The sequence below is a fragment of the Massilia violaceinigra genome (assembly GCF_002752675.1).
Lineage (GTDB): Bacteria > Pseudomonadota > Gammaproteobacteria > Burkholderiales > Burkholderiaceae_D > Telluria_A > Telluria_A violaceinigra.
The window spans coordinates 5,457,885-5,688,570 of record NZ_CP024608.1; the positions used below are offsets into that span (position 1 = coordinate 5,457,885).

Consider the following 230,686-nt stretch of genomic DNA (forward strand, 5'->3'; position numbering starts at 1 on the left):
GCGCCAGCATGTGTCCGGCGGGGGGCGCAGCGGGCGTGAGCAACCCGCTGGCGATTCCGAGCGGCTTATCGCAATGGCGACGATCCGTCCCCAGGCGTGCCGAGCGCCCCGGCGGGCTCCACCTTCGTGACGCCGGCCACCGGCGCAACCGGCTTGGCCTTGGGCGGTTGAATGTCGGGCCTGCCATTTTGTGCCGCAAACGGACCGGTGTTGACGTTGTACGCCGCGATGGCGGCGGCAATCGCCGGGTCGCGCGCGGCCAGCTGCGCCTGGTTTGGCGCCGGGAGAGGCGCTTGCTGCGGTGTGATGTTCGGGTCCTCGTTCAGGTCCTGGGCTACTGTCTGCGCAGTCGTGACCGTACTCACGGCAGCGGCCGGTCGCGGAAACTGATCCGGCGCGACGGGAACCGGGGCGGCTCCGGCTTGCGCCAGCTGGTCCGCGCGCCGCTGTTCCATGCTTCTTTCCACGTTGAGCTGGTCGACTCTGAGGGCGTCGCGCTTGGCAATGTCGTCGGCCAATGCGGCACGTACTGCGTCGCTGGCACCGGCAATTTTCTCGTCGAGCTCGCGTGCCGCCTCGCGTTCCGCCTGCAACTGTTGCGCCAGAACGCGTGCCTGTTCCGCCACGCTGATGGCATTGCTTGCCGTGGTGTCGGGTCCGGAGATCGTGGCCGTCGCCGGCGTGGTAGCGCTCGAGGCCGACTGGGTCCGGTCTTCCGTACTCAACGTTGCTGCAACTGGTGGCGCTGCCGGTGCAGGTGGCATTGCGAGTGCGGTTGGCGCTGCCGCCACTATTGGCGTAGCGAGCGCTTCGACCAGGGTGGCGTTGGCGGCGATGGCTTGTGCGTCTGGATCTGCCGGCAGCGAGGCCACGCGTGCGCCAACGGCCAGTGCCTCTGTTTCCGGCGAAGCGATCAGGTCCATCTGCACCGGAAAATCGCGACCCTCGCCCAGGTCGGTTTGCGTAAGGAACGGCGGAACTCCGGTTGCGCGTTCGTCCAGCAGCGCGCTTTCCTCGCGCAGAGTCTCTGCCACCAGGTTCTGGACGAACAGATTGTCCGCATTGCTGGCTGCCTGGCTTGGCGTGGCGTTGAAGTCCCGGGGCGCGGCACCGATCACGCTATCGTCGGAAAGGAAAGAGACGCCGGCCGCCTGTGCCTGGACTTGCGTGCTGACCACGCCGAAGAAGGCGTTAGCGGCGCGCTCCAGCAATGCCGAGGTGGCGACAGGGTCTCGGCCAAATGCGTCCTGCAGCGCCGTTTCGTCCATCCTCAGGGTGCCAGGGGTGGTGCTGGTCGCTGGCGTAAAGCTCAGGCCGATGGCTGCCAGGCTTGCGTCGGCATCCTGCGGGGTGCCGCCAAACTGCTGGAAAAATTGCGATTGCAGCGATTGATCGCCCAGGGTGTCCATCGCCGCGCCGGTATTGTCGACCACGCTGGTCTGCAATTCGTTGAAAATGCTGGCCACGGCTGCCGCTGCGACCGTCACGTCGGCAAGCTGCTTGGATGCATCCGTGTCGGCAGCAACAGCGTTTTGCAAGTCCAGCATCTTTTTCTGGAACAAGGAGGCCAGCGACAGGAAGCGCCCCGAAGTCGACAGGTCCACCGTGGTGGGGGCAACCGCCGCCAACGGCAGGCTCTGGACCTGTTCGATGGCCACGGTGTGTGTTGGCGCGAGGGGAGCAATCAGGCCTGCGCTGCGTGCCGAAAGCGGCGTAATCTGGGGGGTATCCATAATGAACCTTCCGCCTTCGGCGTATCTGATTGGTCGATTATGGCCCTTATTTGGCTCCGGCACTGTTAGGACTGTTAATAAATCCCACCCGACTGGTTAGCCTTCCGCCAGACTCTGTGCGCACGCCTCGAACTGCTGTGTAATGAGTTCGTCCAATTCCTTCCCGGGGAAAATATCCTCATCGCCCGAAAAATTGGCGACCTCGAGAAGCGTTTGGGCGCGCCGTTCTTCGCCCGACAATGCCGGATCCTCCGGCGGTACGATATTGCCCAGCGTTTCGAGCTTCCATACATTGTGGCCGCCTTGATCCTGGTCGAAATGCAGGCATCCGAACAGGCCGTTGCGGTCGACATACCAGTAATCGTAAACGTCGTCGCTGACGATGCGCTCGCCGAACACCACGTAGTTCTCATTGACGATCTTCGCCAGTTCGGGATCGATTACCTCAAGCTCCGTGCGCCCGCCCCAGGAGTCATGAATATAATTAAGAAGCCCCATCGCCGGCGCCGCATCGCCGCCCGCACGCAGTCGTTCCAGCAGCCAGCTCGCCGAGCGCACCTTGATCGTCTGCCAGGACAATCCGTATGACGCGTGCCCGAATGCGCCGCACCGCTGGTAAAGCGCCTTCAATGCGGCGGGAATGCCGAATCCTAGAATACCCTCCAACGCGGCGATGTCTTGCGCCGAGTCGGGCTCGGCGAACTCCAGCGCAAACCAGTCGTCCTCTTCATCGTCCTCCTCATCCTCATCCTCATCAACGCGGACCAGGAGGGCGTTCAATTCTTCGATCTGGTCTCGGGTAAGCATGGTTCAGTATCCAGGTGATTAAACACCTATTATATTCGCCAACATTGCTTGTGGAGAATATCAGGCCAGAAGCTATCCCTCGCCTTTATTTCGCATCGCGCCGGTGCGCCCATTGATACAGCAGCGGCAGCACCAGCAAGGTCAGCAGGGTGGACGACAACACCCCGCCGATGACCACGGTCGCCAGCGGACGCTGCACTTCAGCACCCGTACCGGTCGCCAGCGCCATCGGCACGAAGCCCAGCGAGGCCACCAGCGCCGTCATCAAGACCGGCCGCAAGCGCGTCATCGCACCGCTTTCCACCGCTTGCGCCAGCGGCATGCCTTCCGCGCGCAAACCGCGGATGAAGGAAATCATCACCAGCCCGTTGAGCACCGCCACGCCGGACAAGGCGATGAACCCGACCGCCGCCGAAATCGACAGCGGAATGCCGCGCATCCACAGCGCCACGATGCCGCCCGTCAGCGCGAACGGCACGCCGGTAAACACCAGCAGTCCATCGCGCACATTCCCGAACATGACGAACAGCAGCATGAATACCAACGCCAGCGTGGCCGGCACCACCAATTGCAGCCGGCTGGTGGCCGATTGCAGCTGTTCGAACGTCCCGCCCCAGGTAATCCAGTACCCCGGCGGAATCTTGACCTGCTGGCCAATCGCCGCCCCGGCATCGGCCACGAACGAACCGATATCGCGCCCGCGCACATTGGCCGTGACGACCACCAGCCGCTTGCCGTTTTCGCGGCTGACCTGGTTCGGCCCGGGGCTCATGTCCAGCTGCGCCACGTCGCCCAGCGGCACGTAAGCGGCCGCCTGGTTGCCTTCGCGCACAGCCACACGGATCGGCAGGCGCCGGATGGCTTCCAGATCGGCGCGCAACGCTTCCGGCAGCCGCACCACGATGTCGACCCGGCGGTCGCCCTCGAACAGCGAACCGGCGCTGGCCCCGCCAATGGCGGTGGCGATGGTCTGCTGCACGTCGCCAACGTTGACGCCAACGCGCGCGGTGCGCGCCCGGTCGATGCGGATCGTGAGCATCGGCAAGCCTGTGGTCTGCTCGACCTTGACGTCGGCCGCGCCCGGGATGGTTTCCAGCACGGCGGCAATCTGGTCGGCGCTACGGCCCATGACCTCGCTGTCGTCCCCGAATACCTTGATCGCCACATCGCTGCGCACGCCCGACAGCAACTCGTTAAAGCGCATCTGGATCGGCTGGGTGAACTCGTAGTTATTGCCCGGCACCTTGCCGACCGCCTGTTCCAGCGCGGCGAGAAACTGTTCCCTGCTGCGCGCCGGCTTGGGCCACTCGGCCACGGGTTTGAGCATGATGAAGGTATCGGCCACGCTCGGCGGCATCGGATCGCTGGCAATTTCCGCCGTGCCCATCTTGGAAAACACCGTATCGACCTCGGGAAACTGCTTGATGGTGCGTTCGAGCGCGAGCTGCATCTGGACCGCCTGCGACAAACTCGTGCCCGGAATGCGCAGCGCGTGCATGGTGATGTCCCCTTCATTGAGGCTGGGCACGAATTCGCTGCCCAGGCGCGTGGCCAGCAGCGCCGACAGGGCGATCGCCACGCCGGCGATCACGATCACCGGTCCCTTGTTGGCATTCGACAAGCGCAGCAACGGCAGGTACGCACGGCGGGCCCAGCCCATGATCCGGCTGTCGTGCTCGCTGACCTTGTTGCCGATCATCAGCGCCACGGCGGCCGGGATGAACGTGACCGACAGCACCATCGCCGCCACTAGCGCGGCCACGACCGTGAACGCCATCGGATGGAACATCTTGCCCTCGACCCCGGTGAGGGCGAAGATCGGCAGGTACACCACCATGATGATGAGCTGGCCGAATAGCAGCGGACGGCGCGCTTCGCCGGCGGCGGCGAACACTTCGCGCAAGCGTTCCTCGCGCGTGAGCGGGCGTCCGGCGGCGGCCTGGGCGTGCGCCAGGCGCCGCACGCAGTTTTCCACGATGACCACGGCGCCGTCGATGATGATGCCGAAGTCGAGCGCACCCAAGCTCATCAGGTTGGCGCTGACGCCGTTGGCGACCATGCCGCTGAAGGTGGCCAGCATGGCCAGGGGAATCACCAGCGCCGTGATCAGCGCCGCGCGGATATTGCCGAGGAATACGAACAGCACGATGACGACCAGCGCCGCGCCTTCGAGCAGGTTCTGGCGCACGGTGCCGATAGCCTTGTCGACCAGGTCGGTGCGGTCGTAGACGGTGCGGGCCAGGACGCCCGGCGGCAGGGTGCGGTTGATCTCGCCCAGTTTCTTGTCGACCGCGGCCGACACCGCCCGGCTGTTTTCGCCGATCAGCATGAACACGGTGCCGAGCACGACTTCCTGGCCGTTTTCGGAGGCGGCCCCGGTGCGCAATTCCTTGCCCACGCCGACCTCGGCCACGTCGCGGATGTGCAGCGGCACGCCCTGGCTGGAGCGCAGGATGATGCCGCCGATATCCTCGGCCGAGCCAACCTGGCCCGGCACGCGCACCAGGTATTGCTCGCCGCCGCGCTCGATATAGCCTGCGCCGACATTGCTGTTATTGCGTTCGAGCGCCTCGACGATATCGGCCAGCGACAGCCCGTGGGCCACCATCTGGCCCGGGTTCGGCGCGACGTGCAATTCCCTGGCGTAACCGCCGATGGTATTGATCTCCGTCACGCCGGGGACGTTGCGCAGTTGCGGCTTGACGATCCAGTCCTGGATCTGGCGCAAGTCGGTGGAATCGTAGGGTGTGCCGTCGGTTTTGAGCGCGCCGGGCTTGGCTTCCACGGTCCACATATAAATTTCGCCCAGGCCGGTCGACATCGGTCCCATGGCGGGCGAAGCGCCGTCGGGCAGGCTGGCGCGCACTTGCTGCAAGCGTTCGTTGACGAGCTGGCGCGCGAAATAGATGTCGGTGCCATCCTTGAAGATCACCGTCACCTGCGACAGGCCGTAGCGCGAGAGCGAACGGGTCTGTTCCAGATGCGGCAAACCAGCCATCGCCGTTTCGATAGGAAACGTAATGCGCTGTTCGGCTTCCAGCGGCGAATAGCCGGGCAGGGCAGTATTGACCTGGACCTGGACGTTGGTGATATCGGGCACGGCGTCGATCGGCAACTGGCGGTAGCTGTAGACGCCGAACACGGCCACGAAAGCGGCCAGCATCAGCACCAGCCAGCGCCGTTCGATGGAAAAGCGAATGAGGGTATCGAACATGGCGGCTCCTTAATGGTCGTGGCTGGCGCCGGCTTTGCCGAGGTCGGCCTTGATCAGGAAGCTGTTCTTTGCCGCATATTTTTCACCGGGCAGCAGGCCGCTGACGACCTCGACCGACTCGCCATCGCTGCGCCCGAGCACCAGCGGGCGTGCTTCGAAATGGTCGCCGTAGCGGCCGAACACGGAAGGCAATTCATTCACATTCTGGACCGCTTCGACCAGCACCGCGACCGGCACGGTGACCTCGGCGGCGACCACATCCACGGTGACCGGCAGGCCGGGCCGCCACACGCCCTTGGGATTGGACAAGACCACGCGGGCTTTGGCGGCGCGCGTCTGCTCGCCGACCAGGGCGCTGACGTAGGAAATGGTGCCGCTGGCCACCGTGTCGGCGGCGCCCGCGCGCACGGTCGCGCTCTGGCCCTGGCGGATGGTTTCGAGGTCGCGCGCGCTCACGGAGAGCTCGGCCCAGACGGTCGACATGTCGGCCACCACGAACAGGCTGGCTTCCTCCTTCACCGATTCTCCGGCGGCCACGGTTTTCTGGGTGATCACGCCATCGATCGGCGCGCGCACTTCATAGCGCGCCAGTTGTTTCAGGCTGCCGGCGCCGACGCCGAGCGCGTCGAGCTTCTGGCGCGCGCTTTGTGTGGCGATCTCGGCTTCCTGCAGGGTGGCGCGGGCTTGCTGATAATCCTGTTCCGCCGTGATTTTCTGTTGCCACAGCGTGCGTTCGCGCTCGAACACGCTGCGCGCCAGCGCCAGGCGCTGCTGTGCCGCCAGCAAGGCGCTGCGTTCGCCCGCCAGTGCCTGGCTTGACAGCACAGCCAGCACCTGGCCCTTGCGCACGGTCTGGCCCGCGTTCGCGCTGACCGACTCGACCATGCCGGCCAGGCGCGGGGCCACGTGCACCGTGCGGTCGGCGTTGAGCTGAATTTCGCCGTTGAGCTTCAGCACGCTCTTGATGCGCGCCGGGCCGGCGGTGTGCACATCGATGCCGTTCTGCGCCGTTTGCGTTTCCGACATCGTCACCCGCGCCTCGACCTGATCGTAGGCGAAACGGTAGGACTTACCGCCGGACTGGGCCGCAACGGCGACCTTGAAGGAATGCGGCTCGCCGACGATGGCGTCGCCGCGCAAGTAATCTTCCTCGCGCGCGAAGCGGATGGTTTGCGGCGAGCGTCCCAGGCGTTCCAGGGTCAGCTGGGCCTTGGTGGCCGAGGGGTCGAGCGGTTTGCCATCCTGGTAGGTATAAAGCCGGAACTGCGGACCGGTGCTGTGGTCCAAGATAGTAACCTCCAGGCCGTAGCCCTGGCTGACGAACAGCTTGCCGCCGTGGGGGCCGCGCGCGGGGACGGCGTCTTCCTGGTGCGGCTTGCCGCCGTGGTCGACCTGGGCGCTGTCCGCGTGTCCGCCATGTTCGTCATGGTCGTCGTGCTGCGCCTGGCCGGGCTTGCGCGCCACGATCAGGACGGCCAGTACGGCGCCGATGAGCAGGGCGACGATCATCACGATGGTCTGATTTTTGTCGAAAGGATATTTCATGCATTACTCCACTGTCTGGGTGGCGCCGGGGGCGCCGAGGATGCTGTCGATGTCGGCGGCGGCGCGGTGGGCGTCCGCCAGGGCGCGCAGGTACTGGGTGCGGGCTTGCAGCAAGGTGCGCTGAGCGTCGATGACATCAATGAAATTGAACTTGCCGTACTCGAAACCGGTACGGGCAGCCTCGTAGGCGCTTTGCGCACCGGGCAGGATGTCGTCGTTCAGCAGTTGGGCCTGTTCACGGGCGACGGTCAGCGCTTCGTGGGCCTGCGCCAGTTCGTTGGTCAGACGCGCGCGGGCGCCATCTAGTTCGGCGCGGGCTTTTTCGCTGCGTTGCAGGGCTTCGTGCAGCTTGCCCTGGTTGCGGTCGAACAGCGGCAGGGGAATGGCCAGGCCAAAAACAGCCTGGTTGCGGCCCGCTTGCTGGTCGCGCTTGGCGCCGATGCTGAGGGTAACGTCAGGCACCCGGCCGGCACGTTCGAGCTGCGACAGGGCCTGGCGGCGCGCCAGTTCGGTCTGCGCAAGCCGCAACGCCGGCGCGGCCTTGAGTTGCTCCATGAGATGGGGCAGGGAAGGTTGCGCCGGCAGCCGGTCGAGGTGGCCCTCCGCACGGCCGATATCGCGCCCGGTCCCGCCCCAGAGCGCGGCAAGGCGGTTTTTTGCCCCCGCCAGTTCGCCTGCTGCCTGGGCCAGGTCGACCTTGACGCTGGAAGCGGCAATGCGGGCGCGCGTTTCATCGACCGGCGAGTTCTTGCCGGCCAGGACGCGCTTGGCCGCGACAGCGAGCGCGCCGTTGGCGAGGGTGAGCGATTCGCCGGCGATGTGCTGCCGCTGCTGTGCGGCGAGCAGGTCGTGGAAGGCGGCGCGGGTGGAGGCAAGCACGGCGTTGCGCTTGACGGCCAGGTCGGCGCCGGCTGCGTCCTGCCCGAGCTGGGCGGCGTTGACGCGCGCCGTGCGCTTGCCACCGAGTTCGATCGGCACGTTCAGCTGGACCGTCGTGGTCCGGGTCGATTCGCGCGCATCTTCGATCAGGGTGGCCAGTTCGGGGTTGGGGGCGACACCGGCCTGCATGACGGCGCCGGACTGGGCGTCGATTTCCAGGACGCCCGCGCGCAGGTCGGTGTTCGCTTGCAGAACGCGGGACAGCGCGGCCGCCAGCGACAAAGGAGCGGGGACGGACAAAGGAGCGGCCATGTTCGCGGCGCCGGCGGACGCCCGCCTGGCGTTCGCTGGTGCCGGTTGAATGCCGACGTCGTTCGGCAGATCCGGCGATGGTTGCTCCGTCGTACCCGCACCGGGACGGCGCTCGGCGGCGTCAAGCGCCGGGTTCCGCAATCCGGAGCTCAATGACGAACCTGGGTTCTGTTGGGTAACTGCTGACGCCCCGTTCAATGCGGGGGTGGTCATGTGCTGGGCCTGCGTATGGCAGGGCAAGGCCGCGGCAATAGCCAGCGGCAAGACGAGTTTGTACATCGAATTCTCCTGGTTAATAAGACAAGGGAATCCGGCCAGGCGCGCTAGCGGTGTGCGTGTGGTTTACGGCAGTGATGAACCGCGCTAAGCGGATATCAGGAAAGCGACAGCGGCAGCCGGATCAGGCGGCGCGTTGCCATTTGGGACGTTCGGGGCGGGCCGGCCGCAGCGTCGCCAGGCAAGCCGCGTCGGCTGCATCGGCGTACGAGGTAGGCGGCGGCACGTTGCCATCGCCTGAGGTGCCAGTGATGCCAACACTGGTGAAATGGCAGTCGCCGCAGTCAATGTCGAAACCGAAGGGAGAGTCGTCCGGGTCGGCGTGGTTGTCCGGCGCATGCTGATGATGGCCCGGATGCGCGACGGTCGCGGCAGGTTCGTGCCCGCAATAGGCGCTCGCCGCCGCCCAGCTCACCTGGAGCGGGAAGACAAACAGCAAGAGAATAATCAACAGGCGACGCATGGCGGGATTGTAACAGCAGCAGGCCAACTGCGCTGAAGCCCGAGCGATGTCCATGCATAAAGAATGAATCGTATGCAACGACCATAAGTTGTCAGCAAATAGAAGAAATTCTCCACATTTAGGCCCAAACTACGTATTTACACGCATTGCCGCAATGTTGTAGTCCTGCTATCATCGTCGGTTGTTCGTTTCCTGGTTGCCCTGCAGCCGGCGCGGTTCCGATTACTTTAAGACCCCTGGGATTTATGTTCTCTGCTGTAAAAACTACTGTCACCCTGACACTGCTTCTCTCCGCATTCGCGGCCCACGCCATCGATATCAGCGGTGCCGGCTCGTCCGCCGCGCAGCCGCTGTACGTCAAACTCGCCGACGTCTACGGCAAGTCGCAGAACGTCAAGCTCACTTATCAACCGAGCGGTTCGAGCGAAGGTCTCAAGCAAGCCAAGGCCAAAACCGTTGAATTTGGCGCCACCGACATCGCACCATCCCAGGCCGATCTCAAGGCAGGCAAGTTGATCTGCTTCCCGAGTGCCGTCTCGGGTGTGGTACCGGTAGTTAATCTTCCCGGCCTCAAGCGCGGCGAAGTGCAACTGACCGGCGAACTGCTGGCCGACATTTTCTCGCGCAAGATCACCAAATGGAACGATCCCAAGCTGACCGCCGCCAATCCTGGCGTGGCATTGCCGGACCTGGCCATCGCCGTGATCGCGCGCCAGGACGGTTCGGGCAGTACTTACAACTTCAGCGACTATCTGAGCAAGGTCAGCCCGGCGTGGAAGCAGGCTTACGGCCGCAACTTCACGGTCGCCTGGGCGAATGGCGTCACTCAGGTGAGCGGCAGCAACGGTGCGGTCAACGCGCTCAAGCAGACCCCGGGGGCGATTGCCTACGTGGATTATCAATACGTGATGCAGGACAAGCTGACCTACACGCGCCTGAAAAACCGCGACGGCAAGGTTGTTGCGCCGGGCGCGGATGGGTTTACGGCCGCGCTGCTGAACAGCCCATGGGTTGCCCAGGCCAAGTATGAAGAAATGCTGACCGACCGCGTCGGTCCGGCCACCTGGCCGATCACGTCGGGCACCTTCATCGTTGCGCCGCAAGCGACCAACAATCCTGAAAAGACGATTGCCGCCCTGAAGTTCTTCGCCTGGGGTTTCGCGAATGGTGACGCGATTGTCGGCAATGCCAACTTCGTGCGCCTGCCGGACACCATGCAAGGCCGTATCATCGGCGACCTGACCACCATCACCGATGCCAGCGGAACACCGCTCAAGTGGTCGCTGGCCGAGGCGCTGAACCTGCGTTAAGCTGGCGCCGCTCAGCAAACAGCAGCCCGCCCGCGCGATGCGCCGGCGGTTTTTTTCGTGCTCGCCGGCCGCAGCGCCCAGGACCAGAAATCAGTCCCGGCTGGCAAAGGCCCGTCGCAGGCAGAATGCGCTGGCGGCCGCAATCAGCAACAGGGTAATGAGCGAGCCTTCCACGCCGAATGCGCCGCCGGTCAGCATGGTGTTGCCGACAAGCTCGCCGCGCAGCAGGCCGCCGGTGGCTGCATGGCCCGACACGGTCGACGAGAATACCTGGCTGACGCAGTAGTTCCACGCGATGTGGGTTCCGATGCAGACCCACAGGCGGCGCGTCTTCATGTAGAGCGCGGCCTGCAGCACGCCATACGAAGCGATCACGGCGACCGCCAGCACCGAGGCTCCTTCATTGGGCAGGTGGGCCAGGCTGAACACCAGCGCCGAGATCACGATGGCGGGTTTGGCGCCCAGCGAACGTTCGGTCACGCCGAATACCACGCCGCGAAACATCATCTCCTCGGCCATGCCAACGAGCACCAGCTCGGCCAGCGGTAGCAGCATCATGATGCCTGGAGCGTTGATGCCGCCGAACCGGTAGGCGCCCAGCGCCGCCAGCACGGCGAAGGTGAGCGCCACCAGTGCGGCGCCGAGCAGCAGGCCGCTACCGAGTTCGCGCGCCATGCCGGGCATCGCCAGCTCGGTCGGCTGGCGTTTTTCGATACGGCGGACATAGAAACGGTAGCCGAACCACACCAGCACGGCGGCCAATATCTGCGGCCAGACCATGCGGTACGGCTTGTCCACCAGTGTGGAGGCGATGATCATTGTCAGCGGGACCGCGGCAAAGGTCAGGACCATGCCGAGCACAATCCGGACCACGGCGTTAGCCATCAGTCGCGAAGCCAGGGAAGGTTTGTTCGTTGGTGCGCTCAGAGTATGTTCCATCATCGCTTTCGTCAGGTGGTTGATTGTAGCTTTTTGCTTGCCTCACGGATTCGCTCACCGAAGGGGCGCTGCTCAAGGACGGCGATGGCTTGCGCCAGGCACGCCGACAAGGGAAATGCAAGTTCCGCATCGAGGCCGTCGGCCGCGCGCTTGGTCGCCTGCCAGCACGCTTGCAGGCGGGGCAGCAGCAGCTCGCCCTGCGGGCTCAGGCGCACCACGCGCTGCCTGCCATCCTCGCCGCCGGCAACCACGAGCAGCAAGCCTTCCTTCTTCATCAATGCCACCGTTTGCGTCGCCGCCGGCTGCGTGATGCCCGCCAGTTCGGCCAGCTGGCCGATGGTGGCGCTCTGCTGCTGGGCCAGTACCCGAATCACCGGCGTGTAGCGCGGCCGGTAATCCAGGCCCGCGTCCATATAGGCTTGCAGGACGGCGCCATCGAGCAGTTCGATCAGGTGCCGCAATTGAGTTCCGAGTCCTTGTTTCATGCAGGTATCTTAGCATTAATTATATAAGCGCTTATATAATTATTTGGCGTGGTGTCGTGTTGAAGAAACTACATCGTGGATTCAGGCCGCCTGTCCCGCTGTATAGGCGGCTATCACCTGGAGCGAGTTGGCTTTTACACAATCGTCGGGCGAGCGTTCCGGACCGGGGCGAAGATCCGTGAACGCGGGATGAACGGGTTTACACCGACCGGCGCGCTGATACAATGACGCCGAGTAAATGCCGATGACAATCTAAAAACGCTGGTGCTGCCGCGAGGTGAACTCATGCATGTAAAGACGCACAAGGCTGGAGAGGGCGAAAACCGGACTGTGAATGCCGCGCTTCAAAAGCGGGATGATTCCCGATTCGCGGTACCCCACTCGCAGCGGGAAAGTTCGAACGCGGCCGCTCAGCTCAAGTTGCTGGAGCTCGCGAACAATAATCCCCGCGTGAATCAGCTGAAGGCTTTCCAGGCGCTTGCCGACGATAGATCGCGGGTTGCCGCGCAGCGCGAAAGGCAGGGGCGGGTGGCGCCTTGCGCCGCAGAGGGTGTCGCGCAGTGCGCAGTGGTTAGCGTCGGAAACGGTGTGCAGGCGAGGTGGCGGTCCACCTTGATTTCAGAACGCAGTTTTGCCACCCGAGCCGAAGCCGAAGCTGCCGAGAGCGATCTGTACGCGAGGACGGCGGCGATGACGCCTTTGCCGCTGGCTTTCGGGTCCGGGGCCCCGTACGGTTTCCACGGTTTTCCGGAACTGGGAAGCCTACCGCGCGCGGATGTGCCGCGCGTGACGGAGCAGGTGCAGAGCCTGGCTCCAATGCTGCATACCGTATCTCCGCAAAACAGGCGATTCAATACGTCAGAGCCGCCGCGCCCGCCGACGATGTATTTCCAGGAACACGGGTTGAACCTGGAGGGCCAGCCGGCCATGTCGTCGGGACGCGTAAGGCAGGAGCACGACGATGGACCGGTGGTGTATGTCGACCGGCATCCGCGCAATCATTTGTTTTCGCACGACGAGCGGATGCTGGGCATAGAAAATGAGTACGATCTCGAAGACGACGACATCGATACGGTTGGGCTCGGCCAGGCGGAAGAGGGAATGCATCACATCGAAGTTCACCACAACGATCCGAGGCACCGGAGCTGGGAATTGGCTCATTCATCGGGAGGAACACTTTCCACTGCGCCGATGAATCCTCACGACGTCGACCGCGCCATTCTCAGATCGGCGCTTCGAGGACGGGTGGACGATAGACGACGGACGGGTAGATGATAGACGATGGACGGAAGGACAGCCGGACGGTACGCGATCACGCGGCGGGGTAAGTGCGTCGCTCATCAAGGTCATGCATGTCCGACGTAGCGGGCAGGAACAGGGATAGGGGCCGTCCGCCCGCAGCTAGCGCTGCACGCCGCAGACCGCCCGCACATGAGTGCGCAGCCAGCGGTGGGCGGGATCGGCGTCGAGCCGGGGATGCCAGAGCATCGAGACGGTGAATTCGGGCACGGGGAAGGGCAGGGCGAAGCTGTGCATGCCGCTGCGCAGCCGGCCGGTGTGCCGTTCCGGGACAGTGGCGACCAGGTCGCTTCCCCATGCCAGCGCCAGCGCCTGGGAAAAGCCGGCAGCCGTGGTGACGACCGTGCGTTCCAGGGCCAGCGGCAGCAAGGCGTCATCGACCGGGCTATTTTCCATGCCCTCGCGCGCTATGCCGATGTGTTCGCCCGCCGCATAGCGCGACGGTGTGATATCGCCTTCGGTCAAGGCATGGCCGGCACGCACCACGCCGACGAAACGGTCACGGAACAGGGCCTGGGTGCGCACTTCCGGGCCGGTGGACTTGCCGATGACGCCCGTTTCGAGGTCGATGCTGCCGTCGCGCAAACCCGCGCTGTCCTTGTCCGGCTTGGGCAAAAAACGCAGGCGCACGCCGGGCGCATCGGCGCGCAGTCGCGTGATGAGTTCCGCGCCGAAATTTTCGACAAAGCCTTCGCGCGTGCGGATCGTGAAGGTGCGTGCGAGCTGTGGCAGATCGAGCTTGTCGACGGGGCGCAGCACGGCGACGCTGTCATGCACCAGCTGGCTGACCTGTTCGCGCAGTGCGATGGCGCGCGGCGTGGGCACCAGGCCGCGCCCGGCGCGCACCAGCAGCGGGTCACCCGTGGCGTCGCGCAAACGGGCCAGTGCGCGGCTCATGGCCGAGGGACTGAGGCGCAAACGGCGCGCCGCACGGGCGACGCTGCCTTCGGCAAGCAAGACGTCAAGGGTAATGAGCAGGTTCAGGTCGGGCAGAGACATGCGTTTACGATAACGCAATTCGCTTCTGGTGTGGCGTCGGCCGCACGAATATGGCGCGACCGGGTGCGTAGCGCGCCATGTGAGTACGGCGACCGGACGCAGTTTCTGCCGCTGCGGCGCCCCGGCGTTCGCCGCCCCGCTGTCAGGGTTGGCGCTGTGCCTGCCGGAATTCGCCGCGGGCGAGGCTGGCGGGGGTGTTGCCCGCGCCATCGGCCGCTTTCATGTCCGCACCGCGCTCGACCAGCGCTTGCAGGATCTCGCTGCGCTGGAACAAGGCCGCGTACATTGCCGCCGTCTGCCCGGCATGATTGCGCTGGTTCGGCTGGCACGCGGTATCGGCCAGGCGGCGCGCAATGCGCAGCTCGCCTTTGAAAATCGCTCCCATCAGCGCCGTGTTGCCACGCTTGTCGCCCGCGCACGGGTCGGCGCCGGCGCCAATGAGCAGGTCCACCGCTGCGCCGTGGCCATGGTAGGCGGCCAGGATCAGCCCCGTGTAGCCTTTCTCGTCGCGCGTGTTCAGGTCGTAGGCCGCGCTGGTGAATTCCTTGAGCATCGCGACATCGCCACGCCGGGCCGCGTCGAAGTAATAGCCTTTGAGCTGTTCGGCCAGGCGCGCCGGGTCGGGTGGGGCCGCGTGCACGAGCTGCGCCATGGCGAGCGCGGCAATTGTGATCAGGTATTTCATGGCAGTCTCCCAAGCGACCGCCCGCAGGCGGCCGCTTTCTCATCAGTCGGCCAGGGCCGCGGCGCGCGAGGCAACCTGCGCGACCTTGTCGCCCAGCGCGGCGGCGAGCGCCGTTCCGTAGGCGGCATCGGCCTTGTAGAAGTGCGACAGCATCGTGTAGCGCACTTCCTCATCCTTGACCTGGCCAAGATCGCCGGCCAGGTTGGCGACCAGGTTTTTCTGCTGCTGCGCAGGCAAGGAGCGGTAGAACTCGCCCGCCTGGCGGAAGTTCAGCGTCTTGGTGATGCGCTGCTGCACCGTGCTGCCCGAGAGGGGAAGCTGGCTCGGCTTGAAGTCGGCATTGACCGCCAGCGGGGACTGGCGGCTCGGTTCGTAGTTGATATTGCCGGTGCGCTTGCCGGCATTCATCGCACCATCCTGATGGTGATTGACTGCCGCCACGCGCGGCTGGTTGATCGGCAATTGCAGGGCATTGGGGCCGAGGCGGTACATCTGGGTGTCGGCGTAGGAAAACACGCGGCCTTGCAGCAGCTTGTCTTCGGACGGCTCGATGCCGGGCACCAGGTTCGATGGCGCAAAGGCGCTTTGCTCGGTTTCCTGGAAGATGTTGGCCGGGTTGCGGTTCAGGGTCATCGTGCCGAGCTTGGTTTCCGGCACGCCAGTCCAGATTTTGGTGGCGTCGAGCGCATCGAAGTCGAACCTGCCCAGTTCGGACGGCTTGAGCACCTGCACGTACAGTTCCCAGCGCGGAAATTCCTTGCGCTTGATGGCGTTGATCAGGTCGTTGCTGGCGTGGTTGAAATCCTTGCCCTGCACGGCCGATGCTTCGGGGCCGGTCAGGCTCTGGATGCCCTGCAGCGATTTCCAGTGGAATTTGACGTAGTTGACTGTGCCGGCGGCATTAACAAATTTATAAGCATGCACGCTGTTGCCGTCCATGAAGCGGTAGCCTTTCGGCGTGCCGAGGTCGGAGTACACCTGGGTCAGCATGTGGGTCGATTCCGGCTGGTGCGAGAAGAAATCGAAGAAACGGTTCGGGTCTTGCACATTGGTCTCGGGCGCAGGCTTGAGCGAATGAACCATGTCCGGGAACTTGACGGCGTCGCGGATGAAGAAAATCGGCAGATTATTGCCGACCAGATCCCAGTTGCCTTCGCTGGTGTAGAACTTGGTGGCAAAACCGCGCGGGTCGCGCAGGGTTTCGGGCGAGTGGCTGCCGTGGATCACCGTCGAGAAGCGCACGAATACCGGTGTTTCCGTTCCTTTTGCAAATACCTTGGCCCGGGTCAACCCCGACACATCGCCGCTGGCGACGAAGACGCCGTGGGCACCGGTACCGCGCGCATGCACGACACGGTCAGGAATCTTCTCGCGGTCGAAACGCTGCAGTTTTTGCAGCAGGTGAACGTCTTGCAGCAGGGTCGGGCCGTTCTGGCCGGCCGTTTGCGAGTTCTGGTTGTCGCCAACCGGGGCGCCGTTGTCGCGGGTGAGCTGCGGCGCCGCCGAGGTGAAGGGGGAGAACAGTGCGGCAATGGCGAATGCCACTGCCGAGCGTGCCGCGCGACGTTCTCCGGAAGTCCGCAGCTGGGTTGTGTTAATCATTTTGATTCCTTTTTTTGTAAATGTGTCTAAACAATAAGGAAATCTTCGCGATGTGTATACGCAATTATAAATATGGGGTCGATAGTTTTTGTCTATTTATGGTGTGGCAGAGTGGCGTCAGGCGCAACGATATAGTGCAAGCCGTGCGTCTTCCGCCATGTTGTCCAGGCGGCTAGACTGGGTGTGGGTGCCGACGCTCGGCATGATCAGACAAGGACAGATATGGACAGGGAGTTTTGGCATCGCAAGTGGGCAATCAACGAAATCGGTTTTCATGCGCGGGCGGCCAATCCGCTCATGGTGGCGCATATCGGCCGACTGGAACTGCCCCCGGGCAGCCGGGTGTTCGTGCCTTTGTGCGGCAAGTCGCTCGATCTGCACTGGCTGCTGTCCGAGGGCTTTCGCGTGGCGGGCGCCGAACTAAGCCAGATCGCCGTCGACCAGCTGTTTGCCGATCTGGGCCTGACGCCAGAGGTGCATCAGGCAGGAGAACTGCTTCACTACCGCGCGCGGAACATCGATATTTTTGTCGGCGATATTTTTTGCCTGGATGGCGAGACGCTCGGCCCCGTGGACGCGGTGTACGACCGCGCGGCTTTCGTCGCGCTGCCGCAAGCGATGCGCGCCCGGTACGCCACCCATCTGACGCAACTGGCACGGCGGGCGCCGCAACTGCTCATTTGCTACCAGTACGACCAGTCCCTGATGGACGGGCCGCCGTTTTCCATCGGCGATGACGAAGTCCGGCAGCGCTACGGCCACGCATATGCGTTGACCTTGCTGACCAAAGCCGACGTGGCCGGCGGCTTCAAGGGCCGTTTTCCGGCGATGGAAGCGGTATGGCTGCTTCAGTGAGCCCGCAGCCGGCCGCACGGCGGCGCTGGACGCTGGCCGTCCTGTCGTTGTCGATGCTGCTGTCGTCACTCGGCACCAGCATTGCCAACGTGGGCTTGCCGACGCTCGCGCAGGCGTTCGGGGCCACGTTCGCGCAGGTGCAGTGGGTCGTGCTGGCCTACCTGCTGGCGATTACCACCGTCATTGTCGGCGCCGGACGGCTCGGCGACCTGGCGGGCCGGCGCCGGCTGCTGCTGGCCGGTATCGGCCTGTTCACGGTGGCGTCGGCCCTGTGCGGCATGGCGACCGCGCTACCCTGGCTGATCGCCGCACGCGCGCTGCAGGGACTGGGCGCGGCGCTGATGATGGCGCTGACAATGAGCTTCGCCACCGAAGCCGCGCCAAAAGACGGCACCGGAAGCGTGATGGGGCTGCTGGGAACCATGTCCGCCATCGGCACCGCCCTCGGGCCCTCGCTCGGCGGCTTGCTGATCGCGGCGGTTGGCTGGCGCGCGCTGTTCTTCATCAATGTGCCGCTGGGGATACTCACCTTGCTGCTGGCGTATCGCGCGCTGCCCGGGGACGTACGGCGGCCGGCGGTGTTCGATCATGCGGGCACGCTCCTGCTGGCGGTGACGCTCGGTGCGTACGTGCTGGCCATGACGGCGGGCGGCGGCAGGTTCGGGGCAGTCAATCTGGGCTTGCTGCTCGCCGCAGCGGTGGGAGCGGGCCTGTTCATGCTGGCCGAATCGAGGGCCGCGTCGCCGCTGATTCCCCTGGCGCTGCTGCGCGACCGGCTCCTCGGTGCGCGCCTTGGCACCACGACGCTGGTGTCGACGGTGATGATGGCGACGCTGATCGTGGGGCCGTTCTATCTGGCACGCGCACTCGCCCTGGCGCCGGCCGCCGTCGGCATGGTGTTGGCGGCGGGGCCGCTGGTATCGGCGCTGTGCGGCATGCCGGCGGGGCGGATCGTGGACCGCGCCGGCACTCGGGGCATCACCATCGCCGGGTTGACGCTGATGCTGGCCGGGACGCTGCCATTGGCGGCGCTGCCGGCATCGACGGGCGTGCCAGGCTACCTTGGGCCGCTGGTCGTCATCACGATCGGGTATGCGCTGTTCCAGGCGGCGAACAACACGGCGCTGATGGCCGATGCAGGCGCCGATCAGCGCGGCGTGGTATCGGGCATGCTCAATCTGGCGCGTAATCTGGGGCTGGTCACCGGTGCGTCGCTCATGGGCGCAGTGTTTGCGTTCGGCTCGGCGGCCGCCACGGCCCCGCCCGACGCGGTGGCGGCCGGCATGCGCAGGACGTTTGCGCTCGCCGCCGTGCTGCTGGCGGCGGCGCTGGCCATCGCCTGGCGCGGGCAGGGCGCAAAAACAGCAAACTTGAAATTTCTGCTATGTTGTCGGACCACTTTGCCACGCCTTAAAGGATACTGCCATGAACGACCTGTCGACATTCCCGATCACGAAAAAATGGCCGGCCCGGCACCCCGAGCGCATTCAGCTCTATTCGCTGCCGACGCCGAACGGCGTGAAGGTCTCCATCATGCTGGAAGAAACCGCACTGGCCTACGAGCCGCACCTGGTGCGCTTCGATCACAACGACCAGCTGTCGCCGGAATTCATGTCGCTCAACCCGAACAACAAGATCCCCGCCATCATCGATCCGAATGGCCCGGACGGCAAACCGCTGGCACTGTTCGAGTCGGGCGCGATCCTGATTTACCTGGCCGAGAAGAGCGGCCAGTTCCTGCCGCCCGACGCCGCGGGGCGCTACGAGACGATCCAGTGGGTGATGTTCCAGATGGGCGGTATCGGACCGATGTTCGGCCAGCTCGGCTTCTTCCACAAATTCGCGGGCAAGGATTACGATGATAAGCGGCCGCGCGACCGCTATGTGGCCGAATCGAAGCGTCTGCTCGGCGTGCTCAATGAACGGCTGGAGAAGCGCACGTGGATCATGGGAGATACGTACACCATTGCCGATATCGCGATCTTCCCGTGGGTGCGTAACCTGATCGGGTTTTACGAGGCCGGGAATCTGGTCGGCATCGCCGATTTCCCGCATGTGACGCGGGCGCTGGAGGGCTTCGTGGCGCGTCCGGCGGTGGCGAAAGGGCTGGAGATTCCCAACCGGGATGGCGCGGCCTGAGTGCCGGATCCGATGCGCAGCCGGCATGCGCAGCGACACCGCGCCGGTCGCCTTGCGTGTGTTCCTGCCGCGTTGCACCCCAGGGACATCCGCACTATTGGTTGGACTTCGACTTCGGCTCCGGCTCCGGCTAGTATCAAAGTATTAATGTCGTCGGTGGGATGAAACGAGATGTAACCTCTGTTGCAATCGCCGCTGCGTGAAAACCAACCCCGCGGATCGGATGCGGTCCGGACCTGACAGGCGCACCACGCGGGAGGTGGATTTTGCAGACAATCGTCCGGCGGCAGCGGCGCAACGCTCGCTGCGAGAGACGATCGGCCACAGTCAGCGCGTGCTGCAGCAAAAAGCGCGGATGGACGCTATCCGCGATAGCGCATCGACCGTGGCGCAGCGCCATCCCGTGCAGCGCGTCATCATCGGCCATGCAACGATCGCCGGTTTGGCTGTGGATATGGACACATCCGACTACGACGCGTCCATATTGCAGATCGACACGATGTGGAGCGGCGGCAAAATTTCGGGATTGAGGTTCCTGAGCGTGCGTCTACGCAACGCCGCGCATGAAGCGCATTCGGACAACAATGATGGCCTTGCCGACTATATCGATGGTCTCCTGGAGAGGCAGGCCAGCGATGACCCGGATGCGGGCTTATCGGGTTGGTGGGCCACGAGGTCCTTCGATCAACGGCACGTTGCGGCCGACCAGACGGGAGTAACGAAGCAGCCTGGACGGGGAGAGATTGCGCCGGAGCACCCGACAGATCTACAGCGAAATGCCCTGAACGTGCGGTCCTGGCAAGTCGGCGACGTGATCGATATGGTGAGCTGGATCGGACGATCTTCGTGCGCGTCACGGAGACCAATCCTGGGGAACTGCCAGCCAATCACGTAACCAAGAATCCATGGTCGGGAGCGGACAATCCTTGAATGGGGGTGCCAATCGCCGTTCAATGCGCTCTGGTGCCACGTTCAGGTATTCTCGTCCAGGACGGCGCCGTTGCCGGCCGATTCAGTCGCCGTCGCGCCGGCGCTTTGGAATCCGGACCAGTCATCATCCTCCTTCTCCTCCTTCTCCTTCTCCTTACTTTCTTCCGCATTGTTGGCCGCTGCCGCTGCAGGAGGCGCAGCGATTTTCGCGTCGATTTCTAGTATGCTGATTCGAATATTTGTTAACTCATCCCACTCATCCGACGTGGCATTGATTTCCAATATATCAAGGATGCCCTCCAACTCGTTTCTTGCCCGCTGTCTTTCATCTTCCGTCTTGTGCGGATCGAGTATCGCCGCCTTCAAACCGTTAATGTTTTCCGGTGACGTCGATGCGCCAGGATTTCGATATACCTCATCGTATTTGTCGACGGCCGCATTAAAAGTCGCACTCGGAGCGTTCTTGAATTCCGGTATCTGCTGGGGCACGATCTCCTGGTACCCTCCCGCACCGCTGATGGTTCGAAAGCTCCAGGCGACAGTTCCATAGACTTCCTCACCTGCCTGTTCCAGGCCCTTTGCAACGACCTCGGCCCTGAAATCATACGGGGCTGTCGATGCCGGCTGATCTTTGAGCGTTGCAGGAGTAATGTCGTTGTTGTGTTTGCGGCCATGCTGGTTCCCGCTGTTCGGAATGTCCACATAAGGAGCCGTTATTTCTTTTCCGTCGGCATCGCGGGACAGTCCAAAGCTGGCATCGGCATACGCATCGGGAACACTCGGGCTTCCCGCCACGGATCTTGGTTTCAGTACTTCAGCAGTATGATCAACAAACCAGCCTTTTTCGACGCCATCTGCGCTCGCCGTTTTTGCCTTGTCACGCCTTTTCTCCTTAGCGTCATTGGCATCACTAAAGGAAATATCCTGATCATCTGCCGAACTCGCTGCGCGCACAATCTGGATCAGCCGAATGGGATCCGCATCGGGAGCGGTCTCATTGGGTGCGTAGGATACAAGCGCATCGACGGTAGGGGCCTTCCTGTCCCGATCCGGAACAGTGCGTGATTGGCCGGGGGTCAAATTCACGCTCATGACGCCTTTGGCAAATTGTTCGCCGGAATGCCAGGCTTGGCGTTGAATTGGCAGTGCGGACCCCAACGACCCGCTTGACAGGCCGGACGTGTCTGGCAGATCAGCTTTCTGCGGTGGAACCCGTTGCGCAGGACTTTGCGTCGGGAGGCTATCCATTCTCGCCACTTGCGCGCGCTGCGCAGCCAGGCGCGGACTCTGTTGCATGCGGTCCGCCATCATCCGCTGAGCGGAAACCCGCGGACTGTCATGCGCGATCAGGGCGAGACGATTTTGCTGAGAGGATACTTGTCGATTGTCGACGAAAGAATGTGTCAGGGCACCAGGAACCAATCTGTCGCCATTGCCGGCCTCCAACATCGAGCTGGCAGCCGTCTCGTTTCCTGGTGCGGGTCTCTGAGCCTTCATTTTTCGTTACCTGGTACATGCATTGTCGAGCCAGCTATTCCGTCCAAGTATAGCCCAGAGCGGTATCCTCCCGGGAGATCGACTCGCCGGTGAAGAACCAGCAGGCCAGTTCGCTCAGGCGCTGGTACGCGGCATCGAGGTAGGGCTGGCCTAACTCGTCGCGACATCCCACGGACGATGAAAGTACCTTGACCATGCTGTCGTGCAGCCAGAATCCTTCGGCGATCCAGCGCTCCAGCTGGTCGCCGTGATCGGCGCTTTCCAGATAGCGCTGCATGGCGGCGACGAGGCGCGCGAACGCGGGCTTGTTCCAGCGGGCGAAGCAGCGCAGTTCGACCAGGAAGCCGTCTTCGGACTGGAATTGCTCTCTGAGCGCTTCAACCGGGTTGGGGGAAGTCGTCATGATGAACGTTTCAGCAGGGTCCACGCGAAAGGCGTGTCGGATACGGTAGGCATCACGCTGCGCACGGTCACCAGCGGCACGGCGCCGTCGAGACGTTCCGCACACAGCGCGAGCAGGTGGTCGGGCGTGGGCTGGAATTGCCAGAAGCGCCAGCGCGCGGCATCGTCGCCCAGTTCGGCGTCGACGGCGAGGCTGACGCTGCGCTCGTCCGCAAAATGGAAGCCGAAGCGGTCGAGCGGAATCGACAATCCCATGCCGCGCGCCTTGATGTAGGCTTCCTTGAAGGTCCAGTATTCAAAGAAGCGGGCCTGGTGCCGTTCTTCGGGGACGGTAGCCAGTTCCGCCACTTCGGCCGGGGCGAAATAGTGCTCGGCGATGTCCCCGGAAACCTGGCGCGTGACGAGGTTTTCGACGTCGACGCCCAGCACGCGGTCGCGCGCGACTGCCAGCGCAATCAGGCCGCGCGTGTGCGAGACGTTGAAGTTGAGCGAACGGGCCTCGACATGATCGTTGCCGATGGCGGGGCGGCCGTATTCGTTGGGGATGAAGGTCCAGTCGGCCGGGGCCAGCGGGGCGTAGCGCGAGAGGGTGGTGCGGACCAGCGCGCGCGTGGCCAGGTAGCGCAGGCGGTCGTCCGGACGGTAGAAGCGGATTTGCTGCTGGCGCTCGGCGTCGTTGAGCAGCTCGAGCAGGGCCGCCTGCAGTTCGGGGGCGGTGATGGTCTGGTAGAACACCAGCCAGATGTCGATGTGCTCGCTGGTGAGCGGGTGGTGTGGAGTCATTCTGGCGTCAGGTGCGCATGAGGGCGGCCAGTTCGGCGGCACTCAGAGCACCGTGGAAGAGGCGGAAGTCGTCGATTTTACCGTTCAACCAGGGATCGGCCGGAAATTGCGAGCGGCCGAGCCAGTTCTGGTTGGTCGGTCCGAGACGAAACGGCGCCAGCGCCAGGGCGCTGTTGCGGCCCACTTCGACGCCGTTGACGTACAAGACGCCGGTGCTGCCCGACAAGGTGACCGCCACGTGCACCCACTGTCCCACGGGCAGCGCCGCGTTGCCGGAAATGCCTTGTTCGCCGGCAGGGAAATTGGTCGTGATGCCAAAGCGGACCACGCCCTTGTTGTTGCGCGGGGTGAGCATCATGTAGTGTCCCGGTCCGCTGCCGAAGTCGAACACGCGCGACCACGGCGTGGACGCATTCAGGTACACCCAGGTCGCCACGGTGAAGTCGGCCAGGTCCGCAACGAGGTTGTGGGGCAGGCTCACATGGCCGGCCACCCCGTCGAACGCGACTGCGTTGCTGGTGCGGCCTGTCGTCCATGTGGCGCCCCTGGACAGGGCGCCGGCGTGGCCGTTGCCGCTGGCGTCCGCCACTACCGTGCCTGCCGCTTCGTCCATTTTCAGGCGCGTGTGCGGGGTCAGTCCCGTGACGACGCGCGCCGCGGCGGAGGGCGCGCTTTCCTTGCCGGCGATATGCGCCGTCACCACGTAGTAAAAGGCGCTGGCGGGCATGGCCGCATCGGTGTAACTGAGCAGGTCGCTGATGCCGCTGGCCAGCACCTTGTACGGACCGCCCAAGGCCGTGGCGCGCTTGACGGTGTAGCTGCTGGCATGGGCGCAGCCCCACCAGCTGAGAACAACCTTTCCCGCAGTCAGACGCGCCGTCAGGCCGCTCGGGACCTTGCCGGTCATGGGGTCGCGGGTAAACGTGAGGGTGCCGAAACCAAGCTGGTCGCCGTTGCCGCCATCGCCTTCGGGGCGCGTTTGTACTGCCTGCAGACCGGTGTACGGGGCGGCCAGGCCGCGCCGGTTGGCGTAGTGCTGGTGCACCATTTCCCATACGGGACGGCGGATTCCCTGCGACTCGGGCGACAAAACTGGCTGGTAGGCGTTGATGTTCCGGTAGGGCGTGTAGGGCACCGGATGGAAGGCACCGGCCCCATCGCGCAGGTTGGATTTGGCGACGTATTCGGCACCGGCCCCATCGCGCAGGTTGGATTTGGCGACGTATTCGGCACCGGCCAGGAAGCGGTTGTTGTCATAGCCGTACATGTCGTCGCCCTGGTTCCACGCCATTTCGCAGAACACGCCGGCCAGGCCGATGCCGAGCGTGGCATGGCACTGGTCGCGGCCACTTTCCTGCCACTGGCCGAGGTGTCCGGGGTGGACGTGGTAAACAGCCTGGGAGCTGGCGCCATTGCCGGGCCCCGTCATGTAGTAGCTCAACGCCTCGTTGTACAGGTCTTCACGGTCGCACAGCACGCCGATGGCGAGGATGGAGGCCAGCGTGCACTGGTCCCAGGCGGCCCAGTAGTTGGTGATCTCGGCGCCGTTGTGCTGGATCAGGAACTGGTGGTTAAGCGGGTAGAACACCGTGAGCATCATGTGCTGGAAGCGGGCGACATCGGCCGCCGCCCAGCCGGCATAGGTGCGCATGATTTCGGCGGCGTTGGCGAACTGGTAGCCGTAGATGCCGGCCGCGAGGAAGCGGTCGGCGTTGCCGCTGATGGTGGTGAGCGTGGACGACCAGGCGTTGAGGAAGGCGATGGCGCGTTCGGCACAGGCGACGTCGCCGGAGATTTTCCAGCGCAGCGCGAGCTGGTAGGCACGGGCGATGTCGATGTACATCTGCGCGAAGTTTTGTCCCTCGCCGCCGCGGATGACGGTTTTCAGAGGACGCGGCGCGGCGTTGAGCTGGGAGCGGCCGTTGGCGATCAGTGCTTTCCAGGCGCTGGCCCATGGTTCGGCGTGGGCGCCGACTTTGGCGCGCATGCGCTCGAAGTCGGCGGCGGTGTGCAGCAGGCCGGGGTGGACGAAGCGGCGCGGCGCGGCAGGGCGGATCGCATCGGAACGCTTCGATTCGGTGACGCTGATCGTGCTGCCGGCGTCGTCCACGCCGCCGCCGCAGGCGCTCAGGCTTAGCGATCCGAGTGCCGCAAGACTGACGCCCCCGGCGCAGAACTGGCGCCGTTTGGGCACAAAGGTCGGTTTGCTATCGGACATGGGACTCCTTCGGATCAATGCCACCGGCCACCGGCCGCCGTACGGACGATGATTGTACCGCGTCGGTGGACGCGCGATGGGCTGCCTGCAATTTTGCTAAATGATTAAAGAGCCGTTCGCGCGCCGCCATGCCTGACGCGTTATGTTTCCCGTTTTCCCGCTTCTTCCTTACGTTGCCTGGCCAGATCCCGTTCCTGGCGCAGCTCGGTTTCGAGCACGGTCAGTTGCCGCATCAGCGCGTGCTTTTCCTGCGCCCCGGTGTGCGCTTCGCTTTCCGCGCTGGCAAGGCGCGACGCGGCGATTTCCGACTCGCGCGCCCGCACCGCCAGGGCAATTTTGCAGTCGCTGAGTTCGCCCTGCATGGCATCGTGCCCGGCCTGCAGCTTGTCGAGCTGGGCGGACAGAGCTGCCACCTGGAACGCGGCGCGTTCGGAACCGGTGCGTTCGCGCGCCGCCTCGCTGCGCGCGGCCTCGGCAACCTGGTGCAGGCGGGCGTTTTCGGCCCCGGCCTGGGATAGCTGGCCGGCTAGCTGCGCGGCCTGGCCTTTGTGGTGCAGCAATTGCTGGCGCAAGGTCACCAATTCCCGGTCGACCAGGGCGGCGCGCTGTTCAAAGCCCTGGCGTTCCTCGGCGCGCTGGGCAGCGGTGGCTTCGTGGTAATGGTCGAACTGGGCGCGCGCCTGGGTCAGCTGGGCGTTGAGCGAGGCAACCTCCGCGGCACGGTCGGCGAGGCGCTGCTGCAGACCGGCCTGTTCGCTGCGGGCACCGGCCAAGTCGACCGTCAGCAGGTGGTTGGCCTGGCGGGCCTGCGCGATGGTGGTGTTTGCACTGTCGAGGTCAGTTTCAAGCGCCTTCACGCGCTGTTCCAGCGCGGCCTGTTCCGTGCGCGACTGTTGCAGCAGGTCGGCGAGCTGCTCAAGCCCGGCCGCGTGGGCGAGCTTTTCCACGTCCAGATTCTGCTGGAAATCCGTTTTGATCGACTCATACACCCCCTTGACCGCCTGCAGCAAGCTTGGCGGCACGCCGGGCGCGGCGGGCGAGGGCGCCTGCTGGTGTTCTTCCTTCCACCGCTTGAGCATGGGCGCGATCGTGCTTTTGCTGCCCGTACCGCCAAGGGCTTCGCGGACGGTGTCGACGGTGGGGTTCTTGTTATCGGCAGCGAGACCGGCAGCGGCGGCTGCGACATGGGAATAGAGGATGCCGGCACGTGCCATTTGGGGACTCCTGAATAAGATAACGTATTACGTATTACGTAATATTACCCTATATTACGTTATGACGTATATCGATTTCTCGTTTACCTTGATCACGATAAGTGTTGTTATCGTGAGTTATCCGCCGTCCTGCCGTGATATGCTGCGTAATACCCGTTACAAATCGCGTTTTCCCGCGTCTCGCCATGTCTGATGATGTCATTCCCGTCTCTGCAGCGCCCGCAAGTGCTATAGCACCGCTGCGTAACGCCGTTACGCCCCTCGATGCGGAACTGAGTGCGCAGCACCGCGCCTTCCTCGCCGCCGCCACCTCGGAAAACACGCGCCGCACTTACCGCTCGGCCATCAAGCATTACCTTTCGTGGGGCGGCGTGCTGCCTGCCGACGAGCCAACGATGATCCGCTACCTGCTGGCGTTCGCGGCCTCGCTCAATCCGCGCACGCTCGCGCTGCGCCTGACCGCGCTGTCGCAGTGGCACGTGCACCAGGGCTTTGCCGACCCCGCGTCCACGCCCACCGTCCGCAAAACCCTGGCCGGCATCACGCGCACCAATGGCAAGCCAAAGAAGAAGGCCAAGGCCCTCCCGGTGGAAGACCTGGAGCGCATCGTCGCGCAACTCGCCAACCTGGCCACGCTGAAAGCCGCGCGCGACAACGCCCTGCTGCAGATCGGATTTTTCGGAGGATTACGCCGCAGCGAGCTCGTGGCCATCGACGTGAGCCACATCGGCCTGCAAGCGGAAGGGATGACCATCACCCTGCCGCGCTCGAAGACCGACCAGATGGGGGAGGGCATCGTCAAGGCGATTCCCTACGGTGACGGCGCCTGCTGCCCGGCGACGGCGCTGCGCAACTGGCTCGATGCGGCCGGCATCGCCAGCGGCCCGCTGTTTCGCCCGATCAGCAAATGGGGCGAGGTGTCCGCGGCCGCACTTCACGAAGGCAGCGTCAACACCATCCTCGAACAATGTGCGCGGCTTGCCGGACTGGACTACGTTCCCGACCTCTCCAGCCATAGCCTGCGGCGCGGCATGGCCACCAGCGCGCACCGCGCCGGCGCCAACTTTCGCGACATCAAACGCCAGGGCGGCTGGCGCCACGACGGCACCGTGCAAGGCTATATAGAAGAAGCCGGCCGTTTCGAGGACAACGCCGCCGGTACCTTGCTCAGGTCAAGTCAGCGGCAGGACCCGCCACAAGCGCGTCGTGCCGGCAAACACGACCGCGAGAAATGATGGTCGGGAGTGGATTCCCGTGCTGACGGGAATGACGGAGCTATGCCTCAGGGCAACCATGGCCTGATTCAACGGTACTCGTGCACAAGCCCGGATCTTCTTCGAGCTGGTAGTTCAGATAGGATTGTGCCGCCCGCCTGCCGGGCGTACCATGAAACGGCATGTTGTTTCGGTACGCAAGCCCACCCCGCGGGAGGTACTTGACCATGGTTCGCCGCTCCTTGAAGCACTGGCTACTCGCCATCGTGCTCGTCCTGCTCCTGGTAATCGTCGTGCCGCCGCTGGCACTGTCGCTGTTCCGCCACCAGCAGGCATCGGACGCCGACCCTGGACGGGGCGCCGCCACCGTCGCCCATGACGTGTTCGGCGACAGTTTCACCAAGGTGACTTACCTCGAACAAAACTGGCAGCCGCAGGACAGCCTGTGGTTCTACACCACGACGCAGGGCTCGAACCTGCTGCCTTACGACTTCTTCATGGCGCTCGAACAGCCGGGCTCAACGCCCCTGGCTGCAGCGCCCCCGTTCCGGGCCAATGAGCACATGAACCGCTTGCGCTACCTGCCGCAACGGGCAACGGCATCCAATCCGGACGCGCTGCCGGTCGGCTTCGTCAAGGACGGCTATCTCAACAAGAACTACCTGGGCGTGACCTGCGCCGCCTGCCACACAGCGCAGATCAACTACCGCGGACTGGGCATGCGCATCGACGGCGGACCGGGCGGCGCCGATATGGTCGGCTTCCTCACCTCCCTCACCACGGCGATGCAGACGGTGCGCGACGATGCGGCGGTCCGGGAGCGCTTCGTCAAGGCGGTGCTGGCGCGCGGCGAGTATGCCAGCGCCGACGACATCGTCAAGGACGTCGGGGTCTACACCCAGCGCCTGGTCAGCTACAACACCATCAACCACAGCGCCACCGACTATGGTTACGCGCGCCTGGACGCATTTGGCCGCATCTACAACCGTACCCTGCAACACTTGCTCAACCGAAGCCAGCTTGAAGCCGTGCTGCGCAACATTTTCACGCCGGAGCAGGTTGCCGAGGCCCTGGCCGGGATCGGGAACACCCTCAGCTCGGCCCAGCGCGACCAGGTCATCGCACGGGTCGCCAGGACGCCCCGCGACATCGCCTGGCTCAAGCGCGAACTGTTCATCAAGGCCGACGCGCCCGTCAGCTATCCCTTCTTGTGGGACGTGCCCCAGCACGACGTGGTCCAGTGGAATGGGATCGGCAACAATGCCGGCCTGGGACCGCTGGGCCGCAACGCCGGCGAAGTGATCGGCGTGTTCGGCACGCTCGACTGGCACGAAGCGGATACCTATTCGCTGTCTTCGCTGCTGGCCGGCCAGGGTTTCAAACAGAGCACGATCCGCTTCGACTCCTCCGTCAACGTGGAGAACTTGCGCCTGATTGAGAGCCGTCTGGCTTCGCTGCAGTCCCCCCAATGGCCACGCAGCGTGTTCGGCGCCGCCTCGATCGACGCAGCGCGGGTGCTGCGCGGCGAGCGCCTGTTTAATAACCACTGCGCCAGCTGCCACGCCAGCATCGATCGCAGCTCGCCCGAGCGGCGCATCGTCGCCTACATGTCGAAGGTCGAGGAAGTGGGCACCGATCCCACCATGGCTGACAACAGCGTCAAGTACCTGGGCTACTCCGGCATTTTGCGCAACCAATACGTCGGCGCGGGCGTGGGCAGCATCCTGCTCGACAAAAAGGCGCCGATCGCCGCTTTGCTCACCAAAGCCACCACCAGCGTGCTGGAAACGCGCGATCCCGACAAGTCGTTCGTGCAGCGCTGGGCCGAATGGCTGCGCAACATGGCCAAAGCCTTCTTCGGCAACGAGATCAAGGCGTCAAACAAGCAGGGCAACTACACGATCGACACCACCGTCGCCCCCTACGCGTCCTTGCGTGCCTACAAGGGGCGGGCGCTGAACGGCATCTGGGCCACGGCGCCCTATCTGCACAACGGCTCGGTGCCGACATTGTACGACCTGCTGCTGCCGGCGCAGTGTCCGGCCGAGGACAAGCAGGCCGAATGCCGGCCCGTCAAATTTCAGGTCGGCTCACGCGAATTCGATCCCGTCAAGGTGGGAATGCGAAGCCAAGGCTACGACGGCTTCACGTTCGACACCCGGCTGCCAGGCAACAGCAACGCCGGCCACGAATACGGCATGGTCGCCGTCACGAAAGGCGATAAAACCGTGCCGCCGCTGACCAGGGAAGATCGACTCGACCTGCTCGACTACCTGAAAGCGCAGTAAGGCCGGCGCAGCCCCGCGCTTTTTTAAGGCCGCCTCCTGTCCCGCGTGCGGAGCACCTATAATGACGACTCGTGCAGTCATTAAAACAGGAGAATTTAGAATGGCAATTAGTCTGACCAAGGGTGGCAACGTCAACCTGAGCAAGGAAGCGCCCGGCCTGACGAAAATGGTAATCGGTCTGGGCTGGGATGCCCGGTCCACCAGCGGCGTCGAGTTCGACCTCGACGGATCGGTGTTCTTGTTGAAGGCCGACGGTAAAGTCCGCACCGACACCGACATGATTTTTTATAACAACCTCAAGTCCGTCGATGGCAGCGTGACGCACTCCGGCGACAACCGCACCGGTGCGGGCGATGGCGACGACGAAAGCATCACCGTCGAACTGAGCCGTGTACCTGCCGACATCGAAAAGATTTCGGTGTGCGTCACCATCCACGACGCCGCCGTGCGCAAGCAGAACTTCGGCATGGTATCGAATGCATTCATTCGCTGTATCAATGCCGCCGACAACGCGGAAATCGCGCGTTTCGATTTGTCCGAAGACGGCTCGACCGAAGCGGCCATGATTTTCGGCGAAGTCTACCGCCATGCCGGCGACTGGAAATTTCGCGCGGTCGGCCAGGGCTTCACCGGCGGCCTGGGTCCTCTGGCATCCTCGTTCGGCGTCAACGTTTAAGCGGATGAGCAGTCACCCCCGCACTGGCGGGGGACGGCACTGTCGCTACGCCGATATGCCTCAGCGGCGTAGCGGTGCTGCCTGACCGTCTCATGAGTTGGTCCATACGAACCCAACAGGACCGGCAAACCCGACAGCGCTTCGAGCTGCGCCACGAACGACCCGGCGTCGGCCACGCGCTCGTCCGCATAGCGCGGGGTGGCGCGCGCAAGCAAGTGTCCCAGCCGCTCCTGATGCGCCAGATCGCGTCGGGCGCCGGGCAGGATCGCACTGATCCGACCCGAATGCGGATCGCGCACGCATAAAGCATCGTCCACCGCATCGGCGTCATAGGCGGTGCACCAGCGCAGGGCGCGTTCGCGCCCGAATACATCGAGGTGACTGACCAGCAGGCCGTCGAGCGGTCCCGCCACCTGCAACGCGTAGCGCAGCAGCAGTGCATCAGGATGGCCGCGCCGGAAGCGCCCTTGCCAGCCATCGGACGCATTGTGCGGCTCGGGCAAGTGGTCGAGCCGCGCATCGTGCGTCGGCAGCGGCCCGTTGCCGTGGCGCGTCATGTACGAACGCAGGATGCCCAGGTGTTCGATGCGCGCGTGCTGGCCGGCGTCCGTGGCCACCGCCTGCACCGACGCCGGATGAATGCTGCTCCACGTCGTATGCGGGTGAAAACCGCGCCATTCGTCGAGCAGCACGCCCTGCGCACCCTCGAACAGCACGCAGCCGGGCAGGTGCAGCCGCTCCGCCACCCGCGCATGCGCGGCCGGTGGCACTTGGCGCACCAGCTCCGCCACGCGCTCGAGCCAGCGCGTGGCCATATTTGCGTCATCCAGTACCGCCAGTTCGGCGTCGTATGCATTCTGGTTGGCCGGCTCGGCGCAACGCTGCCCGAATGCGGCGCGTAGCGTGCGGCGCATCAGTTCCAGCTTCGCCAGCGCCACTGCCGGCTGCATCAGGTCCGCGTAATGCACAATCTGCTCCGGATGATCGATGCCATGGCCGGCCGTCTCGCCCACGCCGACCCCGCAGCTGCCGTGCGCCGCCTTCCCGCGCCGCAGTTCGCGCATGCGTCCCGCCGCCTGGTGAAACGGCGTGGTGACACGGCAGCGGCCATCGATCAGGATGCGCGCAAGGGCGTCATCCACCCCGGCACGGCGCAGGTACGCGTCTTCCACCAGCAGCGCGGTCGGATGCACGATGACCGGGTAGGCCAGCAAGGTGACCACGCCCGGCACGAAGCTGCCCGCGCCGAACTGCGCGAAGGTGTGATGCCGGCCGTCGGGCAGCACCACATTGTGGCCGGCCTGGGCGCCGCCGTTGAAACGCACCACCGTATGCGCGCCCCAGTGCCGGCACAGATAATCGGTGAACAGGCCCTTGCCGCAATCGCCAAAGCCAAGCCCCAGCAGGGACACCAGACGGGTCGAAGACATGGCCATCCTTATGCGAACATGCGCTTCCACCACGCCGACGGAGCTGCCGGCGTGCCCGCCGCGGGGACGTGCATCCGCGTGGCGGCATTCGGGTCGAGCAGGTCGGCGTACGGACGCAGGGCACGCACGATGGCCGACACGCGCTGCGGCGCGATGGCGTTGGCCTCCAGCGTGGCCACCAGCGCATCCATGTCGGGAATCGCGCGCTCGGTCAGGCCGACGATGGCGGCGGCCACCGCGCAGGCGTCGCCCGGCTCCTCCATGCAGATGACATGGTCGCCCAGCAGGTCGCGCCAGCGCTTTTCGCAGCGGCCACGCCGGCCCAGGTCGGGAATCAGGAAAAACACGTGATACGTTTCGGCCGCCGCGGCGATGGCTTCGGCGATCGGCACATCCGCGTCGAGCGTGTCGCCCACCAGGCTGCCGATCTGGTGGCGCGACACCGCCGGATACGGCAGCTCGTCGCCGGTGATGAACAGGTAGCCTTTCTTGCGCCGCTTGACCCAGCAATCCATGTCGGTATGCTGCGCCACCATGTAAAAGGCCAGTTCGTAGCTCTCTTCGCCGCTGCCACCGCCGCCGCCCTCCAGGTAGCTCCAGGTGAGCCACTGGTCCATCAGCTCCGCGGTCGACTCGAACTGGCCCACCTGCAGCGGCGCATGATCGGACGTGGCGTCGCCGATGGCCATAAACAGCAGTTGCGGATCGGCGACGCCGACCGCGTTGAGCAAAGCCATGAAGGTGGGCAGTTCCTTGGTGGCCAGGCTTTGCGGGATGTCGCCCATCGACCCGGTGACGTCGAGCGCGAACACGATTCCCAGCGAATTCGGATGGTCGCCGCTGTCGCGCGATTCGCGGATTTTCAGGCCGTGGGGATTCATCAGCGGGTGGCATCCGCGCTGGGTGAACACCTCGTTGCGGGATGCCGACGCGCGGTCGGCGACCAGTGCTGCGTGCGCAGCGTGGGAGTAATTACCTTGACCCATGATGGTTCCTTTGTTTGTCTAGGCTGATGGGGTGGGACTGAAGTCGATGAATCTGGCCGGACCGAAAGCGTCTTTCGCTGCGCTGCCGACCGCCTGGCGCATGCCTTCCGCGCCCAGCGCCGCGCACCATGCGGCATCGAGGCTGGCACGTTCCAGCAGGCGTGCCAGCGGTGGCGGCGTGGCGCGCGAGATGGCGGGCTCGCCGGGTGCATCCGCCAGCATGGCGCGCATCGCCCAGGCCAGCTGCATCAGGTCGCGCCCCTGGGCGGCTCCGCCATCGTGCCGGCTGCGGCGCGCGCCGGACCAGCCGATAATCAGCACGCCGTGGTCGGCCGGATGCACCAGCAGGTGTTCGGGCACCAGGCGGCCGTGGCTCCAGCCGCCGGCGTGGACGTAGGCCAGCACTTCAAGCACGCGGCGCCACATCCACACGGCGTGGCGCGCGTCGATCGCGCGTCCATACGCAAGCCGCACGTCGGCCAGGCTGCCCCAGAATCCCGTGGGGTGGCGCAGCACCAGTACCTCGCGCTGCTGGCCGTCCGCGCTGGCGCTGCTGCCCACGGCGACTGCCTGCGGCAGGCGCTGGGTGAAATAGGCGGCGCCGGGCACGCCGTCGTCCTGCAACTGGTCGAGAATCGCCTTTTCGCGCGCCAGCTGGCCGGAGGGCGCACCGGCGTGGGCGATTTTCAGCACCACGCGCCGTGGCATGGCGCCGCTACGCTCGGCCAGCGCCAGTGTGGCGCTGCCGCCGGCACCCAGGTGGGCGATGGTCTTGTAGCGCTGGCCCCCGCAGGCGATGTCGGCGTCGCTGTCGCCGGCCCGCGAGCGCAGGTACGCCTCACGAAAATCGGCGGCGCGGACCAGGTCTTCGCTGCGCGTCACGTCCGCCCCGCAATACGTGCAGGTGACGATGCGCCACAGCGCCTGCCGGGGCAGCGGGCTGCCGCACTGCGGACAGAGTAGGGTGAGCGGAGTCATGTCGACGTCAAGCCAGGATGCGTTTTTTCTCGGCGTCGAATTCGGCGTCGGTCAGAATGTTCTGCTCGCGCAGCGCCGCCAGGTCGCGCAGCAGTGCCATGCGCTGGGCCGGCGCGTCGGGCGCGATCGCTCCCGCCATCCGGCCGACGCTCGCGCCTAGCGTGCCGCCCAGGGCGAAGCCCATGCCGGCGCCGAGCACCGTGCCGGCGCTGCCTTCGTTGCGGGCGGCCGCATGCAGCACGTCGAAACGGCGTTCTTCCTGGTAGTCGAAGCCGATGATGTTCATTTCGGCGCGCCGCGCCAGGGCCGCCTTGAGCTTCTGGACGGCGCTGTCGGTCTCGGGCACGTTGATCGATTCGATGCTGAACTGGGTCAGCGCCACGCCGTACTGGGCGGTCTCGCCGGCCAGCGCCTCGCCGATCGTGGCGGACAAGGAATCGAGCCGGGTCGAAATCTCCAGCACCGATACGCCGCTGGCGCTGATCGCACCGGCAATCGCGGTTTTGATACGCGTGGTGTTCATGGCGCGGAAATAGTCGGCCAGGGTGGCCGCATCCATGCTGCGCGCGGTGCCGACCAGTTTCATCAAAAACAGCTTGGGATCGGCCACCTCGATGGCGTACTGGCCGAAGGCGCGCACCGGCACCATGATGCCGAATTTCGGGTCCTGCAGCTGGATCGGGTCCGGCGTGCCCCAGCGTACGTCGAGCGTGGTGGCCAGGTTCACGAACCAGACTTCGGCAGAAAACGGCGACTGGCCGCCGAACGGCAGGCCCACCAGCTTGCGCAGCAAGGGCATGTTGCCGGTGGAAAGCGTGTGGCGGCCGGCGCCGAACGGGCCTTCGTACACGCCGTCGCGCACCACGAAGGCGACCTGCGACGCGTTGACGATCAGCTGCGTCATCGTCGAAAGCTCCTGCGAGGGGTATTTCCATGCCAGCTGGCTCGCTCTGCCGTCCCACTTCACCCTGTCGATAATGGCCATGATCGTGTTCTCCTTGGTTGATTGGTCAGAGGCCGCGCTTGAGCAGCCCGAGGCGGTCGCGAAATTGCGGCCGCAGCCGGTACAACTGCGCCGGGCGGCTGGGGCTCGACGCATCCATGTGTCCTTCGGCCGCTTCCAGCACGTCCAGCTCGGCCATCTTGCGGCGAAAGCTCACCTTGTTCAGCGGTTCGCCCATCAGCGCTTCATACACGCGCTGCAACTGCGGCAGCGTGAACAGCTCGCCGACCAGAAAGCATGGCAGCGACGAATACTGGCTCTTGCTGCGCAGCCGCTCGACCGCCGCCGCCACGATCGTGGCGTGATCGAAGGGCAGGGTGGGCAGGCGGTCGACGCCGACCAGCTTCACGCCCGGATGGCCCGCCGCGGCGATGACCGCGTGCGGCACCAGCGCGTAATAGGCGAGCGACACCGACCAGCCGCGCGGATCGCGCGCCGCGCCGGAGAAGGCGGCCAACTGTTCGAGATAGGGCACGTCGATGCCGGTTTTGGTCTTGAGCACGCGCAGGGCGGCGTCGAATCCGTGGCGGTCTTTATCGGTGTGGATGTAGCCGCCGGGCAGGGCGGCCACACCTTTGTACGGCTCGCGTTCGCGCTTGAGCAGGGCGACCGCCAAGCCGTCGTCGGCAAGGGTGAGCAGGACGGTGTCGACGGTGCAGATGACGTCATTCACGCTGGGCTCCTGAGGAAGGTTGGATTGAGTTGACATGTTTGCATTGTACTTAGTTTCAAAATGAAACCGCAAGCTATTTTTCATTCGACTCGACGAACCAGCGAAATTTCAAGATTAGTTTCAAAGTGCGACTTAATCGAGCGAATCTTCCTGGCGCACTGGCGCGACGCTATTCTGAATGGCAATTAGCTGCAAGGTGGGCGGCAAGTATCGCAGCATGCCGTTGTTGGATAGCTTCCCGGTTTCGCGCCAAGCTTGCGCCGCCCGGGAACAGGCTGGTAAGCTGATGCGGGAGGTCGGCGTTTTCAAGATGGCCGAAGCCGTCCGACCAGACATGGCCGCAGGGGGAGGTCGGCTAGCCATGGCGAGAAAAAGCCGGTGCGGGCCTTGCTGCCAACCTGGTCGGCGCCAGCGCCAACACGAAGGAATCCTTACCATATCCCCGAGTGAAGTGAGACCATGTCATTTGTGTGCGACACCCCCTTCTGTTTCAGCCTGGTCGCTGTGCTGATACTTCCCGTACCTGCCGCCGCCAGCGGCGTGATCCGTATGGCGTCGGACGAATGGTGTCCGTTTGTCTGTGCGACGGACGGAAAACTCACCGGAGGCTATCTCGTGGATGCCACGTTGCAGGCGATGGGCGCCGCCGGCTATCTGGTCGAGCCGGTCCTGATGCCGCTGAACCGGGCCATGCGCGAAACGCGCACCGGCGATATCGAAGGCGTCTACGCTCCACCGGTCGACGACAGGTTGCGCCTGAGCGCACCAATAGCCTACTCCAGGGCCTGCTTCTATACTCGCGCGAACGAGAAATGGGCCTATCGCGACTAGCGCTCGCTCGCAGGCATTACCGTCGGCGTCATCGCCGACTACGGTTATGACGACGGGGCCATGGACGCCTATATCGTGGCCCGGCGCGCAGACCGCCATGCGCTCGACTTTTCCCATGGCGCCAAGGCCGGTACGACCAATCTGCAAAAAATGCTCGCCGGACGCTTTTTGGTCATGCTCGAGCACGAAGCCGTCGTGGGCCTTCAAGCACGCAAGCTGGGTGTGACCGCGCAGCTTAGACAAGCTGGATGCTTGAAGCAAGCACTGCCCTTGACGATTGGCTTCGCGCGCGAAGACAGCCGCAGCGCGACCTGGCTGCGCGTCCTGGCCAACGGCATCAAGCATCTCGAAGCCTCAGGGGCACTGAGAAAACTGCGCGAACGGTACGCGATTCCAGCCCACAGTGCCGTGTCTCAGAGTCAGACATCCGACAATGAGGGGAGAACACGGGATTCTGGAAAAATAGTTCGTTAAGGAATTCCGTTTCAGATTCGGCCTCTATCGGCCCCTCACGCGGATGCCTTGCTTCAGCAAGCGGCTAACCGGAGCGAGGCCTTGAAACAGCGCATTGCGCCGACCGATGCTCTCCATGTCCACCCTAGCTTCGATACAGTATCCCTGGCGACACGCGTTACAATGCAGCCGCCCGCAATCCATCGCTTTCTTTCACATTAACCGGACAAACAGCCAGCCGTATGCACTCCGACATTTCCAGCAACACAGGTGACTATTCTCTTCTCGCGCGCCAAGTGAGCAGCATTCTTGACGGCGAGCGCGACCTGACCGCCAACGCGTCGCAATTCGCCGCCCTGGTGTACTCCACTATCCCGGACCTGAACTGGGCCGGTTTCTACCTGCTCCGTCCGGGCAAAAAGGAGGGCGCCCAAGAACTGCTGGTCGGCCCATTCCAGGGCAAGGTCGCGTGCGCGCGCATTCCCCTGGGCCGTGGCGTGTGCGGCACCTCCGCACAGGAGCGCCGCACCATCGTGGTCGCCGACGTGCACGCGTTCGAGGGCCACATCGCCTGCGACAGCGCCTCGAACGCCGAAATCGTCATCCCTCTGCTCAAGGACGGCCAGCTGTACGGCGTGTTCGACATCGACAGCCCGCTGCTGAACCGCTTCAGCGAAGAAGACCGCGTCGGCCTCGAAGCGATGGTCCAGGCCTTCCTCGACGCGACCGACATGCACTGATCAAAAACGCGGCAGCTTGTCCAGCGTGATCACGTTCGGATGGCTGTACACCTTGCGCTTGTGCGCATTGGTGTTGTAATACTCGCCGGTCCAGAAGTTATTCGGACTGGTGACGCCGGCCGGGCCGTCGCCGTCGTTCCACACCATGAACCACAGCCACCAGGCCTTGTCCGCGGCGATCTTGTCCGGATCGGGGATGAAGCTGTTTTCGCTCAGGGCGACCGGTTTGCGTTCCACCGGCGTGTTCAACGCCTGCTGGTAGGTCGCCAGCTGCGAGCCGTAGGTCTTGTTGTCGCTGCCGTCGTAAATATCGTGGCTGACGATGTCGACCACGTCGTCGCCCGGATACCACGCCGGATCCTGCCCGTTCCACACCCAGATCAGGTTATGCAGGCCATGCCGGTGCACCAGGCGGTCGAACATGTGGCGCCACAGAAGGATGTTCGCGTACGCCTGCGGCACGCCGTCGGTACGGGTGCGGCCCCACCAGAACCAGCCATCGCCCTTGTAGCCCGACGCTTCATGCAAGGGCCGCCACAGCACGGTCACCCCCGCATCGGACAGCTTTTTGAGCTCCACCGCCACCATATCGATGCCGTCGTTGATCTGCTGGTACGCCGGGCTGCTTTTGTCGAGCGCCCCATGGGCCATGGGAATCATGAAATTGGTGTTTTTGCTGGCGTCGCTCTCGCGCGCATAGAAGTTGGCGTTGTTGACCTGGGCCGTTTTCAGCAACGCCGGGTCGCGCCAGTGCCACGCGAAGGTGACCAGGCCACCTTTGCCGGCAAAGGCGATCGCTTCTTCGGTCTGGCGCCGGCCTTCAACCCAATTGGCCGTCAGCCCATAATTCATGAAATCGTAGCCCATCAGCGCAGGGGACTTGCCGGTATCGGCGCGTACCCGTTCGGCCATGTCGATCGAGTCTTTCCAGGTCAGGTCGGCCTGGCCGGCGATGACCTGCTTGCCCCACACGCTGCGCAGATAGCTGAACACCGCACGCGTTTTGGCGTTCGCGTTGTTGTCGACCGGCGCGCTACGGGTGGCCGCCGGCGGCATGCTGGTGCAAAAGCTGCGCGCGATGCAGTAATTACCGCGTTCGACGCCCCAGCCATCGTTATCGTTGACGCATAGCGGCCAGGTTTGCTGATTGACGGTGCAGGTGTCGTTGTCGGCCGCGTGCGATTGAGCGGGCAGCGTCAGGGCCGCCATCAGGGCGGTCAAGCGGGCAAGCAGGCGGATGCCCGCCGTGCGTTGGTAGGTCATGCGTCTCTCCAGCGGTGAGGGAGCACCAAAGGTAGCCTTGTGCGCGCTGCTTTTCAACGATGCACTGTATTGACAGGCTTCTTTAGTCAGCAGCGCGCAACTGGGGCCGTGTTTAGTGCGCTACCTCCTCGGCGCACTGGTGGCACAGCCCTCGTTCACCGAGCGCCACACTCACGTAGTCGCGGCAGCGGCCGCACCGGTGCGGGCGAACGGCGCTCTTGCCGGCACGGACTGGCAGCGCGTCGCCGGCGGGACCGTCTTCCCACGCGTCGAGCGCGTTCGCCTCGCCTCCCTGCACTACGAAACAACCGGGGAACAGTGCGCGAAGCTGTTCTTCGCTTTGCGGGTCATGGTCGCCCTGGAACGCCAGGCACACGGGCATGCCCTTGTCGACCAGGCCGCGCGCGCGTTCGACCAGCGGCTGCAGCGAGCGGCGCCAGGCCAGCATCGCGTCGGTGCGGCGCAGCGCCGGGTCCATGCAGGGCTGCTCCTCCTTTTCCGGAAGTTCGTGCAGGAACAGCGACGCGCGAGGGTGGCCGGGCCACGCCAGGTACGCTTCCTCGCAGGCGAACGGCATCACCGTCGCCAGCATCTGCGCGCACAGCAAGAACGATTCGCGCAGCGCCCATTGCACGCTCACCAGCGCCGCGCTGCCGCTTTTCGCGCAGTACAAGGTGCGCTTGGACAGCTCGAACCACTCCGCACTGGCCCACTGGCGGAACTGCGCAAGGCAGGTGAGCGCCTGGTAGAAGCGGCCACCCTCCATGCATGCGTGCCACTGGTGCCGCGCCTCCTGCAATTTGCGCAGCGCCAGGCGGTCGAGCTCACGCAGGCTGTCCGGACGAGGAGCAGCGGGATCGTCCTGCATGTTCGCCAGATGAAAGCGCAGGAAGCTGCGCCAGTCCTTGGCGTCCTGCGTGGCCTGTTTGAGCGAGGTGCCGGACCATTTCATCTCGTCGCCCACGTCCTGGCTGCAGACCCACAGACGGAACACATCGGCGCCGCACTTGGCGAACAGCGCCTTGTGATCCGGCGTGCCGCCGTCGGACTTGGAAAACTTCATGCCTTTTTCATCGACGACGAACCGGTGCGTCATCACCTTTTTGAAAGGCGGCAGGTCGCTTTTGAAGGCGTGCAGCAGGAACGAAGACAGGAACCAGCCGCGCGTCTGGTCCTGGCCTTCGACCGCCAGGTCGGCCTGGCCGCAGCCATCTTCGGCCGCGCTGTGCCAGGCGGCGCCGGCGTCGAACCAGACATCGACGCTCTGGGTACTCTTTGTGTAGCCGGGCGGGGTGTCGAAGGTTTGCCAGGCTTCGACACCGCCACTGCGCACGCGCTGCACCAGCTCTCGCCACATGGCGGCGGTGTCGGGATGCAGTTCGCCGCTCGCCTCATGGCGGAAGAACGGCAGCGGTAAACCCCACAGGCGGTCGCGCGACAAGGTCCAGAAGCGGCGCGTCGACATCATGAGGGCCAGCGGCGCGCGTGCCTTTTCGTCCGGTACGAACACGGTGTGCCCGAGTGCGGCCATGGCGCGCTGCGCCAGTGCCTCCGGGCAGCCGCCGAAGGGTTTGTGCAAATCGAGCGCCCACTGCTGGCTGGCGCGGTAGAACACCGGCTTCTTGTGGCGCCAGCACATCGTGGTTTCAACGCTCCTGCGCTCGACGTGCACCAGCCGGCCGGATTGCGCCAGCAAGTCGCATGACACCTGCGACGCCACTTCCAGCGTGGCGCCACGCAGCGCGTCCGGCATGGCGACGGTGCCGACGTCCATCAGGCGGCCATCCTTGCCGACATGGCAGTCGAGGCGCACGCCATCGGTTTCGTGGAGCACGAAGTCGTCCGGCCCGAACGCCGGCGCCAGGTGCACGAAGCCGGAGCCTTCGCTTTCGCTGGCAAACGCCGCCGCCAGCAGGGGCGCCGCGAGGCCGGTGAGCGGACTGACGGCCGCCAGCCGCAGCGCGCCGAGCTGGGAGAAGTCGAGCGCACCATCGAATTCGTGGCCGGCGTGACTGAACATCGCCGGGTAATCGCGCAGCAAACGGTCACGCGCCTGCACCGCGAGCACGACGCGCAGGCCGCTATGGAGCGTGGCGACGCTTAGCGCTCCCGCCTGGGGGTGGCCGAAACCGGCATTGGCCCAGAGTGTCCACGGGGTGGTGGTCCAGGACAGCAGGCGCAGCGGGCCGGCCGGCCAGGCCGCCCCGTTCTGGCGCGCTCCTTGTCCCAGCGCCTGGCAGGAGGCGGGCGAGAACGGCACGCTGAAGAAGGTCTCCATGCGCTCGCGGGTGGTTTTTTCCAGTTCGCTGGCGGCGAGCGCGCTTTGGCACGCCGGGCACCAGTGCACGGGCGAATGCCGTTCCACCAGCAGGCCGGCCTGCCACATCTCGAGCAATAGCGACAGCGAGGCCGCCTCGCGCTCGGGGTCCATGGTCAGCCAGGGCTGGTCCAGGTCCGCCATCACCCCGGCGCGCGACATCGATAGCGCCTGCTGATCCTTCCAGCGCGTCGCTTCATCGCGGCACTGCTGCATGAAGAGGGGCGCGTCGTCCTTGGCGCGCGCGCCGTGACGCTTTTCGACCGCCAGTTCGAGCGGCAGTCCGTGGCAATCCCACCCGGCACGCCAGGTGACCCGCTGGCCGCACACGCTGGCATAGCGGGCGTGCACATCCTTGAGCGTTTTGTTGAGCAGATGGCCCAGATGGGCGTCGCCGTTGGCGTAAGGCGGACCGTCGAGCAGCCAGTAGCGCGGTTTAGCTCGGCGCGCGGCATCGAGCTGCTGGCGCTGGCCGGTGGCGCGCCAGTGGGCCAGCAGGCGCTCTTCCATGGCCGGGCTGGGGGTATTCCAGAAGGCCGGCTGGTTCAGCCGCACGGCATATTCTGGGGCGGCGGGCGTGCTGGTGGCGTGGTCGTGCGATGGGGAAAACGAGGTATGCATGAAGTGCTCCGATAAAGTCGGGAGCAAAGCTGGATGAGACTTGCGCGGAACGCTTCGCGAATTACCGCCAAGTGCTCGCTTGAAATTTATCCGACGACCGAAACACGAAAGCGAGCGACGTGTGTGGTCGCTCGGATAATTCGTGCAACACCCGCGTCCAGGCGCAGGCCGGCGGCGGCATCGAGTGCCGGGCGGGTGCGAAGGGGAGGGGCGTTGTGCGGGTTCATGGCTTCAATATATTGCACTTGCACATTTTGCGCAAGGGCGTGTTGAATCCAGTTACAGCCCGTCGCGCTCGTGCGTGGCGTAGATTTTGCCGCTGGCCTTGTCGTAGACTTGCACACGGTCGAGCCTGCCAAGCAGCCCGGTGCCATAGATCACGTCGAGGGAAGGCGCGATGTGTGTCGTTGACTCACGTTCCTCGTAGCTGAACAGGTAGGGCGCTTCCAGCGACGCCACGGCAATACACCCGAACGGGCTTTTCTTCGCGCGCGCCTCGGCGGCCGGCATGGAAACGGCGGTGGTGTAGTGAATGAATTCGTAGGCGTAGGGCATGACCGTGGCGGTATAGTTGCCGCGAACCACTGCCCCAGCCGGTTCGTACATCGCACCTGCCGGAACACCCAGCGCGAGCTCCGACAACTGCGTGTACGTCACCATGCTCCTCGCGCCATAAGCATTCTGCGTGGCGGATTTGCTGCTCTCGATTATATCGGACCTCAGGACCAGCTTGCGCAGCGTCAGCGCTTTGGCGTCGGGCTGCTTGAGCAAGGAGTCGCGGAAGGCAGTCGTCTTCTGTTTGACCATAAACGCCTGGCGCTCGGCGTCGTACTCCGCCTCGCATTTGGTCAGGAAGGCAATCGGTGCGACCGCGCTCATCGCCGCTGCCACGGCGGCGGCGTTCGCCTCGCGGTCCGCGCTGCTCGAAAATTCGTCGATCTTGCCCGGCACCGCATCGATCTTGCGTTTGACCCAGGCGAACACCTGTTTCGGATCGTTGCGGGCGTAGGCCGTGGGCGGCAATGCCGGATCCCAGTGCACCGGGGCGAAGGAGCGATCTCCCGCCTTCGCAGCAGGGCCGCTTTTTTTAGCCGGCGTTTGTGCCGGTGCATTGGCGGCGCCGAGCGCCATGCCAACAAACATCAGGAGTGCGGCGGACGTTTTCATGAACAGGTAATCCCTTGCGGTGGCAACTTTGTCGATTGAACAAGCATGCACCGCATTCTATTATTTCCAATAAGAAATTGATAGTCTCTCCGATCACTGCGTTGCCGATTTCCGCGTCGACTCCACGGACGCGCCGTCGTCGAAATCGAGGGTATCCGGATCGCTGTCATTAGCCTGGGGTTTGCCGAACATGGTCAGCCACGCGAAACCGATCACGCCGGCAATCAGGGAGGCCAGCAGAATCGCCATCTTCGACGCGTTCACCACCTCGGGCTGGCCGACGAACGCCAGATTGGTAATGAAGATCGACATCGTAAAGCCGATACCGCCCAGCAGCCCCGCGCCGAATACATGGCGCCAGCCGAGGTCGAGCGGGAGCCGGCACATGCCCATTGCCACCGCCGCGAAACAGAACAAGGTGATTCCCAGCGGCTTGCCGATCAGCAGGCCGGCGAGAATGCCGAGGCTATTGGCCGACATCAGCTCCTGGGTCCAGCCGGACGCAATGAGAATGCCGGTATTGGCCAGGGCGAAGATCGGCAAAATGATAAACGCAACTGGCTTGTGCAGGATATGTTCAAGCCGGTGCGATGGCGATGCCTGGTCGTCCTGCTTCGCGGAGAACGGAATGGCGAAGGCCAGCAGCACGCCCGCAATCGTCGCATGCACGCCCGACTTGAGCATCAGCACCCACATGACGGCGCCACCCACCAGGTACGGCGCCAGCGCCATGATGCGCAGAACGCGGTTCATGCAGACCAGCAGCCCGAACATGGCCACGGCCGCCAGCAGATACGGCACCGACAGCTGGGCGGTATAGAACACGGCAATCACGATGATCGCGCCCAGGTCGTCCATGACGGCCAGCGCGGTCAGGAAAATCTTGAGCGATGCCGGCACGCGGCTGCCCAGCAAGGCCAGCACACCCAGGGCGAAGGCGATATCGGTCGCCATCGGAATGCCGATGCCGGCCTGCGTGGGCGAGCCATTATTGAAACCGAAGTGGATCAGCGCCGGCACGCAAATGCCGCCCACCGCCGCCACGATGGGGAGCAGCGCGTTTTTAAAGTTGGACAGCTCGCCGTTATACAGCTCGCGCTCCAGTTCCAGACCGATCAACAGGAAGAAGATGGCCATCAGCGCATCGTTGATCCAGTGCTCGATGCTCAGGCCGGCCAGTTTGAGGTGCCAGAACTGCAGGTAGTCGCCGCCGACGGGGGAGTTGGCGAGTACGAGTGACACCACAGTGCAAACGATGAGGACAATGCATCCGGCTTTGCTCGACGCAAAGAACGCCTTGAAACTGTTCGACAGACTTCTTGCGACAATCGCCATGTGATTCCTTTCGCCAAAGATTGGCATGGTGGTTGGATCAGGAAAAGCGGGGATCTGGACGAGCGAGATGAAGCACGCGGCGTGCAAGGATGCACCGCTCAGGCGGAGAGAAAAGCTGGAAAGAGAGGGAAGATGGGGTCATGGGTCGTCAGAAAGCCGCGTGGCGGCCCGACCATCGCAAAACCTGCCACACGAACGTGTGGACACCCAAGCCACATTATAACCGATTCGCCCCTGTCGGGAACCGGCTGGCGTGGCTCGGCATCACATAAGCGGTGACAAAAAGGGCGCCGGGTAGGCATGCTATCCGGCGCCCGTTTCATTTACCACGTGTGCGACAACTTACAGCGACTTGAGGAATGCCAGCAGGGCCTCGCGGTCTTGCGCCGACAGATTTTCGAAGCGCTGGCGCGAGCGGTCCGCCTCGCCGCCGTGCCACAGGATCGCCTCGGTCAGGTTACGCGCGCGGCCGTCGTGCAGGTAGCCGGCTTTGCCGTTCTTGCCCATGACCATGTCGGTGTAACCGATGCCCCACAGCGGCGCGGTACGCCACATATTGCCCTTCGCCTGGCCTTCGGCAAACTTGTCGGCCAGTCCCGCACCCATGTCATGCAGCAGCATGTCGGTGTAAGGGCGGATGGTCTGGTTGCGCAGCTCGGCGAACAGATGGCCGGCGCCGGTCTTCATCTGCACGGTGTGGCAGGCGGCGCAGCGCATGCCCTGGAACAGCTTGCCGCCGGCGCTGACCTGCTGCGCGTCGACGCGGTGTTCGTCGAGCGGCGCCACGCCCTTCGGAAAGCCGCTGGCGACGCTGCGTTGCGCCGGCACGCCAACCAGTGCCAGGTACTGCGCGATCGACTTCAGGTCGGCGTCAGGAATGCCTTTTTGCGTTCCGCCTGATGCGCAACCGGCCGGATTGGCGCCGCAAGTGCGGTTCGGATAGAGCGGCGAGGTGACCGACATGTCGAGCAGCAGCGCGTCGGCGCTCTGGTGACGCAAGGTCGCCTTCGATGCCTTCCAGCCGAAGCGGCCGAGGCGCACCGCACCGGTTTCCGGATCGAACACGAAGTTGGCCGTGCCCTTGACCCCGTCGGCGTCCTGCGGCTGGGCCGCACGCGCCAGGATGTCCGCTTCCGGAATGGCTTCGAGCAAGCCGGTGCCGATCATCGGCTGGGCCGCGCGCAGCGAGAAGGCGTCCGGCACCGGCCCTTCAAAGCCGAGCGTGGGCTTGCGCAATTCGACCATGGTGCCGTCGGCCAGCTTGACCGAACGGGTCTCGAAGCCCGCCACGCGCACCCCGGTACCCCAGCTCTGGGCGCTGCCGGTGGGCGATACGGCGTTCATCTGGACCGCCGTGCCGTACAGCGGATGCGGCAGTTGCTGGCCCGTCGGGCTGGTTGAGGCAACGCGGACCGACATGCTGTCCAGACGCTGGTTGAGCGCGCTCGGCGCCGGACTGCGGCCGTTGTTGACGTGGCAGGCGATGCAGGCGGACTGGTTATAGCGCTGCCCTTGCAGACCCACCGCCGGCAGGTAGCGGTCGTTGCCTGGCTCGTTATGCTCGCCTGTCAGGAAATTCGTATGCACCAGACGCCGGCCTTCGACAAAGCGCTGCATGTTCTGCATGCCCACGTTGTTATGCGGCTGCTGGAACATGAACAGGCCGTTGTCGGTGTAGTTGTACGAGATCGATCCCTGGCCGCCGGACAAGGTTTCTTCCGGCAGCGGCACCGAGTTCAGGCGCGGCTGCACGCCATACCACGGCTTCAGGCCGGCGCCGACCACGTAGACCCACTCGTACGAGTAATAACGGATGCCGCCGGTGTCGCCCTTCGCGGCCATCGATTCCCTGGTCGAGAAAAACGACGGCGACACTTCGATGATGTCGCCGGCGACCAACGGACGTCCCGCGACGCTCTTGCCATTCGGCATGCCATTCGCATCGATGCCGCCATGACCCGGGTAGCCTTTGACCAGCAGGGTGCAGGCGCCGTTGATGCCGTTGACGCTGGTCAGCTTGCTATTGGCAGGGTAGGGGATCGGCGCGCACTGGGCCACGCTGCGGTCGACCAGTTCGCCGGGATTCATCCAGCCGTAGCCGGTCACGCCAGGGCGGTCGAAGGCGCGGAAAAAGGCCACGCCACCGGACAGGAAGTCGGTCTGCGTGTACTGGTTGACGATCAGCTGCGGCTTGGTCACGCCGGCCACGCGGCTGTTGTCGATGATCTCGACGCCCCAGGTGCGGTTCTTGAAGTATTGCGGCACGAAAGTGAGGTAATTACCCGGGCCTTTATCGACCGCCAGGCCGGTTGCCGGGTCGACCGTTTCGTTGGGACCCTGGCCGATCTCGTTCCACTCCTCGCCGCGCTCGCGGCCGTGGCGGGCCAGGCCGCGCGCGCCGAAGCGGGTGACCAGGGTGCCGTCGGGCAGCGTGAACTGCAGCGTTTCGAGCGGTTCGGCCGAGGCGGGCAGGGGAGTGAGGCCATTGCCGTTGGCGGGGAAGGGATGCGCCGAGGTGACGGACGCGGGCACGGTGTTGTCGCTGCCCGGGGTCTTGAACTCCACCTCGAACAGCGAGTAGCCGTACTGGGTGGCGCGCGCCACGCCCTGCAGGCGGATGAAACGGGCGTTGATGCCGAGGTTGAAGAATTCCTCGGTGCCGCCGCGGCCGTTGCTCACATTGCGCGCCTGGGTCCAGTTCTGGCCATCGTCCGACACGCGCAGTTCGTACTGCTTGCCGTAGGCGTTTTCCCAGAGCAGCTTCATGTAGCCGACCTGGGTCTTGGCGCCGAAGTCGAACTCGATCCAGGCGCCGTCCTCGGACCTGCTGGCCCAGCGCGTCGCCGCCTTGCCGTCGATCGTCATGGCGGCCGACATGCCCTGGTTCTCAACCGGCGAGGAACTGGCCGCGACCGGCTTGATGGCGACGCCCGGCTGGCCGGGTTCATTTGGCGCGGGAACGGGGACAGGTACCGGGTTCGTGCCCACCGGCGCGCCGGAAAATGCCTGGATCTGGAAGATGGAGTAGCCGTACTGGGTCGAGCGCTTGACGCCCTGCATGCGCAGATAGCGGCCTTTGCCGTTCAATCCGGTGATGTCCTCGGTGCCGCCCTGGCTGTTGTCCACGGTCCGGATGGTGGTCCAGCTGGTGTTATCGTCCGACACTTGCAGCAGGTATTGGCTGGCGTGAGCGTTTTCCCAGTCGATGCGCACGCGGCTGATGAATTCGGACTTGCCGAAGTCGAGCGTGAGCGATTCGGCGTCGGAAAAGCCGCTGGCCCAGCGCGTGTTCTCATTGTGGTCGATGGCGGCCGTGCCCGCCAGGTCAGGCCGCTCGGCCGAACTGGCGCTGGCGCCAAGCGGCGTGAGTGCGGCTTCCGCAGTCGGCGCGGCGCCGGCGACCATGCGCGACGTGCCGCCCATGCTGCCTTGGGCGGCCGCAGGGGACTCGCCGCCGCCGTTGCCGCCGCAGGCGGCCAGCAGCAGTGTCAGCGCGAGGGGAAGCCCCTGGGCCGACAGCTTGCGCAACTGTCCCGGCGTCGCTCCATTGCGCGGCGCGCCCGATGTTGAATACCTCATGTTTACCTCGTGGTTGTCGGACTTCATTAAAGTGATGCAGCCGGGTTGGACCGGCCGGCATGCTTCTCTTGATGGCCAGGCAGCGTCGGCAGCCCCGCCGTCGTGCGGTTTTGTGATTGCACCGCCTCCTGTTTGCATCTTTATAACATGCGAATATGGCAATCTGGAAACGTTACCAGCTACAGCGGCGGTTTTTTGCGGTGAAGTGTTGGAAGAGCGCTACGCCAGGGGAAATCGTGTTTACGCCAGGTGCGCCCGGGCCAGCGTTAAGTTGTTACAGATGCTATACTGTACGTTAATACAGTACTCGACACTTTCCGCATGCACAAATTCACGCCGATCAATCTGGAACCGGTGCCGCGCAACGGTCCGGTGCCCAGCGACACCAAGCGCCCGGACATCGGCATTTTCCATGTGGCCGACGACGCCATCACCAACGCCAGCACCGACAGCGAAATTGCCCGCGAATTCATCGCACACGGGGAACTGAGCGAAAAATCGATCGCCAACACGCAAAAGGAACTATTCCGGTTCCTCACATGGTGCCGCGAGGAAGCGGGCAGGTCATTTCACCAGCTCAGTGTGGCGGACCTGAACCTGTACAAGGAATTCCTGAAAAATCCACCGCCCGACTGGGTGGCAACGACCAAATGGCCGCGCAGCGATCCGCGCTACCGGCCGTTTACGGGGCCGCTGTCGGACGCCAGCCGGCGCCAGGCGATGATCGCGGTCAAGGGTTTACTGGCGTTCGCCGAACAGACCGGCTATATGCGGCGCAATCCGGCCCGCCTGGTCAAGAACGTCAAGGCGCCGGGCGCCAGCCGCATCACGCGCTACCTGACGCCGCATGCCATCGCCCTGGCGCTGGCCACCGTCAGCGCACGCGATGCGGCTACCTTGTCGGCGTTCAAGCAGCGCGAGCGGGACCGTTTCCTGCTGGTGGCGTTCACCCATACCGGCGCGCGCCTGAACGAAATCGTCAGCGCGAGCATGGGGGCGATTTATACCGAAGGGAACGGGCGCTGGTGGCTCGACGTCATGGGCAAGGGAAACAAGCCACGCCGCCTGCCGGTCCCGCCGGAAATGCTGGCGGCGTTTCGCGACTACCGCCATGCGTTCGGCTTGCTGCCGCAGACGCATCGGGGCGATAGCACGCCGCTGGTGTTATCGAGCCGCAGTATTGAACGCGCGCGCATCACCGACGAAGCCGCCGCGCAAGCCCTGAAAGCCGTGTTCGGCGCCGCCGCATCGGCCGCCGCGGCCCAGGGCGATACCGAAACGGCCTCGGTATTGCGGCAGGCATCGCCGCACTGGCTGCGCCACAGCATGCTGACCAACCATGCCAACAACGGCGTGCAGCTGAAAACCCTGCAGGATACGGCCGGGCACGCGAACATTGCGACCACGGCGGCGTATCTGCACAAGACCGACAACGAGCGCCACGACGAAATCATTGCCTCGGCGATCGGCAAGGGCGCCCTGTAATCGCTCTGCGGGCGCGAGCCGGGCGCGAGCCGGGCGCGAGCCGGGCCTGGCGGCCCGATCGCGACGCGGCATCAATCAGCGCCATGCTCGTTGCCCTTGCAGCCGGATGTGCTTCCGAACCCACCGCCCGGCCCGTCGGTGTCGCCATCGAGGATACGGCCATCAGCGCCAGGGTGAAAGCGGCGCTCGCTGGCGATCCGGACGTCAAGGCCCGCGACGTGCAGGTCGAGACTTTTCGTGGCGTTGTCCAGTTGAGCGAATTCGTCGACTCCGCTCAAAACGTACAGCGTGCCCTCGATGTGACGCGCCGTGTCATTGGCGTACGCGAGGTAAAGAACGCTTGATCGTGAAATAGCGCGCCCGCGCAAGCAGCCTGCGCAGTGCTTCAGGCCCCATGTCAAGCGCTTGCAGCTCGTCTGGGAACCCGGACGCGCGCATGCCATCCAACGTGCTCGGTATCGCCTTGACCGTCCTGGCGTATCCCCGGGGGAGGATTGCGTACCACTTTGGCGCCTGGGACAAAATTGCCCACGCGACGATTGGCTTTTCCGGTAAACGGCCGCGCAGGGCAGAGGCCTGACATGGTTGCGTCTGGCGCTTTCCGATCGAGGCAGGGCGCTGAAACGCCGGTCTGGCACCTTGCGCGCATCCGGCATTCGATATCTGCTAGCGGCGCAGAAGCGGGGCGGCGAACGCCAGCCAGGCTGATCAGGAAACAGACCGGGGCCGGACTGGCCTCTGTCCATCCCGCGCTTGGCATGGGCGAAGGTGGCGGATGCGGAAAATGGTTGGTAGCTTCAGTACGATGTGGAAGAGCTCGGAATTTCTGTCACCATTTCCACTGGCGTTTTCGAGACACTGCAGAAAAACTGGCGGGGTCGACAGTGAGGCAAACACCGTCATGCCATCCATTTAAATCGACATTACCCGTTATATTGTCGATTTAAAATATTACCTTCGATTTTGGGCGACGAGGCGGTGGCCACCTGCTGGCAAACTGGGTGCTGGGGCGGCCGCACATGGATCCGGATATGGCGAGCGATGTACTGAGGCGCACTTCGCTCGCCCTGGCCGGCGTGCCGGGCGGCGCGACTGGCTCGTTTACATGCTTTACGCGGCCCAAGGCGGAGTAAACGCCGGCTGGCCGGCGATCACAGCTTGTCCACCGACCGGAAGGACCGCGACGGCCTTGAACGGGGTCGCACCCGAGTTCGTAATCGTGAACATGGTGTGCGGTGGCACGACCAGGGCGCTGCCCGGTGTGACTTCGAACGATTGATCTCCGATTTTTGCCGTGGCGTGGCCTTCCAGGCCGACAAATATCTCTTCGCGCGTGAGTTGGTGAGGCGTGGCTGGCGTGCCGGAATCGAGCGTGACGATCCAGACGGCGGTTTCGGTCGCGCCGCGGCTGGGCGAAGCCAGGCCGGTGAACGAGGCGCCATGCAGCTTAAAGGTTGGCGCTTCGGTGCTCGCAATGAAAGACATGATGGCTCCTGTTATATAATTCACCTAAGATTATAAGCTTAGGTGAATTGAATGTCGACAAAAGCGATGACGGATTTCGGCATCCTGCTGAACGTGGCCTTCGGCACGTTCAAGATCCAGTTGCACAAGCGTCTGGCGGAAAAGGGATTTGACGATCTCGGATCGTCCTTCGGGTACGTATTTCGCCTGTTGGAAGCCCAGCCTCAGAGCCTCAAACAGGTGGCGTCGGCGCTGGGTATTACCGCACAAGGTGCTTTGAAGGTAATTAATGACATGGTTGCCAAGGGCTACGTCGAACGCCATGAGGAACCCGGCGACGGCCGTAGCAAGCGCCTCGCATTGACGCCGCGCGCCGTGGCGGCAATGGCCGAGGCGCATCGCTTCCATGTGCAGTTCGAGCGTACCCTTGCAGCAAAGTTTGGCGCGGACCAGGTCGGTGTGATGCGCTTGATTCTCGAGCATGTCCACGCTGATGCCAGCGCTGATGGAATGGCGACCGTGCGACCATTTTGACTCGGTAGTGATCGGACGGTCAGAGCGCACTTGCAGCCCGTTCGTGAGCGCAACTGGCAAACCCGGCAGCATCCTGGCCCGCCGGGGTTGGCGTGGCGTTGCAGCGGGCAGCCGGCAGCCGCCAGCGCAGCTTCCGTGCATCGATGCGGCCGAAACAAGCCCGGGCGTGATTGGGACTGAAACGTCATCTGGAACAGGCGCATTGGCCTGCTGAGCTATTCGGACAGAAGAGTCGACGACGGCGTTTCCCAACTCATTTATTTAACATAATATAGATTATGCGAATATTAGGCCGTAGTGTAGGTGTTGCGTCTGCCGTCCTTCATTCTCAGTCCGATTAGTCAATCCGCCCTTCAGGTCGACGTTTGTATCGGCGCCGTTGTACCCGCACAACCCCAACGCGCTACCGTTGCCATGCATCAAGCATATGGCTATAGTGAAGAGCAAGCCCGCCCTTCTCCGGCCCGCTCCTTCACCTCACGGAAGGAAATGCACATGTCACACCGACTCCCTATCAAGGCAGCCCAGTTGGCGGCACTGCTGAGCCTGGCCACATGTGCCGGCGCGCAGCAAGTGCAAGATAGCGGGCCGATCGTCACGATCTTCGGGGCCGGCCAGACGCGCCAGGTACAAAACATCACGCGCGACGACCTGGCCAATACCCTGCCGGGAACCAATGCCCTCAAGACACTGGGAAAACTCCCGGGCGTGCACTTCGAGTCAGCCGATCCCTTTGGCACATACGAATGGTCAAGCACATTCAGCATGCGTGGCTTCGCCCAAAACCAGATCGGCTATACGCTCGACGGCGTGCCGCTGGGGGACATGGCTTACGCCAATAGCAGCGGACTCCATATCAGCCGCGCCATCACGGCGGAGAACATCGCGCGCGTGACGGTGTCGCAAGGCGCCGGCGCCGTCGGCACCGCATCGATCAGCAATCTCGGCGGCACCGTGCAGTTCTTTTCCGCCGATCCGAACGAGGCCGTCGGCGTGAGCGGCGCGCAGACGATCGGCAGCAGCCATACCTATCGCAGCTTCGCGCGCCTCGACACGGGCGTGTTGGCGAGCGGCACCAAGGCCTATGCCAGCCTGATGCGCCAGCGCGCGCACAAATGGAAGGGCGACCATGGTCCGCAAAACCTGGACCAGTTCAACACCAAGTTGGTCCACCGTATCGGAGCGCACCGGCTCAGCGTCTTCTACAACTACTCGGATCGCCTCGAAACCGACTACCAGGACATGTCGCTCGAAATGACGCCGCGCCTGGGCTGGGATTGGGACAACTATGCGCCGGACTGGCAACGCGCCGTCAACGCGGCCAACGGCGTCTATAGCGGCGGCGTCACCACCCTGGACGATGCCTATTACCTGGGGCGCGGATTGCGCCGCGACACGCTGAGCGGGTCCACCCTCGACGCCCGGCTAAGCGGCGCCGTCGCGCTCAAGAGCACCGTTTACCATCACTCCCATCAGGGCCAGGGACATTGGTACACCCCCTACTCTCCCACGTCGGCGCGCGAACCGATCTCGATCCGCACCTCGGAATATGGCATCAGCCGCAACGGCGTCGCTGTCAATCTGCTGTGGGATGTGGGGGCGCATGCGGTCGACGCGGGCATCTGGATCGAGCGCAACAATCATGTGGTGACGCGCAACTTCTACGCGGCCGACGGCAGCGAGAACTCGGCCCGGTTCCTGCATCATCCCATCAGTACCGGCTTCATCCAGGATTTTTCGACCAAAACAAGGCAGTTCCACCTGCAGGACACAATCACGCTGTGCGACGGCGCGCTCACAGTCAATCTTGGCCTCAAATCACCCAAGGTGGCCATCGCTACCGTCTCGCCGCTCGGCACCCGTGCGGCCGGCTCGCTGACCTCGTCGAAGTCCGTGCTGCCACAGTTCGGCCTGCAATACGATATCGACAAGGACCAGGAAGTCTTCGCCTCGATGTCCAACAATATGCGCGCCTTCAATCCCGGCGCGGGCGGACCGTTTTCGCAGAACCAGACGGCGTTCGACCTGAGCGCGCCGGTTCTCAAGCCGGAAACCTCGAGCACGCTCGACCTTGGCTACCGCTTCAAACAGGGCGCCATCGCCGGCTCGCTCGCTGTCTACGCGATCCGCTTCAAGGACCGTCTTGCCACGGTAGCCAACTGCAGCGGCATCCTCGGCTGCCCGAGCAGCTTTCTCAATGTCGGCAAGGTCGACACCAACGGCGTCGAAACGGCCATGGTGTGGACGCTGGCGCGGTACTGGACGTGGTTCAACGCCTTCACCTACAGCGACTCGACCTACAAGTCCGACTATCTGGACGGCGCGACCCTGGTCGCTGCGAACGGCAAACAGGTGGTCGATACGCCGAAGACCATGTTCAATACCGAGCTCTCGTACGGCGATGGCCCCTGGTCCGCGCACGCGTTGGCCAAACACACCAGCAAACGCTACTACACCTTCCTGAACGACGCGCTGGTGCCTGCGTACTGGGTGCTGAACCTGTCGGCGGGCTATCGGATGCCATCATTCGGCACGTTCAAGGACGTGACACTGCTGATCAGCGCGACCAATGTACTCAATAAGCGCTACTACAGCACGGTCGGCACCAACGGTTTCCTTGCCGCCGACCCGGGCCGCAGTTTCCAGACCTTGCTGGTGGGCGCGCCGCGCCAACTGTTTGTGACGCTCAGCGCCAAGCTCTGATCGCGCGCCGGCACGCTATGTAGTCCATGCCGAATCCGGGCATGGACCAAGCGTGCGTGCGCCAGTTTCACTTCGGCGGGACGGAGTATTTTACGGTGTAGCTTCCGGAACCCGAGTACGATTTCACTTCTATGTAGTAATAGCCTGCGGTTCCCACATAGTTGATCGATTCGCTGGATGTGTTGCCCCGGCTGACCGCGACCCTGCTCCAGCCGGTGCTCAGCGATTTGTAGAGGGACAAATCGAAGTCGGCGCCGGCCGGTCCGGTCAACTGCACGTTGTAGGTGCCATTGCCCGCTTGAATGTAACCCGGGCTTGTGTTTGGCGCGTAGGCGATGCCGCCACTGCCCAGCGTTCCGGTTTGGGTAACGGCGGTATACTTGCCGAACACCGTCTTCACCAGTCCTTCATTGACTGCATGCCAAGGATAACCGAGGGTGCGCATACGTGAATTTTCGGTTGGGCGGTAGATACCGTTCGAGCAGTAACGCCCCCCTTGGAAAACCCCTACCGTGCCGTTCGCAACGCTACCGGCCGTGGTGGGTACCGGCGTGGCGGCGGCGATCTTGCTGCCCCATTTGACGTTACGCGTGCGGTTGATCGACACATTGCCTTCCGTTGGCTCGGAACTCAGGCCGCATGTGCCGCCTTCGTACTCGTCCGCCAGCGCAAATGCGGTATGGCCGATTTCGTGCAACGCCACTTCGACCGACGCGCTGTTCATCGACGCGGTGGCGATCGCCCCGCCCGAACCACCGTAGCGGGTCGAGTTGGAAATGACGACGATGACGTCGCGCTGGTCCGGAGCAAGAACCGAGCCGACAATGTTATACACCTTGGTCTCGTTGACGCACAGAAGGCGCTCGATGTTATAGCAGTAGAATTCGCCATCCATGGCGGTGTCGCGATAGATGCCTTTATCGATCTCGTCGACCCCGGATTGATTGCTCGCGATATCGACGCGGCGCACATTCATGTTGGCGCGATTGGCGGCGAACAAAGGATCGGCCATGAAGCCGTCGATCACTTTCTTCGCATCGGCTTGCCATTTGCTCATTTCGGCCGCGGTATAGCCATCGCCGATGAACACATAGTCCATGCGCGCGTTGGACGGGCCAGTGTTGACGACCGTGGTGACGCTCGCCGCTGGCGCCGCGGCGGCCATGCTCTGGGTGCGCATCATCTTGCTGGCGCCCACCTTTTTTTCCAGTGACGCGCGGTCGAATTTTGCCAGCGGTGCGGTAACGGCCTGGATGCCCACATTGGTCGACGCTGGCGCCAGTACGTCGACGCTGGCAATTTCCGCGTTAAACGGCAAGGACACCTCAAAAACGCCGTCAGCTTGCTTCACCTGGCGCGACATATCAATGGCGCCGGTTTTCGGATTGAATACTTCAATGTGCCTTTGTTGGGTGTTTTTGATCGCCACTTCATGCAGTACCGTACCTGCGGCATTGCGTGCGACGACGCGCCACTGTTGGCCTTGGGCGTGGCCGGGCAGGCTCGGGGTCAGCGCAAACTCACCCACTTCGGCGTGAATCGGCGCAAAATTGACGCCGGTTCGCCCTTCGCTGACGCTCACGCGCAGGGAGATATTTTGCGCCTGTGCCGAGACTGTCAGGCTTGCCAGGGCCACCAAGGTGAGCGATAAAGATGTGAGTAGTTTCATTGTCGTCCTCGTTCGAGTTTATTGTTTTCGAACAAGGAGTTTGTTTCCATTTTGGAAACGTCGCGCCTTCAATCCTGCTCATATTGCATAAAACTGCTGCTGTAACGCGAAGCGTGGCCAAGCAATATTATTTAAATGGTCATGTTGCGGTTCGGTGTTGTTGGCGGAAGATCGTGGGCGACATTCCGTACTGCGAGGAAAATGCACGAGAGAAATGGCTGGCATTGGTAAAGCCGCATTCCTGCGCGATATCCAGAACGCGCGCTTGCTCCGCAAGTAGCGCCGCGCAGGCCCGTTCGAGGCGCAGCTTCATCATGTATTGGTGTGGCGGCAGTCCAACCGCGCGCCGAAACTCGCGTGAAAAGTGAGCCTCGCTCATGCCGCACAGTGCGGCAAGTTCGGCATTCGATACCGGCTCGGCCGAACTTTGCGCAATGTGCCGAAGCACGCTGCGCAGCCTGCTGCCGCCGAGGCCGCTCCTCTCGGGCAAGCTGTTTGGCTGGGAATAGTGCTCAAGCAAATAACACACAAGGACAGTGATCAAGCCGTCGCACGCCTCTTGCGCAAGCTGTCCCGCCATCGCTGCGGTATTGAGCATTTTATGCACGAGGTCGAGCACGATCCGGTCCTGCACAAACACGTTGGCCACCAATTTATTGCTGGTGGCGTCATCGCGCAGGCCGCCGAGATGATCGACCAAATCGACCGGAATGAAGATATTGACGATGTCGCAAGCGCTCATCTGGGTCCACTGGCCACCTTCACCAGGCGGGGAAATCCGAAAACGGTTCGCAGCGATCATGCCACCCCAGACCGGCTTGTTGCCGGCCCAGATCCGTGCCTCCATAGGAGAAAGCATGAGGGAAAGCCGATAACTCCCAGGATGCGGACTCATGGAACGGACCACATGTTCGGCATGGCCGCTAGGCCAGCGTCCCAAAGCGGCTTTCGAACGTGGCAATGGACCAATGCAGAGGTCCAATGGAGAGGCCACCCCGCTCTGCAGGAACCAGCGCCGCAGATCCTCGGTGCTCTTGATCATCGGCGTGTCGCTTTCGGTGTGAGGGACCCATTTCAATAATTGTCATTTTACCATCTATTTAAAGCGCCTTTGTGCACAATTCTTTATGCAATATGCATAAATCGGCCGGACTGGCCTTGACGGCTCCTGGCTGATGCTGGCAAGGTCCAAGAACGGGTAGTAGTAAACACGTCGAGTATTTCCGAACCTCACCGTTAGCCGAAAGGATAAAAAACGATGAACCACGAAGGAAGACGGAAATTCTTGAGGTTTGCAGGGGCCTCGGCCGGCGCCACCTTGGCGGGCGCGGCTTTTCCCGGGCTGATACGCGACGCGTTGGCCATACCGGCCAACAAGGTCAAGGGAACGATTGCCGACGTGGAGCATGTGGTGATCTTCATGCAGGAAAATCGCGCCTTTGACCACTATTTCGGCAGCCTGGCGGGGGTGCGCGGATTTGACGATCCGCGTGCAATTACGCTACCGAGCGGCAAACCAGTGTGGTACCAGCCCGATGCGAGCGGCGGCTACGTGTTGCCATTCCACTTAGACACCCGGAACACCAGTGCGCTATCGCTCGGCACCGACCACCACTGGAAGGGCTCGCAAGTGGCCTGGCAAGGCTGGGATGCCTGGGTCAAACAAAAAACCGCCCAGTCGATGGGCTATTTCGACCGCGGCGACCTGCCCTTCTATTACGCGCTGGCCGACGCCTTCACCATCTGCGACGCCTACCATTGCTCGGTTTTTGGCGCCACCGATCCGAACCGCCTGTACTCGCTGACCGGCAGTAACCAGGGCTGGATGGACAGCATGGGCAGTCTCTACAACATCGATAAGGCCGGTTTTTACAACAACGACCCCGCGCTGGACAATGTCTCGGCCAGCGTAACCAGTGGCGCGCCCAACTGGCGCACCTATGCCGAGGTGCTGGAGTCGAACAATGTCAGCTGGAAGGTGTACCAGGAATGGGATAACTACGGCGACAACTACCTTGCCTATTTCCGCAATTTCCGTGTCAATGCCGACGGCAGCCGCTTGTCCCCGACGTCGGCCTTGTACCAAAAGGGGCGCATGATCGCGCCGGGCTCGACCCAGGCCAACCGCGTCGGCACCAAAGGCGACTGGCTGCTCAACTGCTTCGCCGACGACGTGCTCAACAATCGCCTGCCGCAAGTGGCGTGGATTGTCGCGCCGAACGAGTTTACCGAACATTCGCCGAACTCGCCCAATGCTGGCGAGAACTTAACCGCGCGCTTGCTGGCGGCGCTGGTGGCCAATCCCGCAGTCTGGTCGAAGACAGTGTTCCTGCTGATGTACGATGAGAACGACGGCTTTTTTGACCACGTGCCATCCGACCTGGCGCCGCTCCAGCCGGCCATGGGCAGGACCACGCTGGCCGACGTCGGCGCTTTCGAGACCTACAATACGGTGCCGGTCGGGCTCGGCCCGCGTGTGCCGATGCTCGTGATTTCTCCGTGGAGCAAGGGCGGACGGGTGTGCTCCCAACTATTCGACCATACCTCGCAGATCCGATTCCTGGAAGAGTGGCTGGTGGCTGGGCTGGGTAAGGAGCGCGCCGCCGTCAGCTGCGAGCTGATCTCGCCGTGGCGCCGCGCGGTGTGCGGCGACCTGAGCTCGGCCTTCGAGTTCGCATCCCCAGACAGCAATTGGCCCTCCTCGCTTCCCAAGTCCAGTACATATAAATTGGTGACTGGCAAGCCAACACCAAGGCCGCCTAAAGTACAAGTGCTGCCCAGGCAGGAGCCGTATCCGGCGGCGAGCGGCGCACGCCATGCCTGCGCCTTGCCTTATGCGGTGGAGGTACAGGCGCGCGTGAGCAGCAACAAGCAGCTTGTGCTCGCGTTTGACAACACCGGCAGCGCGGGCGTGGCGTTCATCGCGTATTCGCGCGAACGCGCAGGCGGACCTTGGTATTACACGGTCGAAGCGGGCAAGCGGATCGATCAGGACGCCTGGAGCTGGCCAACGGACCGCTATGAACTGAGCGTAAACGGCCCGAACGGCTTCCTGCGCGACTTCAGGGGCAGCTTGGCGGCAGTCACCGTCAACTCCGCCAAGCCCGAAGTGCAAGCGGCCTGCGATACGGTCAACGGCAACGTCAAACTGACCTTGTCGAACCTGGACGGCGCGTGCGCCTGCATGTTCACGCTGACCGACAATGCCTACGGCACCGCGGCGCGCAGCTTCACAGTGGCGGCCGGCCAGGCGACGGCGGTCGATTGCGTGCTCGGCGCCAGTCATGGATGGTATGACCTGAGCGTAGCCAGCGACGCCGATGCGCAATGGCTGCGCCGGCTCGCTGGCCATGTCGAAACTGGCAAACCCAGCCGGACCGATCCAATCATCGGTGCCGTGAGGCCCAAGTTGCTGAGCGGAGCGTAAATCTCCCATCGCCGCCCATGCCGCAGTCGACATGTTGATCGCCTAACGTGATGAGAAGGCATGCAAACGGCCGTCACCCAATGCTGCGCTGCGCGCCAATTCTGGCCTATAACTAAAAATGGTCAGCTTTCAGGGTCATAGTGGAACTCGCGCAGCTCTTGTGCACAGCGGCAAGCCGTGGCGAGCCTGGCCGCCCATTGAACGGCAACGTCCCTTGACGGGAGCTCAAGCACACAAAAGCCCCCATCGAACTCGCGAGTCTGGCGGTAGGTCTCGCTTGTGCTGCTACCGTCCGGTGCAACCAACCGGGACCCGATCCCGGCGTTGATGCCGCCACCAAACACGTAGACCCCGGCAGCCTTGGCCTCGCGGATCACGGCCCGCGACGCCTCGCTGACGGCTGCCATGTCCTCGGCAGGAACATCCATCGCACTCGCAGGGAACGAAATGAGAAATTTTGTCATGTCCAGTTACTCTCCTTTACCCGGTCGTCAGGCCCGTGGGTACTGACGGTTTGAGCATGGTTTGCGCCTTCATGAAGGAGGTCGCCGAACGTCACAGCCATTCACGGTCATGCTTGCCTGACGCGGCGGCGGCCACGCGCGGCGGCAAAACCGGCCAGGCCCAGGCCCAGCAAGGCCAGCGAACCGGGTTCCGGAATGGCGGCGACGGATGGACCGGTCAGCTCCAGGTCGTCAACCAGGAAGTGGTCGCCAAAGTCCAGTACCAGCGAATCAAGCTTGCCGGTGTAGCCGGAAAAATACCTGAAGCTCGAGGTCAGGTCGACGCGTGACGAAAATACCAGCACCTCGTCCTGGTAGCCGCGAATGAAGCCTGTACGGTCGGCCTGTTTGTCCCAGGTTTGCGCCCACAGGCCCCCAAGTGTGAAATCCGAACGGTCCTGCATCATGACGGCGATCGGGCCGCCGAAGAGGTTGAACAGGGTGAATTTACCGCTGTGCGCGCCATAGTTATAGGGCGAATCGACGGTGTTGATCCAGTGCGAGGGATCGTTAAACTGGAAGCCGTGGTATGGGGTTGGAATGGGCTCGTGTTCGAGGCCGGGGTAAAGTTCGTTGATGTCGTCGAATGTCAAGACGATGGCGTTGGCGTTCAGTCCTGCGACCGACAGCAATGTTGCGAGCAATAAGCGTTTCATATGAATTCTTTGTCAAGGTTGATCAATTTGCATTTGATATTTAGCAATATCCATGCCTATCGAAAATCATTAACGTATTCAATGACCTGCATCGGCGCTTGGCAAATTCGATGAACTATATGTAAAGATTCCCGACATCCTTGACCAGATGAAATGGATTGCTCTTTCTTGGATGAGTTGACCAGCCGGCTATCATTCCGCCCCCAAGGCCTGGCCAACATAAGAATTTCCCGGGGCACAGCCAGCTTGAACGTACGCATGGCCGCCCCGCCCTATCCGCCCTCGCCCGCCTCGTTTGCGCCTGACGGAAAATACGGCGTTACCAAGAATCTTTACGATTTAGCCGCAGCATTGGCCCGCGCGGTGTGCACTTTCCTGTAGCTGTCGATCAAACGTTCGTGCTTATCGAGCCCTTCCAGTTTCATGCTCGTCGGCGTTAAACCGAAGAAACGCACACTACCGTCCACCGACCCGATGACAGCGTCCATACGAGGGTCGCCAAACATCCGGCGGAAATTGACTTCGTAATCGGCCAGCTCCAGCTCGTCATCGAGCTGCACCTCCAGCACGGCATCCAAGGCTTGGTAAAACAATCCCCGTTCGACCGTGTTGTCGTTGTACTGCAGGAAGGCTTCCACCAGCTCTTTCGTCTCCTCAAATTGCTGTAAGGCGAGATGGATCAGCAGCTTCAGCTCCAGCGTTGTCAGCTGTCCCCAAACCGTATTTTCGTCAAATTCGATCCCGATCAAGGTGGCGATATCGGCGTATTCGTCCAGCTCGCTGTTGTCCAAACGCTCGAGTAGTGCTTCGAGGCTGGCATCGTCCAGGCAATGCAGGTTCAAGATATCGGAGCGGAACAGCAGCGCCTTGTTCGTGTTATCCCAGATCAAATCTTCCACCGGATAAACTTCCGAATAACCCGGCACCAGAATGCGGCAGGCTGCGGCGCCTAGATTCTCGTACACTGCCATGTACACTTCTTTTCCCATGCCTTCGAGAATGCCGAACAAGGTCGCGGCCTCCTCGGCATTGGCGTTCTGACCCGGGCTGCAAAAATCCCACTCAACAAAACCATGATCGGCCTTGGCACTGAAAAAGCGCCACGACACGATACCGCTGGAATCGATGAAGTGTTCAACGAAATTATTGGGCTCGGTGACGGCGTTACTGACAAAGGTGGGGCGAGGTAAATCGTTCAAACCTTCAAAACTGCGACCCTGCAGCAATTCCGTAAGACTGCGTTCCAGCGCCACCTCGAAGCTTGGATGCGCTCCGAACGAGGCAAACACACCGCCCGTGCGCGGGTTCATCAAGGTGACGCACATCACCGGGTACGCCCCGCCCAGCGACGCATCCTTCACCAGCACTGGAAAGCCCTGCTCTTCCAATGCCTCAATGCCGGCCAGAATGCCAGGGTACTTCGCCAGCACCTCGTGCGGCACATCGGGCAAGGCGATTTCCCCTTCCAGGATGTCGCGTTTGACCGCCCTTTCGAAAATCTCCGACAGGCATTGCACCTGCGCTTCGGCCAGCGTATTCCCGGCGCTCATGCCATTGCTGACGTACAGGTTTTCGATCAGGTTGGACGGAAAATAGACCACCTTGCCATCCGACTTGCGCACGTACGGCAGCGAACAGATACCGCGCTCCACATTGCCGGAGTTGGTGTCGACCAGATGCGAGCCACGCAGCTCGCCATCGGGATTGTAAATTTGCAGACAGTACTCGTCAAGAATGCCAGCCGGCAGCGCATCCTTGCGGCCGGGCTTGAACCAGCGCTCGTCGGGGTAATGCACGAACGCCGCGTTGGCGATGTCTTCGCCCCAGAACGTGCCGCCATAGAAATGATTGAAATTGAGTCGCTCGATAAACTCGCCCAAGGCCGACGCCAGTGCGCTTTCCTTGGTCGATCCCTTGCCATTGGTAAAACACATCGGCGAGTGCGCATCGCGGATATGCAGCGACCACACATTGGGAACGATATTGCGCCATGAAGCGATTTCAATCTTTATGCCCAAACCCGCCAGCACGCCGGACATATTGGCGATGGTTTGCTCCAGTGGCAGATCCTTGCCCTCGATATAAGTGCTCGCCTCGGACGCTGGTTTCAAGGTCAGCAACGCCTGGGCATCGGCGTCCAGATTCTCCACCTCGTTGATCACGAACTCGGGCCCGGCTTGTACCACTTTTTTCACCGTACAACGTTCGATGGAGCGAAGAATACCCTGGCGGTCTTTATCAGAGATATCCGCCGGCAACTCGACATCGATCTTGAAGATTTGCTGATAACGGTTTTCCGGATCGACGATATTGTTCTGCGACAGGCGGATATTATCGGTAGGAATATTGCGCGTTACGCAATACAACTTCACGAAGTAAGCCGCGCACAAAGCCGATGAGGCCAGGAAGTAATCGAACGGACCAGGCGCGGAGCCATCGCCCTTGTAGCGCACAGGCTGGTCGGCGACCACTGTGAAATCATCGAACTTGGCTTCCAGACGAAGCTTATCGAGAAAGTTGACCTTAATTTCCATTGGGGAATTCTAAAATAGTGTTCAAATTGAGTGAGTCGACATTATCGTCGTTTTTGCCCTCACGGCATAGCTGCTGGCGCCAGCAGTCGAAGCAGCCCGCGGCCCCCCGGGTTTGCGATACTCCGTCAGTCCTGCGGTAATCTGCTGGCAGGATGAATCACGCGCGCCCATGAGCCAGCAAGGCCAGCAACTCGTCCGTTTTCACGGGTTTGACCAGGTGATCGTCGAATCCGGCATCGATTGAGCGCTGCCTGTCATGCGGCTGGCCATACCCGGACACGGCAATCAACTGTGAACGCGCCAACACCGGCATGGTCCTGAGGCGGCCAGCGAGATCCCTGCCGTCCATGTCCGGCAGGCCGATGTCCAACAGGCATACGTCTGGAGCCAGCTCCAGCGCCTTGCAAATGCCATCTGCTGCGGTATGGGCAAGCGTCACACGATGGCCGGCGATTTCCAGCAACATTTCCAGCATTTTTGCGGCGTCAATGTTGTCGTCAACGATCAGCACACCCAAGCACAAAGGTGACGGCGGCGCCGCATCGTCGCAAGCCGGTTCAACAGCCGGCACGTCAGTGTGATGGAGAAGCGGCAGGCGCAACGTAAACGTACTTCCCTGGCCCACACCGGGGCTTCGGGCGCAGATCGTACCGCCATGGGCGTGCACCAGGCTTCTGACAAGGGCCAAGCCCACACCCAAGCCGCCCTGCGAACGATTCGACGAACGCTCCCCCTGAACGAAGAGTTGAAAGGCCTTGTCAACCAGGTCAGTGGACATGCCAATCCCGTTATCGGAAACCGTCAACTCCACCTCGTGCGCGTTGCTCGTCAGTCGGATGTCCAGCCGACCGCCTGCCGGCGTGTATTTCGCCGCATTGGTCAGGATATTGGCCATCACCTGAACGAGACGCTTGTAGTCGCCCCGGATCCACGCCGGCATATCGGACATCTCCACGGCAACGCGGTGCGAGAGAGAGCTGACCAAGGGCGCTACCTGCTCGATGGCGGCCGTCACAACAGCGCGCAGGTCGATCCGCTCCCGATCCAACTCGATCAGTCCGCGCGTGACCCGCGCCACATCGAGCAGGTCGTCGAGCAGCGCGGCCAAATGTCCGGCTTGGCGCGCAACGATGGCAGCGGTCTGCTTGACGCGTTCCGGATCAGAGGCCATCAAGGTGAGCGCCTGAGCTGCCGCCGAAATCGGGGCCAGCGGATTGCGCAATTCGTGTGCCAACATGGCCAGGAACTCATCTTTGGCCTGATTCATGTGCGTCAGCTCGGTCAGTAATGCCTCTCGCTCGCGATGGGCTTGCTCGAGGCGAAGCCGATCGGTCGCATCGCGCGTGAAGCAACGCGTGTAGCGCAACTTGTTGTCTTCAAAGCAGGCGTTCGAATGAATGACTACATGTATGACGGAACCGTCCTTGCAGCGCAGCCGTGCCGGCTGATCGTAAACAATATCGCCATTGCGCAGCCGCACCAGAATGCTTTCAATCACAGGCTGATCGACGTGAAACTGCGCGATGTGGTGCCCGACATATTCTTCCCAACGATAACCCAGCATTGCCAGCTCGGCCTTATTCGCCCAAAGAATTGTGCCGTCGCTCCCGACGCGGTGAATCCCTTCCGCCGCATTGTTGACAAAATCGGCCAATTCCTGTTCCCGATGGCGCAGGGTCCGTGTCGCTTCGCTGGCACGTTCCAATTCCCCCTGAAGCACCCTATTCTGCTGCTCCAGTTCGACCACACGCATGGGAAGGTCGACCAGCGCCGACCTCGCAGGCACAGCGCTATGGGAGCACGCGTGGTCGTGCTGGCGACACACCTGCTGGAATTTGGTCAGCAGGTCCGCTGACGAGAACGCGCTCCAGGGATAAGCACAAAACAGGGAAAAGACATGACCCGCGTCGTGCAAGCCGTTCCATAGTTGCTCAAGGCGGATAGCCGCATCGTAGAAACCGTGGTCGCAGAGAATGGCCACCATTTCGCCGAACGCATGCACTGGCCGGCCACCGCGGCAAGCTTCACGAACGATATTGCCGACAATCTCATTGAAGCGCTGCTCATCGGGCCAGTCGTTGATCATGAACTGGGCCAGAAGCACCTCCGCTTCAAAGGCAATCAACTCGCCGGTAAACCAGGGCGCCTGATCGGCCTGGGTACCAAGACCGCCCAGATGACGACGCAGGGTCTGAATGTGTTCCGCGGTGGCGATAACGATGGAGGTGCCTCCCGAACGTAATGCAACGTCGAGAAAATCGGCAACTTCCTCGAGCAACGATTCGTCCTCATCGTAAAAACGGACGACATGGCGCTCCTTGCGAACTTTTTTGGCGGGGGACACGATCTCCACGACATTTCCTTAAGCGAATTTTTAAAATGGTCCGGTGCCAAACAAGCCTCGGAGATATCCCTGCGGCGAAAGCGCCGTGCGCCCCCGGAAGACTGGAGCCTTGTTCTTCGGGATACAACCACAGTCAGTATACGTTATCGACAAACGGTTAAGCTCCAAATCAGCAGCAAATCCAATTGCCCGCCCTCGGTGCTGGCATGTGCGCCGCACCGCAACACCGGGGCGACCCGACACACGCGAAGCGATGCCTACTTGCGGTCGACATAGCGTCCGGACTGCTGGCCGTCAACACGCCGTAATCACTATTTCTTAAGAAAAAATATGTTTTCCTGACAAGTGCCAACATATGTTGTAATCCATGTGCGACAAATGTAAATACAATAACAATTACGTGGAGACACTTTGAACGACACCCAGCCCCTCCTTTTACCGTCCCGCCCGGCCAAGCGCGACACCTCCGCCCTCGCCTGCATCCTTGCCTTCACCATCGCCCTGAGCGGCTGCGGGGGTGGCGGCAACGGCGGCGGTGGCAACAACACCACCGGCAACAGCCCGGACACCAAGGTCCGCGTGGCCCCCAACCCGTCGGATAACTGGACGCTCGTTCCCGCGGCCGAGGTCGGCATGGATGCGGCCATGCTGGCCGATGGCGTCGCCTCGCTGTCCGATGCCAGCACCCATGGCATCTCCAGCATGCTGGTGACGCGTCGCGGCAAGCCCGTGCTCGAACAATACTGGAACGGTTACGACAAGGACACCCTGCACGACCTGCGCTCGGCGACCAAGAGCATCACGTCGCTGTTGGTGGGCGTGGCGATCGACCAGCGCCTGGTCGGCGGCGTGGGCGATACCCTGAGCAGCTACCTGAACCCGCTGTATCCGAACGCGCCAGCCTACCGTCTGGGCCTCAAGCTGGAAGACATGCTGACCATGCGCAGCGGCCTCGACTGCGACGACTGGACCCGCAGCTCGCCGGGCAACGAAGAAAACATGTATCAGCAGACCGACTGGGTCAAGTTCTACGTCAACCTGCAGGCGCCCAACGCACCCGGCCACGTGACGCGCTACTGCACCGGCAATCCCATGGCGCTGGGGCGGGTGATCGCCGTGGCCAGCAAGAAGCCGATTCCGGCGTTTGCCAACGAATTCCTGTTCGGCCCGCTGAACATCCAGAGCGCCAGGTGGGCCGAGTTCGATAACCGGAACCAGACCGATACCGGCGGCCACATCCACATGCGCCCGCGCGACATGGTCAAGCTCGGCCAATTGGCCTTGCAAAAGGGGCAATGGAATGGAAAACAGCTGGTCTCGGCGGCATGGATGGCGGAATCGACGCGCCAGCATACGCAATTCACCTCGCTGCCCAACCGCAACGGCTACGGCTATTTCTGGTGGCGCAGCGTCGAAACCATGAAAGACGTTTCCTACGACGTCATTTTCGCCGACGGCAATGGCGGCCAGTACATCATGATCGTCCCCGCGCTCGATATCGTCGCCGTCTTCACGGGCGAAAACTACAATTTGAAGAAGGCGGAATTTCCGTTCAGCTTACTCAACCGCTACATCCTGCCGGCAGTGAAATAAGCAGGCAAACGGGGAGTGCCCGGCTTCCCGTTTGCCCGGAAAGCCTCACCCGACTTGAAACGCGGAATGGGCGACCTGGCGGCCGCATCCGCGGTCGCTGGAAAAGTCGCGCATTCCCCGCTAAAAAACAGAATGTATGTTGAACCACGTCGAACTATCCGCAACACCCCTGCTGGAGATCGGCATCCATACCGGCGGCCACAAGGACCTCGCCCGTGAAATCGCCGAGCGTTTTCAGAACGGGCGTGCGCAGGAAGTCATCGACTTCATCGCCGAATGCGATGTCGGCACATTGCGGATCGTGGGACTTGTCCGAACCGCATCCTGCATCTGGCGGCAGGACGCCAGCGTGTGGCGCAGGTTCGCGCGTATGACGGGAAAGCGGGGTGTCTTGTGGGGCGGCGCTGACGACCTTGTGTATCGCGACGCCGCTTTTTCGGAGGAAATGCATGCGATGGGCCGGCAGCGTATGGCCAGCGCCGGAACGGACCCGCTTGCGCTCGCTGCGGCGCGCGAGTTCATGCTGAGCTGCGTCACCTTGCGCCTGCCCTATCCGGGCATTGCGCGCGCCGAGGTAGTGGCCATGGTCGACGCCCATCTTGCATTGCTTCGGGAGGCGGGGCTCGAGGATGATGACAATGGGCACTGGAGCTTGCTGCCCCTGCTTGAGTGCCTCGACGACCCGTCCGATCTGATCGCTGTTGCGGGCAAGACAGAGCATGTCTTCCGCCAAGCCATATGGGCCTACAGACAACGCAGCAAGCAGTACAGCGCGCGCCAGCGCTGGCTGGCGTGGCATGACTTCTTTCGCCAGCACCCGGGCTACCTGGACGGCTATCACGACCGGGTGGCAGATCCGGCATTGATCATGCGGCGCTGGCCTCACGTCACCCCGCAACTGCGCTGGAAAATGACGCAGACGCTGCTGTCGGCGATGCCGTACAGCGCCGGCGACGACCAGGACTATTTCTTCGACGCCGTCGATGGCATCATCCGCCACGACGAAGCCAGCTTCGCCGGCAATTTACGCAAACGAACCGTACGTCTCGACGGCGGGCTGGCCAGCCTGATATGGCGGCAACAGTATCCGCAGTTGCTGCCTGAGCTATTCGCGCTGATCATGTGCGCACGCCATGGCCTCGACCCGCTCAGCGAACCCCTGAACATCATCCTCGCCGACGAACCAGCGCTCTTGCTGAGCGGGAGGGATGACAGCCTGCCGCGCGTCGTCGCCGTCCTGTCCGCTGAGGTCTTGCGTGCCGTCTTGCCATCCCTGGCCACGCTGATCGGCAACGGTGCGGCGGCAGAGCTGCGCGCCGCCGTGGTCGAGGCGGCGAAAAAGCTCGACCCGGCCGACATTGCACACGCCGGCTGGCTGGCGTCCGGCAACGAGCACCTGCGCCTCGCCTGCCGGGAAATTCTGCTGGCCCACCCGGACCAGGCCAGTGCCTCGGCCCTGCTGTCCAGGTATTGAAACCGGCGAGCGCGACGCCAGCCGGGCACAAAAAGAAATATTTACAATAAAATCACCCCGTTTTGCAATTTCGATGTGGCAATATAGAGATATTCGCCAGGCCAGCCTCGCCCGCACGTTCCGTTGGCGCGCTGCTCCTGCATCCCATCATTCTTTCAAGGAACGACCATGGCCACGGCAAGTGCATACACGAAAGTAGCGCAAGAACTCTATATTTCCTATTTTGGCCGCCCCGCCGACAGCGCCGGGCTCCAGAGCATGACCGCGGCGCTGGCCGCGGCCGGCGCGCCGACCACGACCTCCGACCTCGATGCCGCCTATTCATCGAACACAAGCGTTCGCGCGCTGATGGACAGTTTCGGCAAAAGCGCAGAGTCGACAGTCCTGTACGGCACCGGCGCGGCCGGCCTCGTCACCGCACACTTCGTGACCGCAGTCTTCCACTACCTGTTCGGCCGCGCGCCGGCTGAGAGCGGCCTCGCATTCTGGACCAATGCGATCGATACCGGCTCGCTGACCCTCGCCGCCGCCGCCCACTCGATCCTGACCGGCGCCATCGTCGCCAATGGCGCCGATGCCGCGCTGATCGCCAAGAAAGTCGCCGTCGCCACCAATTTCACGAACGCCCTCGACACCGTGGCGGAAGTGGGCGCCTACCACGGCGCCGTCGCCGCCCAGCTAGGGCGCGACGTGCTCGCCGGCGTCAGCGCGAGCACCGACCCGGGGACGTACCAGGCAGGTGTCGTCGGCACGCTCGCGCAGATGACCAAGGCGATCGCGCTGACCACCGGTGCCGACAGCGTCGCCGGCGTCAGCGGCGCCAACCTGTTCGTTGCCAACATTGCAGGCAGCAGCAACACCTTGCAGTCGGGCGACCGCATTAGCGCCGGCGACGGCGTCGACACGCTGCGCGCCAATGTCGGCGTGTTCCAGGCGAGCGCGCTGACGCTGGAAACCCAGGGCGTCGAGAACATTGTCGTGCGCGCCGACGGCAGCATCAGCACGACCGCGCCGATCGAGATCAACGGCGCGCTGATGAAGGGTGTCACCCGCTGGGAAAGCAATCACAGCCGCGGAGACCTGGTCATCGACCGCGCCGGCATCGCCAGTTCGCAGCTGCCGGAAAACGTCACCGTCGCCATGGTCGGCACCGATGCCGGCAATGTCGACTTCGGCGTGTACTTCGACACGGCCGCCCTGCGCGCGCTCAATCCGACCGTCGGCGGGCACACGTTGCGCCTGCAGCTGATGGATACCCGCTCGGCCGACACCGACGGCGCGCCCTTGAAAGGAAACCCATACGACGGCTTTGTGTTTTTGTTCAACGGCAAGCCGACGCAGGTCCGTTCGCCCGCGATCGACCAGGCCCAGACCTATCCCGAGCTGCTCGCCGCGATCCGGGCACAGCTCGCCGTCACGCCGGGCCTGGAAAAGCTGGTGGCGACCCTGGGCGGCAAGTTCGATGCATACGACACGCAGTCAGGTCACCTGCTCAGCGGGACGGAAATCGTGATCACCAATCCGGGCACCGGCACCATGACCACCGACAACTCCTCGGGCTGGCTGTCACCGGGCATCCCCATTGATGAATCCATCCACAAGGCGATGCCGATCGGACCGGCCGCGGCGGGGCGCGCGCTCATTACCAGCACCGTCGTTCTCGATGGTGTCGGCCGCGGGGGCACCGGCGGCGACCTGGTCATCGGCGCCAAAGCGACCGCCACGCTCGCCCAGCCCGGCGTGGAGGCTTTCAATATCACCGTGGAAAACTCCAGCCGCCTGCAAACCATCAATTCGACCTATAACAAGCTCGAATCGGTCAATCTGGTCAACGGCATCGTCAAGGGCGACGTGGCAGTGCGCGGCAGCACCGACAGCGCCGACCAGTCCTTTCCCGGCCTGGTCAGCGAGCGCAGCGGTTCCCAGCACGGCGACACCTACGGTTTCCACGATGTACGCCAGGTCAACGCCGGCGCCATGAAAGGCAGGGTCGATATCGAAGCCGTGGTCGGCGACCTGGCAGTGGCCAAGTACATCGGCCAGCCCGGCAGCCAGACCGGTGCGCTCACCGAGAGCGTCGACTTCATCTACCTCGGCGGCAACAACAACGACAATCTCATGCTGGACGTCACGTCGAACATGGCTGCCAAGCACGGCACCCGCGCGGCCGGCGTGACGGATTTCCGCTTCAAGATGGCCGGCGGCTTCGGGGACGACCAGATCACCTTGCGTATCCTGCCTTCCGTGCAAGGGAACAATGCCTGGATGGCCAACCAGGACTTGAACAACAATATTACCCTGAGCGGTGGCGAAGGCAACGATACGCTGCGCAAGCCCGGTGCGGGCGATGCCGTGCTCGACGGCGGCAATGGCAACGATGCCATCTACGCCGAGAATTCGGGTTTGCAGGAAGTCACCCTGTCGACCGAAGCCAAGCCCACCGCGACGTCGACCGCCTACATCGGGGCGCAGTGGGTCTTCAACACCGCCGACCAGATTGGCTTGCTGGCGCCGGCGCGCGAGTACGGCGCGCTGAAAAGCGATGCACTCGATACCTACAAGCTGGCCGGCACCAAGGTCAACGTGACCTTCCAGGGCATCAGCAGCACGGTGACGGTGGGAACCAAGTTGACGATGACCATGCCGACCGACAAGGATATCAACGAGGCCATCAAGCATGCCATCAATGATGACCCGGTGCTGAGCCAACTGCTCCGCGCCAACGACGGTCCCGGCAGCGCGCTGATGGTGCAGGCGCTGCTCGACGGCGTCATGAGCCCCGCCGACCTGAACATATCGCTGCAAACGCTGGACCCCGCCAGCCTGACCGAGGCGCAGGTGAGCGCCTGGTCCGCGGCCTACGGGCTGACCGGCGGCGCGGTATCGATCGACAGCTTGCTCAACGTGATCCACACCTCGCTGGCCGCATTCAATGCGAACGGCGACTACGCGAGCGCGATGGCGGTCGATCACGGCGCTGTGCACAGCCTCACCGGTGCGAACAGTATCGCGGCCAGCGACAACCTGATCCTGCCGGGCATGGGCAACGATGTGGTGATCCTTGGAACGGCCGCGGGGGTGACCAAAGCGGCGTCGAGCAACGATACTGTGGTTTTCGACAAGAACTTCGGCAACGACACCATCGTCCGCTTCAACGCGGCGGGCACCGGCATCGATCACCTCGACTTCACGGCCCTGGGCGGCAGGACGCTCACGGCCGACCTGGCGACCGACAAGTCGATCACCATCGTCGCGGCAGGCACGACCAACGACACGCTGACCAAGATCAGCGCCCTCTTCAACGGCTACAACGCCGAAACCATGACCCACGTGGTGGCAGTGGTCGACGGCACCACCAATGCCGCGATGATCTACTCGATCGAGGACCTGGCGGGCGCGGACAATGGCAAAGCGACATTGGAGGGCCGGATCGACCTGGCCACCGTGAACTGGCACAGCGCACTGACGCAGGCGAACTTTGTCGATGCCAAGGGTGTCGGTTTCAACCAGGCCGAAGGCGCGGCTGGCGTGGCGCCAACGCCCGTGCAGCTGGTCGGCATGACGCTGCCCGATGACGGCACGCCGCAGCTGGCGAGCGGCCTGACAGGCGCATAAGGGGCTGACGAAGGCCAGGGACGGCTCGCGCCGTCCTTGCGTTCCCTGAAGTATTGCTCATACGGCGGGGGGCGCAGTGTTGCCCCGCCACTGACTGTTCCCTTCGAATCGGGCACCCTGCCCGGTTCCGTCCTGTTCATTGACAGCGACACGCTCGTCGCGGCCATGGCAGCACCTCCGGGGTTTGACTCTCCGGAATTTTTTCAAAAATGGAAAAGATTGCTGGCGCTCGCAGCCCGCGTGGATCGCGCGCGCCACCAGCAGGGATGGTTAGGTCGACAATTAATGCAGCGCGGTCACCGCATAGCCTTTTTCGGCGATCTGCTCGTTGAGCCGTTCGATATCGTAGTCGGGCAGCTGGTCGGCTTCGTCGGCGATCTCGAAGGCCCTGGCCTCCACTTCCCAGTCCGTATTGGTGGCCTCATTCGGAATATTACGGTCTTGCGGAACGGCCAGGTAGGAGTACTTGCCGTCGTGTTCGGCCCTGCGGTAGATGTCCAAGCGCATGATGGTGTCCTATAAAAATGAGAAGACGAACTCCTGCTTTCCGCGTGGAGGCAGTGTCCGTCCCTCAATGTAGGCTAGCCGCGCCGGTTCGTCTGTTAAGTATTCAACATGAGATGTCTTTTTTGTGCCAAGGTTTGTCGCGTACACCCTTACTTTTGATGCATATTAAGATCGATAAAGCTATGATGGATCCATTGATTGCGTAGAGCAACATTCAAGATGCAATCCTGATTGACCTTATTGAAAGGATTATCATGTCCGCGCAATCGATACTCGGCAAGCTCAAGGTGTGGCACACGTATCTGATCCTGAGCGTCATCGGGATCATGGTGGCGGGCATCCCGACCTACCTGTACATCAAGGAAGCGGGCAAGGCGCTGGCGGCCTATTCGTCCGAGCAGGCAGGCATGCCGGGCGTGGCAAGCATGCTGCGCGTGATCCAGTTCACCCAGCAGCATCGCGGCCTATCGGCGCTGGTGCTGGGCGGCACAGCCGACGCCAGCGACAAGCGCGCCGCCAAACAGAAAGAGGCCGACGCCGCCTACATGGAAGTCGACGCCCTCGTCGGCAAGATCGACGATCCAGCCATTGGGCGGTTGTGGTCGGAGCCCAAGCGGGAATGGGAGAGCTTGCGCGCTGGCGTTTCCGGAAAAACGTTTACCGTGCCGCAAAGTTACGCCGCGCATACTGCCTTGCTGGCCAAATTGCTGAAGGTGAACGAGCTGGTCGCCGATTACTACGGCCTCAGCCTCGATCCGGACAAGGATTCCTACCAGCTGATCCAGGCCATGTACTACCAGCTGCCGTATTTGACGGAGGAGCTCGGCCAACTGCGGGCCAAGGGTGCCGGCTTGCTCGGCAAGAAAGAAGCCAGCCAGGACGAACGCCAGATCATTTCATCGATGATCGGCCGCATCAACGACCGCGTGCTGCAAACCACGAATGCCTTCGGCAAAGCGGCGGCGTATAACCCGGACATCGGCAAAAGCCTGTCCACCCTGATGAACGACGCGGTCTCCATGTCAGCCACGATCACCGAACTGGCCACCGCCCAGATTCTCAAGCCGGAAACGCTCAGCTACAGCGCGAGCGAGTACGTGGCGGCGGCCACCCGCGCGATCGACGCCCAGTTCACGCTCAACAGCGCCGCCAAGGCCGATCTCGATGTCATGTTCGTCACCAAGATCGGCAACTTCCACACGGAGCGCTGGACCATGCTCGGCGTGATGTTGGCCCTGCTCGCCGCCTCCGGCTACTTTACGGTGCTGGTGACGCGGGCCGTCACGGTGCCGCTGAACAATGCGGTCGCGGTGGCGCAAAGCGTCGCTGGCGGCAACCTGGTCAATGAGTTCGAGGTCGGCGCCGACAATGAAGTCGGAAAGATGCTGCGTGCACTCAAGGACATGAACGATAGCCTGCGCGGCATCGTCGGCGATGTGCGGACCAGCATCGACAACATCAGCGCGGCCACGCGTGACATCGCCTCCGGCAACAACGACGTGTCATCGCGCCTGGAATCGCAGGCCTCGAATCTGGAAGAAACGGCCTCGTCCATGGAGGAACTTACCTCCACGGTCAAGCAGAATGCCGACAACGCCCATCAGGCCAACGAACTCGTGCTCGGCGCCTCGCAGGCCGCGACCAAGGGTGCGGCGGTGGTGTCGCAGGTGGTGCAGACCATGGGCGACATCAACGATGGCTCGCGCAAGATTGTCGACATCATCGCCGTGATCGACGGCATTGCTTTCCAGACAAATATCCTGGCGCTGAATGCCGCCGTGGAAGCCGCCCGGGCCGGCGAGCAGGGCCGCGGCTTTGCCGTGGTGGCCAGCGAAGTGCGCAATCTGGCCCAGCGTTCCGCCTCGGCGGCCAAGGAAATCAAGGTCTTGATCAGCCATAGTGTGGGCCAGGTCGAAGCGGGCAACCAGCTGGCCAACGAAGCCGGCACGGCGATGGGCGAGATCCTGAGCAGCGTCACGCGCATCACCAGCATCATGGCGGAGATTGCCGTGGCGTCGGCCGAGCAAGGCGCCGGCATCGAGCAGATCAATCATGCGGTCACCCAGATGGATGACATGACCCAGCAAAACGCGGCCCTGGTCGAGCAGACGGCCGCGGCGTCGAGCAGCTTGCAGGAACAGGCGGCCACGCTGGTGGAGGCGATGAGTATCTTTACACTTGGAAATGAAGCAGTGCAGGCTGCGGCGCGCCATCCGGCGCCCGCCCGTCCCCTTGCTTCCGCCGCGCCGCGCCGTGCCCCCGGCGCCAAGCGTCAGGCATTAAAACAGGCGTGACGCGCCAGTAGCGGGCAAGCGCGGCGGCGCCCGGCTAGCGCCCCGGGCTGCTGCGCAGCACGCGCGCCGGCAACATGACGATGGCGCGCAGCAATTCGAACACCGCTTCCACGCCGATGCCCACCAGGCGAAACGGCAGTAGCAGCAGCCACACCAGCGGATACAGCAGCAGCGCAAGCAGAGCCAGAGGCCAGCACAGGAAGAGGACCACGAGCCACAGCAGGAAACTCAACATCGTTTTCTCCGTATCGGAAAAGTTCACGTGAGCTCACTGTAAGGACATGGCGCGGATGCGGCAATGCAGCTGCGACCAAGGGCAGGCTGGCACGCGCAAAGCGCAAAAAACGCGGATAAACGGATTTACTGGCCGACGCAGATGATCTTGGTGGCGTACTCGTGGGCGTTGGATTTCTTGTTTGTCGCCCAGTCGATCACTTCCTGGGCTTGCCCGACGGTCATGATCGTGGCTTTTTCCTTGTTCTTGATAAAGGAAACGCCCTCGAACTTGCCTTCCTTGCTGCGCATGACTTTCGCGAACACGGGCGGCTTCAGCGCATCATCGCTGAGTTTGTTTTGCTGGACGAGGTAACGCTGGTCAATATTTTCCATGGAGCACTTAAATAAACGGTTGAAGCCGCCATTTTACGGGCTCGCCTGCCGCGCGGCAAATGGATCGGCCAGGATGGCGGGACGGCCCTGGCCAGCACCCGCCACCGGCCTGCGGCATCAGGCGTAGACCCGGACCCGTTCGGCGGTTTCCGGCACCACCGCGTGCAGCACATCGACCCGGATCGCCGCTTCGAGCGAGGGGATCGATCCGCCCGCGCGGTAATGGAAACTGACCTGCAGCACGTCGCCAGCCTTGCATTGCACGCCCTGTTGCAGCGGCAAGGTCATGTAATGGTTCAGCCAGTCGATGGTGGCGTTTTCTTCGCTCACGACCGCCAGCACATTCTTGGTGATGAAACGCATCGCGTTAACGACGCCGTTCTTCTCCACCAGGAACTTTCCTTCCCACGCAATGCGGGTGTCGAGCGGCTGGCTGAAGTCGAGAATGCTGTACACCGATGGCGGCGCCAGTTCCACCGTGCCGGGATGGATCACGGTGGTCTCCTGGAACTGCACGATGGGCGCGTAAAAACCTTCAAAATCGTATTCCTGCTGCAGCGGCTGCACCGCCATGATCACCGCTTCCGGCAAAAAGCGCGGCAGCGGGCCGCCGAAGCGCGCCAGGTAGCGCCGCTTGAACGATTCGATCACTTCGACCTGTTTTTCGCGAAGCATGCCGACGTGAATCATTTCGCAGATTACGATATCGACCGGTTCCGGCGGCAGGTATTCGAAGGCATCGGCATGGACCACCTCGACCTTGTGGCCGTTGGGATTCATGGCCATCATCTTGCGCGCTTCCTTGACCATGTCGGGATTGAACTCGACGCAGTAGACTTTTTCGGCCTTGGCGGCCGCGAACCAGGACAGCACGCCCGTGCCGCCGCCGAGCTCAAGCACCTTGGCGCCAGGGAAAACCGCGTAATGGATCGCCGACTTGAAACCGTGCATCCGGTTTTGGTCCATCAACATATTGTGGTGATAATGGACAGGAATGAATTGCCCCAGATAGCAGCTTTCGATTTCGCGTTCGTTCAGCATAAATTTTCCCTTTGATATGGCGCCCCGGATGCCCTGCGCTTTTGCTTGGCTTGTACGACATAATCATTATCAACAACATGGGTGCAATTTGATGCCGCGAGATAACTCGCTTTTCCATGCCAGTTCGGCGCTTGCACGCCGCCGCAAACCCTTACAGGCCCTTGCGGCTGAGCGAAAGATGGGCGTTGATGGCGTCGGCGATGCGCGGCTTGTCGGCGCGCACGGCGATCTGGGCGGCGGTCAGGCTTTCGTTATTCTTCAGCGTGGCGTCGGCGCCCTCCTGCATCAGCAGCCTGGCGGCCGATTCGTGGCCTTCGCGCGCGGCGATCATCAGCGGGGTCAGCTTGCTGGGCGTTTCGGCGTCGATATAAGCGTGGTGCTCGAGCAGGATGCGGACGATCTCGTCGTCGCCGCTGGCGGCCGCGTAGTGCAGCGCCGTCCAGCCGGGATAGGTGACGATCGCGCCCTTGGCCAGCATGGCCAGCACCGCCGGCTTGTTGTGCTTGAACGCGGCCATCATCAGGGCGCGGTTGCCGTTCGGGGCGGCCCGTTCGAGGTCGATGCCGGGCTGGGCCAGCAACACATTGATGACGTCATTGGCGTCCTCGCGCAGCGCGAGGATCAGCACGGTCTGGCCGGTGATCGGGTCGACCGTGTTGGGGCTGCCGCCCTTTTTCAGCAGTTTCTTCACCATGGACGCGTTGTCCATCTGTGCGGCCACCACGAAGTCGCGCACCGGATCGGCCGCCGCGTTCGCGCCAGCGAGGGCGAGCAAGGCGGCAAGCAGCAAACGTTTGATCAGATCGAACATGAAGTTCACTCCCTACTGCCTTGAAAACATTGAAAAAACTATTGGCGCACCTGGAACTATGCAGTTACCGCCGAAAGCGCAGATGCAACGCGAACTTAGCTTCGTACCACCTTGAAAAGATTGAAGAAATTGTCGGTCGTCCGCTGCGCCACCGTTGCCAGCGGCACCTCTTTCAACGCCGCAAGGTACTCCGCCACATGGCACACGAACCCCGGTTCGTTCATCTTGCCCCGGTGCGGCATCGGCGCCAGATACGGCGAATCGGTCTCGATCAGGATGCGATCGAGCGGCACGGCCCGCGCCACGGCTTGCAGATCCTTGGCGCTTTTGAAGGTAACAATGCCCGAGAACGAGATGTAAAACCCCATCGCGATGGCGGCCTTCGCCACCTCCAGTGATTCTGTAAAGCAATGCATGACACCCGCCGCGCCACCCTTGTCCGTTCCCGCGCACTCTTCCTGCATGATGCGGATCGTGTCCACGCTGGCGGCACGGGTGTGAATGATCAAGGGCTTACCGGTAATTCTTGAAGCACGGATATGCACGCGAAAACGCTCGCGCTGCCATTCCAGGTCGCCCTGGAGACGGAAATAGTCGAGACCGGTCTCGCCGATGGCGACAATTTTCGGATGCGCTGACAGTTCGACCAGCTGGTCGACCGAAGGTTCCGGCGTGTCCTCATAATCGGGGTGCACGCCGACCGAAGCGTAGATGTGGGGATATTCCTTGGCCAGGGCCAGCACCTGGGGAAAATCCGGCAGGTCGACCGACACGCACAGGGCGTGCGTGACCTTGTTCTCGGCCATTTTGGCGAGGATCTCCGGCATGCGCGCGGCAAGCTCGGGAAAATTGATATGGCAGTGGGAATCGATATACATCCCGCCATTGTAAACGCTAGGCGATACGCTTGCCCAGAATGATCAGGTCGCGCTCGATGCCGTCCAGGTTGGCTACCCGCGGCAGCTTGGCCCAGGTATCGAAGCCGAACTTCTTGAACAAGGCCAGGCTGGGCACATTGTGGCCAAAAATGAAGCCGAGCAAGGTGTGCACGGCAATATTCGGGGCGTAGGCAATCGCCTGTTCGAGGCAATAACGCCCGATACCCTTGCCGCGCCAGCTTTCCGCGATATAAATCGACAGCTCGGCGGTGCCCGAATACGCCGGGCGGCCGTAAAAGTTGGAATACGACATCCAGCCGATCACGGCCGGGCTGGCGCTGTCGTCGTCGGCCGCGTGAAGCACCCACAGCGGGCGGCGCTCCGGGTCATGGTCGTCGAACCATTGCTGGCGCGACGCCACCGACACCGGTTCGGTATCGGCGGTCACTTCGCGCGAGGCGATGGTCGAATTGTAAATGTCGACGATGACAGGCAAGTCGTCGGGACGGGCAACGCGGTGAACGAAAGACGGCATACGGCGAACGGTGACAGTCAGGTTGAAAGGTCGGGCGCTACAGCGTGTGCGTGGCGCGCGAGGACCGCAGGGCGGCGCCCAGGATCTCTTCGATGCGCAACTTGGCGCGCTGGCCGGTCTCGTCGTCGGGGAAATGCACGCCGATGCCTTGTGCCTTGTTATTGTTGGCGCCCGCAGGCGTGATCCAGGCGACCTTGCCTGCGATCGGGTATTTGTTGGTATCGTCCATCAACGCCAGAATCAGGTAAATCTCATCGCCGATCTTGTACGGCTTCACGGTAGGCACGAACATGCCGCCGTTGCGCAGGAAAGGCATGTACGCGGCATACAGCGCCGCCTTTTCCTTGATGGCAAGCGACAGGACCGAAGGACGCGTGATTTGCGGAGCGCTCGGGTCAGTAGGGTTGCCAGACATTAAAATCCTTTCAGGTACAGCATGAAGTGTAATCAAGCAACAGGTCTTCGACAAACAATTTCGGCGACAGCGGATGGTCCGCGATCGCACGCCGGTCGTTTGCATTTTTTATCGCACGCAGCAGGTTCGCGGTGTGCACTTTGCCAGCAAGCACGGCGATTTCCTTCTGGTAACGTGGATAATACCGGATACTGTTCGATAGTTTGTAGGAAAACAGATCGTAAAGCCAGCGCTGCGTCCAAGAAACCAACGTCGCCAGGGGCGCTTTGCTCAATTTCTCAGCAGTACGCAGCGCGCCATCGACACTCGGATGCGCCAGGCATTGCAATAATGCTTCCAGATCGTCACGGTTTCCCGTCTCCGATTGCGCCAGGGCGGCCAGCGGCGCACCGCCCTGCTCGCGCAGCCAGCTGTCGGCATCGGCCAGTCCCTGCTCCTTGAGCCAGGCCAGCGCCGCCGTCTCGTCGGGCATCGGCAGGGCAAACTTGCGGCAGCGCGACAAGATCGTCGGCAGCAGCCGGTCCAGGCTGTTCGACGAGAGCAGGAATACGGTGCCCGGCGGCGGCTCTTCCAAGGTCTTGAGCAAGGCGTTCGAGGCCGGCATGTTCAGCGCTTCGGCCGGATACAGCACCACCACCCGCAGCCCCTGGCGGTGGGTCGAGATATTCATGAAGTCGGCCAGCGCGCGGATCTGCTCGATCTTGATCTCTTTCGACGGCGCCTTGGTCGACTTCCCTTTCTTGCCGCCATCGGACTCGGCACCCTCCTCGCCCTCGGCCGGCGGCTCGTCTTCCAGCGCTTCAGGACGCACGCGGCGGTAGTCGGGGTGGTTCTGTTGAGAAAACCAGCCGCAGGAACCGCACGCGCCGCAGGCGTGGCCGTCGGGACGCACGTCTTCGCAGAGCAGGGATTGGGCAAAGGCTTCCAGAAAATCGGCCTTGCCGGTGCCTGCGGCGCCATGGAACAGGATCGCGTGCGGCAAGCGCTCGCGCATCAGCTGCAACTGCTGCCACGCACTCGCCTGCCAAGGATAAATTGTATTACTCATCGCGACATTCTTATTTTAATCAATCACTTGCATGAGAAACCTCATGTGGTTTCACGTTACACTTAACCTAGTTTCTCAAGTATTCCGACCAGGGTTGCCTGGGTTTCCGCGATGCTTTTCGTGGAATCAATCACAACAATTCGCTCGGGAAACTGGGCAGCGCGGCGCAGGTATTCATTCCGGCATGCGGCAAAAAAATCGGCCTTTTCCTGCTCGAACTTGTCCAAGGTACGGGTGGCGTCGAGGCGCGCCCGCGCGACGTCGAGCGGAACGTCGAACAGCAAGGTCAGGTCCGGCTGCAGATGCGGATGCACCCATTGCTCCAGCGCCTCCATCTTGGCGCGGTCCAGGCCGCGCCCGCCGCCCTGGTAGGCGAAACTGGCGTCGGTGAAGCGGTCGGAGATGACCCAGTCGCCGCGTTCGAGCGCCGGCTCGATGACCTGGGCGATGTGCTCGCGGCGGCTGGCGAACATCAGCAACGCCTCGGTTTCCAGGTGCATCTTCTCGTGCAGGAGCATGTCGCGCAGCTTTTCGCCGAGCGCGGTGCCGCCCGGCTCGCGCGACGACACGACCCGCTTGCCCTTCGCTTCCAGGGTCGCGGCCACGAAGGCGATGTGGGTGGACTTGCCGGCGCCGTCGATGCCTTCAAAGCTGATGAACTTGCCTCTTGAGGCGGTACTGTCGGTCATGGAACGGAAAACGCCTATCGTTGGTATTGATTCACTGCCCGGTTATGGTCGGACAAATTGCTGGAAAACTGGCTGGTGCCATCCTTGCGCGCCACGAAATACAGGGCGTCGGTCTTGGCCGGGCCCAGCGCGGCGGCCAGCGATTGCACGCCCGGCAAGGCGATCGGGGTCGGCGGCAGGCCGGTGCGCGTGTAGGTATTGTAAGGCGTGTCGGTTTCGAGGTCGCGTTTGCGGATATTGCCGGCATATTTGTCGCCCATGCCGTAAATCACGGTCGGATCGGTCTGCAGCATCATGCCCAGGCGCAAGCGGTTCACGAACACGCCGGCGATCATGGCGCGCTCGGACTTCTGGCCGGTTTCCTTTTCGATGATCGATGCCATCACCAGCGCCTGGTACGGATTTTCGTACGGCAAGCTCGGGTCGCGCTTTTCCCAGGCGGCGCCCAGGCGGCTGAGCAGCAAGGCGTGCGCCTGCTTGTAGATATGCAAGTCGCTCGATCCCTTGGCGAACAGATAGGTATCCGGGAAGAACAAGCCTTCCGCCGCCTTGTAGTCGGTGGTGATCTTCGCCAGCAGTTCGGTATCGGACAGCTCCACCGTATCGTGCTTGAGGCCCTTGTTGGCGGCCACCGCCTGGCGCATCTGCTTGAAGGTCCAGCCTTCGATGATGGTCAGCGATTCCTGGGCGAACTCGCCGCGCACCAGCTGGTCGAGCAGCTTGCGCGGCGAGGTGCCGGGTTTGAGCTCGTAGGTGCCGGCCTTGATCTTCGAGGCGGTCTGGGTCGCGCGCGCCAGCATCGACAGCATGTACGGGTTGACCGGTGCGCCGGCCTCGGCGATCTGCTGGGCTGCGGCGCCCACGCCGCTACCGGCCTCTACCGTAAACGGGATCGGATCGCCGTCCGTGATGATCGGCTCCTTGGCCCAGTGGAAGAAGTACGTCATCGCTGCGGTGCACAGCAGGAGCGCCAATATGAGTAATTTTTTGAACAAGTGCGTACTCGATTCTGTGGTTTTCGCCGTTGCCGGCGCGATTTTCGCGACATCTCTATAATGAGGCCGTAATGATAAAGCTTAAATCGGGAAATATTTGGAATTTATGAACAACTGGAATGAATATCTCTCGTCGCGGGGCGCCCGCCTCGCGCAAGATGGCAGCGGCCATGTGCCTGATTTCGGCCAATCGCTGGGCGTGGCCGACCTCGCGCCGGGCTTTGTCGCGCCCGTTACCGACCAGGGCCTGATCGCCGTCACCGGCGACGATGCCGCCGGCTTCCTGCATAACCAGCTGACCAACGATGTCGAGCACCTCGGCCCGGCCGAAGCGCGCCTGGCGGGCTACTGCACGCCCAAAGGCCGCTTGCAGGCGACGTTCCTGATGTGGCGCAGCAGCGAGTCCGTCTTCCTGCAGCTGGCGCGCGAACTCCAGCCGGCGCTGCAAAAGCGCCTGTCCATGTTCGTGCTGCGCGCCAAGGCCAAGCTGGCCGATGTCGGCACCGGCCAGGTGCTGCTCGGCATCGGCGGCGCCGCGGCCGAGGGCACGCTGACACCCTTGTTCGGCGCGCTGCCGCCAACGCCCTATTCCCGCATCGATCACCCGCTCGGCACCTTGATCCGCGTGGCCGATGCTTTCGGCAGTGCCCGCTACCAGTGGCTGACAACGCCCGCGGCGGCCCAAATGGCCTGGCCGGCGCTGGCCGCTGCCTTGCGCCCCGCCGGCACCGATGCCTGGCGCCTGGCCGAGATCCACGCCGGCGTGCCGCAAATCACGCTCAGGACACAGGAACAATTCGTTCCCCAGATGGTCAATCTTGAACTGCTCGGCGGCGTCAATTTCAAGAAAGGCTGCTACCCGGGCCAGGAAATCGTTGCCCGCAGCCAGTATCTGGGCAAGCTCAAGCGCCGTACGGCCTTGGCTGCCATCGATGCGCCAGCTCAGGCCGGCGACGAAGTGTTCGCCGTGGACGACCCCGACCAGCCGTGCGGCATGATCGTCAACAGCGCGCCCAACGGCAGCGGCGGTGTCGACGCACTGGTGGAAATGAAACTCGCAGCGCTTGAGCAAGGTGACATGCGCCTCGGCTCGGCCAGCGGCGTGCCCCTGCGCTTGTTGCCCATGCCCTACGCGCTCGACGCCCTCGACCTGTAGCCTGCCATGGTTGACCTCTATATTTACTACAAGGTGCGCGACGAGCACGCGCAGCAGCTTGGCCCGCGCGTGCGCGCCATGCAGGCCGCGCTGGCCGCGCAAGCCGGGGTGTCGGGCACGGTCAAGCGCCGTCCCGGCGCGCTCGATGGACGCCAGACCTGGATGGAAATCTACCTTGCCACTCCGGACGGGTTCGGCAACGCACTGGCGGCGGCGCTTGAGCATGCCGGGCTGGACCAGTTCACCGATGGCCCGCGCCACACGGAAGTTTTTACGGATATAAGCACATGTGCCTGATCGTTTTTGCATGGCAGGTCGTTCCCGGCGTGCCCCTCATCGCCGCCGCCAACCGCGACGAATTCTATGACCGCCCGACCGCCCCGGCCGGCGTGTGGCCCGAGCATCCGAACATCTATGCCGGGCGCGACCTGAAATTCGGCGGCAGCTGGATGGGCATCACCCAGGACGGCGCCAACGGCCCGCGCTTCGCGGCCTTGACCAATATCCGCGCGCCGGAAGAACGCCGCACCGATGCGCCATCGCGCGGGGCGCTGGTGGTCGACTATCTGGCGGGCACGATGAGCGCGGCTGACTACATCGCGCGGATTGCCGACGGCAGCGAGGCGTACAACGGCTTTAACCTGGTGCTGGGGGACCGGAGCGGCATGTACTGGTTCTCGAACCGCGGCGGGAGCGATGCGCGCAACGGGCAGGCTCTGGAACCGGGGATTTACGGCATTTCCAACAGCTTGCTCGACGCCCCATGGCCGAAAGTGGTGCGCACCAAGGCGCAGTTCGCCAGCCTGCTGTGCCAGGGTGCGCCGGAAGACGCGTATTTCGAAATGCTGGCCGATACCACGCGGGCGGCCGACATGCGCTTGCCCGATACAGGCATCGCGCTCGATCTGGAGCGTGGCCTGTCGGCGGTGTGCATCGAGATTCCGGGCTACGGCACGCGCACGTCGACCGTGGTCAAGCTGTATGACGATGCGCCTGCGGAACTGCACGAGCGCATGCTGGCGTAGGTGCCTTGCCTGTCTGCACGCACTAAAGCTGTCCTTCCGAGCTTCCCCCTGTCAATCAGAAGGCGCGTCCATCGACGCCGCGCCATGCAATGCAGCGCTGGCGCAAACGTGTCAGCTTGCGCTTGACCGCCAATCGGTTTAAGCTAAACTTCCGAACGGAGGCGTACCATGAGCATCAAGGAAACGGGCAAGCGTCCGGCTGCCCCCCAGACCGCGCATCAGCCTTCCAACGCTATAGCACTCGATAGCGGCGCGGCAGTTCGGGACGATCAAAACGGTTTCGCCAGCCTCCTTCGCGATCTGGCATCGAACCAGCGGCGCGCCATCGACGCAATCCGGCTAGGCTTCCCGGCAACGCTGTTGAAAGACGCCGCCTGGTATTTTGACGTCTCCGCCGGCCGCATTCGATCGATTGTCCGCCTTCCCGAGACAACGGCACACGCTTTGGTAAAACGTGGCGCCAACATGGATGCGGCGGCCTCGGAGCGGCTCTGGCGCCTGGCGCACCTGGTCGCGATGGCACAGGATGTGTTCGAGGACGATGAAGCGGCCAAGACGTGGCTGCGCAGTCCCAACCGCGTGTTCGGTGATGCGGCCCCGATGGATTATCTCGATACGGAGCCCGGCGCCATGTCGGTGCGTCAGGTGTTAAATGCGATCGCCACGGGCGGCGCAGCGTGAGATTGTGGCGCATTGCTCAGCGAAAATACGCCTTGGACAAGTTTTGTGCCGGGGCAGCGCAATACGGCGGCCGCTGGAATCCGATTGGCATGCCAGCGCTGTACTGCGGTACGTCGATCGCCATCTGCGCCCTGGAGAAATTCGTACACCTTGGCCCGGCTCCTCTGCCGCCGCTGGTTTTGGTTGCTGTGGACATTCCAGACCATTGCTCGCTGTACGATCCCGGCATGGCAGGGCTGCCGGCCGGGTGGGATGCCATGCCAACATCGGATACGGCGCAGGCTTTCGGAGGCGCCTGGTTGTCGCGCCGCACGGAGCTGGCAATGAAAGTGCCCTCCGCTATTGTTAACGAAGAGGCCAGCGTCATCCTCAATCCCCACCATTCGCACTACCCGGACGTCGAACTGAACGTCATCCGGCCATTCACGTTCGATGATCGCATGTTCAAATAAAGCCCGCCGGCGGAGCTGCGCGAGCGGATGCTGGCCCGACGTTTGCCGGTACCAGGGAATTGCCCCGCCACACCTGATCGGTTGCGCAAGAAAAGACACCAAGAGTATTGCCATATGCCAAACCGGCAATGCTAAGATAGGTAATCGTCAAGATTGCTTGGCACATCTGCGATGGCTTTCTCGAAGCAGTATTGAGGCGTGAGGCTCGTATGATGCATGATTTTTTGGAGAACAACCGCGACGAACTGGCGCGCAGGTGCCGCGTCAAGGTCGGCGAACGCGCCGGCCGCTCCGCTACGGAACGACAGCTCCAGGATGGCATTCCCCTGTTCCTGAACCAATTGATCAGCACCTTGCGCATCGAGCAGACGCAGACGCCGCTCGACAGCCGGCGCGTGTCCGGCCCCGCCGGAGGTGGCGCGGTGTTATCGGAAGTGAGCGTGTCGGCCGCACAGCACGGCAAGGACTTGCTGGACCTGGGTTTGACGGTCGATCAGGTAGTTCACGATTACGGCGACCTGTGCCAGGCGATCACGGACCTTGCGGTGGAACGCGACGCGCCTTTCCACGTCGACGAATTTCGCACCCTGAACCGTTGCCTCGATAACGCCATTGCCGAAGCGGTCCTGGAATTCGGCTTTCAAAAAGACGCCTTGACCGCCGACGCGCATGCGTACGACACCCGCGAAAAGATGGGCTACTTCGCGCACGAATTGCGCAACCTGCTGGGCACAGCTTCCCTGGCATTCTCGGCGGCCAAGCAAGGCAGCCTCGGGCTCGGCGGCGCTACCGGCACCATTCTGGAACGCAGCCTCGCCAGCCTGGAAAAGCTGATTACGGCCTCGCTCGAAGACGTCAGGACGCTCGGTTTGCGCGATGGGGTTCTCGACGCATTTTCGTTGGCCGAGCTGATCAGCGAGATCGACAGTGCCGCCACCTTGTCGGCGAAAATACACGGCTGTACACTGAGCGTGGCGCCGGTGGACCCCAAGCTGGCCCTGACCGGCACGCGCGACGTGCTCATCGCGGCGGTCGCCAACCTGCTGCAGAACGCCTTCAAGTTCACCCAGCCCGGAACGCAGATCGTGCTGACGGCCTATGCATCGGGCAATCGCATCCATATCGACGTTCAAGACCATTGCGGTGGTCTGGCGGCGGGCGTCGCGGACAATATGTTCATGCCGTTCAGCCAGAGCGGAAACGACAGGAGCGGCGTCGGTCTCGGGCTGACCATCGCAAAACAAAGTATTACCGCCAATGGCGGAGAACTGACCGTACGCAGTATCACCGGCAAGGGTTGCGTGTTCATGATCAGTCTCCCGCGCCGCCAAATGCCGACATAGGGCAGCACTCCGGTACCTCTGACGTGCCCGCTTTTCAGGCGAGCGCAATGGCCGCCCTAGCCCTTCATCTTCGCGCGCAGCATGTCGCGGATATGCGGCGCCGCCTTGTACGGATCGCCGGGATTCACTCCCTTGACGATCTCTTCCATCCGCTCGCCCACATTGCCCAGCGCACCCGGATGCGAATAGATGTAGAACTGCCCGTCGCGGATCGCATCGAACGTCGTCTGCGCGACGTCGCCCGCCGAAACCTTGCCCGACTCGACCGCCTTGACCGTCATCGCCTGCGCCGCCTTCTGGCTGGCGGTCGGCCCGCCCGTCATCTTCACGTCCTCGGGCCGGTTGCGGTGCGACTGGCTGATGCCGGTCGGAACAAAATACGGACACAGCACCGACGCTCCGATCGGTGCCTCCACCAGCTGCAAGTCGTGATACAAGGTTTCCGACAAGGACACCACCGCATGCTTAGAGACGTTGTACACGCCCATGGTCGGCGCGTTCAGCAGCCCCGCCATCGAGGCCGTGTTGACGATATGCCCTTCATACGCCGGGTCGTCCTTCGCGCACTCCAGCATCAGCTTGGTGAAGATGCGCACGCCATGAATCACGCCCCACAGGTTCACGCCGAGCACCCACTCCCAATCGGCCTCGGAATTCTCCCAGATCAAGCCGCCCGACCCCACGCCCGCATTGTTGAACACCAGGTGCACCGCGCCGAAACGCGCCATGGCGGCGTCCGCCAGCGCCTGGACTTGCTCGCCCTTGCGCACGTCGCAGATCATGGCCAGCACCTGGGCGCCCTCGCCTTCGAGCTCGGCCCGCGTCGCATCGAGCGCATCCTGCTGCACGTCGGCCAACACCAGTTTCATGCCGAGGCCGGCGGCACGTTTTGCGAATTCGCGGCCGAGACCGCTCGCGCCGCCGGTGATCACGGCGACTTTATCTTGGAAGTTTTTCATGTCAGATGAGCTTTACCAGTTGTTTGCCGAAGTTGCGACCCTTGAGCAGGCCGATGAATGCGTCAGGCGCCGATGCCAGGTCCGGCGCCACCGTTTCGCGGTACTTGAGCTTGCCGCTGGCCACCAGCGCGCCGAGTTCGCCCAGCCCTTGCGGCCACAGCTCGAGGTGCTCGCTGACGATGAAGCCGCGAATCGTCAGGCGGCTGGTCAGCATGTGGCGCATATTGCGGATCGACACGTCATCACCGTTGTAGCCGGCGATCATGCCGCATAGCGCAACCCGGCCGAAGGCGTTCATGCGCGGCAAGGCGGCGTCGAAACCGGCCCCGCCCACGTTCTCGAAAATGGCATCGATGCCGTCCGGCGTGGCTGCCGCCAGATCCTCCACCAGATTGCCGGCCTTGTAGTCGATACAGGCGTCGAAACCGAGTTCATTAACGACATAGGCGCACTTGTCCGGCCCGCCCGCGATGCCGACCGCGCGGCAGCCCTGCTGCTTGGCCAGCTGGCCAACCGCGCTGCCAACCGCGCCGCTGGCCGCCGATACCAGAATGGTGTCGCCCGCCTTCGGCTTCATGATGTGATTGAGGCCATACCAGGCCGTCATGCCCGGCATACCCGCCACGCCAAGGAAGGCCGACAGGGGAATGTGCGTGGTATCAACCTTGCGCAGGGTGGCGCCGTCCGCCACGCCCATCTCGGCCCAGCCGAGCATGCCGACGGCCATGTCGCCCACGGCAAATTTCGGGTGCTTCGAGGCCAGCACTTCGCCGGCCGTGCCGCCGATCATGGTCTCGCCAATGACCTGGGTCGCCGCGTAGCTTTTCGCTTCGCTCATGCGCCCGCGCATGTACGGGTCGAGCGAGAGGTAATGATTGCGAATCAGTACCTGGCCGTCGCCAAGCTCCGGCAGTTGCGCGCTCTCGAGACGGAAATTGTCAGGCTGCGGTTCGCCACGCGGACGCGACGCCAGCACGATGCGCTGATAAGTGCCGGCCGTCATACCGCGGATACTCCACCGTCCACCGCCAGGGTCTGGCCGGTGATGTGCTTGCCCGCGTCGGACGCGAACAGCAACGTTGCCCCTTTCAAATCTTCATCGTCGCCGATGCGGCCCAGCGGCGCATCCTTGGCCAGCGCCTCGGCGCCAATGGTTTCAAGCACGCCCTTGGTCATCTTGGACGGGAAAAATCCCGGCGCGATGGCGTTCACGGTAATGCCGTACGCGCCCCATTCGCCCGCCAGGGTGCGCGTGAAGTTGACCAAGGCACCCTTTGAGGTGTTGTAAGCGAGGGTTTTCATGGTCCCCGGCGGGTTGCCCGCCAGCCCGGCGATGGACGCGATGTTCACGATACGGCCGTATTTGCGGGGAATCATCGACGCCTTGCCGACCGCCTGGGTCACCAAAAAGATGCTGCGGATGTTCAGGTTCATCACCTTGTCCCACGCCTCGACCGGATATTCCTCGGCCGGCGCGCCCCAGCTGGCGCCGGCGTTATTGATCAGGATATCGATGTGGCCGAGACGCTTCATCGCTTCGTCCACCATCGGCTGGATATGCGCGTCCTGCGCCAGGTCGGCGGCGATGGCGGTCGCGTCGATGCCGCGCTCTTTCAGGTGGGCACAAGCTTCGTCCAGATCAGCCTGCTTGCGCGAGGAAATGACGATCCTGGCGCCCTGCTCGCCCAGCGCTTCGGCCATTTGCAGGCCAAGGCCGCGCGAGCCGCCGGTGATCAGTGCCGTCTTGCCGGCGAGGGAAAATAATTCTTGCGTAGTGCGCATCGGGAATCCTTGTCAGTCAGATGTCGTAATCCATGCATTGGCGCGCTTCACGAATGGCGCCAAAGAATGGTTTGAGTGCGTGGTGGGTCGGATGTTCGCCGTAAGCTTTTAATGCTTCCTGGTCGGCGAACTCCGAGTACAGCACCACGTCGTAGCTTGCTTCCAGGCCCGGCTGGGCCAGCGCCACTTCGAAGGCGAACATGCCCGGCACGATGTTGGCGCAAGCGTCGAGCTGCTCCTTCATCTTGCGCGCGTTGGTGGCGCGGTCGGCACCCTCGGCGAAGTCTTTCAGCTTCCACATGACGATGTGTTTGATCATTTGTCGGTTGGTCCTCAGAACCACGCATCCTGCATGTCGAGCGTGGTGGTGTCGATACTGGCCAGGAGGTCGAGCTGTTGCTGAACCTTGGGCAGCTCCCAGTGGAAGAAATAGCGGCAGGCTTGCAGCTTGCCGTTGTAAAAGTTGCTGTCATCAAGGGATGGCGATGCTCCCGCCAGCGCATGCGTGGCCACCAGCGCCTGTTCCAGCCAGATCCAGGCGATGACCGTGTGGCCGACCGCTTCCAGGTACAGGCTGGCGTTGGCCAGGGTCTTGTTCATGTCGCCCGCAGCGTACAAGGTCTTGGTGACGGTGGCGATGCGCTGCCATTCTTCTTCGAGCAGGTCGGCATTGGCGTGCAGGTCGACCGACACATCGGCCACGCGCACCCTGGCAATCGTCGCGGCAATTTCCCCGCCGATGGCCTTGAACAGCGCGCCTTCCTGGATCGACGCCTTGCGCCCCAGCAGGTCGAGCCCGTGGATGCCGTGCGTGCCTTCGTGGATGGCGTTGAGGCGGTTGTCGCGGTAAAACTGTTCGACGTTGTACTCGCGTGTGTAGCCGTAGCCGCCGTGCACCTGGATCGCCAGGCTGTTCGCTTCCACGCACCACTGCGACGGCCACGATTTGGTGATCGGCGTAAGAAAATCGAGCAGGCGCCCGGCGTGGGCGCGTGCTTCCGGATCGGGCGCGGTGCGCTGCTCGTCGACCAGGCGTGCCGAATACAGCACCAGTGCCATTGCGCCTTCGGCATAGGCTTTTTGCGCCAGCAGCATGCGCCGCACATCGGTATGCTCGATGATGGCCACCTGCGGCTTGACCGGGTCTTTCTCGGCCGGATGACGCCCTTGCGGACGGCTGCGCGCGTAGTCGAGCGCGTGCAGGTAGCCGGTCACGCCCAGGACCGCCGCACCGAGACCCACGCCGATGCGCGCTTCGTTCATCATGTGGAACATGTTCGCCAGGCCCTGGTGCGGCTGGCCGACCAGGTAAGCCACGGCACCAGCCTTGCCGAGCGGCTTGAAGCGCCCTTCGCCGAAGTTGAGCAGGCAGTTGGTGGTGCCGCGGTTGCCCATTTTATGGTTCAGGCCGGCCAGCACGACGTCGTTGCGCTCGCCCGGCTCGCCATCGTCGCCCACCAGGAACTTGGGAACGATGAACAGCGAGATGCCTTTGACACCGGGAATCAGGCGCCCGTCCGGACCGGGGATCTTGGCCAGCACGAGGTGAACGATATTGCCGGCTAGATCATGCTCGCCGGCGGAAATCCACATCTTGTTGCCGGCCAGCCGGTATTGGCGCTCGCCGTCGGGGCCGTCGACCGGGTCCGGCTCGGCGCGCGTGGCGATGTCGGACAGGCTGGAACCGGCCTGCGGCTCGGACAGGCACATGGTGCCGAAGAATTTACCGGCGTACAAAGGCCGCACGAAGCGCTCGATCTGCTGCGGCGTGGCGGTCTTGAGCAGGGTGTTGGCGTTGCCGATGGTTAGGAAAATGTAGGCCGAGGTGGCTACATTGGCCGCGGTGAAGTACGCGGTGATGGCTTTTTCCATCACGCACGGCAATTGCATGCCGTCGAACTCGTAGTCTTGCCCGGCCGCCATCAGGCCGGCGGCGGAAAAGGCGTCGAGCGCGGTTTTGACTTCGGGAATGATCGTCACGGTGTGGCCGTCGAAATGCGGCTCGTGCTGATCGTTCTTCTTGTTATGGGGCGCGAACAGGTCGGTGGCGATCTGTTCGGCGGTATCGAGTGCCGCATTGAATGTTTCGCGGCTATGGTCGGCAAAGCGCGGACGCGCGGTCAGCGCCTCCACGTCCAGCCATTCGTACAGCAGGAAGTCGAGGTCGCGGCGCGACAGAATTTTGGATTGCATCTTGGGCCCCGGGGAAGACAGCGAAGAAGCGGGGCGGCGCCGGAGCGGCGCGCCCCGGCGTGGATCAGACGACTTCGAACAGGCCGGCTGCGCCCTGGCCGCCACCGATGCACATCGTGACCACCACGTACTTGACGCCGCGGCGCTTGCCTTCGATCAACGCGTGACCGACCAGGCGGGCGCCGGAGACGCCGTATGGATGGCCGACGGCAATGGCGCCGCCGTTCACGTTGAGGCGGTCCATCGGGATGCCGAGGCGGTCGGCGCAATACAGCACCTGGACCGCGAACGCTTCGTTCAGTTCCCACAGGCCGATGTCGGCGATCGACAGGCCGGCCTTGTGCAGCAGTTTAGGAATCGCAAACACAGGGCCGATGCCCATTTCATCCGGCTCGCAACCGGCCACGGCAAAGCCGCGGAAGATGCCGAGCGGCTGCAAGCCGCGCGCTTGCGCCACGTTGCTGCTCATCAGGATGGAAATCGAGGCGCCGTCCGAAAACTGGCTGGCGTTACCTGCGGAAATCACGCCGCCCGGCACCGCGCTGCGGATCTTCGAGACGGCTTCGAGCGTGGTGTCGGCGCGGATGCCTTCGTCGGCGCTGATGGTCACTTCGCGCGTGAGCAGCATGCCAGAGGCTTTGTCGGCCACGCCCATGGTGGTGGTCATCGGCACGATTTCGGCGTTGAACAAGCCGGCGGCCTGCGCATTGGCGGCGCGCTGCTGGCTCTGCACGCCATATTCATCCTGGCGGTCGCGCCCGATGTTGTAGCGCTTGGCGACGGTTTCGGCCGTTTGCAGCATGGGCCAGTAGATTTCCGGCTTGTGTTCCATGAGCCATGGATCGGCCAGCATGTGCTGGTTCATTTCCTGCTGCACGCAGGAAATCGACTCGACGCCGCCGGCGGCGTAAATGTCGCCCTCGCCGGCGATGATGCGCTGCGCCGCGAGCGCAATGGTTTGCAAGCCCGACGAGCAGAAACGGTTGACCGTCATGCCGGCGGTGGACACCGGGCAGCCGCCGCGCAAGGCGATCTGGCGCGCGATATTGGCGCCGGTGGCGCCTTCCGGATTGGCACAGCCGATGATGACATCTTCGACCTCGCCCGGCTCGATACCGGCGCGGGCGATGGCGGCCTGCAGCACGTGGCCGCCGAGAGTGGCGCCGTGCGTCATGTTGAACGCACCTTTCCACGATTTGGCCAGGCCGGTGCGGGCGGTCGATACGATGACGGCATCTATCATTTGTGTCTCCTGAGTTGGATTAATATGCGCATAGCGCTGTGTTGATCGCTACGAGAATAGCACATTTTAGTACGGTCGTTCGCAAAATTATTCGCGCCTATCTTCCCCTGTCCCGAGGCCTTGAAAAACCTGACCATGAGCATAGCCGAAGAAGTGAAAAAGTTACTCGCGCCGCTGGCCGATCCGGCCAGGGCTGCGGGCATGAGCGCCTACATGCGCGAGCAGTTCGCGTTCTACGGCATCCCCACGCCGGCCAGGCGCGCCGCGCTCAAGCCGCTCGTGCGCGCTCTCAAGGGCGTCGATGCCGGCGTGCTGCTCGGCGCGGCCGGGGCACTGTGGCAGGAGCCGCAGCGCGAGTGCCAGTACGCCGCCATCGACCTGCTCGCCGCGCATGTGAAACAGTTCGATGGCCGACATATCGAGGCGCTGCTGGCCTTGGCGCGCCAGGCGTCGTGGTGGGATACGGTCGATGCGCTGGCGGTCGTGATCGGCACGGTCGTGCGGGCGGACCGCTTGCTGCGCCAGGCGCTCATGGACGAGGCCGTACGCCATGCGGATCTGTGGACGCGCCGCGTCGCCATGCTGCATCAGCTGGGCTGGCGTGCCGACACCGATATGGGCCGGCTGTTCGGTTACGCCGAAAGACTGGCGCACGAAGAGGATTTTTTTATCCGCAAAGCCATCGGCTGGGGCCTGCGCGACTACGCCCGACATGATCCGAACGCTGTGCGCGATTTCCTGCTGGCGCAGGGCGATAGCTTGTCCGCCCTGACGCGGCGCGAAGCGGGCAAACATCTTGATAAGCAAAAGTGAACTAATGATAAGATTGACTTTCTGAAAACTGTTTCGGTAAGCCATGTTACGACAGCGCCGCCTTGCCATTCCGCTTGCCGCACTGACCGCGGTCGGCATGCTCGCCTCCGACCTGTACCTGCCGGCCCTGCCAAGCATGCAGGCCCAGCTGCGCGCATCGATGACCGCCGGGCAAGGCACGATGGCCATTTTCATGCTGTCGCTGGCCTTGTCGCAATTCGCATGGGGCTGGCTGGCCGACCGTTATGGCGACCTGCGCGCGATCCTGGCAGGCACCGTCCTGCTGGCCGTCGGCAGCGTGCTGTGCGGCCTGGCGCCGGACATGGCCAGCTTGCTCATCGGCCGCCTGATTCAGGGACTGGGCGCCGGCGCGGCGACGGTGGCGGTACCGGCGCTGATCCGGCGGCGCTTTTCCGAAGCCGACAGCGTGGGTGCGATGGCGCTGGTGGCAACGGTCGAGTCGACTGTGCCGGCGATCGGGCCGGTGCTGGGTGCGGCGATCGTGCTGCACCTGGACTGGCGCGTGTCGTTCTACCTGATTGCCGCCTTGGCCGTGGGCCTGCTGCCGCTGGTATCGCGCATTGTGGGACGCACGGCGCCGTCGTCTGGCATCGCCAAGCCGCTTGCGGGCACGCAGCCGGCATGGATGACATGGGGCTTCGTGCGGCACGCGCTCAGCTACGCGACCATGTTCGGCGCGCTGCTTATGTACGTGGCCAGCGCGCCGCATCTGGTGACGGCATGGATCGGCACGGGTGTCGGCGGATTCGCCGTGCTGCAGCTGTGCGGGGTCGGCGCCTTCATGGTGGCGGCCGCATGCGGCGCGAAGCTGGCCGCGCGTTTCGGTGTCGAGCGGGCCATGCTGACCGGCGCGGGCCTGCAAATGCTGGCGGCGGCCATGATGGTGGCGCAAGCGTCGGCCGGCCTGCGTTCCCTGGCCTTGCTGATTGCTGCGTGGACCGTATTTTGCGCCGGGCTCGGCCTGCGCGGGCCGTCCCTGATGTCGCGTGCCCTGTCGCTGGCCGTGAGCAATCCGGGCAAGGCGGCTGGCGTCGTGATGACGGCCGCGTTCGGCATGACGGCGCTGGCGACAATGGCGGTTGCCCCTTTTCTGGCGGGCGGATTGCTGCCGGTGGCGTTTGGCGTGGCAATCCTTGTGTTGTTGAGTATTTTGCTCGTGCCAGATGCGTTCCGTTTGCACTCTAAACCACACGCCGCGAAGCGGACCTGACGGGCAGTCGAACCTGACCAGCCAGGGGCGCGCACCGCTACTGCCGGAAACTGGCAGTAGTGCCACCTATACTTTTCCGTACATCAACCAACGAGAAAAGTTCACATGACCATCCAGACCGTTACCCACCTCAACTTCCGCGGCAATGCACAAGATGCCCTTACCTTTTATCATTCGGTATTCGGCGGCGATAAAACCTGTATCACCTACAAGGACGCGCATGCCGTCACCAACCCGGACGAAGCCGATCAAGTGATGTGGGGCCAGGTCGTCTCCGCCGATGGGTTCCGGATCATGGCCTGTGACGTGCCTTCGGCAAGACCATGGAATGCAGGGGAAATTCCGGTGTTCGTGTCGGTGCGCGGCGATAACGCCGAAGCGCTTACCCGCTACTGGGAAGCCCTCTCGGAGGGAGGTGCCATTGTGCAGCCGCTCGGGCCGTTCAGCTACACGCCGCTGTACGGCATGCTCAAGGATCGCTTTGGCGTCACCTGGGTCCTGGACTTGGCGGTGGAGTACGCTCCGGGGTAAGCCGAGCTTGCCGAGCGGCGTCCTGCCAATGGCGCGACCAACCATGGTGGCGGTGCAATGACGCCGGTATGATGACGAGCATGTCCAGATCCGAACGCCTCCTCACGCTGTTACAAGTGCTGCGCCGCTATCGTGCCCCCGTCAGCGGGCATGTGCTGGCGCGCGACACGGGCGTGAGCATCCGGACCTTGTACCGCGATATCGCCAGCCTCCAGGCCCAGGGCGCCGCCATCGAAGGCGAGCCAGGCGTGGGCTATGTCATGAAGCACAATTTCATGCTGCCGCCCATGATGTTCGCCCCTGAAGAGCTTGACGCGCTGGTGCTCGGCATGCGGCTCGTGGCAGAGCAAGGCGACAGTGGACTGGCGCAGGGAGCCCGTGCGGCGCTGGACAAGATCTCGGCCGTTCTGCCCGCCGAATTGCGGCGTGAACTGGACGCTTCGGCGCTACTTGTGGGCGCAGGCAGGCAGATCGAAACGCACGCCGTCGACATCGACTTGTTGCGGCGTGCGATACGCAATGAGCGCAAACTGAGGATCACCTATCGGACTCCCTCAGGACCCGTGTCCGAGCGGACGGTGTGGCCGTACGCACTGGTCTATTTCGACCTGACGCGCGTATTGATGTGCTGGTGCGAACTTCGCGGCACGTTCCGCAATTTCCGGACCGACCGTATCGACGCGTCCGAACTGCTTGACGAGCGCTATCCCAAAAACAGGCAAACGCTGCTCATGGAATGGCGGCGCTCGGAATTTGTCGCCGGGCGCAGCATTCTTCCCGAGGCAGACCGACGATAAGGCACCGCCACACCGGCGCACAGAAGGGTTCGGCAGTCACTCGCGCGTCAGCACTGTCGTTCAGACATTGTTTTACGCACGGCCCCCTTTCTCCTCCTCATTTCTTCTTTTTATTTTTGCCGCTTCTACATCTCCAGCGTTTACCCCTTGATAACACGTGATTGTATTTACACAAAACACCTGTCTTTTCGATATCTAAAAAGTAAGTTTCATGTAAGTTCCAAGCAAGCATCGCGTAAGTTTCGGAGTCCACACTCGTTTACCCCTTGATAACACGTGATTGTATTTACACAAAACACCTGTCTTTTCGATATCTAAAAAGTAAGTTTCATGTAAGTTCCAAGCAAGCATCGCGTAAGTTTCGGAGTCCACACTCAAATCCAGCTGGATACATACGGCTATTCCGATGACGCAATAACTATATTAAACACGGAGACTCACATGGCAATCACACCCGGCATCACAACCGACGGGCGCAAGGGGATACCCGTCGACGCGGGCCTCACCAAGGAAGAGCGCAAGGTCATCTTTGCCTCCTCCCTGGGCACGGTATTCGAATGGTATGATTTCTACCTGTACGGCGCGCTCGCACCGATTATCGCCAAGCAGTTTTTTGTCGGCGACCCGACCACCACCTTCATTTTCGCATTGCTGGCCTTCGCCGCCGGTTTCATCGTGCGTCCGTTCGGCGCGCTGGTGTTCGGCCGCCTGGGCGACATGATCGGCCGCAAGTACACCTTCCTGGTCACTATCCTGCTGATGGGCGCCTCGACCTTCTTCGTGGGCCTGTTGCCGAGTTACGCCAGCATCGGCATAGCGGCACCAATCATCCTGGTCACCCTGCGCATCCTGCAGGGCCTGGCACTGGGCGGCGAGTACGGCGGTGCGGCGACCTATGTCGCCGAGCACGCGCCGCACGGCAAGCGCGGCTTTTTCACCTCGTGGATCCAGACCACCGCCACGATGGGCCTGTTCCTGTCGCTGCTGGTGATCCTGGGTACCCGTACCGCCATGGGCGAAGACGAGTTCACCGCCTGGGGCTGGCGCATTCCATTCCTGGTGTCGGTGCTGCTGCTGGGCATTTCGGTCTGGATTCGCCTGTCGATGAACGAATCGCCAGCGTTTGCCAAGATGAAAGCCGAAGGCAAGACCTCCAAGGCCCCGCTGTCGGAAGCCTTCCTCAAGCCTAAAAATGCCAAGATCGTCTTCCTCGCACTGGTCGGCCTGACCATGGGCCAGGCTGTCGTGTGGTACACGGGCCAGTTCTACGCCCTGTTCTTCCTGACCCAGACGCTCAAGGTCGACGGCGCCGTCGCCAACATCCTGATCGCCATTTCGCTGCTGCTCGCCACGCCGTTCTTCATCGTGTTCGGTACGCTGTCGGACAAGATCGGCCGCAAATGGATCATCCTGTTTGGCTGCGCCATTGCCGCCTGCACCTACTTTCCTATCTTCAAGGGCATCACCCACTACGCTAACCCGGCGCTGGAAGCCGCGCTGCAAAGTTCGCCAGTGGTAGTCGTTGCCGATCCGGAATCGTGCCACTTCCAGTTCAACCTGACCGGCACCAAGAAGTTCCCATCGTCGTGCGACATCGCCACCGGCATGCTGACCCAGTCGTCGGTCAGCTACACGAAGGACGATGCGCCACCGGGAACGGTTGCCAAAGTGCGCATCGGCGACAAGGAATACACGTCGTTCAACGCAGTGATGACCCCGGACGGCCTGAACTTCGATGCCGACAGCAAAGCCAAGGAAAAGGCGCTGAAAGCGGAAATCGGCGCGGCGATCAAGGCGGCCGGCTATCCAGCCAAGGCCGATACCGAGCAGATCAACAAGCCGATGGTGGTGCTGCTGCTGTTCATCCTGGTGCTGTATGTGACAGCCGTGTACGGCCCGATCGCGGCCATGCTGGTTGAAATGTTCCCGACCCGCATCCGCTACACCTCGATGTCGCTGCCTTACCACATCGGTAACGGCTGGTTCGGCGGCTTGCTGCCAACTACCGCGTTCGCACTGGTTGCGTACAAGGGCGATATTTACTACGGCCTGTGGTATCCGATTATCGTGGCGCTGGTCACGGTGGTCATTGGCGGCTTGTTCGTCAAGGAAACCAAGGATAACGACATCTACGCTTCCGACTAAGCTGCCGGTGCTGATGTAAAAATGCCGCTCTCAAGAGCGGCATTTTTTTCGCCGGTGCCTGTCACTTACTGGCCAGATAGTTGTTTTTCACGCGGACATAATGCTCCGCCGAGTATTTAAGAAAGAGCAGCTCGGCTTCGGTCAGGGCGCGCACTTTTCTCACCGGGCGGCCGACATACAAATAGCCGCTTTCCAGCACCTTCCCCGGCGGAACCAGGCTGCCGGCGCCGACCATCACCCTGGCCGAAATCACGGCATCGTCCATCACGATGGCGCCCATGCCGATCAGGCATTCGTCGCCGATCGTGCAGCCGTGCAGAATGGTGTTATGCCCGATGGTGACGTAGTCGCCGATGATCAACGGCGAACCCAGCGGCTTGCTGGCATTCTTGTGCGAGACGTGGCACATCACGAAATCCTGGATATTCGAGCAGCGCCCGACCACGATGTGATTCACGTCGCCGCGCACCACCGCATTGCACCAGACCGAGGAATCGTCGCCCAGGTTCACGTCGCCGATCACCTGCGCGGACGCGTGGACATAAATGTGCTCGCCCAGGCGCGGATGGGCATCGAGATACGAAGACAAAGGCATACTCAAGCCCCCTTCTGGATCAGCATCGCCATGCGCTGCAGGTCGATATTGCCCCCCGAGACAATCACGCCGACCCGCTTGTTCTTGAAGTCGTCGCGGGGATTGAGCGCAACGGCCGCGCCCAGGCAGCCGGACGGCTCCACGGTGATCTTCATGTGCCCGGCGAAAAACGTCATCGCCTCGACCAGCTCGGCATCGGACACCGTCAAAACATCATCGACGCGCTCGCGGATCACCGCAAACGTGTGCTTGCCCAGATGCTGGGTCTGGGCACCGTCGGCGATGGTATCGGGCGTGGCGATGTGGACGATCTCGCCGCTGCGAAAACTGCGCTGGCCGTCGTTGCCCGCTTCCGGCTCCACGCCGAACACGCGGCAGTGGGGATTCATCGCCTTGGCCGCGGTCGAGCAGCCCGACAGCAGGCCGCCGCCGCCCAGCGGCACCAGCAGCACGTCGAGCGGGCCGGCATCCTCGATCAATTCCTTGGCCGCGGTGCCCTGCCCCGCCATCACGTGCACGTGGTCGTAAGGCGGAATCAGGGTCAGGCCGCGCTCCAGCGCCAGCGCGTTGCCGATCGCCTCGCGGTCTTCGGTATAGCGGTCATACGTCACAATCTCGGCGCCGTAGCCGCGCGTGGCCGCCACCTTGGTGGCGGGCGCATCGAGCGGCATGACGATCACCGCCTTGATGCCGAGCAGCTTCGCCGCCAGCGCAATGCCTTGCGCGTGGTTGCCGGACGAAAAAGTCACGACGCCGCGAGCGCGCTGTTCGGCCGTGAATTGGGCCAGCGCGTTGTAGGCGCCGCGCATCTTGAAGGCGCCGGTGCGCTGCAGGTTTTCGCACTTGAAGAAAATCTGCGCGCCGCTCAGGGCGTTGGCGGTCGTGGATGTGAGCACCGGCGTGCGATGGACCGCTCCGGCGATGCGCTCATGCGCGCGGGCGACGTCGTCAAAGGAAATGGGAAGCTGGATCATGGCGATGGATCTTTCTGTGGAAGATAGGAATAAACGGTGGGCCGCGCGACGCCGAGCATGGACGCCACGACCGCCTGGGCATTTTTCAGGTCCATCAGGCCGGCGTTGGCGAGCTGGTGCACGGCTTCGCGGCGCTGGGCCGGGCTCAGGGCGTGCGGGGTCTTGTTCAGTTGCGCGGCGAAGCGTTCCAGGGTGGCGCGCAGCTCGTCCAGGCGCGGCGAGGCCAGCGATTCGCGGATCGGCGTTTGCACGGGCTGGGTTTGCGCCAGCTGCGACAGGCTGGCGGCGACACTGGTCAGCATCGACACGTCCACATTCAGGCACAGCGCGGCGACGTACTCGCCTTCGCTGTTGCGCAGGCCGATCGAGGTGCTTTTGGCCGGGCGCCCGTCAGGGAACTGGTTGGGATAGTTTTGCAGGATGTCCGGGAAATCCGGGTCCGTGATGCGCGCCCGGCCGATGACGGTCATGGGATCGCCCACCGCGCGGCCGGACAGGTTGTTCGAGATCGCCACGATGGACGATGCCGGGCGCGTGAGGTCGTGCAGCACTACCTCCACCATGGGCGCCAGGGTGCGGCCCAGGGCTTCGACGATTTTCTTTCCCTCGCGCAGGAGCAATTCATTTTCGGTGATGTTCATGACTGACATTATGTCATTGATCGACAATATGTCAACGCAATCCTCCGTACCTTATGGTATTGACGGGCTACGCCCGAGGTGGCATCATCCTACCATACCGTAGAGTACGGTGACGTGCGGCAGCCCGCCGCGCGCTTGACGCGAAAGGATTTACCGATGGGCATTACCTGGAAACACGCCGCGGCCGCCGCCCTGCTGGCACTCGGCCTGCTGCACATCCTGTTCGGCCTGGCACGGTTCCATCCCGCGCTGACCGCAGCCTTGCACGAAGGCCTGGTCAACCGCTTCGGCACCGACGACGAGCGTCGGCTGGCCTTCTGGTTCATCGCCTTCGGCCCTCCGCTCACCCTGTGCGGCCACCTGGCGCTGCGCGCGGCGGCGGTCAACGACCTCGCGACCCTTGGGCTGATCGGCCTGTATGGCTGCGCGATAGGTGCGGCGGGGATTGCCGCCTTTCCCCAATCGCCTCTGTGGGGCCTGCTTGCCGTATCCATCGTGCTCGTTGCCGTCGGCCGGGGATGGCTGGTCTAGTGCGACGGCCTTACTTTTTGCCCGGCGGCGTCAGCAACTGCACCACCGTGCGAATCTCGGCCTCACTCATCTCCGGCGCGCCGATGGCGGCATGCCCGATGAAGGCGCAGTAATTCCAGCGCGCGATCACCGGCGCCTGCTCCGGCGGCCAGCCGATATCGGTCAGCAGCCTGGCGACATAATCGACCCGCTTGCGATCGACACGCTGCTGCACTTCCCTGACCTGTTCATTGGTCATGGACCATGCGCGAATCGCCCGGCCCAGGGTAAACAGGTGCGGCGGACCGCCAGTGAACAGCTTCGCCAGCTTGCTGCCGACGTCGATATCCTCCTGGTCGACAATCTCCATCACGCGCTGCGTGTGAACCTGCTCCCATTCTTCCATCACAGCGGATTGATAGTCTTCCAGATTTTTGAAATGCCAGTAAAAACTACCTTTCGTGACTCCCATCTTTTGCGCGATCGTCATGATGCGCAAACCTTCGGGGCCATCGTCAGCCAGTGCCTGCAAGCCGGCGCTAAGCCAGCTTTGTCGGTTCTTTTTATCGTCCATGCGTCATCATACCGAATGACCTTGACAAGTCCAATGCTTGGTGTGAAGCTGACCATACTTTATGGTATGGAGAAAAGCAAAGATGAGTTCATGGACAACGCGCCTGAGCGACCGTCTGCTCGCCATGGCCCTGGCGGCGGAATGCAAATCGGCGCGGCTCGAGACGGCCTCGGTAGCCGTCAATGGCGGGCGGTTCGCCTATCTGCGGCGCGGCAGCAGCCTCACCGAGGCAATCGTCATGCTGCATGGCGCCGCCAGCGACAAGTCGGCTTGGCTGCGGCTGGCGAAATACATGCGCACCGATATGACCATCCTGATTCCCGACCTGCCCGGCCACGGCCAGAGCACCGCCGCGCCGGCCTCGGGTTACGACATTCAGGCGCAGACCGACCGCATGCTCGGGTTTCTTGCGGCGCTGGGCGTCGGGCGCGCTCACGTGATCGGCAATTCGATGGGGGGTGCGATTGCGCTGCGCATGGCGGCCGATTCACCGGACAGTATCGCGTCCCTGGTGCTGATCGGCTCAGCCGGAGCGGAAACGACGCCAAGCTGGCTGCGCCAGCAGTTTTCGGATTCCGGGAACAACCCGATGGTTGCGATTCGCAGTACGGCCGATTATAAAAAGATGATCGGCATCGGCATGGAAAAGGCGCCGTACATTCCCGGCTTTCTGCTTGGTGCGCTGGCCAGGAACTACATTGCGCGCGAGGAGATCAACCAGCGGATCGCGCGCGACGTCGATAAAGACCTCGACCAGCGCCACGTGCTCGGTTCAATCAGCGCGCGCTCGCTGATTATCTGGGGCGCGCAAGACAAAGTCGTGCACGTGGACGATGCGCAAACGCTCCATACGCGTTTGCGCAACAGCGAAAAGGTGGTGCTCGACGGCATCGGTCACGTACCCATGGTGGAGGCGCCGAAAAAGGTGGCGGACCTGTGCGACGCGTTCTATGCCGGCTTGCCGGCCCCGCGACTGTCCAAGGCCGCCTGAATGTTCACTCCAGGCGCAGGGAGAGGATGTCAATCTGGTCCGCCTTGTCGAAGCCGATGTGCACCAAGGTCGCCAGGTTCGCGTACCTGACGCGGTAGCGGTAGCGCCGCGCTTCGCCGTCGGTCTCGCGCGACAGCAGTTCGACCGCGCGCATGGGGCCCCACTCACGGCCCTCGGAGGCGAACATCTTCAGTCGTTCCGGCGTCATCAGTGCTGCGGCCTTGGGATTGAGTCCTGCGGGCATGCGGCCAAGGCTTAACTGTTGAACGACGTCGCCGACACGGGCGCTCACGGCCGGCTCGGTGTCGGGAATGGCCTTGGCCAGTTTTGGCGCGAGTGCAGGCACATAGTGCGCGGCGACGATGTCGGCAAACTTGCCCGGCCGCGCCGCCGCCGAGTTGGCCAGCACGACAACGGTGAGCTTGTCATCGACATACCGGCTCAGTTGCGCCGTGAATCCTTGCCACGAGCCGCTGTGGCCGATGAATCGGTGCTCGTTGCGCGAATCGACTTGCCAGCCATAGCCGTACGGCGCGGTCTTGCCATCGTTGAGCTTGACGGGCGTCCAGCTGGCCTCGCGGATGCGCGCATTGAGGATCTTGTCGCCATACAGCGCCATGTCCCACAGCGCCAGGTCGCGCGCGGTCAGGTACAGGCTGCCATCGGCCGTGGTGTTGAGGCGCGGCGCAACCCATTCCTGGTTCTTCAAGACGCCATCGACCCGCGCGTAGCCACGGGCGCGGTGCGCAACGATGTCGCTCTCGCTGATGATGCGCGTGCTCATGCCGAGCGGTGCGAAAATCCGTTCGCGCAATTGGTCGCCATAGAACTTGCCGCCCGCCTTGTTGCAGATAAATCCCAGCAAATGGTAGCCCATATTGCTGTAGGACCATTTTTCGCCGGGCGCGAACAGGGTCGGGATGGCCGCTTCCAGGGCGATCAATTCCTCATCCGTGTAATCCTTGCGCATGTCCAGCTTGGCGTACGGGTCGCCCAGGCCTGAGGTGTGCGTCAGCAAGTGGCGGATCGTGATCGCTTCCCATGCCTTGGGCGTGTTGGGCAGATGGCGCGAGATCGGGTCGTCCAGCGACAGTTTGCCGTCTTCCGCGAGCAGCATCACCAGTGCGGCGGTGAATGTCTTGCCCACCGAACCGGACTGGAAGACGGTACGCGGCGTCACCCGCACGCCGTTTTCGACATCGGCTTCGCCGTATCCCATCTCCTTGATGATTTTGCCGTTGCGCACCACGGCAATGCCAATGCCGGGCACATGGCTGCGTTTCATCTCGACGACGATGGCGTCGTCGAGCGGATCTGCGTGCACTGAAGCGGTACTGAACAGGGCGGCGACAAGAAACACAAGCGTACTGCGCATAAATTGTCCTTTTGGAATTATTATCGTAAGGACATTCTAGCAGTACTTGCCAGAGAAATTCCCGGGCAGACGCAGCAGCTCAAGAAAGTGAGCAGCCGCATGCCGCATATCACTCGGCATACAATCGGTCGGCGCACGCTTTCAACCCATGATCGGGGATGAATTGGCCGGATACAGTCAGGATGGCATAGAGATTGCGCTTTAGCTCATCGGCTGAAAGCTCGCCGTCCCTTAGCGCGGTTTGCAGCAGGTGGAGGGCCGTGTCCGCAAGCAGTATCCGCTGTTTTTCCGCCCAAGCCGGGTCACCGCGCGTTGACGTGTGCTCCCGGTAGGCGGACTCGGTCAGGTCATGCGCCTTGCGGGCTAACCCGGCAATCTCCTGCTTCATCGCCTCATTCATCATACTCAACCTTCTTCAAAGACTTAAAGCGGCCCATCCGGCCCGAAGGGTCCACCCTGATTGCGCTGCTCGACAATGACATGCAAACGCTGCTTCGCCCGGTCGCGCACCTCGGTGAGTTCGGCAATACGCTGTTCGATCTCGTCCACCTTGCTTTGGTAAAGACGGATCACATCGGCACAAATGAGCTTCTTCGGACGCGCATCGAGCATCGACGTGACGGGGCGAATTTCATCGACAGTGAAGCCGTTGCGAAGCAGCACCCGAATGCGCAGAACATGCTCCACCGCCGCCTCGTCGAACTGGCGATAGCCATTTCCGCTACGTTTGGATAGCAACAGGCCGCATTGTTCGTAGTGGCGAATCACGCGCACGCTGCACAGGGTTCTTTTTGCCAGCTCACCAATTAACATCACGATTGCTCCACTGAGTATGCGAGACCGGCCGGACTGAGCGCCACATCAACGTGGTCCCGCGCGCAACGAACAGCCGGCCTGAGGTGCCGAAGTGTAGCTCAATCCGGACCGGCTATTTAGACCCTTCGACGGCATCGGCGCTGGTTATCGGATGGTCGGCGGTCTCGCTGTCCCAGGTTGCCGACAGCACGCACCAGCGCTGCCCATCGTTCAACAGCTGGAAACTGTTGATTCCGCGCCCCTGCACAGGGCCGCCCGGATGTTCGCGCGTTTCGTAGCCGCTCCAGACATGCGCAATGTGGCCGAATTGTTCGACGCGCTGGAAAATCTCGCGCTCATGAAAGCCACGATGGGCGAACAGCCGCTTGTTGAGCTCAATGAATGTCGAGAGCGCTTGCGGCGCCGCGGCGAACGTACCGGTACTGCGATGCTGAGTCGGAGTAATGACGGCGCCCGGTGCATGAAGGCGTTCCAGGCGCGCCCAGTCATGCGTGCTATTGGCCGGTCCGGAGACGATATCGTAGAGCGCCCTGACCAATGTGTCCGGGTTGGCTGCGGCGGGGTCGACCCGCTGCGTGCCGCAGGCTGGCTGTTCGGCCCGTGTTTCATCCCCCGCTTGCGAAGCTGCCGGGAAGCCTGTGAGCAAGGACAGCAGCAACAGTGATGCCGGCAATCGTGCAACGATGCGGCCGGCGTGGAGTTTAACTATTTTCATCAGATTGACCCTGTGTTCGTTCAGGCAGAACTTGCCCGACTCGTAGTACAGGCTAAAGCCTGACACTTGTGTCAAGGTCAAGCCCCACGGCACGGCTGCGTCTCTTTGATGATACATTTGCCATTTAATCAGGCCAGCCTGCTTCCAACCTACTACTGGATAATCACCGCATGAGCACTATTCATATTCGTCAGGCCGTACTGGCCGACATTGACACGTTGTCCGTTTTATTTGATGGCTACCGCCAGTTCTACGGACGCGAAAGCGATGTCGAGGCGGCAAAGGAATTTCTGCTGGACCGGTTTAATCACGGCGAGTCAGTCATGTTTATTGCGCATGAAGGATCCGATCCCATCGGTCTTGCGCAGCTATATCCGAGCTTTTCGAGTGTTTCCCTCGGGCGGATCTATATCCTGAACGATCTGTTTGTCACCGAGCAGGGGCGTCGCAAGGGGGTTGGAGCCAGACTCCTTTCCGCTTCCGTCGATTTCGCCAAGGCGGTTGGGGCAATCCGTCTTGCCCTCTCAACCGCGAACACAAACACCAAGGCACAAGCACTGTATGAAGCGCAGAGCTGGGAGCGTGACGACGATTTTTTCTATATTTATCCGATACCGAAGTCTTAGAACGCCTAACAAAAACGATGGCAAATGTGACTTTAGAGAGCTGCAGCCCAGACGGATTTGTGCTGAAAGTGCGATCGCCCGACGCACTTGGCCATTTTGCTGTGGACGTCTCATTGTGCCGACATCGTTATTTCGATGGCGCCTCCTGGCCTACTAGTGTATCTGGGGGATTCGAAATAATAGATCCCACTACGCTGCCAGCCACTTCGAACGACTTGAAAAACTTGCATACTTCGAGCGTTTAACGGCCCAGTGTCGCGAACATCCGCTTTGGGGCGAAAGCCGCCGAGCTGCCCGGCTCCGGTCGGCCGTAGAGTACAATCGGCAGAGATCGGCCAGAAGCGGACCTACGAGCATGGGATTGCAGTCTCAAAAAACAAGCAAAAGAACAATGCGAAAACGGAACTTACAAGGTGTTTGCGTACTTGCCTTGGCGGCTGGCTTAGCGAGCTGTGGATACGAGGAGGGTTTCGAATACATGACCGAAACAAAACTGATTCCAATAGATGATAGCGGCATTTCCGGCTCAGTTGTGATCGGGTACGGGATCAGAAACCGTGATTTTCGAATGAGAATCGCGCTACATGGACTGGACAAGAATCCCAAATATCATGTGCTTTTTTTTGACACAACCAGTTGCAACGCAAGTGAGTTGGTAAACGCCCGCCGTAGTGATGCAAAACTCGATGATCCTTACAGGAAGAAGGAAGCATGGGGCTTCGAGGCCCAACCGGCTGTGCTGATCGGTAATTTTTGGGGAATCGCTAAGCAAGAGTTCAAGCTTAGCCCGCCAAGCGCACCTTCTATCTACCTCACCGAACCAGACAAGTATCCTACTGTGGTGATAGCTGCAGCAGGCAGTTCTGAGGCGGGTCTTGCGCCCTTAAAATACGTCGCGTGCGGTACGATTTCGGCGATACCTACCAATCGTCGGCCGCATATGTAACGTTTAACTGTCTTCGATAGGACAAAGAGGAGCGTTGCAGACGCACTATCGCTAAAAGGTATCGAATTCGGCTTACATCTTCAGGTCCGAAGGGCCGTTATGGGGCGGCAGTTGCCGAAATCGGACAGCGCCGTAACTGTCGAGTACAATCGGCAGCAGCCGGCCAGGAGCCGCCGTTCATACTTGAGAGATATCTATAGAAAGACGTTGAGTACAATTCTCTACAAACAGCGCAGACCGCATTAAAACAGAGTGGATCAGGTTTCTGATTGCCGAAGCTGAGTGGGATCATGTTTTTCTCTGCCATATCAATGAAGCCCCATCTATCGTGACAACATCATCTCAACAACTGATCAATTTGGTCCTCCTATGTGCTGAAGCTGGCGAAGGCGACGTCCTGCCCGGGAACGGGCGCAAATGTAACTGTGGCTGGCGGACCAGCGCCCTGTGCTCATGATTACCGGCACTGTTTCTCTCTGGGATAGGCGGGCTGCGACGGCACTGCTCGAGCCCGGAGAGGCACGTCAGGTCAATACCTTCCTTGCCGGGCTTGTCGCCGGTGGGCTGTTCTGGTTCATGTACCGGCACCCGGTGATCGCCGGTGCAGGGGCAATCGCCGCCAGCGTTCTGTATTTCAAGATTGCTCCGCTTATCGGCGTGCCGGCATGGCGGCGCAGGATGCTGATGAATGCGCATGCCAGATTCGATCATCAGAAAACCTATACCTGGACCGACCAGACGCTGTCGTGGACCAGCCTTGGGGTGAGCGAAAGCCGGCCCTGGGCCGAATACAGCCGCATTGCCGAAAACAAGTATGTGATGTTGCTTTTCGCCGGTCCGATGACCTCTCACATCCTCTCCAAATCCTGGTTCCGCGACCAACAGCAGCTCGATGAGTTCCGGGCAGCGGCTTCAGCTCGTCTAAACCCCGCGTTCGATCCCACGCTGCAGGCCCGCGAACATATCGCCCGCTCGCTGCCCTACGTCGGGATCGTTGCGCTCTGGCTGCTCGTGGTGTTTTTCGTGGTTCTGGCTTTGTCCTGGGTACTCTGAAGCATGATTGGCGGCTCCTTGTCGCGCTGGCATGCGTATGCGGGCTTTGAACTGTCGGCGCCAGGAAGCCACCGCGTCCTGTGGGCATGTCTGTTGGCCCCGTTCGCGGGTCCCGACGCCGATGGCCACCGAACTTCCTCCCGACCAGGAACCGGCATTCATGGGGAAGCCGGCATTTCGCGCGGAAGCGCCAAGCGCGCCGGTCGAGCCTTAAGCTACGCAGCGCCGGGAGCCGCGCGTGTTAGCCTGCAGCGCGACAGTGGCGCGCCGGCAGCAGTACGGCATCGACAGTGGCCCAGCGCTCGTGCCAGCCGGCTTGCTCGCCTTCGAGCAGTTCGCGCATGTCCTGGCTCAGTGCTGCGCCTGGGGGCCAATCTGATCACGGGATTAGGTCATCAAATTCAGGCCCATTCGCCCACTCGATCAGTCGTTGTGGGGGAATTTTTTTTGCCAGCTCCAGTTCTCGTTCCAAGAGAGGCGGCGTGCCATATTTGAACTCGAAAGCGTAAGTGCCGCCGGCATCCATCATAAACTTTAACCAAGTCCACTTCTCAACGCCATTGTCGGGCTGACCTTCGCTCAGCTCATACAACAACGTGTGGCATTCACCCGACAAACCAAATTGATGTTTGGCGTCCGTTTCAAAGTAGAACGCTTTGTAAACTACCCGCCTGTCCCCATCGACGATGCTGTTCTCATAGAGCAATTCGATCCTGTCCCACGCGGTGGTCATGAACCTCCGGCTATTTCTACTGGGCGGGCGCAAATGCAGGCCTAATTTTGAAACAATATTCAGCAGAACAATGAAGCGCTATTACGGCAAATGAGTGCCACCGTTGCACAAAGCGATCCCGGAGTAGCCGCCCTGTCACCGCCGTCGAGTACAATCGGCAGGGACCGGCCAGAAGCCGCCATCGGTGGACCTCCATTTCTATAACAACTTAAGGGCACCTCGAAAAACCCTCGTGAATCTGGCATGATATCGGTGCCTCGACTCTGACGTAATTTTTCATGATCAAGACCAGTCTGTTTGCTGACCAAGAGCGCGAAGCCAAGCTGAACAAGCTCGGCGATGCACTGGTGGTGATGGAGCGGCATGTCGACTTCGCCGCCCTGGCTGCCGAGGTCGACCTTGCGGCACCACGCCCTAGCCGCGAGCGCGGCGGCCGTCCGCCTTTCCCCACCGAATTGATGGTGCGCGTACTGTTGATCCAACAGCTGTTCAACTTGAGCGATGAGCAGATGGAATTCCAGCTGCTCGATCGCTTGAGCTTCCAGCGCTTTGCCGGCTTGCGCGCGAGTAGTCAGGTCCCGGATCGGACGACGATCTGGACTTTCAAGGAGCGCTTGATCCAGGCCGGCGCCAGCGAGAGCGTATTCGATGCGGTCAATCGCCAACTGTCCCAGCACGGCTACATTGCGCGCGGCGGGCAGATGATCGACGCGAGCATTGTGCAGGCGCCGAAACAGTCGCTGAACAAGGAAGAGAAAACCCTGGTCATGCAAGGCGCGATACCGGCCGGCTGGAAGCCGGCCAAGCGGCGTCAGAAGGATACGCAAGCGCGCTGGACGAAGAAACACGGCAAGTCCTACTTCGGCTATAAGGTCTCGGTCAACGCCGACAAACGCTACAAGCTGGTGCGCAAGATCAAGGTCAGCACGGCCAGCGAACATGACACCACGCATTTCGAGGAGGTGCTCGATCCCTCCAACACGAATCGCAACATCCTGGCCGACAAGGGGTACGTCGACGGCGAGCGCGAAGCGCGGTTGAACAAGCAGGGCTGGCGCATGCACATCCAGCGCAAAGGTAGCAAGGACAAGCCGATTTCCGATGCCCAGCAGCGCCGCAACCATCGCATCGCCAAGACACGCGCACGCGTCGAACACGTGTTCGCGGGCATGGCCCAGATGGGCGGCAAGGCGTTGCGCTCCATTGGCCTGGCGCGCGCCACGCTGCACCTGAACTGGAAGGTCGCTGCCTACAACTTGCAGCGCCTCGTCTACTTGAAGGAGGCAGGTATCGAGGCGTTCTAACGCCCGAGGTCCGTTCGGGCCGCCGAATTTGAGCAACGTAGCCTGAAAAACAGGTCGGGAAACAACGTCGCTCGCGCAATGCGGGCCACATTCAAACGCCCCGTTCGCAGGCAACCGCGAAATCACGGGTTATTCGAGGTGCCCTTAAGTCACTTCATGCCACAGACCCTGTACTGCTGGAGATGTCGAATAGATATTCCAATGCTTACCGACGCTGAGTGGGCGGTCGTTTCGCCAGAGTTAGAAAATGGCGTGGAGCAGATCAAGGCGTATCGAGAGAAGAACCATTGCTCGCTTGCCCAGGCAAGAACTAAGGGGTTTGGTCAAAAGGCATTGGAGCTATACGAGAAAATTACAGGTTTCAAGGAAACAAATCCCGACGCATTGTTTCATCATCGGCTGAGCATTTACGGACCATCATGTGGAACTTGTCACAAACCACTTAGGACACCACAGGCCAGCTCTTGCGCCGCATGCGGATCAAGCCGAAATCCAGCACGGCAATGACGGCCAATAGTCGGCCAAGTGCGGCGAGATAGGCGCGTGGCTACGGCCTGCACTTAGAATGCCGGATTACCCCTTTCCCTTTTATCAAGCATGGAAACCATCAGCATCCCGCCGGCAGCATCAATCTGCGCGACGACTGCAAGCAACAGAGCTGGGTGGCCGCGCTCGCGCCCTTCGCGCTCGGCAAGTATCCCGTCACGCGGTCGCAATACGCCCAGTTGAGCGGGGGCGCGCCAGAGCCAGGCTCAACAGCCCAGCACCCCGTGGTGAATGTCTCCTGGATCGATGCTGTGCGCTACTGCAACCTGCTGTCATTGTCCCAGGGGTTGGCAACGTCGTACGCGATCGCAGCCGATGGCCAGGCGGTCACGCTCCTGCCAGAAGCGCGCGGCTATCGGCTTCCCACCGAGGCACAATGGGAGTATGCCTGCCGCGCCGGCACCCGGGAACCGCGCTACGGCGAACTCGATGACATCGCCTGGTACCGCGGCAACGCTGCGGGCGCGTCCCAGCCGGTCGGCCTCAAAGCGGCGAACGCCTGGGGGCTGCATGACATGCTGGGCAATGTGTGGGAATGGTGCGAGGACCTGTACGACCCCGAGGTGTACGGCGAGTACCGGGTCTTTCGCGGCGGGGGCTGGGACGATCTGGAGCGCAGCTGCCTGGTCACCAACCGGCGCCGCAGCCATCCGACCTTCGCCATCGATGACCTTGGTTTCCGGGTGGCGCGCCCGGCTTGACGGTCCGCGTTGGGGCGGAAGCCGACGTACGCGGCCGCAGTCCGGGCGTTAAGATAACGGCCGTGTTCGCAGCCGGACTGATGCCATGGCCCAAGAACTTCTTCCCGAAGACCTTTGGTCACTTATAGAAGCTCATCTTCCAACTCACCATAGATTGCCGAAAGGTGGGCGACCGCGAATCAACGATCGTGCAGCCCTAACGGGAATCTTGTTTGTCCTCAGAACCGGAATACCTTGGGAGTACCTGCCGCGTGAGCTTGGGTGCGGCAGCGGCATGACGTGCTGGCGTCGCCTTCACGAATGGATGCAAGCGGGTGTTTGGCAGAGCGTCCACGAGACAGTCCTGCGTCGGCTCCGAGAGTTCGACCAGATCATGTGGGATCGAGCCTGCATTGACGCAGCTAGCGTGCCGGCACCGGCTGGCCGGCGAGCATACTGGCCGGAACCCGACTGACCGCGGCAAACTCGGCTGCAAACACCATTTACTAGTAGATCAGCGTGGACTACCCCTAGCAGCCCGAATCACAGGCGCTCAGGTCCATGATTCGCGCCCGCTCATCCCTCTCGTAGAATCGATCCCAGCAGTTAAAGGGCTATCAGGCCGCGCGCAAACGTCCAGGTAAGCTACATGCTGATCGAGCGTACGCTTCAAGAGCGCATCGGGCCTGGCTGCGCCGACGAGGAATCTCAGCACGGATCGCACGCTACGGCGTCGAGTCACGCGAAAGGCTTAGCCAATGGCGTTGGGTCGTTGAACGCACCCTAGGGTGGCTGCACCGTTTTCGCAGACTGCGCATCCGTTATGAACGGCGAGCCGACATCCACCAAGCCTTTCTTTCGCTGGCCTGCTCACTCATCTGTTGGAGGTACGTCGAGATGTTTTGTTAGGCGCTCTTAAGCCCCGATCCGCTTCCAGTACAACAGCGTGCCCGTCAGGCCGCCCTGAGGCTTGAGCGCATAGTCGGGAATCTCGCCGGCCAGGGTGAAGCCATGTTTCGCGTAGAGCCCGGCGGCGCCACCCTCGCTGGCGGTATCGAGCACTAGCAGGGTTTTGCCGCGTGCCACGGCAGCAGCCTCGGCAGCTTGGAGCAAAGCCGCCGCGATGCCGCGTCCACGGCAGCGCGGCAAGGTCATCATCTTGGCAATCTCCGCGCGGTGCGGCTGGTTGGGCGGGCAGTCGAGCATCAGGCTGACCGTCGCCACCAGTTGATCGCCCTCAAAAGCGCCGAACACGATGCGCTGGCCATCCGCCGCCGCTTGCAACGCGCGTTCCCAGAAGTCCCGCGCGTCCGAAGAGGCTAGCGGATGCATGAAACCGACCGAGCCGCCTTGGGCGACCACCTCGACCAGCAGCCCCGCGAGCGTCTCGATCAGTGCCGGCGCGGCCGCCAGCGGACGAATGTGAATGGTGGACATGCGCTTAGCTCCTTGAAAGAACAACCAGGTAACGACAGGTGTCCGGGCAGTCATTGGCAATCGTCACCTCGGATGGCGGCCCGAAGCCAAGGGAGTCGCCGGCCTCCAGGCGGTGTTGTTCGCCGCCCTCCACCACCGTCAGCGGCCCTGCCTGCACCCAGATCGCCTGACGGATGTGCGCGTACGACGAGGCGGGCAGCACGACGCGTTGGCCGGGCGGCATGTCGACCTGTACGATTTCCACGGGGTGATCGGGGCGCGCGTAAACTTGCCGGCGCACGTAGCCGCTGTCCGGATCGCGCCACAAGGGCTGCTGCGCCGCGCGCATGACGCGGCTGGCGTCGTCATGGCCCTCCGCGCGCAGCAGCAGGCCGGCAAGCGTCAGGTCGAAGGCGCCGGCCAGCCGCACCAGGATAACAGCCGTGGGACTGGTCTCTTCACGCTCGATCTTGCTGATGGTAGCCTTGGCTACGCCGGAACGGGCCGCCAGGTCCGCCAGCGACCAGCCCCGCGCGTCGCGTTCCAGGCGCAGCCGGCGGGCGATGGCGGTGCTTGTGTCGTCTTTTAATGTATCCATTCGTCCAATATAATGGACGACTACACCGAGCGCAAGCCCCTGGAGGCAATAAAAAAGGCAGCGCCGGAATTGCCGGGGCTGCCTTTTTTACTTGCTAACCGCTATATCAGCTGTTGAAGCCCTTGCCTTCGGCAGCCAGGCGTACCATCAACGGGGCTGGCGTCCAGGCGTTGCCGTGACGGCCCTTGGCGTATTTCTCCATCGCCATCAGCACATTGGCCAGGCCGACCGTATCGGCATAGAACATCGGACCGCCGCGGAACACGGGGAAGCCGTAGCCGGTCAGATACACCATGTCGATGTCGGAAGCGCGCATGGCGATTCCTTCTTCCAGAATGCGCGCGCCTTCGTTGACCAGCGAATACACCAAGCGCTCGACGATTTCCTCATCGCTGATCTTGCGGCGCTCGACGCCGATGTCGGCCGAGTGCTTGACGATCATGTCGTTGACGTCCTTCGAGGCATACGCCTTGCGGTCGCCGGCCTTGTAGTCGTACCAGCCGGCGCTGGTTTTCTGGCCGTAGCGGCCCATTTCGCACAGCAGGTCGGCGGTTTTCGAGTACGTGATCTCAGGCGACTCGACATACCGGCGCTTGCGGATGTACCAGCCGATATCGTTGCCGGCCAGGTCGCCCATGCGGAACGGACCCATCGCAAAGCCGAATTTCTCGACGGCTTTATCGACCTGCTCCGGCAGGCAGCCTTCTTCCAGCAGGAAGCCGGCCTGGCGGCTGTACTGCTCGATCATGCGGTTGCCGATGAAGCCGTCGCACACGCCCGACACCACGCCGGTCTTGCGCAGTTTTTTCGACAGCGCCAGGGTGGTGGCCAGCACGTCCTTGCTCGTCTTGGCGCCGCGCACGATTTCCAGCAGCTTCATCACATTGGCGGGGCTGAAGAAGTGGGTACCGACCACGTCCTGCGGGCGGCCGGTGAAGTCGGCAATCTTGTTCACATCCAGGGTCGAAGTGTTCGACGCCAGGATCGCGCCCGGCTTCATCACCGCGTCGAGCTGTTTGAAGACCGATTCCTTCACGCCCATGTCTTCGAACACGGCTTCGACGACGATGTCGGCCTGGGCGATGTCGGCGTAATTGAGCGTGCCGCTGATGAGGCCGACGCGCTGTTCGAATTTCTCGGGCGTGAGCTTGCCCTTTTTCATCGTGTTTTCGTAATTCTTGCGGATCGTGGCGATGCCCTTGTCCAGCGCTTCCTGCTTGGTTTCGAGCAGGATGACGGGAATGCCGGCGTTGACGAAGTTCATGGCGATGCCGCCGCCCATGGTGCCGGCGCCGATGATGGCGGCCTGCTTGATCTCGCGGGTTGGCGTATCGGCTGGCACGTCCGGAATCTTGCTGGCGAGGCGCTCGGCGAAGAACGCGTGGCGCAGCGACTTCGATTCCGGCGTCTGGATCAGGTGCAGGAAGCGCTCGCGCTCGAACTTGATGCCGTCTTCAAACTTCCTGGTAACCGACGCGGCCACGGTTTCGACGCATTCGAGCGGCGCCGGGAAAGCGCCGGACATGGCCTTGACGGTATTGCGCGAGAATTGCAGGAAGGCTTCGTGGTTCGGGTAGTTCACCTTGCGGTCGCGCACGCGCGGCAGCGGACGCACATCGGCGACCTTGCTGGCGAAGGCCACGGCCGAGTCGATCAGGTTGGCGTCGGAGGCGAAGACTTCATCGAACAGCGCGGTGCCGGCGAATTTTTCCGATGGTACCGGGGTGCCGGAGACGATCATGTTCAGGGCCATTTCCAGGCCGACCACGCGCGGCAGGCGCTGGGTGCCGCCGGCGCCTGGCAGCAGGCCGAGCTTGACTTCGGGCAGCGCGATTTGCGCGCCGGGCATGGCGACGCGGTAGTTGCAGCCCAGCGCCAGTTCGAGGCCGCCGCCCATGCAGACCGTGTGAATGGCGGCGACGACCGGTTTGGTCGAGCTTTCGGCGACCTGGATCAGCGAATGCAGGGACGGTTCGGTGAGGGCCTTGGGCGAATTGAATTCCTTGATGTCGGCGCCACCGGAAAACGCCTTGCCGGCGCCGGTGATGACGATCGCCTTGACGGCGTCGTCCGCCTGCGCGCGGCGAATGCCGGCGACCGCGGCGGTACGCGTCTCAAGACCCAGGCCGTTGACCGGTGGATTGTTCAGTGTGATGACGGCAACGCTGCCATTGACCAGGTATTCGGCGCTCATGTCTCTTCCTTTGTTAGTGGGTTCAGCAGTCTTCGACTATACATCATAATAGAACGGTCGTATTATTTTTTGTAAGGGATGGACGGGAGTTTTTGCCGGGTTATCGGCGACGCGACGAACTTGGGTTCCCGCCGAGTGCCGCCTTGGCGCGGGAACGACGGTTCTCAGGTTGGTGGTTATAACGAACCTCCGTCGTTCCCGCGCAGGCGGGAACCCAAGTTCGTTGATTAGCCACCTACACCTCCAACCACTCCTTCCGTACCCCCGCATCCGCCCTCAACTCCTGCGGCGTCCCCTCGAACACAATCGCCCCATGCCCCATCACATACACCCGCTGCGAAATCTCCAGCGCGATGGCCAGTTTCTGCTCCACCAGCAGCACCGAAATCCCCTTCTCCTTCAACGCCAATAAATACTCCGCCACCAGCGCGACAATTTTTGGCGCCAGTCCCTCGGTCGGCTCGTCGATCATGATCAAATCCGGATCGCCCATCAAACTGCGGCACAAGGTGAGCATCTGCTGCTCCCCTCCAGACAGAAACCCGGCCGCCACCGTGCGCCGTTCCAGCAGGCGCGGGAACATGTTGTACATATCGTCGAGCGACCAGCGTCCGGCCACGCCGGTCTTCTTCTGCCCCAGGATCAGATTCTGTTCCACCGTCAGGGTCGGAAAAATATCGCGGTTCTCCGGTACGTACGCCAGTCCCTTGTGCGCGATCTGGAATGCCTTCAATCCCAGCACTTCCTCCCCCTTGAACAGCACCGAGCCGGTGGCATTGACCTGCCCCATGACCGCCTTGACCAGGGTCGAGCGCCCCACCCCATTGCGGCCCAGCAGGCTGACAATCTCGCCTTTGCCGATCTGCAGATCGACCCCGTGCAGAATATGGCCCTTGCCGTAAAACGCATGCAGGTTCTTAATCTCCAGAATGGCGCTCATGCTGCTTCCTCGCCGCCTTCGCGGCCCAGATAGGCTGCCTGCACGGCCGCATTCGAGCGGATATTGGCCGGCGTATCGCAGGCGATCACCTCGCCATATACCAGCACCGCGATCTTGTCGGCCAGTCCGAACACCACGCTCATATCGTGCTCCACCATCACCAGCGATTTGCCCACGGTGACCTTGCGGATCAATTCCACCGCCGCATCCGATTCCGAACGGCTCATGCCGGCGGTCGGCTCGTCGAGCAGAATCACGTCGGCGCCGCCGGCAATGGTGATGCCGATTTCCAGCGCGCGCTGTTCGGCGTAGGTCAGCACGCCGGCCAATACCTTGCGCTGGCGCTGCATGCCGATCTGCTCCAATACCTCTTCCGCGCGTTCATGGGCATCGCGCAAGCCATTCAAACGCTGCCAGAACGAGTATTTATATCCGAGCGACCACAATACCGCGCAGCGCAGGTTTTCATACACCGACAGCCGCTCGAACAGATTGCTGATCTGGAAGCTGCGCGATAGCCCGAGCCGGTTGATCTCGAACGGGCGCAAGCCGCTGATGCTGTTCCCGTTGAGGCAAATATCGCCCGACGAAATATCGAACCGGCCCGATACCAGATTGAACAAGGTCGATTTACCGGCACCATTCGGCCCAATCACGGCGCAGCGCTCGCCTTTTTGCACGGTCAGGCTGGCGCCACGGATGATTTCGGAACGCCCGAAACTCTTGCGCACGTCTTTCAGTTCAAGTGCGGCCGTCGTCATGCGACACCTCCGCGCTGTTGTGCCACGATTTCCGCATTAACGTCACTCCAGACTGCGTAATATCCCGGCTGGAAGCGCCGGTAGCCCACAATGCCGGCGACCAGCAGCATGCCGGCCACCAGCCACGGTCCGGCCGATTTTGTATCGATCTCCTGTCCGAAACGGGTCATGACGCTGCCGTTGGCGGCGTCCAGGGTCAGGTGGTAGAGCATTTCGGTGCCCATCACCATGCCCGCCAGCCCGACCAGCACGCATGCGCCCACCGCCAGCAGCGGCTTCCAGATGCGCGCGAACTTGCGCGCGCTGGCAACCCGCAGCAGCATCAGGATCAGGCTGGCCAGTCCGGCCGGGGCGTAGCGCACCAGCAGAATGAAGAACAGGCCCAGATACAGTTGCCACGCTGGCGTGAAGTCCGACAACATCACGGAAAAGAAAATGCCGACAATGGTGCCGAGCAAGGGACCGAAGAAAAAGCCAATCCCGCCGATGAATACAAACAGCAAGATGCTGCCCGACCGGATGGCACTGACATTCTCGGCACTGACAATCTCGAAGTTAATCGCCGACAGCCCGCCCGAAATGCCGGCGAAAAAAGCCGAGAGGATCAGCGTCAGGTAACGCACCCATTGCGTGTCGTAGCCGATGAATTCGACGCGTTCGGGATTGTCGCGCACGGCATTGGCCATGCGCCCGAGCGGCGTTTGCGTGAAGGCGAACATGGCCACCGTGGTGACGAACAGCCACGCGGCGATCAGGTAATACACCTGCACCTGCGGACCGTACGTGATGCCCAGGAAAGCTTCGCCGCGCACACGGTTGGTGGTGATGCCGCCCTCACCGCCAAAAAAGCCGGGAAACATCAGCGAGCTGGCAAACACCAGTTCCACCAGGCCCAGGGTGATCATGGCGAAGGTGGTGCCGGATTTCTTGGTGGTCACGTAACCGAACAGCACGCCGAAGCCCATGCCGGCCACGCCGCCGACCAGCGGAATGAGCGAGGTCGGCACCAGCGCACCGATGCCGGTATGGTTCATTGCGTGGATGGCAAAGAAGGCGCCCAGCCCGGAATAGACGGCGTGGCCGAACGACAGCATGCCGCCTTGCCCCAGCAGCATGTTGTAGGACAGGCCGAAAATCATCACGGTGCCGATCTGGGACAGGATCGACAGTGCCGCGCCCTTGGTAAAGATCAGCGGGGCCAGCACCAGGATCAGCGCAAAACCGCCCCATACGAGGTAGCGTCCGAGGTTCAGGGGAGTGTAGGTGAGCCTCATTCGCGTGTCCCCATCAAGCCCTTGGGCCGGAAAATCAGGATCAGGACCAGCAGCAGGAACGGCAGGATGGCCGCGCTTTGCGAAATGGTCAGCTTCAGTACCTCATAGCCGGGCGTGTCCATGGTGATGTTGGCGCCGATGCCGTTGAGTAAGGTCATCAGCGAATAATCGAGCGCCACGGCGAAGGTTTGCAGCACGCCGATCAGGATCGAGGCATAAAAGGCTCCGGCCAGCGACCCCATGCCACCGACCACGACCACCACGAAGATGATGCTGCCGACCGTGGCCGCCATGCCCGGCTCGGTGACGAAAGCATTGCCGCCGATGACGCCCGCAAGCCCGGCCAGCGCGCAACCGCCGCCGAACACCCACATGAAGATGCGCGGCACGTTGTGGCCGAGCGCCTCGACCGCGTCCGGATGGCTGAGCGCCGCCTGGATCACCAGCCCGACCCGGGTGCGCGTGAGCACCAGGTAAATACCGGCCAGCATCGACAGCGCCACCACCATCATGAAGCCGCGGTAGATCGGAAAACTGGTCGAGAACAGGGTGAACAGCGGTCCGTCGAGCTCTTTCGGAATCGGATACGGCACCGCCGCCCTGCCCCATATCAGCTGGACCAGCTCGACGACCAGGAAGGACAGGCCAAAGGTAAACAGCAGTTCGGGAATGTGGCCGTATTTATGCAGGGGACGCAGGCCGTAGCGTTCGACCAAGGCGCCGATCAGCCCGACCGCGACGGGCGCCAGCACCAGCGCCGGCCAGAATCCGAGCACGCTGCTGATGGTGTAGGCGATGTAGGCGCCGAGCATGTAGAAACTGGCGTGCGCAAAGTTGAGCACGCCCATCATGCTGAAGATCAGGGTCAGTCCGGACGAGAGCATGAACAGCAGCAGTCCGTAACTGATCCCGTTCAGCAGGGTGAACAGTGTGAATTCCATAGGTGTCTGCAGGTTGAGTGGGCGTGCAGAACCCACCGTGGTCGGAAACGCGAAGGTGGTGGACACGCGCGCCACAGCGGGCCCGCCCACCCTACAGTGTTGGCGGGACGACGCAGGCCGGCTTGTGACCGGACGGCGCGCCCCTCGGCCTTGGCGTTACGCCCCGGGCCGCTTCATCTGGCAGGAAGTCGGCTGATTCGCCAGATAGGCGTCGATCTTCTTGTCCATTCTCCAGCCGTAACCGGTATTTTCCTGGTCGTACTTGATGTCCTTGCCGTTGGTCTTGGTCCAGGTGCCGATGAACAGCGGCTGCTGCAGCTGGTGGTCGGCCTTGTTCATGATGACTTCGCCGTTGATGCTGTTGAACTTGGCGCCTTCCATGGCGAACGCCACTTTCACCGGGTCGGTGGTCTTGGCGGTCTTGATGGCCTGGGACAGCATGCCGATGGCGCTGTGGGTCTGGGCCGCGTAATAATCGTCGTTGTGTTTCTTCTTGAACGCTTCGACGATGTCCTTGCCGAGGAATTTGTCGTTGTTGACCATCCAGTTGCCGACAATCTTGACGCGGTCGGCGCCGGCCGCGCCCATGGCGGTCGGCACGCCCGTGGTGACGCCGTAGTAGGTGTAGAAATTGGCCTTGAGGTCGGCATCCTTGGCGGCGCGGATCAGGAGCGCCAGATCGGCGCCCCAGTTGCCGGTGATGACGGTATCGGCGCCGGAAGCCTTGATCTTGGCGATATAGGGCGAGAAATCCTTGACCTGGGCGATCGGGTGCAAGTCGTCGCCGGCGATCTTGATGTCAGGGCGCTTGCGTTTCAGGTATTCCTTGGCGGCGCGGCTGACGGCCTGGCCGAAGGCGTAGTTCTGGCCGATGATATAGACGCTCTTGATGTCCTTGTTGGGCGCCATGTAGGAAGTCAGCGCCTCCATTTTCATGTCGGAATTGGCGTCGAAGCGGAAGTGCCAGAAGCTGCACTTGCTGTTCGTCATGTCGGGATCGATGGCCGCGTAGTTCAGGAAAACGACTTCCTTGCCCGGATTGCGCTCGTTATGCTTGTTGATCGCATCGAGCAGGGCCAGGCCGACGCCGGAGCCGCTGCCCTGGGTGATGTAGCGGTAACCCTGGTCGATGACGGTCTTGAGCAGGGTGAGGGATTCCTGTGGGCTGGCCTTGTTGTCGAAGCCGACCACCTCGACCTTGTGCTCGCCGGCCCACTTTTGCTGGGTGGCCATGTCGGCGATCAGCTGGAAGCTTTTGAGCTGGTTCTGCCCGACCGGCGCGAAGGGCCCCGATAGAGGGTCGATGTAGGCAATCTTCACTGTTTCAGCCTGGGCCGAAGCCGACAGCAATGCAAACGAAACAGCCAGTGTCAACGGGCGAATAGTCTTGATCATGCGTCTCCATCCTTCTCTATTGTCTATGCGGGTCTGATGCCCTTGCAGCGAGTGCTGCCCATCTGGTGCTTAAAACCTCTTGTTAAATGTTAATGATGTCACGGCCACTGGTCTTAAAACCGTCGCCCCCGCGCAGGCGGGGGCCCAAGTTTGTGCTGAAGCCTACGACAGATCGCAGAACTTGGGCCCCCGCCGAGGGCCGCCTTGGCGCGGGGGCGACGGTTTGCAAGTTAGCGTAAATAAAGGCTATAGCTGACTGCTATGTATCTCGCCTCAACCCACCGGCAACTGATGCGCCTTGAACTGATCGCGCAGCTTGTTCTTTTGAATCTTGCCCGTCGCCCCCATCGGCAATGCATCGATGAACACCACATCATCCGGCATCCAGAATTTGGCGATCTTGCCTTCAAAAAACGCCAGCATCTCCTCGCGCGTCACTTCCATCCCTGGTCGTTTGACCACCAATAACAGCGGACGTTCATCCCATTTTGGATGCGCGATGCCGATACACGCCGCCTGCAGCACCGACGGATGCGACATGGCAATGTTCTCCAGGTCGATCGTGCCGATCCATTCCCCGCCCGACTTGATCACGTCCTTGCTGCGGTCGGTAATCTGCATGTAGCCGTCGGCATCGATCGTGGCCACGTCACCGGTCGGGAACCAGCCATCCTGCAGCACGTCGCCGCCTTCATTCTTGAAATAGCTCTTGATAATCCATGGCCCCTTGACCAGCAAGTGACCGTAGGTGCTGCCATCCCAAGGCAACTCGGTGCCTGCATCGTCGACGATCTTCATGTCGACGCCGTACACCGCGTGGCCCTGCTTTTGCAAAATCTTGCGCTGCGCATCCTTCGGCAACACCAGATGCTTGGTCTGCAAGCCACCCGCGGTGCCCAGGGGCGACATTTCCGTCATGCCCCAGGCATGGATGACCTCGACATTGAACTTGTCGATCAGCGTATCCATCATCGCGGGCGGACAGGCCGAGCCGCCGATCACCGTGCGCCGGAAGGTACTGAACTGCAGCTGGTTCTGGAGCGCATGGTTGATCAGGCCCAGCCAGACCGTCGGCACGCCGGCCGAGAACGTGACTTTTTCAGCCTCGAACAGCTCGTACAGCGACTTGCCGTCCAGCGCCGCGCCCGGATACACCATCTTGGCGCCCGACAGCAGCACCGAGTACGGCAAGCCCCAGGCATTGACGTGGAACATCGGCACGACCGGCAACACGGTGTCGGCCGAGGACACATTGAGCGCGTTCGGCATCGCCGAACCATACGCATGCAGCACGGTGGAACGATGCGAGTACAGCGCGCCCTTGGGGTTGCCCGTGGTGCCCGACGTATAGCACAGCGAAGCGGCCGAATTCTCGTCGAACAGCGGCCACTGGTAATCGTCCGAGCTGCTTGAAATGAGATCTTCATAGCACAGCAGTTGCGGGATCTTGGTCTCGGCCGGCATGTGCTCGCGCCCGGCCATCAGGATGAATGCCTTGACGGTCGTGCAGTGAGCGGCCACGGCTTCGATCAGCGGCAGGAAGGTCAGGTCGAAGTACAGGTACTGGTCTTCGGCGTGGTTGGTGATGTAGGCGATCTGTTCCGGGTGCAGGCGCGGGTTGATCGTATGCAGCACGGCGCCCGATCCGGACACCGCGTAATACAGTTCCATGTGGCGGTAGCCATTCCAGGCCAGGGTGGCGACCCGGTCGCCGAGCTTGACGCCCAGGCCGGTAAGCGCGTTGGCCATCTGGCGCGCGCGCTGGTGGCAGTCGCGGTAAGTGTAGCGGTGCAAGTCGCCTTCGACCCGCCGTGAAACGATTTCGGTGCTGCCGTAATGCCTTGCCGCGAATTCGATAATGCTGGAGATGAGCAATGGCTGGTCCATCATTTGCCCCATCAATGGGCTCATCGGGTAAGACGTCATTAATACTCCTGTCATCGCATTGCGGCCGCGCTACGGCGACCGTTGACTAAGTTTCGTACGACCGTGCTAAAACAGTCAATCAATTTCGATGGTGCAGCGCATCCAGACCAACCGGTCCACTGCGCCACGCTTGCGCCGGGAGCTCGGCGGCGCGTGCGGGCCCGGCCAAAAAATGGACGGTACGGTAGAATTCCGCTATTGTTTTCACCCACTACCGCGACTGGATCAGCTATTAACGTCGATGACTTGCCACTGGACAATTCCTTTGCCGAATTGCCTCCCGCTTTCCACACCCGGCTCATGCCGACGCCGCTGCCTGCGCCCTACTTTGTCGCCGCCAGCGCGCGCGCGGCCGCGCTGGTCGGGCTCGACCCGGCCATGCTGGCGCAGGATGACTTCGTCGCCACTTTCACCGGCAACCATGTGCCGCCACGCGCCAAGCCGCTCGCGGCCGTCTATTCCGGGCACCAGTTCGGTGTCTGGGCCGGCCAGCTCGGCGATGGCCGCGCGATCCTGCTCGGCCAGCTCGCCGGCACGCAGGGACCGATGGAGCTGCAGCTCAAGGGCGCCGGCAAGACTCCATACTCGCGCATGGGCGACGGGCGCGCCGTGCTGCGCTCGTCGATCCGCGAATTCCTGTGCTCCGAAGCAATGGCCGCGCTCGGCATCCCGACCACGCGCGCCCTTGTCGTTACCGGTTCCGGCCAGGGTATCTTTCGCGAAACGGTCGAAAGCGCGGCCGTGGTCACGCGCATGGCGCCAAGTTTCGTGCGCTTCGGCTCGTTCGAGCACTGGTCTTCGCGCGACAAGCCGGAAGAATTGCGCATCCTGGCCGACTATGTCATCGCCACCTTTTACCCGGAACTGAGCGGCGCGCCGAACCCCTACCAGGCCCTGCTGCAGGAAGTCACCCGCCGCACCGCGCACATGATTGCGCATTGGCAAGCGGTCGGCTTCATGCATGGCGTCATGAACACCGACAATATGTCGATCCTCGGCCTGACGCTCGACTACGGCCCGTTCGGTTTCATGGAAGCCTTCGATGCCCAGCACATCTGCAACCACACCGACCAGCAGGGGCGCTATTCCTACGCCAACCAGCCCGAGGTGGGCCACTGGAATTGCTACGCCCTGGCCCAAGCCCTGCTGGCGCTGATCGGCAGCGTCGAGGAAGCGCAGGATGCGCTGGCGCTCTACCAGCCGGCCTTCGCCAGCAAGATCGACGAATTGCTGCGCGCCAAGCTGGGCCTGACCACGGCCCAGGAAGACGACGCGCAGCTGTTCGACGCCATGTTCACGCTGATGAACGACAGCCATGTCGACTTCACCCAGTTTTTCCGCAAGCTCGGCACGCTGCAGGCCGGCGATCCGGCGGCCGGCGCTCCGGCGGCCGGCGACCCCGCACAGGACAGCCCCTTGCGCGACATGTTTTATGTACGCGAGGACTTCAATGCCTGGGCGGCCCGTTACCGCGCCCGCCTGCGGGCCGAAGCGAGCGTCGACGCGCAGCGCAAGCTTGCAATGGACCGTGTCAACCCAAAGTATGTATTGCGCAATTACCTGGCCCAGGTCGCCATCGAAAAAGCGCAAAACAAGGATTTCTCCGAAGTGGCGCGGCTGCTTGCCGTGCTGGAGCATCCATTCGACGAACAACCCCACAACGAACACTACGCAGCGTTGCCGCCCGACTGGGCGAGCCACCTCGAAGTGAGCTGTTCATCCTGAAAGAAGCCGCCATGTCCGATAAAGTCACCAAAACCGACGCCGAATGGCGTGCCATGCTCGACCCGATGGAATACGAGGTCACGCGCCACGCGGCCACCGAACGCGCCTTCACCGGCAAGTTCTGGGACCACCACGACCACGGCATCTACACCTGCGTGTGCTGCAACACGCCGCTGTTCGCCTCCGATACCAAATTCGATTCCGGCTGCGGCTGGCCGAGCTACTTCAAGGCGCTCGACCCGGCCAATGTGATCGAAAAAACCGACCGCACGCATGGTATGCTGCGCACCGAGATCATTTGCGCGGTCTGCGACGCGCATCTCGGCCACGTGTTTCCGGACGGCCCGCCGCCGACCGGATTGCGCTATTGCATTAATTCCGCGTCACTGCGTTTCGACCCAACTTGAACCACCAATAACAACATGAAACTTCTGTTCGACTTTTTCCCCATTTTGCTGTTCTTCGGCGTCTTCAAGCTCGCCGAGGTATATCAGCAGGCATCGTTCGGCATCGCCACCACCTATCTGGGCGGACTCGTTGCCGGAGGGAGCATCAAGCCGGATCAGGCGCCGATCATGATCGCCACGGTGGTCGCGATCGTCGCCACCACCTTTCAGCTGGTCTACCTCAAGCTGCGCGGCCGCAAGATCGACGCCATGCTGTGGGTGTCCTTTCTCATCATCACCTTCTTCGGCGGCATGACGATCTACTTCCACGACGACACCTTCATCAAGTGGAAACCGACCATCATCTACTGGGTCTTCGCGTTCGCCATGGGCGTGGCGCAGTTCGGCTTCGGCAAGAACCTGATGCGCCAGGCGATGGAAGCGCAGATCAAGCTGCCCGAGCCGGTGTGGAAGAACGTGGGCCTGTCATGGATGGTGTTCTTCTTCGCGCTCGGCCTGGTCAACCTGCTGGCCGCGTTCGTCATTTTCAAGGGCAACACCAGCGCCTGGGTCAGCTTCAAGCTGTTCGGCATCAACGGCCTGCTGTTCGTGTTCATCATCGTGCAAACGCTGATGCTGTCGAAGTACATCGAAGCGGAGAAACAGGCATGATCATGGCTACCCGTCCCGAGCGCATCCGCGCGCTTCTCACGGCCGCGCTCGAACCGAGCGTGCTCGAACTGACCGACGAATCGGCCCTGCATGCAGGCCACGCCGGGGCCGCTTCTGGAGGCAGCCACTTCCGCCTCAAGATCGTCTCGGCGCGTTTCGAGGGGCTCAGACTCGTCATGCGACATCGACTCGTGTATGATTCCGTGCACGATATGATGCACAATGAAATCCATGCACTTGCCATCACTGCGCTGGCGCCGTCCGAGCTGTGATCATTGCGGCTTCAGAGCGCGTTAAGAAATATGTCCGACAATTGAACGTAAAGTAAAAAAACTAATCTAACCTTTGTCCGAGTAACTTTTTCAAACAGGATTTAATAATGACCTTTAAGCCAGCCCGCTTGCTGTTAGCACTGATCGCCGTTGCCGCCATGCCTGCCTTTGCGCAGAATGCCGCCGTTGTCAACGGCAAGCCCATTCCTTTGGCGCGTGTCGATGCAGTCGTCAAGCAAGTTGTTGCCCAAGGCCAGCAGCCGGATTCCCCGGAACTGCGCGAGATGGTCAAGAAAGACCTGATCGCCCGCGAAGTCATGATGCAGGAAGCCCTGAAAAAGGGTTTCGAGAAAGACGCCACCGTCAAGCAGCAGCTCGACAGCGCGCGCCAGACCATCGTCATCAACGCACTGGTGCGTGACTATGTGAGCAAGAACGCCGTCAGCGACGCCGACATCAAGGCCGAATACGAGCGCTACAAGGCGCAGGCCGGCGACAAGGAATACCATGTGCGCCACATCCTGGCCGAGAACGAAGCCGACGCCAAGGCCGTCATCGCCAAGCTGAAGGGCGGCGCCAAGTTTGAAGACCTGGCCAAGACCTCCAAGGATACCGGCACCGCCAACAGCGGTGGCGATCTGGACTGGGCACTGCCATCGTCGTTCCCGAAACCGTTCAGCGACGCCTTCGTCAGCCTGCAAAAAGGCCAGGTCGGCGAGAACCCGGTGCAAACGCCGGCCGGCTTCCACGTCATCAAGCTCGACGATACGCGCGCAGCCAAACTGCCGACGTTCGACGAAGTGAAGCCACAAATTGCCGATTCGCTGCAGCAAAAGAAACTGCAAGCCTATCAGGAAGAAATGATCAAGAAAGCGGCGATCAAGTAAGATCGTACGGCCGGCGCACACGTGCGCCGGCGCTCGCTGGGCGAGATTGGCGGTATGATCCGTCCAGCCGCATACTTTTGTAATTTATAGGATCTAAAATAATGATGTTGAAGCCTGCCCGCCTGTTGTTAGCCATCCTCGCGCTGGCCACCGCGCCTGCGTTCGCGCAAAAAACTAGTGCTCCGAGCAGTGCTCCGAGTAGTGCTCCTATTGCTACCGTCAACGGCAAAGCCATTCCAGCCGCCAGGGTCGATCAGATCGTCAAGCAGGTCGTCGCTCAAGGCAAGCAAACCGATTCTCCGCAACTGCGCGAAGCGATCAAGAAAGACCTGATCGGCCGTGAAGTGATGATCCAGGAAGCTGACAAGCAAGGCTTCGGCATGCGTCCTGAAGTCAAGTCCGCGCTCGAGAACGCGCGCCAGAGCATCATCATCAACGCGATGCTGGCCGACTACGTCAAGAAGAACCCTGTCAAGGATGCCGAGATCAAGGCCGAGTACGACAAGTACAAATCGACGGTCGGCGACAAGGAATACCACGCCAAGCACATCCTGGTGCCAACCGAAGAAGAAGCCAAGGCGCTCATCGCCAAGCTGAAAACCGGCAGCAAGTTTGAAGAGCTGGCCAAGGCCTCCTCGAAAGACGGCTCGGCAGCCAACGGCGGTGATCTGGACTGGGCGAGCCCGAACAACTATGTGCCTGAGTTCTCGAAGGCCATGGTCGCCCTGCAAAAAGGCGCGATCACCGATACCCCGGTCAAGACGCAGTACGGCTACCACGTCATCAAGCTGGAAGATTCCCGTGCAACCAAGGTTCCGCCACTGGAAGAAATCAAGCAGCAAGTCGCCGAATCGCTACAACAGCGCAAGCTGCAGCAGTTCCGCGAAGATTTGATGAAAAAAGCGACGATCAAGTAAGCCTGGTCGATCCGCTACAAGAGCGCATCCTCGGATGCGCTTTTTTTCGTCTATTCCAGTCTCACACGCGATGAAGACCGTCGAAGCGGATCATCCAAGGCAACTGTGACTTGCCCTGCAAGCAGGGACGAGCTGCTGGCCTGCCTCAATCACCTGCTCGCCGGCGCCGGCAATGCCAGTCTGATGACGCCAGGATTGCGCCAGACACTGTGCGACTACGCCGCCGGCAACTACCGTATCCTGATGACGCTGGCCGGTGAACTTCTTCGTGTGGCGGCGCGGCGGGAATTGGCCGTGCTCGATGAAAAGCTGTACCTGGACGTGTTTGCGCAGCCCGATGCCGCGCTGGCCTCAGCATCGACTGCGTTGGCTTTCACCCGGGCTTGCGCCTTCTGTTCCAGCTCAGCATACTTGCCGCATCTTGCAGCTGCTCCAATTGGACGTCCTTGAAAGTGGCGGCCTGGGCCGTGTTCATCGAGACCAGCATCGCCAGCGCGGACATGGCGGCGGCGGCGACTGGACGGAAAGTGGCTTTAGTGGCCTCGAGTGAAAGCGACGGCGCAGCTGCAGGCAATCGACCGCGGGGGCGCTGCAAGGTGAAGGCAGTCAGATGCCCTGCGCCTTCAGCGCGGCGATCTCGTAATCGCCATCATCGACCAGGCGCGACCAGCCTTCGAACTTACCGACACCCAGGCTGCGCGCCATCGACAGCAACAGACTTTGCCCGGCTGTTTCGCGTTCGGGAACGAGCTGGTAAACCGGGTCGGCGAACGCGGCTTCCGGCGTTGTGATCGTCCACCCCATCTGCTTGAACATGGCGATCACGTCATCGAGCCACATCGCGTTGATCAGGTTATGGTGCAGCAGGATCACCTGCGCAATGTCCCTGCCCTGCAAGGTGTGCGACAGCGACCGGTAGGCCTGTGCCCGCTGGCGAACGTGCGCCAGGTAGGCCTCCCGGACCGGACCGACGGCAGCCGCGTTGCCGCTTTTCAGCACCTCAATCAGCTTGTCGTTCAAGCGCCAGTCGCTGGTATCGAGGCTCACATAGGCGTTGCGGTAAGCCTGCGCTTTCATGAAAGCGCGCATGCCATCACGCTTTTCGGGCACATTCCCCTCGCGCAGATAAGGAAAGCGAAACCACTTCTGGTAGCCGGGCAGCGTGCTGATCACCGCGTCGCAATCGATCAGTTCCTGCTGGAACTGCGCCAGGCTGACCTGGGCATCGTGGAAATCAGGGTGCGTCATGGAGTGATTGCCCACCGCGTGGCCGGCCTGTCCCCAGGCGCGTGCCAGCGCGAGGCCGGCGGGCCGGTCGGCGCCATTGCCCACGGTGACAAACAGGGCGGCCTTGACCTTGTGCTTTGCAAGGGCGTCGAGCATGGCCTGGTTACGCTGCTGGGGCGACATGCGCGGCGTCTCGGCCAGCTCCGGCCCGTCATCGAAGGTAAAGGCAATCGATTGAGCGTGAACAGAAGGGATTAACGTCATACCAAGAGCGAGCGCCAGGAGTAATTTTTTCAGCATGCTGTTCACCTTAATGCGGGGGAGTGTAAAAAACGTCGAGTGTGGGAAATTGCGCTTCGGCGCGCAGGCAGTCCCACAGATAGCAGGCAAAGCCAAGGTCACCGGTCCACAAGTAGTAGCGGAACTGACCGAAGAGCTGCGCGTCCGCTTCGACCTGGCGTGGGCGTGACGGATGACGCAAGGACTTTCGGCTTGAAGTAATCCGGGAAACCACCGTGTGTGACAATTGTCGCATAAATTTCTTGCAAACATGCGACATATGTCGCAAAATTGCGGCATTCGCCACAAGGAGACGTCCGATGTCCATTCCATCCATTACTGAGTTGAGCCTGTTAAAGTGTTTGTGGAAACAGCATCCCCTGAGCGCGCGCGCGATCCATCAACATGCCGAGGAAGAGCTGCATTGGTCATTTTCCTCCACCCGCAAAACACTGGACCGCATGCTGGAAAAAGGCATGATTAGCCAGCACAGCCAGCATGGTGCGAATGTCTACACCGCGGTGCTGGAAAAGGTAGAGACACTTGCCGCCTTTGCCCATGATTTCGGCCACCGTGTCATGGAAATGAAGTCACCACTCCCCGTCAATATGTTTACCGGCAGTCAGTTAATTGACCAGCGCGAGCTGAAAGAGTTGGAGCGATTACTCAACGACTGGCCAGAGGAAAAGGAGTAAACATGTTTTCCCAGTTCTCCCTGCTATTCCTGAAGGCATGCATCACCAGCATATTGGCTGGCGCCGCCTGGGCCCTCTTGTGGCTTGCGTTACACTTCTGGCCCGGACTGGCTGCCCAACGCGCGCCCTGGCTGCTTGCCCAGCTTGGGGCCGCCGCTGTCCTGGTACTGGTCTTACTACCGGGCGCGTCCCGCTTCAGCATTTTTCCCGCCGTAGAACTAAGCACGACACCTGCCGCTCATGTGGACGTAAAACATGATGCCGAACTTGAGGGCTTCGATGGCATCGACCTGGCTACCGTAAAACCGGTGCAAGCGCTCGCATGGCTTGGCAATGCATGGTTGTTGATCTACCTGGCCGGGTTCATTCATGCAAGCGCCCGCTGCCGGCGTGATCGGCGCATAGTGATCGCATTGAAGGCGGCAGCACAGCGATTGTCCCCGGCGGACATCAGCGATCACCAGGCGCTGGCCTCGCATCGCAACCGGCTGCCGCCCGTCTTTGAAGTCGACGCGCCAGTTCCACCTATGCTGGCAGGCTTGCTGCGCCCGATGCTTTTGCTACCGCGGCACTTGCGGGATCTGGACCTGGATCAGCAAGGGCTGGTGATCGAACACGAACTGACACACCTGTCACGCTTGGACCAGTTAGGGTTGCATATGGCGCTAAGCTTGCAAATCCTGCTCTGGTTTAATCCAGCGCTACCGGCGCTACGCCGCCAGCTCACCTGGGCGCAGGAACTCGCTTGCGACCGCGCGGTGTTAGCTGGCAGCACACTGCAACAACGCAAGCGCTTTGCCGCTGCATTGATCGCGCAGTTCAAGATGCAGCAGACCAGCCCGGCATATGCCGCAATGGCGTTTCGCGGACAATTGCGCGATTGCGTGAGCGCCCGCGCCGCGCTGATACGTGACGGTATTGCTTTCCATTCGCATGCCGCAGTGCGCGCTGCATCTGGCTGCCTGCTCATTGCGCTGCTGCTTGCCAGCGTCGTCTTGCAGCCGGCCTTCGCCCTGCGGGCCGTCGATACGTCGCCGCATCCTGTCAATCCGGCGGCAGAACCGCTCCCCCAATGGCTGGCGCCCCTGCAGCGCATGCGCATCACCAGCTATTTTGGCACCGTCAGGACAGCCGGTGCCACGCCTCACGGCGGCATCGATCTGGCGGCGCGGGCAGGCACACCGATCATGGCGCCGGCGTCTGGCACAGTCACCGCATCGACCGATCTCTACCAGGGCGAAGCCAGGTACGGAGAGGTGATCGCCATCGAACACGCCGGCGGGCTGCGCTCTGTCTACGCTCACTTGAATCAGCGCAGCGTCAAAGTGGGTGAGGCCGTGGCAAAGGGGCAGCTTATCGGCCACACCGGCGCCACCGGCCGCGTCAGCGGTCCCCATCTGCACCTGGAAATCCACCGCAATAACATCAAGCTTGATCCTGAGCTGCTGCTTGGCAGCCAGGATGGCACTGACAGTGCCAAGAACGCCCGCGACACACTGCGCTCCCGTTAATTCAACCCACGCCATTTGAGCCCTGCCGCCAAGTGCGGCAGCGGCGGCGTTCACCCTAGAGAATCGCATGAAATACAGGATTATTTGCCTGGCGCTAGCCATGGCCTTCAACAATGCAGCGGCCCAGCAGCCGACTGTTGAAATCAAGTCTGCACGCTACGACCAGCGCCGCGAAGACACTGCCGCCATGCTGGTGCTGGACCGGGCCACACTGGCGGCCAATGGCGACCGTAGCTTGTCGGAAGCATTGCGGCGCCTGCCTGGCGTTACCGTTACCGAAGGCAACGGCCGTGGCGTGGAGATCCGGATGCGTGGTTTGGGCAGGGGCTACACCCAATTGCTGCTCAATGGCGTGCCTGCGCCCGCCGGATTTGCACTCGATGCGCTGGCGCCAGAGCTGATCGAACGCATAGAAGTCATACGCAACGCATCGGCCGAGCATGGCGCCCAATCCGTGGCGGGCACCATCAATATTATCCTGCGCAAGAACTCGGGGCGCGAGCAACAGGAGTTCAGGCTCGGGTGGGAACGCATCAACGGCGCCGATTCGCCCAGCATTGCCGGCCAGCGAACGGGCAAGGCGCCAGGCTGGTCATACAGCGTCGGTGCGAACCTGGTGCGTAGTGGCAGGCCGGAAGATCGGACCGTACGCGATACCGTCGGCGCTGCCCACGGCGCGATCACGGGCGCGCGTACCTCTCTGGTGCATGAATCGAACGTTGGCGATGCCCTCAACCTGACACCGCGCATCGACTGGACGCCCGACAATGGCGACAGCATCAACGTCCAGAACTTCATCAACCTGTTCCGTCGTAGGATTGAATTTGCCGGAGACGACACCGTGCTGGCGGGCGCAGCGGGCGACTTTTCGCAGGCCGCCAGTCTGTTGCGCACGCGCTCCCTACTGTGGCGCAGTGACTGGTCATGGCAGCATGCGCTGGCCGACGGCAAACTGGAGCTCAAGCTCAGTGGCACCCACAACCCGCGCAGTTCCGCATTCGATTTCACCGGGGCGAACGCCGCCGGTCCCGCCATTGTGCGTCACGTGAGTTCCGATATCAGAGAGACCGGCCTGACCCATCAAGGCAAATATGCCCGCCAACTGGCCGGCGGCCATTCGCTGGTGCTGGGCTGGGATGGCGCCACTGTGCGCCGCCGCCAAACACGCGATGAACTGGAACGTGATGGCAGCGGCGCAATCCGTTCAACCACCGGCGAAAGCTACCACGGGACGATCCGGCGACTGGCGGGTTTCGTCCAGGACGAATGGGCGTTCAATGCCGAGGTGCTGTCCCTGGGCCTGCGCTGGGAAACGCTGCGTACCGGCGCTGGCGGCAGCAATAGCGCCGCCTTGACCGAGCAAGACAGCCGGGTACTGAGCCCCGTGCTGCAGTGGCTGCACAAGCTGCCATCCGGTAGCCAATGGCGCTTGGGGGCCAGCCGGACCTACAAGGCACCAATCATGCTGGACCTGATCCCGCGCCGCTACACCATCGATAATAACAATAGTCCTACTACGCCTGACCTGCGCGGCAACCCGCAACTGCGTCCGGAACTGGCCTGGGGCCTCGATGCGGTATATGACCACCCTCTGGGAAAAGACGCCACGCTCAGTGCCAGCCTGTTTGCCCGCCGCATTGATGATGTCGTCTTGCAGCGGGTCGGCCTGGAGGCTGGTCGCTGGGTGGCCGTCAACGGTAACCACGGCCATGCAGACGTCTATGGCTTTGCGCTGGAAGCGCAACTGGCACTGACGCCGGCCTTGCGCATGCGTAGCAACCTGGCGCTGAATCGTTCCCGCACCAGTAGCGTGCCAGGACCGCATAACCGACCGGACAGCCAGATCCCATTGAGCGCCAACCTGTCGCTCGATTACCGTCGCCAGGGGCTGACGCTCGGCGGGGATTTCAACTTCCAGGCCGGAGGTGACAGCCGCGCGTCCGCAAACAGGCTGGCCACTGCCTCGCATGAACGCAAACTGGACCTGCGCGCGGCCTGGCAACTGCATCCCGGTAGAACACTGCGCCTGACGCTGGCCAACCTGCTGCGGCAAGACCGCATCAATGTGGAACGGTATGAAGATGCCGACGGTTGGCGCCAGACCCGCACCGACGCTGGTACGCACACACTGCTGCGCCTCGTCTATGAAGCCAATTTCTAATCACCCAATAGGAAGAAGAATGACTCTGTTCAAGCCCCTCGCCTGCGCATGGGCGCTCAGTTTGACCCACGCCGCAGTGGGCGCACATGAAATTTGTACCGCAGGTGCCGATGCCCGGACCGGCAAGGTCCTGGTGCAGCGTAGCGACTGCGCGCAGCGCGTGACACCGGCGTCCACGTTCAAGATCGCTATCAGCCTGATGGGCTATGACGCCGGCTTCCTGAAAGACGAACATCAGCCGACGCTGCCGTTCCTCGCGGGCGACGTCGATTGGCGGGAGAACTGGAAGCAAGCCACTGATCCATCTACATGGATGAAGAAATAAGGTACTCCGCTAAGCAGCTGCGGCCAGGCATGACGTTCGCATCTCGAGCGATTATTGCCCTGGCGCTCTCTGGACAAGCTGGTTGATCCACTTACAAAACGACAAGGTTAATGGAACCCAAAGGAAGCCTCGTATGCGCACTCTCTTTTACTTCTGCCTTCCCCTCGCCCTGCTGCTGACCGCCGCGCCCGCGCTGTTCGCCAACCCCCTCACTGCCCCCACGCTGGAAGCCCGCATCACCGCCATGGGCAAGGTGAACAGCGCCAGTTCGGCGCACTACTCGCCCGATGGCACGCAGATCGCCTACATCACGAGCCTCAGCGGCTCGCCGCAGGCCTGGATCATTCCGGCCCAGGGCGGCTACCCGCGGCAGGTTTCCAATGGCAGCGATCCGGTCTCCGGCCTGCGCTGGTCGCCCGACGGCAAGCTGGCATATGCGGTATCGCCGGTGAGTTTGCTACTTGAGTGGAAGTCTGTCCACCGTACAGCCAGCTCGTCGTTCCGGACCATCGAGCCTGGCTTACCGAAGCCGCGATTGGGAGATTTCGTTGGTGGCGCGCCTGAGGAGATCTGTTCGGCACATTAGCAAAAACTAGTATATGATGACTATCATGTACAATCCGAAGCCAAGGCGCGGCGCGTCAAGCCGCAAGGAAGCCACCCACGAACGCATCGTCGAGGTTGCCTCGCGGGCGATCCGGCGCAGCGGATACGCCGGCACGGGCGTGGCCGACATCATGAAAGAAGCGGGCCTGACCCATGGTGGCTTTTACGCCCACTTCGCCTCGCGCGACGCCTTGCTGGCCGAAGCGGCGGACCGGGCCGGCGCCGACGCAGTGGCCGTATCGGCGCGCATCGCCGCCACTGCATCCCCGGGTCAAGGCTTGCAGGCGCTGATCCACGCTTACTTGTCGCCACAGCACCTGGCCGCGATCGAAATCGGCTGCCCCGTGGCGGCACTATGCTCGGAAATGCCGCGCCAGGCGCCGGAAGTGCGGCGCGCCGCCACCCAGCATATCAAGGCCATGATCGATCTCATCGCGCGCCAGTCGCCGGATTGGGGCCAGCCCGGCGTGCACGAGCAGGCCGTCACCACGCTGGCCACCCTGATCGGTAGCCTGATGCTGGCGCGCGCCGTCGACGATCCCAAGCTTGCCGACAGTTTTTTGCACCACGCGAAACACACCCTGAACCCCGCCAGCAATTGAACATGGCGCCTCGTCACGCCAATTTTTTTACCCCATAATATGATAATCGTCATATACCACATCTGGCCCTGCCACTGAATCAGATCGCCATGAAGAACGGAATAACATTATGAACAACAAAATTGCATTGATCACCGGGGCATCCTCCGGCATCGGCGAGTCGACCGCGCAGCGTCTCGCGCAGGCTGGCTACACCGTCCACGGCACCACCCGCGCCGCCTCGCCGAGCGCGCAAGGAAAGGTGGACATGCTGACGCTGGACGTGACTAGCGACGACTCGGCCGAGGCTGCGATTGCGGAAGTGCTGCGCCGCCATGGCCGCATCGACCTGCTGGTCAACAACGCCGGCTTCGGCGTGGCGCCGGCCGCCGCCGAGGAAAGCTCGCTTGAGCAGGCGCGCGCCATCTTCGACACCAACTTCTTCGGCATGGTGCGCATGACGCGCGCCGTGGTGCCGCACATGCGCAAGCAGGGCAGCGGCCGCATTCTGAATATCGGCTCGGTGCTCGGTTTCCTGCCGATGCCTTACATGGCCCTGTATTCGGCCACCAAGCACGCTGTCGCCGGCTATTCCGAATCGCTCGACCATGAGCTGCGCACCCTCGGCATCCGCGTGTTGGTGATCGAGCCGGGCTATATCAAGACCTCGTTCGACGCCAACTCGCTCGATCCCGATCTGCCGCTTGCCATGTATGGCGCACTGCGCGCCGCCTTGAACGCGCGCGTAAAAGAGGTGCTGCTCACGGCGCAGGGGCCGGACGTCGTAGCGGAGACCGTCTTGCAGGCGGCAACAGCGGCGCACCCGAAGCTGCGCTACGCTGCCGGCACCCTCGCCGCTCGCATGCGCCTGCTGCGCAGATTCGCTCCAGCCAGCCTGGTCGATGCCGGCATCCGCAAAGACCTGCGCCTCGAAGCAGCCCGATCATGAAAGCATTCATCCTGGAAGCATATTCAAAGACAGGCGCGCTGCGCAAGGCCGAGGTGGCGGAACCGGTCGTGTGGGACGACGATGTGCTGGTGCAGATCCACGCGGCGGCCGTCAATGTGCTGGACGCCAAGATCAAGAGCGGCGAATTCAAGCTGGTCCTGCCCTACCGCCTGCCGCAGATCATGGGTAACGACGTTGCCGGCGTGGTGGTCAAGGTGGGTTCGCGGGTACGCCGCTTCAAGGTGGGCGACGAAGTCTACGCGCGGCCCGACAAGGACCGCATCGGCACCTTCGCCGAGTATATTGCGATCAACGAATGCGACGTCGCGCTCAAGCCCGTCACCCTGTCGATGGAGGAAGCGGCCTCGATCCCGCTCGTCGGGCTGACGGCGTGGCAGGCGCTGGTCGAGAAAGCCGGTCTGAAAAAGGGGCAGAAAGTGTTCATTCAGGCCGGTTCCGGCGGCGTGGGCTCGTTTGCCATCCGGCTGGCCAAGCATCTGGGGGCGAGCGTGGCGACCACCGCCAGCGGCGCGAATATCGAGATGGTCAGGCGGCTCGGGGCCGATATCGTCATCGACTACAAAAAGGAGAATGTCGAGGATGTCTTGCGCGACTATGATGTTGTGCTCAATAGCCAGGATGCGGCCACGCTGGAACAATCGCTGCGCTTGCTCAAACCGGGCGGAAAGCTCATTTCCATCTCCGGACCGCCAGACGCGGATTTTGCCACGGAACTGGGGCTGCCGTGGTTTGTAAAGCTGGTCATGACGCTACTCAGTGCAGGCACACGCAGGAAAGCCCGCAAGCTCGGTGTCAGCTACTCTTTCCTCTTCATGCGCGCCGACAGCAAACAGCTGGCCGAGATCGCCAGCCTGATCGACGGCGGCAAGATCGGCGCCGTGATCGACCGCATTTTTCCGTTCGAGGAAACCAACGCGGCCCTCGATTACGTTGAAGCAGGCAGGGCCAAGGGCAAGGTTGTCATCAAGGTCCGGTAACAGCGCTGGATGCCGCACGAGGCGATCTCATCCCCAATGTGCGCGATGCGCACCAGGGACCTCAAGCCGGCGGCGGCTCATGCCGGGCGCGCGAATCGGCCGGCGCTTCCGCCCGTTCATGCATGCCGTAATCGCGCATGACGGCCGCCACGCGCAAGCGGTAATCGGCGAAGATGAACGCGCGCCCCTGCTCCTGCGTGTCGCGATGCAAGCCGTGGTTGCGCCATGCGCGCACCGCCTCCTCGTCGCGCCAGAACGACAGCGACAGGATCTTGCCGGGGTCCGTCAGGCTCTGGAAGCGTTCAATCGACAGGAAGCCATCCATCCGTTCGAGTTCAGGCCGCAGGTTCGCGGCGGCGTCCAGGTAGGCCTGGCGCTGCGCCTCGTGCGGGATCACCTCGAAGATCACGGCGATCATTGCGCGGCCCGCTGGAACGCGCTCTCGACCACCTCGGTGAAGGTGCGCTCTTCGCGCAGGATGAAGCGCTTTTCCTGCGCCATGGCGAAGTTGGCTCGGCTCTCGGGGTCGAGGCGCAGGCGCGCGCGGTAGGCCTCGTAGGCGGCGAGGCTGTCGAATCCGACCATGCCCCAGGCTTCGTAATTGGTGCCTTCGAGGGGCAGGAAGTAGCCGATCAGGTTGCCGCCGCAGCGGGGAATGATGCGGCCCCAGTTCTCGGCATACGCGCGAAAAGCGTCGCGCTGGAAGGGGTCGATTTCGTAGCGGATAAAGCAGGCGATGGTCATGATGGTCCTCGGTGAACTGAAGACCTGACTATAAGGGAATGCGGTTGGCAGATGGTTCGGCGTGGAGCGAACCATTGCGCGGCTGTGAAGCGCGTCTTGTTAAAGGGGTTCCAAGCCGGAACCGCCGAAAATTCCGTCACTCCAAATCGGGGGCGTTTGACGAAAGGGAAATTAAAGATACGCCAGGCTTCCGGTAGCCGCAGGCCGCGAAACTCGGCTCGTCTGAATTTTACCCAGAAAGATTGGACACTGCCGGCCGAAATTGCCTTGGCGTCGCGCCCATCACTTTGCGCATCAAGCGCCTGAGTGCGGTCGTATCGGCATAGCCTACGCGTTCAGCCACTTGCTCAACCGTCAACTTGCTTGTTTCAAGCAGCATGCGTGCCTTGCTAAGCCGAACGCTCTGCAGTAACGCCGAAGTGCTACGCCCGGTGGCTGCTCGTACGTGACGCGAGAGAGTACGGTCAGACATGCAGAATTTTTTCGCCAGATCTGAAACGCTGGGCGGATTTGGCAGAGCGGACTCGATACATGCCACCAAATTCACGATCAATTGATTGCCATTGGCGAGCATGGCAGGAACGACGAATTGCGCCTGCGATTGCCGACCATCAATCAACAGCGTGCGTGCGACTGCGTCGGCCAGTGCAGGACTAAACTGCGTCCGCAAAAGATGCAGCATCAAATCGGTCTGTGCGAATGCCGCTCCGGCAGTCACGATCATTCCATCGCATATAACCATGCGGTCGGCATCAACCACGCAACGCGGCTCAAGTTGCTGCAATAACGACGCAAACCACCAAGATGTCGTTACCTTTTTCCCCACCAAAAGATCGGCGGACTGAAGTAAAAAAACGGCTGAGCACGACGCGGCCACAGTTCCACCTGTTCGCGCATGGTCTTGAAGCGCCTTAATTGCGCGCAGCGCATCAGGCTGCGCAAGGCGATTCATTACTGCGCGGTGGCTCTCGAGTCCGAGGCCAGGAACCACCCAAGTGGAGCCATCAGCGCGCACTGTTTTCGGCAAAGTTCTTGCGTCGATTTTCATACCGTGACCGAGGCGAATGTCGCTTGCAGTTGAGTACACACGCCACCGAGGTTCAGCGCAACCAACGCTTCTAGCCAGCGAGGCGGCGGTCGATAGAATGTCCAGCGTCAGCGTCACACTCGACGGAAAGGCACCAGGCAAAATAAGAATTGTGAAATCGATCATTGGCCGATATAGCTCGATATATGTCAAAACAGACACTACGATCTTAAGTCAATTGGCGGTTTAATACAAACTCCAATTAATTAACAGAAGGGCTGACCATGCCAAATATTCTCGTCAAGATTCCGAAGGGCTCATTTCCAACCGAACACCGTACTATGTTAGTACGGAAGCTTACCGACGCCGCCGCCACTGCCGAGCAGATCCCGGACGACCCCAGGAAGAGGATACTTTGTTGGGTCATAGTTGAAGAGGTCGAGTCAGGTTCCTGGACCTGCGGCGCGATCGACATGACTGAGCAGATTCTCCCTTGCCTTGCCATGATCTACCTTCCGGCGGGTGTCTTGGATGGCGCCGCGCGGGCCGTTTTCGTCGATCTGGCTCACCAGGCATTTAAGCAGGCATTGCCGACGGCCGAGAAACGACAACTAGCTACTTCCGTCATGTTGCATGACGTGGTCGATGGCACTTGGGGCGTGAACGGCACAATCTGGCGACTTCCCGACTTCGCGCAAGCAGCAGGCTATGCACACCTTCAATCATTGGTTTCTCCCCCCTGACGCGATTCGGGTGCAACAACAAACGATGGCTGCCAGCCGCTGATTACCAGGATATCGCCGGTGGCATGGCGGCACATCCTACTGAATGGGCGCTACACGTTCCAGAGCGGCGATAAGCTGATCGACCTGTATGCGCTCCTGGCAGGGCTGGACTTGGAGTGACGGAATTTTCGGCGGTTTCGGAGTGGCCCCGCTTAAAGCGCCTCGTCCCAGAGCGTCACGTCGTGCGCCACAAAGGCGACCGTGCTGCCCGGTTCGGGCCACACCCCCCCCATTTCTTCTTCCGATAAACAGAAACAGGCTTCGCCGGCCATGATGAACGCATGGCGTTGTGCGCTCGGGTCGCTGTACACCGATTGGCTTTCGAGCATGCCGGTGACCTTGAATGATCCCGGTGTGTCCAGCGCTTCCACGGCGTTCATTGCCGCTTGATCGAGCACGCCAAATTGCGTGACCGAACCCTGGGTGATTTCGACGCCGAATTCCATGCCCAGGCAATCCTCGGCGCGTTCGAGCGCCGGTACCAGCCGGGCAATGCCGCTGAAGGCGGCACTGCGGAAGTGGACGACGAAACTCGGTTGCGGGGTGTAGCCGATCAGGCGCATCGACGCGCTGTCGATTTCTTCAATTGTTATGTTCATCGTAAATGCTCCAGCTGTCAGGTTTTCGGCCACAAGGCCGTGTTCTCAACCGATTCACGTTAACTGCAAAACCGCCATTCCGCACGGGCGGGAATGACGGTTTTGAGGGCTGTGGCTCGTTTTGGGTGCTGCGTTCTACGTTTTGCGTTTTGCTTAACTTAGCCGACCCACTTGCGCGCATTGCGGAACATGCGCATCCACGGTGAATCCTCGCCCCATGCTTCCGGATGCCACGACTGCTGCACCGAGCGGAATACGCGTTCGGCGTGCGGCATCAGCACGCTGAAGCGTCCATCCGCCGTCGTCACCGACGTCAGCCCCTCGGGCGAACCGTTCGGGTTGAACGGATACGCCTCGGTGGCCGCGCCGCGGTTGTCGACAAAGCGCATCGCCTTGACCACCGCGCCGATATCGCCCGTCTGCGAGAAGTCGGCAAACCCTTCGCCGTGCGCGATCGCAATCGCCGCCTGCGTGCCCGCCATGCCGCCAAAGAATATCGACGGCGAATCGAGCACCTCGACCATCGCAAAGCGCGCCTCGAACTGCTCCGATTTATTGCGTGTGAACTTCGGCCACGCATGCGCGCCAGGAATGATCGATTTCAGGTTGCTCATCATCTGGCAACCGTTGCACACGCCCAGTCCGAACGTATCGGCACGGTTGAAGAAGCGCGCGAACTGGTCCGCCAGCTGGGCGTTGAACAGAATCGTCTTGGCCCAGCCCTCGCCGGCACCGAGCACGTCGCCGTACGAGAAGCCACCGACGGCGATGATGCCCTGGAAGTCGTCCAGCTTGGCGCGGCCGGCAATCAGGTCGCTCATGTGCACGTCGACCGCCGCAAATCCGGCCTGGTGCATCACCCACGCGGTCTCGATATGCGAGTTCACGCCCTGCTCGCGCAGGATCGCCACGCGCGGCCGCACGCCCGTCGCTACGAACGGCGCGGCGATATTCTCGCTCGGGTCGAACGTCAGCTTCGGCGTAATGCCAGGATCGGTTTCGTCCAGCAGGCGCTCGTACTCGGCATCGGCACATGCAGGATTGTCGCGCAGGCGCGCAATGCGCCAGCTCGTTTCGCTCCACACGCGGTGCAGCGCGCTGCGCGCTTCGGTGTAGATCACCTTGGCGTCGCGCGTGAATTCGATCACGCCACGTTCGTTCGGCTTGCCGATGATATGGCTGCACGCGCCCAGATTGTGCTCGCGCAGCACGTTCATCACAAGCGACTTTTCGTCCGCACGCACCTGGATGACGGCGCCCAGTTCTTCGCTGAACAAGGCACGCAGGGTTTGCTCGTTGCGGCGCTCGGCCACCTGGCCCGCCCAGTTCTTGGCGTCGCCCCAGTCGGCGCCATGGCCGGCTTCGAGGGTGAGGATGTCGAGGTTGACCGACAGGCCGCTGCGGCCCGCGAACGCCATCTCGCACAAGGTGGCGAACAGGCCGCCATCGGAACGGTCGTGGTAAGCGAGCAGCTTGTCGTCGGCGTTAAGCTGCTGGATCGCCGCGAAGAAGCCTTTCAGGTCGTCCGCGCTGTCGACGTCCGGCGTCTCGTTGCCGAGCTGCTGGGTCACCAGCGACAGCGCCGAGGCGCCGAGGCGGTTCTTGCCACGTCCCAGATCGATCAGGATCAGCGCGGTCTCGCCGGCATCCTGCTTGATCTGTGGCGTGAGCGAACGGCGTACGTCGTAGACCGGTGCAAACGAGGAGACGATCAGCGAGACGGGCGACGTAACCGCTTTGGCCGCGTCTTCATCGCGCCAGGTCGTACGCATCGATAGCGAATCCTTGCCGACCGGGATACTGATTCCCAGGGCCGGGCACAGTTCCATGCCGACTGCCTTCACGGTGTCGAACAGCGCGGCATCCTGCCCCGGCTGGCCGCAGGCGGCCATCCAGTTGGCCGACAGCTTGATGTCCGAGATATCGCGGATCGGTGCGGCGGCAATGTTGGTCACCGCTTCGCCGACCGCCATGCGGCCCGACGCGGCGGCGTCGATCACCGCCAGCGGGGTGCGTTCGCCCATCGCCATCGCTTCGCCAAGGTAGCCTTCGAAGCTCATGGCGGTAACGGCGCAATCGGCCACCGGAACCTGCCACGGGCCGACCATCTGGTCGCGCACCGTGGTGCCGCCGACGGTACGGTCGCCAATCGTGATCAGGAACGATTTGTCGGCCACCGCGGGCAGCAGCAGCACGCGCTTGGCCACATCGGCCAGATTGAGGCCGGTCAGGTCGATTGCGGGGAATTCATTGTGCACGTGGGTGACGTCGCGCTGCATCTTGGGCGGCTTGCCGAGCAAGACGTCCATCGGCATGTCGACCGGGGAGTTGCCCAGTTCCGGATCGATCAGCTTGAGCTGGCGCTCTTCGGTGGCCACGCCGACGGCCGCGAACAAGCAGCGCTCACGCTCGCACATGGCGGCGAACAGCGCCAGGCTCTCGGGCGCAATCGCCAGCACGTAGCGTTCCTGCGATTCGTTGGACCAGATCTCTTTCGGCGCCATGCCGCTTTCTTCGAGCGGCACCTTGCGCAGGTCGAAAATCGCGCCGCGCTTGGCGTCGTTGGTGATCTCCGGGAAAGCGTTCGACAGGCCGCCCGCGCCCACATCGTGAATCGAGATGATCGGATTGTCCGCACCCATCTGCCAGCACGCGTTGATGACTTCCTGCGCGCGCCGTTCCATTTCGGGATTGCCGCGCTGGACCGAGTCGAAATCCAGGTCTGCCGTGTTGGTGCCGGTCGCCATCGAGGACGCGGCGCTGCCGCCCATCCCGATGCGCATGCCCGGACCACCAAGCTGAATCAGCAGGCTGCCGACCGGGATGTCGTTCTTGTGCGTGTGCTGGCCGGAGATATTGCCGATGCCGCCGGCGATCATGATCGGCTTGTGGTAGCCGAACACCGCGTCGGGTGTGCCCGCGCTCAGCGCGCCGACATTCTGCTCGTAGGTGCGGAAGTAGCCGCCCAGGACCGGACGGCCAAACTCGTTGCTGAACGCGGCGCCGCCGAGCGGGCCTTCGATCATGATCTGCAGCGGCGAGGCGATGCGGTCAGGCTTGCCGTAGACCGCTGCTTGCGCGCGCTCGCCGAACGGCTGGTTGACGTTGGCCGCGTTTTCCCATGGACGCACTGCGTCCGGGATCATCAGGTTCGATACCGTGAAGCCGGTCAGGCCAGCCTTCGGCTTGGCCCCGCGGCCGGTCGCGCCTTCGTCGCGGATCTCGCCGCCCGCGCCGGTGGAGGCGCCGGGGAACGGCGAAATCGCGGTCGGGTGATTGTGCGTTTCGACCTTCATCAGGGTGTGCGTCAGCTCCGTCGACGGGGCGTACTCGTGCCCTGCGCCACGCGGATAGAAGCGCATGACGGTGGCGCCTTCCATGATCGACGAGTTGTCGCTGTAGGCGACAATCGTGCCTTTCGGCTGCAACTGGTGCGTGTTCTTGATCATCTGGAACAGCGACTTGTCCTGCGCCACGCCGTCGACGATCCAGTCGGCGTTGAAAATCTTGTGGCGGCAATGCTCGCTGTTCGCCTGCGCGAACATCATCAGTTCGACGTCGGTCGGGTTGCGCCCGGCCTTCGTGAACGCGTCAAACAGGTAGTCGATTTCATCGTCCGACAGGGCCAGGCCAAGTTCGGTGTTGGCTTTTTCCAAAGCGTGCTTGCCGGCTTTGAGAACGTCCACCGATTCCAGCGGCCGCGCTTCGAGTTCGCGGAACAGGCTTGAGGCCTGGTCGGCGCTCCGCAGCACGCTTTCGGTCATGCGGTCGTGCAGCAGGGCTGCTACCGCTTCGGTTTCCTCGTCGGAGAGCTTCTTGGCCGCGCCGATGCTGCTGCCCAGAATGCCCGTTTTCAGGCTGACCGAAAATGCAATCCCCCGCTCGATCCGGTGCACATGCGCCATGCCGCAGTTGTGCGCGATGTCGGTCGCTTTCGATGCCCATGGCGAGATGGTGCCCAGGCGCGGGATGACGAAGAATTCTTCCGTCACGCCTTCGCGCGGGTTTTCTGCGGCAGGTTCGCCGTAGGTTAGCATCGCGGACAGGCGCGACGTGTCGTCCGCCGACAGCACCGCGCTGGTATCGATAAAGTGATAAAAACGCGCCTGGACCGCCGTAATCGCCGGGGCGACAGCTTGCAATTGGCTCAGGAGGCGTTGGCTGCGAAATACGGACAGGGCATTGGAACCCGGTAGTATCAACATGGTTGGAAGGTGGTTGATGCAGCGAGGCTGCGGGGTTAAAGGTAATGAAGGCACTAATCTGGGTAAGGCTGAAATCCTTTAGGCCGACATTATACCGTGTTGCTACCCCGACAGCGCGGCGTATTCGCCTCACCGCCTCGTGTGCCTGTTGCCGCCAGCAGGAACATTAGCGTATCGTAGGGTTTCAAGAGTTTCCCGCACGAACCGTTAATAGTGCTGAAACCCCGTTCATGGGGGCACGAGAGTGAAAAGATGCAAGATAACAGCAACTTGTCCGTATTGGTAATCGACCCGAACCCGGGCATGCGCGGCAGCCTGCAGAACATGCTGGTGCAGTCCAGCATCACGAAAATCGAATTTGCCGTCAACGCCAGCACGGCGATCAAGCAGGTCGGCAAGCGCAGCTACGACCTGATCCTGTGCGAATACGACCTCGACGGCGGTGGCGGCAGCGACAACGGCCAGGATGGCCAGCAGCTGCTGGAAGACATGCGCCATCACAAGCTGATCGGCCTGTCGACCATTTTCATCATGATTACCTCGGAGGGCGTCTACAGCAAGGTGGTCAGCGCCGCCGAACTGACCCCGACCGACTACATCCTCAAGCCGTTCACGGTGGACATGCTCAGCCAGCGCATCAACCGCGCCATCGAGCGCCGCGCCGTGTTCCTGCCGACCTACAACCTGATCGCCCAGGGCAATCTGCGCGAGGCAATCAGGTCGGCCGCGACCGGAGAAGCGACTCACCCGCGCTATGTGGCCGATTTTGCAAGGCTGCGCGCCGACATGCACGTGGCGCTCGACGAACTGCCGCAGGCCGAGGATATCTACAGCGGCATCCTGGCCAGCAAGTCGATCGGCTGGGCCAGCCTGGGCCTGGCACGCGTGCTGTTCGCGCAGGACAAGATTGAAGAAGCCGAGAACGTTGTCACAAAGCTCATCGAAGACAACCCCAAGTTCATGGCCGCCTACGATCTGCTGGCCAAGTGCCACGAAATGAACGGTGCCGCCTATCGCGCCCAGAAAATCCTCGAAGAAGCGGTGGCGATATCGCCCCACATGGTGCGCCGCCTGCGCCGCCTGGGCGAAGTGGCGCTGGAAGCGGGCGACGTGGTGGTGGCGGAAAAATCGTTCAAACAGGTGGTATCGCGCTCCAAATACTCCGAATTTCGCGATCCGGAAGACCACGTCAAGCTGGTCAAGACCCTGCTCAAGAAAGGCGACACCAACCAGGCGGGCAGCGTCATCCGCGACATGGAAAAATCCCTGCGCGGCAATGCCGCCATCGATGCCTGCAAGTCCATTTCGGTGGCGCTGCTGCATGAGTCGGCCGGCAATACCGCGGCTGCGGTGACGGAGCTCAATGCGGCGGTGGCGGCGGTGCGGCTGTCCAAGGGCTTGTCGAGCGAGCTGAAAATCGGCCTGGCGCGCACTTGCCTGTCGAACCGGCTCGACAACGCTGCAGCGGAAGTCATGCTGACGGTCATGAACGACGTCGACAGCGACGTGTCGATGCAGGATGCGATGAGCGTGTTCGTCAAGGCCGGCCGGCCTGATCTGGCGGAAGGCATGAACTCGCGCCTGATGACCCAGGTGCAGGAATTGCTCGACCTGGCCGCGGAAAAAGGCAATATGGGCGACGTCAAGGGCGCGGTGCAGACCCTGCTCGAAGCCCAGCACATGGCGCCGAAAAACGTGCAGGTCATGGTGGCGCTGGCCAAGGCAATCCTGCGCCAGCTCGAAGACCTGGGCTGGGACCATCCGCTGGCCGAGATCTGCAACACTCAGCTCGACGCCATCCGCAAGATCGACCCGGCCAATCCGCTGCTCCCGGGCTTGACCGAGGATTATCACAGCGCCCAGCGCAAGTACGGTATTTCGACCTGATTCCCGCTACCGCGCAACGGCAGCGGCGCGCAGCGCATCGCCATCAAGGCCGAAGGCAGCGGCGGCGCCTGCAGCCTGCGCAACCAGACCGGCGGCAAATGCATCACCTGGAACGGGGGTTCAGCACTCGCGTGCCAGCGCCCCGCTCTTGCACGGCTTGGCGTTGGCTGGCGTGTGCAGTTTGAAGGCAGGCTCCTGCCTTGCGCTTGTCTTGGCGGGCGCCGGTTTGGCTTTCGCCGCCGGCTTGGCCCCCGGCTTGGTTGCCGGCTTGGTTACAGGCTTTGTTACCGGTTTCGGCGCCACCTTGGCCTTGACGCCAGGTTTGACAGGCGCCACGGCAACCGGCTTCTTCTTCGCGGCCACCAGAGGTGGCGTCTTCTTTGCGACCGGCTTTGCAGAAGCGACAGGCGCTTTCGGCTTGACCACCGGCTTTTTCAAAACGACCGCCGACGGCTTGGCCTTGACGTCTGGCTTGGCCGGCGTCGCCTTTTTCACCACGGCAGCAGGCGGATGCGCGGGTTTCGGCGCGGGTGCAGGCTCAAGCGGCTTTTTGACAACCGGCGCGGCTGGCTTTTCGGGCTCCGGCGGCAAGGTCACCAGCGGTGGCACCGGTTCCGGCGCGGGCGTGATGCGGCCCGGCGGCGGCGACGTGTTGTCGGGTACCGGTACGGGGAGTGTCGGAGGAACCGCAGCGGCCGGCGGCGCCTTGACGACAGGCTTGGCCGGCGCCGTGGCGTCGACCTTCGCGCTCATCGCCACCGCATGCATGGCATTGTCGACCTTGCGTTCCGAATAGAACCAGAACCCGGCGCCGGCCAGCGCCGCCAGGGCAGCCACACTGCCGCCCCAGGCCACCGCCGCGCCGATCCAGTCGCCCGCAGGCGCCCTCTCCTGCGGCGCGATACCCAACAACACCTGCGGACCATCCGGGTCCGCAGGCGCCGAGGCAGGCGGCGCCGTCTCGGGAGGTATTGGCGGCGCGGCAGGTGCCGGCTCGTTTTCCGGCAACAGGCTCGGTTCTACCCGCCGAGGTCCGTTTTGCTCATGTGATTCCAAAATACAACCCTTATTGATCTGACACTAAATTGTGTACCAATCCATAAGTGTAGCCAATTTCACAAATTTTTGGAGCACGAATCTCCAAATCCGCCTCCGCCCGGCGTTTCGATCACGAACAGGTCGCCTGCCGCCATTTCGGTTTTGCCGATATGCGCGAGCAGCTCGACGCTGCCGTCGGCCCGCACTACGCTGTTCACTCCGCATGCGCCCGGACTGCCGCCAGCCATGCCGAACGGCGCATGGATGCGGTTATTCGACAGGATGGCCGCCGTCATCGGTTCCAGGAAGCGCACCTTGCGCACCCCGCCGTTACCGCCGTGCCAGCGCCCTGCCCCGCCCGAGCCGGGCCGAATTTCGTAGCTTTCCAGCCGCACCGGGAAACGGAATTCCAGGATTTCCGGGTCGGTCAGGCGCGAATTGGTCATATTGGTCTGGACCACGTCGGTGCCGTTGTAGCCCTCGCCAGCGCCGGAACCACCCGAAATGGTTTCGTAGTACTGGTATTTGGCGTTCCCGAAGGTGAAGTTGTTCATCGTGCCCTGCGAGGCGGCCATGACACCGAGCGCGCCGTACAGCGTGTTGGTGATGCAGGTCGACGTTTCCACGTTCCCCGACACCACCGACGCCGGATAGTGCGGATTGAGCATCGAGGCTGGCGGAATGATCACCTTCAGCGGTTTCAGGCAGCCCGCGTTGAGCGGAATTTCGTCATCCACCAGCGTGCGGAACACGTACAGCACCGCCGCCATGCACACCGCCGATGGCGCGTTGAAGTTATTGGCCAGCTGCGGCGAGGTGCCGCTGAAGTCGATGGTCGCGCTGCGGGTGGCCTGGTCGACGCGGATGGCGACCTGGATCCGGGCGCCGTTATCGAGGTCGGTGGTGAAGTCGCCGTCTTTGAGCGCCGTGATCACGCGCCGCACCGCTTCTTCGGCGTTGTCCTGCACGTGGCCCATGTAGGCCTGCACGACGGCCAGCCCGAAGTGCGCGACCATCTTGCGCAGTTCGTCCACCCCCTTCTGGTTGGCAGCCACCTGCGCGCGCAGGTCGGCCATGTTCTGGTCGGGATTGCGTGCCGGGTAGCGCGCGCCGCTCAAGAGAGCGCGAGCTTCCGCGTCGCGCAGCATCCCATCGGCGCCGTCGACCAGCTTGAAGTTATCGATCAACACGCCTTCCTGTTCGATGAACACCGAGTCCGGCGGCATCGACCCTGGCGTGGTGCCGCCGATGTCGGCATGGTGGCCGCGCGAGCCGACATAAAACAGGATCGCGGCGCCCGCCTCGTCGAACACCGGCGTAATCACTGTTACATCGGGCAGGTGGGTGCCGCCGTGGTACGGGTCGTTGAGCATGAAGACGTCGCCCGGACGCATTTTGCCCGCGTTTTCGGTCATGACGGTCTTGATCGATTCGCCCATCGAGCCCAGATGGACCGGCATGTGCGGCGCATTGGCGATCAGGTTGCCGGCGGCATCAAAAATCGCGCAGCTGAAATCCAGCCGTTCCTTGATGTTGACCGAGTACGCGGTGTTCTGCAGGCGCAGCCCCATTTGTTCGGCAATCGACATGAACAGGTTATTGAAGATCTCCAGCATCACCGGATCGGCCGTGGTGCCGATGGCGCGCCGTGCGGGCAGCGCTTCGATGCGGGTCAGCACCAGGTGATTGTGCGGCGTGACTTTCGCCTGCCAGCCCAGTTCCACCACGGTGGTGGCATTGTCCTCGGCGACGATGGCCGGGCCTTTGATCACGTCGCCCGGACGCATGTCGGCCCGCTTGTACAAGCCCGTGTTGTGCCACGAGTCGGCGCCGAACATGCGCACCGTCTCGCGCGCCTTGAGCGGCGCCTCGCGCGTTGGCAGCACCGCCAGGTTCTCGGCCGGCGCGTCCGATGCGCCGATGGCTTCGACCGACACCGCCTCGACCACCATCGCCTTCGACGGCATCAGGAACGAGAAGCGTTTCTTGTAGGCGGCCTCGAATTGGTTCTTCATGCGATCGGGATTGTCGAACAGGACGATGATGGCTGAATCGGTGCCCTCGTAGCGCAGGTGAACGCGGCGCACCAGGCGGATGCGCGAGGCGGCCACGCCCTGGTGCGTGAGTTCGCGGGTCAGGCCTTCACCAAGGCCGTGCAGATAGCCGGCCAGCATATCGGGGGTGGTGTCGGCCAGGCGCAGTTCGACCGCGCGCTCGCGCATGGAGCGCTGGTCGGCCAGGCCCATGCCGTAGGCCGACAGCACGCCGGCCAGCGAGTGCACGAACACGGTCTTCATGCCGAGGGCGTCGGCCACGAGGCAGGCGTGCTGGCCGCCGGCGCCACCGAAACTGGTGAGCGCATAGTCGGTCACGTCGTGACCGCGCTGCACCGAGATCTGCTTGATTGCGTTGGCCATGTTCCCGACCGCGATCTGGATGAAGCCTTCGGCCACCTGTTCCGGTGTGGGCGTTACGCCGGTGGCCGCGCCAATCTTCTGCGCCAGCGCGAGGAACTGCGCGCGCACGCGTTCCGGGTCGAGCGGCTGGTTGGCATCGGGGCCGAACAGGCGCGGGAAATGCGCGGGCTGGATTTTGCCCAGCATGACGTTGCAGTCGGTGACCGCGAGCGGTCCGCCGCGCCGGTAGCTGGCCGGCCCCGGGTTGGCGCCGGCGCTGTCCGGGCCGACGCGATAGCGGCTGCCGTCGAAATGCAGCAGCGAGCCGCCGCCGGCGGCCACGGTGTGAATGCTCATCATCGGCGCGCGCATGCGCACGCCCGCGACCTGGGTCTCGAACACGCGTTCGAATTCGCCCGAAAAGTGCGACACGTCGGTCGAGGTGCCGCCCATATCGAAGCCGATGACCTTGTCGAAGCCGGCCAACTGGCTGGCGCGCGCCATGCCGACGATGCCGCCGGCCGGTCCGGACAAGATACTGTCCTTGCCCTGGAAGGCGCGCGCGTCGGTCAGGCCGCCGTTCGACTGCATGAACTGCAGGTTCACGGTGGGCATCTCGGCGGCCACCTGGTCGACGTAGCGGCGCAGGATCGGCGAGAGGTAGGCATCGACGACGGTGGTATCGCCGCGTGCGACCAGTTTCATCATCGGGCTCACTTCGTGCGAGACCGAGACCTGGGTGTAGCCGATGGCGCGGGCGATGCGCACGGCCGCCGCTTCGTGCGCGGTGTAGCGATAGCCGTGCATGAAGACGATCGCCAGCGAGCGGGCGCCGTCGTCATAGGCTGTCTGCAGGGCGGCGCGGGTGGCGTCGTCGTCGAGAGGGGTGAGCACGTCGCCGTGGGCGCCCATGCGTTCATCGATTTCCACCACATGGCTGTATAGCAGTTCCGGCAGCACGATATGACGATCGAACAATTTCGGCCGGTTCTGATACGCTATGCGCAGCGCGTCGCGAAAGCCACGCGTGATGGCCAGCGCCGTGCGTTCGCCTTTGCGTTCGAGCAGTGCGTTGGTGGCGACGGTGGTGCCCATCTTGACCGCCTCGATGGCCTCGACCGGTATCGGATCGCCGGGCCGCAGGCCAAGCAGGTGGCGGATGCCGGCGACGGCTGCGTCGCTGTATTGCTCCGGATTCTCGGACAACAATTTATGGGTCACCAGGCTGCCGTCGGGCTGACGCGCCACGATGTCGGTAAATGTGCCGCCGCGATCGATCCAGAATTGCCAATCCATGTGCCGTCCTTAAATGTGTTTGGAATGGCGCATATTGTAGTGCCCAACCCGAAATTTTAGTCGCAGCGTATTGAAATTGGCACAATATTGGTGCCTTTGCAACGGAGTTATGATGAAATCACTGTACAACGTGGCCGAAATCCGCAGTATCGAACACACCATGGCGGCGGCCCTGCCGGCCGGCACGCTGATGCAGCGCGCCGGCGAAGCGGCCACCAGCGCCGCGCGCGAGATGCTGGCCGGGCGCAAGGTGCTGGTGCTGGCCGGCCCTGGCAACAACGGCGGCGACGCGCTCGAAGTCGCGGCCACCCTGGCCGGCGCCAACACCGATCTCGATGCCGATGTCACGGTGCTGCATCTTCCCGGCGCGGTGGCGCCCTCGCCCGAAACAGCGCAGGCGCTGGCCCGCGCGCGCGCCAGCAAGGCGCACTTTGTCGATACCCTGCCGCTCGGGCGCGACTGGGGCCTGATCGTCGATGGCCTGTTCGGCATCGGACTGGCGCGCCCGCTCGCTGGCGACATGCGCGCGCTGGTCGAGACCATCAATGCACTCGGACGGCCGGTGCTGGCGCTCGATGTACCGAGCGGACTCGATGCCGATACCGGCGCCGTCATCGGCCCGGACGGCGTTGCGATCCACGCCACGCGCACGATTACCTTCATCGCCGACAAACCCGGCCTTCATACATACGAAGGTCGCGACTACGCCGGCCAGGTGCAGGTGGCGCCGCTGGGCATCGATCCGGGCCAGCGGCCGCCGGCCGGGGCGCGTCTGAATGAGCCGGCGCTGTTCGCACGCCATCTTGCGCCGCGCCGGCATAACAGCCATAAGGGCAGCTTCGGCGACGTGGCGGTGGTCGGCGGGGCCAAAGGCATGGCCGGCGCGCCCCTGCTGGCGGCGCGCGGGGCGCTGTTTTGCGGGGCCGGGCGGGTGTTTGTGGCCGCCATCGACCCGGTGGCGGCGGTCGATTTCGCGCAGCCCGAAATCATGATGCGCGACGCCCAGGAGTTCGACAGCGGCGACGGCACGCTCGTGATCGGGCCGGGCATGGGCGATTCGGTGACCGCCATGCGGGTGCTGTTCAAGGCGCTCGAAGGCACGGCGCCGCTGGTGCTCGATGCCGATGCGCTTAACCTGCTCGCGGCCAGTCCGGACTTGCAGGGACGGCTGGCGCAGCGCGCGGCGCCGGCGATCCTGACGCCGCATCCGCTGGAGGCGGCGCGGCTGCTGGGCGTGACCAGCGGCGTTGTTCAGGGCGACCGGCTGGCCGCGGCGCGCGAACTGGCGTCGCGTTTGAATGCGGTGGTGGTGCTCAAGGGATCGGGCAGCGTGATTGCGAATGCCACTGGGGCGGCCGTGATCAATCCGACCGGGAACGCGGGATTGGCGACGGCGGGCAGCGGTGACGTGCTGGCGGGGATCTGCGGCAGTTTGCTGGCGCAAGGGTGGCAGGCGTGGGAGGCGGCGCTGGGCGCGGTGTGGGTGCATGGCGCGGCGGCGGACCGGCTGGTGGCGCAAGGGAGCGGGCCGATTGGCTTGACCGCGGGGGAATTGCCGGTGGCGGCGCGCGCGGTGTTCAATGCACTGGCGCGTTAAAACGGCGTTCCGCCACTAACCCGTCGTTCCGCCACTAACCCGTCGTTCCCGCGAAGGCGGGAACCCAAGTCCCTACCGAAGTCTTTGGCGGCTTATCGAACTTGGGTTCCCGCCTTCGCGGGAACGACGGAGCTAAGCGCAGCGATGGCGTTAAATGCAGCGACGGCGTTAAGCGATGCGACTAGACCAACCGTCCCCCCGCAATCGTAATGGTCCGTCCGCAACGCGCCGCAATCGACGGATCGTGCGTGACCAGCACCAGGGTTGACCCGCGCTCCCGGTTCAACTCGAACATCAGCTGAATCACCGCCTCGCCCGTGGCCGCATCGAGGCTGCCGGTCGGCTCGTCGGCGAACAGCAGCGGCGGCTCGGTGACGAACGCGCGCGCCAGGGCCACGCGCTGCTGCTCGCCGCCCGACAGGAACTTGGGATAATGCTTCAGGCGGCTCGACAGCCCTACCCGTCCCAGCATCGCCGCCGCCTTTTCCTTCGCATCGCTTTCGCCGCGCAGTTCCATCGGCAGCATCACGTTTTCCAACGCATTCAAATGCGCCAGCAATTGGAACGACTGGAATACGAAGCCCAGCTTGGCCTTGCGCAGGCTGGCGCGGCCATCTTCATCGAGCGCGAAGATATCGTCGCCGGCGAGGATCACCTTGCCGGACGATGGCGTGTCCAGGCCGGCAAGCAGCCCAAGCAAGGTCGACTTGCCCGAACCGGACGCGCCCACGATCGCGAGCGTCTCGGCCGGTTGCACTGTAAAATCCACACTGTGCAAAATGGTGAGCTCGCCGCTGGCGTCGGCCACCCGTTTCGACAGGCCGATCACCTCGATCGCCGCCGGCGCCTTTGCATGGTCACTTACGTAACGATTGGAAGAGTCAGGAATGTCACGCATGCTTGTTTATCTCAAAAAATGGTCTGTTTGCGGGCTGCTGATGCTGGCCGCCTCGGCGAGCGCCTATTCTGCACCAAAAACCGTGCTTGTGCTGGGCGATAGCCTGTCCGCCGAGTATGGCCTGAGCCGCGGCGCCGGCTGGGTCGCGCTGCTGGAGCAGAAACTCAAGGCCGAAAAAATCGACGCCGCCGTCGTCAACGCCAGCATCAGCGGCGAAACCACCAGCGGCGGCCGCGCGCGCCTGCCTGCCCTGCTGACCCAGCACAAACCCGACATCGTGGTCATCGAACTGGGCGCCAACGACGGCCTGCGCGGCCTGCCGGTGCCGGCCGCCGAAACCAATATGCGCACCATGATCGAACTGGCGCAAAAGAACAAGGCGCGCGTGCTGCTGGTCGGCATGCGCATTCCGCCCAACTACGGGCGCGATTACACCGAGCGCTTCTTCGGTATGTACAAGTCGCTGTCGACCCAGTACAAGGCGCCGCTGGTGCCGTTCATGCTCGACGGGGTGGCCGACAAGCCCGCGCTGTTCCAGCCCGACCGCCTGCATCCGAACGCCCAGGCCCATCCGGTCATCCTGGCGAACATCTGGCCGCATTTCCTCGCACTGGTGAAATCCCGATGAAATATCCCGCCCTGGAAAATTTCGCCTCGCTGCTGCCGCAGCTCGACCAGTTCGACTGCATCATCGACGCGCGCAGCGAGTCCGAGTTCGCTCTCGACCATCTTCCCGGCGCCATCAACTGCCCGGTGCTGAGCGACCCGGAGCGCGTGCGGGTGGGCACCATGTACAAGCAGATCAACGCCTTCGAGGCCAAGAAGGTCGGCGCGACGCTGGTAGCCAAGAACATCGCGCGCCATATCGAAACGCTGTGGCTGGACAAGCCCAAGGAATGGCGGCCGCTGGTGTATTGCTGGCGCGGCGGCAACCGCAGCGGCTCGATGGCGCTGATCCTGGCCAAGATCGGCTGGCCGTCGGTGCAACTCGACGGCGGCTACAAGGCGTACCGCGCGCATGTCAGCGCGGCGCTGCTGGAAACGCCCGTGCCGGAATTCAAGGTTATCTGCGGCACCACGGGCAGCGGCAAGAGCCGCCTGCTGCAGGTGCTCGACTCGATCGGCGCGCAGGTGCTGGACCTGGAACAGCTGGCCGCGCACCGCGGGTCGGTACTGGGCAATCTGCCGAGCAAACCGCAGCCATCGCAAAAGATGTTCGAAACCCTGATCTGGGAAAAACTGCGCCGCTTCGATCCGGCCCGGCCCGTGTTCGTGGAATCGGAAAGCAAGAAGGTCGGCCAGTTGCGCGTGCCCGATGCGTTGATGAACAAGATGCGGCAATCGTCCTGCGTGTCGTTGATGCTGTCGCGGCCGAACCGGGTACGCCTGCTGATGGAAGACTATCAGCATTTCACCGAGAGTCCGGACACGCTCAATACGCAGCTCGACTGCCTGACGCTGCTGCACGGACGCGACAAGATCGACAGCTGGCATGCGCTGGCCAGTGGCGGGCAGATGCCGGTACTTGTGGACGAATTGCTGGCCGCGCATTACGATCCGGCTTACCTGCGCTCGATCGACCGCAATTTCATCCAGGTCGGCAAGGCCGAGGTGGTACAGCTGGACGATATCGGCGAGGCGGATTTCCTGGCCGCGGCGCACCGCTTGCACGCCGCGTGAACAATCTTTGACAACTGGACCGCATGAGCACACCGCGTAACCTGAGCAGCACGCCTGCCGAAATGGAATCCCATGTCAGCGACGCCGACACCAGCGTCGCTTTTCCCCTGCGCCGCTATGCGGAAGAGCCTGAAAATTCGTTCAATCAGTACGAACTGCTGACCATTCCCCGCTATCAGCAAAAATGTCTGCTGCACCGCTTCGGGCGCGGCGACTCGCTCGACAGCATCCGCGCCTGGTTCCTGGATGACATGCTGCCTACCTTGCGCAGCACGCAGGAGGCGAGCAAGAAGCTGTTCCCGGAGCACGACGTGCTGATTGATTCAGGGGAACCTTGGTCCTTGCTGTGGCTGTTTGCCTTCGTCTGCTTCGACGACAACGGCACGGAACTGGCGCGTGCAGACACCTGGTTCACGCTCGAGGACGGCCCGGTCTTGTTCGACATGATGCTCAAGGCATTTGTTCCATCGACGTCGTACGCCGAAGAATACGATCCAACGTTCTCGGAGCCGAAAGACGAAGCGGTCATCGACGCACTGCTGCTGGACGAACCCGCACGCACGCGTGCATTGGAAGCATGCATGCGCCAGTGGCCGAAACTGATGAAGCCATCCGGCTACCGTGAAGCGCCGGCCGCAGGCAAGCATATCTTCCTGCATTTCCCCTTCGAGATTGCGCTGGCGGTGTGTGCCTACGATATCGACGACAGCACCTTTCGCGACCTCCCCTACTATCCGCGCGAGCTGGTCGATTATTACCGTGAACACGTGCGCGGCAAGCGCGATGCGTGGCGCGCCACGGGTGTGGGCGCGGGACCGGAAATTCCTCCCTCGCCGCACCTGCAGCCGAAAAAAGTCTACACCCTCAAGCCTGCCGAGGCGTACGTACGCTGGCTGGAACTGGCCTGCAATGAGCAGGCCGATATCATCACAAAGGCGCACAAGGGGCTGAAAAAGCGCAAGAGCATGCCGGCGCTGTGCAGTGCGATGGAGGTGCTGGCCGGGCTCGGTTACGGCGCGCAGGCGGACTTGAAGGACGATGAGTCGCTGGCCGCCTACGTGGTGGACATGTGCGCCGCGCGCGGCTTGCCCGCATTCACGCCACCGCCACCGCCACCGGAGGGCCCTGCCCGGATCAGCAAGATTCTGTCGGCGCTGCAGTCATGGGCGGCCGGGCAAGGCCAGCAGTTGTTCGTCCTCAACGACGACGATGACGACAACTGGAACGCGCTCCTGGTGCGGGCCGATGCGAAGGATGAATTTGCGCTGCTGTGCGAACAGTTATCGCTTGAGGTGCTTGACGAGGATGGCTGGAGTTGAGACTTCGTCAGCCCCTTTTATTCAGGAAATGAGATGCCGGAATGTCGGTTCGATGTTTTTTGAATGCAGGAAGCGCACGATATCTTCCAGCGTGGCGTCGCGCAGCAGCAAGCCATCGGCGCTCGGAGCAGGCTCGCGCGGCGGCACGCTGACGCTCACGGTGACGGGCGCGCCATGCGCCTGGTCGAGGACGTCGAGAGCATGCTGGAACTGTTTAGCGCTGATGCGCTCCACGCGCTCGAGCAGCGCTGCCTGGCCTGCCAGCGGCGGCGGCATTTCCAGTCCGGACTCGTCGACAAAGGAAGCGCCCAGGCCCGGATCGATGAATGCGGCCCATTTGCCGCTGTGCGGGTCGAGGCAAGGGGGCAATTCCACCGGGGCGCTGGCTGCGTCCGGAAGCACGTCCATGTCTGGCGTGTAGGCCTTACGGATCATTTCCAGAAACGTTTGCACCTGGACGACCGGGGTGGGCGTGTCCAGCGACATCCACAGGTAGTAGCCATTGGCACCGGAAATACTAACCGCCGGCGCGGGAAAGCCTAACTCGGCCTGCAAGGCGTTGGCCAGCGTGCACAGGCGGGTCCAGTGCTGCGCTTCTTCGGCACCGGACGTTTTTCGGAAGGCAATGACGATGGCACGCGTGTGGCTGGTATCGTCCGCCAGATCGATCGCAAGGGAGGATTGGCCCAACCGGCGCTGCGCCAGCGTTTCTGGTGACAAGCCACCTTCGGGCAGGTATAACCTCGTCAATTCCGACATCAATTTCTGCATCTGTTTCCTTGAATCGGACTGCGTCAGCCTGCTGCTTAGGCTCGTCCTTTCGCGTATTTTGCCACAGGACGCCTCGCTGTCGGAGGCCTGCTGAGAAACTCGGCTTCAAGACCTGGGCAACGGGTCTGCGTGCATTTGTACCATGCGTTATCGTTGAACGAGCACGCGCCGTTCAGATTGTCTTCCACAAAATGACAATCGACGAACTCGCACTCGACGAACTTGCATCCTCCAAAGCTGGTGCCGCGAAATGTGCAGTTCGTGAATTTTACGTTGACGAACAGCGCGCAATTAAACAGGCCCCAGTACCAGCTGCAGTGCTCTATTGTGCAGCCGATAAACACGGAATCAACAGAACCGCCCTCGGTATCCATTGCGTTAAATTCGCAGTGCCGATAAATATGATCGATCCACCCGGCCGGTTTTCGCAAGGATGCTGCAAATCGTTCGCCCTCAAATAACACGTAATGCGCTACAAATTAATCGGTTATGCTGCATGTTGATTACACGCCCCCTCGGAAACGCCTTGAATTTACCCAATTGCCCCCCTGCTGCCCCCGTTCCTTTATGAACAATTGACTCCGTTCGCCATTCGCCTGCGTGGCGTTGCCATTTTCGTGGCACTCCCGTTACTGGGCATGATTATCATGCAGGGCTCGGTTCTTTATACGAACGACGTGTGGTTTGCGAAATCGGTCAATATATTCGAGCCAATCTTTAGCACATTACCGACGATTGTCGTGAAGGCCATCAGCGGTTTTGCGCTTGCACTTCAGTGTGCACGGGCATCGAAATCGCGCATCGTCTTGCTCGGCATTGCGGTGGGGATCTTCTGGTCGCTCTGTGGACTAGTTATAGGCAACTTCATGTTTATCTACTTCAAGTTCGAGCAGTCTGGGGCGACACCTTATGAGCAATTTTCCCGGTTATTGCCGCTTGCTATGTTTTTAGTGCCTCTGGCTATAGCAGAATGTGCGCTGGTCCGGCTCTACGGTAAACGGCGGGCCGCAGCCGAGGTAAACACGTGATGAGGCATCGGTGCTGACGACTGCCGCATTCAATCTATGGCAAAACCCACGGAGTTTTATTTCTTCGCCCTAAGCACGGTAAACGCACAGTTCTTCGTCATGGGTGCAGTGAACAAATTCATGCTTGATTGCATTCTTCATCAGGCATGAAGTCAGCTTGTCGCACCAGAGCGCAACGGCGTCCAGCTGCATACCGTAGCCATCGCCGTCGACATGATAAGGTTCTTCTGGCGACAAATTGCCGACGAAGGCGATCTCGAAGAAGGTTGGATACCCATCCAGCCTGATCGCCCACTCGCCTACCGAGTTAGGCAGGCCGGATGCCGTAAGCAAACTGCTAAGTGCATCCATGCTGCCGGTAAAAAAAATCTCTCCGATGACATAGGAGTACGGCGTCGTCATGATGTTCTGCAGAAATTTGATATCGAGCCAATCAGCCGCCATCTTTCCCAAAGGCGAAAAAAAACCCGGCAGCGCGAGCGACCGGGTTTTTATCTGCCTGAACAGCGATTACTTCACCGCAGGGGCAGCCGGCGCATCGGCTGCGGCGACTTCAGTCTTGACCGTGACCTTGGCCTTGGCTTTTTGCTTGAGCGCATCGATGTAATTATGCATCTCAGCCTGGCCAATACGCTGGGCAATGTCTTGCTGCTCCGCTGCGCGGCGCGCCACGTCCGGCTTGGCTGCTTGCGCGACCTTGCCGATGCGATAGACGCCGTAGCCGATACCCGGCAGGTCCACGCCAACATAAGCTGGCAGCTTGCTCGCATCGGCCTTGAGTACGGCTTGCAGCGCGGTCGGGTTAATGCCCGTCGGCGCGGCACGGCTCACTACCTTGGCTTCGCTGAAACCGGCGGCGTCGCCGCTGGCCTTGGCGGCAGCGATCTTCGCTTCGCCGGCTTTCTTGGCCAGGTTGGCCGCTTCCTGCTCAGCCACGCGGGCACGGATGACGGTGTCGACTTCCGCCAGCGGACGCTTGGTCGCCGGCTTATAGTCCAGTACCCGGGCAGCGATCAGCGTGCTTGGCGTGGCCTGGATGGCATCGGTATTGTGTTTGTTCTTGAGCACGCTATCCGAGAACACCGCGTTCAGGAACTTGGCGTTATTGAACGGTGCATTTCCAAGGGCCGGATTCGGCGTGCGCGACAGATTGTCGATGGTTTCAATCTTCAGCTTGAGCTTGTCCGCGGCCGGTTTCAGGCTATCGGACTGGTCGTACACGGTTTCGCTGAAGACCTGCGCCAGTTCCGAATACTTCTTCGACATCTTCGGCTTCTTGACTTCGGCAACGATGGCATCCTTGACTTCGTCGAACGGCTTGACGACTTCGGGAACCAGCTTGGTCACGGTCAGGATGTGGTAACCGGATTCCGATTCCACCACGTCGCTGATTTCACCCTGTTTGAGCTTGAAGACGGCCGGTTCCAGCGCGGCGCTGAGGAACTCGCCCTTCTTCGCCTGGCCCAAATCGCCGCCCTGCTCGGCCGTCGCCACGTCTTGCGACCTGGCTTTGGCAACCTCGGCAAAACTCTCGGGCGCCTTGCGCAGCTCGGCCAGCACGGCCTCGGCCTTGGCTTTGGCGGCAGCCTTGTCGGCAGCGCTCGCGCCTTTGGCGACGGTGAACATGATGTGGCTGTATTGGCGATCTTCCGGCGTGGTGTAGCGCTTCAGGTTGCTCTTGTAGAACTCGCTCACTTCGGCATCGGTCACGCTGACCAGGCCCTCGACCGCGGCGGCGTCGAACATGATGTATTCGATCTTGACCTTTTCCGGAATCTGGAACAGGGCGGCATTCTTGTCGTAGAAGGCCTTGACCATGTCGTCGGTGACCTTGACCTGGGCTTGCTGATCCTTGGCCGGGAACAGCATTTCCTGCACTTCGCGTTCCTGGTCGAACATGTCGGACAGGCGCGAGGCGATGGCGCGCGGAACGAATGCCGTTTCCTGCACGGTGCCGGTCAGCTGCTGCAGCGCGAAACTGCGGCGCAGGCTATCTTCGTACTGGGGCGCCGTCATGCGCGCGTTGTTCAGCGCGGCCTTGTACACTTCCACGTCAAACTTGCCGCTCGTATGGAAATTCTCATCCTGCTGGATCGTGTTGACCAGCACATCGTCGCCCACCGTCAGGTGGCTGCGCTCGATTTCGGTTTCCACGGCGCGCTGCGCGACCAGGTTATTAAGGATCTCACGCTTGAATTCAGGCGTATCGAAGCGCTTCTGGTCGAACTGCGCACCCATCATGGCGCGATAGCGGTCGATCTGCTTGCGCTGGGCATCTTCCCATTCGGGCTGCGTGATCTTCTTGCCGTTCACATTCGCCACTTCAATGGTACTGTCGGTGTTTTCGTTGGTGGCCATTCCACCGACGACCAGGAACGAGGCTGCCAGCAATACGAGCATGACCTGGATCCAGCGCTTGTGATTACGAATAAATTCAAACATGGTTTGCCAATTCGAGATAAATAAAATTGCGATTGAATGCGATTGAGACGCACATATAAAAAAAGGCGAACTTTCGTTCGCCTCTTCTTTTTTTTGACAGGACTGCCAGGACCCGGCCGCCTTGTGCGAACCATGGAATCCCGTGCGGGCGACTCCTGAACCCCGGCGCACTCCCCGTTCGGGAACTGCACCATCGTACTGCTATATGCTGGCGGAGCGGACGGGACTCGAACCCGCGACCCCCGACGTGACAGGCCGGTATTCTAACCAACTGAACTACCACTCCTAAATCGTTTCTTCTTTTTCATTGGCGGAGCGGACGGGACTCGAACCCGCGACCTCCGACGTGACAGGCCGGCATTCTAACCAACTGAACTACCACTCCTCAAATCAACTTCGTATTCTTTATTGGCGGAGCGGACGGGACTCGAACCCGCGACCTCCGACGTGACAGGCCGGCATTCTAACCAACTGAACTACCACTCCGTAAAAAATACTGGTACTGCATGCCAGGCTCTGGTGGGGGCTGAGAGGCTCGAACTCCCGACCCGCGCCTTGTAAGGGCGCTGCTCTACCAACTGAGCTAAACCCCCGTAAGCACACTTGTGTCACCAAGTGCTTCTGACATTTTCCGGTGATTGTCACCTCACCGAAGGACATTAGTTTACTGCATCTTTAAGCGCTTTACCAGCTTTAAATTTAGGAACTTTCGCCGCCGCGATCTTGATCGCTTCCTTGGTGCGTGGATTGCGTCCGGTACGCGCGGCGCGCTCGCCCACCGAGAAGGTGCCGAAGCCGACCAGGGTCACGCTGTCGTTCTTCTGCAGGCTGGCGGTGACGGCATCGATCATCGCGTCGAGCGCGCGCGTGGCCGAGGCCTTGGTGATGTCCGCCGACTTCGCGATTTCTTCGATCAATTCTGTTTTGTTCACTTGTGCCCCGTTACATAAGATGTGCGGCGAAAAGAAATCCGCAGCGCGTATTAAACAAGCCGTCCATCTGCCTGTCAAGCCAAATACAAATCCAAGCGCCCGGCCAAAAAAGAAACAAGCGTCCGAAGACGCTTGCTTGGGTACCGCGCTACCGCCGGTTTAGTGCTTGACGATGTCCGTTTGCGGAGCCGCGCCATCGACCTGGGTGGTCGCTGCCACGGCGGCAACGGCCGGCACTTCCACCACTGCCGTCGGCATGCGTTCCAGCGCGATTTCGAGCACCTTGTCGATCCAGCGCACCGGAACGATTTCGAGCTTGTTCTTCACGTTGTCCGGAATGTCGGCCAGGTCCTTGACGTTCTGCTCCGGAATGAGCACCGTCTTGATGCCGCCGCGATGCGCCGCCAGCAGCTTCTCTTTCAGGCCGCCGATCGGCAGCACTTCGCCGCGCAGGGTGATCTCGCCCGTCATCGCCACGTCGGCCCGTACCGGAATGCCGGTAAATACCGACACCAGCGCGGTGGTCATCGCGATACCGGCCGATGGACCATCTTTCGGGGTCGCCCCTTCCGGCACATGAATGTGAATGTCGGCTTTTTCGAACACGTCATTCCTGATGCCGAGGCGGTTGGCGCGCGAACGCACCACGGTGCGCGCCGCTTCGATCGATTCCTTCATCACGTCGCCCAGGGTGCCGGTGCGGATCACGCCGCCCTTGCCCGGCATTTGCACCGCCTCGATGGTCAGCAGATCGCCGCCCACTTCGGTCCATGCCAGGCCGACCACCTGGCCGATCTGGTTCTCTTTCTCGGCCACGCCGAAATCGTAACGGCGCACGCCCAGGAACTTGTCGATGTTCTTGTTGTTGACCGTGACCTTTTTATCGGCTTTTTTCAACAGCAGCATCTTGACGACCTTGCGGCAGATCTTCGAGATTTCGCGCTCGAGCGAGCGCACGCCGGCTTCCCGGGTGTAGTAACGGATGATGTCGCGGATCGCACCTTCAGCGACGGCGATTTCTTCTTCCTTCAGGCCATTGGCCTTGATCTGCTTCGGCAGCAGGTAACGCTGGGCGATGCTGGTCTTTTCATCTTCCGTGTAACCGGACAGGCGAATGACTTCCATGCGGTCGAGCAGCGCCGGCGGAATGTTGAACGAATTCGAGGTCGCCACGAACATCACGTCCGACAGATCGAAGTCGACTTCGATGTAGTGGTCCGAGAACGTGTGATTCTGTTCCGGGTCCAGCACTTCGAGCAGGGCCGACGATGGATCGCCGCGGAAATCCGCACCCATCTTGTCGATTTCATCGAGCAGGAACAGCGGGTTGCGCACGCCGACTTTCGCCAGCGATTGCAGCACCTTGCCCGGCATCGAACCGATATACGTGCGGCGGTGGCCGCGGATCTCGGCTTCGTCACGCACGCCACCCAGGGCCATGCGCACGAACTTGCGGTTGGTGGCCTTGGCGATGGATTGGCCAAGCGAGGTCTTGCCCACGCCCGGAGGACCGACGAAGCACAGGATCGGCGCTTTCAGTTTGTCGACGCGTTGCTGGACCGCGAGGTATTCCAGAATGCGTTCTTTCACCTTGTCCAGACCATAGTGATCGCCTTCGAGCACTTTTTCGGCGTTCGACAGATCGTTATTGACCTTGGACTTTTTCTTCCACGGCAGATTGACCAGGGTATCGATGTAGTTACGCACGACAGTGGCTTCGGCCGACATCGGCGACATCAGCTTGAGCTTCTTGAGTTCGTTGGTAGCCTTGTCCAGCGCTTCCTTCGGCATCTTGGCGGCAATGACTTTTTTCTCGAGTTCATCGATATCGGCGCCATCTTCGCCCTCGCCCAGTTCTTTCTGGATCGCCTTGACCTGCTCGTTCAGATAGTACTCGCGCTGCGATTTTTCCATCTGGCGCTTGACGCGGCCGCGGATGCGTTTTTCCACTTGCAGGATGTCGAGCTCGCCTTCGAGCTGGCCGAGCAGATGCTCAAGACGCTTGGCGACGTTGAAGATTTCCAGGATCACCTGCTTCTGCTCAAGCTTGAGCGGCAGATGGGCGGCGACCGTATCGGCCAGGCGGCCGGCGTCGTCGATCCCTGCCAGCGAAGCGAGGATTTCAGGTGGAATTTTTTTGTTCAGTTTGACGTACTGGTCGAACTGCTGGACGATCGCGCGGCGCATCGCCTCGACTTCGGAATCGTCGCCGATTTCCGAATTGAGCGGGGTCAGGTCCGCGATGAAGTGCGTCGGCGCATCGCTGATGTGGTTGATGCGCGCACGCTGGGCGCCTTCGACCAGCACCTTGACGGTGCCATCGGGCAGCTTGAGCATTTGCAGGATGTTCGCCACGCAACCGATTTCGTAGATGTCGGACGCGGAGGGCTCGTCTTTGGCGGCGGCCTTCTGGGCGGCCAGCATGATGCTCTTGCCCTGCTCCATGGCTGCTTCCAGCGCCTTGATGGATTTCGGACGGCCGACGAACAGTGGGATCACCATATGCGGGAAGACGACCACGTCGCGCAACGGCAGTAAGGGCAGCGTCGTTTGCTCGGTTAATTTGGAAGTTGTCATGGCATACCTTATAGAAAGCGTGTTTACGATGTTGGCACTGACTGCCAAAACACAAGACCGGCAGATAAAATATTTCTACAAGTTATTTGAACAATTCATCAACTTGATTCAAATACAACCGGAATAATCTAAAAAATTTTATCGGAACATCAAATAAAAAAGCCACCGCGCAGCGGTTCCGCTGCGAGTGGCTTTTCGAGTGAAGCCTGATTCTTTTATTGAGGTAAATTGTACCGCCAAGAATTCAGGAATCAATGCTTTTGTTGCGTGCGGAGCGCAGAATTTCAGTTTTCGCCCGATGCTTTTGCGCTTTCGCTGTAAATCAGTAAAGGTTTGGCGCCGTTCGTGATCGAATTTTCATCGATAACGACCTTGATGACATTCTGCTGGTTTGGCAATTCGTACATCACATCGAGCAGTGCATGTTCAAGAATGGAACGCAAACCGCGCGCACCGGTCTTGCGTGCCAGTGCCTTGCGGGCAATCGCATGCAAGGCGGCCGGACGGATTTCCAGTTCCGCGCCTTCCATTTCCAGCAACTTGGAATACTGTTTAATCAACGCATTCTTCGGCTCGATCAGAATCTGGATCAGCGCTTCTTCGGTCAGTTCCGACAAGGCGGCAACCACCGGCAGGCGGCCCACCAGTTCGGGAATCAGGCCGAACTTGATCAGGTCTTCCGGTTCGGCTTCGAGCAGCACGTCGGCGCTGGCGCGCTGCGATTCGCTCTTGACGCTGGCCGAGAAGCCGATGCCGCTCTTTTCGGAACGGTTCTGGATGATCTTGACCAGGCCGTCGAACGCGCCGCCGCAGATGAACATGATATTGGTCGTGTCGATCTGGACGAAATCCTGGTTCGGATGCTTGCGCCCGCCTTGTGGCGGTACCGATGCCATCGTGCCTTCGATCAGTTTCAGCAAGGCTTGCTGCACGCCTTCTCCGGACACGTCGCGGGTAATCGACGGATTGTCCGATTTGCGCGAAATCTTGTCGATTTCATCGATGTAGACGATGCCGCGCTGGGCCTTGTCGACTTCGTAATTGCAGCTTTGCAGCAGCTTCTGGATGATGTTCTCGACGTCTTCGCCCACATAACCGGCTTCGGTCAGGGTGGTGGCGTCGGCGATCACGAACGGCACGTTGAGCATGCGCGCCAGGGTCTGGGCCAGCAGGGTCTTGCCCGAACCGGTAGGACCGACCAGCAAGATGTTGCTCTTTGCCAGTTCGACTTCATCCTTCTTGCCCAGGTGCTTGAGGCGCTTGTAATGGTTGTAGACCGCAACGGACAGGATGCGCTTGGCGGTTTGCTGGCCGATCACGTACTGGTCCAGCAATTCCTTGATTTCGTTCGGGGTCGGCAGGTCGGACTTGGCGCCGGCCACCGTTTCCACGTTCGAGGTCTCGTCGCGGATGATGTCGTTACACAGGTCGATGCATTCGTCGCAAATGAAGACGGATGGACCTGCGATGAGTTTCTTCACCTCGTGCTGGCTCTTGCCGCAGAACGAGCAGTAGAGGAGTTTTTCGCCGCTGGAGGATTTTTTGTCTGACATGGGGCAGGTTTCTATTGAATTGCTATAAATGTAACGCGAACCGACGCGCAACAAGGGGGCGCGCTATCAGCATGCTACCCGAAATAAAAACGAAACGCCCGAACGTTGTAGCGCACGGGCGTTTTTTGAGCAACACCTGAGGACGTCCCGGCCTACCTGCTGCACAGCCAGTTCCTGAACCGGCGTGGCGCGTCCTGCTTGCACAGGGCGGCGCGACACGCGGCAAGAACGGACCGGCTCGCTACGGTTGCCCGACACGACCCGCGCTAACGATTTATTCGCGCTTCGCAAGGACTTTGTCGATCAGACCATATTCCGCGGCTTCATCGCCCGACATGAAACGATCGCGGTCGGTATCCTTGTGGATCTGTTCCATCGTCTTGCCCGTACGTTCGGCCAGGATATGGTTCAGACGCTCACGCAGGTAGAGGATTTCCTTGGCCTGGATTTCGATGTCCGAGGCCTGCCCTTGCGAGCCACCCGACGGCTGGTGAATCATGATGCGCGAGTTCGGCAGCGAGAAACGCTTGCCCTTGGCGCCAGCGGCCAGCAGGAAAGCACCCATCGACGCGGCCATCCCGGTGCACAGGGTCGACACGTCCGGCTTGATGAAGTTCATCGTATCGAAGATCGCCAGGCCGGCCGAAACCGATCCGCCAGGCGAGTTGATGTAGAGCGAAATATCCTTGTCCGGATTCTCGCTCTCGAGGAACAGCAGCTGGGCGACGATCAGGTTGGCCATCTGGTCATGCACCGGCCCGACCATGAAAATCACACGTTCCTTGAGCAGGCGCGAGTAAATGTCGTACGAGCGCTCGCCGCGGCCGCTCTGCTCCACGACCATCGGAATGAGGCCGAGTGCTTGTGTATCCAATGCCGGATTATGGTTCATACCTGTCTCTTCCTTTGTAAGCAGCCTAAAGCAGACTTTAAGCTTGTGCGTTGCTTCCCATCAACTCGTCGAATGCAACAGCCTTGGCTGTGACTTTCGCGATACCGAGTACATAGTTAACGACGTTTTCTTCCAATACAAGAGCTTCAACTTCCGACAGGCGGCGACGATCGCTGTAGTAGTACTTGAGTACTTCACGCGGATCTTCGTAGCTTTGGGCGAAATCTTCGATCTGCGCCTTGACCTGCTCAGGGGTAGCCTGCAGCTTGTTGTCGCCAACCAGCTGCGACAGGATCAAGCCCAGGCGCACGCGGCGCTCGGCCTTGGTGGCGAACAGGTCTTGCGGGAATGGCATGTCCTTGACATCCATGCCGCGCTGCGCCATGTCCTGGCGGGTCATTTCGGCCAGACGCTCGGCGTCCTGGGCGATCATGACTTTAGGAACTTCCATCTCGGTGACCTTGACCAGGGCATCCATCACGGCTTCCTTGTTGCGTGCCTTGACGCGGCCCGCGACTTCGCGTTCCAGGTTGACCTTGATGTCGGCGCGCATCTTGTCCAGATCGCCATCTTCCATGCCTAGCGACTTGGCGAACTCGGCATCGACTGCCGGCAGGTGCGCCCACTCGAGTTTTTTCAGGGTGATGGTGAAGTCGGCGGTTTTGCCGGCCACGTCGGCACCGTGGTAATCGGCCGGGAAAGCCAATGGGAAGGTTTTTGCTTCGCCGACTTTCAGGCCGACGGTGGCTGCTTCGAATTCTGGCAGCATGCGGCCTTCGCCGAGCACGAATGCGTAGTCTTCAGCTTTGCCACCTGGGAATTCAACACCATCGATGACGCCGACGAAGTCGACGGTCACGCGGTCGCCATTGGCTGCGACCGGCTCGCCGCCGTCGCCGTGTTCGCCGGCTTCACCCTTGGTGTGGTAATGCACGCGCTGCTTGCGCAGGATTTCAATGGTCTTTTCGATTTCCGCATCCGACACGTCGGCTTTCACGGTTTCGATCTCGACGCCCGACAGGTCGCCGATGACGACTTCAGGATAGACCTCGAAGGTGGCGTCGAACGACAGCACGCCTTCAGCGGAATCTTCCTTTGGTTCGATTTTTGGGAAACCGGCAACGCGCAGCTGGTTCTCGTTGGCGGCGTCATTGAACGCGCGGCCGACTTTATCGTTGAGCACGTCCGATTCGATCTGGTAGCCATATTGCTGCGCGACCATTTTCAGTGGAACTTTGCCTGGACGGAAGCCAGGTGCCTTGGCCGTCTTGGCCTGCTGTTTCAGGCGCTTTTCCACTTCCGTACGGACGTCAGTCAGCGGAAAAGAGATCGTCAAGCGACGTTCGAGTTTACCCAGGGTTTCGACTGCAGTTGCCATTGTAAAAATCGTCCAAAAAATAGTATTAAACTCGTGGTGCGAGGAGGGGGACTCGAACCCCCACACCATTGCTGGCGTCAGGACCTAAACCTGGTGCGTCTACCAATTTCGCCATCCTCGCGGGATCGCATTGACCGCCATCATCGGCGAGAGAATGCACCTTTCCATCTGAAAAAACAAAGGGCGCCCGACAGTGAAACCGGCCGCCCTGCACTGCCTTTGTTAGGGGCTACAACTTCAACCCGGTATTTTACTGGATTTTCTGACCACATAGGGCGTTTTTTGAAACGGACTCAGGCGGCGTATAATTTGGAAACGTTTTCAGTCCTTTAGAGAAATACCCCTGCATGTCCTCCAATCACATTAACAAAGTGCGCCAGGCGAGTCTATTCGCCATGACGTGGCCGATCTTCATCGAGCAGCTCTCGCATATCCTGCCGGGGATTGTGGACACCTTCATGGTCAGCCACCTGGGCGACTCGGCCGTGGCCGGGCTGGCGGTGGCCAACCAGATCGTGGGCTTCTGCATCATTCTGTTTTCGTTTGTCGGCATCGGCAGCGCCGTCGTGCTCACCCACTACCTGGGCGCGGGCGACCGGGCAGGCGCGGAACGCGTGGCGGCCACGGCGGTGGGCATCAACTTCTGGCTCGGGGTGGTGGTCAGTCTGGCGATCTGGGCACTCTCGGCCGACATGCTGCGCCTGCTGCACCTGCCGCCGCAACTGATGCCCTACGCCCAGCCGTTTCTGGCGCTGATGGGCGGCACCCTGTTCCTCGAATCGATCAATATCGCGTTCGGCTCGGTACTGCGCGCGCATGGGCACACGCGCGAAGCGATGTATGTCGCCATCGGCATGAACGTGCTCAATCTCATCTTGAATGTGGTACTGATTTTCGGCCTGCTGGGTGCGCCCAAGATGGGCGTGATCGGCGCGGCGCTGTCGACCGTCATCAGCCGCGCCGTGGCCTGCGTGGCCCTGGCCTGGCTGGTGCGGCGTCAACTGAAGCTTGGCGTGCGCCTGTCATGGTTCCTGAACCTGTCGCGCGACACGCTGGCGCGCATCCTCAAGATCGGCTTGCCGGCGGCGGGCGAGAATCTGTGCTGGCAAGCCAGCTTCATGGTGATTACCTACTTTGTCGGGCAAATGGGCGTGGTCCAGCTGGCGACGTTTTCGTATGCGATTCAGCTGTCGATGATCATGATGATGCTGGGAATTTCAATCGGCATCAGCACCGAGATCATGATCGGGCACATGATCGGCGCGGGCGAGTTCGATGAAGCCTACCGCCAGTTGCTGCGCAGCTTGCGCGTGGGCTTGGCGGTGACGGTGCTGACGACCTGCGTGGTGGTGCTGCTGGCGCCGTGGCTGCTGGGCTTTTTCAGCAAGGACCCGGCGATCGTGGCCGGCGGCGCGGTACTGCTGCGCATCAGCCTGCTGCTGGAACCAGGGCGCACGTTCAATCTGGTGGTGATCAATTCACTGCGGGCAACGGGCGACGCGCGCTTTCCGGTGCTGATGGGCGTGTGTTCGATGTGGGGCGTGGCGGTGCCGCTGGCATGGCTGCTGGGCCTGCATTTGGGCTGGGGATTGATTGGGGTGTGGATCGCGTTCACCTGCGACGAATGGGTGCGCGGACTGGCGATGTACGCGAGGTGGAAGAGCCGGGTGTGGGAAAAACATGCGCACGCGGTACGGGCGCATGTGGCGGCTTGAAGCAGACGAGCACCGCTAACCTCGGCTTCGTCGTCCCGCTAACCTTTCCTGCGTAACCGTTAACCGCAAAACCGTCGTTCCCGCGAAGGCGGGAACCCAAGCTTGATCCGCTGCCACCGGCTGAGCGACGAACTTGGGTTCCCGCCTTCGCGGGAACGACGGTTTTAAGGATAGCGAATTAACAGCAGATTACGTGCGTAGCGCGACCGCTTCCACCGGCTTCTTGACCCGGAACCACGCCGCATACAACGCCGGCAGGAACAGCAAGGTCAAGGCCGTCGCCACCACCAGTCCACCCATGATGGCGACCGCCATCGGCCCCCAGAACACGGAACGCGACAGCGGAATCATCGCCAGCGCGGCCGCCGCGGCCGTCAACACGATCGGCCGGCAGCGCCGTACCGCCGCCTCGATCACCGCATTCCACGGCTCGGCCCCGGCAGCGATATCCTGCTCGATCTGATCGACCAGAATCACGGAATTGCGGATGATCATGCCGAACAGCGCAATCACACCCAGATTCGCGACGAATCCGAACGGACGGTCCAGGATCAGCAGCGCCATCGCGGCGCCAGCCACGCCCAGCGGTCCGGTCAGGAACACCAGCAGCGAACGCGAGAAGCTGTGCAGCTGCAGCATCAGCAGGGTGAACACAATGAACAGCACCAGCGGCACATTCGCCGCGATCGACGCTTCCGCGGCCGCACTGTCGGCAGCGGCGCCGGCCAGCGAGATCGTGTAGCCTGGCGGCAGCGCCGCGCGCAGGTCGGCCAGCTTCAGGCCGATCTGGTCGGACACGGTCGGTCCCTGGATGCCGTCGACCACATCGGACTGCGCTGTGATCGCCCATTCGCGTCCTTCACGCCACACCACGCCCGGTTCCCACACAAAATGGGCGCGCGCGATCTGCGAAATGGTCACCGACTTGCCCGACGCCGTCGGGATGTTGGTGTCGTTGAGCACCGCCATGGTCGCGCGCTCTTCCACCGGCTGGCGTACCACGATGTCGATCAGCTTATTGTCCTCGCGGAACTGGCCGATGGTCGTGCCCGACAGGATGGTATTGGCCGCGCGCATCACCGTTTGCGAGGTCACGCCCAGCGCGCGCAGTTTTTCCTGGTCCAGGTCGAGGCGCAGTACCTTGATCGATTCGTTCCAGTTGTCATTGACGCCGATCGCATTCGGATTGGCGCGCATGATGTCCTTGACCTTGTCGGCAAAATCGCGCACGACGGCGATTTCCGGACCGGCCACGCGGAACTGCACCGGATACGGCACCGGCGGCCCGTTCGGCAGCAGCTTGACCCTGCCGCGCACTTCCGGGAAGTCTTTCTTGAAGATGTCGACAATCTTCAGGCGCAGCGCTTCGCGCGTTTCCAGGCTCTTGGCCAGTACCACGACTTGCGACACGTTCGATTGCGGAAAGAGCTGGTCCAGCGGCAGATAAAACCGCGGGCTGCCGGTGCCGACATAGCTGGTCACGCTCTCGACATTGGCTTCCTTGACCATCAGCTTCTCGAACTTCTTCACCAGCGCTTCGTTGGCGCGGAACGCGGTGCCTTCCGGCGTCCACATCTCGACCATCAGCTCGGGCCGGCTGGAATCGGGGAAGAATTGCTTCTCGATAAAGTTGAAGCCGTACACGCCGAGGAAAAACACGCCCAGGCTCAGCGCAATGGTGGTCTTGCGCCATTCCACGCACCAGGTCACGACGCGGCGGAAACGCTGGAAACCCGGCGTATTGAACAGGTCGTGCTCGCCCTCGCCAGCCGCGTGCGGCTTGACCTTGAGGATCAGGTAGCCGATGTACGGCGTAAACACCACCGCCACCAGCCACGAAATCAGCAGTGCCAGCGCATTGACCGAGAACATCGAAAAGGTGTACTCGCCGGCGGCCGACTTGGCCAGGCCGATCGGCAGGAAGCCGGCGGCCGTGATCAGGGTGCCGGTCAGCATCGGCATCGCGGTCGAGGTGTAGGCGAAGGTGGCCGCCTCGAAGCGCGACATGCCCTCCTCCATCTTGCGCACCATCATTTCAACGGCGATGATGGCGTCATCGACCAGCAAGCCGAGCGCGATGATCAGCGCGCCGAGCGAAATCTTGTGCAGGTCGATGTCGAACAGGCGCATGAACAGGAAGGTAATGGCCAGCACCAGCGGAATGGTCAGCGCCACCACCAGGCCGGGCCGCGCATCGATGCGCAGCGGCTTGGTATGCAGGCCCAGCGCCAGGAAACTGACCGCCAGCACGATCACGACCGCTTCGATCAGCACCTTGATGAATTCGCTCACCGAGGCCGTCACCGCGCGCGGCTGGTCCGATACCCGTTCGAGTTCGATGCCGACCGGCAGCTTGGCCTTGATACGGGCCACGGTGTCATCGAGCCCCTTGCCCATCTGAATGATATTGCCGCCCTTTTCCATCGACACGCCCAGGCCGATGACTTCCTTGCCGTTAAAACGCATCTTTTCCAGCGGCGGATCCTGGTATTCGCGCTTGATGGTGGCGAAGTCGCCCAGGCGGAAGGTGGTGCCGTTGGCACGCAGCTCCAGGTTTTCGAGGTCCTTGGCGCTGGTCAGGGCGCCGGTGACGCGCACTTGCAGGTTGTCCGTTTCGGTGACCAGCACACCGGTCGACTCGACCGAGTTTTGCGTGGCGATCTGGTTGGCGATGACTTCGAACGGCACGCCGAGCTGCGCAAATTTCTTGTGCGAAAACTCGATATTGAGTTTTTCCGTCTGCACGCCGAACTGCTCGACTTTCGATACCAGCGGCACTTGCAGCAGTTGCTGGCGCACGAAGTCGGCATATTCCTTGACCTCGGCGTAGTTGAAGCCGTCGGCCGAGAGCGCGAAGATCGAGCCGTAGGTGTCGCCGAATTCATCGTTGAAGAACGGTCCGATCACCCCGGCCGGCAAGGTGCCGCGGATGTCGCCGATCTTCTTGCGCACCTGATACCAGGCGTTGGCGGTCTCGCGCGGGGGCGTCGATTCGCGCAGCTGCAAGATGATGATCACTTCGCCCGGCTTGGAATAACTCTTGATCTTGTCGATATAGGGCGTTTCCTGCAGCTTCCTTTCCAGCTTGTCGGTGACCTGCTCGGCCATCTGCACCGCGGTCGAGCCCGGCCAGATCGCGCGCACCACCATCACGCGGAACGTAAACGGCGGATCTTCATCCTGCCCCAGATTCATGTAGCTGATCACCCCGCCCAGCAGCAGCGCGACCATCAGGTAGCGCGTCAGCGGAATATGCTCCAGCGCCCAGCGAGAAAGATTGAACCCCTTCATTTGGCAACCTCAACCTTTGCTGCCGCCTGTGCCGCTGCCTGCGGTGCGGGTTTCGCAGCCGGCAGCGGGTCGCTCGACGAGGTATCCGGCGGCAGGATCGTCACTTTCTGGCCCTGCTTGAGCAGGTTCACGCCGGCCGTCACCACGGTCTGGCCGGACGTCACGCCGCTGGCCAGCACCACCTCGTTGCCGGACGTGCCGACAATGGTCACCGGCACCATGCGCGCCACGCCCTTGTCGACCACCCACACCGAGGTCGTGTTCTTTTCGTGATACAGCGCCGTCAGCGGCACCTTGATCTGCGGCGTGGCCATCGTGCTGGCGAACTGCACCATGGCAGTCATGCCCAGCTTGACGTCGGCCGCGCTGTCGGGAATCGATACCTTGACCGCGTAAGTGCGGGTGGCGGGGTCGGCCACCGGCGAGACTTCACGCACCTTGCCGGGAATGACCACATCCTTGTTGGCCCACAGGCGCACGGTCACGTCGGTGAGCTTGCGCAATTGCTCGACCTTATCTTCCGGCAAGCCGATGACGATTTCCTTCTCGCCCATCTTGGCCACCCGCACCACCGGGGTGCCCGGCGACACGACCTGCCCCACTTCCGCGTCCACGGCCGTGACCACGCCATCGACATCCGACACCAGGGTGGCGTAGCCAGCCTGGTTCGACTGCCCGAAATACGCCGCCTGGGCCGCGTCGACGCTGGACTGCGCCGAGCTGAACGCCGACACCTTGGCGTCGAGCACAGCCTGGCTGACGAAATTCTTCACGCGCAATTCCTGATAGCGCTTCAGTTCCGCCTTGGCCAGGTCGCGCCCGGTTTCCGCCGCGCGCAGGTTGGCCTTGGCCTGGGCCTGCGACAACTTCAAGTCTTGCGGATCGAGCTGCATCAGCACCTGGCCCTTCTTGACCACCGTCCCGGCGTCGACCTTGCGCGCGGTAATCTTGCCGCCAACCCGGAATCCGAGACGCGACTCGACCCGCGCCCGCACCTCGCCGGCGAATTCGGCGTTCACGCCCACACTGCTCGACGTCAGCACCAGGGCGCGTACGGGACGGATGTCCTCGGTTTTTTCGGCGGGCTTGGAGCAGGCGGACAGCAGCGCGGCCATCACGGCGGCACTGAGAACGGTCATCGGGGCCAAAGGTCTTTGGCGCAGGTTTTTCACGGGGAACACGGTGTTTTCCTTTACTATGCGGTGGTCGCGACCCCGAGGGATCGACGATGGTGTCGAGATGCTACTACTCGTTCGACCCTGAGAGCTAACTGACTTTCTGGTTAGTAATTATAATACTGCAAGTTTTATTTGCAAATGACTTTCGCGTCATTAATACTCCATGCCTGTCGATCACTACGAGAACTTCCCCGTCGCCTCTGTATTGCTGCCCCGGCGGCTGGTGCCGGCCGTGGAAGCGATCTACGCTTTCGCCCGCACCGCTGACGACATCGCCGACGAAGGCGACGCCACCGGCCCCGAGCGGCTGGCCGCGCTCACCGCTTACGAGGCCGCGCTGGACGCCATCGGCCGCGGCGAAACCCAGAGCGAACCGTTGTTCCAGCGCCTCGCCGGCGTGATCGAACAGTATAGATTGCCGCTGCAACCGTTCCAAGACCTGCTGTCGGCCTTCAAGCAGGATGTGGACACCACGCGCTACCCCAGCTTCGAGCTGCTGCTCGATTACTGCCGCCGCTCGGCCAATCCGGTCGGTTTCCTGATGCTGTCGCTGTATGGCGCCGTGGACGAGGCCAACGTGCGCGACTCGGACGCCATCTGTTCGGCGCTGCAGCTGATCAACTTCCTGCAAGACGTCGGCATCGACCGTCAAAAAGACCGCATTTACCTGCCCTTGGAGGATTTACAGCGCTTCGGCGTGGCCCCGGCCCAGCTCGACCAATCGCGTACCGACGGCAACTGGCGCGCCCTGATGGCCTTCGAGGTGGCCCGCGCGCGCACGCTGATGATGTCGGGCGCGCCGCTGGCGCTGCGTTTGCCGGGCCGCATCGGCTGGGAATTGCGGCTGGTGGTCCAGGGCGGCTTGCGCATCCTGGAAGAAATAGAGAAGGTCGGCTACGACGTCTTCGGCCAGCGCCCGCAGATCAAAACGCTGGACTGGCTGGTGATTGGGTGGCGCGCAATACGCATGTAAGCCGGCATGTAACCCGGCATCAAACGCGGCTTGTGACCCGCTGTCGCGCTGCTTGACGACGAAAAAACCCGCGCCGCCTGCCTCGACTGGCACTCATCGGCTATAGAATAGCGGCTTCGCTTCGCGCACCCTTGCATTTTTGACCATGTCCCCAGACGAATACTGCCAACAAAAGACCGTCCAGAGCGGCTCGAGCTTTTATTACAGCTTCCTGTTCCTGCCTCCGGAGCGGCGCCGCGCGATCACTGCGCTGTACGCCTTCTGCCGCGAGGTGGACGACACGGTGGACGAATGCACCGACCAGTCGATCGCGCGCATCAAGCTGGCCTGGTGGCGCAACGAGCTCTCCAGCATGTACGCCGGCGCGCCCACCCACCCAGTGACGCAAGCCTTGCAGCCGCACCTGACGGTCTACAACCTGCAGGAAACGCACATGCAGGCCATCGTCGACGGCATGGAAATGGATCTGGACCAGACCCGCTACCTCGATTTCCCGGCCATGAAGCGCTACTGCTGGCACGTGGCCAGCGTGGTCGGCATTCTGTCGGCGAGCATTTTCGGCGTGACCAATCCCAAGACCCTGGAGTATGCGGAGCAGCTCGGCTTGGCGTTTCAGCTGACCAATATCATCCGCGACGTGGGTGAAGATGCGCGCAAGGGCCGGATTTACCTGCCTGTCAACGAACTGCAACAGTTCGGCGTGACCGCGGCCGACCTGCTCAACGCGCGCCATAGCGACAAGTTCGAGAACCTGATGCGCTTCCAGACCGAACGCGCGCAAAAGGTCTACGACGAAGCCTTTGCCCTGCTGCCCAAGGAAGACCGGCGCGCCCAGCGTCCCGGCCTGATGATGGCGGCCATCTACCGCACCGTGCTCGACGAAATCGAACGCGACAACTTCCACGTGCTCACCCAGCGTATTTCGCTCACGCCGCTGCGCAAACTGTGGCTGGCGTGGAAGACCTACATCCGTGGCTAAAGTGGACATGAGCGCCGCCGTCATCGGCGCCGGCTGGGCCGGCTGCAGCGCGGCCGTCGAACTGGCCCGCGCCGGCTGCAAGGTCACCCTGTTCGAGGCCGCGCGCACACTCGGCGGACGGGCACGCGCGGTCGATGTGCAGGGCCGCCAGCTCGACAACGGCCAGCACATTTTGCTCGGCGCCTACAAGGAATCGCTGCGCCTGATGCGCGCGGTCGGTATCGACCTGCACGCCGCCATGCTCTACCTGCCGCTGCAGATGCGCTATCCGAAGGAAAGCGGCGGCATGGACTTTGTCGCCCCGCGCCTGCCGGCGCCGCTGCACCTGGCGCTGGCCCTGCTGCGCGCCGACGGCCTGGCCTTTGCCGACAAGATGGCCTTGGCGCGCTTTTCCTCGACCGCGCGCTGGATGGACTGGCGCCTGCACACCGACTGCAGCGTCAGCGAGTTGCTTGAACGCTACGACCAGACCGATCGCCTCATCGAACTGATGTGGCGTCCGCTGTGCCTGGCGGCGCTCAACACCGCGCCCGAACGCGCCTCGGCCCAGGTCTTCCTGGCCGTGCTGCGCGACAGCCTGGGCGCGAGCCGCGCCAGTTCCGACATGCTGCTGCCGCGCGTGGACCTGAGCGCGCTGTTCCCGGTGGCAGCGGCAGCCTTCGTGGAACGCGCCGGCGGCGCCGTGCGCCTGGGCGCCAAGGTCGGCACCCTGGCGCCCGCTGACGCTAGCGGCGGCTGGCTCCTTGGCGAAGGCGAGCGCTTCGACGCCGTTGTCATCGCCACCGCGCCGCCGGCGGCCGCCACCCTGCTCGAACAGGCCGGAGCGGCCGACCTGGCGGCCAGCCTGCAGCATTTCGAGTACGAACCGATCACTACCTGCTACCTGCAATATCCGGCCGCCACCCGGCTCGACCTGCCCTTCTACGCCCTGCGCGACAATGCCGCCAGCGGCCACTGGGGCCAGTTCGTGTTCGACCGCGGCCAGCTCGACGCCGCGCAGGCGGGCCTGTTCTCGGTGGTCATCAGCGCCTCGGGCGCGGCCTCGGAACTGGGACGCGAGGCGCTGGCCCAGGCCGTTGCCGACCAGTTGGCCACCGTACTGGGCCGCCCGGAACTGAGCCATCCGGAATGGGTCCAGGTCATCAGCGAAAAACGCGCCACCTTCGCCTGCACCCCGGGCCTGGCGCGGCCCGCCAACGCGACCGGACTGGCGCGCCTGGCGCTGGCCGGCGACTACACCGCCAGTGACTATCCGGCAACAATCGAGTCGGCCGTGCGCAGCGGCGTGGCGGCCGCGCGCGTGGTCCTGTCGGCCAAGGCCACAAAAAAGTGAACGACTGTCCCCCGATTTGGTCGTTTGCGGCGCTGAAAGTGCAGCCTGTCGCATTCCGGTGGAGCTGAACTGTCCGTTTTCGTACAGTAGCACCATCGAAACAGGATTTTTACACGGACAGCACATGAACATCGCACTCGGCCTTCGCGCACTCGCATTACTGGTTTTTGTTGCCGCGACTACCGCCGTCATCGTCATGCCGGACCTGCTCGGCGGCGACTCGCAGATTCTCCATTCGGGCGTGGCGCTGAGCCATTCCTGATCCAAAGGCGACCATCATGGGCAAACTCGACTATCTCGACGCGCTGCGGCGCGCCATGGCGGGCATTTCCGCCGACACCCAGGCCAACACGCTGGCTTACTACGAACAGCGCTTCATCGACGGCGTGGCCGCCGGCCGCACCGAGGCCGAGGTGGCCGCCGGTCTCGACGCGCCGACCGCGATCGCCATGAAGCTGCGCGCCAGCGTGCACATGCATTCTTTCGAGCAAAAGAAAAATCCCGCCAACCTGATGCGCATGCTGGTGTCGATCGTCGGCCTGGGCATCTTCAACCTGTTCATGGTGGTGCCGGCGCTGGTCTACGCGGCCCTGCTGGCCCTGCTGTACGCGGCCGGGCTGGCCTTTTACGTGGCCGGCATCGCCATTACCGCCAGCGGCCTGGCGGGCGCCAACGAACTGGTGCTCGATGGCCCTTTCCGCGAGCTGATCCTGAGCGACGCCTCCAGCGACGAGCGCAACACGATGCAAGCGAAAGTGTCGATTAGCCAGGACGGCGTGCGCTTCTTCCGCGAACACAGGGCCGGCAATGTCCCCAAGGAGGCCGTGGAAGCCATGCGCGAAGCCGGCGAGGCCGCTGACACGGCGGACGCGACCAGTGAAGCGGGCGACGAAGCCGCGCAGGACGGCCCGAAAAAGACCAGCGTGATCCGCCGCGCCGAGGAAGCGGCCAGCGTCGGCGTGCGCATCACCACCAACCTCGAACCCGGGTCGCGCGCTACCCAGACCGTCTTTGGGCTGGGCATCGTACTGGCCGGCATCGTGATCTTCCTGCTGTGCCTGGTCATTACGAAATACACGCTGACCGGCATCCGCCGCTACGCCGAAATGAATGTTTCCCTGCTCAAGGGCAACTAAACGCGGAACCGGAGAATTTCATGCGATCACTTATCAAAGTCGGCTTCGGCCTGCTGCTCCTCGCTTTCGTCCTGATCGCCCTGTTCTACGGCATGCTGCGGGCCCAGGGCACGACTCGTCCGGCCAATCCGGAAGGCCGCGTGGTCGCCAGCGAAGCGCGCCATGTGGGCAACGACGTCACCTCGGTCGTGCTCGGCGGCCCGATCGACATGACCCTGCGCCAGGGCGCGGTAGCGTCGCTGACCGTGCGCGGCGAACAGCGCTTGCTGGGCAATATAGCAACCGTGAGCGAAGGCAATACCCTGCACATCGAAACCAAGGGCATGCTGCTGCACCATAAACAGCCGCTGCAAGTGGTGCTGGTGCTGCCGTCCATCGACAGCGTCAGGATTCATGGCAGCGGCGACAGCACCATCAACGGTTTCAGCGGCGACAAGATCGCGCTGCAACTGCATGGTTCCGGCGACGTCAAATTCAATGGCCGCTACCGCGCAGTCGAAGCCGGCCTGCAAGGCAGCGGCGACATCGAGCTCAACGGGGGGAACAGCGACAAGGTCGAGGTCAGCGTGATCGGTTCGGGCAGCATGACGGTGGTGGGCGCGGCCAAGCAGTTCAAGGTGGCGCAGACCGGTTCGGGCGACCTCGACGCCGAGCACCTGAGCGCCGATACCGTCGCCGTCGAGCTGATGGGTTCGGGCAGCGCGGTTGTTCAGGCCCGCAAAAGCGCCACCGTCAACCTGCGCGGCAGCGGCGACGTGAACGTGCACGGCAATCCGGACGAGCGCAACGTCACCCGCAACGGCTCGGGCGACGTCACGTTCGAGTAAGCGGCCGCTGCGCCAGCCAGGCCAGCGCTCCATGTCCGGCGGCGCGGCCGCTGGCAAAGCAGGCGGTGAGCAGGTAGCCGCCGGTGGGCGCTTCCCAGTCGACCATTTCGCCGGCGGCGAATACCCCCGGCAGTGCGCTCAGCATGGCGTGCCCGTCGAGCGCGTCGAAGCGCACGCCGCCGGCGCTGCTGATCGCCTCGTCGATCGGGCGCGCCCGTTTCAAGGTGACCGGCAGCATTTTCAGGGCCGCCGCCAGGCGCGCCGGGTCGGCGAATTCGTCCGCCGACAGGCATTCGCGCAGCAATCCCGATTTCACCCCCTTGATACCCAGCCGGCTTTGCAGATGGCTCGACATCGAGCGTGAACCGCGCGGGCGAGCCACGTCCTCCAGCACCCGTTCGGCGCTGAAATCGGGCACCAGGTCGAGCCAGATGGTGGCGCTGCCGCTTGCCGCAATCTGCTCGCGCAGATCGGCCGACAAGGCGTAGATCAGGCTGCCCTCGACGCCAGTGGCGGTAATCACGAACTGCCCCTGGCGCTTGTGCAGGCGGCCCTGGGCGTCGGGGGCGGTAATGGCCACCGTGGTCAGCGGCGCGCCCGCGTGGCGGCTGCTGAAATGCTCGCTCCAGCCGGTGTCGAAACCGCAGTTCGACGGCACCAGCGGCGCCACCGCGACCGCGCGCTCCTGCAGCAGCGGCACCCAGGCGCCGTCCGAACCCAGGCGCGCCCAGCTGCCGCCGCCGAGCGCCAGGATGACCGCATCGGCGGTGAGCTCGAGCTCGCCCTCGGGTGTGGCGAAACGCAGCGCCGCGCCATTCCAGCCCAGCCAGCGATGGCGCATGTGCAGCTGCACGCCCGCCTCGCGCAAGCGGTGCAGCCAGGCACGCAGCAGGGGCGCGGCCTTCATATCGGTCGGAAATACCCGTCCGGAGGTGCCCACGAAGGTGTCGACGCCGAGGCCATGAATCCAGTCGCGCACCGCTTGTGCGTCGAAGCGCTCCAGCCACGGCGCCACTTGTCCGCTGCGTGCGCCGTAGCGCTGCAGAAAATCGGCGGATGGCTCCGAATGCGTGATATTCATGCCGCCCTTGCCCGCCAGCAGGAACTTGCGCCCGACCGACGGCATCGCATCGTACAGGTCGACCGCCACCCCGCCCTGGCTCAGGACTTCGGCGGCCATCAGGCCGGCCGGGCCGCCGCCGATGACGGCGACGCGGGCTTGGGGAAGGTTTTCAGCAGGCATGACAGACTCGGTGCGGCGGTTGAACGACCCGCATTGTAGTCGACTTCGGCAAGCTGAAAATAGATGTAAAGCTTGCTTGACATGACGATTATTCATCCCTACCATGTAAAGCATACTTGACTACATGGGAGACGGAAATGCATGAAAAGATCATCGGCCGGCGCTATCTGCGCGAACTGTTCGGCGCCATCGGCATCTATGCGCTGATCCTGACGGCGGCGATTGTTTACGGGCGCACGCTGGCCGAAGGCCCGGCGCGCACGCTGGTGCTGGCCAGCCCGGTCATCGGTGTCGCCCTGGCCGTCTGGGCCATCGTGCGCCACATGCGCCGGGTGGATGAATTCATCCGCCAGAGCACGCTGGAAAACCTGGGCATCGCCGCCGCGCTCACGGCCGCCCTGACACTCACCTACGGCTTTCTGGAAACGGCCGGCTTTCCGCGCCTGTCGATGTTCACCGTCTGGCCTCTGATGGGCGCCTGCTGGCTGGTGACGGGCCTGGTACGCGGATGCGCCTTTAAATGAACAACACCATTCGCGACCTGCGCGCGCAGCATGGCTGGAGCCAGGCGCACCTGGCCGACCTGCTCAAGGTATCGCGCCAGACCGTCAACGCCATCGAAACGGGGCGCTACGACCCGAGCCTGCCGCTGGCGTTCGCCATTGCCCGGCTGTTCGCCCAACCCCTTGAAACCATTTTCCATCCCGACCAGGAGATTGCATGATCGCTCGCATTGTTTTAGCCCTGATGATGGCGGCCGGCACGCCCGCCTTTGCCGCCGAGCCGGCCGCGCAGCCGCCCAACCGTTTCGCCGCAACGCTGGTTCCCGCCGAACGTTTCGAGGTCGGCGCCATGCAGGTCGAACGGCACGGCAAGCGCGGCCGTCCGCTGATCCTCATTCCCGGCCTGGCCAGCGGTTCCTGGGTGTGGCAAAGTACCGCGCGCCAGTTTCTCGGCGACTACACCGTGTATATCGTCACCCTGCCCGGTTTCGACGGCCGCGCGCCGGCGCCAGGCAAGCAGATGGAGGCGGCCCAGCGCGCGCTGACGCAGCTGATCGAGACGCGCAAGCTGGTCAAGCCAGTGCTGGTCGGACACAGCCTGGGCGGCGTGCTGGCGCTGTCGCTGGCATCGCAGTTGCCGGAGCGCATAGCCGGCGTGGTCAGCATCGATGGCTTGCCGGTGTTCCCGGGTTCCGAAGACTTGCCGCCGCACCAGCGCGAGCAGATGGCGCAGTCGCTGGCGCGGCGCATGGCGCCGGCCGACCAGCGCGCGTTCGCCGCGCAGCAGCAGGATTACATGCGCGGCACCGGTGTGCTGGACATGGCGCGCGCCGACGAACTGGCCAAGCTCAGCGCGCGCAGCGATCCCGGCGCGGTGCTGCAGTACATGGCCGAGACGTTCGCCATGGACCTGCGCTCGCAGTTGCCCAGGATCAGCGCGCCGGTGCTGCTGATCGCGCCGTATTTCGAGCCCGACGCCAGCCAGCATGAGCTGACCGAGGACACCAAGAAGACCTACTACGCCTCGCTGATCGCGGCCGCGCCCAAGGTGCAGGTGGTGACGGTTTCGCCGGCGCGGCACTTCGCCATGTTCGACCAGCCCGAACGCGTCAACGACGCCATCCGCACCTTCCTCGACGCGCTGTAGGCGACGCGCAGCAGGTATGCATGGGTTGCGGCGCCGCCACACGCCGCAACCCATCGGTTTACCAGCTTGACCTTCTGGAAAGCCCGGATAATCAAGGGCTTGCGGCGGTTGCCGGCGGCCGCGACCGGCGGCCTCGTCAATGGCGCTTGCGCCCGCGAATGGCGAATGCTAACTTGGTTCGGGCCGCCACTGACAACAGGCGCGGCCATGTCAACCGGGTTCCGTCGCCGTGTTGCGGCGGAGCATGCTTAGATCGTCTTCGGAGGAGCATCAGCCATGCCATCCAGGATTGCGCCCACGACACTTCCTTTCGGCTTGAGCGAGCTCGGCTCGCCTGCTCCCGACAGCGCACAGTTCACCCGAAACACCGAGAATGCCTCGGCCGAGTTGCTGCTCCAACTTGCTTCCGGCGAGTGGCTCGGCGATGCAGCCACGGCAACGCAAGAAACGCGCGCAACGCTGGAGGAGCTGGCCGCCGTGCTGCGCGGCGCCGGCCCCGGCGAAGGCGAGCCGCTGCGCGTGGGCGACGCCCTGGTGGCGCTGCGCCGCCTGCCCTTCCTGAGCACGCGCATGGAGGGCGGCGCGCCGGCCTGGAGCGCGGGCATGGCGGCGGCGGAGCGCATCGGCCCAGTCACCGACCAGCTGGGCCGGCCGTTCTGGCTCGACCTGTTCCGCCCGGTCCGCCAACTGCGCTTCGTGCGCAGCCTCGGGGGACCACCCGTGCTGAGCCTGCCCATCATCCAGGCGCCATGGGCCATCGGCGGCGCCGCCTTGCGCGCCGGCCAGGCGCTCGATCTGGGCGCGGGCAGTCTCTGGTTCGCGACCAGCCTTGTGGCCGTGGCGCCGCCCAACGTGTATTCGGGGGTGCGCATCGCGCGCGGCAGCCTGCGCTTTTCGGTCGACCTCGCGCTCGGCGACGATGAAGTGCTGTTGCCGCCGGGGGTGGCGTTCGACCTGGCGCTCGACTTCGATGTGTCCGCAGCCGCTGCGCCAGCGCCCGGCAGCGTGCTGGCCGCCACCGGGCGCCGTTCGCCCGACGGCCTGGTCATCGGGCTCGGCCCGGCCGGCGCCACCATCGCGGTGGTGGGCGACGCCGGACTGGGATTGGGCGCCACCACGCTCACGCTGGCACCGGCCGCCGGCGCGGCCCGCTACCGGCCCGACCTGAACCGCCTGGTGGTACCGATGACGCCGGACCGCCCCAGCATCACCATCGACGCCATCGCTTCGACGCTGTTCGCGCCGTCCGGCGCGGCGCCCGTCGCGGCGGCCGGCCTGGCGCTGCCGGCAGCGCCGATCGACCCCGCCAACCTGGGCCAGGCCAGCGGCGCCGGCGCGCTGATGCTGGAACTGGAGCGCGGCCTGTCGGCCACCTGGCATGGCGAAGCGCGGCCGGTCGAGCTTGGTCCGGTACTCATCCTGCTGGATGAAACGCGCCTGGCCGTGAGCGGCCTGGCCGCGCGCGCCACCGGACGCGCGCTGCGCCCGCCGCTGGCGCCCCTGTCCGCGCCCGCCACCTTGGCGTACGCGCGCATCGACCGCAGCGCCGTGCACTTCGTGACCGGGACCGACGGCCAGGCGTCGGTGACGCTCACGGCCAGGGTCGACGTGCGCCTGCCCAAACCCGTGGACGTGGCCGGCAACCGGGTCGGCCTCACCCTGGCGGCGGCGCAGATCGTGATCGCCACCACGCTGGCCGGCGAGCGCAGCCTGAGCGTGAGCGGCCTGGCGCTGGCAACCACGCAGGAACGGGCGATCGCCTTCGCGCTCACCAATGCCGTGCTGCGCGCCACGCGCCCGCGCGCCTTTTTCATGATGGGCCGCCTCGAAGGCGAACGCATCGTCGAGGCGCTGGCGCTGACCGCCTACGGCATGGGCGGCCTGCTGCCCTCGTTGCCCGATCCGTATGCCGCCAATACGCCGCTGGGCACGCCCTTTGCCGCCGCCGGCGGCCAGGGATATCTGCTCAGCCAGTTCCGCTTCAGCCCCGCCGGCGAAACGCTCGGTTTCGTGCTGCCGCAGTCGGTCAGCGTATCGCCGCCGCTGGCCGGACCGGGCGCACCCACCGGCAGCGCGGCGACCGCCGTCTCGAGCACGGTCAACTACGGCGACCTGTTCGATTTCGAGGCGCAGGGCAAGGTCGTGCTGCTCGACGTGTCGTCCAACGCCAGCCGCTTCGGGGTCGCGGTGCGCCCGCCGCGCCGGGAAAACCGGGACGACTTCGGTGGCCCGCCGCTCAAGCCGGTCACGGTGCAGGGCCTCGACCTGTCGCTCGACGGCCGCATGCTGGTACTGCTTACGCTGCCGGCCGTCCAATGGGAACCGGTGCGCAACGTGCCCGGCCCCGAGCCATTCCCGGACGAGGTGCGCTTCGCCAACAGCGGCGTGCCGACCACGGTCGACGTGCCCAGCGTCGAGCTGGTGCGCATCAATCCGCTCGCGGCCTACGACACGATCCTCGACAATTTCGCCAAGGACACTCCGCGGCCGTCGCGGGCGCGCTTCACGCTGCCGTTCGGGATTGTCGCCCAGGCCCGCCTGAACCAGGCCTCGCCGGCGGGACGCGGCGCCCAGGTCGGCGAGGTGCGCCCGGCCATCGCCGGTTTGCAAGGCGCGCATCAGCTGCGCCTCACCGCTGTCGACCCGGCGCTGGCGCCCGGCGCCACGCCGGCGCTGCCGGGGTTTATCGCCCAGCTCGCGGTTGCCCGGCCGGTTGGCGGCGGCGCGCCGGTCAGCATTCTCGGCACCAGCGTCACGCCAATCGTCAACGGCTATCTCGGCCTCGGGCAACCCACGGCGCTGGTGCCGGTGACGCACATCGACCTGTCCGGCCATGGCGAGAGCCTGTTCAGCGCCTGGGCCAATCCGGAGGATCCCGAAACCGGGGTCGCCGCGGCCGAATTCCAGGTGCTCAACGGGCGCGCCGCACATGAGGTGATCCAGGTCAAGAGCATCCTGCTGCCGTATTTCGTGCCGGTGGTGCGCATCATCACGCTCGAGCGCAAGGGCAATGCCGTCGTCACGCGCGAGGACAGCGGCTGGGTGGCGGTGGGCGAAGGGCGCTACCGCGCCGCGCCCGGCAGCGGCATCGTGGTCCATCCGGGCGTGGTGTGGCGCGCCACGCGCGTGACCAATATCCGCGAGACCGGCAGCACCGTGCCGGCGGGCGGCATGGAGTTCGTGGCCGTGTATTTCGACACCGACCTGATTCTCGATGGGGCCGATGCGCCGGCGCCGGCGCGCCGCCAGCTCGGCTACGTCAAATTGTCGATCCCGCCGCTGAGCGCTCCCGTGTATGCCGCCCTGATCGCGGCAGCCGGACCGATGGGCGGCGCGCTCGACGCCAGCATCCAGGTGGCCGGCGGGCGCCAGCGCATGCGCCTGCACCGGGTCGGGGTCGGCATCGCGGCGCCCGAATTCGCCATGGCGGCCTGGGGCGGCCTGGCCTTTCCGGCCGGCGGCGACTGGTCGGTGCTGGAAGCGGCCAATCCGGCCGATGCGCCGGCCGCCGTCGCCGCCGAGCGCGGCCTGCCCGTGATCCGGCAAGGCGCGGCGGGTGCGCCGAGCGCCGCACCGTACCGTTTCGCCGATCCGGAAGACCTGTTCAACGAAGCCGCGCCGCAGCGCGACTACGGCCTGCTGCACTCGATGGGAACCCAGCGCGCCTTTTTCCGCCGCCCGCGCATCGACACCGGCGCGCCGCACCGGATCGTGTCGAGCCAGCGCCCCGTCGTCGCCGATCCGCTGATCCTGGCCACCTCCACCGGCGCCTTTCCGCGCCAGGCCGAGGCCATCCCGTTCCCGAACGCCGCCTTTGCGCTGGAGGCGCGGGCCGACGGCAGCTGGGTGCTCGACGCGCCGCCCACCTTCCCGGCCGGGGTGGCGCGCCGCACCATCCGCAGCGCCGGCACCGTGCGCAGCGACCTCGACTATTCGAGCGCGACCGTCACCTACACGCTCGACACCGCCGACCCGGTTCCCTGGCGCTTCATGCTGGAAGACGCGGTCAAGATCATGGCCCACACGGCGATGGGCGATCTGCTGTCGATGGCGGTCGATATCGACGCCGAAGCCGGGCGCGCGACCCGCTTCGCCGATCCGGCCCTGCGCATCGGCGGTCCGTTCGACATCGTCCAGGACTTGCTGACGATTCTCAAGGACCTGGGCATCCCGGTCCAGCCGGACGTACGCATGACCAACGACTGGTCGCTCAGCGTTGCCCTGAACGTCCCCTTCGTCGATGCCTTCGGCAAGGACTTCCAGGTCCCTCCGGGCGATCCGAAGCCGACCATCAAGTTCGCCGACACCGGGGTGACCGTGGAAGTGGCGGTCGCACCCAAGAACGACAAGGCCAGCCTGACCCTGCACGGCTCACCGATGTTCGCAATCAAATCGGTGCCAGACCTGTATGTGGTGGCGATCATCGAGTTCGAACTGACCCTGTCGAGCGAGCACGGCACCACCTACGGCTTCCTGCTCGGGCTCGGCATCGCCTACAGCATGGATGCCCACCCGTTCGAGCTGGAAGGGCTGTTCGCCCTCACCTTCTTCGCCGTGTTCGGCGATACCGTGCTCGGTTACGGCGTCGGCTTCCAGCTCAAGCTCTCCGCCGACCTGCCGCCCATCATATCGATCGAATTGTCACTGGAAGGCAAGCTGGCGCGCCTGGTGGCCCACAAGGGCTTGCCGGACGAAACGGTGTTCCAGATCGCCAAGCTGGTCTTCGCCATCGAAGTCTCCATCTTCCTGGTCTTTAGCATCGAGCTTGAAGTCGAGACGCGCAAGGTGGAAGTTTTGCGCGGCCCGCTGCTCGAGAGCGACGCCCCCGATGTCATCTGAAAACAGGAGCCTGCCATGCCACTGCCGATCCGCCTGATCCTGTTTCCCTTCCTGCAAAGCTATGACGGCAACGCGCTCTCGCTGCGCCTGCTGGCCGCCCCACAGACCGATCCCACCGCCGCGCCCGCGCCCGGGCTGACGCCGTTCGTCGTAACCGACTTCGACTTCGAGCTGCGTTTTATCGCCGACCTGGCCCAGCTGCCCACCAGCGGCGCCGCGGCGACCATCGTCGACCAGGTGTCGCCCGCGCCCCCAGGCTCCGGAGCCATTTGCGCCGCCCTCAACGCGCAGTTCGGGATCGACGCCAGCATCGGCCCCATCGACGGGCGCGCCGGCGCGCCGCGCATCGTCAAGTACGCCCCGCCGGCGTACCGGCGCGCCACCGGCTATGGCGGCGAGAATCCTTTCCTGCTGACCGACGACAGCTATCACTGCGCGCTCAAGGCACCGGTGGCGCCCGGCACCTCGGTCAAGGTCGCGCCGCCGGTCATGTCGTGGGGCAAAGTGCTGGCGCAGGTATTGCGCCAGCCGCTGCTGGCCGAAGCGGTCGGCCTGGTGCGTCCGTTCAGCGTGACGGCGCCCGCCGACATCGTCGCCGGCGGCGGCTGGCTGTTCGTTACGCTCAAGCCCGGCAGTCCGTGGAGCGCTCTGGCCGCCATGCCCGGCGCGCTGCGCTCCTACGCCGCGCGCATTGCACCGCTCACCGAACCGCGCGCGCTGTTCACCCCGGTGCTGTTCCCGGTGGCCGCCGCGCCCGCCCCGGGCGTTGCGTGGGATGATCTGTTCCGCGAATCGATCGAGTACGACGATGGTTTCGCCAAGGCCGTGTATGCGCGCCAGCCGCCCCAGGCCGATCCGCTGGCCGACGACGAGGGCGAACGCCCGCCCGAGGACCGCGGCATCCAGCTCGGCTGGGACGACGAGCAGATCGTCACCTGGTTCAACCGCCAGTTCGACATCAATGCCGACGCGCCCATGGGCGTGATGGGCTACCGGGTCGATGTACGCGAGGCCGGCACGGCCGCGTGGGAATCGCTGGTGCGCGCGCACACCGCCATTACGCTGGGCGCCACTGACCTGGGCGACGCCGAACTCGACTGGCGGGTGGAAGTCGCGCCCAACCGGCTCACGGGCGACGCGAGCAACCGCAGCTGGCTGCCGAGCTACATGAGCGCCTGGACCGGGCCGTCGCTGATCGGCATCGACGCCCTCGCCGCGCAGCTGCGCGGCCTGCCCGCCGCCACCCCGGTGGTCCAGGGCTTGCCTCCGGCGACCGCGCTACGCTACGGGCACAGCTACGAATTCCGGGTGCGCTTCAACGACCTCACCGGCGGTGGCCCGGCGCCGGGCAGCGAGCCGCGCAACGGCGGGCCGCAGCCGGTGGCGGGCCTCGACTTCCGGCGTCCGGTGCGGCCGACCGGCGTTGCCATCGATCCCCAACTGCCGCTCGACGCCAACCCGAACGCGCCGCCCTCGACCCTGACGGTGTCGCACCCCTTGCTCGCTTACCCAGCCTGCCTGATGGCGGGCGGATCGGCGCCGGCCCTGCTGGCCGACATCGCCCCGGCCATGCTGGCCCAGCGCGCGCCCGGCCTGCCCGATCCGGATGTCGACCAGCTCGAAATCGTGGTCGAAGTGGCCACGCCGGAACCGGGCGCCGCCAGCCGCTACCTGCCGCTGTACACCGTCACGCGCGCCTATCCCGGCAGCGGTCCGTTGACGCTGGAGTTTGCATGGACCGACGTGGCCGATGCGCGCGACCTGCTCGCCGCGCCGGCCGGGCCGCTGGCCTTGCCCACTTCGCGCAATGTGCGTTTGCGGCTGACCCCGCTCGCCGGCGCCAAGCTTGACTACTATATTAGCGAGGATGTGCGGCGCGGCGAAACGCGGCTGGTGGCCGTGCGGGCCCCGGCCAGCGACGAACGCGATCTGCTGGCGCAGGGCGGCGGCTCGCTGATCGAGGGCTTCTTCCTTCAGCCGGCCGAACCGGCCTCGCTGGCGATGATGGCGGCCCGGCGGGCGGCCGGCCACGGCGACGAACTGGACGACGATCCGCTCGGGCGCCTGGCCGCGGCGCTCGACCTCGACCGCAAGGACCGGAGCCTGCGGGCGCGGCCCGGCCGGCGCCTGATGATCGGCGCCGGCGCGCTGCTGCGCCAGGTGGTCGGGCCGGACGGCGCCAGTCTCACCTTTGCCACCGCCAATGACATGACGCGCCTGTGGCTGGTGGCCGTGGTGCTCGAACTGCGGCGCGACTGGAGCTGGGATGGGCTGGATTATCTCCTCGTCGAGCGCGACGGCGTCGAGGTCGGCCGCATCGCCTCCAGCACCAGCGCCGGCCACGAAGCGGCCGGGGACGCGGAACGCGACAGCTCGACCCTGATCTTCCTCGACGCCATCGACGCCAAGCCGGCGGCCGGCGCGTTCCCGCGTCCGCTGACGCCGAGCTACCGGATCACGCCGGTGCTGCGCATCGCGCCCGACCAGCAGGACGCGCCGCTGACCGCCGCTATCGTGCTGCCGGTAACGACGCCGCCGGCGCAAGTGCCCAAGCTGGTGTCGGCCGGGCTGGCGCTCTCGCCCTACCGGCGCGATCCGGCGTATGCCGCCAGCGAGGAGCGGCAAACGGCGGTCTGGCTCGAATTCGACCGTCCGCCGGCGGACCCCGAGGACCGCTACTATGCGCGCGTGCTGGCCAGCGCGCCCGATCCGGTGCTGACCAACGAATTCGAGGATGTCGCCGACATCGCCGACGTGCCGCTGCCGGTCGATCCGGAGCCGATTCGCCGCATTGTGCCCGGCCAGAGCGACGACCGCGCCGGCCAGGCCAGCATGCAAATGCTGATGCCCACTTCCAGCGCGCGCCATTTCCTGTTGCCGCTGCCGCCGGGGCTGACGCCAGGGTCGCTTGAACTGTTCGGCTTCTTCACCTACGAATTCCGGGTCGGGCACTTCGGCATCTGGAGCACGGCGCAGGGCTTCGCGGGCCGGGCGCTGCGCGTGGGCGGAATCGCCCACGCGCCGCCGCCGCTGGCCTGCGCGGTGACCCGCAGCAGGGGCCGGCTGACCGTCAGCGCGGCCTTTGCCGAACCGGTGCGCGACGGCCGCTCGCTGCGCCCGGCCGCGCCGGTCACCGATTTGTGGGCGCTGCTGTATGCGCGCGTTCACCAGGCCGACGACGCCGACCGCCGCAATATCCTGCTGGGCACGCGCCGTCTCGATCCGGCCCGGCGCCAGCACCCCGGCACCGCCGGCGTGGGTGACGCCAGGGCGGCGGCCGATGGCATGGCCGACTGGTCGAGTGCCGAAATCAGCGCCGGCCTGTCCTTGCTGACCCTGGGCCCGGACGCGCCGCTCAGTTGCCTGGTGGTCGAGACGCTGCCCGGCGAGGTTCCCTATCCGGATCCGCTGGCGGCCCAACTCGGCTACGAGCGCTTCCTGCGCACGTCGCCGCTGACGGAGGTGCCCGATATCTGCTGAACGCCGCTGCGCCGGCTGCTACGGCCGGTCGCGTTCTGCGCTACCCGATGCGGCATCGGCCATTGGTCCGAACGGCATAGCACACTGCCGGTCCCCGCTGTCGCGATATTGGAGACCACATGAAAAGTGCGTTGGCCATTGTGGCGATTGGCGCGAGCCTGAACGCTCTGGCCGCCGCAGCGCCAGCGCATTGCAGCGCATGGAGGCGAGCGCGCCCAACGTCGAGCGGGTGCGCGCCGCCGTGCGCGCCGCCGTATCGGAAGATGAACAGATCCACCAACGCGCCAGGCAATCGGCGAGCTGCTGCGGCGCATGCGCGTCGACTTCCCGCACGCGATCGGCAGTTTCGGCGCCGGAGACGCTAGCCGCTATGCCGCCTTGCTGCACGCCAGTGCCCTGACCGAGCAGTGGGTCAGCCGCCGCCCGTACGCCGAAACGGTGCTGGCGCAGCTGGACGACCCGCAACTCGACTCGCGCAAGATCATCGCTTATCTCGCCATGCCCGAAGGCCTGACGCGCCGCGCCGTCAGGAGGGCACCAGCGCGCCCGCCGCCAGCTGCGGCAGGGACGCCATCAGATCGGCGAAGCGCTGCCCCTGGATCATTACGTGGCCGCGGGTGAGCTGCCCCGCCTTTTCGCCATCGCCGGACAGAATGGCCTGCACCACGGCGTCGTGCTCGTCCCAGGAGGCGCCGACCCGGCCGCGCACCCGCAGCTGCAAGCGCCGGTAGGGCCGCAGGCGGCGGTACAGATTGCGCGTCTGCTCGAACAAAAACTGGTTATGGCTGCCCGCGTAAATGACTTCGTGGAAGGCTTCGTTCTGGTAGTAGTAGGCATCCGGATCGCTGGCGTCGCGCGCCTCGCGGCAAGCCTGGTGCGCGGCCAGCAGCCTGACATGGTCTTCCGGCGTCATGCGGCGCGCCGCCAGCCGGCTGCAGGTCGCCTCCAGTTCCGACATTACTTCGAACATCTCCACCAGTTGATGCGGCCCGAGTTCGGCCACCACCGCGCCACGCCGCGGGCGGATCACCACCAATCCCATCGACGCGAGCTGGATCAGCGTTTCGCGGATCGGCGTGCGCGACACGCCGAAGCGCGCAGCCAGTTCGGTCTCGTCCAGATGCTGGCCGGGCGCCAGTGCGCCGACCGCAATCAATTCTTCGATCTTTTCCCGGAGTATTTCAGAACGGCTTGTCATTTGTATTTACTGTACCGGGTTGTATACAAGATTTCATTATAAAAGCACGATAGAACTTGACAAGGTATTTTTAGAAATATTACTGTATACCAAGAAACGACGCTTGCATACGTAAAAGCCTTGCGCCTGCCCCGTCGTCTTCGAAGTAGTGCTACCTAGCGAAGTTTCCATCATCTTGGAGGATCTATGACCGCAATGACCCGCAGAACCGTTCTTGCCGCGCTCGCCACGAGCCCACTCTGGATGCAACATGCCTGGGCCCAGACGACCAGCTTGAAAATCTCGCACCAGTTCCCCGGCGGCACCATCAACGAAGGCGACTTCCGCGACCGTCTGTGCCGGATGTTCGCGGCCGAGGTGGAAAAACGCAGCAAGGGCACGCTCAAGTTCTCAGTCTATCCCGGTTCGTCGCTGATGAAAACGAACGCGCAGTTCTCGGCCATGCGCAAGGGCGCGCTCGACCTGTCGCTGGTGCCGCTGTCGTACGCCGGCGGCGAAGTCCCGGAAGTGAACATCGGCCTGATGCCCGGCCTGGTGACCACCTACGACCAGGGCTACAGCTGGAAAAAAGCGGAGGTAGGCAAGGAACTGGCACGCATCCTCGGCGAAAAAGGCATCGTGGTCCTGAGCTGGATCTGGCAGGCGGGTGGCGTGGCCTCGCGCAGCAAGCCGATCGTCGAGCCGGAAGACGTGCGCGGCATGAAGGTGCGCGGCGGCTCGCGCGAGATGGACCTGATCCTCAAGGCCGCCGGCGCCGCCGTCGTCACGCTGCCGTCGAACGAAATCTACGCCGCCATGCAGACCGGCGCGATGGATGCGGCGCTGACCTCCTCCACGTCGCTGATCTCGTTCCGCCTGGAGGAAGTGTCGAAAGCGCTGACCACGGGCCGCGGCGGCGCGTACTGGTTCATGTTCGAGCCGCTGCTGATGTCCAAGGCGGTCTTCGATCGCCTCACCAAGGAACAGCAGGCGATCCTGATGGCGGTCGGCGGCGAACTCGAAGGCTTCGCGCGCACCTCGGCCCAGGCCGACGATGCGGCGGTCGCCGCGGTGTACCAGAAAGCCGGCGCCAAGGTGGTCGATCTGAACGCGACCATCGTCAAGAAATGGCAAGCCATCGCGCGCACCACCGCGTGGACCGACTACCGCGAGAAGAACGCCAACTGCGCCAAGTTGCTGGCATTGGCCGAGAAAACCTTGTGAGCCACGGCTTCGAACTGGCGCCGGCCAAAGGGCCGGCGGTGCCGGACCATCCGGTCCTGGCGGCCGTGTCGCGCATGCTCGACCGGTTAAACAGCATGCTGCTCAAGCTGTCGATGGCGGCCCTCGTCATCACGGCGCTGGTGCTGACGTATTCGGTGGTGTCGCGCTATTTTTTCAAGCTGCCCACCGACTGGCAGGATGAAGCGGCGGTGTTCATGCTCGTCGGCGTGACCTTCTTCTGCACCGGCTACGTGCAGTCGTACCGAGGCCATATCGGCATCGAGGCGCTGTCGTCACTGCTGCCGCCGAAGCTCAACGCGGTGCGCCTGTTCGTGGTCGACCTGGTGTCGTGCCTGTTCTGCGCCTTCTTTGCCTGGAAATCATGGACCCTGTTGCATGAAGCCTGGGTCGACGGCCAGACCACGTCGTCGACATTCGCGCCGCCACTATGGATCCCGTACGGCATGATGTCGCTCGGGATGACCATATTGACCCTGCAGATCCTGATCCAGGTTCTGACCCATATCACCAACAAGCCAGCCGGCCAACGGAGCGCGCCATGAGCGACCTGACCCTGGGCGCCCTGTACGGCGTCGTCACCCTGATCGTCATGTGCTCCGGCATGCCGATCGCCTTTGCCCTCGGGGTGGTGGCCATTACGTTCATGTACTTCTTCATGCCGGCGTCCTCGCTCGACACGGTGACCCAGAACGTGTACGAGGAAATGGCCTCCATCACCCTGCTCTCGATCCCCCTGTTCATCCTCAAGGGCGCGGCGATCGGCAAGTCACCGGCCGGCAAGGACTTGTATTCGGCCATCCACACCTGGCTGCACAAGATCCCCGGTGGCCTGGGCATCGCCAACGTGTTCGCGTGCGCGCTGTTCGCGGCGATGGCCGGTTCGTCGCCCGCGACCTGCTCGGCCATCGGTTCGGCCGGCATTCCCGAAATGCGCAAGCGCGGCTACTCGCCCGGTTTCGCGGCCGGCATCATCGCCGCCGGCGGCACGCTGGGCATCTTGCTGCCGCCGTCGATCACCATGATCCTGTACGCGGTCGCCTCGGAACAGTCGCTCGGACGCCTGTTCCTGGCCGGGATCGGCCCCGGCATCCTGCTCGTCGCCCTGTTCGCCGGCTACGCGGTGTTCCGCGCACGCAAAGAGTACGCCATGGCCAAGGCCATCTACGAAGCGGGCGGCGACAAGTCGCCTTACCTCGACACCGAGCACTTCACCCTGCGCGAAAAAGTCGAGATGCTGCCGCGCGTGCTACCCTTCATCATCCTGCTGATCGGGGTGATGGTGGCGCTGTACGGCGGCTATGCCACGCCGTCCGAAACGGCCGGCCTGGGCGCCATGCTGGCGTTGGTGCTGATCGCCGTGGTCTACAATGTGTGGCGGCCGAAGGACCTGTCGCCGATCCTGGCCTCGACCATCAAGGAATCGACCATGCTGCTCCTGATTATCGGGATGTCGCTGCTGTATTCCTATGTCATGAGCTATCTGCATATCAGCCAGTCGGCCGCGCAGTGGGTGGTCGACATGCACCTGTCGCGCTGGGTGCTGCTGACGGTGATTTTGCTGATGGTGGTGGTGTTCGGCTTCTTTTTACCGCCAGTCTCGATTATCCTGATGACCGCGCCGATCATCCTGCCGCCGCTCAAGGACGCCGGTTTCGATCTGATCTGGTTCGGTATCGTGATGACCGTGGTGATGGAAATGGGGCTGATCCATCCGCCGGTGGGCTTGAATATCTTCGTGATCAAGAACATCGCGCCGGACATACCGCTCAAGGATGTGATCTGGGGCGTCATGCCCTTCCTCGGCCTGATGCTCGTTGCGGTGGTGCTGCTCTGCCTTTTCCCTTCGATCGCGACCGGCCTGCCTGACATGATGATGGGAGCAAAATAGATGAGTGCATCGCCAGCGAAGTGGAACACGCTGCAAACCAACCGCGCCGAACGCCTGGCACGCGCCGGCGCTTCGCTTGGCGGTGCCCTCGACGGCAAGGCGCTTCCGGCGGCGCTGCTGCCGGACCTGCTGTATGCCGTGATCGAACGGGGCGACCGCGTTTGCCTCGAAGGGAACAACCAGAAGCAGGCCGATTTTCTGGGCCAGGCGCTGGCCCAGCTCGACCCGGCGCGCGTGAACGGGCTGCATATGCTGCAATCGGTGCTGGCGCTGCCGCAGCACCTGGACGTGTTCGAGCGCGGCGTCGCCGACCGCCTCGATTTCTCTTTCTCCGGACCGCAGGCGGCGCGCGTGGCCAAGCTGCTCGCCGCCGGCAAACTGAAAATCGGCGCGATCCACACTTATCTTGAGCTGTTCAGCCGCTACTTTATCGACCTGACGCCGCGCGTGTGCCTGATCGCGGCCGAAGCGGCGGACCGCCACGGCAACCTGTACACCGGCCTGAATACCGAAGACACGCCGCCGATTGCCGAGGCGACGGCCTTCAAGAATGGCATCGTGATCGTGCAGGTGAACCGCATCATGGACACCCTGCCGCGCGTGGACATTCCGGGCGACTGGGTCGACTTCGTGGTGCAGTCGCCGCGCCCCTACTATATAGAACCGTTGTTTACGCGCGACCCGGCCCAGATTTCGGAAATCCAGGTGCTGATGGCGATGATGGCGATTAAGGGCATCTACGCGCCGTATGAGGTCGAACGCCTGAACCACGGCATCGGCTTCGACACGGCGGCCATCGAACTGCTGCTGCCGACCTACGGCGAATCGCTTGGACTGAAGGGCAAGATCGCGCGCCACTGGGCGCTCAACCCCCATCCGGCCCTGATTCCGGCGATCGAATCGGGCTTCGTGGAGTCGGTGTATTCGTTCGGCTCCGAACTTGGCATGGAAGACTACATCCGCGCCCGTCCCGACGTGTTTTTCACGGGGCCGGACGGCAGCATGCGCAGCAACCGCGCCCTGTGCCAGGCCGCCGGCCACTACGCCTGCGACATGTTCATCGGCTCGACCCTGCAAATCGATTTGCAGGGCAATTCGTCAACCGCGACCCAGGGCCGCATCGCCGGTTTCGGCGGTGCGCCCAACATGGGGGCGGACGCGCGCGGACGGCGTCATGCCAGCCCGGCGTGGCTGAAAGCCGGCCAGCAGGCGCGCGAGGGCCGCAACACCATCCCGCGCGGCCAGAAACTGGTGGTGCAGATCGTCGAAACCTTCCGCGAGCATATGCAGCCGGCCTTCGTCGACCGGCTCGATGCGTGGGACCTGGCAGAACAGGCCGGCATGGCGCTGCCGCCGGTAATGATCTACGGCGACGACGTCACCCACATCCTGACCGAGGAAGGCATCGCCAACCTGCTGCTGTGCCGCAGCGACGAGGAGCGCGAACAGGCGATCCGCGGGGTGGCCGGCTACACGCCGGTGGGCATGGGGCGCGACCGCCGCATGGTGGAGAACCTGCGCGACCGCGGTATTATCCAGCGCGCGGAAGACATCGGCGTCGACAAGCGGCTCGCCACGCGCGACCTGCTCGCCGCCAGGAACATGAAAGACCTGGTGCGCGCCTCCGGTGGTTTGTACAACCCGCCCAAGCGCTTTCGCAACTGGTAAAAACAAGAGACATCGATGGAAACGCTCGCATATCGCTTCGAACAAGGCAGCCGCGCGCTGCCGGCCCAGGCGCAGGTGGTCGGCGTGGTCGGCTCGGGCAACCTGGAGGTGCTGATCGAATCGGCATCGCTCGGTGGCGCCTGCACGATCGACATCAGCACCGCCGCCGTGGGCTTTGGCGCGACGTGGGAAGCGGTCATGCGCGACTTTCACGAGCGCTGGCAATTGAAGGACGCGCGCATTGCGATTAACGACATGGGCGCCACGCCCGCAGTGGTCAGCCTGCGGCTCGATCAGGCGGTGCAAACGATGCTGGGAGACGCACCTTGAACAGCTATCTTGAACTGACCGCGCGCGAACGCCTTGCGCGCCTGTTCGACCAGGGCAGCTTTAAAGAATTCCTGCCGCCGTCGGCGCGCGTGGCCAGCCCGCACCTGGGACAACTGAACGCGCCGGTCGCCTTCGACGATGGTGTGGCCGTGGGCCGCGCGCTGCTCGACGGCCAGCCGGTCCTGTGCGCCGCGCAGGAAGGTGGCTTCATGGGCGGCGCGGTGGGCGAAGTCCACGGCGCCAAGCTGACCGGCCTGCTGCGCCGCGCGGTGCAGGAGCGCGCCGGCGCGGTGGTGCTGCTGCTCGAAAGCGGCGGCGTGCGTCTGCACGAAGCCAACGCCGGCCTGATCGCCGTCTCGGAAGTCATGCGCGCCCTGCTCGACGCGCGCGCCGCCGGCATACCGGTGGTCGCGCTGGTGGGCGGCTCGAACGGCTGCTTCGGCGGCATGGGCATCGTGGCGCGCTGCGCGAATGCGGTGGTGATGTCGGAAGAAGGCCGGCTGGCCATGTCCGGACCCGAGGTAATCGAAACCGCGTCGGGTGTGGAAGAATTCGATTCGCGCGACCGCGCGCTGGTCTGGCGCACCACCGGAGGCAAGCACCGCTACCTGATGGGCGACTGCCACGCCATCGTGCCCGACGAGGTGCAAGCGTTCCGCGCCGCGGCGATTGACGCCATCGCGCACAGCCGGGGCGCCGGTGTGGAACTGAGCCTGGCCACGCTGGAGGCCGAACAGGCATTGCTCGGCCAGCGCATCGCGCGCTTCGGCGGCTGCGCCGATCCGCTCGACGCGTGGCGCGAACTGGGTCTGCCCGACCCGGCCGCCGTGCCGATGATGGAGGCCGATGCCTTTTCCGCCCTCGCGGCCGGCCACACACTGGGAGGTGCACAATGAACTGGAACGAACTGGCTGCGCAGCTGTTCCCCGAAGGCCATGCAATCACGGAAAGCGACAGTTTCCTCAGCGGCAGCGCGCGCGTCGCCGGCGCCGATATCGCGGTGGTCGGCACCACCGACCATGCGCCGATCGGGGTCGAAATCGCGCTGGCACAGGCGCGTTTCGTGCTGCACACGGTGCGCGAGCATCCCGGGCGGCCGATCCTGATCCTGGTCGACACGCAGGGCCAGCGCCTGCGCCATCGCGACGAAATGTTGGGCATCAACAGCTACATGGCGCACCTGGGCAAATGCGTCGATCTGGCGCGCCGCTCGGGCCACAAGATTGTCGGCCTGGTGTACGACCAGGCGCTCTCCGGCGGGTTTATCACCAGCGGCATGATGGCGGATGCCTGCTACGCGCTGCCCGAGGCCACCATTCGCGTCATGGGACTGCCCGCCATGGCGCGCATCACCAAGGTGCCCGAAGAACGGCTCACCGAACTGGCCGCATCGAATCCCGTCTTCGCGCCGGGACCGGAAAACTATGCCCGCATGGGCGGCATCGAGGCGATCTGGGATGCCGACCTGGCCGCCAGCCTGGCCAAGGCGTTCGGCGATGCCGGCGCCGCCGACCTACGCAGCGCACGGGGACTGGAACGCGGCGGGCGCAAGCTCGCGCAGCCGGTCATCGAGGCCATCGTCGCAGGGTCCGATGTACTCGCGTCATGACCTGGCCTGGCTAAACAGCGCCGGATGGGCCGGCGCGCTCGCTGGCGCCGCGCCGGAACATGCGCACGCCCTCGAACAATGGCGCGGCCATGACTGGCCCCTGATCGTCACGCGCCGCACGCCGGAGGCAGCACCCGGCACCTTGTGCCTGGGCTTGGCGCTGCCCCCGGATACGGGCCGCAAACTACGCATTGCATTACTGGTGAACGAAAGTGCCGTGACGCGCGTTGAACATGCGCTGCCGCTGCGCGCCGCAGCCGCAGTGGCGCCGGCGCGATGGGCAGGTCCACTAGCGGCGCTGCTGGCCGACGCCGGTCCCATCACGCTGCGCGCCTATGGCTCGCTGGCCCTGCAGGCCGTGACGGGCCTGAACTATCTGACTAAAACTTCCGACATCGACCTGTTGTTCAAGCCCGAGAGCCTGCAAGAACTCGACGCCGGCCTGCACCTGCTGCAAGCGTACGCGCCGCGCCTTCCGCTCGACGGCGAGATTGTCTTCCCTGGCGGCGCGGCGGTGGCGTGGAAAGAATGGCGCGACGCGGCTGGCAACGATGCCCGGGTGCTGGTCAAGGACGCCAACACGGTGCGGATGGCCACAACTGCCTCACTGCGGGACCTGCTCGGATGATGGACACGCTGTCTCCCGCCACGCGCATAGTCGATGTACGCCGATCCGGGCGGCGCGCCGCACGCCTGGCCATCGCCAGCCTGTACGCCGAATTGGCGCTGTATCCCAAACCGGGGCTCGTTTCGCTGGTCGACAACGGCAGCCACACCGACATGAACGCGCTCACCTTCATGCGCAGCCTGTTCTCGCTGCGTCATTACTTCCGCCTGATCTTCCAGGCCGGCTGCAACGACGCACCTTTCGCCACGCTCAAGCGGCTCGGCATCGAGGCCGAGGAGCGCATGCTGCGCGCCACCGGCGGCGTCAACACCCATCGTGGCGCGATCTTCAGCATTGGCCTGCTGTGCGCCGCCGCCGGACGTGCCTGCGCCCATGGCGGCGAGATGACGGCGGCGGCGCTGCAATCGCATCTGCGCGCGGGATGGGGCAAGGAGCTGGCAAACCATGTCGCACCTGTCAACGAACGCTCGCACGGCTTGAGCGCGGCGGCCCTGCACGGCGCCAGCGGCGCGCGCCACGAAGCGGCCGACGGGCTGCCTTCGGTATTTCGCACGGGCCTGGGCGCCTTGCGCCGCACGCTGGCCGAAGGACGCGGACCGAGGCAGGCGCGCATCGACGCGCTGTTCGCGCTGATGATGCATGTCAGCGATACGAACGTGGTACACCGCGGCGGGCCGCAGGGCGCGGCCTTCGTGCGCATCCAGGCCAGCGCGTTCCGCCATGCCGGCGGCACCGCATCGAACGGCTGGGAGGCGCACGCGCTGGCGATTCACCGCGCGTTCGTCGAGCGCAATCTGTCGCCCGGCGGCGCCGCCGACCTGCTGGCGGCAAGCTGCTTCGTGCACGCGCTGACGGCGGAGCACGAACGGTGACGCGCGGCCTGCTCATTATGTGCCCGGGCCAGGGCGGCCAGCACGCCGGCATGTTCGACCTGGCTCGCACCGATCCGAAGGCCGCCGCCCTGCTCGACCAGACCGGAATCACTCCTGACACGGCTACGCTGTTCGATAACGCAGTCGCCCAGCCATCGATTGTCGCTTGCACGCTGGCGGTGTGGGAAGCGCTGCGCGCGCACCTTCCGGCGCCGATGCTCGCTGCCGGTTACAGCATCGGTGAAGTGGCCGCGTGGTCGGTGGCGGGAGCGATTGCCCCGTCAGACGCCATAGCCCTGAGCCGCATACGGGCCACGGCGATGGATCATGCGGCGCGCGTGGGACCGCCCCACGCGATGGCCGCCATCAGCGCTCTGGGGATCGGCAAGGCTGGCGCCATCGCGGCGCGCCACGGATACGAGATCGCGATCATCAACGATGTCGATGCCTGCATTGCCGGGGGGTCGGAAGACAATCTCGCGGCGCTGGGCGAGTCGGTGTCGGCCGAAGGCGCAAAACTCCAGCGCCTGCCGGTCGCGGTGGCGTCGCATACCTCGCTGATGGCGCCAGCCCGCCGCGCGTTCGACGCGGCCCTGGCAGCGTTGCGCTTCGCCGCGCCGGCCTGTCCGGTGCTGGGCGGCGTGAACGCGCTGGCGCTGCGCACCCAAAACGAGGCCCTGGATGCGCTATCGCGCCAGCTGGTGCAGACGATCCGCTGGAGCGATTGCATGGATGCGGCGGTCGAAGCCGGCGCCACGGTGGCGCTGGAACTGGGACCGGGCGCCGCGCTGGCGCGCATGATGCAGGCGCGTCATCCGCACATTGCGTGCCGCTCGGTGGCGGATTTTCGCAGCATCGAGGGCGTTGCCGCCTGGGTCGCGCGGCAGGAATAGACGCGTCAGCCGCCCGTCACGGGCGGGAAAAACGCCACTTCGGCGCCCTCTTCGACCACCTGGTCGGGGCCGCACATGACCTGGTTGAAGGCGGTGCGCAGCGGGCGCTGTTCCGACAAGGCCAGCGCCCATTTCTCGCCGCGCTCCATCAGGTGGCGCCGCACCTGGGCGACTGTGTCGATGCCCGGTGGCAGGGCGACCGTTTCCTGGGAAGTGCCGAGTGCTTCGCGCACGCTGGCGAAAAAACGCAGTGTAATGTTCATTGATGCCTAATGCTGTAAGTCGCTAAATGGAATGAAGCGCACGATGTCGCCCGCCTTGATGGTCTGGCCGGCCGGGTTGTCGAGCAGGCCGTCGCCCCAGACGGTTGACGTCAGCACGCCCGAACTCTGGTTGGGGAACAGATCGAGCCCGCCGGCGTCGTTGATGCGCACGCGCAGGAACTCCTTGCGGCGGTCCGCCCTGGGCCAGTCGAAGTCGGCGCGCATGGCGTACGCGCGCGGCTCCACCTTGCCGCTCACGCCCTGCAAGCGCAGGATGAACGGGCGCACGAACAGCAGGAAAGTGACGAAGCTCGATACCGGATTGCCCGGCAGGCCGAGGAAAAAGGCCGAACCGCCGGCGCGGTCAACTTCGCCGAAAGCCAATGGTTTACCCGGCTTGACGGCGATCTGCCACATGTTCAGGCGCCCTTCGGCTTCCACCGCCGGCTTGATATGGTCTTCCTCGCCGACCGACACGCCGCCGGAGGTGATGATCAGATCGTTCTGGCGCGCGGCGCTGCGCAAGGTCTCGCGCGTCGCTTCCAGGGAATCGGGCACGATGCCGAAATCGCTGATCGCGCAGCCCAGATTTTCCAGCAGCGCGCGCAGGGTGAAGCGGTTCGAGTTGTAGATGGCGCCCGGCGCCAGTTGACCGCCCGGCGCTTCGCCCGGCATGGTCAATTCGTCGCCGGTGAAAAACACCGCCACGCGCAGTCTGCGAAATACCGGCAGGTTGGCAAGTCCGACCGAGGCGGCCAGGCCCAGCTCCTGGCTGCGCAAGCGCGTGCCGGCGGCCAGGATGGCACCGCCGGCTTCGATGTCTTCCCCTGCGCGGCGTATCCATTCGCCCACTTCAGGCGCGTGCCTGATGGTGACGCTGTTGTCCACACCAGCTTCGCACTGTTCCTGCATCACCACAGCGTCGGCCCCTTGCGGGATCATGGCGCCGGTGAAGATACGCGCCGCGCTGCCGCGGGCGAGCGGCTTACCCACCGTGCCGGCCGGGATGCGCTGGGCGACCGTCAACGTGGCCGCGCCGCTTGCGCAGTCGGCCGCGCGCACGGCGTAGCCGTCCATCTGCGTGTTGTCGGCGGACGGCACGTCGATGGTCGAGACCTGGGCGGTGGCCAGCACGCGGCCGTTGGCGCCCAAGGTGGGCACGACTTCGGTATCGAGCACGGGACGCGCCGCGCCTTGCAGGAAGTCGAGCGCCTCGCGCACCGACAGCATGGGCGGGCGGCTCTGTTGCGGTTCGTTCGCCATGCCCTTACAAACCCGTGTTGGCGGCGATGTAAGCCTGCATCTGCACCACGTCGGCCGGCATGACGACGAACTTTTGCGGCAGCGATTCGATATCCTCGAAGCCGGGTGGACGTTCGGCGTCCACGCCCAGCGCGTCGAGGATGGTTTCGTTGAACTTGGCCGCCAGCGCGGTTTCGAGCACGATCATCGGCACGCCCGGCGCCATGTACTGGCGCGCGACCTTGATGCCGTCGGCGGTATGGGTGTCGATGGTGATGTCGAAGTCGTCCTGGACGTCGCGGATGGTGTCGAGGCGGTCCTTGTGGGTCGATTTACCCGACGAGAAGCCGTAGTTCGATACCAGCTTGAATTCGTCGCCATCGCTGCCCGGTTTGCCCGACAGGTCGAAGCCGCCCTCGGTTTCGACCTTGTGGAACAGCGCGCGCACGCGCTCGGCGTCGCGCCCGACCAGGTCGTAGATGAAGCGCTCGAAATTGGACGCCTTGGAGATGTCCATCGACGGGCTGCTGGTGTGGTACGTCTCGGCCGACTTGCGCACGCGGTACACGCCGGTGCGGAAGAATTCGTCGAGCACGTCGTTTTCGTTGGTGGCGGCCACCAGGCGGTCGATCGGCAAGCCCATCATGCGCGCGATGTGGCCGGCGCAGATATTGCCGAAGTTCCCCGACGGGACCGTGAACGAGACTTTTTGCGCATTGTCGGTGGTGGCCGCGAGGTAGCCGCGGAAGTAGTACACCACCTGCGCCACCACGCGCGCCCAGTTGATCGAATTGACGGTGCCGATTTTTTGCTTCGCCTTGAACGGCAGGTCGTTCGAAACGGCCTTGACCAGGTCCTGGCAATCGTCGAACACGCCTTCGACAGCGATGTTGAAGATGTTCGGGTCCTGCAGGCTGAACATCTGCGCGCTCTGGAACGCACTCATTTTCTTGTGCGGCGAGAGCATGAACACGCGGATGCCCTTTTTGCCGCGCATGGCGTATTCGGCCGCGCTGCCGGTATCGCCCGAGGTCGCGCCAAAGATATTGAGTTCGGCGCCATCCTTGGCCAGGGTGTATTCGAACAGATTGCCCAGCAACTGCATCGCCATGTCCTTGAAGGCCAGGGTCGGGCCGTTGGACAGCGCTTGCAGGATCAAGGTCTTGTCGCCGTCTTGTTCCAGGATGCGCAACGGCGTGATGTCGGCGCTTTTTTCGCCCTTGCGCACGTTGCGGTAGACCTCGGCCGTGTAGGTTTTTTTGGTCAGCTTTTTGAGATCCGCTTCGGGAATGTCGGTCGCGAACTTTTTTAGGATCTCGAAAGCGAGGTCGGCGTAGGACAGCTTGCGCCATGCATCGAGTTCGGCCCCGCTGACCTGCGGATACTCGGCCGGCAGATACAGGCCGCCGTCCGGCGCAAGGCCGCCCAGCAGGATGTCGGAGAATTGTTGGGGAGCTTGCGAAGCGGCGGCCTTGGCGGCACGGGTAGACACGTATTGCATAGAGTTGGTAGGTCCGTTTTGGCTAACAGCAGGGAGCAGAACAGTGCGATCGAATGTTTATTATAGTTGCTACGAACTGTCCTTGCGCAAATCGCGACATTTTCCACACATACCCGTCGGTACCCCCCACCGGACAAGCACGAGCGAATATCCCCGCTGATTCAACGATCGCCGGCAGACCCGGCCGCGCCACTGCGGTGGACGGCGGGCGCGGCAGGCGCAGAGCCGGCGTTTGCGGCATGAGTCCGAAAGTCAAACTCCGCCTTACGATATGCCGCGTCCGACAAGGTAGCGAGCGAGGCCCGGCCGGCTTGCCGGACATGTCGGACCAGCAAGGTCGCGGCGGCGACGGTTTCAATGGCCGCCAACAACATTTCCCAACCGCCCCGCGCGATGCTGCCACTGTGCGCAGTGGCAACTCGATGAATGACGGAGCGGGATGGTCCGCTCAGCTATTTCCCCATGAGCAACAAAGGAAGGCGGCAAATATCGGTCCGTTCATTTTTTGAGAAATCCGCGCAAAGGCAGCTGAAATGATTCCGTTATAAGTGCATTCCATTGCCACTGGCGTTTTCGATTTACTGTTCAATATATTCGCCCAACATGAATATATCCGGAATACCGCCAAACAATATCTCCCAAGAATTTCACACCAGTCACAGCAATAATATTTATGCCAGTTTGTCGCATATACGTCACGATTGATGCGAATCGACGATAGACGACGAAAAAAGCGGATAGTACGATGGATGCAAATAGATTCAGATAGCGGCTGATGACATAAGAATGCACAGTAATCTTAGTCACTTATTCGCACCAACGCTTTTTCGCCCTACCATATTCCCTCAATAGCGCAAACAATTGATTAAAGGAGATATTCACATGGAACGATACCGACTGTACGCTACCGGCCTGCTGCTGGCACTGGGCCTGACCGCACATGCAAGTGCGCAAACGCATTCCGAAACGGCATTAGCCAAGGAAAGACAAGCACAGATACAAGCCCAGGACGCTTTATCGGTGCAAGTTGCCCCAATTAAATCCCAAGCCGATTTAGTTCAATACATGAAGATGGTACCGCCGCAATCGAATGCGCTGTACCTGCTGTCACCAACGGCGAGAGAGCGCTTTGTGTCCAGTCTCACCTTCAACCAGCACGGACTTTCCGGCTTCAGTTACGCCGACCTGCAGCGCGAGCTGTCGCCGGCCAAAATCGCCCGGGTGCTGCGCCTGTTCGGATCGGAAAGCTCGGTCAGCACCATTCAGACCCAAGGGGGAACGACAGCCAGGCCAGAGCGCTGGGAGAGTGCAAACGGGGTATGCCAGGGCTTCCTCGACCCCGCATGGGGCACGTGCGACCAGCCGCTTCCCGGGGGCGGCGGCCTGCCAGGCAACTTGCCGGGCGGCGGCGGCGGCGGTGGTGGCGGTGGTGGCCGTGGCAGCGGCGGAGGGCCATCGGACCCTGTCGGACAGGAACCTCAACCGAAACCCATGCCCAATGGAGACTACTGGAATTACCGGTGCACATGGGGCGGTGGCGGATGCGCACACCAGACCAACAATATCTGTAAAGCAAAATGTTGATCTGCCGACGTCACTCCCTCGGGAAACAGAATTTCATGGAGAAGGCCACGACGAACCCAACCCGCGCTCGGTGCAAGCTCGTGGCGGGTGCGGCGCTTTTACTGATCTCTGCATACTCTTCCGCAACGTCGGATGCGCAGGCTCGTCTTGAAAGATATTACGAGGCATCCGCATCGGTTGCGCAGAGTGACATGCCGGAACGACGCAAGGCAGCGATGATCGATGCAATCTTTTCCAGCAGCTTCAAGGAGATTGGCGGGTCGATTCCCGATGAGGATCTGCTTCCGGTGTTTCAGGCAACGCTTTCCACGCTATTTTATACGGTTGATAAAAATAAACTGCCGCTGATGATAAAAATTTTTCGCCGGATGGCGGAATTGAAAATCGCCAAATCCGCCGATTACGAAAACATGCTGCAGGCATATCTTGCGGTACGCGATTTCCAAGGCGCAAATGCTTTTCTATCGCGCTACCACAAACGTGCGCAGGAACGGCGTATCATATCCATCGACCCCTTGCCGGCGCACGCGAAACAACGTACCGAGTGGCAAGTAGGAGAAGCACGGCGCGTGATCCGGCGTCCCGTCACTATGCCGGATGGGACATTTCTTGTCGTACTCGCGTCGCCGCACTGTCACTTTGCGACCGAGGCCGTAGTGGCGATGGAAAACGACACTGCGCTGCGTCCGTTATTAAAAAACCGCATCAAACTGCTGGCCATTCAAGACTTGAGTTTTGATTATGACGCGTTTATTGCCTGGAACCGTACGCACCCGTCCTTGCCCTATGCGCTCATCCATAGTCGCAGCGAATGGCCGGAGGTATCGAGCATCACGCTCCCCACCTTCGCTTTCTATCGGGATGGAAAGCTGTTGAAAGAGTTTTCCCGATGGCCGGAGGGTGGCAATATGGAACAGATTTACCGTGGATTCGGAATAAGCTATCCGACTGTGGCAATGGGTGGCAGGCGCCAGAATTCTTCAGATAGCGAGTGATGTGCGATGAAACCGCCGGTGCAAGAATGTCAGCATGCAGAACGGCCCATGTCGGGGACCACCGTCACCGCAGCGATCCTGGGTGCGGTGGCGCTGATATCGGCATCCTTCTGGATGGCCCACGACAAGCCCGCCGCGCCGGTACCGGCACGCAGCAACACGGCGGCCCCGGCGGCCGCTGGCACGACAACGGGGCGTGCCCCATCCGCCCTCGCCGCGTCGCAACCGGTGACAGGCGACGTTTGCCTGCCACCCTTGCGCGAGGCGCCCGGCCCATCGCGCGATGAACAGGTGCGGACAACCATCCGTACCGTTCTTGCCAGAAACATGGATGTGCTGGCGCTGGCCGGGCTGTCCCAGCGCGGCGATGAAGGCGCCGCACTGGCGCTGTTTCAGCAGGTAAGGCCGTGTTCGAACACGACGCGCTATCTCGACAGCATGGAGTTTTCAATCGACGACGTCAGTTTCATTGGCGCGGCAGGGTGCCGGCGGCTTCCCGCCGGGCTGCTTGCCAATCCCATCAACATTCTCATCCCGGCGGCCGATGCGGGGTCGACTGCCGCAAAGCTATTGGTATTGAAAAACGCGCCGACAGTCGCCGCCGTGCAGCAGGCGGTCGGCGCTGCGTCGGCCCGCGACATTGCCGCACTCCTGGCGACCGCCGAACGCTACGGCAAGGATGCGGCCAGCGCAGGATCGGCCAGCGCGGCGGCGTGGCTTGCGCAAGCCTATTTGACCGGAACCTTTGGCAGCAAGCGCGAGCAGGCTGCGTACGCGATCACCTATGAAATGAACCAGGCACTGCAGGGCGAAGAGAACCGGTCCCGACTGCGCTATCTGTACGGCCGGATGTCCGGCACCGACCTGACCGGCGTGCGTTCCATGCTCGACCGCTGCCGCGCCCGCAAGGAAGCGGAAGCGTCGTCGGTGCTGATTTCACCGTTCCGGTAGCGGCTGGCTGGAACAGAGGCGCCGCATGGAAGCGCGGCGCCCCGCTCTTTTGCGAACGCACCTGGCTACCGCGACACCACAACCGCCTGTCCGATGTAGGTGCCCTCGGCTGCTTCGCGCAGCATGAAGGCGGCAAGGTCGGCGCGGGACAGCCTGCCCGTGACGCCGGGTTTGAGTGCCGTCCCGGCGCGATACCTGCCGCTTCGTTCGCCATTCGTCAGTACGGGAGGCCGCACCAGGGTCCAGTCGAGTTCACTGTCGCGCACCAGCGCTTCCATGCCGTCCTTGTCGCGCATCTTCGCGGCGATCACCTTGCGGATAAAGCGGATGAACAGGGAGGCATTCCGCGTTTCCGACGCGCCGTACGCGCTCAATGCCACAAGGCGGCGCGCGCCAGCCGTGTTCATCGCCTGCAGGATGCTGCGTGCGCCCTCGGTACAAATGGCGGACGCTTCGCCCTTGCGCGCGCCGAGCACACAGATGACGGCGTCGGCGCCCTGCGCCACGCCGCTGACGATGGCCGGCTGCGCAAGCATGCCGACAACGATCCGCAGGCGCGGATGCGCGATAGGCAAACCATCCGCGTTGCGCACCAGCGCCCGGACCTGGTGGCCCGCTTCCAAAGCCTGCTCAACCAGGTGGCGCCCGGTGGCACCCGTCGCCCCGAAAATCGCCAGGTTCATGCCGCAGCTTCCAGCGTCGCCAGGACCGCCAGCGCCGGCGCTGTCAGCGCAGGCGCGCCCGCCAGGAAGCCGCCGCTGTCCGTGTTCCACGGCGCGCCGCGCAGATCGCTTACCCGGCCGCCCGCTTCGGCAACCAGCAACGCGCCGGCCAGCAGGCCGGACCGCACTTGGCTGGCTTGCCAGAACAGATCCTGATGGCCCTCCGCGACGCGAATCAGCTGCAGCGTCGACGGCACCGATACCTGCACCACCAACGCCGCCTCCAGCATCGCGGCGACCGAGCGTCCGATGTTCAGGTAGGCAGCGGTCCCTTCGTCCGGCGCAGCCTGGCCCGTGCCTACCATGGCGCTGCGCAAATCGGATTTCGACGAGGCACTCAAGCGCGTTCCGTTCAGCCACGCACCGCCGCCGATCAGCGCGGTATAGGTGGCGCCGCTGAGCGGCAGATGGATCGCGCACAGCACGGGCACGTTATCGCGCACCAGCGTCGCCGTGATGCCCCAGTCCGGCAAACCGTGGATATGGTTGATGGCCCTTCGACCGGATCGCACACCCACCACTCTCCCGGCGGCAAGGCGCCACGGCCTTCCTCGTCGTCGTCCCAGCGGGCGTTGGGGCGGGTGCGCGCCAGGGCTTCGCGCAGGATCGTCATCGATATGACGTCATTGGCCGCGATCGTTGCTGCGATTTCCAGCATGCTCAGCGGCCGCGCGGCAGGGTCGAACAGCGACGTGACGGCGTGGCCAGCCGCCTGCACTGCGACGACGGCTTCCAGCAGCAGCGCCTGGTCGCAGGCGCTCGGGATGGAAATGGATTCGGGATGGTTCATGCGTGATTCTTCCTTGGTTGCGTCAGGCGGCTCGATATTGCGCTTGACTTGACCCGGAAATGATATGAGCATGCTGTCGCATGAACAACTCGCAATCGAAGAAGGCGGTCGTGCGCCGGCTGGCGCCAAGGAAGACGCCATCCCAGCCCCGTTCCACCCATACCGTCGAGACCATTCTCGAGGGGGCAGCTCACATTCTCGAACAGCATGGGCTTGAGGGATACACAACAAATGCCATCGCCGCCCGGGCCGGCGTGAGCATCGGTTCGCTATACCAGTATTTTCCGACCAAGGATGCGGTGACGATCGCGCTGATCGAACGGGAATCGCTGGAGCTGGTGCGCGAGGCAAGCGAGGCGTTGCAGGGAAAGGAGCACCGGCGCGCGCTGCGCGAGCTGGTCGAGATAGGTATCCGCTACCAGCTGCGCCGGCCGCAGCTGGCCAGATTGCTCGATACGGAACAGGGGCGGCTGGCGTCGCTGATGCCGGATACCGTCCACGCTGCGGCGATGCGTGCCGCGCTGGCCGGATTTCTCGCGACCTACCCGGGTCTGGATGCGGCGCGCGCCGAACGAACGGCGTCCGACCTCATGGCGCTCATCAGCGCCCTGACGGATGCAGCCGGACGGGTAGAGACGGAAGTGTCGCCGTCCCTGGCCGATCCGATCGAAGGGGCTGTGCTCGGGTACCTGAACGCGTTATGCGGTTCCTGAGTCGACGCGATTGAATCGCTGCGGCGCGTACACCATTACAGGCCGCCGGCCAAAAAATGACACAGGTTGCTGACAACAGCCAGACCTTGTGCGCCGCTGATGCAAGATCGCCTTGCGCCGGCTTTTTGTTGCACGCGCCCACCATGCGCAGTCTCCATTTCCTCCAATCCTCTTGCGCCCGGCGTCGTCGCGACGCGCGGACTGTCGCGCCCTCAAGCCATCGCTTGACCTGAGCCAGTAACGGGCGCGGCGCTTTACCTAAGGTGAAGTCAGGGCACCCGGCCGCATGCGTCAGGCGACGGGTTGACTTGACGCACTCACTTAGCCGGAGAAAGACATGAGAACAAAAATGAGAATATGCCAACGCGGGCAAGACTGGACGCGTTGGATCCTGTGCTCGCTTGCCGCGCTGGCAGCATGGGGCCTCAATGCGCCTCCGGCCGCGTCCCAAGACACGGGCTACGCCGGCACCGCCAAGACGATCTACCGCATCGTTCATCTTTCCCCAAGCGCCAACGGCCCTTTGGATATCAACGGCAAAGGACAGGTTGCGTTCACCGAGGACGTCGGGAACGACCGGACCATGGCACGATTCTACGACGGGACGACCTTCAGCAATCTCGGGACGCTCGGCGGGGCGGGCTCCTTCGTCAATGGGCTCAATGATCTCGGACAGATCATCGGCGGTTCGAACTTCAATCCGGCAAGTACCGATACGCACGCCTACCGTTGGACCGCGCAAACAGGCATGCTGACTTTGCACAGCCCCCCGTACAGTTTCGCGACGTCGGCCGCGTTCGATATCAATAGCCGCGGACAGGTCGTCGGCTACCTCCCCTTCTCCGGACCCGTATTGGAGCCACTGCATGCGACGCGATGGAGCGCGGAGAATATACCGCTCGACCTGGGCACCTTGAACGGACCGTCGCTGGGAATGGCGATTAACGAGGCCGGGCACGTCGCGGGAAACACCCGAAATGCGGCTGGCAACGGCCTCGCATTCAGGTGGACCGAAGCGGGCGGCATGGCCGGACTGGGGACGCTTGGAGGCGCGGATTCGGACGCGGTCGCCATCAACGGCGCCGGCCACGTCGCCGGCCACTCGGCTACAGCGCAGGGACTGACCCATGCGTTCCTGTGGACGCCGGAGAAAGGCATGCTCGATCTCGGCCCGCAGCGCGCCGATGCCGACGCCTTTACGATCGCCATGAATGATCGGGACACGGTCGTCGGCGGCATTCGCTTCGTCGACGGCCCTTTCCGTGCCTTTGCCTGGACCAGGCCGGGCGGCATGAAAGAGCTGGGCACATTCGGCGGCCGTAATTCCAATGCGTACGACATCAATCAGGCCGGCCAGGTTGTGGGAACAGCCGAAGCGCGCGATGGCGGCGGCCGCGCGTTCGTGTGGACGAGCGCCGGGGGCCTGGTCGACCTGAACACGCGCATTGCGCTGGCGCCGCCGGGCTTCTCGCTGACGGCCGCCCGCGCCATCTCCGACAACGGCGCAATTGTCGCCGATTCGAATGCCGGGCTGGTCCTGCTGGTGCCGAAAGCCGCCACCCATGTTGCCCCCACGGTAGGTCCGATCCAGCTGCGCGGCGCAGCGCGGGTCAACAGGCCCCTGCCGATGTTCGCCAGCTTCGTGGACGCCGACCTGGGCGACACCCACAGGGCCACCTGGTCATGGGGCGATGGCAGCAAGGACGAGACGGGCACCGTCGTCGAAAGAAACGGCGCCGGCGTCGTGAGCGGCCAGCACACGTACCGCGCCACAGGCGTCTACACGTTGAAGCTCACTATCACCGACAGCAGCGCAAAGAGCGCGACCGTCCAGCGCACCGTGGTCGTACGCGGACCAGGCGCCTACGTCAGCGGCGAAGGCGGGTTCATCTCCCCACCCGGGGCCGTCACGTCCAGCAGGAGCCACTTCGGGCGCGCGACGTTCGCATTCTTTTCCGAATACCAGAACGACGGACGCCGGGCGCAGGGCAAGGCACTTCTGCGTTTCAGCACCGCCCATCTCAAGTTCGAGAGTACCCGCTTCGATTCGGTGGCGGTGAACAGGGCGAGGATCGAGTACCGTGGCGGCGGCACGGTGAATGGCACCGGGAATTACCAGTTCGCGCTCACGGCGGTGGCCGGCCCGAACCGGGCAGATGGCAAACACCGCCTGCACATCCGGATCTGGCATCTGGATGCGATGACGAACCGGGAGGTCGTCGATTACGACAACCAGGGCCGGTCGGACGCGGCAAGCGGCAGCCAGGGTGTGCTCGTTGACGATGGCGTGCTCAGGATGGAATAGGCCTGGCGAGCGGGCACAGGTTGCAGGGTGATGCCTGCGGGAGTGTCGGAAAGCGGCTCAAACGAGCCGCTAATGCGTCCTGAGCAGCTGATGTCCGCGCCTGAGAGATCCTGATTGCCGGCTGCGACACGGATCTGCTGCAGCGTGCGGCTTGCAAGCGAGCGTAACTTCGCTAAACTGGCTGAACCGACAAGAAGGAGTTTTGAATGAAAACGGTCAACATTCATGACGCAAAGACACATCTGTCCACTTTAGTGGAAGAGGCTGCGAAGGGGGAAACGTTTATTATTTCGATGGCCGGGAAACCGATGGTCAAAGTCATGGCACTCGATGCGCAGGCTACCGGTTCGGTCAGGCGATTGGGCTTTATGACGGGGCACGTGAACATCCCGGAGGATTTCGACACAATGGGAAAAAGTGAGATCGAATCCATGTTTGAAGACGGCAGGTGAAACTGCTGCTGGAAAAAGTCATCAAGACGCCCTTCGAATGGATCTACTCTTCCCAGCGCGCAACCACGTCGAACGAAACAGGGTTGGCATTGCCGACCTGGGCCCACAGCGCCTCCTCCTCGTCCTGGCTGATCCACGACAGCACCATGTCCGGACGCGCCCGGTAGCCCAGCTTGTAGGGCCGCTCCATTAGCGGCTTGGCCAGGCAGGCGCGCAGCAGATCCTGAAGCGCGGGTTCGAGCAGATCGATCACCCGGGCGACGTCGGCCCGTACATATCCGTCCGGATCGTCGCCGGCCTCCTCGTCAAGTTCCGTCAGGTTGGCGAACGCGGCCACGTACTGGCCCGTGACGAAGCGGTCGAAGCTGCTGAAATGCAGGTGCGACGCCCCTGAATCATGCCACACCATGCACACGCCCTCCTCCCCGCTGTGCAAGCGCACCAGGCAGTAGGCATCGCCCGCGCCGGAGCGGGCAAACGGCAGAAACACATTGCCTTTCTGCTTGGCGGGATTGAGCCACTCGCCGATCACTTCGCCGGCGCGCTGCGCCGACAGCCAGTGAAAGTCATAAATCGCCAGCAACGCCATCTGCTCGGGATCGTCCCGGCTCGCCCGACCCGACTCGATCAGCCGGCGCAGCGCCGGCGGCAAGGCAATGCCGGTCGAAAAGGCCAGCGCATCGAAGGAAGCGCTCATGCGCCCTTAGCAGGCCGCGTGGTTGACCGTCACCACGTGGATCGCCAGCCCGCCGAGCGAGGTTTCCTTGTACTTGTCCTGCATGTCGGCGCCGGTCTGGCGCATGGTTTCGATCACGTCGTCCAGACTGACGAAGTGCGTGCCGTCGCCGCGCAGCGCCAGCGAGGCCGCGGTGATCGCCTTGATCGCACCCATGCCGTTACGCTCGATGCACGGAATCTGCACCAGCCCACCAATCGGGTCGCACGTCATGCCGAGGTGATGTTCGATGCCGATTTCGGCCGCGTTCTCGATCTGCTCATTGGTGCCGCCCAGCGCCGCCACCAGTCCGGCCGCGGCCATGGCGCAAGCCACGCCCACTTCGCCCTGGCAGCCGATTTCGGCGCCCGAGATCGAGGCGTTCTTCTTGCACAGCATGCCGATGGCGGCCGACGTGAGCATGAAGTCGCGCACTCCGCGCACCGGATCGCTCGGACGGCAATCCTCCGCATAGTAGCGCAGCACCGCCGGAATGATGCCGGCCGCGCCGTTGGTCGGCGCCGTCACCACGCGTCCGCCGGCGGCGTTTTCTTCGTTGACCGCCATCGCGTACAGACTGACCAGGTGCAGCGCATCGTGCGGCAGGTCGTTGGCACGATTGTCGCCATTGAGCGCATCCTGCGCCTGCTTCCACAGGTTGGCCGCACGGCGCTTGACGTTCAGGCCACCGGGCAGCTGCCCGCCCGTCACCAGGCCATGCGCGATACAGTCGCGCATCACGTGCCAGATCTTGTCGATGCCGGCATCGAGCACCGCGCCATCCATGCGCGCGCATTCGTTCGCGCGCAGCATTTGCGGGATCGTCAGGCCGGTGGCGCGGCCGTGCGCCAGCAACTGGTCCATCGTGTCGAAACTGTAGGGAATCGGCGCGGTGCTCTCGCCATTGCTCTGGCGCGCCTGCGATTCGCCGGCGGCGTGAATGAAGCCGCCCCCGACCGAGTAGAAAATCCGTTCGATGACGCTGCCGTCATCGAGCTTGAGCGTGAAGCGCATGCCGTTCGGGTGTTCCGGCAGCGAAGAGCTCTTGTGCCAAATTAGGCCGGTGCGGACCGAAAACGGCACTTCCTGGGTGCCCAGCAGTTTGATCACGCCATCGAGTTCGGCTTCGGCCAGCATGTCTTCGACCCGCTCCGGGTCCACGCCCTGCGGCGTTTCGCCCATCAGGCCCAGGATGACCGCCTTGTCGGTCGCGTGGCCGACGCCCGTCAGGGCCAGCGAGCCATACAGCGCCGCCTCGACCCCCACCGCACGATCCAGCGGACCGCATTCGACCAGGAAACGCCGCGCCGCCACCATCGGCCCCACGGTGTGGGAACTCGACGGCCCGATGCCGATCTTGAATAGGTCGAATACGCTCATGTCCATCAGTTGCCTCTTTTATGTTTTTTATGTGGTGTGTGTCGGTGAAACGAATCAGGCAGCCTTGGTGAGGCTGACGTCGATATTGGCCAGCATGTCGGCCACCAGCTGGTCGATGCCTACCTGCGCCTTCCAGCCCCAGTCGGCCGTGGCCACGCTGTCGTCCAGGCTTTGCGGCCAGCTGGCGGCAATCGCCTGGCGGCTGTCCGGCTTGTAGCCGATCTCGAAGGCCGGCAAGGCGCGCCGGATTGCTGCCGCCAGTTCGCCCGGATTGAACGATACGCCGGCCACATTATAGGCAGAACGCACTGCGATTTGTCTAGATGGGGCATCCATCAATTCGATGGTGGCGCGGATTGCGTCGGGCATGTAGATCATCGGCAGCGTGGTATCGGGGCCGAGGAAGCATTCGTAGCGTTCGCCGCGCAGGGCCGCGTGGAAGATCGCGATCGCGTAGTCGGTGGTGCCGCCGCCCGGAGGCGACTTGTAGCTGATGATGCCCGGGTAGCGGATGCTGCGCACGTCCACGCCGTATTTGGTGAAGTAGTACTCGCACAGGCGCTCGCCGGCGAGTTTACTGATGCCGTAGATGGTGGTCGGGTCCATCACTGTGAATTGCGGCGTGGCCTGGGGCGGCGTGTTCGGGCCGAAGGCGGCGATCGACGATGGCCAGAACACGCGCAGCGGCTTGCCCGCTTTGCCGCGTTCGCGCGCCACTTCCAGGATGTTGAGCAAGCCGTCCATGTTCAGGGTCCACGCCTTGAGCGGGGCCTGTTCGCCGGTGGCCGAGAGCAGCGCCGCCAGCTGGTAGACCTGGGTGATGCCTTCGTCGGCCACCAGGGCCGTCAGGCGCGCTTTATCGAGCACGTCGAGCTGGGTGTAGCGCGCCGCCTTGTACACGTTGTTCGCGCCGATGTCCGAGGCAATGACGTTGCCGGCGCCATGCTGCTGCGCCAGCGCGCCGACCAGTTCACTGCCAATCTGGCCGTTCGCGCCGATAATAAGAATGCGTTCCATGTGCTTGATTCCGTTTTATTAGTGTTCTTGATTCTTGAGAATGCCCAGCTCGCGCCCGGCCTGTTCGAATGCTTTCAATACCGTGTCGAGCTGTTCGCGCGTGTGCGCGGCCGACAGCTGCACCCTCACCCGCGCCTGCCCCATCGGCACCACCGGGTAAAAGAAGCCGCTCAGCAGCACGCCCAGTTCGTACATGCGCGCCGCGAAGCGCTGCGCCACGGGCGCCTCGAACAGCATCACCGGCACCACCGGGTGCGTGCCCGGCTTGATGGTGAAGCCGATGCGCTCGATCTCCTTGCGGAAGTAGGCAGTGTTTTCGTGCAGGCGGTCGCGCAGTTCGGTCGACGTCGAGATCCGCTCCAGCACCGACAGCGAGGCGCCGGCAATCGATGGCGCCAGCGTGTTCGAGAACAGATACGGACGCGATTTCTGGCGCAGCGTGTCGATCACTTCCTTGCGCGCGGCGGTAAAGCCGCCCATCGCGCCGCCCAGAGCCTTGCCCAGGGTGCCGGTGATGATGTCGATGCGGCCCATGACGTTGTGGTGTTCGTGCGTACCGCGCCCGGTCTTGCCCATGAAGCCGGAGGCATGGCATTCGTCGATCATCACCAGCGCGCCGTATTTGTCGGCCAGGTCGCAGATCTTGTCCAATTGGGCGATGGTGCCGTCCATCGAGAACACGCCGTCGGTGACGATGACCTTGTGGCGCTTGCCGGCGGCAATCGCTGCCTGCAGCTGCACTTCGAGGTCGGCCATGTCGTTGTGCTGGTAGCGGTAGCGGCCCGCCTTGCACAGGCGGATGCCGTCGATGATCGAGGCGTGATTGAGCGCGTCGGAAATAATGGCGTCGTTCTCGTCGAACAGCGGCTCGAACACACCGCCGTTGGCGTCGAAAGCGGCCGCGTACAAAATCGTGTCTTCAGTGCCCAGGAACTGCGAGATCGCTTTTTCGAGTTCCTTGTGCACGGTCTGGGTGCCGCAGATGAAGCGCACCGACGACAGGCCGTAGCCGTACTTTTCGGTGGCGTCGATCGACGCCTGCTGCGTTTGCAGGTCGCCCGACAGGCCGAGGTAATTGTTGGCGCACATATTAATCAGCGTGCGGCCATCGTCGGCCACCACTTCGGCGCCCTGGCGCGACGCCAGCACGCGTTCCGGCTTGTACAGGCCCTGTTCGCGCAGCGTGTCCAGGTTTTGCTGCAGGCCGCTGAAAAACGCACTCTTCGCTTGCTCGCTCATCATTATTCCTCGTCATGTGGTTGCCGGCTTGACCGACTGTTGGACTATGCTGTACCGTGTTCCGGAGCGCACGACTTCAACCGCGCCGTGAAATTCCGTTATGTCGAACACAAATTCAATATAATGGATACTACCCAAGCCGAGTGAACTTGGCAAGCCTCGGTTTGCTTATATGTATGGAAATTTTTTGTTTGAACACTGTTACGAAAACTTGATGAAACCACCTGTATCGACCAATTCTCCACCTGAAGTAGGCGCCACCTTGCAGCGTTTGCGGCTGGCGCGCGGCCTGACCCTGGAGGACTTGTCCCGGATCGCCGGCGTGTCGAAATCCATGTTATCGCAAATCGAAAGGGAGAAGGCGAACCCCACGATTGCGATCACGTGGCGTTTGGCCAACGCCCTGGGCGTGGCCATCGGCGAGCTGCTGTCGGCCGAAACGCGCCCGGTCGAGACCATCCGCGTGCTCGACGCCCACGAAACGCCGACCCTGCCCGGCACCCATGCCGGCTACGTGCTGCGCATCCTGGGACCGATGGATCTTGCTGGAAAGTACGAGTGGTATGAGCTGACCCTGGCGCCGGGCGGCGAACTGGCGTCGCAGGCCCACGATCCGGGCACCAGCGAGCATATGACGGTGCTGCACGGCACCATGGAACTGGAAGTGGGCAGCGACAAGAAGAAAATCAAGCTGGGCGGCACGGCGCGTTACCCGGCCGACCAGAATCACGTGATCCGCAACGCCGGCAAGACCGAGGCCAAGGCTTTGCTGGTGGTGGTGCACCGCTGACATGGTGGTCATTCCCGCGCAGGCGGGAATGACGGTTTCGAAGTTTGCGGTCAGGGCCAGCCATCCCTTTCAACAGCCTACGCCGTGGCCAGCTTCAAACAAAGGCCCACGAACGCTTCCGCGCCCCAGCCAACATAGCCGCTGTCGACGATGGTGCGGTCGCTCGCGCCCAGGCGGATCACATAGCCGCACCTGGGCATGCCGCTCGTGTCGAGACGCCACACGCCGCCTTCGCCCGTGGTCGGCACCGCCGGGTAGGTACGCGGCAGCGGCAGCGGCGCCGTGAAGTTGCCGCCCAGCGCGGGCTGCACCGACACACTCAGGCTGCTGAAATGCTGGCCGCTGACCTGATACGTGCCTTCGATAACGTCACCGATGACGAAATCGGCACAGCTGCTTGTTTCCGTTGTTATTTTGAAACTTCCGGCCGGAATTCGCGGCCCGGCGTTGTCCAGGCGCACGATTGAGGGATTACCCGCATACACCACATTGGCGGCATCCTTGACTTCCATCCGCACCTGCCACGCGCCGGTCTTGCCGGCAGTATCCCAGCGCGCCAGTACATTCCCCAGCACAAAGATCTCGGCATTGCCGGGCGCGCCCGTGCGGTCTTCCTGATAAGTATAGAAACCGGCCGCGTCGACCGCCTGCGGGATCGTCGGCAGGAAACTCCATACTCCATCGAGCAACTGGCTGCGCGCCAGCGGAAAGGTGTTGGCAAGCAACTGGTCGCCGTTCCCGCCGTTGACGATGACGCGGTACTTCAGGGGGCCGGCACCGCTGCTGATATCGGTCGGGTTGGCGATATGGCCAGTAATGACGACTTCGCCCCCAAACGGACTTTGCACCGCTGTAAAGCCGGCCAGTTGCGCCGGGCCGCTGGCGTAGCCGGCGCCGTCGATGTCGGTCAGCGCCATGCTGCCGATGGTGTCGATGATCGGCTGGCGACCGGTCGGCGCCGGCCCCCTGCCCGCGCGGACATGCACCAGCGTGTCGAGCCGGTTGCCCCAAACGGGAATGTAGTCGGGATTGTCGCACGGCGCGCCCACCTGCCACGACAGGGTGGCGCGGATCGGCACCAGCACCGGCCCTTCCTGGCAGGTGCGGCGATAGCGGTCCAGGTCGACCGGCAGGAACACCGAGTATTCAAGTCCCTCGCGCGGCATGCGCCCGATATCGTGCACGGTGACCGAGGTGGTGCCAAGACAGGTCGCGAACGTGCCGTCATCCTTGAAGTCGCCCCAGAAGGTAACGAACTCCTTGCTGCCGGCCGTGCACGGGCCGCCGGAGTAGCCGTTCGGCAGCTTGATACGCAGGACGCCGACCAGCGTGTCCTGCTCGTAATTGAGGCCAATGCATTCGAGCTGCTCGTAGCGGGTGCTGCTTTGCGCGGGGAACAGGGTGTCGGCGATGTCGACGTCGAGCTCGGTCAGCACGCCCGTGAAACCCGGCGCCATCAGGACATCGGTCAGTTCGGGCTGGCTGACCAGGTCGTGCAGCTCGCCGAGCGCGTAGCGGTGCGGCTCGACGTCGCGGCCCTTGTACAAGGCTTGCAATTCGCGCGTACCGAGTACTTTCGGCGGGCTGATCTTCACTTCCTGTTTGGCGTCGATCATTTCGGCGAGCACCGGCGGCAGCGACAGCCCGGCATGCTGGAGCAGATCCTCGATCAGGATGGTGCGCAGCGGATCGACCCGGATGTGGGTGTTGTGGATATTGCCCCAGACCGGCACGAAATTGGGCGTGTCCGGCGGCGGCGGCACGTTCCACGCCAAAATCGCGCGCACCAGCCAGGTATTGTCGAGAAAGCAGAAGCGCTTGGCCGGGTCGATGCGCAGGGTCACCGCGTATTCCAGGCGGCGGCGCCCGGTGCTCCCTTCGGGAATATCGAACGCGAAAAAGCTGGTCAGGCCGGCATCCTGCCAGCTTGCGCCGTCGTCGCTCGACAGATAAAAGCGCACGTATTCCTGCGAGCCGGACGAACAGATGCCGCCGCCGTAACCGTTCGGCTGGAAAATGTAGACCACCGCGTCGAGCCGGTTAAACTGCGGCTGGAATCCGACGCAGGCCAGGCGCTCGTAGGTGGTGTTGAGCTTGATGTTGAGGACCGGTGGAAACGGGCTCGCCTGGATGTTGCCGAAGTAATTGGGGTTGGTCATCACCAGCGCGCGGAACCTGGCGCGCTCTTCCGGCACGATGGGCGGCGGCGGACTCTTGGCCTCGGGCTGCCTTGACGCTTGCTTGCGTCCGGAATCGTCGGTTTTCATTATGGGTGCTCCTCATGGGTGGGGTACACAGCGCAGTGTGAACCGCCAATAGAAGAGCTCGCTTATCGTGCGTCAAAGCCCGACAGCGACGCCGGACTTTACAATTTTGCGTGGAAAATCAGTGCCTTGCCGCGATCATGCGGGTCAGGACCAGGGCCGCCAGCGCGGCCAGCAGGTGCTTGAGCGTGTGGCCGCTGACGGCGTGGATGGCGTTCAGGATGGCGCCATCGGCCAGTTCGCACAGCTTGGCGAGCACGTACAGGCCGATGGCGACACCAAACGCCCGCCGCTGCGCGGGCGCGGCGCCAGTCTGCCACTGCAGCAGCGGCACCAGCACCAGCGGGGCCAGCTGGATCAGCAGGTAAGGGCCGAGGTTGCCGGTGGCCGACCACCAGAACACACTGGCCGCTCCCAAGCCGCACAGCACGGCCAGGGTGGGCAGCGGCGCGAAGCGCGCGGGGAAGGCATCGTCCAGCGCGGCGGCGAGCAGCGACACGCAGGCCAGCGCGATCGGCAGGCGGTCCCAGATCAGGCGTGTGTCGTCAGGGGCCAGGTGATACCAGGAGGAGCCGACGCCGGTCAGCACGATCGCGACGAAGAACATGGTGTGGGCGGCCCGCGCGGGGCGCACGTGCAGCAGGCCGAACAAGCCGATGACCAGGAAACCAAGGTTGGACAGCACATCGGCGGCGTTGGCCAGGCCCGAGAGCGGGCGCTCGTCGGCGAAGGCGTGGTAACCCGCGGGCTGCAGGATCGGACCGGCCAGCAGCATGGCGGCGGCCAGGAAGGCGGCAACGTACAGGGCGATGTTGGGTCGGGCGTGGGCGAGCTGCATGACGGTCCTTTGCTGTGAAGTGGAGGTCACTGTGCATCGGATTGGCGCGGATGGGGTAACGGCAGCGGCAAGCACCGTGGGGCGGAACACTGAGTGGCGGATGTCGATACCTTGCCTGATTTCATGTGCGGCCGGACCGCCCGCCTGCACGCATTGAGCGGGCATAAAAACAGCGTCCGGCGCGCTTGTTTTATCCGGAGGCCGGATTCGCGGCGACGATGAATGGTTCGACGACACGCTGTTCGGCGTCGGCGGACCCGGCATCGACCGCGTCGGAGTGGACGGGAGTTTCTCGCTGTCGGCCATCGTCCCGGCCAGCGAGCTGAACGAAGACTGGGGCCAGGATGAGGTGTATGCCGTGGTCAGCGTGGAAGAACTAAGTGGTTCCTTCAAGAGCCACACGATCAAGCGCGACTTCTAAGGCCGATCCCCTCGCCGCCACCAGCACGGCGAGGGGACGACGGGTTTACTGCGCCGCCACCTTGGCCGGCTCGTTCATGCGCAAGGCGCGGCTCAGGAAGCCCCAACGGTCGGCCACTTCCTCGATCATCTTGGTGGTCGGCTTGCCGGCGCCATGGCCCGCCTTCACATCGATGCGGATCAGGATCGGCGCCGCGCCTGCCTGGGCTGCCTGCGCCGCCGCCGCGAACTTGAAGCTGTGCGCCGGCACCACGCGGTCGTCATGGTCGGCCGTGGTGATCATGGTCGCCGGGTAGCACGATCCCGCCTTCAGGTTATGCAGGGGCGAATACTTCACCAGCGCCTTGAATTCATCCGCATTGTCGGACGAACCGTAATCCGAAATCCACGCCCAGCCGATCGTGAATTTATGGAAGCGCAGCATATCGAGCACGCCCACCTGCGGAATAGCCGCCGCGAACAGTTCCGGACGCTGCGTCATCGCCGCACCGACCAGCAGGCCGCCATTGCTGCCGCCACCGATGGCCAGCTTCGCCGGCGAGGTCACCTTGTTCGCCACCAGCCACTCGGCCGCGCCGATGAAGTCGTCGAACACGTTCTGCTTTTGCAGCTTGGTGCCCGCCGTGTGCCAGCCTTGGCCGTATTCGCCGCCGCCGCGCAGGTTGGCCACCACGTACACGCCGCCCATTTCCATCCACGCCAGGTTGGCCGTCGAGAAGCTCGGGGTCAGCGAGACGTTAAAGCCGCCGTAGCCGTACAGGTAGGTCGGATTGCTGCCATCGAGCTTGAGGCCCTTTTTTGAGACGATGAACATCGGCACCTTGGTGCCATCGCGGCTCGTGTAAAACTGCTGGCGCGTTTCGTAGGCGTTCGGATCGAAGTCCACGATCGGCTTGCGGAACACCGTGCTCACGCCGGTTTTCATGTCCAGGCGGTAGGTGGTGGTCGGGTTGGTGAAGCCGGTGAACGAGTAGAAGGTCTCGCTGTCGCCACGCTTGCCGTCAAAGCCGGACACCGAGCCGATACCCGGCAACGCGATGTCGCGTACCAGCTTGCCCTTGCGGTCCATGACCTTGACCACGCTGCGCGCGTCGGCCAGGTACTCGGCGATGAACTGGTTGTTCACCAGCGAGACGCCGACCAGGGTGTGCGCGGTCTCGGGGATGATCTCTTTCCACTGCTTCTCGGCCGGCTTGCGGATGTCGATGGCGATCAGGCGCGAACGCGTGGCGTTCTTGTCGGTACTGAAGTAGAACACCGGGCCATCGTTGTCGATGAAGTTGTAAAAGGCCTCGAAATTGTCAATCAGCGGCACGACCTTGGAACCCGGCTTGGTCAGGTCCTTGTAGAACATGCGAGATTTCTGCGCGGAGCCCTTGTAGGCGGTGATGATCAGGTATTTGCCGTCGTTACTCACCTCGCCGCCGAAGCCCCATTCCTTTTCGTCCGGACGGTCGTAGACCAGGGTGTCTTCGCTCTGCGGGGTGCCGACCTTGTGGTAGTACAGCTTCTGGAAGTAGTTGATGCCGGCCAGCTTGGCCGCTTCTTCCGGCGCGTCGTAGCGGCTGTAGAAGAAGCCCTTGCCATCCTTGGTCCAGGAGGCGCCGGAGAACTTGACCCACTTCAGATGGTCGTCCAGGTCCTTGCCGGTGTCGATGTCGCGCACCTTCCACTCGTTCCAGTCGGAGCCCGATGCGGCGGTGCCGTAGGCGAGGTATTTGCCGTCCGGGCTCACTGCGGTTCCGGCCAGGGCCACGGTGCCGTCGGCGGCCAGGGTGTTCGGGTCCAGCAGCAGGCGCGGCTCGTCGCTCAGCGACTTCATCGTGAACAGCACCGCCTGGTTCTGCAAGCCGTTATTGCGGCTGTAGAAATAGCGCCCGCTTTCCTTGTACGGCACGCTGTAGCGCTCGTAGTTCCACAGCTTGGTCAGGCGCTCCTTGATGGCCGCGCGCTCGCCGATCTGGCCGAGGTAGGACTGGGTGACCTTGTTCTGGGCGTCGACCCACTCCTTGGTCTCGGCGCTGTTGGCGTCTTCGAGCCAGCGGTACGGGTCGGCGATGCTGGTGCCGTGATACATATCCTGCTGCTCGACTTTTTTCGTGACCGGATAGGTCGTTGGCGTGCCGCCGGGTGCGCAAGCCGGGGTCGGGGCCTGGGCCAGAGCCTGGCCGCCGAATGCGGCGAGCAGGCTGGCGACGAGGACTGCATGTCTCATTTGCATGGTTCTGTCTCTTGATGGGATGGGCAACTTTGCCGGGGACGATAATAGCGCGAAATCCGGGCCGTGGCGATGACCGGCCGCGCATCACAGCGGGCGAATCAGGCCGAACCGACCGTATCCGAATACGGCAGCGCCGACCTGGCCGGCGGGGTCCAGGCGGCGATCCAGCCAACCAGCTTGTCGGCCGCGATCGGGCGGCTCATGAAGTAGCCCTGGCCCTGGTCGCAGCCGAGCGCGGCCAGCAGGCGCCATACGGCCTCGCTCTCGATGCCCTCGGCCACCACGCGCAAGCCCATGTTGTGACCCAGGTCGATGGTCGAGCGCACGATCTTGGTGTCGCCGATATCGTTTTCCATGTTCAGCACGAACGACTTGTCGATCTTGAGTTCATCGACCGGCAGGCGCTTGAGGTAGGCGAGCGACGAGTAGCCGGTGCCGAAGTCGTCGATCGACAAATCGACGCCCATGGCGTGCAGGCGCTCGAGCGTCTGCTGGGCGCGCACCGGGTCGTCCATGATCGCGCTCTCGGTGATTTCGAGGCAGAACGAGCCGGCCGCCAGCTGGTGGCGCGTGAGAATGTCCCTGAACTTGGCCGGCAGGTCCTGGTCGAGCAGGTCGCGCGTGGACAGGTTGACCGAGATTTTCAGATGGATGCCCTGCCGCTGCAACTGGCTGCACAGCGCCCCCGACTGGTCCAGCACCCAGCGCGTGAGCACGCGGATAAAGCCGGTCTGCTCGGCGAACGGAATGAACTCGTCCGGGAACACGTTGCCGCGCTCCGGATGGGCCCAGCGCACCAGCGACTCCACGCCCACCACTTCGCCGGTATCGAGCCGGATCTTGGGCTGCACGTGCAGGCGGAATTCGTTGCGCTCGATGGCGTTGCGCAGTTCCGTGAGCAGGCTCAGGGACTTGGCGCTGGACTTGTCCATGGCGGCGTCGTAGGCCACGGCGCCGTCGTTGCGCTGCTTGGCGGCGTACATCGCCACTTCGGCCATCGACAGCAGCGACTCGGGATCGGCGCCGTTGATCGGAAAGGCGGCCATGCCGAGACCGGCGCCGATGTCGACCGTCTGGTCTTCCAGCGAGAGCGGCGCTTCGAGCGCGCGCAGGATGCCCGCGGCGACCTTGTGCGCATGGTCGATCGAGGACGCCGGCAGCAGCACCACGAATTCGTCGCCGCCCAGGCGCGCCAGGCAGGCTTGCGGCTGGGTCTCGCCGAGCAGCGCGCGCAGGCGCTCGGCCACCTTTTGCAGCAGGACGTCGCCGAAAGCGTGGCCCATGACGTCGTTGACGTGCTTGAAGCGGTCCAGGTCCATCATCAGCACGAACACTACGTGCTCGCGCTGGCGCGCCTCGGCCAGCGCCTCGCCCAGCTGCAGCACGAACTGGGCGCGGTTGGGCAGGTCGGTCAGCGAATCCCAGTAGGCCAGACGGCGGATTTCCTGTTCGCGCTTGGCGATCCCGTCGCGCATGCCGGCGAAGGCCTTGGCCAGGGCCCCGATTTCATCCTTGCGTGCGAGGTCGATGCGGCCGTCGTAGTCGCCCAGTTCCATGCGCCGCGCGGTGCCGGCCAGGTGGCGCAGCGGCTGCGCGATGCGCATCGCGGTGATCACCGCCACCCCGCAGGCGACCAGGGTGGCGACGATGGTGAGGATCATCAGGGTGCGCTGCAGGCTGGTGTATTCGGCGGTGGCGTCGTCGATCGAGCGCGCCAGCACCACGTCGGCGTGGCGTCCGCCCTCGAGGCCGAGCGGCAGCAGGCGCGCGCTGTAGCGAATGCCGCCGGCGTCGAGATCGAACGGGCGCGCCAGGTTCTCGGGCAGCGCCTGCAGCGCGCGCGCCACGGCCGGCATGGCCGCGGCGGGCAGGGTCGACTCGAACGGCGTCCACGGGCCGTCCGGCTGGCGCGTGAAGATCGCCACTTCCAGCTGCGAGAGCTGGCGCATGTCGAGCACCAGCTGGCGGTCGAGCACGAAACCCATCACCACCCAGGCGATGGTGACCGGCGCCTTGACCGGCATGATCACCACCTGCACCGGGCGCTGGTCGACAATGGCGACCGCGCTGGCGCCATCGTTCTGCTCGGCCTGGTCGAGCAGGCCGAGGACCAGCTTTTCGAGCGAGCCGTTCTTGACGATGCCGTTTTCGACGGTGACGCGGCGTTCGCCATCGATCAGCATGGTCAGGTCGGCGCGCGCGCGGCGCCCGCTGTTGACCAGCGCCGAGGCGATGGTGGCGCGGTCGTCCTCGTCGCCGTTGCCGATGGCTTGCACGAAGGCGGTGTCGCGCGCCAGCACCTGGGCGCTGAAGCGCTGCTTCTGGGCGTTCTGCTCCATCAGCTTGCGGAAGACTTTTTCGCCGTTGACCAGTTCGGTGGCGATGCTCGAGCGCGCGTTGGCATTGATGCCTTGCTCGATCACCACCAGGCCGATCGCCTGCACCGCCACGATCAGCACCAGGAACAGGGTGACGATGCGCCCTTCCAGGCTGTTGAAACGCAGCATCATGCTAGTAAGACGCACCGGCACCCGGCGAGTCGGCGTCCGGCGCGGGCGGCTTCATGGTGAGTTTGACGCTGGCGGCGGTGGCGCCCTCGCCCGGCTTGACCGCGACGGCTTGCTCGACGGCGGCGCCGGCCATGTTGAAGTGCCAGGACGAGAGCGTGTATTTACCGGCCGCGGGGACCTCGATGCGGGCCACGCCGGCGGCGTCGGTCTTGGCGAAGAACGGGGTGTCGACCACCTTGATGTAAGCGAGCATGCGGTCGTGGATATTGCAGCCCAAAACGACGATGCCGGCCTTGTCGAACACCTGTGGCGTGGCCGCCACGCCGGAGTACAGCTTCTGGTCGAATTTCTTGGCGGGCGAGAAGGAGTAGATATGGTGCTTGACCTTGTCGTAGTTCGGGAACGAGACACGGCTGCCGGTCTGGATCACCGATACCAGCGGCAGGAAGCGCAGGCCGCGCTGCTCGATCTCGGCCGCCTTGAGCGTCTTTGGGACGGCCGCGCCGCCGTCCGGCTCGGCCGCCACCACCACGTCGGCCAGCGGCTTGCCGCTGCTGTCATTGACCTGCACCGTAATGGCGGTGGCGGCAGCGGCGGCGCTGGCCAGCGACATCCCGGCACAGCTGATCAGACGAAGTAATGGTTTCATGGGCGCGCATCCAAGGTGGACAGAAATCCCGCAGGCACGCGGGGCAGTACAAGCCTTTCGGCGAGCCTGTCGGTGAGCCTATTGTAGCGTCTGGAAGAAAGTTCCGAGCAGAACTTTCAACCGAGTCAGGAGACTTGCAGGTCTTGGGATTTCGGCGCGGCATCAACCGGTGCGGCGGCACGTTAATAGAATGAACACGGTCCCGCCCTGCCGGGCGCGGGCCGCTTACGCCGCGCCGCGCACGCCCTTGCCCAGGCCGGCGTGGGCGATCAGCCACAGGCGCGACTGGTCCACCGCCGAGCCGATCTCGGCCGGGGTGAGGCGGCGCGCCACGATGGCCTTGTTGGCGTTGGCCGTTTCGTCGCCGGCGTCGGCCGCGAGCAGCATCCACATGTAGGAGCGCACGGCGTCGCGCGCCACGCCGCGCCCGCTGTTGTACATACCGCCCAGGTTGTACTGGGCCAGCGCGTGGCCCTGCTCGGCTGCCTGGCTGTACCAGTAGACGGCCATCGCATCATCCTGCGGCACGCCCTGGCCGTTGGCGTACATGACGCCCAGGTTGTTCTGGGCGCTGGCGTCGCCCTGCTCGGCCGCGGTGCGGTACCAGTGCGCGGCCTGGCTGTCGTCGCGCGGCACGCCCTGGCCGCTGGCGTAGATCACGCCGAGGTTGAACTGGGCGTTGGCCGCGCCCTGTTCGGCGGCGCGCCGGTACCATTCGAGCGCGCGGTACTCGTCGCGCGGGGTACCGCGCCCGTTGGCGTACATGCTGCCCAGATTGTATTGCGCCAGCACGTGACCCTGTTCGGCCGCGCGCGCGTACCACTGCAGCGCGCGGTGTTCATCCTGCTCGGCGCCCTGGCCGTTGGCCAGCATCACGCCCAGGTTGAACTGGGCGTCGCGGTCGCCCTGCTCGGCCGCGCGCTGCAGCCAGGCCACGGCGCGCAAGGGATCGGCGCGCACGCCCACGCCGTCGGCATAGGCCACGCCCACGTGGCGCTGGGCCATCGGGTTGCCTTGGGCTGCGGACTGGCGGAACCAGCACAGCGCCTGTTCGTCGCTGGCATCCACGCCCTGGCCGCGCTTGAACATCAGACCGAGGTTGAGCTGGGCCACGGCGTCGCTTTGCAGGGCCGCCTTGCGGAACCAGTTCATGGCCTGCTCATAACTGACCGGCGCGCCCTGCCCGGCAAGGTAGCATTCGGCCAGCAGGGTCTGGGCGCTGGCCGATCCCTGCTCGGCGGCGCGCTGGAACCATGCCAGCGCCTGCTCGTGGTTCTGTTCGACGCCCTTCCCCTTGCGGTACATCAGCCCCAGGTTTTGCTGGGCCGACGCCTCGCCCTGTTCGGCCGCGCGGCGGAACCAGCGCGCGGCCTCGGCATCGTTGTGGGCGACGCCGCGGCCGTGGTAATACATCGAACCGAGGTGATTCTGGGCGAATGCCAGCCCTTGCTGGGCCGCCAGCCGCAGCCAGGTGAAAGCGCTGTCGTAATCGCGCTCTTTTTTGCACATCAAACCCAGGTTGAACTGGGCGTACGCATTGCCGCGTTCTGCAGCTTGGCGGAACCACATGTAGGTTTGATAGTTCTCGCGGGTGGTGTTCTGGCGGTCCATGCTTCATCCTCCGGCGCCAACGCCGTTGAAACTGCAGGATTATCGGGCTGCAACAGGCAATAAGCGACCTGAGAAGTATTGCTAAAATTTTAATAGGACAAGCGTGCCGGAGTTTGACTGGGAACAAGCGGACCCGCAGGTGGGCGCGTTAGGCGGCATGAAAAAACCCCGCTGAGATCGCTCTCAGCGGGGTTTGGTTTCGGCCTGAAACAAATTATGGCTTGTGCCTGCTTAAAACTTGGTGCGAACGCCGAACAGGAAATTTCGGCCGGGCAGTGGCGAGACCTCTTTTAATACCGAGGTCGACAGGCGGATGTCCTCGTTCAACAGATTGCGCGCGATCATGAACCAGGTCAGGTCGACGCTGCCGATATGCTGGGTATACGACACATTCGCGTTGAGCTGGGTATAACCGGGCGTGGCGTTCTGCTCGAAACTGGCGAGCCGGTCCTGGCTTTGGGCGCGCACCACCGACATGCCGGTACGCACGGCGCCGCTGCGATAGCCGACATCGGCGCCGATGCGCGAGGCCGGTTGCAGCGGCAGGTTGCCGCCGTGATCGAGCTTGCCGCGCGAGGTGTCGGCAAAGGCGCGCAGGGACAGGCCGGCGCCGTGCTGGTTGTAGGTCACTTCCGCTTCGGCGCCGCGGATGCTGGCGTCGGCCTGCTGGTAAATGCGCTGCAGCAGTTCCTCGCCCGGATTGCCTTCCTCATCCATCATGGCGCCGCTGATATTGCCGTAGATGAAATCCTTGACCTTGTTCTGGAACACGTTGGCCTTCCAGCGCACCAGGCCCGACACTTTCTGCAGCGACAGCTCGATATTGCGCGAGGTTTCCTTTTTAAAGTCGGCGTTGCCGATATCGAAGGTCTGGGTGGCGTCGTGCGGGCCGCCCGAATACAGTTCCTCGGTGGCCGGTGCGCGCTGGGCCACCGACACGGTTGCACCGGTCGCGTAGCCGGGCATGAACGGCCACAGCGCGCCCACCGAATACGAACCGAGGTCGAACTTGCGGTCCTGGTGGCCCAGCGGCTTGCGCTTGACCGATTCCAGGCGCGCGCCGGCATTGACCCGCACCGGGCCGAATTCGCGTTCCTCGACCAGGAAGGCCGCCCTCGAAGTCGAGTGCGTGACCGGCACCGTGTCCGGGCCGCCTTCGGCGCTCAGGGCGCTAAAGTGGGTATTCTCGGTCTGCATGCCCAGGGTGCCGTGCCAGCCGGCCAGCGGCGCGTGGGTCAGCTCGGCGCGGGTTTCCAGCGCGCGGTTCTTGAACAGCACTTCCGGATGGTTGTCGTCGTCCAGTTCGGCATGGTCGTAATCGGTATAGCCGAACTTGATCCTGATGTTCTCGACGCCGGCAAACGGCATCTTGAACAGGGAATCGGCATCGTAGCGGATCTGCGACTGGTCGATCTGCGAGCCTTCCAGGCTGGGAATGCCGTAGCGGTTGTTGAGCGTGGCCACCGACACACCGGCATGGCCCCAGTCGCCGATGACCGAGGCGCCGGCGCCGACCGTATCCTGGCGCGTGAACGATTGCGGCAAGCGGCCCGAGGCCGAGCTTGGGTCGCCCAGCACGCGGTTGTCGGGAATCTTGTAGTCGTCGGCGCGGCGGATATTGCCATCGATGTGCAGGCCGATATGGCCGACCGCGCCATCGAGCGCGCCCGAGGCGCTGCGGCCGCGGTCCACAGTGCCGTAGCGGGTTTCGAACTGGCCGGCCGGTTTGGCTTCGAGCGCGGTCGGGATGCGTTCGTTGACCACGTTGACCAGGCCGCCAATAGCGCCCGAGCCGTACAGCAAGGCGGCCGGGCCGCGCAGGATTTCGATCTGGCGCGCCACGGCGCCGTCGGCCGATACCGCATGGTCGTTCGACAGGCCGGAGACGTCGGCCACCGCCATGCCGTTTTCCAGCATCTTCACGCGCGAGCCTTCCAGCCCGCGGATGATGGGGCGCGAGGCGCCGGCGCCGAAGCCCGACGCGGACACGCCCAGTTCCTGCGATAGCGTTTCGCCGAGCGAGGAGCCGAGCTTGTCGCGCAGTTCGTCGCCGGACAGGATCTTGGCGGGCGCCAGAATCTGGTCGCCTTCGGACTTGCCGAACGGATTGGCGGTAACGATCACCTTGGGTACGACGGGATCGGCGGCGGCGGAAGCGGCGGCGGCAACTTGCGCATTGGCGTGGTTCAGGGCGGACAGGGCGGACAGAATCGCGCTGGCAAGCAGCGTACGTTGGACATTCATGTAAAAAACCTCAGGCAAACAAAAAGTGACAGACAGGCGCACGCGGGCAGGCCGCGCGCGGCCTGACGTATGCACAGAAACAGGGTATGGCTGTCAGGCCTGAGGTGGTCCGCGCGGTTCGAACGCGTTCAGCGTGCGCGCGCGCGCCGCCTGGGGGGAAATCGATGCGGCCGGCGCCAGCGCGGCATCGGCGAAGATGAAACCGTGCGCATGGCTGGGCAACGGTCCGGCCAGCTGGGCAAA

General features: G+C 63.1%; 197 protein-coding genes, 5 tRNA genes and 5 pseudogenes (1 of these 207 running past the window's edge). 94 read left to right on the forward strand and 113 right to left on the reverse strand.

Annotated elements, in window-relative coordinates:
- Window positions 1-65: 65 nt before the first annotated feature.
- The 6 genes from CR152_RS23560 to CR152_RS23585 form a co-directional block, all read right to left on the reverse strand.
- The gene (locus CR152_RS23560; RefSeq protein ID WP_099879056.1) at window positions 66-1,733 is read right to left on the reverse strand and encodes a prolipoprotein diacylglyceryl transferase; all 1,668 of its coding nucleotides are present in this window, start codon (window positions 1,731-1,733) and stop codon (window positions 66-68) included.
- 96 nt (window positions 1,734-1,829) lie between these two features.
- Complete coding sequence (locus CR152_RS23565; protein WP_099879058.1) at window positions 1,830-2,540, reverse strand: SMI1/KNR4 family protein; 711 nt, start codon at window positions 2,538-2,540, stop codon at window positions 1,830-1,832.
- An 85-nt stretch (window positions 2,541-2,625) separates the two neighbouring features.
- The gene (locus CR152_RS23570) at window positions 2,626-5,754 is read right to left on the reverse strand and encodes an efflux RND transporter permease subunit (protein WP_099879059.1); all 3,129 of its coding nucleotides are present in this window, start codon (window positions 5,752-5,754) and stop codon (window positions 2,626-2,628) included.
- A gap of 9 nt (window positions 5,755-5,763) precedes the next feature.
- Window positions 5,764-7,299, reverse strand: a complete 1,536-nt coding sequence (locus CR152_RS23575; protein WP_099879061.1) for an efflux RND transporter periplasmic adaptor subunit — start codon at window positions 7,297-7,299, stop codon at window positions 5,764-5,766.
- 3 nt (window positions 7,300-7,302) lie between these two features.
- Complete coding sequence (locus CR152_RS23580) at window positions 7,303-8,769, reverse strand: TolC family protein (protein ID WP_208640183.1); 1,467 nt, start codon at window positions 8,767-8,769, stop codon at window positions 7,303-7,305.
- A 121-nt stretch (window positions 8,770-8,890) separates the two neighbouring features.
- Window positions 8,891-9,229 (reverse strand): cobalt-zinc-cadmium resistance protein, encoded by a 339-nt coding sequence (locus CR152_RS23585; protein WP_157778694.1) that lies wholly within the window; start codon window positions 9,227-9,229, stop codon window positions 8,891-8,893.
- 245 nt (window positions 9,230-9,474) lie between these two features.
- Between CR152_RS23585 and pstS the strand changes: the two genes are divergently transcribed.
- Window positions 9,475-10,539, forward strand: coding sequence for a phosphate ABC transporter substrate-binding protein PstS (gene pstS, locus CR152_RS23590; RefSeq protein WP_099879064.1), 1,065 nt, complete (start codon window positions 9,475-9,477; stop codon window positions 10,537-10,539).
- 90 nt (window positions 10,540-10,629) lie between these two features.
- Here the strand turns inward: pstS and CR152_RS23595 are convergent, their stop codons facing one another.
- Window positions 10,630-11,481, reverse strand: a complete 852-nt coding sequence (locus CR152_RS23595) for a CPBP family intramembrane glutamic endopeptidase (RefSeq protein WP_229413545.1) — start codon at window positions 11,479-11,481, stop codon at window positions 10,630-10,632.
- Window positions 11,482-11,489: 8 nt separating this feature from the next.
- A complete protein-coding gene (locus tag CR152_RS23600; protein ID WP_099879066.1) occupies window positions 11,490-11,963 on the reverse strand; it encodes a MarR family winged helix-turn-helix transcriptional regulator in 474 nt (157 codons plus the stop codon).
- Window positions 11,964-12,248: 285 nt separating this feature from the next.
- On the opposite strand from CR152_RS23600, the gene CR152_RS23605 reads away from it, so the two are divergent.
- On the forward strand, window positions 12,249-13,238 hold the full coding sequence (locus CR152_RS23605) for a hypothetical protein (RefSeq protein WP_099879068.1): 990 nt from the start codon (window positions 12,249-12,251) through the stop codon (window positions 13,236-13,238).
- Between the two features lie 126 nt (window positions 13,239-13,364).
- On the opposite strand, the gene CR152_RS23610 is transcribed toward CR152_RS23605, so the two are convergent.
- The 3 genes from CR152_RS23610 to CR152_RS23620 form a co-directional block, all read right to left on the reverse strand.
- A complete protein-coding gene (locus CR152_RS23610; RefSeq protein ID WP_099879070.1) occupies window positions 13,365-14,261 on the reverse strand; it encodes a LysR family transcriptional regulator in 897 nt (298 codons plus the stop codon).
- A 142-nt stretch (window positions 14,262-14,403) separates the two neighbouring features.
- Window positions 14,404-14,946 (reverse strand): ankyrin repeat domain-containing protein, encoded by a 543-nt coding sequence (locus tag CR152_RS23615; RefSeq protein WP_099879072.1) that lies wholly within the window; start codon window positions 14,944-14,946, stop codon window positions 14,404-14,406.
- Window positions 14,947-14,988: 42 nt separating this feature from the next.
- Window positions 14,989-16,548, reverse strand: coding sequence for a catalase (locus CR152_RS23620; protein WP_099879074.1), 1,560 nt, complete (start codon window positions 16,546-16,548; stop codon window positions 14,989-14,991).
- 183 nt (window positions 16,549-16,731) lie between these two features.
- On the opposite strand from CR152_RS23620, the gene tmpT reads away from it, so the two are divergent.
- The 4 genes and pseudogenes from tmpT to CR152_RS23640 all read left to right on the forward strand — a co-directional run bounded on the left by tmpT (window position 16,732) and on the right by CR152_RS23640 (window position 20,437).
- Window positions 16,732-17,403 carry a thiopurine S-methyltransferase gene (gene tmpT, locus CR152_RS23625; protein WP_229413557.1) on the forward strand — a complete coding sequence of 224 codons (672 nt, stop codon included), beginning with the start codon at window positions 16,732-16,734 and terminating at the stop codon, window positions 17,401-17,403.
- A pseudogene (locus CR152_RS23630) lies at window positions 17,388-18,599 on the forward strand (MFS transporter); the annotation flags it as partial. The gene tmpT and the pseudogene CR152_RS23630, both read left to right, overlap by 16 nt.
- A gap of 229 nt (window positions 18,600-18,828) precedes the next feature.
- Window positions 18,829-19,542: a glutathione binding-like protein gene (locus CR152_RS23635; protein WP_099879078.1), complete on the forward strand. Its 714-nt coding sequence runs from the start codon at window positions 18,829-18,831 to the stop codon at window positions 19,540-19,542.
- Window positions 19,543-19,741: 199 nt separating this feature from the next.
- Entirely contained in the window at window positions 19,742-20,437 is a 696-nt protein-coding gene (locus tag CR152_RS23640) for a hypothetical protein (RefSeq protein WP_157778695.1), read from the forward strand.
- Window positions 20,438-20,514: 77 nt separating this feature from the next.
- Here CR152_RS23640 and CR152_RS23645 read toward each other — a convergent pair whose 3' ends face one another.
- The 5 genes from CR152_RS23645 to CR152_RS23665 form a co-directional block, all read right to left on the reverse strand.
- Window positions 20,515-21,969: a hypothetical protein gene (locus CR152_RS23645; RefSeq protein ID WP_157778696.1), complete on the reverse strand. Its 1,455-nt coding sequence runs from the start codon at window positions 21,967-21,969 to the stop codon at window positions 20,515-20,517.
- 34 nt (window positions 21,970-22,003) lie between these two features.
- The gene (locus CR152_RS23650) at window positions 22,004-22,372 is read right to left on the reverse strand and encodes a hypothetical protein (RefSeq protein ID WP_099879084.1); all 369 of its coding nucleotides are present in this window, start codon (window positions 22,370-22,372) and stop codon (window positions 22,004-22,006) included.
- Window positions 22,369-23,154 carry a 4'-phosphopantetheinyl transferase family protein gene (locus CR152_RS23655; RefSeq protein ID WP_099879086.1) on the reverse strand — a complete coding sequence of 262 codons (786 nt, stop codon included), beginning with the start codon at window positions 23,152-23,154 and terminating at the stop codon, window positions 22,369-22,371. The genes CR152_RS23650 and CR152_RS23655 overlap by 4 nt, the downstream gene beginning before the upstream one ends.
- Before the next feature lie 7 nt (window positions 23,155-23,161).
- Entirely contained in the window at window positions 23,162-25,372 is a 2,211-nt protein-coding gene (locus CR152_RS23660) for a LamG-like jellyroll fold domain-containing protein (RefSeq protein ID WP_099879087.1), read from the reverse strand.
- 140 nt (window positions 25,373-25,512) lie between these two features.
- Window positions 25,513-26,586: a DNA-binding protein gene (locus tag CR152_RS23665; protein ID WP_099879089.1), complete on the reverse strand. Its 1,074-nt coding sequence runs from the start codon at window positions 26,584-26,586 to the stop codon at window positions 25,513-25,515.
- Window positions 26,587-26,771: 185 nt separating this feature from the next.
- Between CR152_RS23665 and CR152_RS23670 the strand changes: the two genes are divergently transcribed.
- The 3 genes from CR152_RS23670 to CR152_RS23680 all read left to right on the forward strand — a co-directional run bounded on the left by CR152_RS23670 (window position 26,772) and on the right by CR152_RS23680 (window position 30,764).
- Window positions 26,772-27,821: a site-specific integrase gene (locus CR152_RS23670; protein ID WP_099879091.1), complete on the forward strand. Its 1,050-nt coding sequence runs from the start codon at window positions 26,772-26,774 to the stop codon at window positions 27,819-27,821.
- 206 nt (window positions 27,822-28,027) lie between these two features.
- Entirely contained in the window at window positions 28,028-30,088 is a 2,061-nt protein-coding gene (locus CR152_RS23675; RefSeq protein ID WP_099879093.1) for a di-heme-cytochrome C peroxidase, read from the forward strand.
- A gap of 100 nt (window positions 30,089-30,188) precedes the next feature.
- On the forward strand, window positions 30,189-30,764 hold the full coding sequence (locus CR152_RS23680) for a TerD family protein (protein WP_099879095.1): 576 nt from the start codon (window positions 30,189-30,191) through the stop codon (window positions 30,762-30,764).
- Here the strand turns inward: CR152_RS23680 and CR152_RS23685 are convergent.
- Genes CR152_RS23685 through CR152_RS23705 form a run of 5 tightly spaced genes read right to left on the reverse strand, consistent with a single transcriptional unit; the run spans window position 30,761 to window position 35,834 of the window.
- Window positions 30,761-32,194 carry an adenylosuccinate synthetase gene (locus CR152_RS23685; RefSeq protein ID WP_099882700.1) on the reverse strand — a complete coding sequence of 478 codons (1,434 nt, stop codon included), beginning with the start codon at window positions 32,192-32,194 and terminating at the stop codon, window positions 30,761-30,763. The two genes, CR152_RS23680 and CR152_RS23685, sit on opposite strands and share 4 nt — an antisense overlap.
- Before the next feature lie 8 nt (window positions 32,195-32,202).
- On the reverse strand, window positions 32,203-33,180 hold the full coding sequence (locus CR152_RS23690) for a hypothetical protein (protein ID WP_099879097.1): 978 nt from the start codon (window positions 33,178-33,180) through the stop codon (window positions 32,203-32,205).
- An 18-nt stretch (window positions 33,181-33,198) separates the two neighbouring features.
- Window positions 33,199-34,158 (reverse strand): lipopolysaccharide kinase InaA family protein, encoded by a 960-nt coding sequence (locus CR152_RS23695; RefSeq protein ID WP_099879099.1) that lies wholly within the window; start codon window positions 34,156-34,158, stop codon window positions 33,199-33,201.
- A gap of 7 nt (window positions 34,159-34,165) precedes the next feature.
- Window positions 34,166-35,143, reverse strand: a complete 978-nt coding sequence (locus CR152_RS23700; protein ID WP_157778697.1) for an SPFH domain-containing protein — start codon at window positions 35,141-35,143, stop codon at window positions 34,166-34,168.
- A gap of 25 nt (window positions 35,144-35,168) precedes the next feature.
- Window positions 35,169-35,834, reverse strand: a complete 666-nt coding sequence (locus tag CR152_RS23705) for an NUDIX hydrolase (protein WP_099879103.1) — start codon at window positions 35,832-35,834, stop codon at window positions 35,169-35,171.
- 459 nt (window positions 35,835-36,293) lie between these two features.
- Between CR152_RS23705 and CR152_RS23710 the strand changes: the two genes are divergently transcribed.
- From CR152_RS23710 to msrC, 3 genes are all read left to right on the forward strand, one after another.
- Window positions 36,294-36,665, forward strand: coding sequence for a type 2 periplasmic-binding domain-containing protein (locus CR152_RS23710; RefSeq protein WP_099879105.1), 372 nt, complete (start codon window positions 36,294-36,296; stop codon window positions 36,663-36,665).
- A 60-nt stretch (window positions 36,666-36,725) separates the two neighbouring features.
- Window positions 36,726-37,139 carry a transporter substrate-binding domain-containing protein gene (locus CR152_RS23715; protein ID WP_099879107.1) on the forward strand — a complete coding sequence of 138 codons (414 nt, stop codon included), beginning with the start codon at window positions 36,726-36,728 and terminating at the stop codon, window positions 37,137-37,139.
- Between the two features lie 221 nt (window positions 37,140-37,360).
- Window positions 37,361-37,858, forward strand: coding sequence for a free L-methionine (R)-S-oxide reductase MsrC (gene msrC / locus CR152_RS23720; protein ID WP_099879109.1), 498 nt, complete (start codon window positions 37,361-37,363; stop codon window positions 37,856-37,858).
- Here the strand turns inward: msrC and CR152_RS23725 are convergent, their stop codons facing one another.
- The 5 genes from CR152_RS23725 to CR152_RS23745 form a co-directional block, all read right to left on the reverse strand.
- Window positions 37,859-39,121, reverse strand: a complete 1,263-nt coding sequence (locus tag CR152_RS23725) for a glycosyl hydrolase (RefSeq protein ID WP_099879111.1) — start codon at window positions 39,119-39,121, stop codon at window positions 37,859-37,861.
- 112 nt (window positions 39,122-39,233) lie between these two features.
- Window positions 39,234-42,059 carry a class I tRNA ligase family protein gene (locus CR152_RS23730; protein WP_099879113.1) on the reverse strand — a complete coding sequence of 942 codons (2,826 nt, stop codon included), beginning with the start codon at window positions 42,057-42,059 and terminating at the stop codon, window positions 39,234-39,236.
- A gap of 279 nt (window positions 42,060-42,338) precedes the next feature.
- On the reverse strand, window positions 42,339-43,226 hold the full coding sequence (locus CR152_RS23735; protein WP_157778698.1) for a hypothetical protein: 888 nt from the start codon (window positions 43,224-43,226) through the stop codon (window positions 42,339-42,341).
- Window positions 43,227-43,319: 93 nt separating this feature from the next.
- A complete protein-coding gene (nhaA, locus tag CR152_RS23740; RefSeq protein WP_307718593.1) occupies window positions 43,320-44,588 on the reverse strand; it encodes a Na+/H+ antiporter NhaA in 1,269 nt (422 codons plus the stop codon).
- A 315-nt stretch (window positions 44,589-44,903) separates the two neighbouring features.
- Window positions 44,904-48,140, reverse strand: a complete 3,237-nt coding sequence (locus tag CR152_RS23745; protein ID WP_099879119.1) for a di-heme oxidoredictase family protein — start codon at window positions 48,138-48,140, stop codon at window positions 44,904-44,906.
- 321 nt (window positions 48,141-48,461) lie between these two features.
- Between CR152_RS23745 and CR152_RS23750 the strand changes: the two genes are divergently transcribed.
- Window positions 48,462-49,625, forward strand: coding sequence for a tyrosine-type recombinase/integrase (locus CR152_RS23750; protein ID WP_099879121.1), 1,164 nt, complete (start codon window positions 48,462-48,464; stop codon window positions 49,623-49,625).
- Between the two features lie 83 nt (window positions 49,626-49,708).
- The gene (locus tag CR152_RS23755; RefSeq protein WP_099879123.1) at window positions 49,709-49,969 is read left to right on the forward strand and encodes a BON domain-containing protein; all 261 of its coding nucleotides are present in this window, start codon (window positions 49,709-49,711) and stop codon (window positions 49,967-49,969) included.
- A 766-nt stretch (window positions 49,970-50,735) separates the two neighbouring features.
- Here CR152_RS23755 and CR152_RS23760 read toward each other — a convergent pair.
- Complete coding sequence (locus CR152_RS23760) at window positions 50,736-51,110, reverse strand: cupin domain-containing protein (RefSeq protein WP_099879124.1); 375 nt, start codon at window positions 51,108-51,110, stop codon at window positions 50,736-50,738.
- Between the two features lie 51 nt (window positions 51,111-51,161).
- Here CR152_RS23760 and CR152_RS23765 point away from each other — a divergent pair, with 51 nt between their 5' ends.
- The 3 genes and pseudogenes from CR152_RS23765 to CR152_RS35090 all read left to right on the forward strand — a co-directional run.
- On the forward strand, window positions 51,162-51,623 hold the full coding sequence (locus CR152_RS23765; protein ID WP_099879126.1) for a MarR family winged helix-turn-helix transcriptional regulator: 462 nt from the start codon (window positions 51,162-51,164) through the stop codon (window positions 51,621-51,623).
- Between the two features lie 495 nt (window positions 51,624-52,118).
- A pseudogene (locus CR152_RS35085) lies at window positions 52,119-52,562 on the forward strand (TonB-dependent receptor plug domain-containing protein); the annotation flags it as partial.
- A gap of 372 nt (window positions 52,563-52,934) precedes the next feature.
- Window positions 52,935-54,326 (forward strand): annotated as a pseudogene (locus tag CR152_RS35090) (TonB-dependent receptor domain-containing protein); the annotation flags it as partial.
- A 67-nt stretch (window positions 54,327-54,393) separates the two neighbouring features.
- Here CR152_RS35090 and CR152_RS23775 read toward each other — a convergent pair.
- Both CR152_RS23775 and CR152_RS23780 read right to left on the reverse strand, forming a co-directional pair.
- Complete coding sequence (locus CR152_RS23775) at window positions 54,394-55,962, reverse strand: M64 family metallopeptidase (RefSeq protein ID WP_229413559.1); 1,569 nt, start codon at window positions 55,960-55,962, stop codon at window positions 54,394-54,396.
- Between the two features lie 172 nt (window positions 55,963-56,134).
- The gene (locus CR152_RS23780; protein WP_099879132.1) at window positions 56,135-57,037 is read right to left on the reverse strand and encodes a helix-turn-helix domain-containing protein; all 903 of its coding nucleotides are present in this window, start codon (window positions 57,035-57,037) and stop codon (window positions 56,135-56,137) included.
- Window positions 57,038-57,253: 216 nt separating this feature from the next.
- On the opposite strand from CR152_RS23780, the gene CR152_RS23785 reads away from it, so the two are divergent.
- Window positions 57,254-59,422 (forward strand): phosphocholine-specific phospholipase C, encoded by a 2,169-nt coding sequence (locus CR152_RS23785; protein ID WP_099879134.1) that lies wholly within the window; start codon window positions 57,254-57,256, stop codon window positions 59,420-59,422.
- A gap of 122 nt (window positions 59,423-59,544) precedes the next feature.
- Here CR152_RS23785 and CR152_RS23790 read toward each other — a convergent pair whose 3' ends face one another.
- The 4 genes from CR152_RS23790 to CR152_RS23805 all read right to left on the reverse strand — a co-directional run bounded on the left by CR152_RS23790 (window position 59,545) and on the right by CR152_RS23805 (window position 65,468).
- Window positions 59,545-59,886, reverse strand: coding sequence for a YciI family protein (locus CR152_RS23790; RefSeq protein WP_099879136.1), 342 nt, complete (start codon window positions 59,884-59,886; stop codon window positions 59,545-59,547).
- Between the two features lie 107 nt (window positions 59,887-59,993).
- Window positions 59,994-60,581, reverse strand: a complete 588-nt coding sequence (locus CR152_RS23795) for a PEP-CTERM sorting domain-containing protein (RefSeq protein ID WP_099879138.1) — start codon at window positions 60,579-60,581, stop codon at window positions 59,994-59,996.
- Window positions 60,582-60,913: 332 nt separating this feature from the next.
- Window positions 60,914-63,115, reverse strand: coding sequence for an OsmC domain/YcaO domain-containing protein (locus CR152_RS23800; RefSeq protein WP_099879140.1), 2,202 nt, complete (start codon window positions 63,113-63,115; stop codon window positions 60,914-60,916).
- A 157-nt stretch (window positions 63,116-63,272) separates the two neighbouring features.
- Window positions 63,273-65,468 carry a hybrid sensor histidine kinase/response regulator gene (locus CR152_RS23805; protein ID WP_229413561.1) on the reverse strand — a complete coding sequence of 732 codons (2,196 nt, stop codon included), beginning with the start codon at window positions 65,466-65,468 and terminating at the stop codon, window positions 63,273-63,275.
- Between the two features lie 402 nt (window positions 65,469-65,870).
- On the opposite strand from CR152_RS23805, the gene CR152_RS23810 reads away from it, so the two are divergent.
- The 3 genes from CR152_RS23810 (at window position 65,871) to CR152_RS23820 (ending at window position 72,141) form a co-directional block, all read left to right on the forward strand.
- Entirely contained in the window at window positions 65,871-67,052 is a 1,182-nt protein-coding gene (locus CR152_RS23810; protein ID WP_099879142.1) for a serine hydrolase domain-containing protein, read from the forward strand.
- 136 nt (window positions 67,053-67,188) lie between these two features.
- A complete protein-coding gene (locus CR152_RS23815; RefSeq protein WP_099879144.1) occupies window positions 67,189-68,526 on the forward strand; it encodes a hypothetical protein in 1,338 nt (445 codons plus the stop codon).
- Between the two features lie 168 nt (window positions 68,527-68,694).
- Window positions 68,695-72,141 (forward strand): DUF4214 domain-containing protein, encoded by a 3,447-nt coding sequence (locus tag CR152_RS23820; protein WP_099879146.1) that lies wholly within the window; start codon window positions 68,695-68,697, stop codon window positions 72,139-72,141.
- Window positions 72,142-72,423: 282 nt separating this feature from the next.
- Here the strand turns inward: CR152_RS23820 and CR152_RS23825 are convergent, their stop codons facing one another.
- Entirely contained in the window at window positions 72,424-72,648 is a 225-nt protein-coding gene (locus CR152_RS23825) for a DUF6139 family protein (protein ID WP_099879147.1), read from the reverse strand.
- A gap of 254 nt (window positions 72,649-72,902) precedes the next feature.
- Between CR152_RS23825 and CR152_RS34880 the strand changes: the two genes are divergently transcribed.
- Window positions 72,903-74,942, forward strand: a complete 2,040-nt coding sequence (locus tag CR152_RS34880; protein ID WP_099879149.1) for a methyl-accepting chemotaxis protein — start codon at window positions 72,903-72,905, stop codon at window positions 74,940-74,942.
- A gap of 34 nt (window positions 74,943-74,976) precedes the next feature.
- Here the strand turns inward: CR152_RS34880 and CR152_RS23835 are convergent, their stop codons facing one another.
- From CR152_RS23835 to mltG, 10 genes are all read right to left on the reverse strand, one after another.
- Complete coding sequence (locus CR152_RS23835) at window positions 74,977-75,177, reverse strand: hypothetical protein (protein ID WP_054264522.1); 201 nt, start codon at window positions 75,175-75,177, stop codon at window positions 74,977-74,979.
- 125 nt (window positions 75,178-75,302) lie between these two features.
- Window positions 75,303-75,551, reverse strand: coding sequence for a hypothetical protein (locus tag CR152_RS23840; protein WP_099879151.1), 249 nt, complete (start codon window positions 75,549-75,551; stop codon window positions 75,303-75,305).
- 117 nt (window positions 75,552-75,668) lie between these two features.
- Complete coding sequence (locus tag CR152_RS23845; RefSeq protein ID WP_099879153.1) at window positions 75,669-76,592, reverse strand: class I SAM-dependent methyltransferase; 924 nt, start codon at window positions 76,590-76,592, stop codon at window positions 75,669-75,671.
- A 151-nt stretch (window positions 76,593-76,743) separates the two neighbouring features.
- On the reverse strand, window positions 76,744-77,403 hold the full coding sequence (locus CR152_RS23850; RefSeq protein WP_099882704.1) for an ankyrin repeat domain-containing protein: 660 nt from the start codon (window positions 77,401-77,403) through the stop codon (window positions 76,744-76,746).
- Window positions 77,404-77,498: 95 nt separating this feature from the next.
- Window positions 77,499-78,281, reverse strand: a complete 783-nt coding sequence (locus CR152_RS23855) for a TatD family hydrolase (protein ID WP_099879155.1) — start codon at window positions 78,279-78,281, stop codon at window positions 77,499-77,501.
- 16 nt (window positions 78,282-78,297) lie between these two features.
- A complete protein-coding gene (locus tag CR152_RS23860) occupies window positions 78,298-78,816 on the reverse strand; it encodes a GNAT family N-acetyltransferase (RefSeq protein ID WP_099879157.1) in 519 nt (172 codons plus the stop codon).
- Between the two features lie 37 nt (window positions 78,817-78,853).
- On the reverse strand, window positions 78,854-79,231 hold the full coding sequence (locus tag CR152_RS23865; protein WP_054262511.1) for a PilZ domain-containing protein: 378 nt from the start codon (window positions 79,229-79,231) through the stop codon (window positions 78,854-78,856).
- A gap of 10 nt (window positions 79,232-79,241) precedes the next feature.
- Entirely contained in the window at window positions 79,242-80,279 is a 1,038-nt protein-coding gene (locus tag CR152_RS23870) for a DNA polymerase III subunit delta' (RefSeq protein WP_099879158.1), read from the reverse strand.
- A 62-nt stretch (window positions 80,280-80,341) separates the two neighbouring features.
- Complete coding sequence (tmk, locus tag CR152_RS23875; protein WP_099879160.1) at window positions 80,342-80,968, reverse strand: dTMP kinase; 627 nt, start codon at window positions 80,966-80,968, stop codon at window positions 80,342-80,344.
- A 14-nt stretch (window positions 80,969-80,982) separates the two neighbouring features.
- Entirely contained in the window at window positions 80,983-81,963 is a 981-nt protein-coding gene (gene mltG / locus CR152_RS23880; RefSeq protein ID WP_267876249.1) for an endolytic transglycosylase MltG, read from the reverse strand.
- Between the two features lie 106 nt (window positions 81,964-82,069).
- Between mltG and ygfZ the strand changes: the two genes are divergently transcribed.
- From ygfZ to CR152_RS23910, 6 genes are all read left to right on the forward strand, one after another.
- Complete coding sequence (gene ygfZ, locus CR152_RS23885; RefSeq protein ID WP_099879162.1) at window positions 82,070-83,119, forward strand: CAF17-like 4Fe-4S cluster assembly/insertion protein YgfZ; 1,050 nt, start codon at window positions 82,070-82,072, stop codon at window positions 83,117-83,119.
- A gap of 6 nt (window positions 83,120-83,125) precedes the next feature.
- On the forward strand, window positions 83,126-83,416 hold the full coding sequence (locus CR152_RS23890; RefSeq protein ID WP_099879164.1) for a DUF4936 family protein: 291 nt from the start codon (window positions 83,126-83,128) through the stop codon (window positions 83,414-83,416).
- The gene (locus CR152_RS23895) at window positions 83,407-84,144 is read left to right on the forward strand and encodes an NRDE family protein (protein ID WP_099879166.1); all 738 of its coding nucleotides are present in this window, start codon (window positions 83,407-83,409) and stop codon (window positions 84,142-84,144) included. The genes CR152_RS23890 and CR152_RS23895 overlap by 10 nt, the downstream gene beginning before the upstream one ends.
- 168 nt (window positions 84,145-84,312) lie before the next feature.
- Window positions 84,313-84,825 carry an Xre family toxin-antitoxin system antitoxin gene (locus CR152_RS23900; protein WP_099879168.1) on the forward strand — a complete coding sequence of 171 codons (513 nt, stop codon included), beginning with the start codon at window positions 84,313-84,315 and terminating at the stop codon, window positions 84,823-84,825.
- Window positions 84,822-85,277 (forward strand): RES family NAD+ phosphorylase, encoded by a 456-nt coding sequence (locus tag CR152_RS23905; RefSeq protein ID WP_099879170.1) that lies wholly within the window; start codon window positions 84,822-84,824, stop codon window positions 85,275-85,277. The genes CR152_RS23900 and CR152_RS23905 overlap by 4 nt, the downstream gene beginning before the upstream one ends.
- Before the next feature lie 209 nt (window positions 85,278-85,486).
- A complete protein-coding gene (locus CR152_RS23910; protein WP_208640186.1) occupies window positions 85,487-86,620 on the forward strand; it encodes a sensor histidine kinase in 1,134 nt (377 codons plus the stop codon).
- A gap of 56 nt (window positions 86,621-86,676) precedes the next feature.
- Here CR152_RS23910 and CR152_RS23915 read toward each other — a convergent pair whose 3' ends face one another.
- The 6 genes from CR152_RS23915 to CR152_RS23940 all read right to left on the reverse strand — a co-directional run bounded on the left by CR152_RS23915 (window position 86,677) and on the right by CR152_RS23940 (window position 92,797).
- Entirely contained in the window at window positions 86,677-87,579 is a 903-nt protein-coding gene (locus tag CR152_RS23915) for an SDR family oxidoreductase (RefSeq protein WP_099879172.1), read from the reverse strand.
- 1 nt (window position 87,580) lies between these two features.
- On the reverse strand, window positions 87,581-88,582 hold the full coding sequence (locus CR152_RS23920) for an NADP-dependent oxidoreductase (RefSeq protein WP_099879174.1): 1,002 nt from the start codon (window positions 88,580-88,582) through the stop codon (window positions 87,581-87,583).
- Complete coding sequence (locus CR152_RS23925) at window positions 88,579-89,361, reverse strand: SDR family oxidoreductase (protein ID WP_099879176.1); 783 nt, start codon at window positions 89,359-89,361, stop codon at window positions 88,579-88,581. Before CR152_RS23925 ends, CR152_RS23920 begins: the two co-directional genes overlap by 4 nt.
- A 16-nt stretch (window positions 89,362-89,377) precedes the next feature.
- Complete coding sequence (locus CR152_RS23930) at window positions 89,378-89,680, reverse strand: Dabb family protein (protein ID WP_099879178.1); 303 nt, start codon at window positions 89,678-89,680, stop codon at window positions 89,378-89,380.
- A 14-nt stretch (window positions 89,681-89,694) separates the two neighbouring features.
- Window positions 89,695-91,554, reverse strand: coding sequence for an acyl-CoA dehydrogenase (locus CR152_RS23935; protein ID WP_099879180.1), 1,860 nt, complete (start codon window positions 91,552-91,554; stop codon window positions 89,695-89,697).
- A 64-nt stretch (window positions 91,555-91,618) separates the two neighbouring features.
- Entirely contained in the window at window positions 91,619-92,797 is a 1,179-nt protein-coding gene (locus CR152_RS23940; protein ID WP_099879182.1) for an acetyl-CoA C-acyltransferase, read from the reverse strand.
- A gap of 135 nt (window positions 92,798-92,932) precedes the next feature.
- Between CR152_RS23940 and CR152_RS23945 the strand changes: the two genes are divergently transcribed.
- The 5 genes from CR152_RS23945 to CR152_RS23965 all read left to right on the forward strand — a co-directional run bounded on the left by CR152_RS23945 (window position 92,933) and on the right by CR152_RS23965 (window position 98,314).
- Window positions 92,933-93,610 (forward strand): DNA alkylation repair protein, encoded by a 678-nt coding sequence (locus CR152_RS23945; protein WP_099879184.1) that lies wholly within the window; start codon window positions 92,933-92,935, stop codon window positions 93,608-93,610.
- Between the two features lie 43 nt (window positions 93,611-93,653).
- On the forward strand, window positions 93,654-94,841 hold the full coding sequence (locus CR152_RS23950) for an MFS transporter (protein ID WP_099879186.1): 1,188 nt from the start codon (window positions 93,654-93,656) through the stop codon (window positions 94,839-94,841).
- Window positions 94,842-94,946: 105 nt separating this feature from the next.
- Complete coding sequence (locus CR152_RS23955; RefSeq protein WP_099879188.1) at window positions 94,947-95,372, forward strand: VOC family protein; 426 nt, start codon at window positions 94,947-94,949, stop codon at window positions 95,370-95,372.
- 80 nt (window positions 95,373-95,452) lie between these two features.
- Entirely contained in the window at window positions 95,453-96,169 is a 717-nt protein-coding gene (locus CR152_RS23960) for a helix-turn-helix transcriptional regulator (RefSeq protein ID WP_099882709.1), read from the forward strand.
- Between the two features lie 441 nt (window positions 96,170-96,610).
- On the forward strand, window positions 96,611-98,314 hold the full coding sequence (locus tag CR152_RS23965; protein ID WP_099879190.1) for an MFS transporter: 1,704 nt from the start codon (window positions 96,611-96,613) through the stop codon (window positions 98,312-98,314).
- A 61-nt stretch (window positions 98,315-98,375) separates the two neighbouring features.
- Here CR152_RS23965 and CR152_RS23970 read toward each other — a convergent pair whose 3' ends face one another.
- From CR152_RS23970 to CR152_RS23980, 3 genes are read right to left on the reverse strand one after another with little or no spacing between them, the layout of a single operon-like run.
- A complete protein-coding gene (locus tag CR152_RS23970; protein WP_099879192.1) occupies window positions 98,376-98,909 on the reverse strand; it encodes a gamma carbonic anhydrase family protein in 534 nt (177 codons plus the stop codon).
- A 2-nt stretch (window positions 98,910-98,911) separates the two neighbouring features.
- Window positions 98,912-99,883 carry a threo-3-hydroxy-L-aspartate ammonia-lyase gene (locus tag CR152_RS23975; RefSeq protein WP_099879194.1) on the reverse strand — a complete coding sequence of 324 codons (972 nt, stop codon included), beginning with the start codon at window positions 99,881-99,883 and terminating at the stop codon, window positions 98,912-98,914.
- Complete coding sequence (locus CR152_RS23980; protein ID WP_099879196.1) at window positions 99,880-100,524, reverse strand: helix-turn-helix transcriptional regulator; 645 nt, start codon at window positions 100,522-100,524, stop codon at window positions 99,880-99,882. Before CR152_RS23980 ends, CR152_RS23975 begins: the two co-directional genes overlap by 4 nt.
- 156 nt (window positions 100,525-100,680) lie before the next feature.
- On the opposite strand from CR152_RS23980, the gene CR152_RS23985 reads away from it, so the two are divergent.
- Complete coding sequence (locus tag CR152_RS23985; protein ID WP_099879198.1) at window positions 100,681-101,055, forward strand: DUF6463 family protein; 375 nt, start codon at window positions 100,681-100,683, stop codon at window positions 101,053-101,055.
- Window positions 101,056-101,065: 10 nt separating this feature from the next.
- On the opposite strand, the gene CR152_RS23990 is transcribed toward CR152_RS23985, so the two are convergent.
- The gene (locus CR152_RS23990; RefSeq protein WP_099879200.1) at window positions 101,066-101,608 is read right to left on the reverse strand and encodes a TetR/AcrR family transcriptional regulator; all 543 of its coding nucleotides are present in this window, start codon (window positions 101,606-101,608) and stop codon (window positions 101,066-101,068) included.
- Window positions 101,609-101,690: 82 nt separating this feature from the next.
- On the opposite strand from CR152_RS23990, the gene CR152_RS23995 reads away from it, so the two are divergent.
- Complete coding sequence (locus tag CR152_RS23995) at window positions 101,691-102,599, forward strand: alpha/beta fold hydrolase (protein ID WP_157778701.1); 909 nt, start codon at window positions 101,691-101,693, stop codon at window positions 102,597-102,599.
- A 4-nt stretch (window positions 102,600-102,603) separates the two neighbouring features.
- Here the strand turns inward: CR152_RS23995 and CR152_RS24000 are convergent, their stop codons facing one another.
- The 4 genes from CR152_RS24000 to CR152_RS24015 form a co-directional block, all read right to left on the reverse strand.
- A complete protein-coding gene (locus tag CR152_RS24000; RefSeq protein ID WP_099879203.1) occupies window positions 102,604-103,974 on the reverse strand; it encodes a serine hydrolase domain-containing protein in 1,371 nt (456 codons plus the stop codon).
- A 109-nt stretch (window positions 103,975-104,083) separates the two neighbouring features.
- A complete protein-coding gene (locus CR152_RS24005) occupies window positions 104,084-104,377 on the reverse strand; it encodes a hypothetical protein (RefSeq protein ID WP_229413562.1) in 294 nt (97 codons plus the stop codon).
- Window positions 104,378-104,397: 20 nt separating this feature from the next.
- Window positions 104,398-104,787, reverse strand: coding sequence for a MerR family transcriptional regulator (locus CR152_RS24010; RefSeq protein ID WP_099879205.1), 390 nt, complete (start codon window positions 104,785-104,787; stop codon window positions 104,398-104,400).
- 115 nt (window positions 104,788-104,902) lie between these two features.
- The gene (locus CR152_RS24015; protein ID WP_157778703.1) at window positions 104,903-105,598 is read right to left on the reverse strand and encodes a hypothetical protein; all 696 of its coding nucleotides are present in this window, start codon (window positions 105,596-105,598) and stop codon (window positions 104,903-104,905) included.
- A gap of 77 nt (window positions 105,599-105,675) precedes the next feature.
- Between CR152_RS24015 and CR152_RS24020 the strand changes: the two genes are divergently transcribed.
- The 3 genes from CR152_RS24020 to CR152_RS24025 all read left to right on the forward strand — a co-directional run bounded on the left by CR152_RS24020 (window position 105,676) and on the right by CR152_RS24025 (window position 108,130).
- Window positions 105,676-106,131 (forward strand): GNAT family N-acetyltransferase, encoded by a 456-nt coding sequence (locus CR152_RS24020; protein ID WP_099879209.1) that lies wholly within the window; start codon window positions 105,676-105,678, stop codon window positions 106,129-106,131.
- Window positions 106,132-106,609: 478 nt separating this feature from the next.
- Window positions 106,610-107,077: a hypothetical protein gene (locus CR152_RS33220; protein ID WP_157778704.1), complete on the forward strand. Its 468-nt coding sequence runs from the start codon at window positions 106,610-106,612 to the stop codon at window positions 107,075-107,077.
- Between the two features lie 453 nt (window positions 107,078-107,530).
- Window positions 107,531-108,130, forward strand: coding sequence for a YcxB family protein (locus tag CR152_RS24025; protein ID WP_099879211.1), 600 nt, complete (start codon window positions 107,531-107,533; stop codon window positions 108,128-108,130).
- Window positions 108,131-108,509: 379 nt separating this feature from the next.
- On the opposite strand, the gene CR152_RS24030 is transcribed toward CR152_RS24025, so the two are convergent.
- Window positions 108,510-108,863: a hypothetical protein gene (locus CR152_RS24030; RefSeq protein ID WP_099879213.1), complete on the reverse strand. Its 354-nt coding sequence runs from the start codon at window positions 108,861-108,863 to the stop codon at window positions 108,510-108,512.
- A gap of 278 nt (window positions 108,864-109,141) precedes the next feature.
- On the opposite strand from CR152_RS24030, the gene CR152_RS24035 reads away from it, so the two are divergent.
- The 3 genes and pseudogenes from CR152_RS24035 (at window position 109,142) to CR152_RS24045 (ending at window position 112,302) form a co-directional block, all read left to right on the forward strand.
- Entirely contained in the window at window positions 109,142-110,167 is a 1,026-nt protein-coding gene (locus CR152_RS24035) for an IS5 family transposase (RefSeq protein WP_099875167.1), read from the forward strand.
- 662 nt (window positions 110,168-110,829) lie between these two features.
- Window positions 110,830-111,414 carry a formylglycine-generating enzyme family protein gene (locus CR152_RS24040; protein ID WP_502554293.1) on the forward strand — a complete coding sequence of 195 codons (585 nt, stop codon included), beginning with the start codon at window positions 110,830-110,832 and terminating at the stop codon, window positions 111,412-111,414.
- 85 nt (window positions 111,415-111,499) lie between these two features.
- Window positions 111,500-112,302, forward strand: a pseudogene (locus CR152_RS24045) (IS5 family transposase).
- Between the two features lie 6 nt (window positions 112,303-112,308).
- Here CR152_RS24045 and CR152_RS24050 read toward each other — a convergent pair.
- The 9 genes from CR152_RS24050 to CR152_RS24090 form a co-directional block, all read right to left on the reverse strand.
- On the reverse strand, window positions 112,309-112,830 hold the full coding sequence (locus CR152_RS24050; protein ID WP_099879217.1) for a GNAT family N-acetyltransferase: 522 nt from the start codon (window positions 112,828-112,830) through the stop codon (window positions 112,309-112,311).
- 4 nt (window positions 112,831-112,834) lie between these two features.
- Entirely contained in the window at window positions 112,835-113,407 is a 573-nt protein-coding gene (locus CR152_RS24055; protein WP_099879219.1) for a helix-turn-helix domain-containing protein, read from the reverse strand.
- Window positions 113,408-113,513: 106 nt separating this feature from the next.
- Entirely contained in the window at window positions 113,514-115,601 is a 2,088-nt protein-coding gene (locus tag CR152_RS24060; protein ID WP_099879221.1) for a 3-hydroxyacyl-CoA dehydrogenase NAD-binding domain-containing protein, read from the reverse strand.
- Window positions 115,602-115,836: 235 nt separating this feature from the next.
- Entirely contained in the window at window positions 115,837-116,541 is a 705-nt protein-coding gene (locus tag CR152_RS24065) for an ABC transporter ATP-binding protein (RefSeq protein WP_208640187.1), read from the reverse strand.
- Window positions 116,538-117,302, reverse strand: a complete 765-nt coding sequence (locus CR152_RS24070; RefSeq protein ID WP_099879223.1) for an ABC transporter ATP-binding protein — start codon at window positions 117,300-117,302, stop codon at window positions 116,538-116,540. Before CR152_RS24070 ends, CR152_RS24065 begins: the two co-directional genes overlap by 4 nt.
- Window positions 117,299-118,576 (reverse strand): branched-chain amino acid ABC transporter permease, encoded by a 1,278-nt coding sequence (locus CR152_RS24075; protein ID WP_099879225.1) that lies wholly within the window; start codon window positions 118,574-118,576, stop codon window positions 117,299-117,301. The genes CR152_RS24070 and CR152_RS24075 overlap by 4 nt, the downstream gene beginning before the upstream one ends.
- Window positions 118,573-119,517, reverse strand: a complete 945-nt coding sequence (locus CR152_RS24080; RefSeq protein WP_099879227.1) for a branched-chain amino acid ABC transporter permease — start codon at window positions 119,515-119,517, stop codon at window positions 118,573-118,575. The genes CR152_RS24075 and CR152_RS24080 overlap by 4 nt, the downstream gene beginning before the upstream one ends.
- A 156-nt stretch (window positions 119,518-119,673) precedes the next feature.
- Window positions 119,674-120,912, reverse strand: a complete 1,239-nt coding sequence (locus tag CR152_RS24085; RefSeq protein ID WP_099879229.1) for a branched-chain amino acid ABC transporter substrate-binding protein — start codon at window positions 120,910-120,912, stop codon at window positions 119,674-119,676.
- 273 nt (window positions 120,913-121,185) lie between these two features.
- The gene (locus tag CR152_RS24090; protein ID WP_099879231.1) at window positions 121,186-122,838 is read right to left on the reverse strand and encodes a 3-(methylthio)propionyl-CoA ligase; all 1,653 of its coding nucleotides are present in this window, start codon (window positions 122,836-122,838) and stop codon (window positions 121,186-121,188) included.
- Window positions 122,839-123,084: 246 nt separating this feature from the next.
- Here CR152_RS24090 and CR152_RS24095 point away from each other — a divergent pair, with 246 nt between their 5' ends.
- The 7 genes from CR152_RS24095 to CR152_RS34365 all read left to right on the forward strand — a co-directional run bounded on the left by CR152_RS24095 (window position 123,085) and on the right by CR152_RS34365 (window position 128,147).
- On the forward strand, window positions 123,085-124,563 hold the full coding sequence (locus CR152_RS24095; protein WP_267876250.1) for a protein adenylyltransferase SelO: 1,479 nt from the start codon (window positions 123,085-123,087) through the stop codon (window positions 124,561-124,563).
- 11 nt (window positions 124,564-124,574) lie between these two features.
- On the forward strand, window positions 124,575-124,970 hold the full coding sequence (gene msrB, locus CR152_RS24100) for a peptide-methionine (R)-S-oxide reductase MsrB (RefSeq protein WP_099879236.1): 396 nt from the start codon (window positions 124,575-124,577) through the stop codon (window positions 124,968-124,970).
- Window positions 124,971-124,985: 15 nt separating this feature from the next.
- The gene (locus CR152_RS24105; RefSeq protein WP_099879237.1) at window positions 124,986-125,621 is read left to right on the forward strand and encodes a septation protein A; all 636 of its coding nucleotides are present in this window, start codon (window positions 124,986-124,988) and stop codon (window positions 125,619-125,621) included.
- Window positions 125,622-125,623: 2 nt separating this feature from the next.
- Window positions 125,624-125,893, forward strand: coding sequence for a BolA family protein (locus CR152_RS24110; protein WP_099879239.1), 270 nt, complete (start codon window positions 125,624-125,626; stop codon window positions 125,891-125,893).
- 107 nt (window positions 125,894-126,000) lie between these two features.
- Entirely contained in the window at window positions 126,001-126,780 is a 780-nt protein-coding gene (locus CR152_RS24115) for a peptidylprolyl isomerase (protein WP_099879241.1), read from the forward strand.
- 101 nt (window positions 126,781-126,881) lie between these two features.
- Complete coding sequence (locus CR152_RS24120) at window positions 126,882-127,697, forward strand: peptidylprolyl isomerase (protein WP_099879243.1); 816 nt, start codon at window positions 126,882-126,884, stop codon at window positions 127,695-127,697.
- Between the two features lie 105 nt (window positions 127,698-127,802).
- Window positions 127,803-128,147: a hypothetical protein gene (locus tag CR152_RS34365; protein WP_229413563.1), complete on the forward strand. Its 345-nt coding sequence runs from the start codon at window positions 127,803-127,805 to the stop codon at window positions 128,145-128,147.
- Window positions 128,148-128,303: 156 nt separating this feature from the next.
- On the opposite strand, the gene CR152_RS24130 is transcribed toward CR152_RS34365, so the two are convergent.
- Window positions 128,304-129,224: a polysaccharide deacetylase family protein gene (locus tag CR152_RS24130; protein WP_099879245.1), complete on the reverse strand. Its 921-nt coding sequence runs from the start codon at window positions 129,222-129,224 to the stop codon at window positions 128,304-128,306.
- Here CR152_RS24130 and CR152_RS33225 point away from each other — a divergent pair.
- The 9 genes and pseudogenes from CR152_RS33225 to CR152_RS24170 all read left to right on the forward strand — a co-directional run bounded on the left by CR152_RS33225 (window position 129,223) and on the right by CR152_RS24170 (window position 137,029).
- Entirely contained in the window at window positions 129,223-129,393 is a 171-nt protein-coding gene (locus CR152_RS33225; RefSeq protein ID WP_157778706.1) for a hypothetical protein, read from the forward strand. The two genes, CR152_RS24130 and CR152_RS33225, sit on opposite strands and share 2 nt — an antisense overlap.
- Window positions 129,394-129,523: 130 nt before the next feature.
- The gene (locus CR152_RS24135) at window positions 129,524-129,898 is read left to right on the forward strand and encodes a BlaI/MecI/CopY family transcriptional regulator (protein WP_099879247.1); all 375 of its coding nucleotides are present in this window, start codon (window positions 129,524-129,526) and stop codon (window positions 129,896-129,898) included.
- Between the two features lie 2 nt (window positions 129,899-129,900).
- Complete coding sequence (locus tag CR152_RS24140; RefSeq protein ID WP_099879249.1) at window positions 129,901-131,409, forward strand: peptidoglycan DD-metalloendopeptidase family protein; 1,509 nt, start codon at window positions 129,901-129,903, stop codon at window positions 131,407-131,409.
- Between the two features lie 100 nt (window positions 131,410-131,509).
- Window positions 131,510-133,570, forward strand: a complete 2,061-nt coding sequence (locus tag CR152_RS24145) for a TonB-dependent receptor plug domain-containing protein (protein WP_370663862.1) — start codon at window positions 131,510-131,512, stop codon at window positions 133,568-133,570.
- Window positions 133,571-133,589: 19 nt separating this feature from the next.
- Window positions 133,590-133,889 (forward strand): annotated as a pseudogene (locus CR152_RS24150) (penicillin-binding transpeptidase domain-containing protein); the annotation flags it as partial.
- 139 nt (window positions 133,890-134,028) lie between these two features.
- Window positions 134,029-134,481 carry a TolB family protein gene (locus CR152_RS24155; RefSeq protein WP_099879255.1) on the forward strand — a complete coding sequence of 151 codons (453 nt, stop codon included), beginning with the start codon at window positions 134,029-134,031 and terminating at the stop codon, window positions 134,479-134,481.
- A gap of 13 nt (window positions 134,482-134,494) precedes the next feature.
- Entirely contained in the window at window positions 134,495-135,103 is a 609-nt protein-coding gene (locus tag CR152_RS24160; RefSeq protein WP_099879257.1) for a TetR/AcrR family transcriptional regulator, read from the forward strand.
- 109 nt (window positions 135,104-135,212) lie between these two features.
- Entirely contained in the window at window positions 135,213-136,031 is an 819-nt protein-coding gene (locus CR152_RS24165; RefSeq protein WP_099879259.1) for an oxidoreductase, read from the forward strand.
- Entirely contained in the window at window positions 136,028-137,029 is a 1,002-nt protein-coding gene (locus tag CR152_RS24170) for an NADP-dependent oxidoreductase (RefSeq protein ID WP_099879261.1), read from the forward strand. The genes CR152_RS24165 and CR152_RS24170 overlap by 4 nt, the downstream gene beginning before the upstream one ends.
- A gap of 61 nt (window positions 137,030-137,090) precedes the next feature.
- Here the strand turns inward: CR152_RS24170 and CR152_RS24175 are convergent, their stop codons facing one another.
- The 3 genes from CR152_RS24175 to CR152_RS24185 all read right to left on the reverse strand — a co-directional run bounded on the left by CR152_RS24175 (window position 137,091) and on the right by CR152_RS24185 (window position 138,986).
- A complete protein-coding gene (locus CR152_RS24175; RefSeq protein WP_099879263.1) occupies window positions 137,091-137,447 on the reverse strand; it encodes an antibiotic biosynthesis monooxygenase family protein in 357 nt (118 codons plus the stop codon).
- The gene (locus CR152_RS24180) at window positions 137,444-137,773 is read right to left on the reverse strand and encodes an NIPSNAP family protein (RefSeq protein WP_099879265.1); all 330 of its coding nucleotides are present in this window, start codon (window positions 137,771-137,773) and stop codon (window positions 137,444-137,446) included. Before CR152_RS24180 ends, CR152_RS24175 begins: the two co-directional genes overlap by 4 nt.
- Window positions 137,774-138,002: 229 nt before the next feature.
- Window positions 138,003-138,986 (reverse strand): GlxA family transcriptional regulator, encoded by a 984-nt coding sequence (locus CR152_RS24185; RefSeq protein WP_099879267.1) that lies wholly within the window; start codon window positions 138,984-138,986, stop codon window positions 138,003-138,005.
- Between the two features lie 98 nt (window positions 138,987-139,084).
- Here CR152_RS24185 and CR152_RS24190 point away from each other — a divergent pair, with 98 nt between their 5' ends.
- Entirely contained in the window at window positions 139,085-139,543 is a 459-nt protein-coding gene (locus tag CR152_RS24190) for a tautomerase family protein (RefSeq protein WP_099879269.1), read from the forward strand.
- 194 nt (window positions 139,544-139,737) lie between these two features.
- Here CR152_RS24190 and CR152_RS24195 read toward each other — a convergent pair whose 3' ends face one another.
- Complete coding sequence (locus tag CR152_RS24195; protein ID WP_099879271.1) at window positions 139,738-140,184, reverse strand: hypothetical protein; 447 nt, start codon at window positions 140,182-140,184, stop codon at window positions 139,738-139,740.
- A 158-nt stretch (window positions 140,185-140,342) separates the two neighbouring features.
- Window positions 140,343-144,389, reverse strand: coding sequence for a phosphoribosylformylglycinamidine synthase (gene purL / locus CR152_RS24200; RefSeq protein ID WP_099879272.1), 4,047 nt, complete (start codon window positions 144,387-144,389; stop codon window positions 140,343-140,345).
- Between the two features lie 270 nt (window positions 144,390-144,659).
- Here purL and CR152_RS24205 point away from each other — a divergent pair, with 270 nt between their 5' ends.
- Window positions 144,660-146,276 carry a tetratricopeptide repeat-containing response regulator gene (locus CR152_RS24205; protein ID WP_307718594.1) on the forward strand — a complete coding sequence of 539 codons (1,617 nt, stop codon included), beginning with the start codon at window positions 144,660-144,662 and terminating at the stop codon, window positions 146,274-146,276.
- A 120-nt stretch (window positions 146,277-146,396) separates the two neighbouring features.
- Here the strand turns inward: CR152_RS24205 and CR152_RS24210 are convergent, their stop codons facing one another.
- Window positions 146,397-147,191 (reverse strand): hypothetical protein, encoded by a 795-nt coding sequence (locus CR152_RS24210; protein ID WP_157778707.1) that lies wholly within the window; start codon window positions 147,189-147,191, stop codon window positions 146,397-146,399.
- Window positions 147,192-147,391: 200 nt separating this feature from the next.
- Window positions 147,392-151,006 carry a hydantoinase B/oxoprolinase family protein gene (locus CR152_RS24215; RefSeq protein ID WP_099879278.1) on the reverse strand — a complete coding sequence of 1,205 codons (3,615 nt, stop codon included), beginning with the start codon at window positions 151,004-151,006 and terminating at the stop codon, window positions 147,392-147,394.
- A 112-nt stretch (window positions 151,007-151,118) separates the two neighbouring features.
- Here CR152_RS24215 and CR152_RS24220 point away from each other — a divergent pair, with 112 nt between their 5' ends.
- A complete protein-coding gene (locus CR152_RS24220; protein WP_099882715.1) occupies window positions 151,119-152,603 on the forward strand; it encodes an NAD(P)H-hydrate dehydratase in 1,485 nt (494 codons plus the stop codon).
- Window positions 152,604-152,784: 181 nt separating this feature from the next.
- Here CR152_RS24220 and CR152_RS24225 read toward each other — a convergent pair whose 3' ends face one another.
- Window positions 152,785-153,501 (reverse strand): ABC transporter ATP-binding protein, encoded by a 717-nt coding sequence (locus CR152_RS24225; protein WP_099882717.1) that lies wholly within the window; start codon window positions 153,499-153,501, stop codon window positions 152,785-152,787.
- On the opposite strand from CR152_RS24225, the gene CR152_RS24230 reads away from it, so the two are divergent.
- Genes CR152_RS24230 through CR152_RS24240 form a run of 3 tightly spaced genes read left to right on the forward strand, consistent with a single transcriptional unit; the run spans window position 153,500 to window position 156,500 of the window.
- Complete coding sequence (locus tag CR152_RS24230) at window positions 153,500-154,129, forward strand: arylesterase (protein WP_370663829.1); 630 nt, start codon at window positions 153,500-153,502, stop codon at window positions 154,127-154,129. The two genes, CR152_RS24225 and CR152_RS24230, sit on opposite strands and share 2 nt — an antisense overlap.
- The gene (gene mnmH, locus CR152_RS24235; RefSeq protein ID WP_099879282.1) at window positions 154,126-155,181 is read left to right on the forward strand and encodes a tRNA 2-selenouridine(34) synthase MnmH; all 1,056 of its coding nucleotides are present in this window, start codon (window positions 154,126-154,128) and stop codon (window positions 155,179-155,181) included. The genes CR152_RS24230 and mnmH overlap by 4 nt, the downstream gene beginning before the upstream one ends.
- A gap of 23 nt (window positions 155,182-155,204) precedes the next feature.
- Window positions 155,205-156,500, forward strand: a complete 1,296-nt coding sequence (locus CR152_RS24240; RefSeq protein ID WP_099879284.1) for a PoNe immunity protein domain-containing protein — start codon at window positions 155,205-155,207, stop codon at window positions 156,498-156,500.
- A 21-nt stretch (window positions 156,501-156,521) separates the two neighbouring features.
- On the opposite strand, the gene CR152_RS24245 is transcribed toward CR152_RS24240, so the two are convergent.
- Together CR152_RS24245 and CR152_RS35095 are read right to left on the reverse strand one after the other, a co-directional pair.
- Window positions 156,522-157,271: a hypothetical protein gene (locus CR152_RS24245; protein ID WP_099879286.1), complete on the reverse strand. Its 750-nt coding sequence runs from the start codon at window positions 157,269-157,271 to the stop codon at window positions 156,522-156,524.
- A 35-nt stretch (window positions 157,272-157,306) separates the two neighbouring features.
- A complete protein-coding gene (locus CR152_RS35095) occupies window positions 157,307-157,645 on the reverse strand; it encodes a pentapeptide repeat-containing protein (protein WP_099879288.1) in 339 nt (112 codons plus the stop codon).
- A gap of 201 nt (window positions 157,646-157,846) precedes the next feature.
- Between CR152_RS35095 and CR152_RS24255 the strand changes: the two genes are divergently transcribed.
- The gene (locus CR152_RS24255) at window positions 157,847-158,299 is read left to right on the forward strand and encodes a hypothetical protein (protein ID WP_099879290.1); all 453 of its coding nucleotides are present in this window, start codon (window positions 157,847-157,849) and stop codon (window positions 158,297-158,299) included.
- Window positions 158,300-158,368: 69 nt separating this feature from the next.
- Here the strand turns inward: CR152_RS24255 and CR152_RS24260 are convergent, their stop codons facing one another.
- From CR152_RS24260 to CR152_RS24315, 12 genes are all read right to left on the reverse strand, one after another.
- Window positions 158,369-158,743 (reverse strand): hypothetical protein, encoded by a 375-nt coding sequence (locus CR152_RS24260; RefSeq protein ID WP_099879292.1) that lies wholly within the window; start codon window positions 158,741-158,743, stop codon window positions 158,369-158,371.
- A 66-nt stretch (window positions 158,744-158,809) separates the two neighbouring features.
- A complete protein-coding gene (locus CR152_RS24265; protein WP_099879294.1) occupies window positions 158,810-160,741 on the reverse strand; it encodes a SurA N-terminal domain-containing protein in 1,932 nt (643 codons plus the stop codon).
- A 209-nt stretch (window positions 160,742-160,950) separates the two neighbouring features.
- A tRNA-Asp gene (locus tag CR152_RS24270) sits at window positions 160,951-161,027 on the reverse strand.
- 22 nt (window positions 161,028-161,049) lie between these two features.
- Window positions 161,050-161,126: transfer RNA gene (locus CR152_RS24275), tRNA-Asp, on the reverse strand.
- 24 nt (window positions 161,127-161,150) lie between these two features.
- A tRNA-Asp gene (locus CR152_RS24280) sits at window positions 161,151-161,227 on the reverse strand.
- 31 nt (window positions 161,228-161,258) lie between these two features.
- Window positions 161,259-161,334, reverse strand: a tRNA-Val gene (locus CR152_RS24285).
- A gap of 66 nt (window positions 161,335-161,400) precedes the next feature.
- On the reverse strand, window positions 161,401-161,673 hold the full coding sequence (hbs, locus tag CR152_RS24290) for a non-specific DNA-binding protein Hbs (RefSeq protein WP_054262580.1): 273 nt from the start codon (window positions 161,671-161,673) through the stop codon (window positions 161,401-161,403).
- A 159-nt stretch (window positions 161,674-161,832) separates the two neighbouring features.
- On the reverse strand, window positions 161,833-164,250 hold the full coding sequence (gene lon, locus CR152_RS24295) for an endopeptidase La (protein ID WP_099879296.1): 2,418 nt from the start codon (window positions 164,248-164,250) through the stop codon (window positions 161,833-161,835).
- A gap of 284 nt (window positions 164,251-164,534) precedes the next feature.
- Window positions 164,535-165,803 carry an ATP-dependent Clp protease ATP-binding subunit ClpX gene (gene clpX, locus CR152_RS24300; RefSeq protein WP_099879298.1) on the reverse strand — a complete coding sequence of 423 codons (1,269 nt, stop codon included), beginning with the start codon at window positions 165,801-165,803 and terminating at the stop codon, window positions 164,535-164,537.
- A 274-nt stretch (window positions 165,804-166,077) separates the two neighbouring features.
- Complete coding sequence (clpP, locus tag CR152_RS24305; RefSeq protein ID WP_054262583.1) at window positions 166,078-166,695, reverse strand: ATP-dependent Clp endopeptidase proteolytic subunit ClpP; 618 nt, start codon at window positions 166,693-166,695, stop codon at window positions 166,078-166,080.
- Between the two features lie 37 nt (window positions 166,696-166,732).
- Window positions 166,733-168,073: a trigger factor gene (tig, locus tag CR152_RS24310; RefSeq protein ID WP_099879300.1), complete on the reverse strand. Its 1,341-nt coding sequence runs from the start codon at window positions 168,071-168,073 to the stop codon at window positions 166,733-166,735.
- Window positions 168,074-168,107: 34 nt separating this feature from the next.
- Window positions 168,108-168,194: transfer RNA gene (locus tag CR152_RS24315), tRNA-Leu, on the reverse strand.
- A gap of 226 nt (window positions 168,195-168,420) precedes the next feature.
- Here CR152_RS24315 and CR152_RS24320 point away from each other — a divergent pair.
- Window positions 168,421-169,788 carry an MATE family efflux transporter gene (locus CR152_RS24320; RefSeq protein ID WP_099879302.1) on the forward strand — a complete coding sequence of 456 codons (1,368 nt, stop codon included), beginning with the start codon at window positions 168,421-168,423 and terminating at the stop codon, window positions 169,786-169,788.
- Window positions 169,789-169,977: 189 nt separating this feature from the next.
- Here the strand turns inward: CR152_RS24320 and CR152_RS24325 are convergent, their stop codons facing one another.
- Complete coding sequence (locus CR152_RS24325) at window positions 169,978-173,079, reverse strand: efflux RND transporter permease subunit (protein ID WP_099879304.1); 3,102 nt, start codon at window positions 173,077-173,079, stop codon at window positions 169,978-169,980.
- Window positions 173,076-174,218 (reverse strand): efflux RND transporter periplasmic adaptor subunit, encoded by a 1,143-nt coding sequence (locus CR152_RS24330; protein ID WP_157778709.1) that lies wholly within the window; start codon window positions 174,216-174,218, stop codon window positions 173,076-173,078. The genes CR152_RS24325 and CR152_RS24330 overlap by 4 nt, the downstream gene beginning before the upstream one ends.
- Before the next feature lie 202 nt (window positions 174,219-174,420).
- On the opposite strand from CR152_RS24330, the gene hpnC reads away from it, so the two are divergent.
- The 6 genes from hpnC to CR152_RS24355 all read left to right on the forward strand — a co-directional run bounded on the left by hpnC (window position 174,421) and on the right by CR152_RS24355 (window position 179,505).
- On the forward strand, window positions 174,421-175,230 hold the full coding sequence (gene hpnC, locus CR152_RS24335) for a squalene synthase HpnC (protein ID WP_099879306.1): 810 nt from the start codon (window positions 174,421-174,423) through the stop codon (window positions 175,228-175,230).
- 145 nt (window positions 175,231-175,375) lie between these two features.
- On the forward strand, window positions 175,376-176,209 hold the full coding sequence (gene hpnD / locus CR152_RS24340; protein ID WP_099879308.1) for a presqualene diphosphate synthase HpnD: 834 nt from the start codon (window positions 175,376-175,378) through the stop codon (window positions 176,207-176,209).
- A gap of 7 nt (window positions 176,210-176,216) precedes the next feature.
- Window positions 176,217-177,542 (forward strand): hydroxysqualene dehydroxylase HpnE, encoded by a 1,326-nt coding sequence (gene hpnE, locus CR152_RS24345; RefSeq protein WP_099879310.1) that lies wholly within the window; start codon window positions 176,217-176,219, stop codon window positions 177,540-177,542.
- A 124-nt stretch (window positions 177,543-177,666) separates the two neighbouring features.
- A complete protein-coding gene (locus CR152_RS33230) occupies window positions 177,667-177,804 on the forward strand; it encodes a hypothetical protein (RefSeq protein ID WP_157778710.1) in 138 nt (45 codons plus the stop codon).
- A 16-nt stretch (window positions 177,805-177,820) separates the two neighbouring features.
- Entirely contained in the window at window positions 177,821-178,678 is an 858-nt protein-coding gene (locus CR152_RS24350; RefSeq protein ID WP_099879312.1) for a DUF1700 domain-containing protein, read from the forward strand.
- Window positions 178,679-178,698: 20 nt separating this feature from the next.
- Window positions 178,699-179,505: a head GIN domain-containing protein gene (locus CR152_RS24355; protein ID WP_099879314.1), complete on the forward strand. Its 807-nt coding sequence runs from the start codon at window positions 178,699-178,701 to the stop codon at window positions 179,503-179,505.
- Here CR152_RS24355 and CR152_RS24360 read toward each other — a convergent pair.
- Complete coding sequence (locus tag CR152_RS24360) at window positions 179,492-180,685, reverse strand: TIGR03862 family flavoprotein (RefSeq protein ID WP_370663863.1); 1,194 nt, start codon at window positions 180,683-180,685, stop codon at window positions 179,492-179,494. The genes CR152_RS24355 and CR152_RS24360 overlap by 14 nt on opposite strands.
- Window positions 180,686-180,885: 200 nt before the next feature.
- Here CR152_RS24360 and CR152_RS24365 point away from each other — a divergent pair, with 200 nt between their 5' ends.
- The 5 genes from CR152_RS24365 to CR152_RS24385 all read left to right on the forward strand — a co-directional run bounded on the left by CR152_RS24365 (window position 180,886) and on the right by CR152_RS24385 (window position 190,717).
- Window positions 180,886-181,272 carry a hypothetical protein gene (locus CR152_RS24365; protein WP_099879318.1) on the forward strand — a complete coding sequence of 129 codons (387 nt, stop codon included), beginning with the start codon at window positions 180,886-180,888 and terminating at the stop codon, window positions 181,270-181,272.
- Window positions 181,269-181,472: a helix-turn-helix transcriptional regulator gene (locus CR152_RS24370; protein ID WP_099879320.1), complete on the forward strand. Its 204-nt coding sequence runs from the start codon at window positions 181,269-181,271 to the stop codon at window positions 181,470-181,472. The genes CR152_RS24365 and CR152_RS24370 overlap by 4 nt, the downstream gene beginning before the upstream one ends.
- Window positions 181,469-182,398 (forward strand): alpha/beta fold hydrolase, encoded by a 930-nt coding sequence (locus CR152_RS24375; protein WP_099879321.1) that lies wholly within the window; start codon window positions 181,469-181,471, stop codon window positions 182,396-182,398. Before CR152_RS24370 ends, CR152_RS24375 begins: the two co-directional genes overlap by 4 nt.
- A gap of 276 nt (window positions 182,399-182,674) precedes the next feature.
- Complete coding sequence (locus tag CR152_RS33235) at window positions 182,675-187,237, forward strand: hypothetical protein (protein WP_157778711.1); 4,563 nt, start codon at window positions 182,675-182,677, stop codon at window positions 187,235-187,237.
- Between the two features lie 15 nt (window positions 187,238-187,252).
- Window positions 187,253-190,717 (forward strand): hypothetical protein, encoded by a 3,465-nt coding sequence (locus CR152_RS24385; protein WP_099879323.1) that lies wholly within the window; start codon window positions 187,253-187,255, stop codon window positions 190,715-190,717.
- Window positions 190,718-191,243: 526 nt separating this feature from the next.
- Here CR152_RS24385 and CR152_RS24390 read toward each other — a convergent pair.
- Entirely contained in the window at window positions 191,244-191,915 is a 672-nt protein-coding gene (locus tag CR152_RS24390; RefSeq protein ID WP_099879325.1) for a GntR family transcriptional regulator, read from the reverse strand.
- Between the two features lie 186 nt (window positions 191,916-192,101).
- Here CR152_RS24390 and dctP point away from each other — a divergent pair, with 186 nt between their 5' ends.
- The 10 genes from dctP to CR152_RS24440 are packed head-to-tail and all read left to right on the forward strand — an operon-like array spanning window position 192,102 to window position 201,027.
- The gene (dctP, locus tag CR152_RS24395; RefSeq protein WP_099879327.1) at window positions 192,102-193,118 is read left to right on the forward strand and encodes a TRAP transporter substrate-binding protein DctP; all 1,017 of its coding nucleotides are present in this window, start codon (window positions 192,102-192,104) and stop codon (window positions 193,116-193,118) included.
- Window positions 193,115-193,681, forward strand: coding sequence for a TRAP transporter small permease (locus CR152_RS24400; protein ID WP_208640190.1), 567 nt, complete (start codon window positions 193,115-193,117; stop codon window positions 193,679-193,681). Before dctP ends, CR152_RS24400 begins: the two co-directional genes overlap by 4 nt.
- A complete protein-coding gene (locus CR152_RS24405; RefSeq protein WP_099879329.1) occupies window positions 193,678-195,027 on the forward strand; it encodes a TRAP transporter large permease in 1,350 nt (449 codons plus the stop codon). Before CR152_RS24400 ends, CR152_RS24405 begins: the two co-directional genes overlap by 4 nt.
- Window positions 195,028-196,695: a malonate decarboxylase subunit alpha gene (gene mdcA / locus CR152_RS24410; protein WP_099879331.1), complete on the forward strand. Its 1,668-nt coding sequence runs from the start codon at window positions 195,028-195,030 to the stop codon at window positions 196,693-196,695.
- Between the two features lie 15 nt (window positions 196,696-196,710).
- Window positions 196,711-197,025 (forward strand): malonate decarboxylase acyl carrier protein, encoded by a 315-nt coding sequence (mdcC, locus tag CR152_RS24415; RefSeq protein WP_099879333.1) that lies wholly within the window; start codon window positions 196,711-196,713, stop codon window positions 197,023-197,025.
- On the forward strand, window positions 197,022-197,921 hold the full coding sequence (locus CR152_RS24420) for a biotin-independent malonate decarboxylase subunit beta (RefSeq protein WP_099879334.1): 900 nt from the start codon (window positions 197,022-197,024) through the stop codon (window positions 197,919-197,921). Before mdcC ends, CR152_RS24420 begins: the two co-directional genes overlap by 4 nt.
- Window positions 197,918-198,634 (forward strand): biotin-independent malonate decarboxylase subunit gamma, encoded by a 717-nt coding sequence (mdcE, locus tag CR152_RS24425; RefSeq protein WP_099879336.1) that lies wholly within the window; start codon window positions 197,918-197,920, stop codon window positions 198,632-198,634. Before CR152_RS24420 ends, mdcE begins: the two co-directional genes overlap by 4 nt.
- A complete protein-coding gene (gene mdcG / locus CR152_RS24430) occupies window positions 198,618-199,262 on the forward strand; it encodes a malonate decarboxylase holo-[acyl-carrier-protein] synthase (RefSeq protein WP_099879338.1) in 645 nt (214 codons plus the stop codon). The genes mdcE and mdcG overlap by 17 nt, the downstream gene beginning before the upstream one ends.
- The gene (gene mdcB / locus CR152_RS24435) at window positions 199,262-200,134 is read left to right on the forward strand and encodes a triphosphoribosyl-dephospho-CoA synthase MdcB (RefSeq protein ID WP_229413841.1); all 873 of its coding nucleotides are present in this window, start codon (window positions 199,262-199,264) and stop codon (window positions 200,132-200,134) included. Before mdcG ends, mdcB begins: the two co-directional genes overlap by 1 nt.
- Complete coding sequence (locus CR152_RS24440) at window positions 200,131-201,027, forward strand: ACP S-malonyltransferase (protein ID WP_099879342.1); 897 nt, start codon at window positions 200,131-200,133, stop codon at window positions 201,025-201,027. Before mdcB ends, CR152_RS24440 begins: the two co-directional genes overlap by 4 nt.
- Window positions 201,028-201,032: 5 nt before the next feature.
- Here the strand turns inward: CR152_RS24440 and moaD are convergent, their stop codons facing one another.
- Genes moaD through thrC form a run of 3 tightly spaced genes read right to left on the reverse strand, consistent with a single transcriptional unit; the run spans window position 201,033 to window position 204,033 of the window.
- Entirely contained in the window at window positions 201,033-201,290 is a 258-nt protein-coding gene (gene moaD, locus CR152_RS24445) for a molybdopterin converting factor subunit 1 (protein ID WP_099879344.1), read from the reverse strand.
- Between the two features lie 6 nt (window positions 201,291-201,296).
- A complete protein-coding gene (locus CR152_RS24450) occupies window positions 201,297-202,553 on the reverse strand; it encodes a molybdopterin molybdotransferase MoeA (protein ID WP_229413566.1) in 1,257 nt (418 codons plus the stop codon).
- Window positions 202,554-202,557: 4 nt separating this feature from the next.
- Window positions 202,558-204,033, reverse strand: coding sequence for a threonine synthase (gene thrC, locus CR152_RS24455; protein WP_099879346.1), 1,476 nt, complete (start codon window positions 204,031-204,033; stop codon window positions 202,558-202,560).
- A gap of 882 nt (window positions 204,034-204,915) precedes the next feature.
- Here thrC and CR152_RS33240 point away from each other — a divergent pair.
- Genes CR152_RS33240 through CR152_RS24470 form a run of 3 tightly spaced genes read left to right on the forward strand, consistent with a single transcriptional unit; the run spans window position 204,916 to window position 207,563 of the window.
- Window positions 204,916-205,617, forward strand: a complete 702-nt coding sequence (locus tag CR152_RS33240; protein WP_157778712.1) for a hypothetical protein — start codon at window positions 204,916-204,918, stop codon at window positions 205,615-205,617.
- A gap of 35 nt (window positions 205,618-205,652) precedes the next feature.
- Window positions 205,653-206,612 carry a hypothetical protein gene (locus CR152_RS24465; RefSeq protein WP_157778713.1) on the forward strand — a complete coding sequence of 320 codons (960 nt, stop codon included), beginning with the start codon at window positions 205,653-205,655 and terminating at the stop codon, window positions 206,610-206,612.
- Window positions 206,613-206,618: 6 nt separating this feature from the next.
- Window positions 206,619-207,563: a hypothetical protein gene (locus tag CR152_RS24470; protein ID WP_157778714.1), complete on the forward strand. Its 945-nt coding sequence runs from the start codon at window positions 206,619-206,621 to the stop codon at window positions 207,561-207,563.
- A gap of 65 nt (window positions 207,564-207,628) precedes the next feature.
- On the opposite strand, the gene CR152_RS24475 is transcribed toward CR152_RS24470, so the two are convergent.
- Genes CR152_RS24475 through CR152_RS34370 form a run of 3 tightly spaced genes read right to left on the reverse strand, consistent with a single transcriptional unit; the run spans window position 207,629 to window position 209,075 of the window.
- On the reverse strand, window positions 207,629-208,246 hold the full coding sequence (locus tag CR152_RS24475) for an NAD(P)-dependent oxidoreductase (RefSeq protein WP_099879354.1): 618 nt from the start codon (window positions 208,244-208,246) through the stop codon (window positions 207,629-207,631).
- Window positions 208,243-208,728 (reverse strand): inositol monophosphatase family protein, encoded by a 486-nt coding sequence (locus CR152_RS24480; RefSeq protein WP_307718607.1) that lies wholly within the window; start codon window positions 208,726-208,728, stop codon window positions 208,243-208,245. The genes CR152_RS24475 and CR152_RS24480 overlap by 4 nt, the downstream gene beginning before the upstream one ends.
- The gene (locus tag CR152_RS34370) at window positions 208,659-209,075 is read right to left on the reverse strand and encodes a hypothetical protein (protein WP_229413567.1); all 417 of its coding nucleotides are present in this window, start codon (window positions 209,073-209,075) and stop codon (window positions 208,659-208,661) included. Before CR152_RS34370 ends, CR152_RS24480 begins: the two co-directional genes overlap by 70 nt.
- 80 nt (window positions 209,076-209,155) lie before the next feature.
- Here CR152_RS34370 and CR152_RS24485 point away from each other — a divergent pair, with 80 nt between their 5' ends.
- From CR152_RS24485 to CR152_RS24495, 3 genes are all read left to right on the forward strand, one after another.
- The gene (locus CR152_RS24485) at window positions 209,156-209,788 is read left to right on the forward strand and encodes a TetR/AcrR family transcriptional regulator (protein ID WP_099879356.1); all 633 of its coding nucleotides are present in this window, start codon (window positions 209,156-209,158) and stop codon (window positions 209,786-209,788) included.
- A 337-nt stretch (window positions 209,789-210,125) separates the two neighbouring features.
- On the forward strand, window positions 210,126-212,093 hold the full coding sequence (locus CR152_RS24490) for a PKD domain-containing protein (RefSeq protein ID WP_099879358.1): 1,968 nt from the start codon (window positions 210,126-210,128) through the stop codon (window positions 212,091-212,093).
- 206 nt (window positions 212,094-212,299) lie between these two features.
- On the forward strand, window positions 212,300-212,545 hold the full coding sequence (locus CR152_RS24495; RefSeq protein WP_099879360.1) for a type II toxin-antitoxin system Phd/YefM family antitoxin: 246 nt from the start codon (window positions 212,300-212,302) through the stop codon (window positions 212,543-212,545).
- A gap of 43 nt (window positions 212,546-212,588) precedes the next feature.
- On the opposite strand, the gene CR152_RS24500 is transcribed toward CR152_RS24495, so the two are convergent.
- Genes CR152_RS24500 through kbl form a run of 4 tightly spaced genes read right to left on the reverse strand, consistent with a single transcriptional unit; the run spans window position 212,589 to window position 216,896 of the window.
- Window positions 212,589-213,242 carry an SMI1/KNR4 family protein gene (locus tag CR152_RS24500; protein ID WP_099879362.1) on the reverse strand — a complete coding sequence of 218 codons (654 nt, stop codon included), beginning with the start codon at window positions 213,240-213,242 and terminating at the stop codon, window positions 212,589-212,591.
- A 6-nt stretch (window positions 213,243-213,248) separates the two neighbouring features.
- Window positions 213,249-214,646 carry an L-serine ammonia-lyase gene (locus tag CR152_RS24505; RefSeq protein WP_099879364.1) on the reverse strand — a complete coding sequence of 466 codons (1,398 nt, stop codon included), beginning with the start codon at window positions 214,644-214,646 and terminating at the stop codon, window positions 213,249-213,251.
- Window positions 214,647-214,694: 48 nt separating this feature from the next.
- Window positions 214,695-215,657 (reverse strand): NAD-dependent epimerase/dehydratase family protein, encoded by a 963-nt coding sequence (locus tag CR152_RS24510; RefSeq protein ID WP_208640194.1) that lies wholly within the window; start codon window positions 215,655-215,657, stop codon window positions 214,695-214,697.
- A gap of 18 nt (window positions 215,658-215,675) precedes the next feature.
- On the reverse strand, window positions 215,676-216,896 hold the full coding sequence (gene kbl, locus CR152_RS24515) for a glycine C-acetyltransferase (protein WP_099882725.1): 1,221 nt from the start codon (window positions 216,894-216,896) through the stop codon (window positions 215,676-215,678).
- A 214-nt stretch (window positions 216,897-217,110) separates the two neighbouring features.
- Here kbl and CR152_RS24520 point away from each other — a divergent pair, with 214 nt between their 5' ends.
- On the forward strand, window positions 217,111-217,686 hold the full coding sequence (locus CR152_RS24520) for a helix-turn-helix domain-containing protein (protein WP_099882727.1): 576 nt from the start codon (window positions 217,111-217,113) through the stop codon (window positions 217,684-217,686).
- Window positions 217,687-217,763: 77 nt separating this feature from the next.
- Here the strand turns inward: CR152_RS24520 and CR152_RS24525 are convergent, their stop codons facing one another.
- Both CR152_RS24525 and CR152_RS24530 read right to left on the reverse strand, forming a co-directional pair.
- Window positions 217,764-219,953 carry a hypothetical protein gene (locus CR152_RS24525; RefSeq protein ID WP_099879368.1) on the reverse strand — a complete coding sequence of 730 codons (2,190 nt, stop codon included), beginning with the start codon at window positions 219,951-219,953 and terminating at the stop codon, window positions 217,764-217,766.
- Between the two features lie 118 nt (window positions 219,954-220,071).
- Window positions 220,072-220,788 carry an alkaline phytoceramidase gene (locus CR152_RS24530; protein ID WP_099879370.1) on the reverse strand — a complete coding sequence of 239 codons (717 nt, stop codon included), beginning with the start codon at window positions 220,786-220,788 and terminating at the stop codon, window positions 220,072-220,074.
- Between the two features lie 277 nt (window positions 220,789-221,065).
- On the opposite strand from CR152_RS24530, the gene CR152_RS33245 reads away from it, so the two are divergent.
- Window positions 221,066-221,209: a hypothetical protein gene (locus tag CR152_RS33245; RefSeq protein ID WP_157778715.1), complete on the forward strand. Its 144-nt coding sequence runs from the start codon at window positions 221,066-221,068 to the stop codon at window positions 221,207-221,209.
- A 45-nt stretch (window positions 221,210-221,254) separates the two neighbouring features.
- Here CR152_RS33245 and CR152_RS24535 read toward each other — a convergent pair whose 3' ends face one another.
- The 6 genes from CR152_RS24535 to CR152_RS24560 form a co-directional block, all read right to left on the reverse strand.
- Complete coding sequence (locus CR152_RS24535; protein ID WP_370663830.1) at window positions 221,255-223,429, reverse strand: prolyl oligopeptidase family serine peptidase; 2,175 nt, start codon at window positions 223,427-223,429, stop codon at window positions 221,255-221,257.
- A 98-nt stretch (window positions 223,430-223,527) separates the two neighbouring features.
- Window positions 223,528-225,939 carry a putative bifunctional diguanylate cyclase/phosphodiesterase gene (locus CR152_RS24540; protein WP_099879374.1) on the reverse strand — a complete coding sequence of 804 codons (2,412 nt, stop codon included), beginning with the start codon at window positions 225,937-225,939 and terminating at the stop codon, window positions 223,528-223,530.
- Window position 225,940: 1 nt separating this feature from the next.
- Window positions 225,941-226,588: a methylamine utilization protein gene (locus CR152_RS24545; protein WP_099879376.1), complete on the reverse strand. Its 648-nt coding sequence runs from the start codon at window positions 226,586-226,588 to the stop codon at window positions 225,941-225,943.
- Window positions 226,589-226,813: 225 nt separating this feature from the next.
- Complete coding sequence (locus CR152_RS24550; protein WP_099879378.1) at window positions 226,814-228,199, reverse strand: tetratricopeptide repeat protein; 1,386 nt, start codon at window positions 228,197-228,199, stop codon at window positions 226,814-226,816.
- Between the two features lie 231 nt (window positions 228,200-228,430).
- Complete coding sequence (locus tag CR152_RS24555) at window positions 228,431-230,443, reverse strand: TonB-dependent receptor (protein ID WP_099879380.1); 2,013 nt, start codon at window positions 230,441-230,443, stop codon at window positions 228,431-228,433.
- A gap of 93 nt (window positions 230,444-230,536) precedes the next feature.
- Window positions 230,537-230,686, reverse strand: partial view of a hypothetical protein gene (locus tag CR152_RS24560; protein WP_099879382.1) — the 3' portion only. Its footprint extends 207 nt past the window's final position; the window shows 150 of its 357 coding nt (coding positions 208-357); its start codon lies off the right edge, out of view; its stop codon occupies window positions 230,537-230,539.

Excerpts from the sequence above, each read along its gene's own strand:
- CR152_RS23560 (WP_099879056.1), bottom strand. The coding sequence starts at position 1,733 with ATGGATACCCCCCAGATTACGCCGCTTTCGGCACGCAGCGCAGGCCTG.
- CR152_RS23565 (WP_099879058.1), bottom strand. The coding sequence starts at position 2,540 with ATGCTTACCCGAGACCAGATCGAAGAATTGAACGCCCTCCTGGTCCGC.
- CR152_RS23570 (WP_099879059.1), bottom strand. The coding sequence starts at position 5,754 with ATGTTCGATACCCTCATTCGCTTTTCCATCGAACGGCGCTGGCTGGTG.
- CR152_RS23575 (WP_099879061.1), bottom strand. The coding sequence starts at position 7,299 with ATGAAATATCCTTTCGACAAAAATCAGACCATCGTGATGATCGTCGCC.
- CR152_RS23580 (WP_208640183.1), bottom strand. The coding sequence starts at position 8,769 with ATGTACAAACTCGTCTTGCCGCTGGCTATTGCCGCGGCCTTGCCCTGC.
- CR152_RS23585 (WP_157778694.1), bottom strand. The coding sequence starts at position 9,229 with ATGCGTCGCCTGTTGATTATTCTCTTGCTGTTTGTCTTCCCGCTCCAG.
- pstS (WP_099879064.1), top strand. The coding sequence starts at position 9,475 with ATGTTCTCTGCTGTAAAAACTACTGTCACCCTGACACTGCTTCTCTCC.
- CR152_RS23595 (WP_229413545.1), bottom strand. The coding sequence starts at position 11,481 with ATGATGGAACATACTCTGAGCGCACCAACGAACAAACCTTCCCTGGCT.
- CR152_RS23600 (WP_099879066.1), bottom strand. The coding sequence starts at position 11,963 with ATGAAACAAGGACTCGGAACTCAATTGCGGCACCTGATCGAACTGCTC.
- CR152_RS23605 (WP_099879068.1), top strand. The coding sequence starts at position 12,249 with ATGCATGTAAAGACGCACAAGGCTGGAGAGGGCGAAAACCGGACTGTG.
- CR152_RS23610 (WP_099879070.1), bottom strand. The coding sequence starts at position 14,261 with ATGTCTCTGCCCGACCTGAACCTGCTCATTACCCTTGACGTCTTGCTT.
- CR152_RS23615 (WP_099879072.1), bottom strand. The coding sequence starts at position 14,946 with ATGAAATACCTGATCACAATTGCCGCGCTCGCCATGGCGCAGCTCGTG.
- CR152_RS23620 (WP_099879074.1), bottom strand. The coding sequence starts at position 16,548 with ATGATTAACACAACCCAGCTGCGGACTTCCGGAGAACGTCGCGCGGCA.
- CR152_RS23635 (WP_099879078.1), top strand. The coding sequence starts at position 18,829 with ATGAACGACCTGTCGACATTCCCGATCACGAAAAAATGGCCGGCCCGG.
- CR152_RS23645 (WP_157778696.1), bottom strand. The coding sequence starts at position 21,969 with ATGAAGGCTCAGAGACCCGCACCAGGAAACGAGACGGCTGCCAGCTCG.
- CR152_RS23650 (WP_099879084.1), bottom strand. The coding sequence starts at position 22,372 with ATGACGACTTCCCCCAACCCGGTTGAAGCGCTCAGAGAGCAATTCCAG.
- CR152_RS23655 (WP_099879086.1), bottom strand. The coding sequence starts at position 23,154 with ATGACTCCACACCACCCGCTCACCAGCGAGCACATCGACATCTGGCTG.
- CR152_RS23660 (WP_099879087.1), bottom strand. The coding sequence starts at position 25,372 with ATGTCCGATAGCAAACCGACCTTTGTGCCCAAACGGCGCCAGTTCTGC.
- CR152_RS23665 (WP_099879089.1), bottom strand. The coding sequence starts at position 26,586 with ATGGCACGTGCCGGCATCCTCTATTCCCATGTCGCAGCCGCCGCTGCC.
- CR152_RS23670 (WP_099879091.1), top strand. The coding sequence starts at position 26,772 with ATGTCTGATGATGTCATTCCCGTCTCTGCAGCGCCCGCAAGTGCTATA.
- CR152_RS23675 (WP_099879093.1), top strand. The coding sequence starts at position 28,028 with ATGGTTCGCCGCTCCTTGAAGCACTGGCTACTCGCCATCGTGCTCGTC.
- CR152_RS23680 (WP_099879095.1), top strand. The coding sequence starts at position 30,189 with ATGGCAATTAGTCTGACCAAGGGTGGCAACGTCAACCTGAGCAAGGAA.
- CR152_RS23685 (WP_099882700.1), bottom strand. The coding sequence starts at position 32,194 with ATGTCTTCGACCCGTCTGGTGTCCCTGCTGGGGCTTGGCTTTGGCGAT.
- CR152_RS23690 (WP_099879097.1), bottom strand. The coding sequence starts at position 33,180 with ATGGGTCAAGGTAATTACTCCCACGCTGCGCACGCAGCACTGGTCGCC.
- CR152_RS23695 (WP_099879099.1), bottom strand. The coding sequence starts at position 34,158 with ATGACTCCGCTCACCCTACTCTGTCCGCAGTGCGGCAGCCCGCTGCCC.
- CR152_RS23700 (WP_157778697.1), bottom strand. The coding sequence starts at position 35,143 with ATGGCCATTATCGACAGGGTGAAGTGGGACGGCAGAGCGAGCCAGCTG.
- CR152_RS23710 (WP_099879105.1), top strand. The coding sequence starts at position 36,294 with ATGTCATTTGTGTGCGACACCCCCTTCTGTTTCAGCCTGGTCGCTGTG.
- CR152_RS23715 (WP_099879107.1), top strand. The coding sequence starts at position 36,726 with ATGGACGCCTATATCGTGGCCCGGCGCGCAGACCGCCATGCGCTCGAC.
- msrC (WP_099879109.1), top strand. The coding sequence starts at position 37,361 with ATGCACTCCGACATTTCCAGCAACACAGGTGACTATTCTCTTCTCGCG.
- CR152_RS23725 (WP_099879111.1), bottom strand. The coding sequence starts at position 39,121 with ATGACCTACCAACGCACGGCGGGCATCCGCCTGCTTGCCCGCTTGACC.
- CR152_RS23730 (WP_099879113.1), bottom strand. The coding sequence starts at position 42,059 with ATGCATACCTCGTTTTCCCCATCGCACGACCACGCCACCAGCACGCCC.
- CR152_RS23735 (WP_157778698.1), bottom strand. The coding sequence starts at position 43,226 with ATGAAAACGTCCGCCGCACTCCTGATGTTTGTTGGCATGGCGCTCGGC.
- nhaA (WP_307718593.1), bottom strand. The coding sequence starts at position 44,588 with ATGCCAATCTTTGGCGAAAGGAATCACATGGCGATTGTCGCAAGAAGT.
- CR152_RS23745 (WP_099879119.1), bottom strand. The coding sequence starts at position 48,140 with ATGAGGTATTCAACATCGGGCGCGCCGCGCAATGGAGCGACGCCGGGA.
- CR152_RS23750 (WP_099879121.1), top strand. The coding sequence starts at position 48,462 with ATGCACAAATTCACGCCGATCAATCTGGAACCGGTGCCGCGCAACGGT.
- CR152_RS23755 (WP_099879123.1), top strand. The coding sequence starts at position 49,709 with ATGCTCGTTGCCCTTGCAGCCGGATGTGCTTCCGAACCCACCGCCCGG.
- CR152_RS23760 (WP_099879124.1), bottom strand. The coding sequence starts at position 51,110 with ATGTCTTTCATTGCGAGCACCGAAGCGCCAACCTTTAAGCTGCATGGC.
- CR152_RS23765 (WP_099879126.1), top strand. The coding sequence starts at position 51,162 with ATGTCGACAAAAGCGATGACGGATTTCGGCATCCTGCTGAACGTGGCC.
- CR152_RS23780 (WP_099879132.1), bottom strand. The coding sequence starts at position 57,037 with ATGATCAAGAGCACCGAGGATCTGCGGCGCTGGTTCCTGCAGAGCGGG.
- CR152_RS23785 (WP_099879134.1), top strand. The coding sequence starts at position 57,254 with ATGAACCACGAAGGAAGACGGAAATTCTTGAGGTTTGCAGGGGCCTCG.
- CR152_RS23790 (WP_099879136.1), bottom strand. The coding sequence starts at position 59,886 with ATGACAAAATTTCTCATTTCGTTCCCTGCGAGTGCGATGGATGTTCCT.
- CR152_RS23795 (WP_099879138.1), bottom strand. The coding sequence starts at position 60,581 with ATGAAACGCTTATTGCTCGCAACATTGCTGTCGGTCGCAGGACTGAAC.
- CR152_RS23800 (WP_099879140.1), bottom strand. The coding sequence starts at position 63,115 with ATGGAAATTAAGGTCAACTTTCTCGATAAGCTTCGTCTGGAAGCCAAG.
- CR152_RS23815 (WP_099879144.1), top strand. The coding sequence starts at position 67,189 with ATGTTGAACCACGTCGAACTATCCGCAACACCCCTGCTGGAGATCGGC.
- CR152_RS23820 (WP_099879146.1), top strand. The coding sequence starts at position 68,695 with ATGGCCACGGCAAGTGCATACACGAAAGTAGCGCAAGAACTCTATATT.
- CR152_RS23825 (WP_099879147.1), bottom strand. The coding sequence starts at position 72,648 with ATGCGCTTGGACATCTACCGCAGGGCCGAACACGACGGCAAGTACTCC.
- CR152_RS34880 (WP_099879149.1), top strand. The coding sequence starts at position 72,903 with ATGTCCGCGCAATCGATACTCGGCAAGCTCAAGGTGTGGCACACGTAT.
- CR152_RS23835 (WP_054264522.1), bottom strand. The coding sequence starts at position 75,177 with ATGTTGAGTTTCCTGCTGTGGCTCGTGGTCCTCTTCCTGTGCTGGCCT.
- CR152_RS23840 (WP_099879151.1), bottom strand. The coding sequence starts at position 75,551 with ATGGAAAATATTGACCAGCGTTACCTCGTCCAGCAAAACAAACTCAGC.
- CR152_RS23845 (WP_099879153.1), bottom strand. The coding sequence starts at position 76,592 with ATGCTGAACGAACGCGAAATCGAAAGCTGCTATCTGGGGCAATTCATT.
- CR152_RS23850 (WP_099882704.1), bottom strand. The coding sequence starts at position 77,403 with ATGTTCGATCTGATCAAACGTTTGCTGCTTGCCGCCTTGCTCGCCCTC.
- CR152_RS23855 (WP_099879155.1), bottom strand. The coding sequence starts at position 78,281 with ATGTATATCGATTCCCACTGCCATATCAATTTTCCCGAGCTTGCCGCG.
- CR152_RS23860 (WP_099879157.1), bottom strand. The coding sequence starts at position 78,816 with ATGCCGTCTTTCGTTCACCGCGTTGCCCGTCCCGACGACTTGCCTGTC.
- CR152_RS23865 (WP_054262511.1), bottom strand. The coding sequence starts at position 79,231 with ATGTCTGGCAACCCTACTGACCCGAGCGCTCCGCAAATCACGCGTCCT.
- CR152_RS23870 (WP_099879158.1), bottom strand. The coding sequence starts at position 80,279 with ATGAGTAATACAATTTATCCTTGGCAGGCGAGTGCGTGGCAGCAGTTG.
- tmk (WP_099879160.1), bottom strand. The coding sequence starts at position 80,968 with ATGACCGACAGTACCGCCTCAAGAGGCAAGTTCATCAGCTTTGAAGGC.
- ygfZ (WP_099879162.1), top strand. The coding sequence starts at position 82,070 with ATGAACAACTGGAATGAATATCTCTCGTCGCGGGGCGCCCGCCTCGCG.
- CR152_RS23890 (WP_099879164.1), top strand. The coding sequence starts at position 83,126 with ATGGTTGACCTCTATATTTACTACAAGGTGCGCGACGAGCACGCGCAG.
- CR152_RS23895 (WP_099879166.1), top strand. The coding sequence starts at position 83,407 with ATGTGCCTGATCGTTTTTGCATGGCAGGTCGTTCCCGGCGTGCCCCTC.
- CR152_RS23900 (WP_099879168.1), top strand. The coding sequence starts at position 84,313 with ATGAGCATCAAGGAAACGGGCAAGCGTCCGGCTGCCCCCCAGACCGCG.
- CR152_RS23910 (WP_208640186.1), top strand. The coding sequence starts at position 85,487 with ATGATGCATGATTTTTTGGAGAACAACCGCGACGAACTGGCGCGCAGG.
- CR152_RS23915 (WP_099879172.1), bottom strand. The coding sequence starts at position 87,579 with ATGAAAAACTTCCAAGATAAAGTCGCCGTGATCACCGGCGGCGCGAGC.
- CR152_RS23920 (WP_099879174.1), bottom strand. The coding sequence starts at position 88,582 with ATGACGGCCGGCACTTATCAGCGCATCGTGCTGGCGTCGCGTCCGCGT.
- CR152_RS23925 (WP_099879176.1), bottom strand. The coding sequence starts at position 89,361 with ATGCGCACTACGCAAGAATTATTTTCCCTCGCCGGCAAGACGGCACTG.
- CR152_RS23930 (WP_099879178.1), bottom strand. The coding sequence starts at position 89,680 with ATGATCAAACACATCGTCATGTGGAAGCTGAAAGACTTCGCCGAGGGT.
- CR152_RS23935 (WP_099879180.1), bottom strand. The coding sequence starts at position 91,554 with ATGCAATCCAAAATTCTGTCGCGCCGCGACCTCGACTTCCTGCTGTAC.
- CR152_RS23940 (WP_099879182.1), bottom strand. The coding sequence starts at position 92,797 with ATGATAGATGCCGTCATCGTATCGACCGCCCGCACCGGCCTGGCCAAA.
- CR152_RS23945 (WP_099879184.1), top strand. The coding sequence starts at position 92,933 with ATGAGCATAGCCGAAGAAGTGAAAAAGTTACTCGCGCCGCTGGCCGAT.
- CR152_RS23950 (WP_099879186.1), top strand. The coding sequence starts at position 93,654 with ATGTTACGACAGCGCCGCCTTGCCATTCCGCTTGCCGCACTGACCGCG.
- CR152_RS23955 (WP_099879188.1), top strand. The coding sequence starts at position 94,947 with ATGACCATCCAGACCGTTACCCACCTCAACTTCCGCGGCAATGCACAA.
- CR152_RS23960 (WP_099882709.1), top strand. The coding sequence starts at position 95,453 with ATGTCCAGATCCGAACGCCTCCTCACGCTGTTACAAGTGCTGCGCCGC.
- CR152_RS23965 (WP_099879190.1), top strand. The coding sequence starts at position 96,611 with ATGGCAATCACACCCGGCATCACAACCGACGGGCGCAAGGGGATACCC.
- CR152_RS23970 (WP_099879192.1), bottom strand. The coding sequence starts at position 98,909 with ATGCCTTTGTCTTCGTATCTCGATGCCCATCCGCGCCTGGGCGAGCAC.
- CR152_RS23975 (WP_099879194.1), bottom strand. The coding sequence starts at position 99,883 with ATGATCCAGCTTCCCATTTCCTTTGACGACGTCGCCCGCGCGCATGAG.
- CR152_RS23980 (WP_099879196.1), bottom strand. The coding sequence starts at position 100,524 with ATGAACATCACCGAAAATGAATTGCTCCTGCGCGAGGGAAAGAAAATC.
- CR152_RS23985 (WP_099879198.1), top strand. The coding sequence starts at position 100,681 with ATGGGCATTACCTGGAAACACGCCGCGGCCGCCGCCCTGCTGGCACTC.
- CR152_RS23990 (WP_099879200.1), bottom strand. The coding sequence starts at position 101,608 with ATGGACGATAAAAAGAACCGACAAAGCTGGCTTAGCGCCGGCTTGCAG.
- CR152_RS23995 (WP_157778701.1), top strand. The coding sequence starts at position 101,691 with ATGAGTTCATGGACAACGCGCCTGAGCGACCGTCTGCTCGCCATGGCC.
- CR152_RS24000 (WP_099879203.1), bottom strand. The coding sequence starts at position 103,974 with ATGCGCAGTACGCTTGTGTTTCTTGTCGCCGCCCTGTTCAGTACCGCT.
- CR152_RS24005 (WP_229413562.1), bottom strand. The coding sequence starts at position 104,377 with ATGATGAATGAGGCGATGAAGCAGGAGATTGCCGGGTTAGCCCGCAAG.
- CR152_RS24010 (WP_099879205.1), bottom strand. The coding sequence starts at position 104,787 with ATGTTAATTGGTGAGCTGGCAAAAAGAACCCTGTGCAGCGTGCGCGTG.
- CR152_RS24020 (WP_099879209.1), top strand. The coding sequence starts at position 105,676 with ATGAGCACTATTCATATTCGTCAGGCCGTACTGGCCGACATTGACACG.
- CR152_RS33220 (WP_157778704.1), top strand. The coding sequence starts at position 106,610 with ATGACCGAAACAAAACTGATTCCAATAGATGATAGCGGCATTTCCGGC.
- CR152_RS24025 (WP_099879211.1), top strand. The coding sequence starts at position 107,531 with ATGATTACCGGCACTGTTTCTCTCTGGGATAGGCGGGCTGCGACGGCA.
- CR152_RS24030 (WP_099879213.1), bottom strand. The coding sequence starts at position 108,863 with ATGACCACCGCGTGGGACAGGATCGAATTGCTCTATGAGAACAGCATC.
- CR152_RS24035 (WP_099875167.1), top strand. The coding sequence starts at position 109,142 with ATGATCAAGACCAGTCTGTTTGCTGACCAAGAGCGCGAAGCCAAGCTG.
- CR152_RS24050 (WP_099879217.1), bottom strand. The coding sequence starts at position 112,830 with ATGTCCACCATTCACATTCGTCCGCTGGCGGCCGCGCCGGCACTGATC.
- CR152_RS24055 (WP_099879219.1), bottom strand. The coding sequence starts at position 113,407 with ATGGATACATTAAAAGACGACACAAGCACCGCCATCGCCCGCCGGCTG.
- CR152_RS24060 (WP_099879221.1), bottom strand. The coding sequence starts at position 115,601 with ATGAGCGCCGAATACCTGGTCAATGGCAGCGTTGCCGTCATCACACTG.
- CR152_RS24065 (WP_208640187.1), bottom strand. The coding sequence starts at position 116,541 with ATGAGCGCCATTCTGGAGATTAAGAACCTGCATGCGTTTTACGGCAAG.
- CR152_RS24070 (WP_099879223.1), bottom strand. The coding sequence starts at position 117,302 with ATGACGACGGCCGCACTTGAACTGAAAGACGTGCGCAAGAGTTTCGGG.
- CR152_RS24075 (WP_099879225.1), bottom strand. The coding sequence starts at position 118,576 with ATGAGGCTCACCTACACTCCCCTGAACCTCGGACGCTACCTCGTATGG.
- CR152_RS24080 (WP_099879227.1), bottom strand. The coding sequence starts at position 119,517 with ATGGAATTCACACTGTTCACCCTGCTGAACGGGATCAGTTACGGACTG.
- CR152_RS24085 (WP_099879229.1), bottom strand. The coding sequence starts at position 120,912 with ATGATCAAGACTATTCGCCCGTTGACACTGGCTGTTTCGTTTGCATTG.
- CR152_RS24090 (WP_099879231.1), bottom strand. The coding sequence starts at position 122,838 with ATGACGTCTTACCCGATGAGCCCATTGATGGGGCAAATGATGGACCAG.
- msrB (WP_099879236.1), top strand. The coding sequence starts at position 124,575 with ATGTCCGATAAAGTCACCAAAACCGACGCCGAATGGCGTGCCATGCTC.
- CR152_RS24105 (WP_099879237.1), top strand. The coding sequence starts at position 124,986 with ATGAAACTTCTGTTCGACTTTTTCCCCATTTTGCTGTTCTTCGGCGTC.
- CR152_RS24110 (WP_099879239.1), top strand. The coding sequence starts at position 125,624 with ATGGCTACCCGTCCCGAGCGCATCCGCGCGCTTCTCACGGCCGCGCTC.
- CR152_RS24115 (WP_099879241.1), top strand. The coding sequence starts at position 126,001 with ATGACCTTTAAGCCAGCCCGCTTGCTGTTAGCACTGATCGCCGTTGCC.
- CR152_RS24120 (WP_099879243.1), top strand. The coding sequence starts at position 126,882 with ATGATGTTGAAGCCTGCCCGCCTGTTGTTAGCCATCCTCGCGCTGGCC.
- CR152_RS33225 (WP_157778706.1), top strand. The coding sequence starts at position 129,223 with ATGCTGTTCACCTTAATGCGGGGGAGTGTAAAAAACGTCGAGTGTGGG.
- CR152_RS24130 (WP_099879245.1), bottom strand. The coding sequence starts at position 129,224 with ATGCTGAAAAAATTACTCCTGGCGCTCGCTCTTGGTATGACGTTAATC.
- CR152_RS24135 (WP_099879247.1), top strand. The coding sequence starts at position 129,524 with ATGTCCATTCCATCCATTACTGAGTTGAGCCTGTTAAAGTGTTTGTGG.
- CR152_RS24140 (WP_099879249.1), top strand. The coding sequence starts at position 129,901 with ATGTTTTCCCAGTTCTCCCTGCTATTCCTGAAGGCATGCATCACCAGC.
- CR152_RS24145 (WP_370663862.1), top strand. The coding sequence starts at position 131,510 with ATGGCCTTCAACAATGCAGCGGCCCAGCAGCCGACTGTTGAAATCAAG.
- CR152_RS24155 (WP_099879255.1), top strand. The coding sequence starts at position 134,029 with ATGCGCACTCTCTTTTACTTCTGCCTTCCCCTCGCCCTGCTGCTGACC.
- CR152_RS24160 (WP_099879257.1), top strand. The coding sequence starts at position 134,495 with ATGATGACTATCATGTACAATCCGAAGCCAAGGCGCGGCGCGTCAAGC.
- CR152_RS24165 (WP_099879259.1), top strand. The coding sequence starts at position 135,213 with ATGAACAACAAAATTGCATTGATCACCGGGGCATCCTCCGGCATCGGC.
- CR152_RS24170 (WP_099879261.1), top strand. The coding sequence starts at position 136,028 with ATGAAAGCATTCATCCTGGAAGCATATTCAAAGACAGGCGCGCTGCGC.
- CR152_RS24175 (WP_099879263.1), bottom strand. The coding sequence starts at position 137,447 with ATGATCGCCGTGATCTTCGAGGTGATCCCGCACGAGGCGCAGCGCCAG.
- CR152_RS24180 (WP_099879265.1), bottom strand. The coding sequence starts at position 137,773 with ATGACCATCGCCTGCTTTATCCGCTACGAAATCGACCCCTTCCAGCGC.
- CR152_RS24185 (WP_099879267.1), bottom strand. The coding sequence starts at position 138,986 with ATGATCGATTTCACAATTCTTATTTTGCCTGGTGCCTTTCCGTCGAGT.
- CR152_RS24190 (WP_099879269.1), top strand. The coding sequence starts at position 139,085 with ATGCCAAATATTCTCGTCAAGATTCCGAAGGGCTCATTTCCAACCGAA.
- CR152_RS24195 (WP_099879271.1), bottom strand. The coding sequence starts at position 140,184 with ATGAACATAACAATTGAAGAAATCGACAGCGCGTCGATGCGCCTGATC.
- purL (WP_099879272.1), bottom strand. The coding sequence starts at position 144,389 with ATGTTGATACTACCGGGTTCCAATGCCCTGTCCGTATTTCGCAGCCAA.
- CR152_RS24215 (WP_099879278.1), bottom strand. The coding sequence starts at position 151,006 with ATGGATTGGCAATTCTGGATCGATCGCGGCGGCACATTTACCGACATC.
- CR152_RS24220 (WP_099882715.1), top strand. The coding sequence starts at position 151,119 with ATGAAATCACTGTACAACGTGGCCGAAATCCGCAGTATCGAACACACC.
- CR152_RS24230 (WP_370663829.1), top strand. The coding sequence starts at position 153,500 with ATGCTTGTTTATCTCAAAAAATGGTCTGTTTGCGGGCTGCTGATGCTG.
- CR152_RS24225 (WP_099882717.1), bottom strand. The coding sequence starts at position 153,501 with ATGCGTGACATTCCTGACTCTTCCAATCGTTACGTAAGTGACCATGCA.
- mnmH (WP_099879282.1), top strand. The coding sequence starts at position 154,126 with ATGAAATATCCCGCCCTGGAAAATTTCGCCTCGCTGCTGCCGCAGCTC.
- CR152_RS24240 (WP_099879284.1), top strand. The coding sequence starts at position 155,205 with ATGAGCACACCGCGTAACCTGAGCAGCACGCCTGCCGAAATGGAATCC.
- CR152_RS24245 (WP_099879286.1), bottom strand. The coding sequence starts at position 157,271 with ATGCAGAAATTGATGTCGGAATTGACGAGGTTATACCTGCCCGAAGGT.
- CR152_RS35095 (WP_099879288.1), bottom strand. The coding sequence starts at position 157,645 with ATGGATACCGAGGGCGGTTCTGTTGATTCCGTGTTTATCGGCTGCACA.
- CR152_RS24260 (WP_099879292.1), bottom strand. The coding sequence starts at position 158,743 with ATGGCGGCTGATTGGCTCGATATCAAATTTCTGCAGAACATCATGACG.
- CR152_RS24265 (WP_099879294.1), bottom strand. The coding sequence starts at position 160,741 with ATGTTTGAATTTATTCGTAATCACAAGCGCTGGATCCAGGTCATGCTC.
- lon (WP_099879296.1), bottom strand. The coding sequence starts at position 164,250 with ATGACAACTTCCAAATTAACCGAGCAAACGACGCTGCCCTTACTGCCG.
- clpX (WP_099879298.1), bottom strand. The coding sequence starts at position 165,803 with ATGTCAGACAAAAAATCCTCCAGCGGCGAAAAACTCCTCTACTGCTCG.
- clpP (WP_054262583.1), bottom strand. The coding sequence starts at position 166,695 with ATGAACCATAATCCGGCATTGGATACACAAGCACTCGGCCTCATTCCG.
- tig (WP_099879300.1), bottom strand. The coding sequence starts at position 168,073 with ATGGCAACTGCAGTCGAAACCCTGGGTAAACTCGAACGTCGCTTGACG.
- CR152_RS24320 (WP_099879302.1), top strand. The coding sequence starts at position 168,421 with ATGTCCTCCAATCACATTAACAAAGTGCGCCAGGCGAGTCTATTCGCC.
- CR152_RS24325 (WP_099879304.1), bottom strand. The coding sequence starts at position 173,079 with ATGAAGGGGTTCAATCTTTCTCGCTGGGCGCTGGAGCATATTCCGCTG.
- CR152_RS24330 (WP_157778709.1), bottom strand. The coding sequence starts at position 174,218 with ATGACCGTTCTCAGTGCCGCCGTGATGGCCGCGCTGCTGTCCGCCTGC.
- hpnC (WP_099879306.1), top strand. The coding sequence starts at position 174,421 with ATGCCTGTCGATCACTACGAGAACTTCCCCGTCGCCTCTGTATTGCTG.
- hpnD (WP_099879308.1), top strand. The coding sequence starts at position 175,376 with ATGTCCCCAGACGAATACTGCCAACAAAAGACCGTCCAGAGCGGCTCG.
- hpnE (WP_099879310.1), top strand. The coding sequence starts at position 176,217 with ATGAGCGCCGCCGTCATCGGCGCCGGCTGGGCCGGCTGCAGCGCGGCC.
- CR152_RS33230 (WP_157778710.1), top strand. The coding sequence starts at position 177,667 with ATGAACATCGCACTCGGCCTTCGCGCACTCGCATTACTGGTTTTTGTT.
- CR152_RS24350 (WP_099879312.1), top strand. The coding sequence starts at position 177,821 with ATGGGCAAACTCGACTATCTCGACGCGCTGCGGCGCGCCATGGCGGGC.
- CR152_RS24355 (WP_099879314.1), top strand. The coding sequence starts at position 178,699 with ATGCGATCACTTATCAAAGTCGGCTTCGGCCTGCTGCTCCTCGCTTTC.
- CR152_RS24360 (WP_370663863.1), bottom strand. The coding sequence starts at position 180,685 with ATGGCCGCCGAAGTCCTGAGCCAGGGCGGGGTGGCGGTCGACCTGTAC.
- CR152_RS24365 (WP_099879318.1), top strand. The coding sequence starts at position 180,886 with ATGCATGAAAAGATCATCGGCCGGCGCTATCTGCGCGAACTGTTCGGC.
- CR152_RS24370 (WP_099879320.1), top strand. The coding sequence starts at position 181,269 with ATGAACAACACCATTCGCGACCTGCGCGCGCAGCATGGCTGGAGCCAG.
- CR152_RS24375 (WP_099879321.1), top strand. The coding sequence starts at position 181,469 with ATGATCGCTCGCATTGTTTTAGCCCTGATGATGGCGGCCGGCACGCCC.
- CR152_RS33235 (WP_157778711.1), top strand. The coding sequence starts at position 182,675 with ATGCCATCCAGGATTGCGCCCACGACACTTCCTTTCGGCTTGAGCGAG.
- CR152_RS24385 (WP_099879323.1), top strand. The coding sequence starts at position 187,253 with ATGCCACTGCCGATCCGCCTGATCCTGTTTCCCTTCCTGCAAAGCTAT.
- CR152_RS24390 (WP_099879325.1), bottom strand. The coding sequence starts at position 191,915 with ATGACAAGCCGTTCTGAAATACTCCGGGAAAAGATCGAAGAATTGATT.
- dctP (WP_099879327.1), top strand. The coding sequence starts at position 192,102 with ATGACCGCAATGACCCGCAGAACCGTTCTTGCCGCGCTCGCCACGAGC.
- CR152_RS24405 (WP_099879329.1), top strand. The coding sequence starts at position 193,678 with ATGAGCGACCTGACCCTGGGCGCCCTGTACGGCGTCGTCACCCTGATC.
- mdcA (WP_099879331.1), top strand. The coding sequence starts at position 195,028 with ATGAGTGCATCGCCAGCGAAGTGGAACACGCTGCAAACCAACCGCGCC.
- mdcC (WP_099879333.1), top strand. The coding sequence starts at position 196,711 with ATGGAAACGCTCGCATATCGCTTCGAACAAGGCAGCCGCGCGCTGCCG.
- mdcE (WP_099879336.1), top strand. The coding sequence starts at position 197,918 with ATGAACTGGAACGAACTGGCTGCGCAGCTGTTCCCCGAAGGCCATGCA.
- mdcG (WP_099879338.1), top strand. The coding sequence starts at position 198,618 with ATGTACTCGCGTCATGACCTGGCCTGGCTAAACAGCGCCGGATGGGCC.
- mdcB (WP_229413841.1), top strand. The coding sequence starts at position 199,262 with ATGGACACGCTGTCTCCCGCCACGCGCATAGTCGATGTACGCCGATCC.
- moaD (WP_099879344.1), bottom strand. The coding sequence starts at position 201,290 with ATGAACATTACACTGCGTTTTTTCGCCAGCGTGCGCGAAGCACTCGGC.
- CR152_RS24450 (WP_229413566.1), bottom strand. The coding sequence starts at position 202,553 with ATGGCGAACGAACCGCAACAGAGCCGCCCGCCCATGCTGTCGGTGCGC.
- thrC (WP_099879346.1), bottom strand. The coding sequence starts at position 204,033 with ATGCAATACGTGTCTACCCGTGCCGCCAAGGCCGCCGCTTCGCAAGCT.
- CR152_RS33240 (WP_157778712.1), top strand. The coding sequence starts at position 204,916 with ATGGAACGATACCGACTGTACGCTACCGGCCTGCTGCTGGCACTGGGC.
- CR152_RS24465 (WP_157778713.1), top strand. The coding sequence starts at position 205,653 with ATGGAGAAGGCCACGACGAACCCAACCCGCGCTCGGTGCAAGCTCGTG.
- CR152_RS24470 (WP_157778714.1), top strand. The coding sequence starts at position 206,619 with ATGAAACCGCCGGTGCAAGAATGTCAGCATGCAGAACGGCCCATGTCG.
- CR152_RS24475 (WP_099879354.1), bottom strand. The coding sequence starts at position 208,246 with ATGAACCTGGCGATTTTCGGGGCGACGGGTGCCACCGGGCGCCACCTG.
- CR152_RS34370 (WP_229413567.1), bottom strand. The coding sequence starts at position 209,075 with ATGAACCATCCCGAATCCATTTCCATCCCGAGCGCCTGCGACCAGGCG.
- CR152_RS24485 (WP_099879356.1), top strand. The coding sequence starts at position 209,156 with ATGAACAACTCGCAATCGAAGAAGGCGGTCGTGCGCCGGCTGGCGCCA.
- CR152_RS24490 (WP_099879358.1), top strand. The coding sequence starts at position 210,126 with ATGAGAACAAAAATGAGAATATGCCAACGCGGGCAAGACTGGACGCGT.
- CR152_RS24495 (WP_099879360.1), top strand. The coding sequence starts at position 212,300 with ATGAAAACGGTCAACATTCATGACGCAAAGACACATCTGTCCACTTTA.
- CR152_RS24500 (WP_099879362.1), bottom strand. The coding sequence starts at position 213,242 with ATGAGCGCTTCCTTCGATGCGCTGGCCTTTTCGACCGGCATTGCCTTG.
- CR152_RS24505 (WP_099879364.1), bottom strand. The coding sequence starts at position 214,646 with ATGGACATGAGCGTATTCGACCTATTCAAGATCGGCATCGGGCCGTCG.
- CR152_RS24510 (WP_208640194.1), bottom strand. The coding sequence starts at position 215,657 with ATGGAACGCATTCTTATTATCGGCGCGAACGGCCAGATTGGCAGTGAA.
- kbl (WP_099882725.1), bottom strand. The coding sequence starts at position 216,896 with ATGAGCGAGCAAGCGAAGAGTGCGTTTTTCAGCGGCCTGCAGCAAAAC.
- CR152_RS24520 (WP_099882727.1), top strand. The coding sequence starts at position 217,111 with ATGAAACCACCTGTATCGACCAATTCTCCACCTGAAGTAGGCGCCACC.
- CR152_RS24525 (WP_099879368.1), bottom strand. The coding sequence starts at position 219,953 with ATGAAAACCGACGATTCCGGACGCAAGCAAGCGTCAAGGCAGCCCGAG.
- CR152_RS24530 (WP_099879370.1), bottom strand. The coding sequence starts at position 220,788 with ATGCAGCTCGCCCACGCCCGACCCAACATCGCCCTGTACGTTGCCGCC.
- CR152_RS24535 (WP_370663830.1), bottom strand. The coding sequence starts at position 223,429 with ATGCAAATGAGACATGCAGTCCTCGTCGCCAGCCTGCTCGCCGCATTC.
- CR152_RS24540 (WP_099879374.1), bottom strand. The coding sequence starts at position 225,939 with ATGATGCTGCGTTTCAACAGCCTGGAAGGGCGCATCGTCACCCTGTTC.
- CR152_RS24545 (WP_099879376.1), bottom strand. The coding sequence starts at position 226,588 with ATGAAACCATTACTTCGTCTGATCAGCTGTGCCGGGATGTCGCTGGCC.
- CR152_RS24550 (WP_099879378.1), bottom strand. The coding sequence starts at position 228,199 with ATGGACCGCCAGAACACCACCCGCGAGAACTATCAAACCTACATGTGG.
- CR152_RS24555 (WP_099879380.1), bottom strand. The coding sequence starts at position 230,443 with ATGAATGTCCAACGTACGCTGCTTGCCAGCGCGATTCTGTCCGCCCTG.